This is a genomic window from Virgibacillus halodenitrificans, from assembly GCF_001878675.1.
In the GTDB taxonomy this organism is placed as follows: domain Bacteria; phylum Bacillota; class Bacilli; order Bacillales; family Amphibacillaceae; genus Virgibacillus_Q; species Virgibacillus_Q halodenitrificans.
This window is the reverse complement of sequence record NZ_CP017962.1, coordinates 3516859-3747544: the sequence shown is the minus strand read 5'-3', so window position 1 is coordinate 3747544 and position 230686 is coordinate 3516859. Positions and strand designations below refer to the sequence as shown.

Below are 230686 nucleotides of genomic sequence, written 5' to 3'. Positions count from 1 at the left end.
AGACCCCTTTAATCCGCCCCAGTTAAAAATATGCTTCCAGGAAGTGGGGATATTTTTGATAAATAACAAACTGGTGTATACCGCTAGGCTTCTGGCAATAAAGACAATAAGTATGGCCAGGTAAATTAACCCCCACTTATCATGTACATCTATCCTGGTTATTTCCAATCCAACCATGAGAAATACAAGGGAATTAGCAAGCAATGCAGTAACATCCCAAAAATTATTTATATTCAATTTCGTGGTCGGACTCATACCAATCTTTCCACCGTAGTTTCCGAATACAAGTGCAGCGACAACTACCGCTATTACCCCAGAAGCATGAAAACTCTCTGCGAGTAAAAAAGCTCCATAAAAAAGTATAATACTGAAAATAATTTCGAGAGGATAATCGTCAAAATATCTGGTTAAACGTGAAAAGCCAAATCCAAGAGCACCACCAATAATTAGACCCAAGGAGATTACTTTAATAAACTCCCATACACCAAGACCTGCGCCTTCCAGACCCAAATCAAGATAGGTAATGAGGGAAAAGGCAGAAATATTGAATAAAACAACAGCCAGACCGTCATTAAACAAACTTTCACCTTCAATGATGGTTGCCAGCTTTTTGTTTACTCCAAGGCCTTTGAAAATGGAGAGGACACTGACAGGATCAGTCGCGCTCATAATTGCCGCAAATACGAAAGCGGCTGCGATTGGGAAGTCCAATAAGCCCATTGATAAAAAGCCAATAATGAGAAAGGATAAGAATGTCCCTCCAAATGCTAACGTTAGTATTGGTGCCTTGTTTTCATTCAAATGAGAAAAGGGAAGCTTTAATGCAGCTTCACCTAGTAAAGCAGGTAGAAACAATGTGATGATAACAAAATTAAACACTTCTCCTTCTGTAATGAAGTCCTTTAATGGTTTTAAAACGGTGATATCTGATAATCCGATGATGGCTCCTACAATAACAAGTGCAATAGGGTATGGTTTCTTGAATTTTTTAGCAATAGCAGTAATGCCTGCTGCGATCATAATCATAATCAGGCCAAGTTCAAATACATGGTGTAAATCCAAATCTTGCATAAAATAACCCTTTCTAATTCAATGAATTATTTATTTAGTATATCCATTGCCTAAAGACTAATGCGATAAACAAAAGTATGCGCTTTCCATATGTGTCAATATCGTTTAGAGTAAAGTAAAACGGATTTTGGGTGGAGGAGAATAGAAACATGCAAATACCTCAGGCATTTCAAACAAAGATAAATAATGCGTTCGGCAAGGAAGGGGAAAAGTGGTTAAACCTGTTACCAAAGCGTGTGGATATCTATTTACATAAGTGGAAGCTAGTTAACCACGGGCCGGTAATGAATCTCTCTTACAATTATGTTTTAAACGTGACAGATACAGAGGGGAATCTTTATATATTGAAGCTTGGGGTGCCAAATGCTGACTTTGCTAATGAAATACGCACAGTACAAATTTATAATGGGACAGGCTGTGCCCGTGTAATAAAAGCTGTGCCAGAAGAGGGGGTTATGCTACTGGAACAGCTACAACCGGGTACTATGCTTGACACATTAGAAACGGAAGAAGAGCAATTAGTGCAATTTGTAAACGTGTGGAAGGCAATTCGCAGGCCAATACCTCCGCGGGAAAAGCAGCAAACACCGTTCATTGCCGATTGGTTTCAAGGAATTACAACATATCGTAAAACCTATAGAGAAGGAGATAGGATTAAGGAAGAACACCTACTTCTGGCTGAACAGTACATAGAAGAGATAAACCAAACGACGAAAGGAGCAGCATTGCTACATGGTGATTTACATCATGAAAATATTTTATATTCAATGCATAAAGGGTGGCTGGCCATTGATCCAAAGGGAGTTATTGGAGATGAGTATTATGATACAGTGTCGTTTCTGATTAATAAATTGGAAGGGAAGTCAAATCAGAGATATGTGTTGCGATATAGGGTAAAAAGATTAAGTGAGCTTCTTCAACTGGAGGAGAAGCGGCTGTTAAAAGCAGCAGTGGCGCTATCTACCCTCTACGCATGTTGGGCCCAAGAGGACGGCGTACCTGAGTGGAAGCAAACGTATCAATGTACAATATGGTTTAGTGAATTCTTAGCAGAGTTGTTACAGTGAAGAATTTTAAATTACAAGTAAGTATTCTTTATTTAATTGGCAAAGAAACACTGGAAAAGGAAGTCTTATAGCAGTATAATAAGTCATCATTCCATTTATGGAGGAGATGGGTTTTACTTGGTCAAATTTCTAAACAAGCTGCATTTAAAACCAGCACAGCTTATCGTATCATTCTATCTATTAGCAGTCATTGTATCAACTATTTTATTAAGCTTACCAATTGCGCTTAAGCCTGGTGTGAGTTGGAGCTTTGTCGATGTTGTTTTTACTGCAGCAAGTGCTGTAAGTGTTACTGGTCTATCTGTTGTACCTATTGTAGATACATTTAGTACTACAGGGATATTTATATTAATGTTTGTTCTTCAATTTGGCGGTATCGGAATTATGACCCTTGGGACGTTTATTTGGTTACTATTGCGGAAGCGGATTGGTTTAAAAGAAAGACAATTAATTATGACAGATCAAAATCAAACGAACTTATCCGGACTTGTCACATTAATGAAACAGATTTTAGGCATTATTCTTCTTATTGAATTTTTTGGCGCACTAATTCTTGGAACGTATTTTTTAAATTACTTCCCGACATGGCAGGAAGCATACTTGCAAGGTTTGTTTGCATCTGTTAGTGCTACGACGAATGCCGGTTTTGATATAACGGGGGATTCTTTAATTCCATTCGCTAATGATTACTTTGTTCAGTTTGTGACTATTCTTTTATTAACTTTAGGAGCTATTGGTTTTCCGGTGTTAATTGAACTAAAAAGTTATATTCTGGATAAAAAGAAAATGAGACATCACTTCTCTTTATATACAAAACTGACGGTTATCACGTTTTTTTCTTTAATGGTATTTGGAACACTGGCTATTCTGGTATTTGAAGCAAATCATTTTTTGTCTGGCAAGAGCTGGCATGAATCCTTTTTCTATGCGTTTTTTCAATCTGCCACAACTAGAAACGGTGGACTGGCAACGATGGATGTAAGTCAGTTTTCTGAAGCTACATTACTGATTATTTGTTTATTAATGTTTATCGGGGCCTCGCCAAGTTCTGTAGGAGGTGGAGTAAGAACAACAACCTTTGCAGTTAATATACTTATGCTGATCTCCTTTGCCAGAGGGCATAAAAAGATCCGAGTATTTGGCAGGCAACTTCATGAAGAGGATGAGCGAAAATCAGTAATTGTCACGTTATTAGCCATCCTTATTTGTTTTTCGGCGACTGTCATTTTATCTGCAATTGAGCCATTTACTACACTGCAGATCCTGTTCGAGGTATGTTCTGCATTCGGTACAACCGGTCTCTCCATGGGGATTACGGCTGATTTAAGCACAGTCGGAAAGCTTATAATCATTTCGCTTATGTTCATTGGACGAATAGGAATTCTGTCATTTATTTTATTATTTAATCGGAGAAATAGAGATGTATCCTATGATAATCCAAAAGAACGTGTCATTATCGGTTAAAAGGGGTATATAAATTATAATTGCGGACCTTGGCATTTTCTGCTATAGTTAAGGCAATTAAATAATTTCCCATTTCTATATAATCGATTTGGGGATAGAGGTGCAAATAACATCAGTACACAATCGGAGGAAAATGGGTTCCTGTGAACATTGTGGAAAGGGGAATTTGCCGAAGCTTTAAGAAGCTCATATATCTTAAGGCTGGGTCTGTATTGAATAAATACAGGACTGTCATATAGGTGACTATATGGAGGGCTATCGTAAAGGAAACAATCATCGAATATGTTTCTAACAGCAGCGACCCTTCGTTGCTGTTTTTTGCTGATGATTAATAGCTCTAAACACCTCTGCAATTAATAATAGAAAAGGGTGTGAGGATCATGAATTTTGGTCAGGTATTGACTGCAATGGTAACCCCATTCACTCCTCAGGGAGAAATTGATTTTGAAGCTACAAGAAAGCTGGTCAATCATTTAATTGCAAATGGTTCAGATGGATTAGTAGTAGCAGGCACTACAGGTGAGTCGCCAACGTTAACTAATGAGGAGAAAATACGCTTGTTTTCATTCGTTAGTGAGGTTGTGGACGGAAGAGTGTCAGTAATTGCAGGTACAGGCTCAAATAATACCTATGGCTCTATTGAGCTTACGAAACAAGCAGAGGCAACTGGTGTGGATGCCATCATGCTAGTAAGTCCATATTACAATAAACCGTCACAAGAAGGACTTTATCAGCATTTTAAAGCAATTGCTGAAAATACTTCCTTGCCGGTAATGCTTTATAATATACCAGGTCGAAGTGTTGTCAACATGTCTGTTGAAACAATCGTCCGGCTTTCGGATATAGATAATATTGTATCAGTAAAAGAAGCAAGTGGTGACTTGGATGCTGTGTCAGAAATAATCAAGCGCACAGACGATTCCTTTACCGTTTACAGTGGAGACGATGGAATGACACTTCCTGTCATGTCTGTAGGAGGCAATGGCGTTGTTTCCGTTGCATCCCATATTCTAGGGAATGAAATGCAGGATATGGTCCAGGCTTTTACACAAGGTAATGTCAAAGGAGCGGCAGAAATGCATCGTGAGCTTCTTCCAATGATGAAGGCTTTATTTGCTGCACCAAGCCCATCTCCCGTGAAGGAAGCATTAAGCATGCTTGGCATTCTCCAAGAAAAACATGTACGCTTACCGATGATTCCTTTAAACCAGGAAGAAAGGGTAGCTCTTCACCACGTGCTACAGCCTTTATTAGTTAAAAATAATAATGTAATTGGATATTAAACAGTAAAAAAGCTCTTTCTAGGCAGAAAGAGCTTTTTTGCTTAATTTATGGGTCTATATGTTGGAATAATTAATGTGTTGCAAAACTAACTTGATAGAACTGTGCATCGCTGTTTCGGAAATTAACTTATGGTGAACACACTATAGCTAGATTGTGAACGTCTCCCGCGAATACTTTTCCTCCACTGCTGATTAAACTGCTCTCCGGCGTAATATCTCGTTTTGCTGCTGCTTAATTTGCTCTTCGGCGGATAATCCCGTTCTGCTGCCGATTAAATTGCTCTCCGGCGGATAATCCCGTTCTGCTGCTGATTAAACTGCTCTCCGGCGTAATATCCTGTTCTGCTGCTGATTAAATTGTTCTCCGGCGGATAATCCCGTTCTGCTGCTGATTAATTTGCACTCCGGCGGATAATCCCGTTCTGCTGCTGATTAAACTGCTCTCCGGCGTAATATCCTGTTCTGTTGCTGATTAATTTGTTCTCCGGCGGATAATCCCACTCTGCTGCTGATTAATCTGTTCTCTGGCGTAATATCTCGTTCTGCTGCTGATTAATCTGTTCTCCGGCGTAATATCTCGTTTTGCTGCTGATTGTTCCCACACTAGTTCGCATTTTTCTCCTACTAACAATGTAAGACATAAGTTTTCCACTCTAACACTGCAATAGATTCTGATTTATGTTGCTGTTTTTTCTTTTCCGGTATGGTCTACAAATGCAGCGCCTACGATATCACCTAACACATTCGAAGCGGTTCCTCCCATGCCAATGAGTGCATCAACACCAGCAATCAGTGCAACTATCTCCAGAGGAAGACCAAACATACTTAATACGGCAGACAATGTAACAAGCCCTGCTGCTGGTACACCTGCAGTTCCAATAGATAGTAGCGTACCAATTAGAACAATAACGAAGAAATCCGTCGGTGATAAACTGAGATTCGTAATATTGGCTGCAAATACAAGGGAGATTCCCATGCGCAATGCGCCACCATCTGAGTTGAAAACTGCTCCCAAAGGCAGTGCAAAATTAGCCGTGCGCTCTGATATCCCAGCTTTTTTAGCTGCATCAATCGCTACAGGTAAGGAAGCAATACTACTTGATGTAAAAAAAGCTGTCGTGTAAGCTTCTTTCGTGTTCTTGAAGAAAGGAAATACGGGTGTCTTTGAAATTTTAAGGAAACCTGCATAAACGACCACCCAGAGAATGAGAATACCGAGATAAAATACTCCGGCCAACTTGAGAAGGGAAGCTAGCGTACTCCAACCCTGGCTACCAAAAGCCTGTGCACTTATTGCAAATATACCAATCGGTGCATATAACAGCACACCTTTCAAGATCTTAAAGAATAGCTCATTCAATGCATTGAAAAATGTATCCAACATTTCTCCATAATTACGCATCTTTTCCTCAGTAGAAAATTTCATCGTGGATATTCCCATACCTATAATAATAGCTAAAAATAAAATAGACATAAGGTCACCGGCGGTAAATGCCTGAAATATATTCTCTGGGACTATTCCCAGAATCACATCAGATATATGGGGCGTCTCCGGTTTTTCTACATCGGCATTAGGTAATGTCAAATTAGCGCCTGGTCGGAAAAACAAAGCAAGTGCCAACCCGATAAGTACAGCCGCAGCAGTAGTCATCATATAGTAAGAAATAAGCTTGCCGCCAATTTTGCCAAGCTGCTTAATATTCATTTGATTCACAGCCAGTACAACCGTTAGAAAAATAACAGGTATGGCAATTAAACTTAACAGGTGAATTAATAACGTACCAAGCGGACTAATAATAGATGCGTCTTTACCAAAAAGAATTCCAACAAGGGCACCAGCAAGAAAACCAATGGCCATTTTTAATACAAAGGAGGAATCCTTATATTTTTTCCATATTTTCATAAGCTTTATCAACGCCTTCTTTTTCAATTTGCAATATATTTAGTTTAACAAAAGATAGGACGATATACTCGTACAACGCTCAACTGGTAAGGATTATGTGCCTTTTCTTATTAATTCCGTTTATTCGTCGAGAAAAACTCCAAAAAGAAGTTAGCAGAATCTAGGAGGGGCTTGTTCCAGTTTTTAAATTTAGAAACTAAGTATAAGAGGTAACAATAACATGTACAATTGGGTTGCTGAAATCACCTTGAAACTTTATAATAAGGTAAATTATCAGAAAACACAAAAAGGAAGAGATACTATTGCCAATTAATATTCCGAAAGAATTGCCTGCCGGCGAAGCATTGAAACAGGAAAAAATATTTGTGATGGATGAAGACAGAGCGAGAACACAGGACATTCGCCCATTAAATATAGTAATTTTGAACCTCATGCCGCAAAAGGAAAAAACAGAGCTTCAGCTATTAAGATTACTTGGAAATACGCCACTACAAGTAAATATTACATTTTTGCGAATGGCTACACATGAATCTAAAAATGCCAGCAAGTCTCATTTGGATACATTTTACTGTACCTTTGATGAAATTAAAGAGCGACGCTTTGATGGAATGATTATTACTGGGGCACCCATTGAGCAGCTTAAATTTGAACAAGTGACATATTGGGAGGAACTCCAAAAGGTAATGGATTGGTCAAAGCAGCATGTGACTTCAGTTTTACATATATGCTGGGGGGCTCAGGCGGCATTATATCATCATTACGGCATTAAAAAAGAAGCTCTATCAAAAAAGTATTTCGGCATATTCACCCACGACATAACAGATCCAACTGAGAAACTTGTTCAGGGCTTTGACGAAGTTGTCCGAGCGCCGCATTCCCGGCATACTACGGTTGCAACCGAAGCCATACGGGAACACCCTGATTTACGTCTACTATCTTCTACAGAGGATGGGGAAGCGTTTATTATTATGTCAGCGGATGGACGCCACATTATGATTACTGGACATTTGGAGTATGATGCAACAACACTTGCTGAGGAATATGAACGTGACTGTAACAAAGGATTAGAAATCGATCTTCCAATAAACTACTATCCAAATAATGATGTCAGTAAAAAGCCGCCTCATACGTGGCGAGCACATACACATTTATTGTTCTCCAATTGGTTAAATTATTATGTTTACCAGCAAACCCCTTTTGAATGGAAGTAAATTGAATAAAAAAGTTAGAGAGGCTCTTCAATCAGTACCTAACAGGTGAGATGGAGAGCCTTTTAGCATGCATTTTATTATCAACATTTAAAATTATTTGCTCTCTATATAGTTGGTTCTTACTAAATCGGCATTAAATATCATAAAATTCATTTTTTTAAAATAAATTGGTAAATAGTATGATAAAATACAGATAATGTTAATTCATTTACATAGACATACAAAACAAACAAAAAATTAGTGGAGAGGGGAATTCTGTGAAAAAAATGAATTGGTTTTTTATCGTATTAACAGCATTTGTTATTTTTCTGACAAGTTGTGAGGAAGGTGCTGGTAAAAGCCCTGATGGCCCTGTAACCATCCAGCAGTATAATCAACTGGAAAACAGAATGGAATTTGATGATGTGATTGATATGCTGGGCCAACCGGATCTGATTAATTTCAAAGAACATTCCGAAGAAGAAGTTGAATATATCGATGCGAACACGATGTACAGCTGGAACGGTGCAGCACCAAATTCCGGGATAACTCTAAGATTCAGAGACGGCAAGCTTTCCAGTAAAGATCAGGTGGGCTTAGAGTAGGTATGTTAATAAATATAGCCAAGCTCTTCAAAGAAATTATTCTTATTCTAGTTGTTATATTGTTAATCAGCTGTACACCCGGTTTATTTCAAACTCAAAGCCTTACTTACTTTTTTAGAAGTTTAGGGTCAGGCATTTATTATTTGTTTCAACCACAGAAGATAATTATTCCGTTAAGTAATGGAGAAGAAGTAACTTTCTTTTCGGCTGTGGCGGACGAGTTATTCAATTCTACAGTCATTATCATAGGCTCCCTCGTTTTATCCATTGTGATAGCAATTTTATTTACGTATCTATTTCACATGTTGACAGCTACTTTAAAAAAAGTAGTATCAGGTGTTTTATTCGTCATTGAAGCAATGCCTGATGTATTAATTGTTTTACTATCCATTCAATTTTTTATTTGGATTTTCAAAACAACAGGGATTTCGTTGGGAATTTACGAATTTGGTGGGGAAACAATATATCTTCTGCCCATCCTCGCTTTAAGCTCTATACCAAGTCTTTTTCTATTTAAATATATGGCTGCTGGGATTGATGAAGAAAAGACCAAGGACTATTACTTATTCTCTAAATCAAGAGGTTTCAGGGAAAGCTATATCTTTTTTATTCACCTTTTCAGAAATACACTTTTGACCCTGATTCAATACTCCAAAAATATCTTTCTTTACATGATTTCAAGTCTGTTAATATTAGAAATAATCCTTCGTTTAAGCGGGATCATGAGCTTTGTTAAAGTATATGGTATTGGAGATTTCCGTATATTGATGTGGGTTCTCGTTTTGTTGTATTTTCCGTTATATTTATTTATAAAATTGGGCGAATATATTGTAACGAAATGGACGTTTGGTGAGGTAGGTGATGAGGGTGTGGAGTAGTAAAGGAAATCTAAAAATAATTGGGGGAATCAGCTTTGTTGTGTTCCTTGTATTTTTTAGTTTCTTTCCCGACCTGATTGTCTCACATGAAAAGGCGCCAACTCTTATGTTGGACGATTCCGGAAATGTAATTGCCAAGCCACCTTATTCTCCAATGGAATTGCCTCCCTTTGGAACGAATAATATAGGAGAGCCTTTATTATATAACTTATTAGCAGGGGCTAAATATACAATACTATTTGTAACTATTGTTTGCTTGTTTCGCTTTATTATATCTTCAGCACTTGCGCTCATTTATGCGTTTTATATTCATCGATTTAGAAATTTGGTACAACGGGCCGTGGAGATTGCCTATATTATACCACCTGTTATTATTGTCTTTTTTCTGCTTGCACCAATGCTCTTTGTTTTTCAGGAAAATAGTCTTCAATTTATGCTATTGCTTGCCTTCGTACTAATTGGAATTGGTACACCTCCATTAGCCTTGTTAATTGGCGACGAAATAAAAGGAGAGCTCCAAATGGACTATATAAAAATTGCGAGGTTGCAAGGTGTGAGTAATTTTTATATCTTTAAGAAACACATTTGGCGAATCATCAAGCCGAGGATTGGGATTTTTTTCATTCAAAATAATATACAGTTACTCTTATTATTAATTCATCTGGGTGTATTAGGCATTTTTATTGGTGGCAGCAGACAAATAAATATGACAGAGGAAACGAGTGTGTTGCTTTCCATTACGAATGAATGGGGCGGTTTGATCGGCTCCTCCTATAAGGAATTTCTGCATCATCCTTGGATTGTCCTGGCACCATTGTTCTCCTTTATGCTGCTCATTCTTTTATTGAAGATTATACTTTCAGGGATTGAAGAGTCGACGAAAATAAAATAGGAGAAAGTACAAGCTTACTACCCAAGCTAGTAAACGAGCAGGCACATTTGATCATGTGCCTGCTCGTTTATGTACGGCTCTTAGTGGGTACGTGTATGCACTAACATTTGCAACAATCTCCCTCTATTTTCTTAGTAATAGATACATGAAATAAGGTGCACCAATTAAGGCTACGATAATTCCAGCAGGGATTCCGTTTGGTTCGATTAAATTGCGCCCGATAGTATCTGCAACTAATAAGAACCAACCTCCGATTAAGATAGCTACTGGAATAAAGAGCTGGTTTCGACTTCCTACAAGTGCTTTGGCAATATGTGGTGCAATGAGACCTACAAACGCAATACCCCCAGTTACAGATACAGCGGACGCTGCTAGTGCCACTGCAGCGAGTAAAACAACAATTCTTTCTTTTTCAATCGAAATGCCAAGTCCAATAGCTACGGGTTCATTCAGCCCAAGGATATTTAAACGATTGGCTTTATATAAAATAAAGGGGATAAGAATAATTAGCCAAGGCAGTAGTGCAATAATAAATGGCCAATCTGTTCCCCAAATGTTTCCTGCCAACCATTTCGCAATGAAGTCTACTTTTTCTCTTTCAGCAGACGAAATAAGTACAACCATAATCCCTGAGAGTGCCATGGAAAATCCAACACCTGTAAGTACGAGCTTCACAGGTTGAATTCCTGTTCTTCTATTGTAGGAGAAGAGGTAAATGAATATAGCAGTAATGAAAGCACCTAAAAACGCTACGAGGGGCAGCGCATATACAAACGAGCCACCCTCTGTTGGGAAAAATAGAAAGAAAATAGCAATCGCAACCCCTGCCCCTGAATTAATACCGATAATTCCCGGGTCTGCTAAGTCGTTTCTTGTGACCGTTTGTAAAATGGACCCAGATAGGGCTAATGCCATCCCACCTAATAATGTAATGATTATTTGGGGAAGACGTATCGAAAAAAGCACAAATTCCTCTTTAAATGTTCCATTTCCCAGTAATGCAGGAAGTAATCTGTCATTAGAGAGGCTCGTTCCACCAATACCCATCCCAATAATAATTGTAATTATAATGAGGAAAATTAATAAAATTAGTATCATGCGTTGTTTTCGCAGCAAGGAAGGATGTATCATAAGAATGCTTTCCCTCCTTTATGCACGATAAATAAAAAGAATGGGAGCCCCATAATGGAAACGATGGCAGCGACTGGAGTTTCGAAAGGCGCGTTGATTGTCCTGCCAAGTGTATCTGCCATAAGCATGAAGGCAGCGCCAATTAAAACAGACATAGGCAAAATCAGCCGATAATCGGTTCCAACCAGGGCACGGACGATATGTGGGATCATAAGACCAATAAAGGCCATATTTCCGACAAGTGCTACAGAAGCCCCTGCGAGCAACGTAATGACTACAAATAAAACAGCTTTAATCCACGTTGTTTTCTGCCCAAGCCCAATAGCCACTTCCTCATTTAAGCTGAGAATGGTAAGCTGTCTGGATAACATTAGGGCAATGATGATTCCAACTGTAATAAAAGGAACGATTACCTGAACCTGGCCCCACGATGTGCCAATGACACCACCAGCAGTCCACATTGATACATCTTTGGAAATTTTGAAATAGATGCCTACACCTTCTGCAATCGCGTAAAGAAAGGCAGAGACAGCTGCACCCGCAAGAACAATTCGAAATGGTGAAAATCCGCCTTTTTTTATTGCGCTAATTCCAAACACCATTCCTGCTCCAATAGAAGCACCGATAAAGCAGGCAACCATAATACCGAAATATCCCGTTCCAGGTAAAAAAGCAAGCGTGATTGCTAATGCCATATTCGCACCTGCAGTTAACCCAAGCAGTCCCGGGTCGGCAAGTGGGTTTCTCGTAATTCCTTGCATAATTGCTCCGGAAACGGCTAAAGCAGCACCCACAAACATTGCAGCAACCTCTCGGGGAAGGCGAAGCTCGCGAATAATGGACATACCTTTTTCATTTGAACTTGTAAAAATAGCTTGCCAAACATGAGAAAACTGAACATCTGCAGCCCCAAATGTCATAGCAATGACGAACATACCTATTAAAATAGCAAGCCCAAGTATAAAGCTGAATAGAAAGGGAATTTTTCTGTTCGTTCTTTTCATTATGTATCGCATCTTTCTATGTAAAGTATAGTATGTAAAATAAACAACATAAATTTTTATAGTAATGGTACTATTACTAAATGTAACATATGTCCACAATCTAAAGAAGTAAACGATGCAGATGTTATATAGAATGAGAGCTCTTTTAGTTAATGAAAATCCGAACCGATTCAAATTTACATGAATCATAGTTCGGATTTTCTGATTGTGTATAATTAAGGATTTTTTATTACTTTATTTAATCGTATGGACTAGCACACTGTTCTCACGTTTTATTCACCAAGGAAGTTATCTTTGAAGAACTGCAACTGATAATCCAATGAAATAGGGTCATTAAAGTAGAATTCCTTCGCATTTGCTTCAAATACACGATCATTTTTCACAGCAGGGATATTTTGATACGTATCTGTTTCTGTGAAGGCATTGTCTGTGTCAGGATTCTTACTGAAAATCATATAGTCTCCAGCGAACTCAGGCAGCACTTCAAGCGATAAGGCATAAAACCCATCTTTTAATGCCATTTCTTTTACCTTTTCAGGCATTTTCAATTTCATTTCCTGATAAAGAATTTCTGTTCCACGTCCCCAGTTGTCACCAAAAACATAAATCTGCTTATCAAAGTTCTCAATTACAGAGACGGTTGCATCTTCTCCTATTTTATTGCGTATTTCATCGCCGGCCTTTTGTGCTCGTTCTTTAAAGTCGTCAATCCAAGCTTGAGCTTCTTCTTCTTTATTTAACAGTTTTCCTATTTCCAAATGCTGTTCCAAATAGCCGACTTTACCATACGTGTAGGTAACTGTTGGCGCTATTTCTTTTATTTTATCCAAATTCTTCACAGTGGAAAGACCAATGATTAGATCTGGATCCAGTTCAATTATTTTTTCAAGATTTTCTTCTGAAACTTCTTCTACGCCTTCTAATTTATCCTCAAATCGCGGATTCATTTTTGAATAAGAATCTACACCTACTACTGGAACGTCTAAGGCCATAACATTTCCAGCATAAGTGGATAATACGACAACTCGCTCAGGATTGGCAGGCACTTCGACAGGTCCATCCTCTGATTGATACGTAATGGTTTCTTCCTTCTTATCCGAAGCGGAATCATTATTTGGATCATTACTGCATGCACTAATAAGAACGAGCATTAAAATAAGCAGTGGAATCAACTTTTTCATTTTGTTTTTCTCCTTTTAGTAAGTTATAAGTAAGGCAAATTGGTCTGTTTGTTCGTGGATCTCTGCCAATCTCGGCATCAATTTGAAAAACGTCTCTTAGAACATCTGGCTGCATGATGGTTTCACAGTCTCCGGATTTTACAATTTCTCCATCCTTTAATGCGATAATGTAATCAGCAAAGCGGGCAGCCTGATTGAGGTCGTGAAGTACCATGATAATAGTACGTTCCTCTTCTTTGTTTAGGCGTTGCAATAACTCTAAGACCTCTAACTGATGTGCCATATCAAGGTATGTTGTTGGTTCATCCAAAAAGATAATCTCTGTCTCCTGGGCTAGAGCCATAGCAATCCATACGCGTTGCCGCTGTCCACCGGAAAGGGCATCTACATGGCGATATTTAAAATCAATTATTCCTGTTACCTCCAACGCCCAATCGATCATTTCGTGGTCTCGGCGAGTCAGCCTTCCAAAACCACTTTGATAAGGAAAACGACCATATGATACGAGCTCTCCGACGGTTAGACCTCCTGTACTCTCAGGAGACTGAGGGAGAATAGCCATTTTTCTGGCAAGCTGTTTGGTGTTTTCTTTTAAAATATTTTTACCATCAAGAACTACATTTCCGGATGATTGGGAAATGATCCTTGTAATAGCTTTCAAAAGTGTTGATTTACCGCAACCATTGGATCCAATAATGGTTGTGATTTGTTTATCAGGAATCTGGATGCTAAGATCTTTAACAATTAACTGCTCTCCATATCCGATATTAAGTGCGTCTGTATACAGGCGGTACATAGCATGACCTCCATAAAAAATGCGTGTTAACGATGATAATGATTCTCATTATTGACAATTTAAATAATATATTTCGTTCTATTGTTTGTCAATATCTATTTGCAAATTCATGAGAATGGGTGTATAGTTAAATGAGAATGATACTCACTTACAATGAGTGGATGAGGAGTGACGCAATTGACTCGCAATGAATTATTTGATGTAACCATCATTGGTGGCGGCCCTGCTGGATTATATTCTGCGTTTTATAGTGGGCTTCGGGAAATGAAAACAAAGATTATTGAATATCAACCCGAGCTTGGTGGAAAGGTTCACGTGTATCCGGAGAAAATGATCTGGGATATTGGAGGACAACCGCCAATTTCAGGAGCAAAATTTATTGATCAGATTGTTGAGCAAGGTTTAACTTTTAATCCGAACGTTGTAGTGAGTGAAAAGGTAGAGAAAATCACAAAGAATGAAGAAGGAATTTTTGAACTACATACTTCTTCAGGTGAAACCCACTATTCAAAAACCGTAATTGTGGCGGTTGGAAGTGGGATACTAAATCCTCAAAAGCTGGAAATTGAAGGCGCTGAAAGGTTTGAAATTTCCAATTTAAATTATACAGTTAAATCATTAAAGAGTTTTAAAGATAAAGTCGTCGTTATTTCCGGTGGTGGAAATTCAGCGATCGATTGGGCCAACGAATTAGAGCCTATTGCCAGTCGTGTATTCATTACGTGCAGAAAAGGAAATTTTGCTTGTCATGAAGCGCAATCCACTCAACTTCAAGAGAGTTCTGTCGTGTGCTTCTTTAATACGCAAATAACAAAGCTTATTGCAGATGAAAACCATGAAAAAATTGAAAAGGTAGAGCTTACCAATCTTGAATCAGGTGGTGTATCTTACTTGCCGATTGATGAAGTGATTGTTAATCATGGCTATGAACGCGATACTTCTCTACTTAGCCAGAGTGATTTACCTATTGAAATAAAGGATGACTATTTTGTTCATGGAAACGAAAATAGTGAGTCATCAGTGCCTGGTCTATATGCTGCAGGTGATATTTTAGCCCATGAAGGTAAATTAAATCTAATTGCTGGTGCATTTCAAGATGCTGCAAATGCAGTGAACAAGGCGAAGCAATATATTGAACCAAAAGCCCAAAATACCGGAATGGTATCTTCCCACAATGAAGTGTTTAAAGCTCGCAATAAAGAGCTTGTTAAAGAAATGATGAAATAGATTAAAAAAGCAATGGGAATGTATAAGCGTTATCTTATACATTCCCATTTTTTACGGATTCAGAGGAAAATGCGAATTAGTGTGGCAATTAATCGGCAGTAGAGCGGGCTAATCCTCCGGAGAACAAACTAATCAGCAGTAGAGTGAGATAATCCTCCGGAGAACAAACTAATCAGCAGTAGAGTGAGATAATCCACCGGAGAACAAACTAATCAGCAGTAGAGTGAGATAATCCACCAGAGAACAAATTAATCAGCAGTAGAGTGAGATAATCCACCGGAGAACAAACTAATCGGCAGTAGACCGAAATTATCCACCGGAGAGCAAATTAATCGGCAGTAGAACGAGACTATCTCCCGGAGACATCCGCAAACTAACTATAGTTTGTTCACTATACGTTATTTTCCAAAAAGTCATTTGCAAACAATCAAGTTACTTCGGATTTTATCTAAACAGCGAATTGTTACAATATCCAAATGTTTTAAGATACTAAAACAAAGCACCGTCTCTTTTCTGCTAAAGAGAGGGTGCTTTGTGCAATTCTATGTCTATAATTTATAAAGCATTACGCGATGCGGTCATCGTCATGGATATCTTCAGGCATGGAATGGGTATAGTATTTACCCTTTGTAATAATAGCAATGCCAACCGTCAGTATAGCTGCAAGTATTGCAGAGAAGAATGCTGCCGTACTTTCCAGGAAAGATCCCATGTATCCTAACGCAGCAATGGTTCCTAATCCACTTGCTACAACAAGAGAGAGTACACCTACTGGATTCCACTTGTATAAAAATTCCTGTCTTGCTTCATAAAAGTTCGGACCAATTTTCAACATTTTTTTGACTACCATGGCGTCCGTCACTAAAATTGCTGCCCATGCTAGTAAAAATACACCTTGGAAGGTCATGGCTGTATCAAGATGGTCTACAATTCCACCAAGCATAAGAAGGATAGCGCTGATACCTGAAACAACTACCCAAAATCGTCTGCCGGGTGTGAATTTAAAGATATTTTCAAAGAAATTAGATAAGGACAACGAAGCACTGTACACATTGGTAACATTAATTCGCAGTTGAGTCAGCAAAGTGAACAAGGCGCCTCCCATACCTAATAATAATACGATATACACGCCGGGATTCGGATCACCAAGACGTACACCGAACCAAATTCCTAAACCGCCCATCACGCCAAAACAGAAGATTTGCGGGATAAAACCAATAGCCAGAGATCCTAGCTTCGTATCTTTTGGTTTAAGAAAACGGGCATAGTCAGATGCAAGTAGTGCAGTTAGCCCCATAATTCCATGATGCATTCCTATACACATAAGGAGAGCTTTTCCGCCTACTTCTACACCTTCAGGCATATACGTCCAAAATGCTCCTTCATAGCCAGAGGGCTTATAAAAAGAAACAACGATTGCGGTAATAAGAAATATACCGAAGATTGGTAAAGACCACTTTTGTAATTTATCTAGTTGTTTAATACCAAACCAATTGAGAGGGATAACTAGGGCTCCGAAAAACACGATTAACGCCCATTCGGGTATAACTGGGAAGAAGGTATGAATAGCGGAAACAAGAATAAGACCTTCAAAAGCACAATACATGATAAAATTTGTAGCGTAAATAAACGAGGTCAACGACGCTCCAATGTAACCAAAGCCACCACCTCGTGACAATAAGTTTACATTCATGCCTGATTTAGCAGACAAATAAGCGATAAATGTTCCTAGAATCCCAGCGACAATAATTGCGTACGTAGCGGAAATGATTGCATTCATTGCTCCAAATTGAAGTGCCATCACACTTCCCATTTGAAAATAAAAAATGGCTGTAGCTATACCAAACGCAATGTTTGTTACACTAAACCACCCCATTGTACGTTTGTCTCTTGGGACTTTGTCCAAAGAATAATCGTCTTGAGCATTTGCTTCTACTTCATTTGTATTTATTTTCGCCGATTCCATTAAATCAACTCCTTTTATTAATTTGTCGGCTAGTATCTCTCCTTCTGTGAATAATTTCACAATAATCTTCTTTACTAGAAAGTGGTCCGGTCCTGTTTGACGCGTACTTATCTAGGATAACAGATGCGAGTTAACATAACAACATACACTGCGAGAATGGTAAAACCTTCTCACTTCGATAACAATATAATGTGAAATTGTCTTTAGTAAGTGAAATAGCATCCGCAACTTCCAGCTATACTCATTACTTGTAGTTTGGAGATATTGCGGATATTGCTAAACAGCATCCATACCACTTGTTTTTAGTTAAACATACTAATAAACGCAGGATTTAACCTGCCCAATTTTTGATTGTTGATATTAGCTGCTCCTTTTGGTCAACAAATTGCTTTTTACGATGGCCATTTGCTCCGGATGGGTGTGGAAAACCAGATAGAAGTGTATGCTTGCTATCAAATATTATGGAGTGGATTGTATTCTCAACAGATTTACCTAACGGAATAACCAGAGCTGCTTCACGAATGAGGTTAAGCTCTTCTGGAAATACAGTATATACGTAATGTTTTAACACTTCTGACTGGTCAATCCTGGGCTGGTGTCCTGTATAGTTCTTATCTTTATAAAAAACAGGATATTTAATGATTGAGGTAGTATGTATGATGTCTCGGTTTGTTGAGAAAAGGGTAGAGGCATGATTTATATTTAATGCATCTGCCACCCCGGATTCATACAACATCTGAATTAAGTTATTACGCATAGTTCCCGAGAAGCTTGCAGCTATTTTTGCTTTTCGCAGAAGGTCCGCCTTACTCAGATACGGGAGATTGCTTATTACACTTTCATAGGCAGTTTTTGTTTGTTGCCACCCAGGGGTAATGCCAACAATTACAATTTTGGCAGCTGTGTTAACATATTCATTGTGTGGAGAGTAATACATCTTTAATTTCTTTTCCTCTTGAAGTAAAAAAGCTTCATTTAGAATATCACTTTTATTAAGAATACGATCACATGGAAGGTTTTTAATTTTTGGTAAAAATTGATTAAATAACTCGCTCATTCTATGCTTCCTCCTTTTTTAAAAACATTCCCTTTGAAGGTCTGTATTAACCTGACTAGTTTAATTGTGTGAAAACAGGGAAAAATATCAACACTATTAGTCAGAAGGAATAGGAGTGTGCATATGGAAATTTTTAAGGTTAATGGCACGGTGAATAAAAAGCGTCTCGCAATAGGGGTGTTAATACCAGTAGTAGGTGGTGCATTAGTTGGCTACTATGCTAATAAAGATACACAGGCACAATATAAGAAATTAAAAAAGCCTGCTTTCTCTCCACCTCCCCGAGTATTTCCTATAGCATGGACCTCCTTATACAGTATGATGGGCCTTGCTCAATATCGTGCTTATGAAAAAGTGGATACCAGCCAGATCGAAGCAACCGTGATAACTCCTTATTCCATTCAACTGGGGTTGAATTTTTTATGGTCATTTTTATTCTTTAAATGGAATTTACGTGGCGCCGCACTGTTGGAAATTGGCATGATGATGGCGGCCATTGGGTGGAGTGCTACCCAATTTTATAAGGTGGATCGACTTGCAGGAGCATTAATGCTTCCTTATCTGGGATGGGTAGGCTTTGCGTCAACGTTGAACTATTCCATATGGAAATTAAACCGCTAAGTAATGAGGACATATGAAAAGTAACGTTACTTCTTTCACAAATTTATGGAGCAATTCATTTTTCTATTACTTTGCCTCTTTGTTCACTGAAATACATGCTATAATAAAACTATAGAATCAAGCATATACATCACAAGATGGACAGAAGCAGTATTCCTAGAAAAAGAAATCTTGGGAGGTCAAAAACATGCTAGTAAAAAATGATTATGTAAACATTCGGGAAGTAGTCTACGCCAAAGAGTCCGATAATGTGGAGCAGGCAAAGGCTACGATTGAAAAATCAGGCTACCGTTGTATTCCTGTGTTAGATGCTTCGGAAACTAAGTTTGTCGGTAATATTTATAAAGTAGATATTTTGGAGTACGAAAATGAAGAACATCCACTGACAGAATCAATTAAAGGACTGATTCGTGACCAGGAAGGTTTTGTTAAAGAAAACGATCCTTTTTTTAAGGTATTCTCAACTATAAAACGACTTCCTTATTTAGCAATCATTAATGATGCCGAAGAATTTCAAGGAATATTAACTAACGGAAATGTTATTCAAGTACTTGAAAATGCTTGGGGAGCGAATAATGGAAGTTACTCCTTAACTATTGGCACAGTAGAATATTCCGGTGCACTAACAAAGATGCTGCGAATCGTAAATAAATATTGCAACGTGCAAAGTGTTATTTCGCTAAATAACGATTCTAAATATGCTAGAAGAGTTTGTATTGTACTACCTGAAGAAGTGAATAAGGAAACTGTGGATGAGATTGAACAGGATCTTAGAAAGAAAAACTTTATCGTTACCGATATTGAATATCTGTTGTAATAAGACTTTCAGTTCAGCTTCATAGCGGAAAAGTTAGATGAATAAATGAGTGGTAAGAAACGAGGAGGGAACCCAAAAGGGACCTTCTCGTTTTTTTGTTTTCTAAATATGTTGGGGTACTCAATGATTTTAAAGAATGGATAAAGTGCGAACTAACGTAGTATAAACCAATCCTATATATTCTATTAATAGGTACGACGGATACGCTCGCTTTACTGACGATTAAATTTTTCCGCGGTGGATTACCTCTCCCTACTGTTGCACTTCGCTGTTATCTCCTGCTATTAAGTGGGTTGTATAAGATATGATATATACCACATAATTCCATACATAAAATATATTGCAAAAGGTTTATTCATATTATACAATGTTAATCACGAACTATTTCAATAATATTTTAATTAACGTTCGGTTTTAACCTAAGGAGGATTTAATATGAAAACTATTTTAAAAGCATTGGGACTGCTAGCGATTTTGTTAACAGTTGTGGTTATTGGTGGTTGTGGATCTTCGAATGCTGAAGGAGGAAATTCTTCAAGTGAACAAGAGGATGCTACAAAGCCAGTTGCAGTTCAAGGAGCAATGGATGTGGAAGTGTCAGCATTACTTGATGAGATGGAGGATTATAAAACAGAGCAGCAAGGTGGTTATACTTTTTATGTAGGTGAAATTGATGACATACCTGTGGTCGTTTCCAGAACAGAAGTGGGAATGGTCCATGCAGCTGCATCTACAACGCTATTAATAGATGAATATGAGCCTAAGGCAATTATTAATCAAGGTACAGCAGGTGGGCATAATCCGAACATTCATGTGTTCGATACAATCATTGGAACGGAAGTTATGAATATCGGTAGTATAAAGACAGATCATTTGGATGATGAGAAGGGGATGGAACCAGGCTCCTGGCATTTTATGAAAACCCAAATGAGAGAAGATGGGGATATAAAAGAAGTAGCTTCATTTAAAAGTGATCCAGAACTAGTGGAAAAAGCATGGAATGTAAAAGAAAAATATGAATATGGTAACGTCGTGAAAGGAAAAATTGGTAGTGCAGATGTATGGAATAGAGAAATAGACCGAATTCAATGGTTTCATGAAAAGGCTGGAACAGATGCCGAAGAAATGGAAGCAGCGTCTGTAGCACAAGTAGCTGAAGGCTTTGATATTCCATACCTATCTATACGCACCGTTTCAAATTCAGAGGTTACTAACGATGGTATTGAAGATTTGGAAAAGGCCGGTCAGTATGGTGCTGAGTTTGCCATAGAGGTCGTGAAAGAAATAGGAAAATAATACCCCTAGACGAATTATTAGTCGTTTTTCCTTTGGGAGAAGCGACTTTTTTTATATAGAAAGAGAAGAAGTTTTTATAGAGCCGCGGGATTAGCAGGAGGAAAAGATAGACCTTCATGCAGTAAAGTATATGTTTCAAGTCTGCTGCTTCACATTCTATTTTTCAGAAACTACTATGCAAGTAGTATAAAATTCTGTAATTTTAACGTATAATTGAAATTAACAAGTGCAGGTACCTCTTCATAAAAAAGGTAGATTGACAAAAGGAAGGTTTATATATGGAAGAAGAAAATATAACGCGAATACATATAGACGGAAAAGAATTGATTTTAATTGGTACCGCTCACGTATCAAAAAACAGTGCAACACAGGTGAAGGAAGTTATTGAGCGAGAACAACCGGATGCGGTATGCATTGAACTGGATGAACAGCGTTATCAAACCATCCGTGAAGGAAATCAGTGGAGAGATATGGATATTTTTAAGGTCATTAAAGATAAGAAAGCAACATTACTTTTAATGAACCTTGCCATTTCTTCTTTTCAGAAAAGAATGGCCAAGCAATTTGGGATTAATCCTGGTCAAGAAATGATTCAAGGAATGGAGTCAGCAGAAGAAATAAAAGCAGATCTGGTGCTTGCTGACCGAAACATTCAAACAACTTTTTCACGGATATGGCGTGGCATCGGGCTAAAAGGTAAGGCTATCTTACTTATGCAGGTAATTGGCAGTATTTTTAGTAAAGAGAGTATTACAGAAGAAGAGCTTGAGAAAATGAAAAGCCAGGATACTATCAATTCGATTCTAAATGACTTTACAGAAAGCTTTCCAAAGTTGAAAAAACCGTTAATTGATGAACGAGATCAATATTTAGCTCAAAAAATAAAAGAAGCACCAGGAGATAAAGTTGTAGCTGTACTTGGTGCAGCACATGTGCCTGGTATAACTAAAGAGATCCATCGAGATCATGACTTGGATAAGTTAATGGAAGTGCCACCCAAATCTAAAATACCTAAACTAATTGGCTGGTCGATTCCGCTAATTATTCTGGCTATTATTGCATATACATTTTATGCTAACCCATCAGCTGGATGGGAGCAGACAATTCGCTGGGTGTTATGGAATGGATCATTCTCAGCGCTAGGTGCGATTATTGCGCTTGGTCATCCGTTAACGGTAATTACAGCATTCCTTGTTGCACCAATTACGTCTTTGAACCCATTAATTGCAGCAGGTTGGTTTGCCGGGATTGTTCAAGCATATATACGTAAACCACATGTGCGTGATTTTGAAACATTGGCAGAAGACGTTTTCAGTGTAAAAGGGTTTTGGCAAAATAAGGTTACGAGAATTTTACTCATTGTTGTATTAGCTAATTTAGGTAGCTCCCTTGGAACCTTGATTGGTGGGCTGGACGTTATCCGTCTGTTTTTAGATAATATATAGAAGTATTGAGCTTATTTACGTAGGTCGCGTCAATCAAAGCGCGCTAATATTGAATTTTGTTTAATTCGGAGAGTTAAGGAAAACGGTTTGGGAGAAGGTATGTATGGCACACGATATAGAGACACAGATGATTGATGACTTGATGGAGAAGATTATTACAAAATCTATGCAACCGGGCGAAAAGTTCCCTTCAGAGAACCAACTCGCAAATCTTTATAACGTTCCTAGGATCACAGCTAGAAAGGTGTTAACTACCTTGGATGCACGCGGATATATTCATTCCATCCAAGGGAAAGGGCGCTTTTTAAAAGAGACTTCCAAACCAATTCAATTACATCTACTGGGCAATCGCAGTTTTACTGATAAAATGCAGCATGCAGGCTACCGTTTAATGACAAAGAACATCTATTGCACTCAAATTAATTATGATGAAAAAATATACGAAGCGCTTCAGAGTAAAAAGGAAGCGGAGGTATATAAAATTGGACGGCTCCGGTTAATTGAGGGCGAACCAATAGCGATTCATCAATCCTTTGTAGATAAGGAAAACTTCCCTTCAATCGTACAGGATGGCCCGGGGATAGAGTCTATGTTCGCCTACTATCGTCAATTAGGCTATGAAGAATTTATGAGTGAGCGGTCTTTACTAAGCGTGACTTTTCCCACTTCTTCTGAACAGGATTTATTATCGTGCAGGAGTATGGTGCCTCTGATTGTACTCGAAAGTGATTGTATCGATGTAAAGACTGGCAACGTACTTGAGTATACAAAAATACTGTACCGAAGCGATAAATTTAAATATGATATTACTTCTGAACGAAGCTGATAAAGGTGATTAGTACTTTGTCAGCTTTTTTGTTGCTAGAAAATGATCAGCTTTAAAAAGTGTGACTTGTTTTTATTAAAATATTTACTACGTCAAGTACGGAGTGTTCAAGGTGATTCCGCTTTCCTTATACGGAAAAGAAATGAATATTATGATCGTATATAAAACGTTGGTTTATTGCGCCAACGTTTTTTCTTTGGTTTCCAATGTTCCTGTTTTTATTAATCCTTCTTTACAAATACTTTACCATATCTTAAAACACAACAACTTGGCAACAAGTTACGATGAAGTTGTGAAGGAGGTTGTTTGAATGAAAAGACGAAGGAGAACAGAAATACTAATTCAAAGTAATCCCGATTTAGCGGGAAAGTTAGCTGATCAAATAAAACAGACATACACCTACAAGGAAATTGTTTCTCCGCAATACGGATTAACGATGGTAAAGATGCGAGAAAGTGCACAAAAATCCCTCTTCTATATTGGTGAGGTGCTTGTTACAGAGGCGAAAGTGGAAATTAATGATCACATTGGCATTGGCATTGTGCAAGGGATGAATGATGATTTGGCTATGCGTTTAGCAATCGTTGATGCTGCCTACAACGCAAAATTACCAGAAACATCTACGTGGACAGATACCCTGTTAAAAGCAGAAACAGAAGTAAACCATAAAAAAGCGAAACAGCAGGCAGAGCAAATGGAAACAAAAGTAAGCTTTGAAACGATGGATGTTTAAGAGTATCACATGAAGACTTAGAACAGTGTTCCATTTAAACAGCCACTAAAAATATAAGATCAGGAGAGAGATTGTATGCCTATAGATCAAGTTCATGATATGCAAAAGGTGTATCGAAAAATAGTGGACAGCATGTCTCGTCCGGGAAAGCTGGCAAATTTAGAAACGAATGCAGAACGGATCGAATATGATGTTGCTTGTTATCATGCAACATTGCTAATTGCAATGACATTACTGGATGGAGAAGTATCATTTCATGTGATTTCACAGAATAACCAGTCAGTAGAAGAAAAAATCGCAGCATATACACTAGCAAAACACGCTTCTATGGAGGAAGCTGATTATATTATTGTGTTGCAGGATGCTACTGATGCCTCCATTATCGAAGGGATTGCTGCTTGTAAAAAAGGTGATCTTATTGATCCACAGTATTCTTCGACATGGATTATGGAAAGTGCCACCCCCCTTTCCAATCAAAGCCAGCTACAATTAGCTGGACCTGGAATTGAGACGAAAACTAATCTACATACAAATTTTACGGCAGATGTTTGGCAAGCTAGAACCGAAGCGGTACTGGAATACCCATTAGGAATAGATGTCATAGTGACAGACGAAAGGCATCAAGTTGCCTGTGTTCCTAGAACAACACAAATTTCTGTAAGGGAGGTGAAGTAAATGGGGTATGTAGCTGTCAAAGGTGGTACCAAGGCGATCGAAGCGTCGATCAACCGGTTGACATATGACCGTATAAAGGAAAGTGAGATTATTGAAGTAAACACAATTATGGCTACGATGCGTGCACTTGTAGACCAGGTTATGTCTGAAAGTAGCTTATATTCTCCATTTCTTGCGGCGCTAGCTATCAAACAGGCAGAAGGAAGCATGGAGGAAGCTGTATTTATTATGCGCGCTCATCGTTCTACCTTACCGAGGCTGTATTATAGTAACGTCGTAGAGTCGGAATCGATGCTGGTAGAACGCCGTATCTCAGCAAGTTTCAAGGACATTCCTGGTGGGCAAATATTAGGCTCTACCACCGACTATACCCATCGTTTGCTCAATTTTTCTCTAGTTGAGGAAACACAATCTGATAATGAGCAGTGGATTAAAAATTATATGGAGAAAATAGAGCATGAGGTAACTGTGCTAGATAAAGTGTTGTTTTTTCCTAAAGTAGTAGATTATTTACGAGAAGAAGGATTATTTGCAGCTCACGAACCGGAAAATACGAACCCAACGGATATTACAAAAGAGAATTTATCTTTTCCAGCTTCCAGAAGCGCTCGTTTGCAGACATTAACACGGGGGCAGACGGGAGCGGTAACTGCGTTAGGCTATGCCTCTTTACGAGGGTATGGGCAAGTTCACCCGACGGTTGGAGAGGTTCGCGTCGGTATGCTCCCAATCTATGTTCGACATCCAAATGAGGCGGAACAAACGGAAGAAGATAGCTACTATATAGGAGAGATTAAAGTCTCTGAAGTGGAGTCGTTTGTGCCTGTATCTATGAAAAATGAGCAAAATGAAGAGCAACTAGATTTTGAGATTGGTTATGGCGTATGTTACGGACAAAATGAAACAAAAGCAATTGCGATGAGTATATTGGATCAATGCTTAGAGCATCCAGAAGCCAGTTTCTCAACGCATGATGAAGAGTTTGTCTTATTGCATATCGATTCGGTGGAAGCAACTGGCTTTATTTCACATTTGAAACTCCCACATTATGTTACTTTCCAATCCAAGCTGGATAGTGTACGTGAAGTGAAAAGGAAGGGAGATAGCCATGAATAATACAACACATTTTGCTTTTTTTGATGAAGGATCAAAGAAGGAAATTCGTCGTACAACATTAAAGGCGGTGGCCATCCCAGGATATCAGGTTCCGTTTGCTTCCAGGGAAATGCCCATTGCAAGAGGTTGGGGGACAGGAGGTCTGCAGCTTACCTTATCACTAATAGGCAAAGAAGATACGTTAAAAGTAATTGATCAAGGTGCAGACGAATCTGTGAACGCCGTTAGCATAAAAAAACTTGTACAGCAGACAACGGGTGTTGAAGTAACCGAGCATACGGAAGAAGCTTCCTTAATTCAGTCCCGGCACCGAATTCCAGAAGTGGCGTTAACAGAGGAGCAAATTTTAGTGCTGCAGGTTCCGACACCAGAGCCGTTACGAGATGTAGAAGCCAGTGAGTATGTAACAAAGCGGCTGCATGCAGAAGAAGAATATAGTGGGGCATGGCTCTTATTATTTGAGCAAATTATGAAATACGGAAAAACAGCGACAGGTGCAGATCACCCTGTGTATGTGAATGGCCGCTATGTAATGGCGCCGAGTCCTATTCCAAGATTCGATAATCCCAAAATGCATACATCAAAAGCATTGACCTTACTTGGTGCAGGTCGTGAAAAGAAGATCTACGCTGTTCCACCATATACAAATGTAACATCACTTGCCTTTGAAGACTATCCATTTACAGTCGAAGGGTTTTCCGGCAATGCGTGTCATTTATGTGGTGCAAACGATGTTTTTCTTGATGAACTCGTAGATGAAAAAACAGACAAAGCTTATTACCAGTGTAACGATACGAGTTATTGTTTAAGCAGGTTGAATAGCTTAGAACAAGCGGAGGTGGAGCATCATCATGCATGAAGAGCCAATATTGCGGGTGCGCAACTTAAATAAACGATTTGGCCGAGGCTGCCCTCAGTGCCATGATCAAACGATACGCCAGCTAGAAAAGAATTATTGTTCGACTTGCGGAACTGTATATGCGTGTCAAGATGTATCACTGAACCTGTTTCCTGGAGAGATACTAGGAATTGTTGGAGAAAGTGGCAGTGGGAAATCAACGATGATGCAATGTCTCTATTTTGACGAACCAGTTACTTCTGGCGAGGCCTATATTGCTAACCGAGACCTAACCGGTCAAAATGTTTTTAACTTATCGCAACAGAAAAAAAGGTATATTCGTAATCATCGATACGGAATGGTATATCAAAACCCTGTTAATGGATTAAAGATGAATTTTTCTTCTATCGGAAATATTGCCGAAAAACTTATTGCAGCAGGTAATAGAAATGTTTCCTCCATGGAAGCAACAGGCAATAAACTACTTGAGCAAGTGCAAATACCACTGTTTCGGTCGAAGGAGGAACCGCAAAACTTTTCAGGAGGAATGCAACAGCGTGTACAGATTGCAAAAGCATTATCAAATAATCCACCTATTCTATTTTTAGATGAAGTGACAACAGGATTAGATTTATCTGTTCAGGCTAATGTGCTTGATTTAATTAAGGAAATTCAGAGAGAGTGGGGCATTAGTATGATCGTTGTCTCCCATGATCTCGCAGTTATTCGTATGTTGGCTGATCGAACAATGGTGATGTTGAATGGGTCTGTCATCGAAGAAGGCTTAACGGATCAAATCCTCGAAGATCCACAGCATGCTTACACACAACGATTAGTTTACTCGTTACTATAGGGGGCGCTTACTGTGTATGTTATTCATAATGGAAAAGTAATTACAGAAGAAACAATACTTGATGATTACGCTGTACTTGTAGAAGGAGAGACAATTAAAGCAATTATCCCGGAAAAAGAAGTCAATAACTATCCAGACGCGAAACGAATAAATGCCAATGGCGGATATATCTCTCCAGGGTTTATCGATATTCATTCTGATTATATTGAAACTCTAGCATCACCAAGACCAACGAGTATGATGGATTTCAACTTTAGTTTAAGAGAAGCAGAGAAAATATTGATCGGCCATGGCATTACAACAATGTTTCATTCGCTTTCGTTTTACCGGGAGGATGCGTTTGGACACAAACCGATTCGCCAGCCTCAAAATGTACAGCGAATGGTAGATGCCATTGCAAATACACATCAAGCCTTGCATTTAATTCGCCACCGCTTACATGCCCGGTTTGAAATTGACAATATTACTGAAATTGATCAGTTAATCCGAAATATTGAAGATGATAAGGTACATTTATTGTCATTTATGGATCACACCCCTGGTCAAGGACAATACCGGGACTTAGAAGTGTATCGTGAAACACTGCAGGGCTACCGTAATTTAACAGATGAAGCTGTACAAACAATTATTGCAGAGCGTCAAAGCGTAGAATATATGACAATTGAACGGCTGCGAGAAGTCGCTGAGTTAGCTATTTCCAAAGGGATAGCTGTAGCGTCCCATGATGATGACAATATAGATAAGCTTCACCTCGTACAATCATTTGGAACGACGATCAGCGAGTTCCCAATCACAATGGAAATTGCTAAAAAAGCGCAGGAACTTGGGTTGAAGACGATAGCCGGTGCTCCGAATGTTTTGTTGGGGGGATCTCATTCAGGCAATTTATCAGCAGCGGAAGCAATTCAAGAAAATTGTATTGATATATTATGTAGTGATTATTACCCCGCAGCTTTGTTGCAAGCCATCTTTTCATTAAGTGAAAAACATGGAAATAATCTACATGAGATGTTTATGAAAGTAACCCTTAATCCGGCGAAGGCTGTAAGAATGGATGATGAAATAGGTTCTATAAAACCAGGTAAAAAAGCAGATATGGTTGTTATTGAGAGGATGAATGACGGTTATCCCATGTTAACTGCAAGTATGGTGAATGGTGCATTAATTACTACAACGAATTACCGTATGAACAAATGAAAAGGAGGTTCATTTAAATGGCAATGCTGCGAGTAAAAGATTTTGGCAAACGATTTACGATTCATCACTTAGACAAAACGAGGCAAGCTGTAGACGATATCAATTTTTCACTGGAGCAGGGGGAATTTCTTGGTATTGTCGGCAAAAGTGGCAGTGGTAAATCTACAATCTTGAAAAGTATTTATCGTACGTACCGTCCAGATACGGGAAGCATTATATATAATTCTGCGCGCTATGGGTTCATTGATTTAATGCATGCAATGGAGCGAGAAGTTCTTTATTTACGGAAGCATGAAATAGGTTATGTGTCCCAGTTTTTAAATGTTATGCCACGGACAACAGCAAGAGAGCTCGTGGAAAAAGCAATACTGGAAATGGGAGCTACAGAAGCAACTGCGAAAGTAGAGGCTGAAAAGGCATTAGCGCATTTTGAACTGGACCAAAAGCTTTGGGATAACTATCCAAATACCTTTTCAGGTGGAGAAAAGCTAAGGTTAAATATCGCGATGGCTACAGTCAAAAAACCGCGACTTCTTCTACTTGACGAGCCAACAGCCAGCTTGGACCACCAGTCGAAAATAAAGGTACGTGAGATTATTGAGAAGCTGAAAGCAAGTGGAACGACATTAGTTGGTATTTTTCATGATATAGAATTCATGGATGGCTTATGTGATCACGTGTTTGACATGCAATTCAGCAAGGGTTGTACAGGTAAGGAAGGAGTTATTCATGAAGGCTGATCTCCATGTACATAGTACATATTCTGATGGTTCCGAACATGTGAAAACAGTGCTGGAATATGCAGCTAAGCACCATGTGACGCAACTCAGCTTTGTTGATCATGATAGCATAGATGGTCTAGAGGAAAAACAAGCTATGGGAAAAAGCTATGGAATAGAAGTGATTCCTGGAATAGAGATTTCTGCTTACGATTTTAAGCGTAACCGAAAGGTGCATGTACTTGGCTACCACTATCAACCGGAAGCGAAAAATGTAGAAACCCTTTGTAAAACAGTCCGAAATCGAAGACAAGCCCATACGATATGGCAAATAAAGCAGCTTAATCAACATGGCTATAGTATTGATTTACAAGCTGTCATTAAATCTGCACGTCCAAGCCAAACGATTTATAAACAGCATGTCATGCAACAGCTTACGTCAGCACCTTATACATCCGCAATCTATCAGGATCTTTATCGAAAGCTCTTTAAAGATGACGGGCCAGCTGCAGGTGATATTGAATATGCAGATGCTTTTCTTGCAGTACAAGCAATTGTCGCAGATGGTGGGATAGCCGTGGTTGCTCACCCGGGCCAGCTTGATTCCTATGACATTATTTCCGAACTCGTGGAGGTTGGCTTAGGTGGTATTGAACGAAATCATCCCGATCATACTTCAGAGGATCACAAGCGTGTAGAGGCGTTAGCAAAAAAGTACGATTTAGTAATGACAGGAGGAACGGATTACCATGGTAGTTTTGGTGCTCCTATAGAGGTCGGCGCTTTATCAAGTCCTTTATATCTTAATAGAAAGTAATAGATTATGACTTGATTATTGTAGGAATGTAAATTTACTAAACTATATGTAAAAATATTGTAAATATAAACTGCATTCGTTTATATTATGTTTCAATAATAGATAGAAAGCAGATTGCTCGTTATAGGGAGGGAATGTTTCTAGCTCAACGTGCGTATGTAAACACAATATCACTATTTATTCTATTAACTAATCTACGAATAAAAAGGAGTGTTAACATGAAGAAGTCGTTAACTAGTTTAGCTGTTTTGCTTGTATTAGCAGTATTCGCGGTAGGTTGTTCAGAAAAGAATGCTAAAGAAGGAAACGCTGAGGTAGATGATGTAATTAATGTTGTTTGGTATCCAAATGAGTCAGGAGAAGATTTAAAATCCTCTCGTGATGAAATTGGTAAAATAATTTCAGAGGCTACTGGAAAAGAAGTAGAACATCATTTAACAACAGATTATGCAATCGCAATAGAGACATTAGTAAATAATAATGCGGATATGGCATTTATGGGAGCTCAAGGATATATTGAAGCAAAAGAAAATAATGATGCGATACAGCCATTAATCGTTCCTACTGGACCATCAGGTACTTTGGATGACGCAGTTTATCATAGCTGGCTAGCTGTAAATGTAGATGATCAGGAAAGCTATAAAAAAGATGGAGAGTTTGCTTTAGATACAATAGCAGAAAAGCGATTTTCTTTCGTATCTAACAGTTCAACTTCTGGATTTAAAGTGCCGTCTGCAGACATTCTCTCCCACTTTACTGAACAAGATGCGTATGCAGAATTAACCGAAGAAGACTTAATGGAGGGTGGACCGTTGTTCTCTCAAGTCCTCTTTGGCAATTCCCACCAAGGTTCAGCAGTTAATTTATTGGATGGTAATGCAGATGTAGCGGCATTTTGTGATACATGTGTAGAAAACTATGTTCAACTTGCAGAAGGAGAAGAAAATGAAGTTGGCTCCGTTTATAAAGTTAAGGATGACGCAGAGCAACCATTTAATAAAGTGGCTGGTAAAGAATTCACTCTAATGAATGTAACGCCTGTCCTTAATGCGCCATTTGCAGTGAACATGGATATGTTAGGTGAGGAAGACTATACAAAAATACAAAAAGTATTAACTTCTGATGAAGTTGCAAATAATGAAAAGATTTTTGTCCCGGAAGGTTCCGATCAATCCGCGCTATTTTTTAAAACGGATAAAGAACGATTTGCACCGGCGAAAGATGAATGGTTTAATCCAATTCGAGAAATTCAGTAATCAAATAGTAGTGTAGAGTATATCTGATTTAATCAGTATACTCTGCATGTACATTTATGGGAGGGGACCATCTATGGCACTTTTACAAATTGAGGGACTTGGTAAATCGTATGATAACGAATCGAAAGTATTAAGCGATATTTCTTTTAACGTGAAGGAAGGCGAATTTGTTTCTATTATTGGGCCGTCTGGTGCGGGGAAATCTACCTTATTACGTTGTATAAATCGGATGGTTTCAATTAGTGAAGGTGAAGTTATATTTAATAATGCTCGCGTAAATACACTAAGAAAGCGTACATTACGTCAGCTACGTACGAATATTGGTATGGTATTCCAACATTATAATCTGGTTCCGCGTTTAACAGTTATTGAAAATGTACTCCATGGACGTTTTGGTTATAAGACTACACTGCAAGGAGTATTAAGCAGATTTACGGAAGAAGAAAAAGAGCGGGCTTTCTATTTGCTTCAAAAGCTTGGGATTGAAGAACATGCTTACAAGCGCTGTGATCAATTAAGCGGAGGGCAGCAGCAAAGGGTAGGTATCGCTCGTGCGCTTATTCAAGATCCTAAGCTCGTTCTATGTGATGAACCAATTGCATCGCTTGATCCGAACTCGTCAAAGATTATCATGGATCATTTAAAGCAAATCACTACTGAGTTAGGTATTACTTGTTTAGTCAATTTACACCAAGTAGAGGTAGCCCAGCAATATTCAGATCGAATTATTGGACTTAATCAAGGAGAAGTAGTCTTTAATGGTACAAACTATCAACTGACTGAGGATAAAATCAATCGCATTTATGGTTCACAGATGCGAGAATTAATTACAGTGTGAGGGGAAATTGACGTGAGTGAAAAAGTGATGCAAAGACGGAAATGGCAAACTACAATTGCTTTGTTCATTATTATTGCCATTACGTATTTATCTGCAGCAATAACGAACTTTAACTTCATGGATGGACTGGCAGCTTTTCCATCAGCAATCGGATGGATGTTCTCTAATATGCTCATTACGCAAGAAGCATTGGAAAAGCTGCCAACAATAGTAGAAAAACTGAATGAAACTATTTTTATGTCTATTGCAGCAACCACTACTGCTGCTATCGTTTCCATTTTTCTTGGATTAATGGGATCAAAAACTACAAGTATTAATAGTTTTGTAAGTACATTTGCTCGCTTTATTGCATCCGTTTCACGTAATATTCCTGTTGTTGCCTGGGCGTTGATTTTATTGCTCTCCTTTGGGCAGAATTCGTTAACTGGATATTTAGCTTTATTTGTTGGAACAGTGGGATTTCTAACGAGAGCATTCATTGAATCAATTGATGAAGCTAGCCAAAGTGGAGTAGAAGCGTTGACAGCTACAGGCGCAACGTATTTCCATATTATAAATAAAGCAGTAATTCCGCAAAGTTTACCACAAATGCTTAGTTGGATTCTATTTATGATTGAAACGAATATTCGCAGTGCAACCCTCGTTGGTATTCTAACAGGTACGGGTATAGGATATACATTTGATATGTATTATAAATCAATGAATTACGATGTGGTTGCTTTAATCACCCTTAGTATCGTGATCGCTGTTATTATCATTGAGCTTATTTCAAACTATATACGAAAGGTGATTATGTAATGGAAACAGCAGCAAAGCCAACGTATATAAAACGTAAGAAAAATGGTCGCATATCGCTGAAAGCGGGCAATAAGTCAGAATTGGTTATACGCTTAACGATGATTCTGCTAGTAACATTAACAATAATCGGTTTTTTATTGTTTGATTATACTGGTTTAAAGATAAAAGAAGCGATTATGGAAACTGCTTATAATTTAAAGGTAATGTTTTTTGAGCCGGCACTGAATCATTTCACATGGGCAGAAGCGATATATCAAGTGGGAGTTTCTTTGGGCCTAGCTGTTCTTTCTACAGTTATTGGTGCGGTTATTGCTTTCTTTTTATCTTTGATAGCCGCAACAAATTTATCCAAGGAATGGATAACCAACACAGTTCGTATTATGGTGGCATTTATCCGCGCGGTTCCTACGGTGTTATGGGTATTAATTTTTGCGATTGCTGCTGGTTTAGGAAGTGAAGCAGCAGTATTAGGAATGTTGTTTCATTCTGTTGCTTATTTGGTAAAAGCTTTTTCGGAGGCTATTGAGGAAATCGATCAGGGTGTTCTCGAAGCTTTAAAATCAACGGGATCAAATTGGTGGCATGTTGTGACACACGGTGTACTTCCTTCTACATTTACCTATTTATTATCATGGACCTTTCTGCGCTTTGAAATTAACTTTGGAGTAGCTGTAGCTATGGGTGCTGCAGCTGGAGCAGGTGGAATCGGGTTTGAACTATTTATGGCTTCTGGCTTCTACTTTGATCTTAGTGAGGTTGGCTTCATAACATATGCTATATTAGTGATTGCGATTATCTTGGAAGTATTATCTACCCAATTGAAAAACCGATATTTCCCAACAAATGTACGCAGTTAGCATAGCATAGGATAAAGGCTTTTTCAGTAGAGAAACAAGGATGATCATCTTACACTGCGTTTTAAATTTAAACGTTTTAAAAATGGTAAATTAATTTATTTCTTCTCCATGCATAGATAGTAGCACAAAGGCAGAATCATTTGCCAAAGAGATACCAAGTTATTTTTTAGCTTGTCCTAATAGCAATTAGTAAACTTCTCGGCATGATAAAAAGTTAATGTGCATAGGCTATAGTAATTAGGCATTGGATGGAGGAATAATATGGACATTCTCAGTAAAGTTCTACAACATCGTGAAGAAGAAAGAAAGTTGAATTGGGAAGGTACGTTTGCAGATTACTTGGATATTGTAAAGGAAAGACCGGAAGTTGCTCAAACCGCTCACTCACGTGTTTATAATATGATTAAAAGCTCTGGCCTTACAGAAAGAGATGGAAAAAGAATGTATCATTTTTTCGGCAATGAAATTTTTGGTTTGGAAGATGCGATTGAAAGACTTGTGGAGGAGTATTTTCATCCTGCCGCTAAACGGCTGGACGTGCGAAAGCGAATTCTCTTACTAATGGGACCTGTAAGTGGCGGGAAGTCTACGATCGTGACCATGCTTAAACGAGGCCTGGAACGCTATTCGCGTACGGATGAGGGGGCAGTTTATGCAATTAAAGGTTGTCCGATGCACGAAGATCCACTTCATCTTATTCCACAGCATCTAAGAAAAGATTTTTCGAAGGAGTATGGCATTCGTATTGAAGGAAGCTTATCTCCATTGAACACGATGCGTTTGGAAAAGGAGTTCGGGGGGCGTATTGAAGATGTCCAGGTAGAAAGAATCTTCTTTTCGGAAGACAAACGTGTAGGGATTGGTACCTTCAGTCCATCTGACCCAAAATCACAGGATATTGCTGATCTGACAGGAAGCATTGATTTTTCCACTATTGCAGAATATGGATCCGAATCAGATCCCCGCGCATATCGATTTGATGGTGAGCTGAATAAAGCGAATCGTGGAATGATGGAATTTCAGGAAATGCTTAAGTGTGATGAGAAATTTCTCTGGCATTTGCTTTCATTAACGCAGGAAGGGAATTTTAAAGCAGGCAGGTTTGCATTGATTTCAGCAGATGAACTTATCGTAGCACACACGAACGAAGCGGAATATCGTTCCTTTATTGCAAATCAGAAGAATGAAGCACTGCATTCAAGAATTATTGTCATGCCAATTCCATATAATTTACAGGTTAGTCAGGAAGAACGAATCTACGAAAAAATGATTTCGGATAGCGATATGGCCCATGTGCACATCGCTCCACATGCTCTTCGGGTTGCTGCCATATTCTCGATCTTAACCAGGTTAGAGGATTCCAAGAAACAGGGCGTGGATATTGTTAAAAAGATGCGGTTGTATGATGGAGAGAATGTTGAAGGCTTTAACCAGCTGGATGTGGAGGAATTGAGAAAGGAGTTCCCTGTGGAAGGGATGAAGGGGATTGATCCACGGTATGTGATTAACCGGATTTCATCCACAATTATTCGTAAAGAAGTACCGTCTATTAATGCATTGGATGTGCTCCGCTCGCTTAAAGAAGGACTGGATCAACATGCTTCCATTTCTGACGATGATAAAGAAACGTATATGAATTATATTTCTATTGCCAGAAGAGAGTATGATGAAATTGCCAAGAAGGAAGTTCAGAAAGCCTTTGTATACTCTTATGAAGAATCTGCAAAAACTTTAATGGATAACTATCTTGATAATGTGGAAGCATTCTGCAATAAAAATAAGTTAAGAGACCCGCTTACAGGGGAAGAAATGAATCCGGATGAGAAGCTGATGCGATCCATTGAGGAGCAGATTGGAATTTCGGAAAATGCCAAACGTGCCTTTAGAGAAGAGATATTAATTCGAATTTCTGCTTATGCCAGAAAGGGTAAACGCTTTGAATACAGTTCCCATGAACGTTTGCGTGAAGCCATTCAAAAGAAGCTGTTTGCTGATTTGAAGGACGTTGTGAAAATCACTACCTCATCCAAAACACCAGATGAGTCCCAGCTCAAGAAGGTTAACGAAGTGATTGCCAGATTAATAGATGAGTATGGCTATAATTCCGTATCAGCAAATGAATTGCTCCGTTATGTTGGAAGTTTACTAAATAGATAGCGATATAGTTGTGCAGGATCAGCAAATAGCTGGTCCTGTTTCATTATCAGTGAATAGAAAAGTTATTTTGCTCTAAGTCCCTTACCCCCGCTGCCTGCTATAACTATTCTTCTAACACTTTCCTTCCAAAATTCCAGTCCACTTTTTTACACCTAAGTTTTCTAAAAAGTGCAATAACTAGAGCCGAGCTGCATAGTATAAAGAAAGCAATCAATTGCTTGGAAGGTAAGTTTTTAACAACTATACAGGAGGAGATAGTATGCAGGAGAAAAAGGAAAATTTCGTCGTCTCCCAGGAAAACTGGTCCCTCCATCGCAAAGGCTATCAGGATCAACAACGTCACATGGATAAGGTGAAGGAAGCCATTAAGAATAACTTGCCGGATTTAGTTAGCGAAGAAAATATTATTATGTCAAATGGCCGTGATGTCATTAAGATTCCTATACGGTCATTGGATGAATATAAAATCAGGTACAATTATGATAAAACAAAGCATGTCGGGCAAGGCGATGGAGATAGTCAAATTGGTGATATTGTTGCCAGAGACGGCAGTAGTCAAGGAGAAGACGGAGCTGGTAAAGGGAAGAAAGCGGGAGATCAGCCTGGCCAGGATTATTATGAAGCAGAGGTTTCTCTAGCTGAATTGGAGGATGCTCTTTTCAGGGAAATGGAGCTACCTAACCTTCAGGAGAAAGACCAAGCTGAAATAATTACAGAAAAAGTAGAGTTTAATGATGTGCGTAAAAAGGGACTTATGGGCAATATTGATAAAAAACGTACGATTTTAACAGCAATTAAACGAAATGCAACAGAAGGAAGACCGGGGCTGACCCCAATTTATAATGATGATCTTCGTTTTAAAACGTGGAATGACGTTATCAAACCGGAATCCAAAGCGGTAGTGCTCGCAATGATGGATACAAGCGCATCCATGGGGACATTTGAAAAATATATAGCACGAAGCTTCTTTTTCTGGATGACAAGGTTCCTTCGTTCAAAATATGAATCCGTAGAGATTGCTTTTATCGCCCATCATACGGAAGCAAAGGTTGTAACGGAGGAGGACTTTTTTTCTAAAGGAGAAAGTGGTGGAACCATTTGCTCTTCTGCTTATTATAAAGCTCTGGAGCTTATTGATGAACGATTTAACCCAACAAGCTATAATATTTATCCTTTTCATTTTTCAGATGGAGAAAATATCACATCCGATAATCCAAAATGTATCAAGCTAGTTAATGAAATTATGGATGTATCAAGCATGTTTGGATATGGGGAAGTGAATGGGTATAGCCGAAAATCAACCTTAATGCGGGCATATGAGAATATTAGTGATGAAAAGTTTCGCCATTATATTTTAAAAGAGAAAAATGATGTCTATCATGCATTGAAGAGTTTCTTCCAAAAAGAAACAGCAAACGTATAATTGGAACAAGTGCCATGACGCTAAATGTCTGGCACTTGTTTCATTCACCTGCAAGTTCAATTGTATAAATAGCCCGGTCTGTTACGATTGAAAATCGATCTCCATCAAACTGGTATAGAGAAGTGTCCTCTAAAGGTATCTCATACAATGGAGAAGGCAATGGCTCAAAATGATTGGAGGCATTTTCAATTTCGCCTATGCCGTTTAGATGCAAGGAATGCATCGGTTCATAATCATCCAGTCTCCGTGTGTCGGTTTCATAGGAAATGCGATCTAAGCGCATTATGATTTCATCATAATCATCCAATTCCTGTTTGGCAATTTTCACCGTTTTACCGTTCCATTTATAAAATAGTTTATTAAATTGCTCAATTGATAAATACTGTTGATGCATTTTCAATCCCTCCTATACTATAAGTTTTCCCTATCCAAAATAATCATACATTTTTCAGGAGGGGTCATGTTTTATTTGCAGAAGCATAAATTATATAAAGTCAGGTTGGGGGGATTCTATTTTGAATGAGACAAAGGAACTCAGTCATGCGATCAGTGAAATAACGGAAATTGCTGCTGGATTTGGCCTTGATTTCTATCCGATGCGTTATGAAATTTGTCCTGCAGATATTATTTATACATTTGGTGCATATGGAATGCCAACAAGATTTTCGCATTGGAGTTTTGGGAAGCAATTTCATAAGATGAAGCTTCAATATGATTTAGGTTTAAGTCAAATTTATGAGTTAGTTATCAATTCTAATCCTTGCTATGCGTTTCTTTTGGACACTAATAGCTTAATCCAGAATAAATTAATTATTGCCCACGTTCTTGCACATTGTGATTTTTTCAAAAATAATGTGCGTTTTTCCAATACGCGTAGAGATATGGTGGAAAGTATGACTGCTACTGCAGAACGAATTGCAAATTATGAACTTATCCATGGGAAGAAGGAAGTAGAGCGTTTTTTGGATGCCATCCTTGCCATACAGGAGCATATAGATCCATCCATTGTACGCCCGAATTTACCGTCTTATGATAAGGAGGAGGAAGAGTCAGAGGAGAAAGCTGCTAAAACGCCTTATGACGACCTTTGGAAGTTAGATGAGGTAGAAGAAAAAAACAATCGATTACCTGCATTAAGAAAAACCAAAAAGTTCCCGCCTAGACCAGAGAAGGATTTACTGCTGTTTATACAGGAATATAGCCGGGAGCTGGAAGACTGGCAACGTGATATTTTGACAATGATGCGGGAAGAAATGCTTTATTTCTGGCCACAGCTTGAAACCAAAATTATGAATGAAGGCTGGGCATCGTATTGGCATCAACGGATATTAAGAGAAATGGATCTTTCCTCAGATGAAACGATTGAATTTGCGACGCTAAATGCAGGTGTTGTTCAGCCATCCAAGCAGAGTATTAACCCTTATTATTTAGGTTTGAAAATATTTGAGGACATCGAAGAACGTTACAACGATCCCACAGAGGAAATGAAAATGCTAGGTGTGAAGCAAAATTCGGGAAGAGATAAGATTTTTGAGGTAAGAGAGATGGAATCGGATATATCCTTTATCCGCAATTATTTAACGAAGGAATTAGTGCAACGTGAAGATATGTACCTTTTTGAGAAAAAAGGAAGGAATTATCAAATTACGGATAAGGACTATAAAAATGTGCGGGAACAACTTGTTTCCATGCGTGTGAATGGTGGGTTTCCTTATATTTGTGTTGAGAATGGGGATTATCTGCGTAATGGCGAATTATACTTGGTACACAGCTATGAAGGAACAGAGCTGGATGTGAAATATTTGGAAAATGTCTTACCATATATTTATCAGCTTTGGGGAAGAACCGTTTATATGGAAACATATGTAGAGGAAAAGAAAGTCGTGTTTTCCTGTAATGGCGATAAAATTAACCGAAGACAGGCTTAAAGACGAAACCCGGAAGGTACGCTATGTATCTTCCGGGTTTCATTTATGGAAGGCGAAAAGCTCAGCACTAGAGTGAAGTATTCGGCCGGAGAATAGAGCGGGAATATCCACTGCAACAGCAGAAAATTGGCCGGAGAAGAGAACTATATGAGAGCCCGATTTTTTTCTTTACTACTTGTTTTATTTTTCGGTATAAGTATATAATGGCGTAATATTTATTTATATAAGAAAAGGGGGAAAGGCGTTTGCTTCAAGAAGATGCTGTAGAAAAAATAACGGAGAGTCTAAAAGCAGATCCGCTTGTGAAAGCAGTTTTTCTTAAGGGTTCCATGGGTAGAGGTGAGCATGACGAGCATTCTGATATTGATCTATACTGCCTGGTTGACCAAAAAGATGAAGCACTGTTTCTGGAAAAGCGACTCATGCACCTTAAGGCATATCAAGATATATTATTTTGGGATGATATTTTTATTATTGCACCACAAATTATTGCTGTATATAATAATCTCCTTCACCTCGACCTCTTTACAGTTACGGAACAATCATTTAAGCAGAAGGATTATTTTACGGTACTATATGACCCGGAAGGCAGATTAGACAAGTATAAAAGCTCGCAAAATTTACGATTATCGGAAAAAGAATTCAAAGATGATGTCATAGATGTTGTGTGGTTTTTGTTTCAATATAAGAAATCGGCTTCCAGAGGAAATGACCTATGGTCTGTGGCTATGCTACAGCATGTGATGACACATATGGCAAGGGTATTGCTTCATCATTATTGTCCTGAACGTGCTCAACTGGGATTAAAGACAATAACATACTCTGTACCGGAACAGATGGGAAGTAGTATTACAGCTATTTTTGAAAGCCTTACTCCTGAAGCTCACTCACAAGCAGCAAGGCGTATTCAACAGCTTGTTGCTAGCGAAAAGGAGTGGATAATTTCCGGCCTGAGTTTGGAAGGGAAAAAGAGAGTACAGCCTTTCATGGAAAAAATGCTTACTATACCATTATAAAGAAGGAGCAAAAACATGAGTAAATTAATCTATGTAGTAAGACATTGTAAGGCAGAGGGGCAAGAACCAGAAGCTCCGCTTACAGAACAAGGCAAGCAGCAGGCAAATCAATTAGCAGCTTTTTTTAATAAACGACCAGACCGTATTATCTCAAGTCCTTTTATAAGAGCCCAACAGTCGGTCGATCCGTTGGCCTCAAAATGGGATATGGAGATAGAAACTGATCCAAGGCTTGCTGAACGTGTATTAAGTAAAGAGAATCTTTCAGATTGGTTTGAAAAACTACGAATTACGTTTGAAGATCTGGAACTAACATATCCTGGTGGGGAATCGAGTAATAAAGCAACACAACGCATTGTGTCCGTAATAGAGGAATTAGAAGATGATACGAGTACCATCCTAGCTACACATGGAAATTTGCTATCACTTCTTCTCATGTACATAGATCCGAATTATGGATTTGAAGATTGGAGCAGTCTTACAAATCCAGATGTATTTGAGCTCAATATAGCTAATGGAAAGGCAACTATCCACAGAATTTGGGAAAAGTGACGAAATCAACCTCCGATGAGGCTACCAGTCGGAGGTTTTCTAGGAATTGAAAATTAACGCTAATTGGCAAATTACTTATCTTCTATATTAATTTTTTGAAAACGAAACTTACTCTATCATACGTCATTCTCTCCTCATAAAAGCGATGGGCCTCTGTACGTTGTAAACCGGAGGACAAAGCAACAGCTTGATACTTGTTTTTTTTAGCCCAATTCTCTACAAAGGACAGTAACTTCTCCCCGAAACCATTGGAACGCTTATCCTCTTTTGTAACCAAATCACACACCCAAATGAACCGGCCATAATAAAGGGTGATCATTGGTTTATATCCAATGACAGCAGCTATTTCCCCGTGCTCATAAAGAGCAACAAGGTGGTACATATCTTTTTCCATAGCTTCTTGAACCAGTTCTATATATGAATTGAGATCAAGATGCGAACGAAGCTCATTCATAATCGGAAAAGCCTCTATAATATCTTCCTTTAATTGTAGCTCCTTTATTTTAATCATCTACTCACCCTCCGTTGTAATTCATTTGAACTATTATATCCTATCTCTTCCTTTCTGTCGTTTAAATCTATAACTATAGGGGTACGGGTATAATATAGAGGTTTTATGTAAAGAATTTTTAAATGGAGGGATCAGTAATGGCGGAAGTAAAGCCACTGACAACTAAAAGATTAGCTCAAAAAATTCTTAATGGTGAAAAGGTGTTTATCCTTGATATCCGCAAAGAAGAGGATTATTCTGATTGGAAAATTGAAGGAGAAAACGTAAAAAGTATAAATGTTCCTTTTAAACAACTAAAAGATGAAGTAGAAGATATAAAAGAAGAGCTTCCTCACGATCAAACCATATATGTTGTTTGTGCAAGAGGTATATCCTCTCAAGATGGAGTGGAAACCCTTAAAAAAGCGGGTGTTGAAAATATTACCTACTTAGAAGGGGGAATGACAGCATGGAGCGAACATCTTGAACCAGTCAAAGTAGCAAACTTATCTGATGGAGGAGAAATTTATCAGTTTCTACGTATTGGTAAGGGTTGTCTTTCTTATATGATTATTAATAATGGTGAAGCAGCAGTGGTCGATCCTGTTCGAATGACAGATATCTATAAACGTTTCGCAGAAGATAAACAAGCTTCTATTCATAGCGTTCTGGATACCCATCTTCATGCAGATCATATCTCTGGAGGAAAAACGTTAGCAGACAAGGTAAGTGCTGATTATTATTTCCCTGAAAATGAAGAGGAAAATATTGATTTAACCTATAAGGCAACTACAAGTAATACAGAGATAGAGGTAGGTAAATCTGTAACAATTTCAGCGTTTCATTCTCCAGGTCATACACCAGGGAGTACCAGCTTTATCATTAACAATCAATATTTACTGACTGGGGATACGTTGTTTATCGATTCCATCGGTCGTCCGGATCTAGCTGGCAAAGCAGATGAATGGGTAAAAGATCTTTATGAAACGCTGTACGCAAGATATCCAGAATTATCTCAGGATTTAATTGTATTGCCTGGCCACTTTGGTGATATGAAAGAAATTAATAAAGATGGGACAGTTCAAGCCGATCTGAACAACCTTTACAGACAAAATGATCGTTTGCAGGTGGAGAATGAGGATGAATTCCAAAACCTTGTAACAGATCAATTACCTCCCCAACCGAACAGTCATGAAAAGATTAGAGAGGTAAATATGGGTAAAAGAAACCCAGATGATGATGCCCGACAAGAAATGGAAATAGGTCCTAATCGTTGCGCTGTCTAATAAGTTATTAAAGCCCGTGTAATACGCGGGCTTTTTATAATAAATTAATTTTGCAAAAATTTTTAAAACGGTGGACAACTTCTGAAAAAGTGTTAAAATTTATGTATAGTGAGGAGTTGAAAACCATGAAGCTTTGGATGAGAAAAATAGCCGTCGTTCTTGTTGCAATTATGACGCTTGGCATGTATGTGCCACAAATGGATATACACACAAATGCAGAAAACAATAAAGATGCCTTGTCTTCTAAAGGAGATCATCTCGAAGATTTCTCTCCAAAAATGGTGGAAGACAGGCCAACTGAAGCGACAGGATTATCAACAGACAGCTTACATATAGATGCGTTAAAGAAGGATGTTAAAGCACAGACGTATACCAAGTTAGGACCTAGAATTAGTGAGCGCTTGGATGATCAGTTTTTAGCTGTGATTATTAAGGAAATGGAGACCGTAGTGGAAACCTTGGTTACAGAAGAAGATCATGACTTTTATTTCGGTATCACCCAGCAGCCGACAGAAGGATTTGGTGAAAAAATTTTCAGTGTCTATGATCTCCGAACCAATGAAGATATAGCTAGGTTTGATGTTCGTAGAGATAACCGCCCACTGGAAGGATACTGGTTTAATTTCCATTATCATTTACAGGAAGATAACTTTGTTAAGCATCATGAAATTGGAGAAATATTCTGGGATAAAAATACCCCTCCAAAATGGATGGCTTAAATGGCTGAAACCACACAAAACATAAAAAAACATATTAAGCCAGAGATTTGTAAAGTATCCAACCTTTTGAGTCTCTGGCTTTTAGTATGCCTACATGTCTAATCCTGCTAGTACTTTACCAATTGCCTGGTCTCTAATAACTTGGTCAGCATAGTAATCAAAGGGAGTCTTTTCCCGATTAATAATAACAAGTTTTGCGCCCATTTCTTTTGCTATTAAAGGAAATTGGTTAGCAGGCGTAACGCTTAGTGATGAGCCTAGAACAATAAATAGATCACTTTTTCGGCTTTCCTCTAAGGCAAATTGAAAGGCATCCTGTGGCAGTGTCTCACCAAATAATATGATAGAAGGACGCAATATACCTCCACAGGTACAATAATACTCTTTATCTACGTACTCTTGGCTGCTATACACCTCTCCACAACTCTGACAGTGAACCGTTTGTAACGTACCATGCAGTTCAGCTACGTTTTTCGATCCGGCTTGTTGGTGAAAGCCGTCTACATTTTGCGTGATAATGGATTTCACATATCCCTGTTTTTCGAGATCAGCAAGAATATAATGCCCTTTATGTGGACTATATTCTTTCACACCTAATACGCGTTCTCTGTAAAAGGAAATAAAGTCATTTACATTATTATTTAATGCATCCGTACTGGCAATTTTGCTTGGGTCTTTTTTATTCCATAGTCCTTGGTTAGAAGATCGGAAATCAGGTAGCCCACTTTCCGTAGACATTCCTGCCCCAGTGAAAACGACTGTATAATTGGAATTCTGTAGCCACTTTTTTAACATGTGAACTCTCCCCTTCCATCCAATGTTATACCCGTTATTTTAGCATAATATGCCCCAGTAACACTGACCTCCCTCTTCTATGTCAAAAGTCCAGAAATTGCATAAGCTATAACAGTTAACTGATCAAGGAGTGTAGTTTATGGGTTTATATATTAATCATCGTCATGGTGATATTTATAAAAATAATGAAGGAATACAAGCACCTAATCAGGAGGTGTTTATAAAAAACCATGTGGCAGAAATGATTGAAGAGCAGCAAAGGGTAAATAAGTCACTATCTACATCATTCTATGAATTAAAAAATCTCTATGAACAACAGAGTAATAAACAAACACATCAGTGGAAAGATATTACGACCCAATTGAATCAACTAAAGCAGTTAAATGATACACATGACAAATTGGAGAACGATGTTATAAAAGTACTGCAAAAGTTGGAAGGTAATCAGCTGAGCATACAGAAATTAATAGAAGAAAATTATTTATCAAAGGAAACGTATGACCAACAGCTTAATGAGATTACTTCAGGCTACCAGGACATCGCGGACAAATTGGAAAGACACAGGGAAGTAAATGAAAAGCTTACTTCAAAAGTTGAGCAACAGACAGAATGGCAAAAGGAAATTGGAGAAAAAGTGAAGGAACATGAAGTGAGTCAAGAAAAGGTTCTGGAAAGAATGGAAAATCAAGAAGCGATTACAGAGAAAATCACCCGCCAAATGGACCATTTTCGTTCCATTCTATTTGAAAGAACAAATTATTTAGCGGAGAAAGTCGAAGAAGGATACCATTTAACAACCTCCTATGTAGCGAAACTGATGTCTGATCCAGAACGACCGCTTGCGTATATGACCTTGGAAAGAAAGAACAAGGATAAACAATAGGGGCGTGGGTATACGAATGTGACATATTGTATGGTAGATTTCTTATACCGAACTGGCTCATACATTATGCTCCAGTTCGGATTTTTGTCCTCACTCGTTGGAGTTTTTATTTACCGGTGTGGCTGGTCTAGCTGCTTTCTAAGGTGTACTTCTATTCTCGCTTAACCCATGCAATTCAACGTGCTGACTGTTATGCATCTCATCCAATGGGAAAACAGTTGCTGTTTCATCTTTATTGTTAATACCCTCAATATATACAGGGATTCCATGATAATGGACCTGAATCATTGCCAAGGAATCCATGATTTCCTGGGCGCGCTGCTTATCCATACTATCCCCACTCCTTCTTTAAGCACTAACTAATGGCGTTTATTAGGCAGTTTTTTTGCCGGGTCATTATGCCCTTGTCGATGTTTATTTAACTGATCTTTTCTTTTTGTATCATTAAATTTCTCTACAAATTCATGTGTGCTTTTCATGTTGAGCCTCCTATAAATGGGGTACTATTACTTTAACCAGGTTTATATCAAAAACACGTGGGAAAAATAAGTACCTAAGGCAAAAAACTTAAGCTAAGATTGCCACAGGAGCGCTAATTCTTATTTATTTTAGGTGCCATCCTTCCATATGCAGCTCTGGGGCGCGAATGTACTCTATGTTCACAGAAACTTCAACTAAAGCAAAGCGCTTGTACTTTTCTTATTAATCAGGTTCCTTTATCATAGAAACAAGTGAGTCAACATAAGGAGGAATATAATAGTGATCATCGCGATCATCGTACTACTTTTTGTTTCATTTTTCTTTTCTGGAAGTGAAACAGCTTTAACTGCTGCAAACAAAATGCGTTTGCAATCCAAAGCGAATAATAATGATAAAAAATCAGAGAAACTGTTAAATCTGGTGTCCAAGCCGGAAGAATTTATTACAACAATACTGATCGGGAATAATATCGCAAATATTTTACTACCTACGTTAGTAACGATGGTAGCAATAGATTATGGAATAAATGTTGCGGTTGCCTCAGCTGTATTAACTATTGTAATCATTATTTTCTCAGAGGTAATACCAAAATCCGTTGCGGCGACCTTCCCTGATCGGATCTCTTATATAATTTATCCTGTTATCAAAGGAATTGTTTTGTTGTTTAAGCCGTTAACCATTGTACTAAATGCAATGACTGGCTTCATTATAAAATTTCTGTCCAAAGGGCAGGAAGACAGCACCTCTATTTCTAAAGATGAAATTAGAGCAATGGTTGATATTGCAAGAACAGAAGGGATATTTAAGCAGGACGAGTCGTACCGGATTAAAGGCGTCTTGGAGTTTAATAATCTGAACGTAAAAGATGCATTGAAAACACCTCGTGTAGATATTGTTGCCTTACCACACACAGCAGATTTTGAAGAAGTGAGGAATATGGCAATTGAAAATCCGTTTACCCGTTACCCTATTTACGAGGAAGATATTGATAACATTGTTGGAGTATTTCACTCGAAATATGTACTGTCCTGGTCCATTGAACCGGAAGAATCTCTTGAGTCATACAGTGATATGGATCCATTAATTGTTTTTGAATTTCATTCCATTGAATGGGTATTTCGTAAAATGATGCAAGAAAAGAAACACATGGCAATTGTATTAGATGAGTATGGCGGCACTGAAGGTATTCTTACTCACGAAGATATTCTAGAAGTATTACTTGGTCTGGAAATAGAAGATGAAATGGACAAAGGAAACGAGCCACTTGTAGAAAAGGTTACTAATACAGAAATTATTTGTAATGGAAAAATCCCCTTACATCGCTTGAATACTATTTTTCATACAGATATTCCTGAGGAAGAGGATGTACTTGCTGGATATTTACTGAGGGAGTTTAATTATTTCCCTTCTGAAGGAGAAACACTTGAAAGAAATAACTTATCATTTAAGGTATTAAGCTTAGACGAACGTATGCTAAAACGGGTGCAAATAATAAAAAATAATTTACAACAATAAAAGGGTTTGACAAAATACCTATAGGGGTATATTATAGTAAATGTATTACAAAGAAGAGAGGGGTAGGCGATGATTTATTTGGTGGCTTTAGGACTAATGGCTGCAACGTATTTCGTTTATCAACGGTATATGCCTGTCCGAGGAGTAAAACAAATGACTCCACAAGAAGTCGCAGCTTCTCGGGAAGAAAACGTGCAGTTATTAGATATAAGAGATTACCAGACCTCCAATCGTGATTTTATTATAGACGCACATTGCTTGCCGCTACCTTATTTAAAACGTCATTATCATGAAATACCAAATAAACGCATTATCCTTATTGGTACTGACCTGGTTGAGAAAAACCTGGCTGCTCGATTTCTGAAAGGAAAAGGAATTGAGGTAACAGGGTATTGTTTATGTTTATCAAATGATTGTAAAGAGGAGGGGTATTCCTATGAAATATGATGAAAAAGTAATGAATCGTATGAAGCGCATTGAGGGGCAAGTTAGAGGTCTTATTAAAATGATGGAAGAGCAAAAGGACTGTAAAAATGTAGTTGCTCAAATGTCTGCAGCCCGAAACGCACTAGATCGAACCGCTGCTTTAATTGTCAGTACGAATCTAGAGCAGTGCATTCGTGAAGAAAAAGAAAACGGGGAAAATACAGAGGAGCTTATTAAAGAAGCGGTTAATCTATTGGTGAAGAGCAGATAAGGCTAGAGGTTTGACGAACAATAAAAGGGCCTTTAATATAATACAAGTGGGTGAAGCAAATAGCTAGCCCATTTTTTAGAGATAAATTAATACCCGTACATGTATATGTAAAGTGAGTAAAGGAAGCGGAAAGGGAGAGAATAAATGGCGGAAAAGAAAAAAACAACGATTGTACTATTTAGTGGTGAGTATGATAAAGCAATGGCTGCTTATATTATCGCAAATGGGGCTGCTGCATATGATCATGAAGTAACTATTTTTCATACCTTTTGGGGTTTGAATGCTCTTCGAAAAGATGAACAGATCACTGTAAATAAAGGTTTTATGGAAAAAATGTTTGGCAAATTTATGCCAAGAGGTGCTGACAAAATGGGGCTTTCCAATATGAATTATTTGGGAATGGGCCCGAAAATGATTAAGAAGGTAATTAAAAAGCATAATGCCATGCCATTGCCAGATCTAATTGATCTTGCGAAAGAGTTAGATGTTAAGTTAATCGCTTGTACAATGACAATGGATTTACTGGGTATTGAACAAAAGGAAATGATGGATGGTGTTGATTACGGTGGAGTTGCTGCATATATAGGTGATGCAGAGGATGGAAATATTAATTTATTTATTTAAAAAATTTTACCTTTACTAATACCTATAGGGGTAAAGAATAATACGAAACGGAGGCTGTTTAAAATGAAAGAAATTACTACAACAGAACTAGCAAAAAAGATGGAAACCGAAAAGGGGTTAAGCATTATCGATGTTAGAGAAGATGAGGAAGTAGCACAGGGAATGATTCCTGGGGCAAAGCATATTCGATTAAGTGAAATACCTGAACGAGTGAATGAAATGGATAAGAATGAACATCACTTTATTGTGTGTCGGTCAGGCGGCAGAAGCGGGAAAGCTTGTGAATTTCTTATTAGTCAAGGCTATGAGGTAACCAATGTTGCTGGCGGTATGCTTGATTGGAATGGAGAAGTAAAGAAATAGGAGGATGAACATGAATATTCAAGTAGATGAAATATTAGATGCAAAAGGATTAGCATGTCCGATGCCAATTGTGAGAACGAAGAAAGCAATGACAAACCTGGAAGCTGGCCAGGTTATTGAAGTCCAAGCTACAGATAAAGGTTCTACCACAGATATGAAAGCCTGGGCAGAAAGTACAGGTCATCAATATCTTGGCACGGTAGAAGAAGCTGGAGTTTTAACGCATTATTTACGAAAAGCAAGTGATGCAGAAACAAAACAAGAAACAAAGCACGAAGATGTGGAGCAATTAATAGATCTTCAATCAAAAATAGAAGCAGGAGAAAATCTGACTATTTTGGATGTGCGTGAACCAGCTGAGTTCGCATTTGGCCATATCCCTAATGCAATTAATATTCCACTGGGAGATCTTGAGGAAAGAATGAAAGAATTGGATAAAGATAACGAGCTACATGTAATTTGTCGTACAGGAAACCGTAGTGATCTAGCTGCACAAAAGTTGACAGAGAAAGGCTTTCCTAATGTAAAGAATGTCATACCTGGTATGTCAACATGGGAAGGGCCAACAGATAAAAACAACTAATTAATATGGAGGAATGGATTATGGCTAACACAAAAGTAGCAATTATTGCTGCAAACGGAAGTTTATTTGATGCATATAAAGTTTTTAATGTGGCGACTGCAGCGGCAGCGTCTGATGCAGAGGTAGGTATATTCTTTACGTTTGAAGGATTAAACCTCATTCATAAGGAAGCACACAAAAATTTACCACTTCCTGAAGGAAAAGAACATTTTGAAGAAGGCTTTAAACAGGCAAATGTACCATCAATTGAAGAGCTGGTTGGAATAGCTCAGGAATTAAATATTAAAATAATTGCTTGTCAAATGACGATGGATGTCATGAACCTCGAAAAGGAAGCCTTTATTGATGGGATTGAAGTAGGCGGAGCCGCTTCATTTATTGAATACGCGAAGGATGCAAATATAACATTATCATTTTAATGAAGGAGGAGATCTGATTGTCTAAATCAGTAACTACAAAAGATATAGCACGAAAAATCATTGCGAACGAAGAGTTGTTAATTTTGGATGTCCGAAATACAGATGAATATGATAATTGGAAAATTGAAGGTGGCAAAATCAGGGTTATTAACGAGCCGTACTTTAATTTATTAGACGGTGTTGATTCCCTTGAAATAGATAAAGATAATGAAATTGTGGTCGTTTGTGCAAAAGGCGGATCCTCTCAAATGGTTGCCGAAATGATGGAAGAGGCTGGATTTACCAAAGTGTATAATCTGGAAGGTGGTATGAAGGCCTGGAGTGAACACCTGGAACCAGTGAAAATTGGTGATTTAAATGGTGGAGGAGCATTGTATCAATTTGTCCGTCTTGGAAAAGGTTGTCTTTCTTACTTTATAGAGTCTAATGGAGAAGCTGCCATTATTGATACGGCAAGAATGATTGACGCTTATGAGACATTTGCTGTGGACAAAGGGGTGGAGATCAAGCACTTAATCGATACCCATTTACATGCAGATCATATATCAGGAGGGCGTGCCCTTGCTGAAAAAGTAGGTGGAACATATCACTTGCCACCGAAGGATGCGACAGAGGTTACGTTTGATTATACTGCATTAGAAGAAGGAAAAGACATTACGGTTGGTAATACAAAAGTTGTTGTGCATCCAATTTATTCACCCGGACATACCATCGGGAGTACGTCATTTATTATTGATGAAAAGTATTTATTAACAGGAGATATCCTATTTGTGAAATCCATTGGTCGACCAGACCTAGCAGGTAAAGCAGAAGATTGGGTGGGAGATCTCCGTCATACACTTTATAACAAGTATAAAGAGCTTAGCGATGAACTGCTTGTTCTTCCGGCACACTATTCATTTGCAGAGGAGCTGGGAGAAGGCGGAAAAGTTGCTGCTAAATTAGGAGATCTATATAAAAAGAATGAAGGCTTGAACGTGGAAGATGAAAGTGAATTCAGGAGAATGGTTACAGAGAATTTACCACCACAGCCAAATGCTTATCAGGAAATACGCCAAACAAATATGGGGAAAATAAAACCTGAAGTGGAAGAACAAAAAGAAATGGAATCCGGCCCAAACCGCTGTGCGGTAGAAGGTTAGAGAAAAGTAAGAAGAATTAGAAGAGCTAGCGATCGTAATAAATAGTATAGAAATATAAAAACAAATTATTTTTAGGAGGAATTTTAAGATGGAATCAAATAAATTTTTAGATGCAAAAGGGTTTGCTTGTCCGATGCCAGTTGTAAGAACAAAGAAAGCAATGGAAGACTTGAATTCAGGAGAGATTTTGGAAGTGCATGCGACAGACAAAGGGTCAAAGAGTGATTTGACAGCATGGGCGAAATCAGGTGGCCATACAGTCGTTCAAGACGCGGAAGAAGATGGCGTATTTAAATTTTGGATTAAGAAAGCATAAAAAGACGAAGACCCATGCAATATGGGTCTTCTCTAGTTAGGAGGTAGATTGATGGAATATAGTATACTTTTTTTAATAACCATTTTCCTCATTGGATTTATTGGGTCGTTTATTTCTGGAATGGTAGGAATTGGTGGCTCTATTATTAAATATCCGATGCTATTATATATCCCGGCCATGCTTGGACTGTCTGCCTTTTCTGCGCATGAAGTCTCAGGGATTAGCGCAGTACAGGTTCTATTTGCAACCATTGGGGGAGTATGGGCATACCGAAAAGGCGGATATTTAAATAAGACGTTAATCATTTATATGGGTATTAGCATTCTTATTGGTAGCTTTATAGGTGGCTATGGCTCTCAGCTCATGACAGACCAAGGAATTAATCTTGTTTATGGAATACTTGCGACTATCGCAGCGGTAATGATGTTTGTCCCTAAAAAAGGGCTCGATGATATTCCGCTGGATCAGGTTACTTTTAATAAATGGCTTGCAGCTGTATTAGCCCTTATTGTAGGTGTTGGTGCAGGAATTGTAGGAGCTGCGGGAGCATTTATTTTAGTTCCAATTATGCTTATTGTACTAAAGATCCCTACTCGGATGACGATTGCCACCTCTTTGGCGATTACATTTATTTCATCCATTGGTTCCACTACTGGGAAGTTATTAACGGGACAGGTTTTATTTGTTCCTGCCGTAATCATGATTGTAGCAAGCTTAATTGCGTCCCCACTTGGAGCAAAGTTCGGACAAAAGGTCAATACGAAAATCTTGCAATGGTTATTGGCGATCTTAATACTAGGTACAGCTATAAAAATTTGGCTGGATTTTTTCTAGGAGGTATGTAGATATGGAAATAGTACAATGGATAGTAATCTTGTTGGCAATCGCGTTTATATTTAGCCGTTTTATGCCTGCAAAAGGGGTGGAGAATATAACGTCCTCCGATGCAAAACAGAAGATGAAGGATAGAAATATTCAATTCATTGATGTACGTACCCCTGGGGAGTTTAAAGCAAAGAATCGAAAGCCGTTTAAGAATATCCCTTTATCCAATTTGGCAGGCCAAACAAAGCAATTAGATAAATCTAAAGAGGTTGTTGTCATTTGTCAGAGCGGAATGCGCAGTACGAAGGCAGCAAAAATCCTTAAGAAACAAGGTTTTGAAAAAGTATCTAATGTAAAAGGCGGTATGAGTGCCTGGGTATAAGATATCCCACTCATACAAAGAACCTACCTCTGAACGAGAGGTAGGTTCTTTGTATTAATAACACTTCAACTATTGCTTGCCTAACGGTAAATAAGTATATTTCCGACTGTTCCATCATTGCTTTGTCCCGCTACTCGGAATTTTAAACCGTATTCTGGAATATTCCGACCAGCATCTATCTGCCCCGGGTTGCTGTAGTCTGCACTATCGTCAAATAGAGGAATACGTTTTGTGAAATTATCCTTCATATTATATAGATCAGGATAAGTAATGGACATTTTCTCCGTTTTATCTAAGCTGAAGGCTGCGTCATGTAACTGGTAAGATGTCGATCCAGCGGTTTTATCACTCCAATAATTGGTGTGCTGATCTGCATCAACTACGCCTAGGAATCCTTCTCCAGGATGTTCTCCTGTCCAGTTATTATCATAAGATTCATCAACATACCAAACGACCAATCCTTCATCATAAGACATCAGGCTTGCCCCACGGCGAATATGCGCCAATCCTTCATCAACCCCATTGTGAGATCTCCATTCAAGAAGATAGTAATGGTTTGTAGTATAAGTTCCATCGTGCTTCTTAAACCCATCCAAGGTGAAATTCGGCTCAGTCTCTGCCCCATCGTTAAAAATTTCCTTATCATCTGCTCTTACAGTAATATTATCCGCAAAAAAACCATCCAAATTTGTTGCCCAATCTGTCATTGAACGAAATTGCACCTGAATTTCCTGCCCTGCATAATTACTAATATCTAATGACTCATGAATCCAGCCATTGCTTGAGCCAGTATATCCAGGGAGGTTTTCTGAAATGGCTGGATACCCATTTGGATCAAGTTGACTAGTGGTATTCTCACTAGCTAGAGACTCCCAAGTCTTCCCTCCATCTGTGGAGACCTGTACCATTGCATAATCCCAGTATTTTTCAATATTATACCAAGCATCAAACTCAAGTGTGGCTGTAGTTGCATCACTTAAATCAATGCTGGTAAACATTTTATGATCTGCTTCGTCTCCTTTACCACCATAATATTCAAATTCACCTGTTCGTGGAGTATTTAAAACATTTAGCTTATCAGGCAAATCAATGCGAACAGCATCGTTGTTAACACCTTTTGTTATTGCTTCATCAATTAAAACATTAGTACCTTCACTCGTAATCTCATCTGCTTTCAGTGTAGCGCCAGATAACCAGTTTCCACCATGCATATTCTGAAGCATTTCACGTGCATATGGACTCATTCCAGGAGGTTCTGTTCCGGGAATATCTCCGGCCCAGCTACCGCTTGCCATTACAGACCAATAGGATACTGCTTCACCAGCTCCACTATATATCGTATCATATTCATCTGGAAGACCAAGATCATGGCCATATTCATGAATGAATACGCCTGCTGCCCCATCCTCAGGCTCGACCGTGTAGTCATAGGCTCCTAACAAACCACCGAAACGATCGCTATCTGACTTGCCGCCAGGTACTGCAACTAATTGTCCGAGATTCCAGCGATGTGACCAGATGGCATCTCCACCGAGAGAACCGCCGCCGGCTTCTTCACCTACTCCAGCATGAACAACCATCAAATGGTCAATAATCCCATCCGGCTCATTATAAACGCCATCTCCGTCATAGTCATCTCTATCCCATACATCGTACTCACTTAGATCAACCTCGGGGTCTGCCCCTGCTTTCGTCAACGCTTCATATACTAATTCTCTAGGGCGTGCATCACTTCCATCAGGTGATGGAATATTTCCGCCATAATAGGCTGCAGGGTGATCTGCTGTATACCAGCCAGCTACCGTTCCATCGACGGTATAGCTACCACCTGATTGTTTTTCGTAATATTGCTTCATAGATACAAGATTTTCACCATTAGGTCCTGTGTATCCGTTTTCTCCAAAAATCATATCCTGGTAGTGGTCATGTGTGTAATTTTCATACCAGAAATCCGTTTCCTCTTTTGTAATAGAGCTTTTAGGGTAGTCAGGAAATTCTATTGCTAATACCAATACTTTGTCAGAACGAACATCTCCACTATATGTTTCTTTCTTTACAGTATCAACTTCATTTTTCTTTGCTTGTCCTAATTTATTTCCTTTGCCCTTTTTTAACCCTTTATTGGCATTATCACTCTCTTTTTTTAGGTTTGCATCAAGTCCTTTAGGGAGCTTGTCCTTTGTCTTTTTTGCATTTTTTGCCTTTGCTTGGAGAAACTTTTTCAGCTTCTTTTCTGCTTCCGCAGGTGATGCATTTTTGGGAATTTTACCTTCTTCCTTTAACTTTTCTATTAATCTATCTTCATTTGCGATACCCAAATCTATCGGTGAACCGACTTCCGTAGCCGCTGAAGCTTTGACGGGTGCGGTGACAGTGGGTGTGGTAGTTACAGCGCCAAATGTTCCAAGCCCTAGTATACATGCTAAAGTACTAGAAATAATTGCTTGTTTCTTCTTCATTTAATGTCCCCCTTATTTCTTAATAGTTTCCAAAAAAAGTTAATGAACATTTTTATAATATAATTTTTTCTGTAAATTGTAAATATTATTATAAATATTTAGCTCATTATACTTACGCTAATTCGGCCGAGTGGATATATTGACCTATTACGAAACTATAAAAAAAACCGTCTGAATTCCAATAAAATCTGGAGGTCAGACGGCTATTTACTATGCTGAAAAGATATGGAATTTTTAATTTAGGAAAGTTAGTGACTTCAGTTATATCGCCTCTTATGGATTCGAAAAAACAATCCCCATAATAAAACTTTCCAAATTATTGTTAAGTCACAGATCAGTTAATAGGGAGTAATATCCAAAAGGTGTTTGTACTTTCTTTAGGTTGCACCCCTATTTCCCCTCCATGCCGTTCTATAATAGCCTTTGATATTGCCAGGCCTAACCCAGACCCACCTGTATTTCTATTTCGAGAGGGATCTAACCGGTGGAATCGTTCAAAAATAATTTCTTTTTCGTTTTCTTCTATTGTTGGACCAGGACTTTCCAAAGAAATTTTATATCCGGCCTGGAGTTGTTCTCCCTTTAGATAAATATCACCCGGACCTTGATAATAGCGAATAGCGTTATCAAGAAAATTTGTTAAGACTTGCTGGATACCTTCCCTGTGGAGCTGTAGTTTTGCAGGAGTAACATCGATATGAAGAGCTATTTCTGTTTTATGGAACTTCCTATCAAACATCGTTACACATTGATGAACTAACTCTGTGATTTCTGTTTCCTCTTTTTCATAAAGGTTATGACTGGACAAATATTCCCATTCCTTTAAATCATCCAATTGCTCAACTAATGAAGTCAGCCGTTCTGCTTCTTGATGCAAGGAGCGGAAAAGGTTCTCATCTCCTCTAATATCTCCATTTCCGAGAGCAAGTAGGTATCCATTTAAATTAGCCAAAGGCGTACGGAATTCATGAGATAGATCAGCAACCATTCTTTTTCGATGTTGTTCATTTGTATTTAATTGTTGTACAAGCTCATTAAACTTTTTTATTAACAGCCCAATTTCATCTTCTTTTTTAACTGGTACTTGCTCGGGAAAATTGCCTGATTTCATTTGATCTGTAGATTTCATTAACATTCGAATTGGTTTAATAAAGTGTTTAGTTAAGTAATAATGCAAAAGACTTCCCATTGTAATTGTTAATAAGAGAAAGATAATCAGATAGGTTCTTAGCGTGTTATTATACTGCTGCTGCGAATATGCATTCATATTACCAACCGCATCAGCCAGTGTACAAGCCGTATTATATAAAGACCAACCTAGAATGACGGTCGCAATTCCAACTATAACAGTATTTAAAAAGGTTAATCTCCATAAAAAACCTGAAGGAATAATTGCTGAGATAAATTTACGTATTTGTAACAAATTTATACCCCATTCCTCGTACCGTCTGAATTCTTTTAGGTTGAGCTGGCGAAGTCTCAATTTTTTCTCTTAGCTTTTTTATATGTGCATCGATCGTTCGATCCATTACAGTTTGCTCTTCATTTGGATAGAGCTGTGAAATAAGCTGTTCACGGGAGAAGACGATATTTGGATTTTGCATGAAATAATATAACAGTTGAAATTCATGCTTAGTTACGTTCACCACCTGATCATAAAGTAGTACTTCACCTTTACGAGGCATAATACATAAACCGTCCAGAACCACCTTTTGACAAAATTGACCTGTCCTTCGAAGTACTGCTTCCACATGAGCTATCAACTCATTTGGATCAAAAGGCTTTGTGATGTAATCGTCTGCTCCCAAACGAAGACCAGCAATCTTATCTGTGGTGGAAGCTTTTGCTGATAACATAATCACGGACACAGTCTGCTCTTCTTTGTCACGCAGCCATGTAAGGAAGTCTTCCCCACTTAACTTGGGCAGCATAAGATCTAATATAATAAGGCAAGGACGGTAGGTGAGAAATTTATGCTGTGCTTCTTCTCCGTCAGTTGCTTCAACTACATCATAGTCATGCTTCTCTAAATACATCCGAATGAGTTGACGAATCATTGTATCATCTTCAACAATCATAATGGTTTGTTTCAAGAAAAATACACCCCTTTAATAGTCTAAACCTTGCCAAGGGTTATTGCATCTTTTCAAACTCTTGAACCATAAACTCGTAATTCATTGCGCCTAACGCTTTAAATTGGATGCGGCCATTAGAATCAATCATGTAGGATGTTGGAATAGGCTGTATTTGGTATTGATCTGCAACGGTAGTCTTTTCATCTAATGGAACGGTAAAACTAACTCCAAATTCCTTGATAAAGTCTTCTATAGCTTGTCTGCTGCTCTCTGTTTCCGTTAAATTAACAGCAAGAATTTTTACATCTTTATTTTTATGAAATTTCTCCATATCGGGCATTTCTGCTCTGCATGGCGGACACCAAGTGGCCCAAAAGTTTAACATCACACGTTGTCCTCTAAAGTCCGATAGTTTAACAACTTCACCATTTAATGTGTTGAGTTCAAAATCGGGTGCAATATTACCTACCTCCAAACCCACTGCATTACTATCTGCAGGCTCTTCTTTTTCCTGATTCTCTTCCTTTGGTGGGGAGGTTATACTATTTCCGCTATCAGTAGAAGTGAACTCCTCGTTCTCTGTCTTAGTCGAATCATCTGACTGATTACTAACCAAATCAAAAACCGCCCATGCAAACATAGCTGTAATAATAACGCCAATAATTATTTTTTTCATGTCCCAATACCTCCAATTATCCTAGTTTCGTTAACCATGTATCCTGCACCAATTTTAGTAAGAAAGCGGAAATTCGCGGCATTTGTCCAGTGAAGAGAAGAACCCCCATTAGAATCATTACAATTCCGCCAACCTTCATAATTTTGTCGCTGTACCGAACAATCCACCGAGTTGATCCCAAGAAGAAAGTTAGTACCAAGAAAGGCACAGCGAAGCCGATGACATACATAAGCGTATAAAGGCCGCCTTGACCCGGGTTACTCGCAGCAACTACAAGTATCGAAGCGAAAATAGGACCAATGCAAGGCGTCCAACCTGCTGCAAATCCCATTCCTACGAAAACCGTGCCAAGATAGCCTACAGGTTTATTTGTAAAACGAAATCTCTTTTCCTTCATAAATGAAGTAATATTAATCCATCCTGCTACAAATAAACCCATAATGATAATGAAAATCCCCGCAATTCGCTGGATAAATAAGCCTGATTGACCGGCAAGTAAGCCCTGAATCCATTGGCCAAGAAAAGAAACCCCAATACCCAAACCTATAAATATGAGCGATACGCCGAGTAGGAAGAAAACAGAATGAATTAATAGTTTACTTCGGATTTTCATACTTGGTTTGTCCTGCATTTCTTTTACGCTCATCCCAGTAATATAGGATAAATATGCTGGAAAAATTGGCAGGGTACATGGTGAAAGAAATGATAACAACCCTGCGCCAAATGCCAGCCAAATAGTTAGATCAGCTGCTGATGTCATTTAAATACCTTCTTTCTAAAAAATATTAGTGAACTACTAGCTATATAAAATAGGATTAAAAACCAAGGAGCCATTGTATAGCCAAAAGCTGTAGTATATGGCATGAGATAGCTTAAAAGGAGCTGCCCCGCTATCCAGCCAGTCAGTGTCACCCAAATCAATTTCCATTTAGACAGGCGATTATGTAAAATTAAATAGGCGCCTAGTAAGATTAGTAATAAAGTTAAGTACTTCCAGTGGTAAAAATTGTCCCTCCAAACAACTTCGATGAATTCATATACAAAAGAAGCTACAAGAAATACCGGTACAAAAGAAAGAATAAATGAGCTTACTTCGATTTTTTGTTTATATTTTTTGTAAGCAATTGCTAAGCTGGTAAATAATAAACCAAGATAAAGAGCATGGGAATTGCTTGGATAAGCAAGGACAGCCAGAGGATCCTGAATAAATATTCCGAGATGAAGTATGATTTTCCCCAGCCAAATAAATAGTATAAAATTAATTATCTGTGATGTAATTTCCTCTGCCTGCTTCTTTTTTTCTTCTTTTGGTAGGTCACTTATTAAATAAAATGTGAACAACCCGGCGAGTATGCTTAATATAAGTATTCCAATATTGGTTAAGATAGCAGTATATGCCATTTTTTTACTCCTTCATTTGAGCTTTGATGTACTAAGATATCTATAGCATGACAGGTAAACACTGTCTCTACCAGTATAACGAGCAATTGTGAAAATCTGATGAAAATAACACATAATTATTTTCTTTTCTATCTATGATTCACAAGAATGTCACAGATTAAGAACTCTTCCTATGTTATGCTTTGTTTGATATTGTTACTAATTATTAGAAACAGAAACATTTCTCATAATATAGATGATTTTTTATATAGTAAGAAACTGCGAACTGAGGAAACTTATTTCTCAGCTAACACAAAATAGCTAAATAACACCGCTACGGAAAAACACTGCGCTTTTCGGGGGCGGCTGATGAGCCTCCTCATGCTAACGCATTCCGGGGTCTCACCTATGCCTCATCTCCCCCAGAAGTCTCCGTATTTTTCCTTCGCTGAGGTACATTTTTTCACTTAAATATATTTTTATAGTAAAGCGCAATACAAATTGATTGGAGTGGAATGCGGCAATCTAAGACCGCCACGTCCTGGGACTGGGGCTGCGCTAACTCGTCCCACAGAAGACCTTTGTGGCAACGATTGCATGACCAACGTCCTTGAAAAAGAAACCCGCTTTTCTGCGTGCGATGTTTCTCTTAGAAGCTTTCCCTGTCCTGTTGGCCCGCGACTCCTGCCGGGCGGCAAAGAAGACACTGTGAGGTTACGAACAGATGTCGCCCTTGTACCCGGAGGTGTGAAAGCGTCCGCATGCAACGGAAATCAATGGGGCTTACCTCTTCAATATTTCAGTGAGCTTTCCAACAACAAATATATTTTTCATACGTAACTTAAATACCAAAAGTTAGTTCTCGATTTATCTAAATTTATGAATTTGTTCGTGAGTGAAATTATTATATGGTGGGAGGTTGGTTTGGTATGTTGCCAATTGAACGGCAGAAGCGGATAAGAGAATTGATTTTGGATAATCAACATATGAAGATTTCTGAGCTAAGTAAAGAGCTTCAAGTATCGGAAATGACTATACACCGAGATGTCAAGCCACTGATTGAGGATGGCTTTATAGAAAAAACATTTGGGGGAATATCTCTTCAATCCGAAGCGGACGAAAAAAAAGTGAATGAAGGAAAGTGTGTGATTTGCTGTAAAACGGTCAATGAGAGAATGGCTTACAGATTGATAACTTCTGATAATCGAATAGAAGTAACGTGTTGCGCTCATTGTGGTTTAATCCGTCACCGCCAACTGGATAAAGAAGTGGTTCAAGCAATTTGTGCGGACTTTTTCAGACATACAACAATCAGTGCATTAGTAGCATGGTATGTGGTGGATACTAGTTTACAACTGGACTGCTGTCAGCCACAAGCACTTCCTTTTGAAAGGAAAACAGAAGCTGATAAATTTGTTAAAGGCTTTGGTGGCAGAGTACTTCCATTTCAGGAAGTATCTGAAATGATTTACAACCAGATGAATGGCGACTGCTGCCATAGTGTTAATGAAGTAGAAAATATATGAACAAAAGGAGAATTCTTTATGAAGAAACTAGGTTTGTTAGGTTTTATACTTATACTTTTTCTTACTGCGTGTGGAGAAAAGATTGAAACAAACATGTCAGAAGAGGTAGCTGATTTTGAATTTACAACACAGGATAAGGAAAAATTAGGCCTTGATGACTTAAAAGGCGAATGGTGGGTAGCTGATTTTGTCTTTACGAATTGTACGACAGTTTGTCTGCCAATGACATCAAACATGGCAAAACTGCAAAAAGATCTAAAAGAAGCTGGTGTTGATGCTCAGTTAGTATCCTTCAGTGTTGATCCGGAAAATGATACTCCGGAAGTATTGAAAGATTATGCAACGAAATATAATGCAGATCTTAAAAACTGGTCATTCTTAACAGGCTATGACTTCCAAACAATCAAAGAGCTTTCCATTAAATCATTCCGTTCTTTAGTAAAAGAAGCACCTGCCGAATCAGATCAGGTTACACATGGAACAAGTTTCTTTCTAGTAAACCCTGATGGAGAAGTTATAAAACAATACAGTGGTATAGATTCCAAACAGTTAGATCAAATTGTAAAGGATTTAGAAAAGGTTCAATAATAGGAGGAGTACACACATGAAAAAATTATATTGGGTAGGAACAATCCTGCTTTTATCAGCAATTTTTCTTGTTGCATGTGGAGAAGATCAAGAAAATCAGAGCAATTCTAAAACAGACGAGGAAGAATTAAAATCATTAGATGTAAATTTCGAAGTGCCTGAAACTGTGGAAAAGGGAGAAGAAGTGGAATTAAAAGCTGTAGTTACATATGGCGACGAGAAGGTAAAAGATGCAGATGAAGTACAATTCGAGTATTGGATAAAGGGCAATGAAGATGATAGCACAAAGATAGAAGCTACGAACAATGAAGACGGCACGTATACAGCGAATGTCACCTTTGATAAAAATGCCGTGTTCGAGATATTCTCACATGTGACAGCAAGAGATTTGCATACGATGCCCAAGAAATCAGTCACCGTTGGGGATGGGGAGTCTGACATGCATCATGCTGCTAATGAAGATGGCAAGGAAGAACATGAAAGTCATAGTGGACATGAAGGTGATGGACATGCTCACACAGATGGGTTCTCCATGCACTTCAAGGAACCTGAAGATGTAAAAGCAGGAGAAACTACTCCGTTAATTGTTCATCTGACTCAGGATGACCAACCATTAAAAGGTGTAAAAGTGAGATATGAGATTGTGCCTGATGGAAATAAAGAGAAAACAATGTGGGTAGATGCCAAGGAAGATAAGGCTGGCGAATATACAGCTGAGCATACGTTTAAAGAAAGTGGAGCATACACTACAGTTATACATGTAGAAGACGATAAAGACCTTCATGAGCATAAAGAATATGATATTGAAGTAAAATAACGAAAGCAACCGGTTGTGAGAGCCGGTTGCTTTCGTTTTTTAAGCGAGCATTTTTTAAGAAAGCCAAATTTGTTAAAAATTTGTTACATATTCAGCGTTTTATTGAACAATACAGTGGGGAATAGTAAGATATGTGTAATGTCTACGGAGGAATCAATCAATGTATTTAATCGCACGGCAGCCTTATAGTAAGGTGGAGCGAGTTATAAGCAGCGCAGGCCAACAACACATAAAGCATCAAAGAATGATGTACATGTATGAAGAGGAAATCGTTACACAGTATCATACCTTTCCATTAGAGATTGTAAACGATGTATCATTTAGAGAAATAAACGGAAGTGGAGGTTTATTATACTTACATACAATGAAAGGTGTATTTACTTATATGGTAGCACAACCTCCTTATTTATTTATCCAGGCATTTAAGAACCATGTGAATCGCTGGTAAGTTAACTATTAACGAATTTGGTTGACTTATGACACAGTGTCATTTATACTTAAATTACAGAAGATGACACGATGTCATTTGAGGAGGGATTGAATGCCCAAACCAACCTTTTATAATTTGGCAGAGTCAAAGAAAAAAGTATTAATGGAGGCTGCGGAAGCTGAATTTTCAAGAGTTGCACTTTCTGAAGCCTCAATTGCTAACATTGTTAAAATGGCAAAGGTTCCTAGAGGAAGTTTTTATCAGTATTTTGAGGATAAAGAAGATGCCTATTTTTTTCTGCTGGAAGAGCATGCGAAAAGAAGACAAATAAATTTTATTACTTTTTTAAAACAGACGAATGGTGATATCTTTGAGACAATGAGAGAGATGTATTGTCAAACAATAAGTAATGCAACAAACAAGGGGAATCTTCACTTTGTTAAAAACGCGTTATTAAATATGAACCATAAAATTGAGAACACCTTCGAAAAGATATTTATAGATACGGTTATGGAAGATCACTTAGATGAAGTGAGATCTTTAATTAATAAGGATAAGTTAAATATTGAGCATGAGAGTGATCTATCACATATTATGAAAATTTTAACCGTGGTAACTTTGCGTAATTTAATTGAAACCTTTGCTAAGGATCTAACGTATAAAGAGGCAGTACATAATTATACTGCTGAAATAAGCTTATTAAAAAGAGGTTTATCCAAGTGATATGCCTTGAAATAAAGTAAGCTACTATGTGAATTATTTCACGGTAATTTTAAATTAGAAAATGGGGTATGCAATATGACTGTTAAAGTTTACGGCGCACCATGTTCATCAACTCGAAAAGCAAAAAACTGGCTCGCAAATCATGGACTAACCTTTGTAGAAAGAAATATATTAAAAGAACCATTAACAGTGCAGGAATTACAAGCAATTCTACATCGTACATTAGATGGTACAGATGAAATCATTGCTACAAGATCCAAAGTGTATAAGGAATTGGATTTGGATTTTGATGCATTATCTTTACAAGAATTAATTACAATTATTCAGAAGCATCCTGGTTTGTTACGTAGTCCGATTATTATGGATGAGAAGCGAATGCAGGTGGGGTATCATGACGATGAAATACGACAGTTTATCCCACGTAAAACTCGAGAATATGAATGGTTGCAATTACGCTTGAACAGCTTAAGACCAGCTGAACTATAAAATAAAGGCTCTAAAATATTTGTTGGGGTAAGGATAATCTTCTGAATATAAATAAAAAGCACGCAAGCTCCTTATTTGTTACACTGGGTGCAGTTCAAACAACCAAACAAAAAGGAGATGCGTGTAATTGAATTCTACCATTAATTTACCAGGATTTGAAGAGTTTACGGTTCAACATACAGAAGAAATAGATGGCGTTTATCGCTTATTTGTGGAGAAAGAAATAGAAGCCCACAGGTGTCCTCAATGTGCCACGTACACCACGAGTGTTCATGACTATCGGGCACAGAAGATCCAGCACACCCGTATATTCGGAAGACGGGCACATGTTTTTTATCGAAAAAGAAGATATGTGTGTAGGGGAGGTTGCGGCAAACGTTTCTATGAGGATAATTCCTTTGTAGAGCGTTATCAACGATATTCTAAAGAGTTCAGCCAAGCGCTTGCCATGGAACTGGTTCATGGGAAGAACTTTAAAGATATGGCCCAACGATTTGATACGTCTCCAACCACGGTGATGCGCCGATTTGATGCCATTGCCGCGCCCATGTTGGAAGAAACAAGAGAATTGCCGGAAGTTATATCCATTGATGAGTATAAAGGGGACGCGGGCGGTGAAAAGTATCAAACGATTATTGCGGATCCCATTAATCATAAACCATTGGAGATTCTCCCGGACCGTAAAAAGGAAACGGTGAAGGAATACCTGCATAAGCACGGCGCGAAGGTCACTATTGTGGTGATGGACATGAGTCCCTCCTTTAAGGCAGCAGTAGACCAGGCCCTAAATAACCCAATTGTAGTTGCCGATCGTTTTCATTTCACGCGTTACATTTATTGGGCTTTAGAAAGAGTAAGACGCCAGGAACAGAACGCCTTTGATGATTATGATCGTAAAAAGTGTAAACGAATGAAGCATGTTTTTAATAAACATCCGGAAGATTTAACAGATAAGCAGCACTGGTATTTACAACGTTACTTGGATAAATCAGCTTATTTGGAAAGAGCTTATCAATTAAAAGAAGCCTACCAATTATGGTTTAAGACTGCCAAATGGAACGCCACAACTGATTTAGAAACGACGAAGGCTCATCTATATGAGTTTTACGAACTGGTAAGAACGTCAGGCGTAAAAGAGTTTGAGAAGGCAATAGAAACCCTTCAGAATTGGCAAAAACAAATTATGAACAGTTTTGGTTTTAACCTGCATAATGGTTATATTGAGGGGATTAATAATCAAACAAAAGTATTAAAACGGAACGCATTTGGTTATAAGCGATTTGATCGCTTCCGTGCAAGAGTGTTATTACATCATCAATATAAACACCTGAATATCCGTGTTGCATAAATAAGGAGTGAGCATACGCTCACCCCAACATTTGACTTAGAACCAAAATAAAAGCGAGGCAGTGATAAACTGCTTCGCTTTTTATTTTTGACACTATCGTATCAAAATATATTTTAGTAGTGTACCTTTTAGAAACGGCAATTTACAATAACTCCATTGAATCGCAGTATATACATTTGCGATTCAATGGAATCCAATATAACCTTGTTTATTTTATAGTAATTATATTTTCTTCATTAGCAGAAACAGATCTGTTTCTTTCAATGGTAACTGTTTCTCCATCCTTTAGGTTTGTAAATACAATTGGAGTAATGGTTGATTTTGCATGTTTTTCAATATATGCTAAGTCCGCTTTTAATAAAGGCTGACCTTGCTTCACTTCATCGCCTTCTTTAACAAGTGGCTCAAACCCTTCTCCTTTTAAATTAACTGTATCAATACCTACATGGATGAGAATTTCTTTTCCACCTTCAGATAATATGCCAATTGCATGCTTTGTAGGGAAAAGATTCACGATTTTACCATTTACAGGTGAAACAATCTCGCCATCTTCAGGAACAATTGCAAACCCGTCTCCCATCATTTTACCTGCAAAAACATCATCTGGTACTTCTGTAAGTGGAACAAGCTCTCCACTTAATGGTGAAGAAATTGACTCATTAATAGCTGTCTCATCATTTTGCATGCTTTCCGGATTAACCTCTTCAATTTGTTGCTTGATTTCTTCCTGTTGATCTGTTTCTACTGGACGTGGCGTTCTTCCTGCCATAATATCCTGCATTTGACCTTTTATTGTTTCAGAACGAGGTCCGAAAATTGCTTGGATATTGTCGCCAACTTCAAGTACGCCAGCAGCACCCAGCTTTTTCAGACGATCTTTATCCACTTGGCTAATGGAATTAACTGATACGCGCAGTCTGGTAATACATGCATCTAAATGAGCAATATTTTCCTGTCCACCCATTGCTTCAAGTACATTAAAAGCAAGATCTCCGGTTTTTACTTTACTTGTTGTATTATCGGTATCTTCATCTGCCTTTTCACGGCCCGGTGTCATCAGATTGAACTTTTGAATAAAGAAACGGAAAATAACATAGTACACGACAGCAAAAATAACTCCTAATATGATGGTGATCCACCATGGTTCTTTACCAGGCAGAATTCCGAATAGGAAGAAGTCAATGGCACCACCAGAGAACGTATAACCTACGTTTACATCCAGCCAAGTCATTAGTACGAACGAAAATCCATCTAATACAGCATGAATAAAGAATAATACTGGAGATATAAACATAAATGTAAATTCAATTGGTTCTGTGATTCCGGTTAAGAAGGAAGTTAATGCTGCAGAACCAAGCAAGCCTGCAACCAGTTTCTTCTTTTCTGGCCGGGCAGTATGATACATAGCTAAGGCAGCAGCTGGAAGACCGAACATCATTACAGGAAACTCACCAGCCATGAAATTACCGGCAGTAATCTCGACACCGTCTTTTAATTGTTCAAAGAAGATGGTCATATCTCCACGAACTAACTCACCTGCTGCATTTGTATAAGAACCAAATTCATACCAGAAAGGTGCGTGGAAAATATGATGTAAACCAAACGGGATTAACAGTCTTTTAATAAACCCAAAGAAAAAGACTGCAAGGTAAGTACCTTCCTCAATTAGCCAATAAGATGCACTGTTCATCGCATCCTGTACAGGTGGCCATACAATAAGTAATATCAATCCTGCAACAAAGGACATTGCTGCAGTTACAATCGGAACGAATCGCTTACCAGCAAAGAATCCAAGAAATGAAGGCATTTCGATATTATGATACCTATTGTAACAAAAGGCAGCAATTAACCCGACGATAATCCCGCCAAACACACCGGTTTGTAATGTAGGTATTCCTAACACCGATGCAAAGCCTGGGTCATTTTCGAGCATGTCAGGTGATACACCAATCCAGGAACTCATCACCTGATTTAAAACTAAGTAACCTACAAGTGCGGCTAGACCAGCGGCTCCATCGCCAGCAAGACCGATAGCAACACCAATGGCGAAAATAAGTGCAAGATTACCAAAGATAACGCCACCAGCATCTTCCATTACCGTGGCTAGTAATTGAACCCAATCTGCCCCTAGAAAAGGAAGATAATTAAGCATTGTCTCCTGTTGGGCAGCATTACCCAGCCCGAGCAGAAGGCCGGCAGCGGGTAGTAAAGCGACAGGCAACATAAGTGCTTTACCCACTTTTTGCAGAACGCCAAAAGCTTTCTTAAACATTGTAAAACCTCCTAAGTAATAGATAAGCTTATTTAAGCAACAAAAAAAGGCATGAGCAGAATTGACAAAATGCAGATAGGGGATAGTTTTCCCAAATCTGTTTTTTTCATCAAATCATCTACTCATGCCTGATCGAGTCAGTAACACGTAAGACTATTATTATTCATATTTATTTGTTAATCGTTGCAGATGCATCGTTAAATAAACTGCCTCCGCATCAAACACAGGTTTTTTTAAAGTTTGTTGCATAATCTTAATAAGCTTCCATGCTAAATTATAACATGTAGGATATTCCTTTTTCAATAGGCTTGCTATCTTCTCCGGTTCGGTTATCTTCTCCTCCTTTAATACACGCTCCATCGTATATCTGAGATGCCTTACCAATCGGATATAATCAATTCCCTCTCTGTCTATATTTATTTTGAGTTGGCTCTCAATGGTTTCAATTAATACAGTTACAAGCTGAGAGTAACGATTAATGTCTGCTAATTGTGTATCTGTTATGGCACTATGAATATGAAGGGTAATAAAGCCAATTTCTCCTGGTGGCAGGTTAATATCCAGGGATTGATTAATAAAGTCAACTACTTCTGCAGCGATTTCATATTCAAAGGGATAAAGCGTTTTCGTTTCACTTAAAAATGGGTTGCGAATTGCCAAGCCTTTCATTAAACGGGTGATGGCAAATAGAATATGATCTGTTAGGGCAACAAATACCTGTTCATTTACCAGTGTGTTCGTTCGTTTCCTTATCATCTCAAGAGAGCTAATAATTGTATCCATTGTGAACTCATCAATATTAGGCAAGAGCTGTTTATAGTGTTCCTGTTCTTTTTCGCTACGCAATACAAACAATTTTTCAATGGAAGATTCGGGTATTATTTCATTTTTCTTTGCTTGAAAACCAATTCCTTTACCAATGAGCACAACTTCATGTTGTTGTTCATCTAAAGCGATAAGTACATTGTTATTTAGAACCTTTTTGATTAAAAATGTATTCATTTATCTTCTGCTCCTTAAAAATTCATCATATCATGATCACAATAAACTGCAAGCAATGAATATAATAGATACATATTTTTTATCTTGAATTTAAAATAAATAGATTGCTTTTGATTAATATGGGTGTTATTATAAAATTATTAATCAATAATCTTGAATTCAAGATATTTATATATGGGAGGAAAAGAATATGTTAACTATAGGGATAATTGTTGGAAGTACACGTCAAGGGCGTAATGGGGAAGCTGTTGGAAAGTGGGCATATGATTTTGCTATTAGCCGTAACGATGAGGTTAAATATGAATTAGTAGATTTAGCAGACTACAAATTACCATTTCTAGGTGCTGAGCTGGATAAGTTTGCTCAAGAAGAAGCGAATAAATATATAAAAGCATGGTCTGATAAAATGGCATCCTTTGATGGTTTTGTATTTGTAACACCAGAATATAATCATGCAACTTCAGCTATTCTTAAAAATGCGCTTGACCACCTAAATCCGGAACTAAACAATAAAGCTGCAGGCTTCGTTTCTTATGGTAGTTTGGGAGGGGCAAGAGCTATTGAGAATCTTCGTCTCATTTTAGGAGAATTACAGGTTGCGGATGTTCGCACCGCTGTTACCTTTTCTTTAATGACTGACTTCGAAAATATGAGTATCTTCCAACCGGCAGAATATCACGCAGCAAATGCTAACCAAATGCTTGATCAGGTTATAGCTTGGAGTACAGCACTAAAATCAATTCGTGGGTAAAGCTAACATTAGAGAGTCTTGAAATCTATAAAAGATTTCAAGACTTTTTTTATGTGAAGAGACAGGGGAATCGGCAGTAAAGCGAGCTAATCCGCCGCAGAAAGGTTTAATCGGCAGCAGTTGAATAAGCTTTTCATAGATAAGGTCCTGAAAGAGAATTTTACATTGATACAGTTCAATGTTTTTCCTGCTCCGTGCGAAAGTAATTGACTTTGTCTGAATTTTTATTATATACTATATTCAACAAGGTTGAATAATAAGAAACAGAAGTGAATATAAATATAGTAATTAATAAAAAGCAAATTATTAAAGTAAACTCCGCTAATGAAAGCGCAATCATATAGTGAGATATGAGGAGGATTATAAATGGGACGATGGCCAGATCTTGTACAAATAAAAGAAGTAGGCCCGCGTGATGGCTTGCAAAACGAAAAGAAAATTATTTCCACTGCAGATAAGGTGAACTGGATTAATATGCTTTCAGAATCAGGAGTGAAAGAAATTGAATACTCCTCATTTGTCCATCCGAAATGGGTACCGGCATTATCTGATGCACATGAAGTTGGCCGCAAAATTAAACGGAAGCCAGGAGTGAAATATTCTGCACTTGTACCAAATCAAAAAGGGCTTGAGCTTGCTTTGGAAGCAGGAATTGATGGAGCTTCTGTATTCATGTCAGCGAGTGAATCACATAATAAAAAGAACATTAATAAATCCATTGATGAGACCTTCCCAGTGCTAAAGGAAGTCATAGAAGAAGCGAAAAAAGCCGGCAAGCATGTTACAGGCTATGTTTCTACTGTTTTTGATTGTCCGTATGAAGGTAGAATAGACCCCGATGAAGTGATTCGAGTATGTGATCGACTTTTAGAATTTGGTGTAGATGATCTTTCACTTGGAGATACCATTGGTACAGCTGTTCCATCTCAAGTAGGTCAACTCCTCGAACCGATTTTAAAAAGGTATCCAAAAGAAAAAGTTATTATGCATTTTCACGATACAAGGGGGATGGCAATAGCTAACATTATGACTTCCATGGATTATGGGATTACGCGCTTTGATAGCTCTGTCGGAGGGCTTGGTGGTTGTCCATATGCGCCTGGTGCGGCAGGTAATGTTGCTACAAACGATGTATTATATTTATTACATGGATTAGGTGTGAAAACAGGTATAGATGAGAAGAAGTTCCAGGAAGCGGCTTTATATATTCAAAACAAACTGGGAAAGGTACTTCCTAGCAAGTCACTCGCCTATACAACTGCTCAACTTTAAACATTATTACCATTTTACTGATGCAAAAATCAAACAAGTAAATGCCCTTATGGCAGAGAATAGATAGATTACCGGCATTGCTAGGTATATAGATTTTAGAAGCCATCAATTGTTGATGGCTTTTGCTCTGTTTATTTTAGTTATCTAGAAAACGGAGGGGTTGAATTTAGTCTGTCTTCCTTACAGACGCATGCGCTTTTCTCAGCGTTCCTTGACGAATGGGGCATGCTCCTCTATGATTAAATCACTAGAAAGGTCTGTAGAGAAAGGGGAGGTCCCCAATAGATTTACATAATATAGGTAGAAAAATTAAGGAAGCCCGGTTGGGTAATAAAAAAACACAACAGCAAATTGCTGACGAATGTGGTATTTCTAAAAGTATGCTTTCTAAAATAGAAAATGGGCAAACTTCTTCCGCGGTAGCTACTTTATCAAAAATTAGTGAGGCCTTGGAGGTTCCGCTTGCCTGGGTATTGGATGACCATCCCGAAACAGATATTGTCATGCTTCCGAAAGCAGAAAGACAATTCACGGTGGGTAATGAAAGTATGGGTTACTCTTATGAGTTATTGGCTAATCGTTCGAAATTTTCCAGTATTGAACCAACCATAGTACATGTTACCCCTAAAGATGATAATCTGCGGCATGAACCATACACCCATTCACAGGAAGAGTTTATTTACATTCTGGATGGCTCGATCTATCTATTGTACGATGGGGAGAAGCATTTTATGGAAGCAGGAGATTCTGCATATTTTAAAGGAACAAAGCCTCATTTATTTGTCCCCGTTGAAAATAAAGAAGCAAAGGTTTTAACTATTTTTATATCTTAGAAAAAAAGCAGCCCCTTGTAGGTAGCTGCTTTTTGTATGTGTTATTCTGTAATAAAATGGCCCTTTTCTATATGAAGGATGCGGTTGCCGAGTTTTTTTGCTTCCTCTGTTGAGTGTGTGACCATAATGATTGGAATATCCCAAAGCTTTTGTAATCTAATTAGCTCTTCATGGCTGTTTGCACGAGTTGCTTCATCCAGGGCGGAAAAAGGTTCATCCAATAGAAGTGCTTCTGGTTCTGTTGCAAGTGCTCGAGCCAAGGCTACCCGTTGTTTTTCTCCGCCGGAAATATATAAAGGATATTGTTCTGATAGATGGTCGATCGCTAATTCTTTCATTAGCTGTTTCGCCAGCACGTCACTTTTTGCTCCATAACGAATATTTTTAAAAACAGTCATATGGGGGAAAAGTGCATAATCCTGAAACAGATAACCGATGTTCCTTTTCGGTGTTGGTACTGTAACAAATGTGTCATAGAGTGTACGACCTTGAAGGGTGATTTCTCCAGCGTCCGGTTTGATCAGTCCTGCGACACAATTTAGGATGGTTGTCTTGCCAGAGCCTGATGCCCCAAAAAGAATAACTATTTCATTTCCCACTGAAAAATTTACTTCCAGTTTAAAGTGGGATAGCTTTTTATGAACATTTATATGTAACATGGAAAATCCACCTTTACTGTCGGTTTATTTCGGTCGCTGGGAATAACGCATCATGTTTCGTTTGCTCCACCAGTTTAACCATAGAATAGCACTGAAACCGAGAGCAACAATAATGATCACCCAGAAAGTGGCCATTTCTGTATTTCCTGATTCAACTGCAAAGTAAATGGCAAGTGGAATGGTATCTGTTACACCTGGTATATACCCTGCAAGCATAAGGGTAGCTCCAAATTCACCAAGTGCTCGGGCAAAAGTGAGGACCAAGCCACCAAGCAAGCCAGGCCAAGCCAAGGGGAAGGAGATCGTCCAAAAGACACGCCACTTGGAAGCCCCCATGGTATACGCTGCTTTTTCCAAATTGGCATCATATTGCTGAAATGCGGCCGAAGCGCTCTGATACATGAGGGGAAAGGCTACAACGATTGCAGCAATTAGCACAGCATACCAGGTGAAAACGATTTGTACATCAAACCATTTGGATAACAATATTCCAAGAGGCCCATTTTTACCAAAAATAAATAATAAACCAAAACCGACTACAGTTGGTGGTAAAACAAGTGGAAGCAGAAAAATTGCTTCCAGAATACTTTTTCCTGGGAATGTATTTCTAGTTATTACTCTTGCAAGAAAAACCCCGGCTATAAAAACAATAACCGTAGCCAGAGCTGCAGTTTGAAAAGATAGCCAAAGTGGTGAAAGATTCATATTTTCCATAAAAATCATCCTGAGATTATTTTTTAAATCCATACTTTTCCAATATTTGTTGTGCTTCCTTTGACTCCATAAATTGGATAAATGACTTTGCCGCTTCTGTATGTTTCGTTTCTTTAAGTACTGCAATTGGATAAATAATAGGATCATGCGTCTCCGGAGCTAATGTTGTAAGTATCTTTACTTTACTGGAAGTAAGCGCATCACTTTTATAAACGAAGCCAATTTCTGCATTTTTAGTTTCCACATAGGTAAGTACTTGTCTAACATCCTTGCCAAGAACCATTTGGCTCTCAAACTCTTCCCATTTATTCAATTTTTGTAATGCTTGTTCAGCATATTCACCGGCCGGCACGCTATCGGGATTTCCAATGGCAACTTGCCCGATATCCTTTCCTGAAATTTCTTCAACAGAATGGTAGTTTATATCAGTATCTTTATGCGTAATTAATACAAGGCTGTTTCCTGCTACATCTTTTCGTGTATCAGGGAAGATTAACTTTTCCTTTTCGAGCTTATCCATCCAATCCTGATTTGCTGAAATAAAAACATCTGCAGGTGCTCCGTGTTGAATTTGTTGAGCCAGCTTTCCTGAACCACCCAGATTAAAGGTGAGGTTAACGTCATGATCATTTTCATATAGTTCTTTAATTTCATCGAGGGCATCCGTTAAACTAATTGCGGCAGAGACTGTTAGCGACTCGCTCTCCTTTTTATTATTTTTCTCTTGTTCCAAGGAAGAGTTATCACTATTTCCACAAGCGTTTAATAGAACGATTGAAAATATTATAAGAAGCAAGAGACTAATCCTTCTCATTTTTCTTCCTCCTGTTCAAATCACAATCCAACTAATTATGTCTAATTATAACTAATTATATATGGATTTAATTTATAAGTAAATGATAATATGGACGTTAAGAGAGTATGGAAAATGAGGTGAAGATTATGTCTCACAAGGAGTCTTATACACCTGAAGAAATTGCTCGATTATTGAAAGTATCGAAACTTACGGTATACGATTTAATCAAGAAGGGGCAGCTTAGTGCGTTTCGTGTGGGCAGACAAATGAGAGTCGACGCCATAGAATTAGAAAACTATAAACTTCGTGGAAAAGAAGTAAAAACAGATGATGGAAGTTCAAAGCAACCCACTCCTGATTCTTCTCCATCATCTTCTGTAGTTATTTGCGGTCAGGATAATAGTTTGGATATTTTAGCTGGAGAACTAGAAAAACAAATAAATGAGATGCCTTTAAGGTCATATACAGGGAGCCTGGATAGTTTGATAGGTTTGTATAAGGGAAAGGCGAATATTGTTAGTACGCATTTGTTTGATGGGGATACGGGGACATATAATATTCCTTATGTTCGGAAATTACTTGTCAGTAAGTCATTTATTGTTATCGGATTTATTAAACGAATTGCGGGATTTTATGTAGCGAAAGGCAATCCGAAATCGATTACTTCTTGGCCTGATCTTATGAAGGAGGGTATAACTATAGTAAATCGTGAACCTGGAGCAGGTGCACGTATCTTATTAGATGAACAATTCCGTTTGCACGATATAAATAAATTACAGGTGGCAGGCTATGAACAGGAAATGAAAAGCCATCTCGATATTGCTTCAGCTATTGCAAGTGGCAAAGCAGATGTTGGTGTAGGTATCGAACAAGTATCAAAATTAGCACCTGTTGATTTTATTCCTTTAATAGAAGAAAGCTATGACCTTGTATTACTGAAGAACGAAGAAAATATGCAGCTTATCTCTGCTGTAAGTAAAATATTGAAAAGTAAGGATTTTCAAGAGAAGTTACGTTCATTGGGCTATAATATGGACAACATAGGTGAAATACGCTGGGAACAATAGATATTTGATGAAGGGCAGGTGACTTAGATTGGATGTAAAGCAATTAAAGTATTTTATTGAGGTTACCAAATCAGGAAGTTTTACACGGGCAGCAAACCAGCTATACATTACTCAACCTGCTATCAGCAGAATAATTAAATCATTGGAAGATGAATTAGGTGTTCCGCTCTTTGTAAGATCAAGGAAGCATTTGTCCCTTACGGAAGCGGGAAAGGTGTTTTACAACCATGCCCAGCAGATGGAGGAGCAATATCATGCGTTATTAAATGACTTGGAGCAACTGGTTACCTTACAGAAAGGACATTTACGAATTGGCTTACCCTCTATAATAAATTCCTTCTTTTTCTCTCAATTTCTTGCTGCGTTCCATAGAGAGTATCCTGAGATTACTTTTCAACTTGTTGAAGATGGTTCCAAACGAATAGAAGAAAAGGTAGCTAATGACGAATTGGACTTTGGCGTTGTTGTCTTACCAACACAGCATCATGTTTTCGATAATTATTCTTTCGTGAAGGAAAAGCTGAAGATTATCGTTCCTTCTTCCCACCGTTTGGCAGCAAGGGAAAAAATCGAGTTGAAAGAATTAAGAGAAGAAGCCTTTATTATGTTTAATAAAGACTTCGCTTTAAGGGATAATATTATTCAAGCATGTAACGAGTCCGGATTTAAACCGAAAATCATCTCAGAAACCTCTCAACTTGATTTTATCGAAGAAATGGTTGCATCAAAGCTTGGTATCACACTGCTGCCTGAGAGTACCAGTATGGAGCTGACAAGTGACGTTATTGCTATCCCTGTGGCCAACCCAGCCATTGACTGGGACCTGGCATTGATCTGGAAAAACGATGTTCGCCTTTCCCATGTCATGCAGGAATTTATTCGTTTTGCCAAGGAAAAACTACTGCAGAAATAATTCTGCAGTAGTTGTCATTTTTGCAAACTAGTTAATTTGGATGATGTTTATTCTGGTCTAGTTTAGTGGAAATTTCCTTTAAGATGGAATTTTTCTCTTTGAGTGTCTTGATTAGCGTTACTGCAAACCAGATCACAAATGCAATCATTCCAACGTAAATAAGTAAAGGAATTAGGGCAAAAAAGTTAAATGCATGCATCATGTTTTCACCTCCAATGGATATAATATGTTCTTATACAGTTTAATAGTAACAAAGCATGGAAAATAATGAAGTATTGAAGATTTTTTAAATAAAAATAGATGCAGCGCAGTTTATCCTAAAGGTGGAAAAGGAACTGATGAACCATATACCATAATATCGGAGATTAACAAATTTATTCTTAACGCTAAAAATGGAGGTGGCTTTTCATGAAGGGAAGGTTGGAGATAGTATATCGAACCCCTAAAGGAGCGGAGGTTGCATTTACTTCCGAAGAAATGACTGCAGCCAAAGCATTGCTCATGGCGGAAGATCTGCAAAAATCAGGGCGACTTAAACAAGCAATTTTTATTGATCGTAGTGAACATGAATGGACTACTAAACAGTTGAAGGCCTATTTAGAAGAAATTAAAACAGAGCCTCATAATATTACCGTATACTTTGATGGTGGTTTCGATATTAATACAAGAAAAGCCGGGCTTGGTTGTGTCATCTATTATGAGCAAAATGGAAAAAAGCTTCGAATACGTAAAAATGCCCTCGTGGCGGAAATGGAAACGAACAATGAAGCTGAATATGCTGCTTTACATTTGGCTATTCAAGAATTAGAGCTGTTAGGTGCTCATCATTTACCTGTTTTGTTCACGGGAGATTCCCAAGTAGTAATAAATCAGTTGGAAGATGAGTGGCCAGTTATGGAAAAGGAATTAACGAGCTGGCTTGATAAAATTGAAAGGAAACTTAAGGAAATGGGAATTCAGCCTGAATATAAATTAGTTTCCCGGAAAAATAACCAAGAAGCAGATCGCTTAGCGACACAGGCGTTAAATGAAGTAGAGGTAACCAGCCAGAGTGAATGGAAATAAAGGCAATAGACAACAGGGGTATTTTTGACCAGGTTAAAAAGACTGGTTTATTTATACGTGAGACAGGAAATTGCTTATTAACAACTTTAGAATTCTTCATTTAACTTAAGGAGGCGTTCTGTTTGGCTAATAACTTGGGTCATATGAAAGGAAATAATCGGTATAACCATCTTTCCAAAAATTTATGGTCTGGCTTTTTGTTTGGACTTGGCCTTGCAGCATTTGTAGACGAAATGGTGTTTCATCAGCTATTGCATTGGCATCATTTCTATGACAAATCCTCACTCGCAATAGGGCTCGTATCCGACGGTTTTTTCCATGCCTTTAGCTGGTTTGCGACAATTGGCGGTCTATTTATAGTAGCAGATTTAAAACGGCGTGATGCCTTCTGGATCAGCAGATGGTGGGGTGGCGTTCTTCTAGGTGCGGGTATCTTTCAACTGTATGATGGCACGATCCAACATAAATTAATGCGTATTCATCAAATTCGTTACGAGGTAGACATTCTTCCATATGATTTAGTCTGGAATATCACTGCTATTATCATGATTGTGATTGGAGCTATTTTGTTACGAAAAACAGGGAAGAAGGCCATTAGGGGAGTGAACCTTCCAAATGGATAATCAAATGAACTTGATGCTAGCCTCAATTTTATTAGTAATCCCCTTTATTACAGGGGGGATTGCCTATCTAATTGCAGTTTTTATATCTATACGCAAGGGAAGAAAATGGCCCCTCTGGAGGACTGTGTTAGGATTAGCAGGTTTTTTAACTGTGGGTATAGCAGTAGCGGGTCCAATCGCTGAAAAGGCACATATGGACTTTACTTTTCATATGCTCAGCCATTTGCTGCTAGGAATGCTCGGTCCATTGCTAATCGCCTTGTCTGCACCTATGACGTTAATATTACGTGCACTTTCTGTTTCAGCAGCCAGAAGGCTCACTAGCTTATTAAGAAGTACATATGCTGGCTTTGTGACTAATCCGATTGTGGCAAGCTTTCTAAATATAGGCGGGCTCTGGCTATTATATGCGACAGATTTATTTTCTCTTATGCATGAATCTCTCCTGTTATATGTTATTATTCATGCCCATGTATTTTTGGCTGGCTATTTGTTTACAATCTCTTTAATATATATTGACCCAACACCACATCGATATAGTTTCGTTTATCGAGTGAGTGTATTTATTGTTGCTTTAGCAGGACATGGCATTTTATCCAAATATATTTACGGTTTTCCCCCAGATGGTGTAAGCACCTCAGAAGCTCAAACGGGAGGAATGCTTATGTATTACGGAGGAGACCTTATTGATCTCTTATTGATATTTGTGCTATGCCTTCACTGGTACCGGGCTACGCGTCCAAACACAGTTCCTCAACAGGCGTTTAATTAGGTTTACACGAGGTTGGGTCAAATGAAATTTTATACAGTGAAAATCCGAACCGATTCATACTAATAATGAATTATGGTTCGGATTTCTTTTTGTAACAAATTAGCGAAGCGTTATTCCGGAGCTGTGCTCCCAAACTTTATTTCGTTCGTCTTTAGAATACGTTATTTAGTTATGTCCCAGCCTCTTTTTGTATGCATGGCCGTCTCCGGCTTGAGCACTTCCTCTTTTCTACTTACGGCATTAGCCTTTTCTTCTTACTTGTTTTCTTACATTTTCGCCATAAAGCCTTTACATAACATTTTGTTATATATTGCATCTGTTATCGGCATTGTACTATAAGAAACCACCTGTACTATAATAGGTAATGTATTAAAAATACTTTTTATAGTTAAGGTGAAATTAATGGAAGCAAAAAGAATGAAAGATACCAGGATTATTCAAAATGATCAGGTTCTCATAAATGATTTAAATAATTACCATACATTGTTTGGTGGAGTTCTAATGAAAAAACTGGATGCTTGTGCAACTCTTTCAGCTCAAAGACATGCACGTGTGAAAGAATGTGTGACCGCATCTACGGACTCGGTAAATTTTATTGAGCCAATTCGGCAAAGTGATTCTGTTTGTATAGAATCATTTGTTTCTTATACAGGTAGAAGTTCGATGGAAATCTTTTGCAAGGTAACAGCAGAAAATACACTTACTGCAGAAAGAAGAATTGCTGCTACAGCATTTCTAACATTTGTTGCTTTAGACGAGAATAAGCGACCAATTGAAGTGCCAGGCATTATACCAGAAACCGAGGAAGAAAAATTCCTTTATGAAACAGGTAAAGAACGGGCAAAAATTAGAAAGTTAAAGCGAGAGCAAAATAAAGATCTTGTTGCAGCTTTAACTGTTAAAAAACCTTGGGATGAAGTGTAGGAGGGGTAGTATGTTAGTTACATCAAGTTTTAGTGAACTCATGCATGCAAAGAAGGACCTGGAAACATTTAAACAGACGCAGCCTGAAACGTATGAATCGTTTGTAGGGATAGTTCATTTAACAAGACAGCTGCAATTTAACTATCAGTACATGGGCTGCCTGCTTATGGATGAGGAACCAACACAGTTCCGTCCGCAAGTACAAGATGATTTTGTGTTACAGGTTTTTCATAAAGAAGTTATGAAATTGAAGCAAGACCAAGCAGCAAAAAAATTATGCAGTCTTTTAGGGGCTTATAGACAAATAGGTTACGCTAATTTATGCAAATTAATTATGGGCAAAAGTCCTAACGTATTAGTCGGCCCGCAAATTGTATAAGTCTATAAAATAGATGAAAATATTTTCCGATTTTCGCGAAATAGTATGCTACGAAGTACTTTTAAGATAAGTATGAAAAGATAACACTGTAGTAGCTATCATATGTATTCCAACAAGTAAATGAGGCTGGGACATAACTAAATAATGCTATTCTAAAGACATACATTCTAAAGTGTGGGAGCCTCGCTCCGGAAAAACGCTTCGCTTTCCGTGGGCGCTGCTAAGCCTCCTCGTGCTACGCACTCCGGGGTCTTAGCTAGGCTTTTCCTCCCACAGGAGTCTGCGCGTTTTTCCTCCGCTAATTTGTTACAAAAAGAAATCCGAACCATAATTCATTATTAGTATGAATCGGTTCGGATTTTCAATGTATAAAATTTCTTTTGTCCCAGAATAATTGCTTTAGGATTAATTGAATAATGGATTGCTTATTAAATCCGCTTAAAGCAGATATTATTACCTGCTGTTATTAACGGCCGGAAGTTTCACTGTTAACTCATCTATGGTGCTTCTTTTACAACAATTGCAGTCGTCGTTTTATTTGTTTTACATGGTGTAAAAGCAGTTTCTTCGACAAGACCGATCTTAATAGCTGCTTCCAATTTTTCGGTGTCGGGGAGCTTTTCCACAATAATAAAATCATGTAAGTTTAACTGTTCTAATTTTTGAACGGTCAATTCTTGATTATATCCAACGGCTGTGCGTACCTGTCGTTGTAGTTTGTAGCTGCCACACGTTACCTCACCTTTTTGATCTTTACCAATAGAATCATCAAGATTAAGATTGAAGTCTTTCTTTAATTGTTTCATTTCTTGTTCAATTTCCTTTTTTTGTTTGCTTAATATATAGTATCTCTCCAAGTCAGCTTCTGAAATTCTTACTGAGCTTCCCATAGAAACGCCTCCGCCCTCATGTGTGTTAATACATTCTATGTTAAGCAGTTCGAATTATGACAAGCAGATAAGCGCAAAAAAGGAATATATTATTCTGGATAAACAACTGTGCCATCCTTTTCAATAATTGGCCTGGCCCCCCATTTTCCTAATTCATGCTCAATAATAGTTATATTTCCCTTATTGTCAGGAATAATATGATTAACTTTCCAATTATGTGTAGCAAGCCAATTACTAATAATTAATCGATGACAACGTGCTGGATGGCGTTCAGAGCAACAATAAACCGTTCTTTTCCTTTGGGCTAGTTGGGACAAAGCGGCAATACCCTCATGAAATGATTCTGTTAATGTATAATCAGCATAATTATGAAAGGATTGGTTCTCCCATGCTCCGTTTAAAAGAGGAGAGACGTCAGAGGAAGCCTTCCTCCTTCCTCCGAGTTTTGGAAAGTGAGCGTAATGAATGCCTGCAGCTTGAAGCCAATCAGGCATATTGTCCTTTGAGTATTGAGGGAATTTCCTACTGCCGGGGAATGCTCGTACATCGGCTACTGCTTCTATATCCGCATCAGAAAGTAAACGAAGAAAGTCCTCCTTAGAATGCGAATAATGTCCAATTGAAAAAATGTGCACTTTAACCCTCCTCTCCGAATATTGTTTACCAAACAAGCCGATGACTATTTTTTACTATAGTGAATAGACTATGGGCGATAAGAAATTGAGCTGCGTAGTATGTCAGCATGATAAGTTCTGCAGCGTTCGGAATAGGGGAGATAAACATGTTCCATGCCAAGACACTATCAGAGATAACAAACAAAATACTTCCCCACAAAGCCCAATGGTTACCTGTCATCATAGCCGACCATGTCATAACAGAAATAACCAGTATATAGAGAAGAACAGGAATGACAAGTGATTGTTCTCCAGATTCGTTTAAAGCCTGTATGAGTCTTCTGCCAAATAGTATAGCGTATATTCCAACAGGGATTGCGTATAGCATCCGGCTTACAGAGAAATTCCAACGTGTTAAAAAGGCAGTAATATAAAAAAGGTGGGCAATTAAAAAGGCTGACAACCCTAAAATAAACCAATGAATCGTCCCGTCTCCAAGCATAGAGAAGATCAATCCACAAAGAAGTAGCCAGTGTGTTTTGCTCTTCCAGCGACCACTTTGTTCAAAAGCATACATAAGAATCATAGCCATTGGAATAAGTTTAAAAAATAATTTAAAGACAAAGGGGTCATCTGGAACAATAAATATATATAAGATACTCATAGTGAGAATGAGCAGTGGTAAGCGATTTGCAGGCATTATACATACATCCTTCCTTTTATATCCTTCTATTAAACCATTTCGAGACTCTCTAGTCTAATTCCTGCTGATAACAATCATTTATGTATCCTATTCTATGATAAACTAATAGTAAGTTTAATAATAAATTGAGTTTCAGTTTTAAAATGTGGATACATATAGAGACAATATTTACAGTTATAACTGAAAAGGAGAGGATATGCTTGGTTGCTACTATTGGACAAAACGGATTGAAGTTAATGGTGGGAGATATTACCTTGCAAAAGACGGATGTAATTGTTAATGCTGCAAATGGGACTCTATTGGGTGGCGGTGGAGTAGATGGAGCCATCCATAAAGCGGCGGGCGAGGAACTATTGGATGCTTGTAAGAGAGTAAGAGAGGAAGAATTAAGCGGAAGGCAGCTGCCAACAGGAGAAGCAGTTATAACAAAGGGATACAATCTCCCGGCAAGCTATGTCATTCATACCGTTGGACCAGTGTGGGAGGGTAGTGCAGCAAATGAACCGACGCTGCTTGCATCCTGCTATGAAAATACAATGCAAATGGCATTAAAGCATCAGCTAACAAGCATAGCTTTTCCTTCTATTTCCACAGGTGTCTATCGTTTTCCTATTGAATTCGCGGCAGATATAGCATTAACCACACTTGTATCCTTTTTAAAGGAACATCATTTTGGACAAGTCGTAATAACTTTATTCTCGGAAGCGGATTATGATGTGTATAAAACTTCCCTTAAAAAAATAATGGAAGAGGAGGGAGACCTGCCAAATGAAACTAATTTATAGCGGCAAAACGAAAGATGTTTATCAAACAGAAGAAGGAAATATGTTATTGAAATTTAAAGATGATGTGACAGGAGAAAATGGGGTCTTTGATCCTGGTGCAAATACCGTTGGCCTTACAATGGAAGGAGCAGGTAAAGCAGGTTTAAAGCTTACGACTCTTTTCTTTCAGAAACTGAATAAAAAGGGAATTCCAAATCACTATATTGACTCAGATATAGAGGAGGCTACCATGACGGTAATTCCAGCAACTCAATTTGGGGAAGGTCTGGAAGTGATTTGCCGATACAAAGCTGTTGGGAGCTTTTTGAGACGATATGGTAAATACGCAACGGAGGGACAGAAACTTGATGGCTTCGTAGAGATCACATTAAAGGATGATGAACGGCAAGATCCCCCCATTAATGAGGATGCATTAAAAATGCTAGGTATTTTAACAAAGGAAGAGTATCAGGTAATTAAAAATTTAACTGCCAAAATAGCTGAAATGGTTAAGGAAGAATTGATAAAGAGAGAAATAGAATTGTATGATATTAAATTAGAATTCGGAAAAGACCCTGATGGAAATATTATATTAATTGATGAAATTTCAGGTGGTAATATGCGTGCATATAAAGAAGGACAATATATTCCCCCAATGGAGTTGGAAAGAATAGTAGTCTCTTCCTGATACAATGTCCATACTAAAGCAGGGCCCATTGAAGGGCCCTGGAACCTATACAATATTTATTTCGGTATGCTGATGGATAAGTTCTTCTATTTTCTGCACTGCGTCTGTAACATCAACTGCATGAATATCAATAACATTTTGTTTCGGATAATGGTTTGCTGCATGCTCATACCGTGGATCATAATAATAGTTTAAAAGAAGCTCTGCAACATGATGGTAGTCCGTAGCCTCAAATGCCTGCTCTATCTCTTTGGCAATGGGTGTGTGAATTCTTTTTTTAATGATCTGAAAGGCTTCATGAAAACGCTCAGGGTTTTTCCAAGGCTGATAATCCTCAAGAATATGCTTAACTCTTTCTTCCATAGGTATATGGATAAATAGCTGCATACTCTTTTCTTTTTTGGAGTAAAGAAAGTCAGGTAAGGATACTTTGCCGATTCGCTTGCTTTCGCCTTCTATAAAAACGAAAGGCTCTTGCTGAAATTCAAGCATTTTCTGTACAAGCAAAGCTTCAAATTTCTTTTGGTTATTTGGATGAAGCCCGATTTGTCCAAAAATGGAACCTCGATGATTCGCCATTCCTTCCAGGTTAATAATAGGATATCCCTTTTTTGCTAATTCATGAAGGATTACAGTCTTTCCGGAGCCGGTATATCCATTTAAAACAAATAGTTCTGGCTTAAAATCCCCTTGTTCAAGTGTACTGACAACCCATTTTCTATAGGTACGGATACCACCACTTAATCTGGTAGCCTTTATCCCCATCAAATCTAAAACCGTTGCTGCTGTTTTACTCCGCATACCGCCTCGCCAACAAAATACGGTCATTGGTGTTTGGATTTTACTAAACTCCTGAATGAAATTAGGCAGTTTCGTGGAAAAAATCTCCAAGCCGCGTTTCTTAGCGGCATCCTGACCCACTTGCTTATACAATGTCCCTACTTCTGCACGTTCCTCATCAGTAAAGATGGGGATATTTATACTACCCGGTATTGTCGCTTCATTAAATTCCTTTGGTGAACGGACATCAATAAGGGTATGCTCACCTGCATCTTTAAGCTGTAACATTTCGTTTAATTCAATATCCTTAAACATGTATAGGTCACTTCCTGTAATAAAAATAGATTATTTTACGTTAATGTGTCCACTACTACTATCTTTTACTTCTCCAATAATTTGTGCTTCTACACCTTTTTCCCGTAATTCTGTAAAAAGCTGATCTGCTTCCTTAGATGAAACAGCAATTAGCAAGCCTCCAGAGGTAACTGCATCACAGAGGATCCATTGATCAATTTGATCCATGTTTTCAGGAAAGGTGATCATATCTTGAACATGTTTGAAATTATTTTTCGTACCACCTGGAACCGCGCCTGAGTCTGCTAGTTCTCTCACGCGCTCCAGCATGGGGACATGGTCATAATTTATTTCAATGTCTACTTTACTTCCCTTTGCCATTTCAGAAGCATGGCCTAAGAGGCCAAATCCGGTAACATCTGTGCAAGCATGAACGTCATAGTGATTCATTACCTCCGCTGCAGTCTTATTCAATGTAGACATTACGGCTGTCACACGGTTAATCTCATCCTGACTGAGTAGGTTATTCTTTATTGAGGTAGAATAAATTCCTACCCCGATTGGTTTAGTTAGAATTAATTTATCTCCGGGCTTTGCACCGGCATTTGTCCTAATTCGATCCGGATGAACCGTCCCCGTTACTGCAAGACCAAATTTCGGCTCTTGGTCATCAATAGAGTGGCCACCCACCAATGATACACCGGCTTCTGCAAGTTTATCACCTGCACCACGCAAGATATCTGCTAGAATGCTTTTATCAAGTGTAGAGATAGGGAAAGCGACAATATTAAGTGCAGTGAAAGGTGTTCCTCCCATTGCGTACACATCACTGATCGCATTGGCAGCAGCTATTTGACCGAAGTAGTAAGGGTCATCCACAATCGGAGTGAAAAAATCTACTGTTTGTACAAGGGCAGTAGTATCGTTTATTTTGTATACTCCTGCATCATCACTTGTGTCGAGTCCAACGAGGAGGTCTGGGTTGGTTACTGTAGGGGGGAGGGAGCGAAGAACTTGCGATAAGTCTGCTGGACCAATTTTACATCCGCAGCCACCTTTAGAGGATAATGACGTAAGCTTTATATCGTTTTCCATATATCTCATCCTTTTTTAATAAGTATAGTTAATGCACAATAAAATAATTTTAACATATTATTAAAATTTTAAAGGGAGTGAAGCCTCCCATAACTGTTGTCAATATATTGGCGCTATAAAAATATATTTAATGACTTTGCACACTGGTTCTTTTAATTAACCTTGGAATGAGGCAAATCTCCTTGGGAGCCTTTTCCTTTTCCTCCATTTTTGAGAATAAGAGATCAACAGCATGGTGGCTAAGTGAACCGACATCTTGCTCAATAGAAGTAAGCTCAACTCCAAATATATATGGATAAATAGTGTTATCATAGCTGACTACTGAAATGTCATCAGGTACCTGTTTCCCTTGCTCATAAGCTGCTTTGAGGAAACCGAGCGCCATCATATCATTTGTAATAAAAACAGCAGACATATCTTTCTCCAATAATGACTTTCCAGCATGGTAGCCACTATCAATACGATAATCCCCATCAATGACAAGATCTTCTTCTACTTCACAATGATATTCTCTCATTGCTCGATAAAAGCCTTCTAACCTTGATTTACCATTGGAATCATTTCCATAATTAGCAATACATGCAATTTTTCTATGTCCATTTTCCAGTAAATGCTTCACAGCTAAATAAGCGCCTTCTTCGTTATCAAACCAAACTTTATTACAAGCTTGCTCGGGGTAAACACGGTCAATCATTACATAAGGAGTAGAGGTGTTGTCTAATTTACTTAGTCGGTGGACTAACTCTGAATGTTCTTTATAAGATTCATTGCTTGGGATAATAAACATTCCGTCAACTGAGCGAGAAAGAAGCAAGTCCAGCAGTTCTAAATCATGAGCATAGTCATTGTCCGAGTTCACAATAATGAGCATATAGCCTCGCTTGCGACATTGTTCTTCAATTTGCTTTGCAAGAGAGGAAAAGAAAATGTTCTCAATGTCAGGTATGATTAAGCCAATTGTTTTGCTTTTTTGAGTTACAAGGCTTCGGGCGATTTGGTTAGCAGAATAATTGTATTCTTCTGCAATACGCTTAATTAAATCCTTCTTTTCTTTTGATATTCTGCATGGGCGGTCGTTAAGCACCAATGATACAGCGCTTGGAGAAACGTTTGCCTTTTTTGCTATATCCTTTAAGGTGATTTTCATCTTATTCATTCCTGCTTTCCATCGTAAAATCGTCTTTCTACAATATGGAGAAGACATCACTTGTATCATATCATCTGATTACAAGGAATAGAAGCGTTCTATTTTGTGAAAAAACCATGTGTCCTTTTGCAACTGTACAATCTTCGGCTCGCTAGACTAGATGGGGCGACCTTCCTCTTTATATAAAGCGTGGAAGCCCAGCTTAGCATCGCACGAAGGAAATGTGTACTTCATTTCTGAGGAGTCTGCGCGTTTTCTCACCGCTAATTTTTAACAAAAAGAAATCCGAACCATGATTCATTAATAAAATGAATCGGTTCGGATTTTTAAAGTATAAAAGTTGACCTAGATTCTTAGCCAATATATTACGTTATATCTCTTGTGTTTTTATAAGAATACAATCATAGAGAGTATAAACATGAAAATGACGCCTGAAACCATTGGTACGGATGTCCGTTTAATAATATCAAGTGGGTCTACTTTTAATGTTCCGGCAATAATAAGTACTACTGCAGCAACTGGGGACACTGAACGGAACAGGTTTCCAGCTAAGCCCATTGGTATGGATATGGCTATTGGGTTAATGCCTGCAGCATCTGCCAGAGGTACCATCAATGGAACCATTGCAAAGAATAAAGCAATTCCACTACCACTTAGTAGTACAATTAACGCTGTAAAGGCTACCAAAATTAATGGTAAAATAAAGTTGAAGCCTGAGCCTTGAATGTGTTGCATGGATTCTTGCAGCTGTTCAATAAGACCGATTGATTGTAATCCGGTTACGAACACGGATGCAGCAACAATTAATGCTACGATCGGAATAGCTCTACCCATACCTTCAAAGAAGGATTCCGTGTCTGAAAGTACTTTTTTATCACCTTTCTTACGGATTAATTCACAAATAATAGCAAGAATTAACGAAACAATTACTGCGATTTCAACACTTAGTGTTACAGCAATACCTGTTGTAAGTTCCAGTGCAAATGAAATCAACAATAGGATAATTGGAAAGATAGGCAGAATAGCATAAACTGTTTTGTATAATTTACCGCCTTTAATTTCATCAAGCTTTTTCAATTCCACTTCTTCTTTAGAAACCTTATTTGCTGATCGCTTGTCCATCCTTTTTTGCCAGAAATAATGCACAATAGCAATAAAGAGGAGGGTAGGCAACGAAATCATTGCATGGTAATTAAATACGTAATCTGTCACTGTTAAGTTTGCAAACGCAGGATGTAAGGCTAATTCTTCTGCAATTGCAACATTATCACTACCAAGTGGTGTTGGTATAATAGTTGCCGATGTAGCGATAATGGCAGCAATACTAAGTGTAGACATGCCAGCTCTTTTTAAAACAGGATAGAGTGTTGCTAATAAAAGGATGGCCAAGGTCGATGCACTTGGTATTACTAAAGATAATAAGTTACCTAATAAAAAGACAATAGGAACTAGAAAGTAAACGGACTTTATTTTACTGATAGGTCTTGTTAGAACCTGAACGGTAATATCATTTGCCCCTATGGATGACATATAGGCAGTATAACCACCAAGCATTAGAATGATTAAACCAGCTTTGGCAAACGTAGACTTAAATTGTTCGACAATAACTTGTAAAGGATCTAGGAAAGCAGAACCTGTTGATTCAAATTCCTTTAGTGCAATGTCATTTCCCATTGCAAGACTAACGAGTATTAAAATAATTCCCATTAGAAATAAGGCTATTTTAATATCCATTTTTTTAATCAACATGTAGACAACTACAGCAACTGCTAAAATTGCTGAAGCATACATAATAAGATCATTTAACATTCTCTACCCCTCCTTAAATGCATTTCTTAATGCATTCAATCAACCAGTCTTTATATTGCACAGGGTCAATATCAACTGCCACAGTAACGTTCGGTTTATTTCCGGTGTAATTTTTCAAATCTACTACTGTACAGCCCTTAGTTAATGAACCCTCAAGCTCGATATCAACAAAGGCATCAACTGTTTCAAACATATCCGGATTTAGAAGATAGCCTATTGCTGTGCTATCATACATTTTCAAGCCTGTTTTCAAGCCACCACCGCGATAGCGTTGGAACAGCTGATAAAGCATATCGCCTGTTCTATTTAGTTCTTTTAATTGTTGGCTGTCTTCAGGATAGATAAGCGCTTTCAAACCGATGTCAAGACCTACCATAGTAAGCGATATTCCGCTGTCAAAAACAATTTTTGCTGCTTCCGGATCAGCAAAAATATTGAATTCAGCCATCACACCAGCATTTCCTCGTGCTGTAGAACCCCCCATTAATACAATTTCATGAATGTTATCCTTAACCTCAGGGTACATTCGTAAAAGAAGGGCGATATTTGTAAGTGGGCCGATTGGTACAAGCGTTATAGGCTGTGCACTATTTGTAATTTCTTTATACATGGCATTAACTGCGTGTTCTTTTAACAGTTTGTCCATGTCAGGTTCTTCAAAATCATAGCCGCCCATGCCTGTTTCCCCATGAATATCACTTGCATCAATAGCTTCTTTTATTAGTGGACGGTCAGCACCTGCAGCAACTGGAATGTCCTTTCCAAAAAACTTCATTAGTCTCATGGCATTGTAGGTTACTTTTTCTAAGCTTACATTTCCTGCAACGGTTGTAATTAGACGAACATCAAGCTGCTCATCGTATAATGCAATTGCAATCGCAACTGCATCATCAATTCCTGGGTCTGTATCAATTATAATTGGTCTTTTATTCATTTAGTTAACCTCCTTGAACTGGTCGATTTCATTTTTGTAGGGAATAGATTCCTGTGCTCCTTGCTTTGAAATAGCAAGTGAAGCCGCTTTTGTCGCATAGATCATGCTATCTTTCATGGTTGTTTCATTAGCTAATGATGCTACTAATGCACCAATATACGTATCTCCAGCCGCTGTGGTATCCACAACGTTAGTTTTAAAGCTTGGGACAAAAATCAATTGCTCCTTGTCACCATAGGTACTGCCAGCAGCTCCGCAAGTGATAATAACAGACGAAACACCTTTGTCGAGGAAGAGCTTGATAGCATCTTCGCAATCCTTGTCTGTCTTTGGATAAATTCCTGATAACATCTCACTTTCCCACTGATTGACAATTAAGAGGTCAATGGAGGGATAGGCAGTTTCCGGTATGTCCTTTGCAGGCGCGGGATTAAATACCGTAAAAAGACCCTGACTCTTTGCCTTTGCAAGAGAATGTAATACAACCTCGTAATCGCTTTCAAACTGTGTTAAAAATATATCTTCTTTATTTGCAATCTCTTGTAATGCTTGAGACGTGTAGGCTTCATCTACCGTGTAATTAGCACCAGCTCCGAGAATGATTCTGTTATCCCCAGCATTCCGAATGATCATCGCAATACCTGTGGAAGTGGAGTCATTTTCCATGACATGCGTGCAATCCACACCTTCTTTTTTTAAAGAAGAAATAAGTTGACTGCCAAACAGGTCATTTCCTACGCTGCCAATCATACTTGTTGGTGCCCCGCTCTTTTGAGCTGCAACAGCCTGATTAGCGCCTTTACCTCCGGGAGACATAAAGAACGATTTCCCATCTATTGTTTCACCATTACGCGGCATACGATTTGTTTCTATGGATAAGTCCATATTTAAACTACCCAGCACAACTACTTTTTTCATCTCAAGTCCTCCTCTCGATGATTGATAAACTTGATAAAACGTTTTACCAGTTTATATTACCACCATACTTATTTTTTCGTCAACATGAAAATTGTGACAAATTGATAATTTATTTGTTAGCTTTTCCTCTTCGTTACTCTTTATTCTTTGAGAAGGTTAGCCTAAATACAAGATAGGAACGAGTGTAGTGTAGGCAAAAGCTGAATTAATATTGAAACAGCTCTGCATATTAGAGTGAGAAAATCAATTTTAGAAAAAAGCATCCAGCTTTGTTTTATATTTGGTAGGAAGGGAAATAATATTTATAGAGAAGAAAAGGAGTGGTATTTTGAGTCAGGATAATATTAGAGCAGAAGTAGAAAACATACTTGAAAACAGCCATATTGGAACAATGGCTACAGTGAAAAACAATAAACCTCATTCCAGATATATGACTTTTTTCCATGAGGATTTAAAGCTATATACTGCTACGAGTAAAGAAACGGATAAAACGGAGGAACTGGAAGAGAATCCGTACACGCATATTATTCTTGGTTATGAAGGAGAAGGATTTGGTGATGCTTATGTAGAGTATCAAGGAAAAGCAAAACTAAATGATTCTCAAGAACTTAAAAATCAAGTGTGGAATGAGTACATGAAGAACTGGTTTGAAGGCCCAGAGGACCCTAATTTGGTTGTATTAGAAATTGAGCCTATCGGGATTCAACTTATGAATAAAAAAGGTGAAAGCCCTAAAACATTGGATGTTTAAATAAAATAACACCCCTTGCTCTTTAACTGAGCAGGGGGTGTTATTTGGCTATTTGTATTAATGGAAAAATAAGTTTTCATTAGCTCGCAGCTTCCTCCTGCTATGATGATAAACCTGTACGAGTTAATGTTTGTACCTCAACATTTGCAATGGAATAATTTATTTTTCTATGCTTAAAATAATATCTTCTCCGGCACGGACAGATTTTTTATCTGCAGGAGAGATCTCGCTCATTTCATCTGTATTTGTAATAATAATAGGGATCAGGGTGCTCTTTGCTTTATTTTCTACTGTAGTGTAATTGAAAGCAACCAATTTATCTCCCTTTTTCACATAATCGCCTTCTTCTACATAAGCCGTGAAGCCTTCTCCCTTCAGTTCTACTGTGTCTATACCGATATGAATAAGAATTTCAGCACCATTCTCTGCCAAAATTCCCACTGCATGTTTGGTGGAGAATAATTGAATAATCTTTCCGTCAACTGGTGCAGTTACGAGCTCATCAGATGGTTTAATTGCAATACCGTTGCCCATCATTTTCTCGGAAAATACAGGATCAGGTACTTCTTCCAATGGAATCGTTTCTCCATTTATAGGCGCATAAAGAGAGATATGTTTACTATCTTCTTTTTTCTTAAATAATTTTCCTAACAATATTATCCGTCCCTTTCTGAATATCAATTAAAGATTTTTTCCAAATCCCACTTTTGTAAATTAAAAGTCACTTGCCCGTCTGCTTGGAAAGATACAGCTTGCTCATTGGTATCATCGAAAATCCGTGAAGTGAAAACTTCTTCTCCATTATTTATAAAGACTTCCAGTGAAGAGGTGTCTTTGAAGAGTTGTATATTCTCCAGCTTGTCTAGATGACAATGTCTGCTTTCCGTTCCTTGATTATTAAAACATTTGCGTTCTAGAGTGAAAGTAGAAGAATTTTGATTAAAACGCAACGTGCTTTCTCCAATTGTTAAGGAGAATATGTTTGTGCTCCAGTCAGTCACTGTTATTTGCAATTCAAACACCTTGCCAGCAACTTCATTAAATTGCTTGTGTTGATTTATTATCGTTATATTTTCATACACAACTTCATTCTTTCGTAGTACCGCAAGTTCCTTTACGGGAGTCTGAAAAAGCTTTCCTTTCTTCCACTGCAGTGTACGGGGGAGAGTAAGCGCATGAATCCAACCGTATTCTGCGGTAGGATGCTGTGTTTCTCCTACTTCCGCATTACCCATCCAGCCAAATAATAAACGTCTACCTGACTCATCCACCGTTGTTTGTGGTGCATAAAAATCAAAGCCACGATCCAACTCTTCAAAGCTTCCATGCTGATAAGCGGGGCTCTCATAATCTACTTGCCCTGTAAAATAACCGGATTGATAAATATTGTTAAACTTATATCCTTTTGCTTCCAATCCTTGTGGAGAAACAATTAGAATATCCTGATCTTTAATTCGAAAAAGATCCGGGCACTCCCACATGTATCCGAAATTATCTAGTTCATTCCTATGAGCCCCTGTTAGAGGGCCGCGATAAAACCAATTTTCCAAATCAGGGGAGGAGTAAAGAACCACTTCACCCTGTTCTTGGGTGTTTTGTGCACCAATTACCATAAACCAACTACCATTTTTTGAAAAAACTTTAGGATCACGGAAATGGGCGGTGTAACCTTTAGGTACTTTAATAATTGGCCCTTTTTTATCAAAATGGAGACCATCATCTGATACGGCGAGACATTGGTAGGAGGCACGGTTTCCGTCGTGGTCTTTTACATTTCCTGTATAAAATATATAGAGCTTTTCATTGTGGACAATGGCACTTCCTGAGTAACAGCCGTCTTTATCAAACCATTCATCGGGAGCTAATGCTATAGGCGCCTCTTCCCAATGTACTAAATCACTGGAAATGCGATGACCCCAATATTTTTGACCATGTGTCGTTGCAAAGGGGTTCCATTGATAGAAAATATGATAATGTCCTTGATAGAACACAAACCCGTTAGGATCGTTGAGTAATCCTACAGGGGGCATAATATGGAAATGGAGACGGTGGGGATCGGATTGAGCGATATCCTGTTTTTCTTTTATTTGCTGCAAAGCCTTCTTTATCGGATGTAAATGTTTCATATCTGTTTGAGGCACTCCTTATCTAAAAGACAGACAAGGGGATGCCCGCCTGCCTGTCTTTAATTGTAAAATATTCTTATTAGAAGGAGGCATGTTCAGTTCCTACCCTCTCCATGTAATTAATGTGTGTGCGTTTTTCTATGCTGTTTCAACATCTTTAAGCTTTTTATCTGAGTATCCGAATAACCATGTAAGGACAAATGCAGTACCAATAGCGATAATGTTAACCAGGATATACTGTAAAATTTGTCCATTGAGATAAAGTAGCGTCCCTGGAATAACGGTAATTGCCATACCAGTTCCTTTAATACCAAGCAGGGAAGCAGCAAAACCACCAACACCACCGCCGATTAAGCCCATTACAAAAGGTGTAACATAGCGTAGGTTTACACCGAAAATGGCTGGCTCTGTAATCCCAAGAAATGCAGATAAAGAGGAGGGTAATGCCAACGCCTTCAGTTTTTTAGATTTCGTTTTTAAACCTACGGCAAGTGCTGCTCCACCTTGTGCGGCCACTGCTGAAGTAACAATGGCGTTATATGGGTTATTTCCAAACTTTTCAAGCAATTGGATTTCCAATAGGTTAAAGATATGATGAACTCCTGTGATTACAATAATTTGATTTAAAGCTCCAATTAAAAATCCTGCAATACCGAATGGCAGATCCAACACAAAGAGTGTTCCCTGAAGGATATATTCCTCAACTGTATGAAAAATTGGCCCGATGATGAAGAGAGCTGCTGCAATCATCACTAATAGTGTTAAGAATGGGGTGATGATTAAATCCAATGCTTCAGGAACCCGTTTTCGGATGGCTCTTTCCAGTTTTGCGCCAATTATCCCTGCGAAAAAGGCGGGTAATACGGCACCTTGATAGCCTACTACAGGGATGAATCCTAAGAAATATAAAGGTTCAGCCTCTGTCGCAACTTCCCAAGCATTTGGCAACGCAGGACTTACAAGCATCAATCCAAGTACTAGACCAATAATTGGCGTGCCCCCAAATACTCTAAAAGTTGACCAAGCAACAAGTGCAGGTAAGAATATGAATGCAGTATCTGTTAGGATTTCAGTAAATAAAAGAAAGTTTTCAGAAATATCAGCGGGTGTCATACCGAAGAGTGCTAAGATCTGTTCCTGCATGACCAAACCTCTAAGTCCCATAAACAGACCTGTTGCTACAAGCACAGGAATAATGGGTACAAATACATCGCCCAATGTCCGGATGGCACGCTGGAACGTATTTTTTTCTTTTGCAGCTTCCTTTGATTGTTCAGATTTATCTGTGCTGTTGATACCGAGTTTATCCACTTCTTCATAAATACGATTTACCGTGCCGGTCCCAAGGATTATCTGATATTGACCAGAGTTAAAAAAGGCACCCTTTACTTTATCTGTATTTTCAACTCTCTCCTGATCAATTTTTTCCTTGTCGTGAATCATAAAACGTAATCTTGTGGCACAATGAGCGACGGAATGAATATTTTCTCTTCCCCCGACTGCCTCAATAAGCTCCTTTGCGATTTGCTTGTTATCAGACATATAATCTCACTCCTTTTATTTTTGTGGTATCGATTCCACATTAGCTAAATTAGTAAATATAATGGCAATAGGTATTAACTGAGTTATACGTGGTATCGATTCCATAATATATATGATGAAATCGGTTCCACAATTTCATCATACACTATTACGAATTATTAGTCTATAGTTCAGGAGAATTTTTTCTTGGTATTCGGTTTTGGATATAATTGCTAGTATCTGCTTCGCAGCCTGCTTACCTGCCATTTCATTGTGATAGTCTACAGTTGTTAGAGAAGGATCAACATATCTGGAAATTTCTGATGCTCCAATACTCGCTACAGCAATATCATTTGGTACTATAAGTCCTTGTTCTTTCAAATAACTCATCGCTCCAATAGCTAAGCGGTCTGTTACTGCAAAAACTGCTGTGGGGAGAATAGAACTCTTTGTTAAAATTCGTTTCATTGCTTTATAACCAGAATCTATGTCAAATATTGCAGTCTGCACCCAAGTTGAATTAACTTCCAATCGATGCTCATTCATCGCAGAATAATATCCTTTTTTACGGAAATAACCTACCGAGCGATCTGTCTCATCTACACCGATAAATGCTATTTTTTTATGACCTTTCTCAACCAAATAGTTGGTAATTTCTTTTGAAGCATGGAAATCATCATACACCACACTGGTAACCCCAGGCATGTCCTGCCCTATAATAACTATTGGAAGGTTCATTTCCTGGACTTTCTTAACTAATCTTTCTTCTGTATTTGTAGCTACCAATATAATTCCATCTACTTGGCGGACTTTAAGTAAATCCAGATATTCTAATTCTTTTTCTTTATCCAGATTTGTGTTGGCCAGAAGGATTTGATATCCCTGTTTTGCCAGCTCGTTATCTATTCCTGCTACAATTTTACTTGATGTCTCTGTATGGATGGTTGGTAATATGACACCAATTACTTTTGTTTTTTTGGTGCGGAGGGATTTAGCGTGTTCACTTGGTATATATCCTGTTTCTTTAATTACTTTATCAATTCGTTTTCTGGCCTCTTCACTGACATAGCCAGAATCATTGAGGAAACGGGAAACAGTAGATCTGGATACGTTAGCCATTTCTGCTATTTCTTTTATTGTAAGCAATGTTTTTCACCCTTATTTGATGACATATTTTTGGTTCTGTAGAATAATAGAACATAATTTGATCTTTATATAAATCATACCATAGGGAGGTAATCATCGTGAATCATGGTGTCATTACTCTGGGGGAGACGTTAATTGATTTTATACCAACTGACGAAACAAATTCAACCTATCATAAAAGTCCCGGCGGTGCTCCAGCTAACGTAGCAGTGGGGGTAGCAAGACTTGGAGGCGATTCATCATTTCTTGGCATGGTAGGAGATGATGTGCTTGGCAGGTTTTTGCAAGAAACGCTCCAGTTCTATCATGTAAATACAGAACAATTATTATTTTCGAAGGACCACCGTACAGGGATTGTATTTGTAACCAACAGAGAGGATGGGGAGAGGAGCTTTGATTTTTATATTAACCCAAGTGCGGACCGTTTTCTGGAGGAAAATCACATAAATAGAGAGCACTTGCTTCGCCATCGTATTCTTCATTTCGGATCTATTTCCTTAATTAGCGAGCCCGCAGAAGGTGCAACTAAGGCAGCTGTTAAACTGGCAAAAGAGAATGGATTGCTTATTTCCTATGACCCTAACCTGCGTTTGATGTTATGGGATTCGAAAGAGAAGGCAAAAGACAGGATAATTTCCATGCTTGGAGAAGTGGATATTCTAAAGCTTTCCGAAGAGGAGTTAGCATTTATTACTGATAAAAAGTCAGTTAAAGAAGGCCTGGAAATGCTTGAGTCCTATGAAATTCCAGTTATATTTGTCACCCTTGGTGCGGAAGGATGCTATGTTAAGACAATGGAAGGGAATAGGTATGTTCCAGCAATGAAGGTGAAAGCAATTGACACAACTGGGGCTGGTGACGCCTTTGTTTCTGGAGTGCTTTATTCTATTGATCAATATGCTTCAGATCTTGATGCACTTACGTTGGAAGAAGCAAGTAGGATAGCTGAGTTTGCCTCAGTATCCGGGGGGCTTGCCGCTTCTACAAAAGGAGCAATGACTGCACTGCCTACTAAGGCTGAGGTAGAAAGTTATTTGGACCGATAGAGAAGATAAATGATTTTTAATTTTGTAAGAAAAGATCCTATTGCAAATATTGGGCTGCAAAAGTTTTCCCCTACAGCCCAATTTATATTTTAGAGACAAAAAAAGAGGCTGCATGGTTGCAGCCTTCATTCTTAAATAAAAGTATTGGATTGAATGCCCACTAGTTATTTATTCATCCTTTAGCTCAGTGTAAATGACAAGACGTTCCTGATGGGTTCCAGCGTCATAATTAAAATCGCCTGTGCATGTAATTAAATTCAATTTTCTTCTTGACGTATAACCGAATATTTTCTTTACAGGTGCATGCTGATAGTCATATGATTCCTTCCCGATTACTTTGAAGGTTCTCTTTTCACCACTTTTATTCAATACTTCGACTTCATCACCAGTCTCCAGCTTGTGAAGGTTCCAAAAAATACTTTTTCCGTTCCTTGTATTCACATGCCCAGCAACTACAGCACTGCCTTGTTCCCCTGGCTTAGCTCCGAACTTATACCAACCAGCATTCTGTACATTTTCAGGGACACCCATTTCACCTTTTTTATTCTGACCAACCTTTTCAACAGGATCGTTGACGCCAAGGCTGTCAATAATCAACTTGGCTGGAACTATACCCGGTTTTTCTTCTTTAAAAGCATCCTTATAGGCGGAATCTGACTGATTAAAATCACTGTTTTTCGTTTTGGTCATAGGGTTTTTAACTGTTTGAGTTGTTTCCTGTTCATTACTAGATGAGGAATTAGCTGGAGGAGATTCACTTTCAGGAACGGTTCCACAGCCAACCAAGAAAAGTAAGGTGATGACAGTTATTAATTTTCCCATATAAAGCACCCTCCTCTAGCGCATTTATTCCAATAATAGAAATGAGCTTTTGTTAAATTTTAAGCCTGATTTGCTTTTTCTCTAAAGCTTTGGAAGACAGGGAGAAAAAACGGATAATCTGCCTGTCTTCCTGAACAAGATTCTTACCAATATATCAACTCTTATTTTTCGTTTGTACGAAACTTACGGATTGCTGCAAATGCTGCTAATCCAAATACACTTATACCAACCATCCAGGCGATCAACATATCATTATTTTCTTCAGCGGGTGCAAAGCCTGTTTTTGGCATATCTGAAGGCATATCATTGGCAAATTTATCAGGGAACTGCATTACAATACCGGATGATAACATTTTAGATGAGCCATACATATGACCATATGCTTCGCGAGCTGTAGTAAATGCTTCATCATAGTTACCATCTGCATAGCTTTCAAATGAACCAATTAGTTGGTCTACGTGTTGTTGCAAGCCTTTTGCCAGCATGTCTGCGGAAACGTTACCCTCTGTAGCTTTTTCCATAAACATGGAGAAATCTTCTCTATAATTTTCGAGATTAGTTAGTGCCTCTTTTTGCGCTTCTTCATCTTCATTTGCTGTAGCATTTACATAATCAACAAAGTACCCTACGTGCTCGGACCACATTTTCTTAAATGCTTCTCCTGCTTCATCGCCATAAACAGATGCAATTGCTTTAGACAGATCCTCTGTATTTTGACCAAGAACCTTTGCTGATGCATCGAATTCCGGAGCTTCAGAAATTCCATTTTGCATTGCTGATATGGCAATACCGGCATGCTCAGATAGTAGATAATTTAAATCTGCTCTTAAGTCGCCTGCTGGTGTCACCGCCATTGTATTATTAAATTTGTCAGGGAATTGATCGGTAATCGCCGTGGAAAGCCCTTTAGCTACCATATGCATATGGTTAATCGCTTTTCTTTCCTGCTCATAGGCTTGTTGATAATCCCCATCAACATAGCTATTAAATGCACCTATTAATTGATTTACATGTTGCTGTAGACCTTCAGCAAGTGCATCAGCTTCCAAACGTTCTTCTGTAGCATTCTCTAGAAACTGGGAAAAGTCTGCTCTGTATTCTGATAACTCATCCAATGCTTTCTGTTTTGCATCTTCATCTTCATTTCCTGTTGCTTTCACATAATCAACGAAGTACCCAATGTGTTCCGACCACATTTTCTTAAATGCTTGGCCAGCTTCTTTCCCATAAACAGATTCGATTGCTGCACTAAGATCCTCCGTATTAGCAGTTAAGGCTGCAGAAGATGCTTCGAAATCTTCTGAACCAGCCGCACCGTTTCTCATTGTTTCTATTGCAAGATATGCGTGCTCGCTGAGTAGTTGCCCTAAGTTAGATCTTAAATCAACTGCTGCTGTTTCTACTGTTGGTTTTTCCATTGTGTCCGCACTTACAATACCACCGTTCGCAGTAAAAAGTAGAGTTGCGCTCATCGGAGCTACGATCATTGCTTTTTTCCAATTCATTCTATCCATCTCCCTTTTGTAATTTTTAATGTTTCTACACAGCTAACGGTAGGAATCGGGAAATGGATCACTTATTATTTAAAAAATTTTATTTTTATTGCAGAACCCCTGATAGAGCTAAGTTCAGGAGGGAAAAAATTGAGATGCGTTCGTATGCATCTCAATTTAACTCCTTAGATAGGGGAGCTTAACAGAATTTCTCCTTTAGGCTTTTGACTGTTCGCATTAGGCTCTTTAGTAATTGCAATTGTCTCCCAGCTTTTATCGCCTTCCAGCAGATAGGATACAGCTCCTTTTCCTTCTGCATTCGTTACAAATGTACCTGCCCGATGTGGCTGATCATCTTTTAACACCCATACCTGATAGGTTTCTTCACCTTCGAGTGGAGGGAGGTTATTCGCCTCTATAACTAAGTTCATTTTCTCATTTTGCTCAATCATTAATGCGGAAGCCTCGGCATTTACACCAGATGAAGGGCTCAAAGTAAGAGACTGCTTAATTGCATCCAGTGATTCATTGATAGGCTTTGCAGGAGGTTCCTCTGCTACCTCATTGTCTTGATTGTTTATATAAAGAAGTGCTGCTCCATTTCCAGCTAGTGATAGTGTTAAAGCAGCTGCAATTAACGGTTTCATCCAGGACTTGTTTTTCGTTTTGTTTTCTGTTTCTTTTGCATATGATGATTTCCCTTCAGCCTCGGTTTGTTTATGTGCTAAGGGTGTAATATTTTTATTTTCATCCTTTACGGTAGTAAGAATTCGGCCCTTCATACCTTCTGGAGGATTAACCGGCTCAGCTGCATAGGGGAGATCCTCAACTAACTGTTCCAGTTCAGCAAGCTCATCCTGACATTCTTCACAGTATAGCAGATGTGTTTCAAACTCTTTCCTTTGTTCTTCGCTTAACTGATCATTAAAGTAATCAAGCAGTATGTCACAAGAATTATTGTTCATGCTGCATCCCCCTTTCTTTAATGGAAGACAGCTCTGTTCGTAAATGTTTTAACGCCAAGCGCACTCTTCCTTTCACTGTTCCCAAGGGAATGCCGCAAGTTTCAGCAATACTGGTTTGAGACATCCCTTTAAAATAAAATAACTCAATAATTCCTCTTTGTTCCTCTGACAATGTTTTCATGGCAGTTTGCAGTTGTTCATTTTCTTCTTTCCACTCTACTTGTGTTTCAACGGAAGAAGAAGCTTCATGCAATGCGTCTCTCTCATCGAGCTCATACGTGTTTAAGCTTTTTTTTCGAAGTTTATCAAGTGCTGCGTTTCGTGTAACAGTTAGAAGCCAAGACGAAAACTTTCCTTTTGTTTCATCAAAGTTCCTTTGCTTTGTCCAAAGCTTTGTAAAAACATCCTGCACAATTTCTTCAGCTAAAAATGAATTATTTGTCATTCGATAACAAAAAGAAAAAAGTAATTTTTCGTATCGATCATATAGCAATTCTAAAGCTTCTTCATCGTGGGTTTGTATTCGCTTGAATAATTCCGTGTCATGAAGCTGCATATCATTCTCCTTTTCAAAAAAGATTCTATTTAACTATCATAGCATTATTTTCTAAAAACTAAGAATGATAGTGTGCCAGTCATTTAGCTAACGTTTTGTGTGGAATAATGGATCAATGTTGCCACCATTTTCGGGAGCGAAGTGAGAGGGAATTTTAAAAAATGTCGCCCTATTGATCAAGTAAGAAATAAAAATAATAGATGTTAAAAAAAAGCATAATCGTTAACGATTATGCCTTTTAAGAGGAAATTTCATATTGTGTTAGGGAGCAAAGGATACAAAATAACGAAACATAAAACCGAGCAATGCAACAACAGAGATAGTGCAAAGTGATGCAAAGTGAAGCAGTATATAAAGAATCTTATATGGGTCATTTATTTTAAATGAGTAAATAAACCCAAAGATTGGATTTAAAATTAGGAAAGGTAATGAAAGTGCAATAAACGTTTTGCCAATGAAATGTACTATTTCTGAGTTCGTGTTTGCCAGGTTTAAAATCACCATTAGAACGACAGTGACAATAAGTGTGGCAGCAAGAGATATTAACGAGACACGCATGGCATTTGGGAAAATACGCTTCATTTTACACCTCCTATTTAAAGCTGGGTCTCTTCCAATGCTTAGATAATTTTTTGTAACCATGTTGTCACTCTTGTTATTTCCAGGGGTTTAAACCAGGATATGAAGAATAGAATAGCGGCTATACAGAGAAGGCAGCTTCCTTTTAAAAAACCTGATTCCTTGCGGAGGAAAGCTACTATCCCTAAAATTCCGCTTACAAATAAAAGCAAATAAGCAATAAGTGATATGGGTTCAGAGAATTGAATAATCGACCAATTAACTAGTAAAAGAATGAAAGCAAATAAAATTAATGTAATTGATCCTCTGCTAAATTTATTCATTTAAATCCCCCTAATTTCTAAAAATTTCCGCTTCTATTATTATCTATTCATGCTACATATGTATATTTTTGAAAAAGTATGAAGTAGGTATTTTTTACTGCTACTGAAGTTATTCCCTTTTTTTAGAAAAGTAATCTATAAAGGAGTAATTTGATATATATAACGTATGAAATCTACACTAAGTTTCATTGAAACAAATTTCTCTTCTGTTTGAATAACTTTTTCTTTAGCTGATAAATCCACCCTTATCGAACCATACTAGTAGCAGAGGTGACGTACATGTATAAACTGCTATCACATAATGACTTAGACGGCGTGGGTTGTGGGATTTTGGCACGCTTAGCTTTTGGAAAACAGGTTAACATTCGCTATAATTCAATCGCTGGATTAAACAGGGAAGTAAAATGGTTTCTGGAAAATGAGTCAAAAGATACTTTTTTAATGATTACTGATTTGTCGGTAAATGAAGAGAATGAGAAACGGTTAGAGAATTTTTATAAAGAGGGAGGACAGGTACAGTTAATTGACCATCATAAAACTGCTCTGTCATTTAATGATTATGAATGGGCAGCTGTCCATGTAGAGGGTGAAGCTGGTGAATTACATTCGGCTACCTCCTTGTACTATGATTACCTTGTGAAACACAGCTATTTGGAATCATCGAATGCAATATCTGAGTTTGTCGAGCTTGTTAGACAGTATGACACATGGGAATGGGAGAAAAATGATAATCAGAAAGCAAAGCGCCTGAATGCATTATTTTTTCTTGTCTCCATAGATGAATTTGAAGAGAGCATGCTGGAAAGGTTAAGTAAAGAAGCATATTTTGATTTTGATGATTTTGAAAAGAAGTTGCTTGATATGGAGGATGATAAGATTGTTCGCTATATTCGACGAAAAAGACGGGAACTTGTCCAAATTAAAGCAGGGGGGCATTATGCAGGAGTTGTTTTTGCAGAATCTTATCATTCAGAGTTAGGAAATCAATTAGGAAAAGAGTACCCCCATCTGGATTATATAGCTATTTTAAATATTGGTGGAAGAAGGATGGGGTTTCGTACAATACACGATCATGTGGATGTCTCCGAAGTTGCAGGTTCATTTGGAGGGGGAGGACATGAAAAAGCAGCAGGATGTTCTCTTACAGAGGAAGCTTATAAACAGTTTGTAGCAAAGACCTACCCGTTGGAACCGCTTCGTGAAGATGCTAGAAGAAATCGATTTAACCAAAAGCAATCAACCTTTGGAACTTTATATAAAAGTAAAACAGATGAGTTTTTATTCCTGTATCCACTAAGTAACCAAGCGTGGGCGTATGAAAAAAACAGACAAAAGCAGCAAACTAAATTTTCCAGCTTTGAAGAAGGTGAGAAATTCCTGAAGCGAAACTATGAAGCATGGTTAATTAGAGACGAGATATTTGTCCAATACCTTGTCGATGAGGTGAAAAGGCAAAGGGGCAAGGAGAATAAGTAGAAAAGAGGAACAGCGGGGAAGGGTATCCTCCTTGCTGTTCCTCTTTTCGGTTTAAAGCTTAATTATATTTTGTCTTGTCATGTCCGTCTTATCATGTATATTTATAACGAATAGCTGTTTTTTTGTTTTTCTTTCCATCTTTCCCTTTAACATGTAATAGGGTTAAAACTAGCAGTCCTACCAATAATGTGAATGCAGCAATTGTTAAGAACATCCCGGTATTTGACCATTCCATTAAACGTGTGAAAATAGGGGGGCCGAACGCGACTCCAAGGAAGCGGACAGATCCGTATAAAGATGTTACAAAGCCCCTGCGTTCTTTTCCAACTGCACCGGTTATAATACTGTTTACGCAGGGAAGAATGAGACCTGCCCCTACGCTGCTTATGGCCAATACCGAAATAAATGGAATGATTTTTTCAAAAAAAATAAGTGTTCCATAGGATAAGGTCATTAGCCCAAAGCCAATCACAGATAAGCGCTTCATCTTCTCCAGATTTTGACCAATCTTACTACCTGTAATATAAGATGTAATTACCAATACTAGAAGAGGGACTGCTAGCACTAGCCCCTTCATTATTCCTTCAATGGAATATTTCGTTTCCAATACATCCGATAAATAAAATAAAATCCCAAACAAGGTAAATAAACAGGTTCCCCCTGCTAAATAGGTAGTAAAAATCCATCTGCCTTCATGTTTAAACACACTAAGCAAACCTCTAACATACTTTGCAAAGGGCGGGGGAGCTTGTCTATTGTTCTTTTCTTTAATAAAAAATAATAAAAGAATTAAACTAATAAGACAAAGAGCGGGAAACACAAAAAACGCAGCATACCAAATAATTAATCCTAATAATGAGCCGAAGATAGGTGATAGCACTTTTCCCAATCCATTTGATGCTTCAAAAACACCTAACACCCGACTTTGCTCACCACCTTTAAATAAGTCTCCGGTAAGCGCCATTGCAATAGGGGCAGAGCCTGCTGCCCCAATCCCTTGTATGGATCTGCCAATTAAAATCCATATATAGGATTGCGAGAAGTAAGCTGCTCCAACTCCTGATATCAGGCCACCCAATCCAAATAATATGATGGATGGAATAATCACAACTTTTCTTGAAAATCGATCAGATAAATAGCCAACGAAAGGAATAAATATTGCTGCCATTATTGAAAAAACAGTAATTGTCAGACTAACTTGCATTTGTGATAATTCTAAAGCTGCTTTCATCTGAGGAAGGATAGGGATAAGCATGGAGTTTCCCAATGTCATGATTAAGGGAATAGAGCCAATTGTTATGATAGCCATGCCTTTTTCTTTTGGTTTCAATGTTCCCCACTCCTCATTTAGTGTTAATAGGCGGAGAAACAATCCAGCCTTTTTCCTTCGTAATGTTGAGCAGTTTTAATTCGTACTCATCTTGCTGAGCCAGAAAATCTCCAAACATGGTGCGAATGTCTTCACGAATAGAGACTCCTATAACATAACTGCAAAGGATCCTTCTGACCATTAGCTCTTTCTGTACTAAATTAGCAATTTCAGGGTCGTGAAAACGAGCACCAGCAGGGATATCCTGAAGTTCTACATTAGGACGGTCAGGAGGGGCTGGAGGTAATCGAATCCCGGTTTCCTTTAATAAGGCATCCACTTGCTGTTCTTCCTGTGTAACAACGTTTTCCTGCATATCCTCTAAAAAAGCAATTAAATCGTTATCTCCTGAATGGTTGAGATATATTTGCATATTTACCAGAAACCCTTTCGTTCCGTGTAAATAGGACCATAAATGAAACACTTCACCTGCGTGAAGTGGCTCTTCCTCAGGTTTCCCATTTAAAATACCCATCTGGTTACTCCTCCTAAAAAGTAGTCCTTTTAGTTTCCCTAAAAAAAGATAAAATATGACTGAAAATAAAAGTAGACGGGCTATCCTTTATTATTGGAATATTGGTGTGCTGTATTATTTAAAGAACTAATTACTTTTGACTCCAGCAATTATGAAACTAACTCCTAAAATAATAAGTATAAGTTTTTTAAATGAAACTTGTTCAGACAATCCCGTTAACCCAATAGCGGTTGTAAGAATAAGAACAAGTGGGCCAATAAAAGCAAGTGAACCATTAATAATGAGTGCTTTATCCAATTCATTGAACCTGATCATTAAATAAGCTGCAAAAATTTCCAGTCCTCCGGATAAAATTCTTAGCAGGGCCATTCCTAGTACTGCTTTTTCCAATAACGTAAACATTTTTTCCCTCCGACTATTAAAATTTCAGTGTGAATAATGTATATGCACTGCTTGGACAGATAAGGACGGAAAAGTTATGCGTGCAAAGAAAAGTAAGACACCTTCATCTATGGAAGCCAATCTGATTCTTGAACAACCTCTTGGAAATTGAGAACGAGGCCAGGGTTATGATTATTCGATACTCTAGGAACGTTTACGCGGCTAAATTGTCTAGGGTGCCTTGTTTTTCAAAGCTGGTCATATTTTAATAAAGCTAAAATTAGATAAAAAAATAAAAGATTAGCTGAAAAGTTACCTTTCCAGACTAATCTTCATTAGTTAGTGATATAAACCATCTCTTTTATTGTCAAAATAAAGCGTTCCATCAGGTTGTACTTCAGCATAGAAAACTTCAGATAGTGATTTAATACCAGCTTGTTTCAATTGCCCGTTCAGCCAGTTAGTATCCAAGTTTAACTTCTTAAGGTTTGCTTCATTCAGTTCTCCATCAGAGATTATCTCGGTAGGGAAAATTTTTGGAGAATAAGTAGTTAACTGATGAATATCACTTTTGGTTGCTGGTTGCTTATTTTCTTTTTTCATAACAGAAAGCTTACCACTTGTTTCAAAGATGGCATAGTCTACCTCTTTCATCGAAAATACGTTTTTCTGACGTAAAAGAGCTTGCAAGGAATCGTTATCTAATCTTGTTCTTCGTAGTGCTTCCTCCATTATTTTTCCATCCTTGATAACGATTTCTGGAATACCTGTAGTAAATTTTCTTGCTTTTTGTGATTTTATATCTATATATCCCATAATGAGGGTGAAGCCTGCCCAACCCGTTAATGCTATAATTCCATTAAGCATACTGAAGTTTTGATTAGTAGCCAAAATTGCTGTAATGGAGCCAATGGCAATGGCAGAAACAAAATTAAAAAATGTCATTTGGCTAATTTCTTTTCTACCCATAATACGCGTTAGTGTGAATAACAACGCGAATGATAGGCAAATACGCAAAATTAACTCTGGAATAGCCATAGGATACCTTCTTTCTCCTAATTTAATGGATAGTATAGTTGTTTGTAACAATTTAATATTTATACAACAAAGCTCCAACACGCAGTGTAGCTGACGAAGCCATGCTGGTGACAAAGTAGTCACTGCGGATAATGACAGCAGAAGGTTTGATCCATTGCTTCAAAGTTATTTTTCAAACTCTATGCACCAAGTTACTTCACAGTAGATACAAACGAACATACAAAAAAGCATGTCTGCCACGGACATGCTTTTTTGTTATTATATTTTCCATTGGACTTTTTTTCTAAATGCTTCATTTCTTAACTTTTTCCTTACTTGTTTTCCCCAGCTTTTAACTGCTTCCAGTGTTGTGTTTTCCTGTATTGCGATATCTGTTAATGTCATACCATCCATGATGTGAAAATAAATCCATTTCCACTGATTTGCTGTTAAATTGGCTTTCAATTGTTTCCAAAATACGTTATCCTCTACTAAACTAGCTGCCTCCCTTCTGATAGCAAGATTATTACCACTGTTATTTCTCTGATGATTTCCATTGCAATAATCCGACTTATAATTCAATAAATAAAATTCCTGAACATCGAGGCGTCTTCTCTCCTTTCGCAACTGATCAATCAGACGGTTGCGAATCGTATAATTAAAGTAAGTTGCCATTGGGCCTTTATCTGGTTTATATGTTTTATAGGCATTCCATAAGGCAACCAATCCTTCACTATAGTATTCCTGATTAACATCTCTGATGTGGAGCTGATTTATTTGATAATGAATTCTTCGTTCATTTTGTTCTAAAATTTCTTCAAATGAAAAATGTGTTTCAAACATAAATGGACCCCCTAATACGTTCATTTACTTCTATAATCGAAATAAATAGTAAAAAAGGGGCATCTTGTCATTAATTTATTGTAAAAATTAAACTTTTTCTATATAAGCATCATTTATTCCGGCTTTCAAAAGCATTTGTAATCGTTTTTCCGCATTTGTTCGTTCTGCGAATGCTCCACCGATGACGCGGTATATTGGTGATGTTGCTTTAGTTTCTGTACGCTTTAGCTGAAAGGATTTTGCTATTCCGTGTACATGACCTAGCGCAACTTGTTGTCGCCAAGTAGATTTTTTCATTAAATTGGCATCAGCTTTGTTGTCAATAAAACCATTTTCAGTTAGTAGTGCAGCCATTGAGGTTTCTCTTAAAACATGGAAGTTTGCAGTTTTTCTCCCCCGATTAGCAAGCTGATTTACTTTAGAAATTTCTTGATGGAGAATCCGTTGATATTTTTTTGTTTTAGATTGGTCGGATAAACCACTATAGATGAAATCCTCATAGCCACTTCCCTTCCCGTTAGAGGCATTACAGTGTATAGAAAGGTAAAAATCAGCTTTCCATTTGTTTGCCTCATTTGTTCGTTGCTGAAGACTTATGGTGGAGTCTTTGGTTCGACTCATTTTCACCTCTACATGAATGTAATGTGTGGTAATTAATTTTTGAATGCGTAACGCAATATCTAATACAATCTCCTTTTCCTGCAAACCATTTCCAACTGCACCTGGATCTGTACCGCCATGCCCTGGATCTAAATATAATTTCATATTGAAAAACTCCTTTATATTTTTTTGTGATCGCTATCCTATAATTAAAATCGTTTGAAATTATAAATAGGGGGCAAGAAAAAGGATTCTATTGCAAATGTTGGATACTAAATTCCTTTCGTAAATGCATAGTTGGAGGAAACTGCGACGTAGAGCGGGGACTATCAGCAGCAGAGCGAAGTAATCCTCCGGAGAGGAAATTAATCGGCAGGAGAGCGAAGTAATCCGCCGGAGAGGAAATTAATCGGCAGGAGAGCGAAGTAATCCGCCGGAGAGAAAATTAATCGGCAGGAGAGCGAAGTAATCCGCCGGAGAGAAAATTAATCAGCAGCAGAGCGAAGTAATCCTCCGGAGAGGAAATTAATCGGCAGGAGAGCGAAGTAATCCGCCGGAGAAAAAATTAATCAGCAGGAGAGCGAAGTAATCCGCTGGAGAGAAAATTAATCGGCAGGAGAGCGAAGTAATCCGCCGGAGAGAAAATTAATCAGCAGGAGAGCGAAGTAATCCGCCGGAGAGGAAATTAATCGGCAGGAGAGCGAAGTAATCCGCCGGAGAGAAAATTAATCAGCAGGAGAGCGAAGTAATCCGCTGGAGAGAAAACTAATCAGCAGGAGAGCGAAGCAATCCGCCGGAGAGAAAATTAATCGGTCGGGGCCATTTGCAAACAATCAAATTACGTCGCAGTTTATCTATTTTGCGAATCATTGGATAACCCCAGAATAGATATTAGAATAAAAAAAGCTGCTACCAACTGGTAACAGCAATTATATTATGATTTTTGCTTATGCTTTCTTTTACTTGCCTTTTTAACTTCCTTTTCCTTTATCTTTTTTCCCATTAATACGTTCTTGGCTTTATCTCTGCTTTTCTTATTGCTTAAAACATATAATGTATCTCCATCTTTGATAACCGTATTACCAGAAGGGGTGATCAGTTCATCATTACGGATCACGCCGATAATAAGTGTGTTTGCAGGAAGCTCTAAATCAATTAGGGAAGTGTCCAATGCTGGTGAGTTACTCGTTATAGAGACTTCCATAATTTCTGAGTCGGTTGTGCCAAGATTAATGATTTCCAAGCTTGGCATTAAGTTTTTACTCTTATCTTCTGTCAAACCGAGTTTACTTGCCAGCCAAGACAAGCTGCTTCCTTGAACCAGAGCGGATATCAACACAACGAAAAATACAGCATTAAATATAGTTTGACTGTTAGGGATATCAGCGACAATAGGGTAGGTAGCTAATACGATAGGAACAGCCCCCTTTAGACCGGACCAAGATATAAACAGTTTTTCTTTCACACTATACTTCAAAAAAATCATGGACAGGAAAATAGCGATAGGTCGCGATAAGAACATGAGAATGATGGACAAGATAATACCTTGCCAAAAAACATCCAATAACTGAGTTGGAAAAACAAGTAATCCTAAAAGAATAAACATAAGAATTTGCATCATCCAAGCAAATCCTTCGTTAAACCGTAATATAGTAAAACGGTACATAAGGTCATTGTTCCCTACATATACAGCCATTACATAAACAGCTAGTAACCCGCTTCCTCCTAATGTGTCGGTTAGGATATAAGTTAGCGAAGCCATTGCTAGTGCTAGCACAGGATATAGTCCCGCCGTATCCAGTTTAATGCGGTTGATTACTAAAACAGTTAATTTACCGAGTAAGAAGCCAAGGAGCAGCCCAAGTCCCATTTGTATAAAAAAGCTGCCAACAGCAGACCATATGGATGAATCAGGAATTTGGATCATTTCTATAAATGCAACAGTAAGAAAGACTGCCATAGGGTCATTGGAACCAGACTCTGCTTCCAAGGTAGAGGTTAATTTGCGCTTGATGTTTTTATTACCAAGAACGGAGAATACAGCTGCTGCATCTGTAGAACCAACAATGGCCCCAAACAACATGCCTTCCAGTAGGGAGAAGTCTAAGATGTACATGGCAGCAAAGCCAGTAAGAATTGTAGTAATTAGTACGCCGATGGTAGAAAGGATACTCGCTGCCCCTAACACGGGACGGATATGATTCCATTTTGTTTGAGTACCACCTTCAAACAAAATAATAATTAATGCCATTATTCCAATAAGCTGAGAGAGTTCTACATTTTCAAAGAAGACAAAACGATTTAGGCCCATTCCAACAAGTAAGAAGAGGACTAAGGCAGGAAGACCTAAACGGGTGGAGAATTTAGTGGCTAGGACACCCATTAGAAGCATTGCAGTGAATAAAAAAATCAGTGTTTCAACAGCCATATTTATAAACATTCCTTCCAAAGCTAAAAAGCCTATATATATAATAATAAACCGTAGTTTTTAAAAAATAAAATAAGAAGTACTATTTGTGAATAAATAATATTCCCATTCAGAAACTAATGAAAATGAAAGGAGAGATAAATATTTATGGTTAATAAAGAAAAAGAATTTAATAATATGTTTAAAAAGAACAAGCAAAGTGGAGAACATCGTAATGGACGGAAAAGCCAATATAAAAATTATAACAGTCAGCTCGGGGAAGAGCCGAATGAATATCAGAGTAGGAAAGAAGAATAAATAACTGTGTTTATTAATAAAAAGAACCACGAGCTCTTTAAGAGAACGTGGTTCTTTTGTGCTTGAAGTTCATTCTTATCCAAACCGTCCTGCAATATAGTCTTCTGTACGGTGATCGGTGGGATTATTAAAAATAATGTCTGTGTTATCATACTCCACTACTTCTCCGTTTAAGAAGAAGGCGGTTTTATCTGATATCCTTGAAGCTTGCTGCATGTTATGGGTAACAATAACAATAGAGTAATCCTTTTTTAATTTTTGGATTAATTCTTCTACTCGTAAGGTAGACTTTGGATCTAGCGCGGATGTAGGTTCATCCATTAAAATAACATTTGGCTCAATAGCAAGACAACGAGCGATGCACAAGCGTTGTTGCTGTCCTCCAGATAGGCCGTAAGCATTTTCTTTTAGCCGATCCTTTACTTCATCCCAAATAGAAGCTCCGCGTAAGCTTTGTTCTACAATTTGATCAAGAATTTTTTTATTGCGGATCCCATGAATTTTAGGGCCATATGCAACATTTTCATAAATGGATTTTGGGAAAGGGTTTGGTTTTTGAAACACCATGCCAACACGGGTTCTTAGCTCTTCGGGTCTAAAAGACTTATCCAAAATGTTTCTACCCTGGTAACTGATCGTTCCGGAGGTTCGCACTGTTGGAACTAGTTCTACCATACGATTAAGAGTTTTTAGGAAAGTGGATTTCCCGCATCCTGATGGACCGATGATAGCAGTTACTTCTTTTTCATAAATAGATAAATTAATTTCCTTCAAGGCATGTGTTGCTCCATACCATAGATTTAAGCCTTCCGTTTGATATACTGTTTTATTCGTAGGAATTGGTCTCGTGAGTAGTCTTGTCATTGAAATTGTTTTACTCTCCATATTATAGGAATCTGTTAATGTACTCAAATTCTCCATCTCCTTTATTTAATTTACTTTGTATTCCAGTCAGTCAGCAGCAAGGTGCTCCCGCTTTTGCTATTAATATCTCTTTTGAAATTTGTTTCTGATTAGAACTGCTATAAAGTTCAGTATAAACAGCATTAGCAGAAGTACTACAATGGTAGCGGCAGCCAGGTTGGCATATTCTGCTACAAGTGATGAGTCCAACGTCCAGTAATATATTTGCATTGGCAATACGGTGAATGTATCCATAATCCCCCCTGGGAAAGGAATGAGCAATGCAGGGATACCAATAACAGTCAACGGTGCAGTCTCCCCAATGGCACGGGAAAAGGCGAGTATGGAACCAGTTAGAATACTCGGTAAAGCTGCTGGAAGCACGACATTTTTTACTGTTTGCCATTTAGTTGCTCCCATTCCATAAGAAGCTTCACTTAAATGCTGAGGCACAGAACGTATGGCTTCCTGTGCCGCTACAATTACAATAGGTAGTACGAGTAGCGAAAGTGTAAGCCCTCCTGCAAGAACAATATTTCCTAAATCCATAGCTCTCACAAATACAGTTAAACCTAATAAACCGTAAACGATGGAAGGTACACCTGCTAAGTTTGCAATATTTGTTTGCACAAGAGCTTGCATTCGTCCTTTTTTAGCATAAAGTTCAAGATAGATTGCAGTACCTATCCCAATAATTAATGTTGCAGGAATGACAACAACCATAAGCCAGAATGTTCCTAGGATTGCTCCCATAATTCCGGCTCTGTCAGCATTTGTAGAAAGTTTACTTGCAATAAACTCCATATCAATCCAATTAACACCTTGAGAAAATACACGAACTAATAATATCGCCAATACAATCAATCCGAACATGGCTGCAGACAAGAATAAAGCTTTAAATAAACTGTTTTTTAAAATACGGTAATTCATTCTCTTTCGTACGTCCACTTGATCAATATATTTCATCACTAATATTCCTCCCTGAATCGACGAGAAACATACCTTGCGAGTATATTCATAAGAAGTGTAAAGATAAACAATGTCATGGCAACAGCATATAAACTATAGTAAATTGTAGACCCGGCTGGAGCATCCCCTCCTGCAACTTCTACAATATACGCAGTCATTGTTTGCATGGACTGTGTAACATCAAAGGTGAAATTTTTGGAACTTCCACTAGCGATGGTAACGATCATTGTTTCTCCTATCGCACGAGAGATACCTAATACAAAGGAAGCGATAATCCCTGATAAAGCTGCTGGAATAACCACCCGAAAAGTTGTCTCCAGCTTGGTGGCTCCCATTGCCAATGCACCTTCCCTCATGCTATTTGGTACAGAGATAAGGGCATCTTCGGATAATGAAGCTATCATTGGAATAATCATGACTCCCATCACTAAGCCGGGGCTTAGTATATTCGTAGCTCCCATTCCGGGGATAAGCTCTCTTAAAATAGGTGTAACAAATGTAAATGCAAAGAAACCATAGACAATGGTGGGAATTCCTGCAAGTATCTCCAGCAATGGCTTTAAGATTTTTCTAACTCTTTCAGAAGCATATTCACTTAAATAAACTGCGGTCATGATCCCAATTGGACCAGCAATTATTATAGCGATAAGTGATGAAATAATTGTTCCGTTAATTAAAGGAAGAATACCGAACTCCGGATTTTGACTTAGAGGCTTCAGTATTTTTCCAGTGAAAAATTCTCCAAAGGAAACCTGTTGAAAGAAAGCAATCGTTTCGGTCAGCAATGTCACAACAATACCGGCTGTGGTGAGAATGGAAATAGAAGCGATAATGAGTAAAATTGCTGGTATGAGCTTCTCACTGACAGAAGCCAGGCTATTCCTTTGTTTCTTATGTTCAATTATGTTTTTTATATCTCCAGGCTGCTGTCTAAATTCGGGTTGGGCTGCCATTAGTTGAGGCTCCTTTCTGAGATTTCTCATGATAAGTCACAACGAGATGAGAGCGAATCAGCCCTCATCTCATGCTTTCAAATAACACTTTTTATTGTTTTAATGCCTCGAGTTCTTCAATTAAGGACTCTGCTTCTCCGTTCGGAATGGGAGCAAAGCCTGTTTCTCCTGCAAATGTGTTTACGTTATTCATTACATATAAAGCATAATCAAGTACTTCAGGTTTTTCTTTGGCATGATTTACGTTTAAATAGGTAAACACAGGGCGGGTAAAGTCCGCATATTCTCCATCTTCTGCAATCGTGTCAAGCGAAGGTTCTACTGGGCCGTTTCCAAAATCTACGCTTACTGCTTGCAATTTATCCTTGTTATTCACATAGTATCCAAAACCGAAGAATCCAATCGAGTTCACATCTTCAGAAACTAGTGTTACTAAAGTGGAGTATTCTTGTTGTAAATTAACATCACTTACAAGGTCTTTTTCTTCTAAAATATTTTCATAGAAAAACTCATAAGTTCCATGGTTTTCATTAGGTCCTACAGCATTAATCTTTTCATCAGGCCAATCGGGATTAATGTCTGACCATTTTTCAACCCCACCATCTGCGAGAAATATGCTTTTAATCTCTTCAGGTGTCATTTCTGTTGCCCAATCATTGTCTGGATGAATAACAAAGGTTAACCCGTCTAAAGCTACTTTTAATTCTTTTGTTTCAATACCAAGCTCATCTGCTTTTGCTTGCTCTTCTTCTTTTATTTTACGAGAGGCATCATTGAAATCTGTGCCATCTTTCATTAGAAATTTTTCAAAACCTGCACTAGTTCCAGCCCGACTTACTTCAACTGAAACACCTTGCTGTTCTGTTGTCATATATTCTTCAGCGATGCGGGACATTAATGGGTAAACAGTACCAGAACCATCGATAACAACATTTCCTTCTAATTCGGAGGAAGTATCATTCCCACTATCAGCACTTGCACTTTCAGAAGAACCTTCATTTTTCTCCTTGTCTGTCCCACATGCTGCTAATAGTACTATGAAGGCAGCTCCTACTATAAGTAGTAAAAATGACTTAAATTTCATAATAAATTGTCCTCCCCTTTTGCAATTATGTTTTTTAAGAGTTTCCCTCTCAATTGCAAGTATAGTGGGTGAATGTTAAGAGAGTATTGGCTTAGTGTAAATGTTTTGTAAATATAGGTCTAACTACATAGTTTATACTTGAAGGAGTAAGTGAACTAGTTAGAAAGAGAGAGGAAAGGGCGGGGAGTGTAATGTCAGAAAACTACTATGATATATATATAAAACTATTACAACGTTATGGGGCACAAAGCTGGTGGCCTGCTGACACTCCATTTGAAATGCTCATTGGATCTATTCTTGTTCAGAATACAAGTTGGCGAAATGTAGAAAAAGCAATGGAACAATTGAAACCATTCTTATCACCCGAACAAATAGAGAAATTGACTCAGGAAGAGTTAGCACGGTTAATACGTCCCAGTGGTTTCTTTAATGTGAAAGCAAAAAGAATTAAAGCATTTATAGCTTGGTTTCGCTTATATGATTACGAGGTAGAAAATTTAAAAAAGAGGGACAGAGAAGAGATAAGGAATGAATTATTGGGGATCAATGGTATTGGAAGAGAGACGGCAGATGTAATGTTGCTTTATGCTTTTGATAAACCAATATTTGTAGTGGATGCATATGCAAGACGTATTTTCTATCGGTTGGGTAATGATATGCCTGTATCCTATGATGGATTTCGCTTCATACTAGAAAAGGAATTACCATTGGATTTACTTTTAATGAATGAATATCACGCTCTACTGGTAGAACATGCAAAAGTTCATTGTAAAAGCAACCCGATATGCAATGGTTGCCCATTGTTCGATCTCTGTGCACGTCGACTGGAGTAAATGAACGACTTTAGCAGGGAGGATCTTTTGAGATGTATTTACTTTAACATCAAATAGTTTAGTGTTAAAATAAATGGCGTAGAATAGAATGAAGGAACATTTTATATTGCTAAACTAAAAGATAAAATGCGTCATCATTTTTGGTGCAGGTAGGATTGGTAAGAAAAGGGCAACTGCATTTGCATAAGTTTAAATTTGCAGACCTGAATAATGAAGCAGAAAGTGCTACAATAAAAGAATTAATAACTACCAATCAAACTGTATCTTATCTTCATTGAAGTCCATCTTGCTGAAAAAGGAGAAGAGACTTACAGTGTAGAGAAGGTGTGTAGCCATGAAGGTAAGCTTGATACTCTGGGGAATAATGGTCATTCATTAAGACTAGCATCATTTGAGGATGTTACACAGGAGCATCTGGATTTATCTTTTTTACTAGCTTTTATCCAACATTCTATTTAATGCAAAAGAGCATTGCCGCACTTACAGGAAGCAATTGGGGTGACCCTCTTGCATTCCGTGCTGGAATAAATGGTAATAGAACTCAGGCATCTATGCAGCCGCATTGCTGTCTTAGTATGTGTTGTAGATTCTTTGAGGCGTGGACTCTGACTACATTTCCTGGCGAACCCTTATGGTTGATGGTGGTACTATTCAACTAAGTTAATTGAGGAGATAATATGGACAAGGAAAAAAATATTTTTAAACTAATCCGTACGATTGAATTGTTTTCAAATGAATCGATGCTGACATGGTCCCGGTCATTCCAACGTTCAGTTGGAATATCTTCCATTTTGGTATTGCAGGAATTAAGACAGAAAGGGGCTCAGAAGCAAACGGAATTAGCTTCTACCTTAGGTTATACTCCAGGTGCGATGACCAATATTGCCTCTAAGCTGATTAATGAAGCATATGCAATAAGGAAGTATGATGCTGGGGATCGACGTGTCATTCGCTTGGAAATAACGGAAAAGGGTGTACAGTTGTTAGAGGAAGCTCAGCAAAAGGGGACCGAGATCAGAAAAGAAATGTTTGAGGTTTTAAGTGAGGAAGAGGTTAGTCAATTCCTCGCAATCCAAGAGAAATTACTGCGACATATTGAAAGTAAACCAAAATAAATGGAGGATGTTTTAGAATGGGAAGAGTACAAGGAAAAGTAGCATTAGTAACCGGAGGAGCTTCTGGTATCGGCTTATCTGCAGCAACATTACTTGCTAAGGAAGGAGCTAGTGTTGTAATTGGAGATTTTAATGTAGATGGAGCGAAAGAAGCAGCACGAGAAATTCGCAACCAAGGTGGAGAAGCTACTGGTATTTTCTTAGATGCTTCAAAAGAAGAATCTATTGCAGAAGCTGTTGATTTTACTGTTAAAAAATATGGTTCTTTAACAATCTTATATAATAATGTTGGATTAACTAATATTCAAAAGGATTTGGATGTAGTTAATATTGACTTGGATGAGTGGGACCGCTTGATGAACGTCAACACGAAGAGTGTTGTAATAGGTAGTCGCTATGCAATTCCACATATGAAGGAAGCCGGTGGTGGCTCAATTATTAACACTGCATCTATGGCGGCATTTGCAAGTGACTCGATCCGCTCTGCATATGGTGCTTCAAAAGCAGCTGTAGTTCAGCTGACAAAATATATTGCTACACAATACGGAAAAGACGGAATTCGTTGTAATGGTGTAGCGCCGGGATTGATTTTAACTCCAGCAGCTAAAAATAATTTGTCAGAAGAATTACAGGCAACATTCATGCGTTACAATGCGCTTCCATATCACGGGGATCCTGATGACATCGGTAATGCCGTGTTATTCTTGGCTTCAGATGAATCTAAATTCATGACTGGGCAAACGCTTCAAATCGAGGGTGGGCATTATTTAGCAAACCCAACTGTGCCATTTTTCAATGAAATGGCTGCAAAGCAAAAAGAATCTAATTAATAAAAAAGAGGACATTTCCTGACCGGAGATGTCCTTTTTTTTCTCTTTATATTAGTTCGTGTGAACCTTTGCAAAAAAGATAAACTCCGAACTAACTTGGTAGTAGTTTATTTCATTTTAAGGAGGTGAATGGACTCATTGATTTCCACTGCAGGGGGACGCTTTCCACCGGCATGGCTTCAGCCGCTTCCTCCGCTACGCTACGTCTAGGGTCTTCAGCTCATGCTATTCGAGGCCACTGAAAAAGTCATTTTCTACTAAAATAGAAGTTTTTCAAAAGACGCTATCCCAAAATTTTGTTTTGTTAATACGCATAAATGGAGAGCCAGAACCATTTTACTCCACTCATAGACTAAAAAGTGGTGATGTAATTTTTTGGAACTAGCCTTCTCAAGAATTTACCGGACTTTTTCAGTGGCTTCATGCTATTCCGGTAGGAGTCGCGGGCCAACAGGACGTTGGTCATGCAATCGTTGCCACAGGACGTGGCGTTCTTAGATTGCCCCCTTCCGCTCCAATCAATTTGTATGACTTTTAAACTCCAAATTCCGAGTGGGCTTTTCACTTTTCCTTAAGAGAGCTTTTCACAACTAATACTAAAGTCATTTATTGCTAAAAAAGTAACTCTAAGCGAAGGAAAATACGAAGACTTCTGGGGGAGATGAGGCATAGGTGAGACCCCGGAATGCGTAGCATGAGGAGGCTCATCAGCCGCCCCCGAAAAGCGAAGTGTTTTCCGTAGCGGTGGTGGAACCAGATTCAAAATTTTGGTGATTTTTACAGCAACAAAGTTTTTCAAAGTTAATTTATACACCAAAAGTAGTTCGATGTTTACTCCAACTTTGACAAATGAAATTGTAGAGGGAATTCTTATTATAAGCAAGTATCCTAGTTCGTGTTTATATAGTTAAATTTGGTTAGGATAACTATCAAATCGAGAGTCTCTCACTACTCGTTTCGTAGAAGTAGACAATTCGTTAAACATACAGTATAATGAATGACAGTCAGTCATTTAATGTGGAGGTATTAACATGGATGATAAAAAAGAGAAAATTATCCGTTCTGCTATTGAAGTCTTTAAAGAAAAAGGAATCGAAAAGGCAAAAGTTTCTGAAATTGTTAAAGGAGCAGGGATTGCCCAAGGAACCTATTATTTATATTTTTCATCAAAGCTTGCTGTAATGCCATCCATTGCAGAAAAAATGGTGGAAAAAACCATGGAAGCAATAGAAAGAGAAATTAAAGAAGAGACACCATTCGATCAAAAGCTGGAACAAATTATTGAATTAGTTTTTGAGATAACAAAAGAATATAAAGAAATTATGGCACTCATTTATGCTGGTTTAGCCTCAAGTGATTATCTTGCTCAATGGGAGACCATTTACCAGCCGTACTATAAATGGATGAGTAATTTTTTAGAAAACGCTAAATTGGAGGGTGAAATTAGAGAAGATATTGATCCAAAACATACAGCAGAATTAATTATTGGCTTAATTGAATCAGTTGCCGAGCAGTCTTATTTATATGATAACCAAGAAACTTCCATTATAAAGAGAAAAAAGGAAGAGGTATTTTCATTTATTAAACATGGACTAAAAAAATAAAACGGGAATTTTTTTTACGACAAAAATGACTGAATGTCAGTCAAAAAGAGGTGCAAGAATGAATAAATCATGGATATACGTTATTTTAACAAGTCTTTTTGAATTAATTTGGATTTTTGGTTTTAACGTAGCTAGTGAATGGTGGCACTGGGCTATTATTTTAGGATGTATCTCTTTGGATCTCCACTTTTTAACTAAAGCTTGTGAGAACTTGCCAACAGGAACGGTTTACGCTATTTTTGCGGCTGCAGGAACGGTTGGTACAGCCTTAATGGATGTATATATCTTTAATGGGAATTTAAGTACACCAAAGGTTTTATTTATGGTTCTTCTTGTTGCTGGGGTAATTGGATTAAAACTAGCAGATAATTTACCTGATAAGGGAGAAAAGGAGGTTGTGAATTAATGGGTTGGTTATATGTCGCAGGTGCAGCAATAAGCGAAATGATAGGTGTATTAGGTCTACAACTTTTTAGTAAGAATAAGAACATTAAAAATGGCCTGCTTTACTTTGGAGGATTAGCCGCCTCTTTTGTATTACTATACGCCTCTTTTTCTTATTTAATGGTTAGTGTTGCTTATGCAGTCTGGATTGGGATTGGAACAGCAGGTGCTGTCATTATGAATATGATCTTTTTCGGTGAAAAAAAGAACACACCAAGGATTATAAGTCTACTGGCAATTATTATAGGAGTAACAGGCCTAAAAGCATTGTCTTAACATAACTAAATAATACGCTGTAATAAAAGCATGGTAATCTCTGCTGAAAAGGGATTCTTACCATGCTTTTATTTTTTATATAAAATTTTTATGCAAATACACTTGAATATTTATTCAAAATAACGCATAATAATACATAACGAATATAATTATAAAGGAGTTGCAGATAGATGAGTAAAGAAAAAGTTGTTTTGGCATATTCTGGAGGACTTGATACGTCAGTTGCAGTGAAGTGGTTACAGGATAACTATAATTATGATGTTATTGCGGTAGCCCTGGATGTAGGAGAAGGAAAAGACCTTGATTTTATAAAAGAGAAAGCGTTGAATGTAGGGGCTATAAAATCCTATGTTGTTGACGCCAAATCTATTTATGCAGAGGAATATGTTCTTCCAGCATTACAGGCAAATTTATTATATGAAGGAAAGTATCCATTAATTTCTGCTTTGTCACGTCCGCTGATCGCTAAGATATTGGTAGATATTGCAGAAAAGGAAGGAGCAGTTGCTGTCGCTCATGGCTGTACAGGAAAAGGAAATGACCAGGTGAGATTTGATGTTGCTTTTACTGCATTAAATCCTTCTCTAAAGATTGTTGCGCCTGTGCGTGAATGGGCAATGTCCCGTGATGAGGAAATTGCATATGCAAAAGAGCATGGAATACCTGTCCCAGTGGATGTGGATAACCCGTTTAGTATCGATCAAAACTTATGGGGACGCAGTAATGAATGTGGCGTACTGGAGGATCCATGGGTGGAAGCGCCGAAAGAAGCGTATGAATTAACAGTAGACCCAGTTGATGCACCAGATACACCTCAGGTTGTTCAACTAACATTTGAACAAGGAAAACCTGTATCTCTTGATGGTACTTCCATGCCACTTGAAAAACTGATCCTGCAATTAAATGAAATTGCCGGAAAGCATGGTGTCGGACGTATCGACCATGTAGAAAACCGTTTGGTAGGAATTAAATCACGGGAAATTTATGAAGCCCCTGCAGCGTTAACATTAATTGCAGCACATCAGGAACTGGAAGCTTTAACTCTACCAAGAGAGGTTGCACAATTCAAACCAATGATTGAGCAGAAGCTTTCTCAAACGGTATATGATGGCTTATGGTACTCCCCGTTAACAGACGCACTTAAAGCGTTTATTAATGAAACTCAACAGCACGTGTCTGGTACTGTAAAGGTAAAACTGTATAAAGGCCATGCTCAGGTAGTTGGCCGGGAATCTGCTCAATCCCTCTATGATTTTGATTTAGCAACATATAATGCCGAAGATGCATTTGATCATGAAGCAGCATTAGGCTTTATAAAACTTTGGGGCTTACCAACAAAGGTTCACGCTACAGTGAATCAAACGCATGCTAAGAAGGCGATTTCCACAGAGGAAGCAGTTGTAGATGTAAAGGAAGCTGTGAAACAATGAAACTATGGGGAGGACGCTTTACAAAACCAACAAACCAACTGGTAGATGAATATACTGCGTCTATATCTTTTGATAAAAAGCTTGCCCAATTCGATATTCAGGGAAGTCTTGCACATGTGGAAATGTTAAAAGTATGTAATATCATTTCAGCAGAGGACGCCACAAGTATTGCAGCTGGTTTGAAAAAAGTTGCAGCAAAAATCAAAGATGGAGAAGCGGTGTTAAGTGAAGAGCATGAAGATATTCATATGAATGTGGAAAAGCTTTTAATTGAGGAAGTTGGGGCTGTTGGTGGCAAATTGCATACAGGGAGAAGTCGAAACGACCAAGTAGCCCTTGATATGCGACTCTATCTAAGAGAAGCAATTGTTGAACTAAGTCAATTACTTATTAGTGTTCAAGAAGCACTTTATAAACAAGCACAGGAAAATCTGGAAACAGTCCTGCCAGGCTATACTCATTTGCAGCGTGCTCAGCCAGTGCTTTTCGCACATCACATGATGGCATATGGATTTATGTTTGAACGTGACCTGGAAAGATTACAGGATAGCTGGAAGCGAGTGAACAAATCACCGCTTGGTGCAGGTGCCTTGGCCGGGACCACCTTTCCGATTGACCGGGAGCTTGTAGCACAAGAATTAGGTTTTGATGGAATTTGTGAAAATAGCTTGGATGCGGTTAGTGACCGGGACTTCGTGGTAGAATTTCTCTCAACAGCATCCATGGTATCCATGCACTTGTCTCGCTTATGTGAAGAGCTTGTACAATGGTCTAGTGCAGAGTTTAATTTCATTGAATTGGATGATGCATTTTGTACAGGCAGCAGTATGATGCCCCAAAAGAAAAATCCGGATGTAGCAGAACTCGTGCGAGGAAAAACAGGCCGTGTGTATGGACATTTGGTTGGTATGCTTACGACTCTAAAAGGACTTCCTCTAGCATATAATAAGGATATGCAAGAAGATAAAGAGGGCATGTTTGATACGGTAGAGACACTAAAAGGAGCGCTTGCTCTTTTTGCACCTATGATTGAAAGTATGTATGTTAAAAAAGATATGATGTATGAAGCAGTAAGCAAGGATTTTTCAAATGCAACAGATTTAGCAGACTATTTAGTAGGGAAAGGGATGCCTTTTCGAGAATCACATGCAGTAGTTGGCCAGATCGTATTGCATTGTATTCAACACAATAAATATTTGCTTGACCTTACTCTAGAGGAATTTCGCTCGTTCTCTATGCTTATAGAAGAGGATATCTTTCGTGTTTTAACTCCGGAAGCAGTGGTAAATGCCAGAGATGTAGCGGGAGGAACGGCTAAGAACAGAGTAGAAGAGCAATTAAGCATCATAGCTGGGAAATTGGAAGTAAATAAAAAATGGATTCAGGAGCATGAAGGTGTTGCTAATCTTTATATGCAAGTTTAATAGAATTTGTTTTAAGATGATGGATGAGCACGAGGATCCATCATCTTTTTTGCTATACTGAATTCATCTCAATTTATTGGAGTGTTCAACGTGTTTAAAGTCATACAAATAATTATTCAAATAGGTTTATTATCATTATTCTACCTTGTAGGTGATTGGATGCAGTCTGTTTTTAATCTGGTGGTGCCAGGTAGTGTTATTGGTATGTTGCTTTTATTTTTATTTCTGTCGACTGGTATTCTCAAAACTTCATGGATAGAGACTGGAACAAAATTGATAATTAATAATCTAGCATTCTTTTTTATCCCTGTTACTGTTGGCGTATTAGAGTATTACGATATATTCGCCGGCAAAGGTATTTTGCTAGTTGCCATTACACTAGGAAGTACGATATTGGTAATGACATGTGGTGGATTGATAAGCCAGTGGCTGGTAGTTAGAGGAGAATTGAAAAATGAGTAAATTTGCTATAGGTGTAGTGGCGATTGTTATTACGATAGTGGTGTATTTTTTAGCAGTAAAATTACATAGAAAGCTTGATTATCCATTTACTGTTCCTGTTCTAACTTCTACGGTTTTGATTATCATTCTCCTTTTAAGCTTCCGTATTTCTTATGAAACATATATGGTTGGGGGTGGATGGATTGAAAAGCTTCTTGGTCCTGCTGTGGTAGCGTTGGCTTATCCGCTTTATCAACAGAGAGAGACATTAAAAAAATTAACGGCGCCAATTCTTATAGGGACATCTTGTGGTGCGATTGTAGGGGTTTCTTCAGGCTTATTATTGGCAAAGTGGGCTGGTTTTGAAGAAACGATTATCTATTCATTAACTCCAAAATCTGTGACAACTCCTGTTGCTATGGCCGTTACAGAGTCGCTTGGGGGAACTACTCCACTTGCAGCAGTATTTGTAATGATTGCTGGGATTGGTGGTGTGCTTATGAGTTCAGCTGTTTTTCAATTGTTTCGGATCAAACACCCTATTGGGAGGGGAGTAGGAATGGGAGGAGCTTCTCATGCGATTGGTACAGCATCTGCAATGGAAAGTAGTCAGTTGGAAGGATCAGTAAGTACCATTGCCATGATTGTGAGTGCAGTCGTTGTCTCTCTAATCACCCCACTGTTGGTAAGTCTGTATATGTAAATAGTTCATAATTGCTAATGTTAGAGACAAACATTATCTCGTACATGCATAGTAGGAGAAAACTGCGACGTAACTTGTGTTGGACGGAGTAATTCATTTTACAGAGGAAGCACCCATTGATTTGCGTTTCAGGCGGACGCTTTCACACCTCCGGGTACAAGTGCGACATCTGTTCGTTAACTCACAGTGTCTTCTTTGCCGCCCGGCATGGCCTCAGCCGCTTCCTCCGCTACGCTCCGTCCAGGGTCTTCGCCTCATGCTATTCCGGCAGGAGCCGCGGGCCAACAGGACGTTGGTCATGCAATCGTTGCCACAAATGTTTTCGATGGGACGAGTTAGCGCAGTCCCAGGACGTGGCGTTCTTAGATTGCCGCCCTCCACTCCAATCAATTCGTATGAGCTTTTAATATTCCAAATACGGAGTGGCCTTTCACTTGTCCTTGACGATGGAAAGTGACCTTTTTACATCTAATACTAAGTTCATTTATCGATAAAAAGTAACACTTAAGCGGAGGAAAATACGGAGACTTCTGGGGGGAGATGAGGCATAGGTGAGACCCCGGAATGCGTTAGCTGGGCTGCACCCCAAAAGTTGGACACCATATCCAACACGAGGAGGAGCCTGGAAATGTCCAAGTTTACCGAAGCTATTAAACTACAAGTAGTTAAAGAATATGCGAGTGGAAAGTTCAGTTACCGTGAGCTGGCAAAATATTATGAGGTGGATGAATCTGTTATCCGCTATTGGGAGTTGTTATACCGGCATCATGGGGAGAATGCGTTTAATTTCACCTATACAAACTATCCAGCAGCCTTTAAACTAGAAGTAATTAAATTCATTAACGAAAAAAATTACTCCATTCGAGAGGCATCCGCCATTTTCCATATACCTGATCCTTCTATGGTGCGCAGGTGGAGAAAAAAGTGGGAGGAAGCTGGAGAAGATGCCCTTGAATCGCGAAAGGGGCCTTCTATTATGGGATCGAATCAAAAGAAAAGTTCTTCCAAAGAAGCTGAAAATCAATCAAAGGAAGCTTTAGAAAATGAGCTGGAGTACCTTCGAATGGAGAATGCTTATTTAAAAAAGCTAAGAGCCTTAGTTCAGGAAAAGAACTCACCAATAAACTCAAAGCACAAGTAGTGTTTGAACTAAGGCATGAATTCCCCGTAGCCAAACTGGTTAAAGTAGCTGGTATAAAAAGAAGCACGTATTATTACCAGGTAAAACGAATGCAAGAGCCCGATCCCGACCGCAAGTGGAAGCGCAGAATTAACTTTATCTTTCACAAGCACAAGGGGCGTCTTGGATATCGTCGTATTACCGATGTCCTGCAAGAAAAGGGACATATTATTAACGCTAAAAAAGTACTTCGAATTATGCAGGAGTTAGGAATTAAATGTGTGGTCAGAATGAAAAAATATAAGTCCTATAAAGGAGCGTATGGTAAAGCAGCACCTAACGTTCTTGACCGTAAATTTAGGGCTGAAACCCCCAACCAAAAATGGGTTACAGACGTAACAGAGTTCAGGTTATTTGGGGAAAAGTTTTATTTTTCTCCCGTATTGGACCTGTTTAATGGGGAAATCCTTACGTTCACGCTTCAATCGAGACCGACATTTGATTTAGTAGAAAAGATGCTGAACCAAGCGCTGGAACATAAAAAGGAAAATGACAACCTCTTGATTCATTCTGACCAAGGCTGGCATTATCGTATGCCCCAGTATCGAGAAATACTTGAACAAAACAAGATCACACAGAGTATGTCCCGAAAAGGCAATTGTTTTGATAATGCCGTTATAGAGAACTTTTTTGGGATACTGAAATATGAATTCCTGTTTTTAGAGGAATTTGAAAGCATTGAGCACTTTAAAAAGGAATTAGAAGCGTACATTTATTACTATAATCATTTGCGAATTAAATCAAGGTTAAATCGAAAAAGCCCCGTGGCATATCGAAAAGCCTTTGAGTTAACTGTATAAAATAGACTGTCCAATTTTATGGGTCCAGTGCATAGCATGAGGAGGCTCATCAGCCGCCCCCGAAAAGCGCAGTGTTTTCCGGAGCGGTGATTTGCGCAGCCTCTATATCCTTAGTTACGTCGCAATATATCTATTTCACGAATCATTGTATGATAACTCCAACATATATAGTAGAACCCTTTTAATTTCAAATAGTTATGGTGCAAACATAAAAAAAGCTGCCTGTCTATTAGGGAAGACAGTGCAGCTTTTTTATTGTAAGAAAGAGCCATGCCCAGCTCCAACTTAAAACGTTTTATTTTTAGTGACGCTTGTTCAACCAAAGAACACCTGATTTTGCTAGTCGTGGCAGTAACCCAGTCATTGGTTTTTGCATCATATTTCCAAAGCCATCTGATCTGCCAAGTGAACCTAACGTACCTTTTAACTTGATTTCTTTCGGTTTACTAGGTTTTTTGTTATTTAATATAGCTAATAGAATCTCTGCAATCTGATCTCCTTGCTGTCCAGCCAGCTGGGCACTTGGTGAAAATTCGGAAGCAACACAATCACCAACTACATAAACATTCGGTTGCTCTGGAACCTGATAGAAATCATTTACTATAATTTTCTCCTGATGATCCTTTTCAAATGGTAATTCTCTAACAAGGTAGTTTGGTTTTACGCCCGCTGTCCAAATGGTTACATCGTTAACAAAACAAACACCATTATTGCAAACACCATCTTTTTCCACGTACTCTACATTGGAGTGATGAAGTACATCAACATCATTTTTAATAAACCAATCTGCTACATATTCTTGTATTTTTGAATCAAAGGCTTTTAATACAGAGGCACCACGATCAAGCAATCGAATATTTAAATCCTTTCTGCTTTCCCTGATCTCTGAAGCAACTTCGATTCCACTTAGCCCTGCGCCCACAATGGTTACTTTACCATATGCTTTCAAATTACCAACAGCTAAACCTGTCTTTCGTGCTTTTTCGAAGGTTTGAACACTATGCGTATATTCCTCTGCCCCTTCAATTCCGTGATAATCATCCTCACAACCCAGGCCAATTAATAAATAATTATAGGGAAGCGTCTGACTTGTATCACTAAATAGAATCTGCTCATTCTTAGTGTCAATTTTTTTAATTTCCCCATAAAAATAGGTAACGCGTTTGTCTTCAGGGAAATCCAAGCGGACATCCTTTTCTGCAACGGTACCAGCGGCAATCGTATAAAATTCAGTCTTTATCGAATGATAAGGATTGCGATCAACTAACGTTATTTCTACATCATTCGGTAATTGATGTTCTAACATGCCCAAAAGAGTTCTTAAGCCTCCATAACCCCCGCCTAAAATAACCATTCTTCTCATAACAAAACCCCACTTCTGTTTAAATCATATGTATACTTCCCATTTTAGCTGAGAAGTACAATTCTGTCATCCTTTGATTGGGATATGTTTATGCTATAATTAGATGAAAAGGAGGCAATGTGATGATGAAGGAAAAGGTCCCGGCAATACAAGAGGATTATGCAGATGACTATGCTTGGTGTTACGGTTGTGGAAGGTTGAACAAAGAAGGCTTACACTTTAAAACGAGCTGGAACGAAGATCAAACAATTACGGTTTACACTCCAAGAGAGGAACATATTGCCATTCCCGGCTTTGTATATGGAGGATTAATTGCCTCATTAATTGATTGCCATGGCACCGGTTCTGCATCACTCGCTTTGCATCGGAAAAATGGGCATGAGCCTGGCGATGGTATAGAGCCACCCAGATTTGTAACTGCATCGCTTCACGTTGACTTTTTAAAACCAACTCCCCATGCTACCGAGTTGAAGGCTGTTGGTACAATTGAAGAAATACACCCTAAGAAGTGGAAGATACATACTGAAGTGTTTGCAGGAGATCAATGCTGTGCGAAAGGCGAAGTCACAGCAGCAGTAATGCCAAAGACATTTACTGCAAAATAAACAGTTAAATTTATTAGCACAATTCCGTTGCGAAAGGGATTGTGCTTTATTTTGTGGAGGTTTTTCTATGCAGAAATTAACAATCACATCCTTATTAAATGTTATCGGAGAGCTTTTTTCTGATGAGGTTTCTATAGGGGTCACAAATAAAAGTGAATATATTTATTATCGTCCAAGCAAACGGATTGATTTAAAAATCAGGCCAGGGGATGCTATAAAAGAGGGGACGCTTGCCAGTAAGGCACTGCTATCCGAACAAAAGGTTTCCGAGTTCATTAATAGAAATGTGTATGGTGTACCATACCATGGCATGGCTGTTCCATTCTATCAAGAGGAAGACTTGGAAGGGGCGGTATTGGCTATTTACCCTGCGATGACAGAAGGAAAGTCTGTTGTAACAGTGAAGACCGCTGATGGATGGAGACCAATTCCTTTTCAGGAAGTTATGTACTTAGAAGTGAAAGAGCGAAAAACACATGTGATCGCAGGTGAGGTTGCAGGTATACATAAACATACGCTTCAGGAGTTTGAATATATTTTACCAATAGAATCCTTTATTCGCTGTCATCGTTCCTTCATAGTGAACGTTAATTACATTGTAGATATTTTTCCTGATACGCATTCGACCTTCTTATTATCTATGAAAAATGGCGCGACAATTCCAGTAAGCCAATCCTACTCCAGCTACTTCAGAAAATTACTTGGATTCTAAGGATAAAAATATGCTGGTTTAAGCCTGTATTTTTGTAGTTTAATCAGTAATTTACTTATATTCACATAAAACCCCAATTAAGAAAGCGCTTATATTACAATTATTCTTAACCTTATGAAATAGAAAGTGGGGTAAGTTTATGGGAGAAATAAATGAGCGTATTAAAAATTCCCAGCTCCGTAAAAAAGTGATCACTGCGGAGGAAGCCGCGTCACTGATCCACGATGGTATGACATTAGGATTGAGTGGTTTTACCCGTGCAGGGGATGTGAAAGCAGTGCCTACTGCCCTTGCAGATCGTGTGATTAAAGGAGAAAAGTTAAAAGTAAATGTATTTACAGGCGCTTCTTTAGGTTCAGATGTGGATAAGCTATTTGCTGAAGTGGGTATGGTTAACAAACGGTTACCGTTTCAGGCAGATCCAGTAATGCGAAAGAAGATAAATCAAGGTGAACATTTGTTTGTTGACCATCATCTATCACATACAGCTGAAATGTTACGATCAAATACACTGGAAACTGTTGACTACGCTATTTTGGAAGCGGTTGCTATAACGGAGCATGGCGAAATTATCCCAAGCACATCCATCGGAAACTCCATGGCTTTTGCTGAACATGCGAGAAATATTATTATTGAGATCAACACAGCTCAATCTGAATTATTAGAAGGCTTGCATGATCTTTACAGTCCGAAAAAGCAAGGGGAACGTACACCAATACCTTTAACGAACGTTAAGGATCGAATTGGAACTATTGGCATTCCAGTAGATTTAGATAAAATAGCGGGGATTGTTGTTACAAATCAACAAGATTCTCCTTCTACTATAGTTCCCCCAGATGAGGAAACACGAATGATGGCTGATCATTTATTGAATTTCCTAAGGAACGAAATAAAAGCAGGTAAACTCACAGAAGAGCTTGCTCCGATACAATCTGGAATCGGTTCTGTAGCGAATGCTGTATTACATGGCATGTTGACTTCGGAATTTAAAGATATAGAAGTCTATTCAGAAGTGCTTCAAGATGCGGTCTTTGATCTCATTGATGCGGGAAAAGTAAAAACGGCCTCTTGCTGCTCTATAACGCTTTCTGAAAATAAAATGAAGCAAGTTTTCGAGGACTTTGAAATATATCGGGATAAATTGATTATGCGTCCACAGGAAATATCAAACCATCCGGAAATTATTCGTAGACTCGGACTAATCGCAATTAATACTGCGTTAGAATTCGATATTTATGGAAATGTTAATTCCACACATGTAACAGGAACGAAAATGATGAACGGAATTGGAGGATCTGGTGACTTTGCAAGAAATGCCAGATTAGCTATCTTTGTAACAAAGTCAATTGCTAAGAACGGAGACATTTCCAGTATTGTTCCTTTTGCATCCCATATTGATCATACGGAACACGATGTAGATGTTGTAGTGACAGAGCAGGGATATGCAGATTTACGTGGATTAGCTCCAAGAGAGAGAGTACCACTTATAATAGAAAACTGTGCCCACCCAATGTACCGTGGGCAATTATGGGACTATTATAATGAGGCTTTAAAATATGGTGGGCAAACACCACATGTGATGGAAAAAGCATTTTCTTGGCATGCCAATTTTTTGAAGAATGGAAGTATGCAGGAGCTAGTGGGCAGTACTAGCTGATTTGCAAAAAAATTCGTTTATAGTGGATTCAGACAAGGGTTATTATATAGATGAAAGCCGATTTCCTTCTGGGGGGAGGGACAATCGGTTTTTTGTTTGGAAAAAGGGGTAGAATTGTGTATGATTCGAATGGGATAAAAAAATTCGTGACAGAGACTTTCCTGTCACGTATAATAACTATTTTAACGACTTAAGAGGAGTTTACTATGATGAAAACAAATTCACTTCCTTTTACCATTTCCAAAACAGAAAATTTCTTTGATCGTCTTGGGGATTATATTGGTGATGTTTTTTACGATATATTACCAGAGCAGGGTTACGAACTGCGTGATGAACAAATTTATATGGCTTTTCAACTAGAACAGGCCTTTAAAAATAAACACACAATATTTGCTGAGGCCGGTGTAGGTACAGGAAAGACTTTTGTGTACTTGCTTTATGCTATCTGTTATGCACGTTATCGACGTAAACCAGCGATTATCTCCTGTGCAGATGAAACTTTGATTGAGCAGCTAGTAAAAAAAGACGGCGACATAGAAAAATTAGAACAAGCGCTTGGCCTGTCTATTGATGTAAGGCTTGCTAAGGCAAGAGAAAATTATGTATGTGTACGAAAACTAGATGCACTTGTCGAGCAGACAGACGATGAAGATATTCATGAAGTGCATGATGCTATTCCGGACTTTGTCTTTGATACGAGTGCTATGATGAAATCCTTTGAACGCTATGGAGACAGAAAAGAATATCCGTGGGTGTCTAATGAAAGCTGGGAAAAGATTGCCTGGGACCCACTTGAACAATGCTCTACCTGTGAATGGCGTCACCGTAGTGGCCAAACATTAAACAGAGAGTACTATCGACATGCAACAGATTTAATTATATGTTCACATGATTTTTACATGGAACATATTTGGACGAAGGAATCCAGGAAGCGTGAAGGTCAAATGCCATTATTACCTGAAGCCAGCTGTGTTGTATTTGATGAGGGCCATCTCTTAGAATTCGCAGCACAAAAAGGTTTAACCTACCGATATAATTTTGAAACATTGTCCAATGTATTAACAGCTTATATGGGTCAGGATGTACGTGAGGAAACGTTATATTTAGTTGAGGATATCTTAACATTGAATGACGAGTGGTTTCAGTTACTTGGTAAGAATACGACTGATGTAAAAGGTTCTAATAGAAAAGAAATAAATTTTTCTTCTACAATGCTTGAAATGGCTCAATCCTTGTATGAAAAAGTTCAGCAATTGCTTGAACAGTTAGTTTTCGATGCGGAACTATTTACGATGGAAGATTATCATATTAAAATTATTGAAGAATACTTGGAGTTTTTCTCTTATGGGCTGTCCATTTTATTAAAAGATGATGAAGGTATTTACTGGTTAGAGGAAAGTGACACATCCACTAATTTGGTAATTATGCCACGATTAGTAGAAGAGGTACTTAAAAAGGAAGTATTCTCCCAAGACATCCCATTTGTCTTTTCTTCTGCTACGCTAGCTCAAGCAGGCGACTTCTCTTATTTGGCTAACAGTCTAGGTATTCAATCATTTGATTCCTTTTCTGTTGATTCCCCATTTGATTATGAGGAGCAGATGAAAATAGCTGGTCATATCGCTAGTGATAAACAGAGCAAATGGGAAAGAATAGGCAAGCAACTGAGAGAAAATGAAGGACGTTCCCTGGTCCTGTTTTCTACAATGGAAGACATGGAGGAATTTAGGGAATGGGTTAACTTACAGTCATTTTCTTTCCACGTTCTTTATGAAGGAGATCGCGAAATAAGTGAGACAGTTCGCACTTTCCAATTAACAGCATCTTCCGTTTTATGTGCGTATCACTTATGGGAAGGATTGGATATTCCTGGAGAGGCGCTGACACAGGTTATTATTTCATCCTTGCCGTTTCCACCAAAGGATCCGGTTTTTCAGGCAAAGCGCAAGCATGCAAAAAACCCGGATTATGAAGTCGACATACCATATATGTTGCTTCGTTTAAGACAAGGAATCGGCCGCTTAATTAGAAGCAGTAATGATCATGGAGCTATTCAGTTATGGATAGAAGAACAACAGAAACAACTTTATGAAGATCAGATAGAAGCCGTATTACCTGTTAATATAGATTGGAACTAAGTAGAAAAGAAACCATGCCGATGATGGCAGGGTTTCTTTTTTGATTCTGAAATATTAATGTAAGTTTAAAACTCATTCGCAATATAGATAAACTGCGACGTAATTTGTGGAGAATAAAGTAATTCATTTTACAGAGGAAGCACCCATTGATTTGCGTTTCAGGCGGACGCTTTCACACCTCCGGGTACAAGCGCGACATCTGTTCGTAACCTCACAGTGTCTTCTTTGCCGCCCGGCATGGCCTCAGCCGCTTCCTCCGCTACGCTCCGTCCAGGGTCTTCGCCTCATGCTATTCCGGCAGGAGTCGCCGCCCTCCACTCCAATCAATTTGTATTGAACTTTTATTTTGGATACTTAGAATGCAGTCATGAGCGAAGGAAAAATATGAAGACTCCTGCGGGAAAAGCGAGACTAGCGAGACCCCGCAGAACGTAACGCTAGTGGAGTTCGAGGAGGCTTGCAGGCCGCCCGCGGAAAGCGTAATATTTTTCCGCAGCGAGATTTGGTGCTCCACCACTAGTTCGCAGTTTCATCCAACTGTGCAGCAAACGTAATAGTATTAAATAATCTGTTTATCTCAACGTAATACAAGTTATATTCTAAAGTTTGCTAAACAAGGCATTCTACACTTTGTAGTGCTCCTTTAGAGGGAGGGCTATTCAGATTTTAGCAGTTCAAGGAAATGTGTGAGAATCTTGGCTGTTAATCCCCAAATCACTTTACCTTCATAGTAATAGAAAATCTCTTCAATACGATGAACTTGCCAGTCATAATCTTCTCCCCCAATAATGGAAGCATAAGGAAAATCAGGCTCAGGAGTAATCTGCATGTTCACATAATGTATTTCCGGCTCTGTATTAAGAAAGAAATCCAGTGGAACCGTAAACACATCTTCTACTTCTTCTTTATTAAGCGCAAAAGAAGAGCTTGCAGATATTTTACCAATAAAGGGATAAACGATTCTGCCAAAATCGGAGACAATATAATCAAGTGGTACCACGTCTGCAATGTCTCTTTCAAGAATACCTAATTCCTCTGTTGTTTCCCGAAGTGCAGCAGCACGAGGGGTAGGATCATCTGTATCTATTCTTCCTCCCGGAAAGCAAATATCACCTGGCTGTCTGCGTAATTTTAGGGATCGAATTTCAAATAAAATATGGGTTTCACCATTTATATCAATAAGGGGTAATAGAACGGCCGATTTAAAGAAGTCCTTATATCCTAAAATAGATGGTTTGCGATGCTGCAATTTGTCCATTACTTTATCTAATTTCATTTATATACCTCCTCTAAATATCTATATGATCGTTAGCCACCTACTATTATACAAGCATATCGTTGAGAAAAACCAACAAGTGATTTCTTGGGTATAAAGGGATGCTATTTAAGGAAACATATGACAGTGCAATGTAGGAAGGTGGCACGACTATGAAAATTATTAGGAGGCTGAAAATGGGCATACTAAGTGGCAATCCGACGGATGAACCGATGCATTATGGAGAAGTATACAGTATTTGGACAGCAGTAAACACGATGAAGGGGATGGTGGCAGGGCACCAAACCTTTTTAAACCACGCAGGTGATGAGGATCTTCGTAAACTTATTGAAGAAGCGATTCAGCAAGGAAACCAGGAAATTCAGGAATTAGAAGCATTGTTAAAGGCAAATGGAGTAGGTTTACCACCGACACCACCTGATAGACCAACTGCATCGCTGGAGGACATCCCAACAGGTGCACGTGTGCAGGATCCGGAAATTGCAGCTGCCATGTCTATTGGAGTTGCAGCTGGCCTAGTTGCTGCAAGTCAGGTAATGGGTCAATCCATTCGAGAGGATATTGCCATGATGTTTGGGCAGATCCATACGAAAAAAGCAGCTTTTGGAGCAAAGCTATTAAGGCTTAATAAAGAAAAGGGCTGGTTAGTACCCCCACCGCTTCATCAAGCGCATAATGGATAAATTTAAGAAAGGAGCGGGCATGTGGCCTGCTTCTTTTTTGTAGGGCATATAAAAAAAACTTTAAATTACTATGTAAAAACAGGGTAGAATTAGTATCCGGTCACTGTTTATATATCCAACCCATGACATTTGTCATATTACATTATTGACATTTATGTCTTACATAGCATTTTGATTTGCACTATGATAAATGAAACAGAACGTTTTCTCTATATTAGGAGGTAATTATGAGTAGACAAAAACAAGCACAATTAAGAAAAAGTGTTGCATCTTTTGCAAATTCAGATATGAAAGCAAGTATTATGCAGTTGATAAATACAATTCTGCCGTTTTTTCTGCTTTGGTTCTTGGCATATCAAAGTCTATCTCTTTCCATATGGCTATCAGTGGCGTTATCTGTAATTGCTGCAGGCTTTGTCATACGGATATTTATTATTTTCCATGACTGTACTCATGGTTCATTTTTCAAAAGCAGTAAGGCAAACAGAGTTGTTGGGACGATAACAGGTATTATTACTCTCTTTGCATTTGAAAAATGGAAGAGAAGTCATGCAATTCACCATGCGACGAGTGGTAATTTGGATAAACGCGGAACCGGCGATGTCTGGGTAATGACAGTTGAGGAATATGTGCAAGCTTCTGTTTGGGAGCGACTTGCCTATCGACTTTACCGTAACCCCATTGTTATGTTCGGGTTTGGGCCACTGTATCTTTTCCTCCTGTCTAACAGGTTTAATCGAAAAGGGGCGAAACGAAAGGAACGTTTGAATACGTATTTAATTAATGTGTCCATTATGGTTATATATTCTCTTTTAATTTGGGTTGTAGGTTGGCAGGCATTTCTAATGATTCAGCTTCCTATCTTATTTGTATCCGGAGCATTAGGGATTTGGTTGTTTTATGTGCAACATCAATTTGAAGATTCCTATTTTGAAAATGAGGACGAATGGGATTTTGTGAAAGCAGCAGTAGATGGCAGCTCTTATTATAAGTTGCCCAAAGTAATACAATGGTTGACTGGGAGTATCGGATTCCATCATGTGCATCATCTGAGTCCGAGAGTACCTAACTATCACTTGGAGAAAGCACATGAATCTACTCCGCCATTACAAAAGGCAACTACTATTACATTAGCGACAAGTCTAAAATCGATACGTTTTCGTTTATATGATGAAGCAACAAGGTCATTTGTTACATTCAAAGAAGTAAAAAGTCTCATTAGAAAAAGAAAGCTTTCTATCCAACTTAATCCACAAAGACCGAGTATTCCAGAAAAATAATGTCTTTTATTTACCCCGCTATGTAAGATAGTGGGGTTTTTGGTATACTGTACAAAAGCTTGAAAGTGAATATGGCTGGAAAGGTTAAAGATGACATATGCAGAATTGGTTTCATATTATACCTAAAAACACAGGGCTTAGTGCGTTTGCCTGGATAGCTTTTTGTATCCTTCCATCTTATTTTATCTTCCGCTCCACAACAACTGTTGAAATTATAATTGGGGTTATTTTAATTATTCTTTTTTTTGCAACGTATCGTTTATCTTTTATTAAAAAAGGCTGGACGGTATATGTTTCTGTTGGAATAGAAATGGCTATAAGTATTGGAATGACCTTATTGTTTGGCTATATTTATTTCGCCTTGTTTCTGGCCTTTTTTATTGGGAATATACAAAATAAAGCCGGGTTTATAACATTATATGTAGTGCATATAATTACAACTATTTGCGCTGCGGCTTTTAGCTTTTACAATCAAAATCCGCTTTTTTTAGCACAATTTCCCTTCGTAGTTATTAGTATTATTGGTGTTATTTTATTACCTATTAATTTATATGTAAGAAATAAAACAGAGAGATTACAACTGCAATTGGATAGTGCAAACCAAAAAATTTCTAAGCTCTTGGTGTATGAAGAACGTCAGCGTATTGCAAGAGATCTCCACGATACGCTTGGTCAGAAGCTTTCATTAATTGGTCTGAAGAGTGATTTGGCTGGGAAGCTTGTACATGTTGAGCCAGATACAGCGAAGAAAGAACTAAATGATATTCATTCAACTGCTCGGACAGCATTAAAAGAGGTACGAGAAATGGTTTCAAATATGAAAACAATTTCACTTAAAGAAGAGCTTCTGCGCATTCAACAAGTCATGGAAGCAGCAGAGGTGGAGTTTCATTTCCAAGGAACATCAGAATTGAATGATACCCCCTTACTCGTTGAAAATGTGGTAAGCATGTGTTTAAAAGAAGCTGCAACAAATATCGTTAAGCATAGCCAAGCTTCCAAATGCCATATCGAAATAAGAGAAAGCTCAAGTGAATTAATTGTTCTTGTTAAAGATAATGGTATTGGAGCAAAAGAAAACATAAATATCTTTAATGGTCATGGATTACGTGGAATGAAAGAAAGACTTGAGTTTGTTAATGGTAGCCTGGAAATCATCCCTGCGAATGGTACTACTTTAAAAATTAGTGTACCGAACATTATCCAACAGTCAAAGGAGGAAAAAGAGGAATGATTCGCATTGTGATAGCAGAAGATCAAGGACTGCTGCTTGGCGCTTTAGGATCTTTATTGAACCTTGAAGAGGATATGGAAGTAGTTGGGATGGCAAAGAATGGGAAAGAGGTCCTTGATCTCGTACATCTCAAAAAGCCGGATATCTGTATAATGGATATTGAGATGCCTCTAAAAAGCGGTCTGGAAGCAGCAGAAGAACTAAAAGCAATGGCATGTAGAGTAATTATCTTAACCACTTTTGCAAGAAGAGGATATTTTGAAAGAGCGAGAAATGCAGGGGTTAGTGGATACTTATTAAAAGATAGCCCAAGCGATGAATTAGCGACATCTATTCGCCAAATTATGGAGGGTCGGAGGATTTATTCACCTGAATTAGTGGATATGGTTTACAACGCTGAAAATCCGCTTACGGATAGAGAAACACAAGTATTAAAACTTATTGCTGAGGGGAAAAACACAAAAGAAATTGCTAAAAAGCTAGCCATCACAAATGGGACGGTAAGAAACTACGTATCTGTTATTCTGGAAAAGTTGGAAGTAGGAAATCGTATTGAGGCAATTTCCAAATTCAAGGAGAATGGTTGGTTATAAAAAAGGATTGTGGGGAGGGGCTTATAGTGAAACACGCAATTTATCAAATGGATATCATACCTGGAGACCCACCAGCAAACAAGGAAAAAGTAGCTGATTGGTTAAATAGTACGATGAAAGAAGAAAGACCGGATACTGTTGTTCTTCCGGAAATGTGGACAACGGGTTATACACTTCCTAATCTGGAAAGTGTAGCGGAGAAAAACGGGGAGCCAATTACTGGTTTCTTACAAAAAATGGCATATTTGCATGATGTGAATATTATAGGAGGATCCTTTGCTAATAAGAAAGACGACAGGTTTTATAATACGAGTATAATCATTGATCGGAATGGAGAGGTTGTCTATCGCTACGATAAGATTCATTTAGTTCCTATGCTTGATGAGCCTGCCTATTTAACCGGAGGGAAAGACAAAGTTAAAGTATTTGAACTTGATGGAGTAAAAGCCGGAATAATTATTTGCTTTGACCTTCGCTTTCCAGAGTTAACGCGTAGCTTAGCTTTAAATGGGGCAAAGATTGTGTATGTAGTAGCAGAATGGCCAACTGCTAGGAAAAACCACTGGAAATCTCTTTTAATTGCCCGGGCAATAGAAAATCAAATCTATATTGTTGCTTGTAACCGTGTAGGTGAGTATGACGGTGTTGATTTTGCAGGTAATTCAATGGTCATTGATCCATGGGGGAATTGTTTGAAGACGGGTAGTGATGCAGAGGTGGAGACGGTGGTAGAAACACTTGATATAAGTACAGTTGCTAAATTCCGAAAGGATGTCCCCATATTTTCCTGCAGAGTCCCCGATTTGTACTGATTCACTATTTACATTTATTGTAAAAAAGTGACTTGGGTTAGCTAGATAGGTGAATTTTAGATAAACTGCGACGTAACTTGGTTGTTTGTAAATGACCGTTTCGGAAAATACACTTCGCTTTCCGTGGGCAACGCTTCAGCTTCCTCGGAAGAAAACCACTTCCTTGAAAAAGAAACCCACTTTTTCTGCGTGCGATGGGTTCTCATAGAAGATTTTCTGGTCCTGCGGGATCTTCAGCTGGGGCTGGGACTGCGTCACCTCGTCCCACCGAAGATCTTTTGCGATTACTCGCCCCATCAAAAAGCCCTGTTGCTTTTCCCACAGGACAAGGAAGGCTTCAGCGAATTTTGCATCGCACGAAGGAAAGATGTTTTTTCTTTCCGAGGAGTCTTCGTGTCTTTCTTTCACTGGTAAAGTGGTTAGATAATAACCCGTTATTTATGTACAAAGCAGATACAAATTGATTGGAGCGGAAGGGGGCAATCTAAGAACGCCACGTCCTGGGACTGCGTTTCCTCGTCCCACCGAAAACATTTGTGGCAACGATTGCATGACCAACGTCCTGTTGGCCCGCGACTCCTACCGGAACAGCATGAGCTGAAGACCCTGGACGTAGCGTAGCGGAGGAAGCGGCTGAAGCCATGCCGGTGGAAAGCGTCCCACTAAAGCGTAAATCAATGGGTCCATCCGCTTCCTTAAAATAAAATATACTTTAGTTCGCGTTTCTTCCAACTATGATAATAGATGGAGATAAATAAAAAGCCTTTCACGTGAAAGGCTTTTTATTTGTTGCATGAATTATACCAGCCTTCTAATCCGTTCATCAATATCTGGATGTGTAGAGAAAATACTGGATTTACGTCTTCCATTTATTTTTAGGGTAGATATGGCTGTTTGCTCTTCATTCATCTGTGTGCGGTTGGCATAGTTTTTTAATGATTCTAAAGCATGTCTCATTTTATCCTTACCTGCTATATCTGCACCACCCCGGTCGGCATGGTACTCTCTGTGCCGTGAGTATGCGAATACAACAAGACTTCCAAGTATCGAAAAAATAAGCTGGAAAACAATAATCGCAATAAAATGTACAATCGGTGCCATTTCCTCTTTTACAAATCGCGAAACTGCAAATGCTACAACACGAGCAAGGAATACAACAAATGTGTTTACAACACCTTGCAGCAAAGTCATTGTAACCATATCCCCGTTAGCTATATGAGCTATTTCATGAGCGATAACACCTTCAATTGCATCATCATCCATTTCTTGGAGCAGACCACTTGAGACAGCCACAAGCGAGCGTTTTTTGGTTGGCCCAGTAGCAAAAGCATTTACCTCTCGGGAATTATAGATGCCCACCTCAGGCATATGCATAAGCCCTGCTGTACGTGCAGAGCGATGTACCTTTTCAACTACTAATCTTTCTTCTGCAGACATAGCCTCATTTGGATTAATGACCCGAACACCCATCATCTTCTTAGCCATCCAGCGAGACATAGCCAAGGAGATAAATGATCCAGTGAAGCCTATTACTGCACTAAATATTAATAATGATACCGGGTTGATACCACCATCTTCAATATAATTCCAACCACCAGGAATCAGTGAAAAAATAATGCTAATTGTGACAAGAACCAAGACGTTTGTCAGTAAAAAGTAAAAAATTCGTTTCCCCATCTTCTCACCCTTAATTTTATTATTGTGAGCAATTCACATAATCTAATTATAACTAGTAGGAACCATGTTTACAACAGAAGTGTAGTTTAATTGCAGTATAAATTAGATTGAATAGCATATTCTAAGCTTATCTCTTATAAATAGAAAGGTGTAAATAAATGAAGAAAGTAAATTTAGCAATTATATACTACAGTTCGACAGGAACAAATTTTCAGATGGCAAAGTGGGCGGAAGAGGCTGGTAGAAAGCAAGGAGTAGAGGTAAAGGTCTTGAAGGTAAAGGAATTGGCCCCGAAAGAAGCAATTGCCTCCAACCCTGTCTGGGAGAAACATATAGAATTAACAAAGGATGTACCTGAGGCTAAATCGGAGGATATAGAATGGGCGGATGCTATTCTTTTTAGTGTGCCTACACGATTTGGTAACATCCCGTCCCAAATGAAACAATTCTTGGATATACAAGGAGGTTTATGGGCTGCAGGTAAAACGGTGAATAAGGTTGTGAGTGCGATGTCCTCTGCTAGTAACCCACATGGAGGACAGGAAGCAACTATTCTATCTCTATATACATCAATGATGCATTGGGGTGCAATAATTGTACCACCTGGATATACAGATGATGTAGTGTATCCAGCAGGGGGTAATCCATATGGAACCTCAGTTACCCAAGGCAAGGATGGGAAGATGGTTGAAAACGTCGAAGCAGCTGTCAAGCATCAAACGAAGCGAACCGTAGATATCGCAAAACGTATAAAATCAAGCACTGATTAGGAAAATGAAAAACCGCCTTCTAAATAAATGGGAAGGCGGTTTTTAGTCTATTCCATTAATTCTCCTATAATTTCATAGGAACGTAAACGGTCGGCTTGATTATAAATTTGAGAACTGATAATTACTTCATCCGCCTGTGTTTCTGCTATAAAGCTTTCTAAGCCTTTCCTTACTTTTTCTTTATCACCTATAATGGTGGAACGAGGATCAAGGGATTGCTTAATTGCTGCTAATTCCATCGGTGTCCACTCACTTTCTATATCCTGAATAGGTGGTTGAAGTTTTGTTGGCCGCCCTCTACGCAGATTTAAAAACTGTTGCTGAAGGGAGGTTGCAATAAACTGAGCGTGCTCATCTGTGTCGGCTGCAATCACATTAACCCCTACCATAGCATACGGTTTTTCCAGCTCTTCGGATGGTTGGAAATTTTCGCGATACAAATTTAGTGCAGGTACAGTGTATGCAGGAGCGAAGTGACTGGCAAATGAAAAACGCAGCCCTTTCTTTGCAGCAAGCCGTGCACTAAAATCACTTGAACCAAGGAGCCAAATAGGTATAGAGAGGCCTTGTCCAGGAACAGCTTTTACACGAGAAATAGGATTGTCTGAGAAATAATCCTGTAGCTCATTCACTTGCATCGGAAAATCCTCAACGGACATGTTTAGTGTTCTACGCAATGCATAAGCCGTTGCTTGGTCACTTCCTGGCGCACGCCCTAGGCCCAGATCGATTCTTTCCGGATACAAGGATTCCAGTGTTCCAAATTGTTCTGCAATGACAAGTGTTGCATGATTTGGAAGCATAATACCACCAGCACCGACTCGTATACGACTTGTTTTTTCTGCTATATGACCCATAATAACAGATGTTGCAGAACTGGCGATTCCGGGCATATTATGATGCTCTGCAAGCCAGTAACGATTAAATCCTAACTGTTCAACATGCTGTGCTAATTCAACACTGTTTTTAAAAGAATCCGTGGGCTCTGTTCCTTCATTTACTGGTGCTAAATCAAGTACGGATAAAGGTGTATCATGAAAGGTTTTTGGTTGAATAGAATCCACTTAAATCACTCCTGTAATAATTGTTAAAAAAGTTATTCCGCTTTTAATAGATTAGAGCTTCTCCAACGTTAAATTAAATAACAAGTTATCATCTCATTTAACAGATGGAAACAACGCTTTATTAACTTATATAATATATCTTTACCAAATGATGTTACTCGCTTTATAAATGATCGTCCACTATTACGCTTACCTGTTTGGTAATAGAGCTTATTGGGGATATAAATAAAACTGGCTTGCCTTATTGTCAAATTTTCAGTAATATAGTAAGATAATATATTGGAATGTTTTTGAGAAATAAGCAACTTTATTAACAAAAGATGCTTTTTTATAGAAATGAGGGTATACAAATATGAAACCATCCATTTACGGACTAACATATGATCAGTTGACGGATTGGCTTATGGATCATGGACAACAACGTTTCCGCGTAGACCAGGTATGGAATTGGCTTTATAAAAAGCGTATTACAGATTTTTCGGAAATGAAAAATGTAAACAAGCAGACGGTAGCTTTATTAGAAGAAAACTTTGTCCTACACACCCTGGAACAAGAAGTAAAACAGGAATCAAAGGACGGAACGATCAAATTTCTTTTCAAACTTGCGGATGGGAACCTGATTGAGACAGTGCTTATGCGTTTTAATTATGGCTTATCTGTTTGTGTTACAACACAAGTAGGCTGCAATATCGGTTGTACTTTTTGTGCCAGTGGTCTGTTGAGAAAGAGTCGCGATCTATCAAGTGGAGAGATCGTTGAGCAAATTATGAATGTACAGAAGCATTTAGACGCACAGGAAAAAGGCGAACGAGTAAGTCATATTGTTGTTATGGGGATTGGAGAGCCATTTGACAATTTTACAAATTTGATGGATTTCCTTTATGTTGTTAACGATGATAAAGGTCTTAATATCGGTGCAAGGCATATTACTGTATCAACGAGTGGATTAGCTCATAAGATTAAAGATTTTGCTGATACCGGTATTCAGGTAAATCTGGCTATATCTATTCATGCTCCGAACAATGAATTGCGTACAAGAATCATGAAGATTAATAAGGCTTTTCCAATTGAAAAGTTAATGGATTCTGTTGATTACTACCTAGAGAAGACTAACCGACGAATTACGTATGAATATATTATGCTCAAAGATGTAAATGATCACAAAGCAGAAGCCATTCAGCTTGCTAAGCTTTTGGCAAACCATCGCCATTTAGCATATGTGAACTTAATTCCATATAACTCTGTAGATGAGCACAGTCAGTATCAACGAAGTGATTCAGAAAATATTCAAGCATTTTTTGAAACATTAAAATCACAAGGCATAAATTGTGGTGTTCGTTGGGAAAACGGTGCAGATATTGATGCAGCATGTGGACAATTAAGAAGTAAACAAATTAAGAAGAATAAGAAAGAGAATGCTTTATAAGCATGTAATGAGGTAAGAGCCAAGAGCCGGTCATTTGCTTTAACACTATTACAATTACAAATAAAAACGTATCAGTACTTATGTCTGATACGTTTTTTTATGTTTCAATTTCTTTACTATGGAGATGCCTAATTCATTAATTACAATGGCAAGAATAATCATTATAATACCTATCCATTGCAAGCCACTGATATGCTCGGAAAGGATGAGGCTTGCCGAGATGATGGCGACAGGTAATTCTACGGAGCTTAGTATATTGGCAAGGCTACCTGAAATTAAATGTGCACCTAAGGCAAAGAAGAGGGGTGGAAAAACAGACCCAAACAAGCCGACTCCTGCTGCGATTAACCATAATTCAGGCGCAAACGTTACGACAGAAGGGATACTCCTCATAAATATAAGTAACACCAAAACGACAGATCCAGTTACCATAATCGAGCTTCGCACCCATGGATTGACGTCTACTGCTACTTTTCCACTAAAGAATATAAATCCTGCATACGTAATTGCTGCAAGAAAGCCAAGCACCAGACCGGAAATCGGCATGCTTTGAATGGTGCCTCCAATTACGTTTGAAGCAAAGAAAACACCTGTTAATATAAGCACCAGGACACCCAAGGTTACAATAGTTGGTTTGATTTTAGTAAAGATCCATTCAAAGAAAATCCCAATCCAAACAAACTGAAATAGAAGAATTACTGCTAGAGAAGCAGGAAGATACTGAATGGCCCCATAGTAAAAGACACTCGTTAGCCCTACAAAGGAACCTGTGATCATAATTTTGATTATATTTCTTTTTGTTATCCCTTTGAAATCAGTATGTTTAAATATGGTAATAGCCCACAGAAGGATACAGGATAAAACCATTTGAATAATATTAAGCTGACCAAGTGTATAGCCATGTTGAAAACCAAGCTTTGCAAAAATAGGTGTAAAACCAAAGCTTGAGGCACCGATAAGAACAAATAGAATCCCTTTATTTTTCACCCTAACCCCTCCTAAATCAGACATGTCTTTATTTGCAAAACCATAATAACATATTTGGAGTGGAAGGTGGCGGAAAACAATTAGTTTGTAGGGATATATGAAACAGATGAGGGAAGTGCCCCCTCAGCATGTTTTGTTGAGACTTTATTTCTACCAAGCTGCTTTGAATGAAGTAAAAGTTGATCGGCCTGAATATATGCCTTCATTATTTCCATTTCCTGACCAGTCAGAAAATAAAAAAGTCCAAAAGAAGCTGTATAGGAAATAGTAATTTTATTTGCATGGTACTCCGCCGTTACCTTTGTTCTTTCCACCTTTTCTCGAATACCATGTACAAATTGAACACATTCCTGATAGGTTTTATTACGTAAAAAGATAGTAAACTCTTCTCCTCCACTTCTAAATAGACAATCCTCTTCGCTGATTGAACTTTGCAATACAGAGGCGAAATGCTTGATTACCTGATCACCAACCGCATGGTTATATGTATCATTAATTCGTTTAAATGTGTCTATATCTGCAACAATAATTCCTATTTGTTCTGATGTTTGATCTAGTTCACTCATTTTTTTATCCATAAATGCTCTATTGTGAACATTTGTTAAGAAGTCAGTATAAGCCATTTGTTCAAACTTATCTCGTTCCATTTTATTCTTGATGCTTTTAGATTTATTGATAAAGGATCTGCTGACTAGATAATTTAACAAGAATAAGGCAATAATCATTTCCCATTTTTGTTCCAATAATAGTATGAACAATAAGCCATTTGAAAATGCTGTTTTTCCCATATCGAGTACATTTCTACTCTTTATGAAATCAATAGCATCCTTTAGACCTTTCAACTCGCCTGTGAAGGAAAATATCAGGATAAGGAAGCTATCGGATAGTAGAGCAACGACAATTACTAATAAAATAATAAGAAGCCAAAACCCGAAAGGAACCGGTTCCACATACGGGTAACAGATGGTAAACAGAAAGAAAGCGATGGAATTATTAAGAGTAAATGCTCCAATATTATAAAAGGTATGTAGAAATTCGTCCGGGTCTGCAGTTCCGGCAATTTTCCGTCCTGCGTAGACAATAAATCGTTGAACAAATTCAAATAAAAATAAACCAAGTGGGCCTGCGAATAGGGCTAAAGCCAAGCCATAAGAAATGCCATGATCCATATTGACATTACCTTTTTTAACTACAATATTTAAGTGAGAATAAAGACTTGAAAATAACCAAAATAAAAAAAGCGCGTTTAAAAATACCTTTTTTTCAACGGTAATATGACCATAGGAAAAAGCTATTACTAATGAGGCTATAAATATACAAATAATAAAGATCCGCACATTTCTCATGACTTTATCTCCTGTTCCTAGGTCTATTATCCTATTATTAATCTTATAATAGCATAATCTGGAAATAATGATACAAATAAATTTAAATTTTAAAAATTTATGACAAACCACAAGTATGTATTTGCTAATTTACATATACCCATAGTTATTCTCTATTAATCTCTCATATTCCTTTTTCAAGTTTGTAGTTTCTTCTTATAGGGAATAAAAATTGTGAATAACTCTATTGGAAGGAGAGGTCAAATGAGTGATCAACGTAAGGTGAATGAAAAGAGTAAAAATGAGCAATTAAATGAATTCCGTACAGAAGATCATGGTAAAAAGATGACTACAAATCAGGGTTTAAGAGTTTCGGAAGATGAATTTTCATTAAAAGCTGGGGAACGTGGTCCGACTTTAATGGAGGACTTTCACTTTCGGGAAAAAATGACTCACTTTGACCATGAACGTATTCCTGAGCGTGTCGTACATGCTAGAGGATATGCTGCACATGGTGAATTTGAACTATATGAATCGATGAAAGAATATACAAGAGCAAAATTCTTACAGGAACCAGGTTCAAAAACCCCTGTGTTCGTACGTTTTTCTACAGTGGCAGGTTCCAAAGGTTCTGGAGAACTAGCACGAGATGTAAGAGGTTTTGCTACAAAGTTTTATACCGAAGAAGGTAACTATGATTTGGTTGGTAATAATATGCCAGTGTTCTTTATTCAGGATGCTATCAAATTTCCTGATTTAGTACATGCAGTGAAGCCTGAGCCGCATAATGGAATCCCTCAAGCAGCATCAGCTCATGATACATTTTGGGATTTTGTTGCAAACAATCAGGAATCAGCCCATATGATTATGTGGCATATGTCAGATAGAGCGATTCCAAGAAGCTTTCGAATGATGGAAGGGTTTGGTGTACATACCTTTCGCTTTGTAAATGAACAAGGAAAAGCGTATTTTGTTAAATTTCATTGGAAGCCTACATTAGGAGTGCACTCTACGGTATGGGATGAGGCGCAAAAAATAAATGGTAAAAATCCTGATTTCCATAGAGCTGATTTGTATGAATCTATTGAAAAAGGGGATTACCCGGAATTTGAATTAGGTGTACAGATTATAGATGAAGCAGATGAGTTCAACTTTGATTTTGATATATTAGACCCAACTAAAATCTGGCCAGAAGAAGACGTGCCAGTTAAGATTATTGGGAAAATGACCTTAAACAGAAATGTAGATAATGTATTTGCTGAAACAGAACAGGTTGCCTTTCATCCCGGAAATGTTGTCCCTGGGATTGATTTTACAAATGATCCTTTATTACAAGGAAGGTTATTCTCTTATACAGATACTCAATTAATACGTTTAGGTGGGCCCAACTTTCATGAATTGCCTATAAACCGACCAGTGTGTCCATTCCACAATAACCAACGTGATGGATATGGTAGACAAACGATTAATAGGGGACAAGTAAGCTATCACAATAATTCTCTTGCAAATAATACACCTGAAACCTCTTCTGCAGAAGAAGGTGGATATGTGCATTACCAGGAAAAAGTAGATGGCAGAAAGATACAAGCACGTAGTGAAAGCTTCAAGGATCATTTCTCCCAAGCTATTCTATTTTGGAACAGTATGACAGATGCTGAGAAGGACCATATTATACAAGCATTTAGCTTTGAATTAGGCAAAGTGTCTAATCAGTCTGTACAGCAACAGGTAGTTAATATGTTCGCTAATGTGAATCTGGCTATGGCTCAAGAAGTAGCTGGAAATATTGGGGTAGAGCAGCCTCAGCAAGCGTCTAAAATAGCAAACGAGATTACCAAAACATCTCCAGCATTAAGTCAAGAAAACACCCGCAAAAAACCAGACACGAGAAAGATTGCTGTCATTCTTGGAGATGGCTTCAATGAAAAGGATGTAAAGCATGTTATAGAAGGTTTGAAGAAAAAAAAAACAGAACCGGAAGTTGTCAGCAGTAAATTAGGAACGATTAAAGGAAAAGAAGGTAAAGAGCTAGAGGTTGATCAGACGTTTACGACCGCTGATCCGGTGCTATATGATGCGATATATGTAATAGGTGGTGACAACCTTCAAGAAGCCTTTTGGAAAAACGCCACATATTACGTAAACGAGGCTTATAATCATTTTAAGCCAATTGGTGCTACTCATGAAGGAATCAAATGTCTCGAAAACAATTCTCTATCAGATAAGCCAGGAGTGATAACTGATACCGATATAAGCAGCTTTGTCTCAAGGTTTACAGAAGCAGTAAGTGAACATCGTTTCTGGAACCGTTAAATATATTTATATTAAAAGGTGGACTACTTGATCGTAGTCCACCTTTTTTAGGTTTTAAAATATATGTTTGGTTATTCATCTGTAAAAAGAGTTATCTTTGGTTTACCTTCATTACCGTGGTAGAACCGGAATATATAGTCATCCGTCAGTTTTTTAACTTCTTTACTTAGGAATATCATTGGAATTACGTTTAATATCACAACAAATGCTAACATTAGATCAAGGAACTGCCATACGAATTTAAGCCCTCCTATTGCTCCAATGTAGATAGCCACTAAATATACAATTCGCATTACCCTTGCACCTTTTAAATTTGTAAGGTATTCTGCTTGTTTTTCGCCAAAGAAAATCAGGATTCCTATTGTAGTGATAACGAAAAACATTAAAAATATAGCTACAAATACACCGCCAAATGTATCACCATACAAGTTTGAGAATGCTACATTAATCATATTGGAAGCATTAGCTGCATCTACATCCTTCCAAGCACCTGTTACAAGTACAAGTAAGCCTGAAACAGTACAAATTACAATAGTATCAATAAATACACTGAAGACACCCCACAATGCTTGTTTGGAGGGATGATCTGTTTGTGCGGCAGCATGAGCTACTGGACCTGTCCCCATGCCAGCTTCATTAGAGTATAGACCTCTGGCAATTCCCCAACGTAGAGCTTGTGCTATACCAGCTCCAGCAAAGCCTCCGGCTGCGGAAATTGGAGTGAATGCATGTGTAAATATTAGACTTAACACATTTGGTAACTCAGCTATATTAAAAATTATAATTATCAGAGCAAGAATTAGGTAACTTAGAACCATAAAGGGTACAAGCTTATCTGTTACTTTTGCGATGCGTTTAATTCCACCAAAGACAATAACTCCTATAATGACAGCTATTATTACACCAGTTATCTGAACGGGCCAGTTAAAAGCACCTTGAAGCTGTGTTGTAATGGAATTGGACTGCACCATAATACTAGGTATGATTTCCAGCATGAGAAACACTGCAAACAATAGGGCGACCGTATTCCAACCCAGTGCCTTTTTAATATAATACTGTGGACCACCAACCCATATACCTTTCTCATTTTTCTCCCTATATTTCATACCCAATACAATTTCCCCGTAGCGTGTAGCCATTCCAATCAGAGCGACAATCCACATCCAGAACAGGGCACCTGGACCGCCCAGAGATATAGCTACAGGTACTCCTACAATGTTAGTGGCTCCTGCGGTTGAAGCAAGTGCTGATGTAAATGCCTGAAAAGGGGTGATTGTCCCTGTATGCCTGTTCTTTTTAAATACCTGCCCAATTGTATTTTTGAGTATGTGACCAAAATAGCGGAATTGAAAAAACTTAAGTCGAAAAGTGTAAATTAAACCAGTAATTACTAATAGGAATGATAATAAGTATGTCCATAAAAAATTTGATATATCTGCTACAAATGCTTCAATTACTTCCATCCCAACCCATCCTTTTCTATATTTTTGAGGTTAGTAATTACTTCCCTGAATAGATAAAATCAAATCGTAAAATATTCCTAAAAAAATAAAAAGGTAAATAATTCCATAAAAAACCCTTGTATACCTAATTGAATACAAGTATACAAAAAGTAAACAATATGAATACAAAAGTGTAAACAAGTAAACAAACACGTACGCGTACCGGTATGAAGCCGTTTGCAAAATGTGTACAAGTAAACGTCGAAGAAAACATGTAAACATTTGTTGATTATTACACTAAAAACTATTAATCTAGTAATAGTAAGTACTTAATTTGGAAGGAGTTTTTTCAATATGACAAACCCTAGAATTGCAGCAGTGGATGTTGGTAATGATGCTCTTAAAGCCAACTTTGGAAAAATGGAAAATGAATTGTACATACCAAATGTCGTCGCACAGGACATGGAGGATCGACCGGTAATTGGAATTGAAGAATTAAATGACAAAGAAGTATTGGATAATATCCACATACGAGTCCACTCCCCTGCCCTGGAGGAGAACAATGTAGTATACCGTGTAGGTAATTTAGCAACAAAAACTACTAACTCGACAGAACTTGATCCAGGAAGCAGTAAGTCTGAGGAAGACCAGACATTAATTATGTTATTCGCATCATTAGCTTTGGATGCAGTCGAGAGTGAGGCTTTTAAGGCAGCGAAAAATGATACAATTGATGCCAATTATATATTAGGAACTGGGCTCCCTCTCCGTGAAGTAAAAGAAGGTAAAGATGTTGGCTACAGGTCACAATTGCTAGGATCTGTTCATCAGGTAGAATTTTTGGTTACACCTAAACATCAAGGGAAAAAAGTAAATATTAAGTTTGATGAAGTAAAAGTATATCCTGAAGGATTTGCAGCTTACGTAAATCTTATTATGGATAATGAACTAAAAGTAATTAATAAAGAATTAATAAATAAGCAAATTCTTATTCAGGATATCGGAGGATTATCTACAGATATTGCTGTGATCAAGAATCGTAATGTAGACGATGATAAGGCCCAAGGATTTAATTTGGGTGTATCAGAGTCTTTAGAACAAATTCGCGAGGAAATTCGTTCCAAACATGGTGTGGAGCTTGACAGCAGAAGAGATGTAGTAGACATCATCACTAGGAAAAATGATCGACACCACATAATGGTAAAAGGAAGTAGAACCAACGTTCATGATATAACAGATCATATCTTATTAGAGCTCGCTAAAAAGGAATATCGTTTTCTTCGTAATGTATGGTCAAAGAATTCTCAATCGGAAATTTGTTATTTCGTTGGTGGCGGATCAGCTGTCTTGAAGGATTATATTAAAGCATTGAATAACAAATTAGATGGATTCAATATTGAGTTTTTTGAAGACGAATCAGAGAGCATATGGATGATGGCAAATGCTTATTATAAACTAATTACAGACTTTGTTAATAAATCAGCAAAAAATGTGAAAAAGGAAGAAGAAACAACTGCAAAAACAAAATAGGGTGAGATCATGTCTAATAAAAGTATAGAACGCGGGCAATCAATAACCTTTCGTGTTCCTTCCGATACACCTGATTATCTATTAAAACAACTACAAAGACTCAAAGAGAGGGAAAGAAGAAACTTCTCGAGTGAAATTGCTCAGTTTGTTCTAAAGGGTGTAAACGAAACATTCTCCAGGGAAAGAGAGACAATCACCATTCCTTTGCCGAAGCAATTGACTAAAGAGCAAAAAAGCTGGTTAAAGCATGAACACTCTGAAGCACTAATTGGCACCATTCTATACCAGCTGCTGAGTGATCCAATGCGTGCTTCCTCGCTTCTTGCTGCATTAAATAGTAATACGAGCAATATTGATGAAGCATTATATTTACAAGAATCAGCTATGGCTCAGGAGGAGGATGAACAACCGGAAGAAACATTCGTCGGTAATCTGGATGATATGAATATGGACGGATTGGATCTGGACATCCATCAGGAAGAAGAGAAGGAAGAAGAAGAGGAAGATCCATTAGCAGACTTCTTCTCCAGTATGAACAGATAAAAAGCTGTCATGGCAGGTAAATTACTACCTGCCATGACAGCTTTTCTTTTTCAGAAAGAGTAATCGACACCACATCGTTAGCGGGACTATGTTGGGGGGCAACCTGTGACTCCTCAATTGTTTTTATTATTCGCTTCACTAATGCGGTGGGCGTTTGTAAATACAGTCATTCTATTGCCACGAACAAAACCTGCAATAGTTATCCCCAAATCAGTTGCCAATTCTAATGCCAGGTTTGTCGGGGCGGATTTGGAAATAATAATACCTACTCCAATCTTAGATACTTTTAATAAGACTTCTGAAGATATCCTTCCACTGAAAACAATTAACTTATCCTTTAAAGGGATACGTTCCTGAAGAATAGAACCATATACTTTATCCAAGGCATTATGCCTGCCGATATCACTGCACATAAACAGTAATTCCTCTACTGTGCAAAGTGCTGCATTATGTACTCCGCCAGTTCGCTTGAAGTGTTCGGAGCGTTCCTGCAATTCCCTCATTAATTTATAGCATTGATTTGCTGATATAGAAAGGTTATTTCTTATAGTCTTGGCAGTTTTTACATCGCTTTGAAAATAAAATTGTCTACTTTTCCCACAGCAAGAACCGATAAAACGTTTTGAATAATCTTGTTGGTTAGTAGAAAAAGAGCGAGTAAGCTCAATATATGCAAAGCCTTGTTCTCTATCTATCGATTGAGAGGAAATCTCGTCGAAAGAACGAATAACACCTTCTGCCGCAATGAATCCGATAACTAGACTTTCTAAATTGGATGGAGAACAAACCATTGTTGCAAATTCTTCGCCATTTATCATAACGGTTAATGGGAATTCCTCTGCAACTTCTGTCTCTTCTAATGAAGTGAGGTCACCATCAAATCGGATAACTTCCCAGTCATTTTGGTTAGTATCATTCATACCTCTCACCTCTATTGTATTTATTTCACTAATAATTAATACCCCTTTTTAAACATTGCAATCAATAATAATTTAAAGTTCAGCTAACAGTATACCGCAGAAAACGAAAACCTAAAAATAATTTATTTCAAATGGAAACTTTTTACTTAATATAAAGGTATATATAGTAAGAGCAATTTGAAAGAGGGGGTGCTCCATTGTTTGATCGAGAGAAAAAGCTTATCCGAAAAATAAAGAACGGGGATCAGGAAGCCTTCGAAAAGCTATATAATACATATGCTGATTACTCACTTCGAACAGCTTATGGTATAACAAAAAATCAATCAGATGCTTCTGATATTGTTCAGGAAACCTTCATAAAAGTATATCGAAACCTGGACAAGTATGATATGAAAAAACCTTTCAAACCATGGTTTTATCAAATATTAATAAATGAAGCAAAAAGGTATATTGCAAAAAAATCAAAGCAAGCAATCAGTATGGAAACAGAGCAACTACTAGATTATTTTAACAGTAAAAAAACAGACTCTGATAGTGAAGTATGGATAGAAGACTTAGAAGTAGCAATGGAGGAGCTTGATGACAATCACCGAACTGTACTTATTCTAAAATATTTAAATGAATTTAAGGAAAAAGAGATTGCTGAGATTCTTGAACTAAATGTTAACACCGTGAAATCGAGGCTGTATAAAGCCAGGCAACGATTGAAAGAGATTGTAGGGGGTGTTGCAGGTGAATAGTAACCAATTTGATGAGCAGTTAAAGAAATCTGTAAATAGGTATACGAATGTTAATTCGGAACTTAAGCGAAAGACTTGGGAAGGGATATCTGAAGAACTTTTCATAGCACCCCGTCGACGAAAAAAGAGGAAGAGGATTCTTGTGGGCAGTATAGCATCAGTTGCTACCATTGCACTTTTGATATTTGGTTTCATGACAGAGACAGGGCAAGCAATGATACAAGACATAAAGGAATTATTCGTAGAAGAGAAAAACCAGGAAATTGAATTAGAAGGGCATAAGGAGGAAATGAAGACTCAGTTAGAGACTAATGAAGAGCTTCGCTACATTATATATATTGATGAAGACCGTTACAAACTAATTGAGGGGCAAGATGGAGACCGAGTCGAGCCGAAAGAACCTTTAGGTGAAAACTATCCAGAAGTATACATGGAAATAAGTAAAGAAAGCGGTGTGCCAAGTGGGGAAATTGTAAAGCAAATTAAAACGGAGATAGATAAGGAAGGGTTGGAAATAGTGGAGGAAGAAACGGTCAATAATCCAATTTCATCCACAATGTTGCGGGGAATTGGGAGGGAATCTGCCAGTGAGTTGGGAAAAGTTGGCAATCAGTGGGATACACCTGTTCATAGATATTATGTTACTGAACAGGAAAATGGGCAGGTGTTTGTTATTAAACAGGCTTATTTTTTGGAGGCTGCAGAAGGACATGGTGCTAGATTTAATTATATGCTAGAGAGCTTTAAAGTAGTCAAATAATAGGGGGCTGAAGAGATATGTGTGGATTTGTGGGTGTACTCTTAAAAGAAAATACAGCATTTAGTGAAGAACATCTTACAGCAATTAAGGAAAGTAATAAGCTAATTAAGCATCGGGGGCCGGATGAGGAGGGTTATTATAGTGATTCGTATATGGCTTTAGCTTTCCGTCGACTTAAAATTATGGATTTAAAAGCAGGATCTCAACCATTCTACTTTGGCGGAGGTAGATACGTGCTCACTTTTAATGGGGAAATATATAATTATAAAATTCTTAGGGAAGAGTTAAGGTCTGAAGGATTTGAGTTCCACACAGATTCTGATACAGAAGTTGTAGCAAAGTTATTTCAGAGTATTGGAGTTAAAGCCTTTTCTAAGCTTCGTGGCATGTTCTCAATAATAATATGGGATTCAGAAGAAAGGACGCTGTATGGAGCGCGGGACCATTTTGGTATCAAACCACTATATTACTGTGAAAGTGACTGTGAGTTTACGTTTGCTTCGGAAAGAAAATGTATTACCTACTTAAATCAGCTGAATGTTCTAGATACCGTTGCTATCCAGCATTACCTTTCTTTTCAGTATGTACCTAACCCACTCACATTAACAGAAGGGGTATGTACCTTAGAGCCAGGGAACTATTTTATTAAAGAGTGGGGAGAACCGTTAGAAACATATTCTTATTTCAAGCCTGCATTCAATCCGGTTTTGAGCAGTGAAAAACAAGTCATTCACCAGATTAAAGATGTTTTGTCGGAATCTGTTCACAAACATATGCAGAGTGATGTACCGTTAGGCGCATTTCTCTCCGGTGGAATCGATTCAACGTTTATTGTAGCATTAGCGAGAGAAATAAACCCTAAAATTAAAACGTTTTCAGTTGGCTTTGCTAGAAATGGTTACTCAGAAATAGATGTTGCACAAGAGACGGCGGCAAAACTTAATGTAGAAAATATCTCTAGTCTAATTACACCACAAGAATTTGTTGAAGCCTTACCTAAAATCATGTGGCACATGGACGATCCATTGGCAGATCCAGCATGTATCCCTCTTTACTTTTTATCAAAAAAAGCAAAGGAAGATGTAACTGTCGTTCTTTCTGGTGAAGGGGCTGATGAGTTATTTGGAGGATATGAAATATACAGGGAAGCAGAATCACTAAAGTATTTTAAGTATCTACCTTCCGTACTTAGTAAAAAGATCTATCAGCTGTCATGTATCCTCCCGGAAGGAATGAAAGGAAAAAGTTTTCTTCAGCGAGGTACAACACCGTTACAAGACAGATATATTGGTAATGCTAAAATATTTGAAGAACAGGAAAAGAACCAGTTATTTAAACAGTATAACCCGAACTACACCTATAAATCATGGACAGAGCCATTGTATGCGCAGGTTAAAGAAAGTCATCCTACTCAACAAATGCAATTCATTGATATGCATACATGGCTGATTGGAGACATACTTTTAAAAGCAGACAAAATGTCAATGGCCCATTCATTAGAAGTGAGAGTTCCATTCTTAGACAAAGAAGTTTTCGACTTAGCAAGTAAAATTCCGGTAGAACAAAAGATTGCAGAAGGCACTACAAAATCAATCTTGAGAAAAGCTGCACAGGGAATTGTGCCAGAACATGTAATAAACCGTAAAAAGCTTGGTTTTCCTGTCCCTATAAAACATTGGCTGAGAGAGGAACTATACGAATGGGCTAAAAATCTTATAAGAGAAAGCCAGACAGAGCATATTTTTGATAAAAACGTTATCTTTTCTTTATTGGAAAAACATGCGCAAATGAAAGGCGACTATTCTCGAAAGTTATGGACAGTTCTAACCTTTATGGTATGGCATAGTGTCTATATGGAACAAAATGAACCTATTAGTATACGTAGCAGGGAACACCAAATCATATAGTGAATAAGGTTGGGCAAATGTGGCAAACTAAGCAAAAATGCTTGTGAAATGGGGTTTATTCACAAATGGAGTTTGACTGGATTTGGAAAGCAATCCTTATCGTTGTAGGTGGCACCTTTTTGCTTCGAATTGCGGGAAGAAAGTCGATTTCGCAAATGACCTTGGCCCAAACTGTGATCATGATTGCAATTGGTTCTTTACTCATCCAACCTGTTGCTGGTAAAAATATATGGGTGACCTTAGGTGTTGGAGGGATTTTAGTATTGACTTTAATTTTAATGGAGTCTCTCCAGATTAAGGGTGATTTTTTTGAGAATTTAATTTCCGGGAAATCTAAAGTTGTTATAGAGAATGGAAAGTTGAATGAAAAAAATTTAAAGAAAATGAGATTGACGATTGATCAGTTGGAAACAAACCTGAGACAGCATAATGTTACGAATATTGAGGATGTGCAATGGGCTACCCTGGAACCCAATGGCCAAGTAGGGTTTACTCTAAAGCCATCAGCTCAGCCAGCTACCAAACAAGACCTGCTAAAATTGAAAGAAGATTTACAGTTAAAGCTCGACCAAATTGCCTTTCAAAACAATAATCAATTTATCCAGAACTTACAACAAAATACAGTTGTTAACAAAGAGAGCGATAATAATTTGTTTGCTGAAGTGAAACAGCATGAACACACAGATCCACCACCAGAACATTTACAGTAATGGTGGTGGATTTTTGTTTTCGTAAGGAATTTGTATTAAAGGATTAGTTAATGCATGTGTTTATTTAAAGATGGTTAAGGGAAAAAATGAGTAAAAGCTATATGGAGGTGTAGACATGGTTAATAACCCATATGAAAATAAAGTAATGCCCATGACTTCTGTGGGAAATGGTAATGTTCGTCTTTTGGCTAATGATGTTCATTGTTATACGAATCAGGTTGTAAATTTATGCTTTGTTGGCAGTAAGGAGCATTGGGTGTTAGTAGATGCGGGAATGCCAAGATCAGCAGATGAAATAGAAAAAGAAGCAGAAAAACTATTTGGAAAAAACAGCAGACCCGAAGCAATCATTTTAACTCATGGCCATTTTGACCATGTAGGTTCAGCTGCAGAACTATTGAGAAGATGGGATGTACCTGTGTATGCTCATCCACTGGAAATCCCTTATATTACAAACGAAACCAGCTATCTGGAGCCAGATCCAACCGTTGCTGGTGGGTTGGTAGCAAAGTTATCCAAATACTTCCCGAATGACCCAATAGATTTAAGTGGTTATGTTCATGAATTACCGGTTGATGGAACAGTTCCTCATATGCCTGATTGGAAATGGTATCATACACCAGGGCATACACCAGGACATGTTTCTCTATTCCGTGAATCAGACAGTACCCTGATAGCTGGAGATGCATTCACAACGGTAAAACAAGATGAAATGTTTGAAGTGATTAAGCAAGAAAAAGAGATAAATGGTCCACCAAGATATTTTACTCCTGACTGGGAAGCTGCTGAAAACTCTGTAAAGAAATTAGCGTCATTAAATCCTCTTCATGCAGTTACAGGCCATGGAATCCCTATGCTGGGAGATGAGCTTCAGCAAGAATTGGATAAATTAACACGCAACTTCCAGGAGATTGCAGTACCTGAGCATGGCAAGTACGTGAGAGAAGAAAAAGATTAATTATGCAGGATAGCTGATAGCTCGTCATGAGGCAATGGATCTATTGCAAATGTTGGTGTACAAACATTATCTGTACATGCATAGTAGGAGTAAAATGCGAACTAACTAAAAATATAGAGGCTGCGTAAATCACCACTACGGGGAAATATTCCGCTTTCCGCGGGCGGTTGATGATCATCAAAATGTATTAAAATATATTTTAGTAGTGTATCTTTTAGAAACAGTAATTTACAATACTTACAGTTACTTCGCAGTCTATTTATATTGCGAATCATTGAATAACCTCAAAATATTAGAACGAATAAATAAAGGTAAGAGAGTGGTCCATGTGGTTAGTACATGAATCACTCTCTTATTTAATGTTACGTTTTTATTTTAGTAGAAGGTTCCGCTCATTCTCCACTCAATTGAAATGAAAAATTGCTACTTCTCTTTTTTCTGTTTTTCTAAAATTTCTTTACGATTAATGTGAATGGTTGGCGATCGGTAGTCTTTCGATGCCCGAATATCATTGTTTGAGGCTTTCAAGAAGGACCATGCTAGTAGGAACATAATGAAAATAACCGGGAAACCTGCCACGATACTTGCTGTCTGCAGTACTTCCAAATCTCCAATAAACATAAGAACCAATGGCAACAGACATAGAGTGAATGCCCAGAAGAGACGATTCCACTTCAGTGGTTCTGATTGAACTGTTTTTTGTACAACAGATGCTAAAATATAGGATGAAGAGTCAAAAGTAGTTGCTAGAAATACGATAGCAAGTACAGTAAATATCCCGACAATAATAGATGACATCGGTAACTGGTGTAAAATAGCAATAATCGCTGCTGGAGCTCCAAACTCATTCATGAATCCAATAACATCAAATGCTCCGGAAAGCTGAAGATAAAGACCAAAGTTACCCATAATCCCAAAGAATAGTAAAGATCCAATTGTACCGTAAATCATTGTACCGAGTATCATTTCTTTTATTGTTCTGCCTCTGGAAATACGGGCAACAAACAACCCGACAAATGGAGCATAAACTACCCACCATGCCCAGTAGAAAACAGTCCAAGATTCAGGGAATTTCGTTTCAGTAAACCCACCCATATTTCGGAAGGGTTCCAGCCAGGTGGCCATACTAAAGAAATTATCTAATATGAGACCAATACTTGTGAAAGTAGTTTCACTGATAAATACAGTTGGTCCTAAAATAAAGATAAATGCCAAGATAAAAATTGCCAACCACAGGTTAACATCACTTAAAACCTTAATTCCTCTGCTTAGACCAGAATACGAACTGATAGCAAAAATAGCAGTACATATTAACATGATGACAGCTTTTAAACCAAGGGTCACAGGGATTCCGGTAAGATCATGAATACCTTCAGCAATCATTGGAGTACCAAGTGCCAATGTTGTACCAGCCCCACCCATTAGTCCAAACATAAATAATACATCAATAACCACACCGAGAGGAGTATCAACCAGATTCCCTAATACGGGGCGAACAGCTTCACTAATTTTTAGGACAGGTTTTTTTCTAACATAATAGAAGTAGGCAATAGGTAAGGCGGGTAAAGTGTAGATGGCCCAAGCGATAGGCCCCCAATGAAAAATACCATAAGTAGAAGCCCAAGAAATTGCTTCCTTTGATTCTGGAGTTAAACCAAAAGGAGGACCTTGATAGTAGTAAGCCCATTCAATCATTCCCCAATACAAAATACTTGAGCCAATACCTGCGGCAAATAACATGGCAGCCCAAGAAAAAGTTCCGAATTCTTTCTTTTCTTCTCGATTACCTAACTTTATTTGCCCATTCTTACTAAATGCGACAAAGATAAGAAATACAAATGCCAATAAGCCCAACAACAGATAAAGTATTCCAAAGTTTCCTGTCATAAACTTATTTGCTTCATTAACAACCTGTGCTCCTGCCTCTGGAAAAATAATAAGAGGTATAGAAACAGCAAGTAATAAAATTAAGGCACTGATAAACGTTGGCCAATCAATTAATCTTGCTTTCATATTATAACATCCTTTCTATTTTCCGAACGTTTGCTTTTTTAGATTAACAAACATAAGGGGATTAGACAACGCCTGTTATTTTACATAAACTTTGTGAAATATTTATTGTATAAAGTTTATGGTAATATAACGTTAAAATCCTCTTATATACTCTTAAATACTATGTGAAATGGTGTTTTAAAATAATCTTTACTTATAGTATGGTTAATTCATAATAGAAAAATAAATAATTTCTATACTAATTAAATGACAACTAATACAATATTTAATCTGAATTTTAGGAGGAGAAATATGAATAGAAATGTAATCTTATCATGTGCTGTAACAGGAGCGGGAGAAACGACGGAAAAGAGTCCTCATGTTCCGGTAACACCGAAAGAAATTGCAGATTCTGCTATAAAAGCTGCTAAAGCTGGAGCTACAATTGCCCATGTGCATGCCCGCGATCCTGAAACTGGGAAATTAAGTCATGATGTTAAGCTTTTTCAGGAAATTGTAGAGCGAATTCGTGAAGCTGACACAGACGTAATTATTAATATTACTGCAGGTGGCGGTGGAGACTGGATTCCGAGTGAATCAAATCCTGCTACAGGTGCAGAGGGAACAGACATGCAAACACCTGAGGAACGTCATGAACCTGTTGGCTTATTATTACCTGAAATCTGCACATTAGACTGTGGAAGTGTTAACTTTGGAGATCAAGTGTATATTAGTCCTACAGATTGGCTTCGTAAACAAGCAAAACTTATTAAAGATAGCGGTGTAAAGCCAGAGTTAGAATGTTTTGACACAGGTCATATTCGATTTGCCAATCAATTGGTAAAAGAAGGGCTTATCGAGGGAGATCCGATGTTTCAGTTTTGTTTAGGGATTCCATGGGGAGCAGACGCTGATGCAGAAACATTGGCCTACATGCGGTCGCGCATTTCTGAAAATGCAACATGGGCTGCTTTCGGTATTGGTCGCATGCAAATGCCTATGGTTGCTGAATCAGTTCTTCAAGGTGGTAATGTACGAGTTGGCTTGGAGGATAACCTTTATCTGAAGAAAGGTACCTTAGCAACAAACGAACAATTGGTAGACAAAGCAGTAGGTATTGTTCAGAGCTTAGGAGCAGATGTTATGTCACCAGCGGAAGCAAGAAGCTTTTTAAATCTGCGTAACCCGAATGGAAAGGCGGAATAAATAAAATGTCAGCAGAGAATTTGAACATACAGCAAATAAAGCATATTACAGTTGTCGGTACAGGTGTAATTGGCAACGGATGGATTACAAGGTTCTTGGCAAATGGTTTTACCGTTACTGCGAGTGATCCGGATCCAAGTGCTGAGCAACGCACTCGAGAAGCAGTTGCTCACGCATGGCCATATATGGAAAAAATGGGATTGGCTGAGAATGCTTCCAAGAATAATTTATATTTTGAGCCAGATTTAACTAAAGCTGTTTCTGAAGCTGATTTCATACAAGAAAATGTACCTGAACGAGAAGAATTAAAACGAAAGGTTATTGCTGAGATTGATAAACATGCTCCAGCAGCAACAATTATTGGTTCAAGTACTTCAGGGATTTTGCCAAGTACTTTACAGGCGGATTGCACAAATCATCCGGAACGTGTTATTGTAGCACACCCTTTTAACCCAGTATATTTGATGCCTTTGGTTGAATTGGTAGGTGGGAAAAAGACATCTGATAGTAACCTTGAAAAGGCAAGAGAATTTTATGCGATTATGAAAATGAAGCCACTTATTGTTCAACAAGAAATTGAAGGACATATTGCAGACCGTCTGATGGAAGCAATATGGAGAGAAGCGTTACACATTGTAAATGATGGCGTAGCTACTACAGAAGAAGTGGATGCATCTATCGTGTACGGACCTGGCTTGAGATGGGCGTTAATGGGGCCATTTCTAACCCTGCATATGGGTGGCGGCAAGCAAGGGATGCGCCATCTATTGGAACAATTCGGTCCTGCACTTAAGCTTCCATGGACAAAACTAGAGGCTCCTGAGCTGACAGATGAGCTTGCAGAAAAGGTTATTACAGGCTGTGAAAACCAAACAGAAGGTGTTTCTATGGAAAAACTGGAAGAGCGTAGAGACGAATTCTTAGTCGAATTACAAGAGCTCTTGGAAAAGTACTGGCCTGCAGCTACAATGAATGGAAAGCTATAGATGGGGGACGATCAAATGACAAAGTCTAAAGTAATCCTTGAAGATAAGGTTCGTGAGGAATGGATTGACTACAATGGTCATATGAACGATGCGGAGTATGTACGTGTGTTCAGTTGGGGCGTAGACCGGTTCATGAAATTAGTTGGGATCGATGATACGTTGCGCAAAGAGAATAATTATACGATTTTCACCATGGAAACACATGTATGTTATTTAGCAGAAATGAGCTTGAATGAACAGCTAGAGGTACATCTGAAAATAATTGATTATGATGCAAAGCGTGTTCATGTGTTTTTTGAATTATACGGAGCTGACGGTAAACGTGCAGCCACTTCAGAACAAATGTTGATGGGCATTGATCAGACATCAGGAAAGGCTTCCCCGTTTCCTGAAGAAGTGTTTAAGCAGGTGGAAGAACTTGCGAAAAATCATACACCTGACGAAAATCCGAAAGAAGTAGGAAGAGTTATTGGTATTAAACGAAAAAAATAAGCACTAGCAAAAGAAGAGGCCGTTTTGTGGCCTCTTCTTTTTATGATGCACTATAACTTCCTCACTACTTATTTCTACTCACTTACCGCCATCAATTGCTTTTATTATTTTTCAAGATTTTTTAGAAAACTATATTAATTTCGATAAATATATGATATAATCACGCTTAACATTTTCAATACTTTAGCACATAACAGGGGGAAAGCAAATTGAAGAAAGTAATTGGTTTAGCAATGTTAATTGCAATGGTACTATTATCAGCTTGTGGATCAAATAATGCTGCTGGCTCGGAAGGAGATAAAGAAAAAAGTGAAGATGCAGCAAAGAAAGAAACATACACAATAGGAGCCAGCCAAATCGTAGAGCATCCATCACTGGACGCAGCATACGAAGGGTTTCAGGCTGCTTTAAAGGAAGCTGGATTGGATGTTGAATATGATTTTCAAAGTGCGCAAGGTGACCAAAATAATGTGAAACCAATTTCAGATAATTTTGTTGCTGATCAGGTTGATCTTATCTTTGCAAATTCCACACCAAGTGCCTTAGGAGCATTGCAAGCAACGAAAGATATCCCAATTGTATTTACCTCGGTAACCGATGCAGTCGATGCAGGATTGGTTTCTTCCATGGATGAGCCTGGGGAGAATATTACGGGGGTTGTTGATCTGCACCCAGAACAAATTGATCAAACAATCGAATTTTTAAATAAAAACTTCGCTGGTGCAACAATAGGAATGTTATATAATGCTGGAGAACAGAATTCTGTTACCCAAATCGAGGCTGTTCGTAAAGCAGCAGAGGGTACAGATCTTAAAATAGAAGAGCGCACTGTAGCAAATTCTGCTGAGGTTCAACAGGCCGCTAATTCACTTGTTAGTGACATTGATGTATTTTATATCATTACTGATAATACAGTAGTATCTGCATTGGACAGTGTGGTAGGAGTTGCAAATGAACAGGATATCCCACTTATTGTTGGTGAACCGGATTCCTTAGCAAAAGGTGGCTTTGTCACTTTTGGTATTGACTATCATACAATAGGTTACCGGACAGGTGAAATGGCGGCACAAATTTTGCAGGGTGAAAAGAAACCAAGCGATTTCCCTGTTGAATATCCGCCTGAAATACAACTGTTTATTAATAAACAAGCAGCAGAAGAACAAAACGTAGAATGGAATGACGAATGGGATAACACAGCCCAATTTGTTGAAAATGAGTAGGATAATAACTATAACAGAGCCAGGAGACAACCTGGCTCTTCCTTGCACCAAATACACATATCAAATACGGAAGGAAGGGGATATACGATGCTAATAGCTATGTTTGGTGCAGTAGAATCAGGAATCATTTATGCAATAATGGCATTGGGAGTTTATTTAACCTTTCGTATTTTAGATTTCCCGGATTTAACTGTAGATGGCAGTTTCGTTACCGGAGGTGCCGTCGCAGCAATCTCAATTATTAACGGAGTCCCACCGGTTATAGCTACTATATTTGCAATTGGAGCAGGTTTTCTTGCAGGATGTATTACCGGTTTATTGCATACAAAGGGTAAAATTAACGCCCTGCTTGCAGGGATTCTGATGATGACTGCACTCTATTCCATTAATTTAAGGATCATGGATACGCCTACTCTATCGCTATTAAATGAAACAACCATTTTCACCCAACTGCAAACGATTTGGGGTAATACCGGTGTTGACCAGGCCTTAAATGGTTTATTAACTGCGATGGGTGCGGATCGATTGCCAAGCACGTGGGCCTTTTTAATCGTTATGCTAGTAATTACAATCACTATAAAATTAGTAACTGATTTTTACCTTAAGACAGAAATTGGTTTAGCACTAAGAGCGATTGGTGACAACAAACGTATGATTCGCAGCTTATCAGCAAATACAGATAATCTGACAATCATTGGTGTAGGAATTTCCAATGGATTGGTAGCTCTTGCTGGTGCTTTAATTGCTCAACTTGGAGGCTTTGCAGATGTTGGAATGGGGATAGGTATGATTGTAATAGGGCTCGCCTCCGTAATTATTGGTGAGGCATTATTTGGTACCAAAACCGTTGCCAGGGCGACTATTGCGGTAATCGGGGGAGCTATTATATATCGTATGATCGTAACAGTTGCTCTGCGTTTTGACTTTGTAGAAACAGGAGATATGAAGCTAATGACTGCTCTTATAGTAATAGCAGCATTAATTACACCTAAAATAGTACACGCGCGAAAAGAAAAGCAGCGTCGTTTACAGAAACGAGCACAACTTCATCAACATGCAAAGGGGGCGTAACTATGTTGGATTTAAAAGATATTTCCATTACCTTCAATGAAGGGACTCCAGACGAGAAGAAGGCATTGACAGATATAAACCTCAATCTTAAAAAGGGAGATTTTGTTACTATAATTGGAAGCAATGGGGCAGGAAAATCAACCTTGATGAATACTATCTCCGGTAATCTATACCCTGATGTTGGAGATGTGTTAATCAATGGACGACAGGTTGTCCATTTACCGGAATACAAACGTTCCGCCTTTATCGGACGTGTATTTCAAGATCCAATGGCAGGTACAGCCCCCTCGATGACAATTGAAGAAAATTTGGCAATGGCCTATGCGCGTAATAAAAAAAGAAAGCTTGTATTTGGTGTAACTAAAAAAAGGAAAGAGATGTTCCGAGACCGATTAAAGACACTGAACCTTGGTCTGGAAAACAGATTGAATGCGAAAGTAGGTTTTTTATCAGGTGGAGAAAGGCAGGCATTATCTCTTTTAATGACCACTTTTACTGACCCGGATATTTTGTTGTTAGATGAACATACAGCTGCTTTAGATCCCTCACGTGCAGCGTTAATAACAGAGCTTACAAAAGAGGTTGTCGCCAATTCAGGCCTTACTACGCTGATGGTTACACATAATATGCAGCAAGCCTTGGATTTAGGTAATCGTTTGGTAATGATGGATAAAGGTCAAATTATTTTTGAAGTAAGCGGAAAGGCGAAGCGTGGTTTAAGGGTGGAAGATTTATTACGCGAGTTCCAGCGTATAAGAGGTGAGCAATTCGAAAGTGATCGAGCGGTTCTGGGTTAATGGCTATTATAAGTCGTGGAAAAATATTAACATATATTTTAAAGCAGATTTATCGGACTTAGTTATATTCCATAATAAAAGTGCTTACCACTCGGTTAAGCACTTTTTTAAACTAATTTATACGACACCTTGTTCAATCATAGCATTTGCAACCTTTTCAAATCCGGCAATATCTGATCCGATAACTAAGTTACCGGGATAGCCATATTCTTCGGCTGCTGCCACACAATTTTGGTATATGTTTTGCATGATTTCTTGTAATTTCATATCTACTTCTTCAAATGTCCATGACATTCTCATACTATTCTGAGCCATCTCGAGAGAAGAAACAGCTACTCCTCCTGCATTAGCTGCTTTTGCAGGTCCGAATAAAATATCGTTCTCAAGGAATAAATCAATTGCTTCTGTTGTGGAAGGCATGTTAGCCCCCTCTGCAACGGCTTTAACACCATTAGCAATTAATAATTTTGCATCAGCTTCGTCGATCTCATTCTGTGTTGCGCACGGAAGAGCAATATCACAAGGCACAGTCCAAATCTTAGAACAATCATCTACAAATTCAGCGTTAGGATGAATTGCAACATAATCGGCAATTCGTCCACTCTCCACCTCTTTAATCTGCTTCACTGTATCCAGATTAATTCCATGCGGATCGTAAATATATCCACTGGAATCACTGCAAGCAACAACATTTGCACCGAATTCTAATGCTTTTTCCATTGCATAAATAGACACATTACCAGATCCTGAAACGACAACTGTACTATCTTGAAGAGTCAGGTTCGCACTATTCAGCATTTCTTTTACAAAGTAAATGGTGCCGTAACCGGTCGCTTCTTTTCTGGCAAGACTGCCGCCATAATTTAATCCCTTTCCTGTTAGTACTCCAGCTTCAAAAGTCCCGCGGATTTTCTTATACTGGCCAAACATATAACCAATTTCTCTAGCGCCAACGCCAATGTCTCCAGCCGGGATATCAACATCAGGTCCGATATACTTCGCAAGCTCGGTCATGAAACTGCGGCAGAAGCGCATAATTTCATTATCTGATTTTCCTTTTGGATCAAAATCAGCTCCACCTTTACCTCCACCTATAGGCTGACCGGTTAGTGAGTTTTTAAAAATTTGTTCCAGACCTAGGAATTTCACAATACTTAAATTGACCGATGGGTGAAAACGAAGCCCACCTTTGTACGGGCCCAGTGCACTATTGAATTGAACACGGAAACCACGATTCACATGGACTTTCCCATTGTCATCAACCCATGGAACACGGAAGGTAATTACGCGCTCAGGTTCAACTAGTTGTTCCAAAATGCCTTTTTCAATATAGATAGGGTTTTTAATGAGGACAGGGGAGAGGGATTGGAAGATCAATTCAACTGCCTGGTGAAACTCACCCTCATTGGGATTTCGCTCAAGAACACGCTTATAAAGTCCTTCTAAGTAATTTTCTACATTCTCTACGCTTGATTTATCATCTGAAACCTTTTTCTCTTTAATTAGACTCATAAAGGCATCAACAACCTCCTTCAAATTATCGCTAAGAAAATCCAACCGAATTAATGAATATTCTGTTTATTATTTTACCTGAATTAATTCATCTTAACAATATGAATATTAGATATAATTAATGCTATAATGAGATTAATAAAAGGTGGCGGTTAAATTTGGAACTACGACAATTAAAATATTTCATTGAAGTTGCCAAACGTGAGCATGTTACAGAGGCTGCTGATGCGCTTCATGTTGCACAGTCTGCAGTAAGTAGACAAATATTTAATCTTGAAGAAGAACTTGGTGTTAATCTTTTTATCAGGGAAGGCAGGAATGTAAGATTGACCCCTATTGGCAGGGTTTTTCTTGATCATATGGAGCAAGCATTGAACGTAATAGATGATGGGGTACAAGTAGTAGAAGAATATACAGATCCTCAAAGGGGTACCATTCATATCGGTTTTCCGAGCAGCTTGGCGGCTTATATTCTACCTACTGCTATTTCTGCTTTTCGAAATCAATATCCAAATGTAAAATTTGAATTGAATCAAGGTTCATATTATGATTTAAAGAATGCTGTAATTAGAGGTGAAAGTAATATAGCGTTGCTTGGACCTGTTCCACTTAATGAAAAAAGATTAAAGCACTCTATTCTATTTACAGAGAAAATTGTTGCATTATTACCAGAACAACATAGACTTGCCCAGGAAAAGGCATTACATCTTAATCAATTAAGGGACGATTCCTTTGTTCTTTTTCCAGAAGGCTTTGTATTACACGATATTATCATAAAGGCTTGCAGACAGCTTGGATTTTCCCCTAAAGTTTCTTTTGAGGGGAAGGATATTGATGCCATTAAGGGACTGGTTTCTGCTGGACTTGGTGTATCGTTGGTTCCTGAAATTACGCTTGTTGATCATTTACCACGTTCTACAGTGAAAATTCCCATTAAGGAACCAGATGTAACTCGTACAGTGGGTGTAGTTATCCCCGCAGAACGACAACTGCTGCCAACGGAAAAATTATTCTATGAATTTATAAAACAATTCTTTAGCAGACTAGAAAGCTTTCAATATTAAATTCTTTATTTTTGAGTATATATTTATCTACATTTTTCTTGATAAACTTCATTACCTATGATAGTCTATAGATACAATATATCGATAACTAAATATAATATTAACACTATATATAGTGTTTTGGTTATGGTTACACCATTCGTGTTTAAAAGGGAATCCAGTGAAATTCTGGAACTGTACCCGCAACTGTAATTGTGACGAACGAGATGATTCCACTGTTTGAGATGTCTATTGAGCAAATGGGAAGGACTCTAGTAGAAAGACCAAAAGTCAGGATACCTGCCATAACTTGTAGTTTCCATTCTCCGGGATTAGAGAAGGTGAAACGATGGATGCTAGTTTAAGTAGCACTGTTCTGTCGTTTTGACCGTTCCTAATATGAGGAGAACGGTTTTTTTATTGCACTAAAGGTTAAGGTGACAGTATATCGGTATTATTTTTTTGAGGAGGTTTCACATGATAACAAAGAATTTGGATTACGAAGAAAAGGTAATGGAATGGATTAATCGGGCAGCAAAAGAATTACCCATAAATACGGAAAAGTATATTGAAAAATCATTGAGAGCAATTCAAGAAGATACTTCTTTGGAAAAAATAACCGATATTTTAGTTAAGAATGCTTTAGAAAATATTGACGAATCTGCACCTGAATGGACGTTTCTTGCCAGCAGAATTTTTCTTGAGGAGCTATATCGTCAAGCTGCCAAAAACCGGGACTTTGATGTGCATCTACGTTATGGCAATTTTTATAAATTAATTAGTACGCTAACGGAGCAAGGAATTTATGCTACTAACCTATTAAATAAATATAATAAAGAAGAGATTGAAGCTTTTGAAAAGCAGCTTGATCCACAAAGAGATTTGCTGTTTAACTATCTAGGAATACATACCATAGCAAGTCGCTATCTTGCTACAGATCACAATAAGAATGTAATGGAGTTACCTCAGGAACGTTGGATGATAATTGCTATGTATTTAATGCAGGATGAGAATAAGGCGCAACGTGCACAACTTGTCCAGGAGGCATACTGGGCACTTAGCAACCTTTATATGACAGTGGCTACCCCTACTTTAACGAATGCCGGAAAAACACATGGTCAGTTATCCAGTTGTTTCATCGATACGGTCGACGATAGTCTTCAATCTATATACGACAGTAATACAGATATTGCCAAGCTGTCGAAAAATGGTGGCGGAATTGGTGTATATATGGGTAAAATCCGCAGCCGTGGAAGTGCTATTAAAGGATTTAAAGGTATGTCCAGTGGGGTAGTCCCTTGGGTTAAGCAACTGAATAATACAGCTGTTAACGTGGATCAGCTGGGCACTCGTAAAGGAGCCATTGCCATTTATTTAGATGCATGGCATAAAGATATTGAAGCATTTCTTGATCTGAAGCTAAATAATGGAGATGACAGAATGCGCGCCCATGATATTTTTACAGGGGTTTGCTTGCCTGATTACTTTATGGAACAAGTGGACAAGCGGGGCGATTGGTATCTTTTTGACCCACATGAAGTACGACAGGTAATGGGCTTCTCGTTGGAAGATTTTTATGATGAAGAAAAGGGCACCGGAACATGGCGCGAAAAGTACGAAGCATGTATTCAAAACGAGAATCTTTCCAGAACAAAGGTGCCAGCTATTTCTATTATGAAAAGGATAATGAAATCACAGCTTGAATCAGGCACGCCTTTCATGTTTTATCGTGACGAAGTGAATCGTCAGAACAGTAATGAACACGAAGGAATTATTTATTGCTCGAATTTATGCACAGAAATTACGCAAAATCAATCTCCAACGCAATTTATAGAAGAATTTGTAGAAAATGAAAACACGATTGTGCAAAAATATAAATCTGGTGATTACGTTGTTTGTAACTTAAGCTCAATTAATCTGGGAAAAGCTGTTCCCGATGGTGTGCTTGATCGTTTGTTAAAAATCCAAGTACGTATGTTGGATAATGTAATAGATATAAATACATTGCCAATTAAGCAAACACAATTAACAAACCAAAAATACCGAGCTATCGGCTTAGGTACATTCGGTTGGCATCATTTGCTTGCCAAGAAGAATATTAAATGGGAGACAGACGAAGCAGTGAATTTCGCTGATGAGTTGTATGAGGAAATTGCTTATTTAACCATTAAAAACAGTATGGAATTAAGTAAAGAAAAGGGTTCCTATCCTGTATATGAAGGCAGTAAGTGGCAAACGGGCGAATACTTCACCAATAAAGGGTATACGAGTGACAAATGGACAGGACTTAAAGAAGAAGTAAAGCAGAACGGAATGCGTAATGGCTATTTAATGGCTGTTGCACCAAACTCTACAACAGCGATGATTGCCGGTTCTACAGCTAGTATTGATCCTGTATTTAAAGCTTTTTACAACGAAGAAAAGAAGGATTTCAAGATTCCTGTTACGGCACCAGAATTAGATCATCGTACGTACGATATTTATCGCCGTTCTGCATATATTGTCGATCAACGTTGGTCTGTGAAACAAAATGCGGCTAGACAAAAGCACGTAGATCAAAGTATTTCATTCAACTTTTATGTGCCAAATACGATTAAAGCCTCTGTTTTGCTAAATCTTCATTTGCAGGCATGGCAGGAAGGATTAAAAACAACTTATTACGTACGTTCAACATCAAATGATGTCGAAGAATGTGAGTGGTGTCAAAGTTGAGGATGCTAATTGCGTATCATACCTATAGTGGCAATACGGAAGAAGTTGCTGATCATATCGCAAAACAACTTTATGATAAAGGGTTTAAGGTAGATACACATCTTATGGGTATAGATCCCCCAGTAGATGTCTCCCATTATGATTTTATCTTTATTGGAACATTTACATGGGATAGGGGCAGTACGCCTGAAGAAGTGAAAGACTTTATATGGGAAATTGGCTACAAGCCTGAGAATGTTGCAGTTTTTGGTACGGGTGATACACAATTTGGCGGGGATGAATTGTTTTGTAAAGCAGTAGATAAACTGGTTCAGTTCTATAATAGTAAATGGCCAGGGCTTAAAATTGAACAGTCTCCCCGGGGATATCAGGAAAAAAGGATTTATGACTGGGTGGAAGGAGTTTTAGAACATGTCAGAAGTTATGCTTTCTAAAGCAAAGACTTTGGAGCCGCGTAATCCAAACAAGTCCACAGGCTTATTTGGGGGGAAATCAAGCGGAATATTGAATTGGAATGATATTGCATATCCACATTGGTATAAGATATACAAGCGGCTGATCGGGAATTATTGGCAGGCTGATGAGGTAAATATGGCAGGTGATGTAAAACAATTTTCTACATTATCAGAAGCAGAGAAAGAGGCATATTTAAAGATCATCGGATTATTGTCCACATTAGATGGCCCACAAACACGGACTGCTTTACTAATTTCGTTATATGCAACAGATCCGTCCGTACAATCAATAATGGCGGTAATTGCCCAGCAAGAAGCTGTGCATAATGAAAGTTATTCCTATGTACTTGCTTCCGTTGTCTCACTGGATGAACAAAACGAATCTTTTCAGCTTGGAAGAAAAGATCCTGTGTTGTTGAAACGAAATGAAAACTTAGTAAACCAATACAATTCATTTGTGGAAAAACCTACAATGGATAACATTCTAAAAACGCTAGCGTATACTGCGTTACTTGAAGGAATGTTCTTCTATTCTGGCTTTGCATTTTTCTATAATTTGGCTCGTCATAACAAAATGGTTGGTACTTCCACGATGATTAGTTATATTAATAGAGATGAACTGGAGCACGGCCGTTTCATTGCTGAGCTATTCAGAGCAACATTGGCAGAAAACCCGGAACATAATACAGAAGAATTTGTTGAATGGGTATACGATCACTTTAAGCAGTCAGTAGAACTGGAAACAGAATGGTCGAATTATGTATTGGGAAATGTAGAGGGAATAGATTTAGAGGAAATGGAAGGCTATATTAAATACCGTGCAAATAAAATGCTCCGGATGATGGGATTGGAAGAATTATATCCAGAGCATGTGGAGAATCCAATGAAGTGGATTCGTGCATATGTGGATAACTTTGATGGAACTAAAACTGATTTCTTTGAACAAAAATCAAGACAGTACACCAAAACAAGTGATTTAAACGGATTTGACGATCTATAAAATTAAAAGAAGCATGCCTCTTTTTCACCGGAGGCATGCTTCTTTATGATTTATTGTAAATGCTGGGGCGCATATGATACCTCATATAATCTTATTTTTTCATAGTTGGAGGAAACTGCGACGTAAATTTGTAGTAGATTTCATTTTAAGGAGGGGAATAGACCCATTGATTTCCACTGCAGGGGGACGCTTTCACACCTCCGGGTACAAGCGCGACATCTGTTCGTAACCTCACAGTGTCTTCTTTGCCGCCCGGCATGGCTTCAGTCGCTTCCTCCGCTACGCTCCGTGCAGGGTCTTCAGCTCATGCAATTCGAGGCCACTGAAAAAGTCATTTTCTACTAAAATAGAAGTTTTTCAAAAGACGCTATCCCAAAATTTTGTTTTGTTAATATGCATAAATGGAGAGCCAGAACTAGTTTATGCCACTCATAGGCTAAAAAGTGGTGATGTAATTTTTTGGAACTAGCCTTCTCAAGAATTTACCGGACTTTTTCAGTGGCCTCATGCTATTCCGGCAGGAGTCGCGGGCCAACAGGACGTTGGTTATGCAATCGTTGCCACAGGACGTGGCGTTCTTAGATTGCCCCCTTCCGCTCCAATCAATTTGTATCTGCTTTAAACCATAAATAGCGGGTTAATATCTAACCACTTTTCCGCAACGGCCGCTTAGAGTACTATTAAGTTACGTCGCAATATATCTATTTTACTAATCACTGGGGGCCCCCAACATAAAATTTATGATCCCTTGCTGATAAAGAAAATATAATCTACGACAGAATCACTCGCCCACAACTAACTAATAGGCAGGTATGCATTGTAAAGCAGAGATAGAGTATACCTCTATCTTATCTATAATTGATCCAATGGGATAACTTTCCCTGATACTGCGTCAACACCATAGGAACAATCTATTTTTCCACATAATATATATTTGTCTTCTGTCTGACTGTAGACATAAACAGGTGTAACTTCTACATGTTTACGTAAAAGCTCAAATGCTTGCTGTTTTGTTAAAACCGGAGTCTGAGCTGGTGAAAAGTGATCAAAAATTTCAATTAGGCTATCAAAATCTGAGTAATTCAAAGCAGTATATTTTTCACTATCAAGATATACCTGAAGTTTGCGATCAATTACTCGTCGCCCACGTTCTGCAGGAAGCAACTCTGCAATGATATAAGAATCTTGTAAACGCAAACTGTACAGCATCCATTTACCACTGTCATCAGGATAAACTCGTTGTAGGAACCGCTTAATTTCTAATGTTGCTTTTTCCTCATCCTCTTTATCCAGTTCCTTCTTAGAAGTGCTATGATCAGATAATGCTTCCTCCTCCGTAGCCTCAAGAGATAAGTCAATTTCTACTGGAGAAAAAGGATCCTTAATAGCTTCTTCCCATTCCATAATAATTTGTTTTTTTACATAAGCAGCCTGTTCTTCTGCCTCTTCAAATGTAATTACTTTCTTAACGTCATTTGTTAGAAATACGCTCGTTGCACTATAGATAGATTTCCACATTTCTTCACTCTCTAAAGGCACTTCAAGCAATTGCATTTGTTCTTTCGCAACAGATTCAACAATATCTGTTGTTAACGCAAAAGGCTCCCAATGAATAGCATCTTCGGAAGGGAAGTTACCATCAATAGAAAATAGCGTAAGTTGGCCTTCATTATTAAACTCCACATTAATTACACCAGTAGGGAAAACCGGAATGTTATCAACAGCCGCTTGAAAATGCATTGTCGTTCCTTCTGTAGGCAATAGCTGAAATTGTCGTCCAAATTCCAAGCCGGTAATGTTTTCGATCCATGTAATCGTTTCTTCTTTTTGATTTAAGTTTGGAAAACTGCCTTCTTCAGCAAAGGAGACATCCTGCACAAAAATAATTCGCTTCACTTTTTCAGTTTGAATATCAATATCGATCACAGCAGCACCAGGTGGATTGAGTTCTTCATCCATAGGCTCAGAGTCTTCGGGGAACCACTCTGTGGATAAAAGGTAGCTATGTTCCCCAGGTATACCACTTTCTTTAAAGATGTGGCTTCTTTTCAGAAAGTAGTTACTTAGACCACAATCTTCTGCAGTAGCTTTCGCTAGTTTTTCCAATTTATTGTCCATATATATAATACCCTCACTTTTTTATTTTCTTCAGTATAACACGATGAGATAAAGGTTACATTTCAAGGGAAAAAGGAAGTTACTGTAAAGTAATATTGTAAATAATCTGAAATAAACATATACTAGAAATAAATAAACCTAAGGAAAGGGAGATTCATATGCCATTATGGCTTCAAATAGTCGGAGGGCTATTAGTGTTTGGTTATATTATCGATCTTGTCGCCAAAAAAAGAGGTGGGCGGATAAACCCCGGGGAAAAGGCTAAACCTTTAAATGATGACCCCCGTAATCTTCCGGAAAATATTATTCATCAGGCTAATATGAATAACCAAAACCACGGACCTAATTAATAATTAAGGATGGGGACTGAGATATAAATAATGAAAGGATGGAAGATCCAAAACGATTATTCCATAAGGCAGTTGATGAATCACTCCTACAATTAAGTAAAAACGTTGGGGGTGAGTTTTTATTTTAATAAGAAGTTGAATATAGGAGGTTTGTATGTGAGAAATAGTTTACCAGAATTAGAAACAGAAAGGCTTATTCTAAGAAGAATTACGGAGAATGATCTTCATGATATGAACGAATACGGGGGCTGTAAAGAGGTATCTCAATTCGTTTCATGGGAAACGCATCAGTCGCTGGAGGATACAAAAACTTTCTTAGATTTAGTTTTACAAGGCTATGCACAGGGCGAGTCATATTTTTGGGGCCTTATTCTAAAGGAGAATAATAAGTTAATTGGAACAATCAATTATGTTACTTGGAATCAAAAACACCGAGTAGGTGAAATTGGCTATGTACTATCCAACACGTATTGGAGAAGAGGCTTGATGACAGAAGCCGCAACAGAAGTTATCCGATTTGGCTTCAGAGAAGGAGGACTTGTTCGGATTCAAGCGAAATGTTTTCTGGAGAATACAGGTTCGGAGGGTGTCATGAAAAAGTGTGGAATGACGTATGAAGGAACACTGAGACAGGCGATGTATGCAAAAGGAAAGCAACATGACTTAAAATTGTATGCGATCATTAAAAATGATGATTGTAAATAGTTGAAAACAAACCGTTATCAAAGTGTATAACAAAAAAGTATTATTTGTACGCTTGTTAGTAGGTTATGATAAAGGTAACAAGCAAAGAAGCAGGTGTGTAAATAATGAATACGCAACTCAAATGTAAAAAAGCAGAGATCCAGGACCTTCATAAAATGATTGAATTACTTGCAGATGATGAATTGGGAAGGAAGAGAGAAAGATTTGAGGATCCACTACCGGAAAGTTATATAAAAGCGTTTAATGCAATTCAAGGAGATCCAAATAATGAATTAATCCTAGCTGTTTTCGCTGAAGAAATAGTTGGGGTATTACAGATCACCTTCACACCTTACTTAACTTATCAGGGGGGATGGCGAGCGACGATAGAGGGTGTAAGAACTAATAAATTTTTACGAGGTAAGGGGATAGGAACTCAAATGATCGAATGGGCCATTCACCTTGCAAAAGAAAGAGGCGCCCATGTTGTACAGTTGACAACTGATAAACAGCGACCCGAAGCTTTGGAGTTTTATAAACGACTTGGATTTCGAGCTTCCCACGAAGGATTAAAGCTGCATTTAGGTTAACTATTTCATTACGGAGGGATTTTTTTGAAAATCTTCGATGCTCATTTACATATTATAGATCCAAAATATCCCCTAATTCCCAACCAAGGATACGTGCCGGATCAATTTACATGTAAGGATTATAAAGAGAAAACAAAGAACTTAAACGTGACAGGAGGGGCGATTGTGTCAGGCTCCTTTCAAGGATTCGATCAATCCTACCTGAAAAAGGCCCTTCATTTACTTGGCGAAGGCTTTGTAGGTGTAACACAATTACCATACGATGTATCCGATGACGAGATTATTGAATTACATAAATTAGGGGTTAGGGCAGTACGATTTAATGTGAAACGTGGAGGAACAGAGGCGATGGTGAATTTAGAAAATGTTGCTCGGCGGGTGTATGAAATGGTCAATTGGCATGTGGAGTTGTATATTGATTCCACCAAACTGAAAGATTACTTTTCGTTGATTGTAAATCTACCAGCTGTTTCTATTGACCATTTGGGATTAACACAGGACGGATTTCATGATTTGCTTCGCTTAGTCGACCAAGGAGTGAAGGTAAAATCAACTGGTTTCGGCAGACTTGACTTTGATCCAGCAAAAGCTATGAAACAAATACATGCAGTAAATCCAGAAGCACTATTGTTTGGGACAGACCTTCCATCTACAAGAGCAGACAGACCATTTCAACTATCCGATATGGAACTTATTATAGACGTATTGGGAGAAAATGAGGCACGAAAGGTACTTTGTGAAAATGGTGTAAATTGGTATCAAAAAGTACTTAATTAACGTAGAGCTGCATTTTATAAAATAGAAAGGTGATAAGCTATGAAGCTAGTACTCATATTCGGTCCTCAGGCAGTTGGAAAAATGACAGTTGGCCAGGAGCTTGCCAAACTTACTAACTTGAAACTAATGCATAACCACATGACGATCGATCTTTTAGAACCATTATTTGGATTTAGTCCGGAGTTATGGAAGTTATCCAATACCTTTCGGGAAGAAATTTTCCGTTCCTTTGCCAAAACGGATCAAGATGGAATAATCTTTACCTTTGTTTGGGCATTTAACAAGCAAGAGGATTGGGAAAACGTTGAACATGTATGTACTATTTTTAGAGAAAAAAACGCGGAAATCTATTTTGTAGAATTAGAAGCGAAATTAGATATCAGGCTGAAGCGAAATAAAACTGCAAACCGATTGGAACACAAACCAACAAAACGCAACATAAACCAATCAGAGCAAAATTTATTAAACAGTTCGGAAACCCTTCGACTGAATTCACGTGAAGGCGAACTCAAACGAGATAATTATGTTCGTATTGATAATAACAAGCTAAGTGCCGTGGAAGTCGCAGAAAGGATAAAAGAGCATTTTGAACTATAGGGAAATTCCTCCTTTACATTAACGTAACGTAAACCCTTATAGTAAACGTGAAGGGGTGACGAACATGCTTATTAAAGAAGCAGCAAAAAAACTAAATACAACAGCTAGAACAATTCGCTTATATGAGGAGAAAGGATTGATTAGTCTAAAAAAAGACCAAGAAAATGATTATAGAATCTTTACCGAAGACGACTTATATCGGCTAAGTACCATTATTGCCCTAAGAGAGATTGGTATTCAAATTAGTGAGATTAGGGAGATGTTGAAGCAGCCTGGAATGCAGATGGAGGATTATTTAAATCTGCAACGCAGTGTCTTGTATGAAAAGCTTTTGGAGATGAAGGATATGATTCATACTATTGATCAAATGATGGAGCATGTGGATTCTGCCGATTTCCAGCCGATATCCAAATTGGCGGAGCATCTAAAAAAACTGAAGCAAATTCGTAAAGGGTGGAAAGACAAGTGGGACTTTGATAGTCAGGCTATAGAATATGATCAACATATTAAAAAGGCAGGATATACGTTTAACGTGCATCAAGGATATGATGTGGCTTTATCTACGGTAGAGCAATGTATTACGTTAAATGCTAAAGACCAATGTTTAGATATTGGGGTTGGGACAGGTAATTTAGGAGGGAGATTTCTTCATCAAGGTGCCCATGTGATTGGTGTTGATCAATCTGGTAAGATGCTTGAAAAATGCAAGGAGAAATATCCTTTGATGGAAGTGCGGAAAGGACATTTTCTGGCTTTACCCGTTATGGATCTCACAATGGATGTAGTTGTCTCCAGCTATGCTCTGCATCATTTACCGGATGAAGAAAAGCTGCTAGCCTTGCAGGAAATAAACCGTGTGTTAAAATCCGGAGGGCAATTATGTATTGCAGATTTAATGTTCCAAAATGAAAATGACAGGAAACGTGTTCTAGACATGTATCGCTTAGAGGGGAATATGGAAGCTGTGGAAGCGATTGAAGATGAGTATTATGCTGATAGATCCTTACTAATAGAATGGCTGGTTGCACATGATTACGAAGTCAAAGCACAACAAATAAATTCAATATTAAGCGTTATATATGCTGAAAAATGAGTTGGAAAGGAGGTTCATTTAATGCAATTAAAGACCGTACTGCAAGAAATTACTCATCATAATGACTACGACCTTAGTAAAATTTCTATGGATGAGCTTATAAAAGAAATGCTTTGTAATATTGGCTCAACCGATCCCGAATTAAGAGATGCATTGATATACAACGCTTTCGGGAAATTAATTCAAGAAGATTATTTAAAAGTAGATCAGTGGAGATATATCGTAAAAACATGTATGGATACCAATCATTTATTTTTAAACATAGGTGAGACAGAAACAGACTCCGTTTTCTCAAGATCCTTTTCCTCACTTGTTCTGGCTTTGATTTTAGAAAAAGATAGCCAAGAATTTCGTTTATCTGAGACAGAAGTTAGAGAAATTATTAAACAAAGTATTTTATATTTAGAATTAGAAAGAGATATTCGCGGGTATGTAAAAGACAAAGGTTGGGCGCATAGTGTTGCACACGGTGCTGATCTATTGGCAGAAGCGGTAAAACATCCATATTTCGATATGGGGTTAGTTGATGATTGTTTGCAAGCAGTACAGCACAACTTATTCAAAAGGAATGAGGAAGGAATTCCTTATCTGGATGATGAAGAAGAAAGGCTTGTTTTTGTTATAGAAGCATTGTTGGGTCGGGGTGCTACGGAAGAACGTATAGCATCCTGGATATCTGAGGTATCTACCAATTTAAATGAATTATTGACTAGAGAAGGAACAAACTTAGTCTTCTTTAGAAAAAGAGGAGAAATTGTTCGGTTTTTTCGAGCAATATACTTTAGATGCTTGTTCAACAAGAATTTCCCGATCGTTCAGCAAGAGTTATTGAAGGAGTTGAAAGCCTGGCATGAACCGTTCTATGATTAAATATTTTGGAGTATAAAAGAACTTTATTGCAGTTATTGAACTTCAGCTTTCACACAGTTGGAGGAAAATGCGAAGTAGAGTGAAGACTACTAGCTGCAGAGCAAATTAACCGGCAGGAGGGCGAAATAATCCTCTGTAGAGCAAATTAATCGGCAGGAGGGCGAAGTAATCCTCCGGAGAGCAAATTAATCAGCAGCAGACTGAAGTAATCGGCCGTAGACATTCGCAAACTAGCTATAATTTGTTCACTATACATTATTTTTCGAATGATGGCATAACATCCTAATAAATATGGAATCAAATAAAGAAAAGCTGCCCCATGTCAAAGAGGGGAGCTTTTCTTTAGATTATTCGCTAAAGTAATTTTGTAAACCTGTAGTAATTGCTTGTCCAACATTATTTTGATAGTCGGCAGTTTTAATATGAGCTAAGTCATTAGGATTGGTGATAAAGCCCAGCTCCATTAAAATAGAGGGCGCCCGATTCTCCCTTAATACTTTATAATTTGCTTGTAGACTACCTCTACTAGCCAGTGGAACTGTTGAAGCCATAGCAGATTGCACCTTAGTAGCTAAGCCGGCATCCTTATCTGAATAGTAGTATGTGCTCGTACCATTAATAGACAACATCGGGAAGGTATTATAATGAAGACTGACAAAAGCATCGGTATCATAGCTATTACTAATAGCCACTCGTTTACCGAGTGTAACAAAATAATCTCCCGAACGTGTCATGATAACGTTTGCCCCTGCCGAACGAAGCTGTCCAGCAACTGCTTCAGCTGTTGGCGAAATGAGATCTTTTTCATAGATCCCACCAAGCCCAATTGCACCTGGATCCTTGCCGCCATGCCCTGGATCAACAACGATTGTATAACCGTTTAACGTGCCATTCGCTTTTTTTGTATTTTTAACTGAGTTTGTTTGTTTCTTTGATTGCCCGGCAGCATTATTGTTCGTTCCATTATTCGTTAACCATGAAGCTACCCAACCAGTATTTCCGTTAGTCAATTCTATGTTGTGCCAATCACCTGAAGTTTTTACAATGTTATATGTATTTCCTGAATCTGTGGAAGCAATTACTGGATGGTTTTCGCCAGGTCCTGAACGAATATTGACATTACTTGCTGTAATGGTCACTTGTTCATTGGATCTATCTGTTTTCGCTTGCTGACTTTTTCCACTTACTGGAATCAAGTAATGTGCAGCAATCCAGGCTTCTTCACCTGCATAATAGGTTTGAGCCCAACCATGTTTTTTTTGAAAAATTTCCACCTTGTTACCTTCAACTAGCTGACCAATAACTTTTCCGCTGGAAGAAGGTTCACTTCTAACATTAAGAATGATCTCGCCAATTTCGTAAATTTCCCCTTGTTCTGCATGACTCGTATTAGGAATGAAAAGAATAGAAAATAGCAATATACAAATACCAACAACTGGAAAATAAATCTTTTTCACGTTTTCCCTCCTTATAATTAATTTTAATAAAGTAAGTAAATCATAATACTAAATTGTTACCTATACAAGTACAAAATAAACTATTTTAGAGTAAAACAATTCAGAAGCCCTAGTAAAATTCGTCAATATACCTAAATGCATAAAGTTCACGAATAAAGTAAGAATAGTTAGAGAGTGACATTAGAACAAAAATACCATAATAAAAGTACCTGACTGCTCTACAAATACAGTCAGGTACTAGTGCTAAAAGAATTTCCTTATTATATTTTTAATGTAAGGGAATGACTTACATTTAGTATAAAAATACCAGTTATAAGTTGATTTCTGTTACGAGTACAGCCGCCTCATCCAAAGCTCTTTTGTTATTTTTAATATCGCCGGGTTTACTTGCCTGACCTAGTACATAACCGGCAAACTCCATACCAAAAAACTGACAAATATAATTAAATTGCTGAACAAGCGGCAATCCTTTAATAGTAGGGTTATCACCTCCAACCGCAATAAGATAGGCTTTTTTCTTCTTTAATTCTCCTCGGAAATGCGCGTAATTCGGGTCACGCATAATCTGGGACCAGCGGTCAATAAATGTCTTCATTGGGCCTGATAAACTGTACCAATAGATAGGCGTGGAAAATACGATTATCTCATGTCTAAGCATTAGATCAATTAATTCTTTATGATCGTCATGAACATTTTTAAACCCTTTCACCTCATGGCGCTCATCAATAATTTGCTGAATATGGTAATCTTGAAGATGAATATGGGTGGCTTTTTCTTTCGGGACGGCATGGTAGGCAAGATATTCTGCATTACCATTTTGACGGCTCGAGCCATGAATTACTGCTATCTTCATTATGTTAACCTCCTTATGTTCTTAGCCGTTTACTATATGACTGCTTACTACAGACTATGTAAAAGAATTGGAAATCATAAGTAAAATTTTTATTTGTTAATGAGTAAGTTCTAATATTTTCATGAAAGCAAAACAACCGAAAAAGTGCTTGGAGCGCTAGAAGGTTTTACAGACAATAAAAAAGATAGGTGGAAAGAAATTGACTATAAAAGGAAATAGTGTGTTCAAGTTTATTGTTATATTAATCGCTGCAATTGTAATACGAACATTACTGGCTGTTTTTAGCGAGGGTGGGTATCACCCGTATACGAACATTGTTGTTATCATTAGTGCCATTATCACCTTAGTACTTTGGACTGTTTGGGAGGAAAGTCGAAACAAGTAATGAGAGAAGAATCAGTGATCTAATAAAGACTATTTTGCTATTTATGATTGGTTCTCATGCATTCAACGGATTCTTTCTGTTACACATTTATTTATAAGGCAGAGGCTGAAATTATCCAGCCTCTGCCTCTATTATAATTACGCCCGAATCCATTTCCATATTTCCCCGGGAGTTGCATTCTTTCCATACATTAAAATACCTACTTTAAATATTTTTCCAGCCAACTTCATTGCAAGCCAAACACTAACTATTAATATAGCTAAAGAAATCACAATTTCTACCCATGGCCATTCCTCCATAATAGTTAACCGTAACAGTAAAACACCCGGCGATGTAAATGGGATGTAGGTTCCAATTTGAGCCATTAGACCAGTTGGATCACTGATTACAGGTCCGATAAAGATAAAAGGAAGGAAAGGAAGCATCATAACCATACCTTGAAAATTTCCAGCTGTAGTGATATCTGCCATTGTAGCTCCAATTCCAACAAACAGAGAGGCAAATAGTAAAAAACCAAGGATTGCAATAACTAATAATAGGATAAGCTCTGGTACAAAGATATACTCTATAATTGGTAAATCTATTTTCCATAAAAGAAAAGGAAAAAGCAAAGTAATTGATACAACTGCTTGAATTAAGCCAAGTACAAAATAACCGATTATTTTCCCTTGCATAAGCTCTGCTGGTGTAAGAGATGAAAGAATAATCTCAGCAATTTTATCTTTCTTTTCCTGTGAGGCACTTTGAAATATAGCCATACCCGTAAATACGATGGAAAGCATAATAAAGCCTGCAAATGCTCCTGGGGCTAGATCTTCTATTGGATTTTCACCTAAGCTGGTTTCTTCTTCTGTAGAAGTAGTATTAATATTTTCTCCTGGCGATTGCTCGTTAAAGTGGAACCCTTTTGAGATAACAGCAAGCTGTTTTTCGGTTATTCCGAGTTCTTCCATTTGCATTGACTGTAGAGGAGAAGATAATAGTTGCAATTCATTTGAAAAAAAAGGAGGAATTTCCTCACTGAGATAAACAGGAACATTACCTTCTTGCATCGCGCGTTCATCGATAAATATGTATGCCGTATTCTCACTTAGTTCTGCTTCTGCAGCTACTTCTTTTTCGGTTAGGTCGGTTTGCAATAGATCCCAAGGTAATTTATTCTGATTCACACTTTCTTGAAGTTCAGGAAATACACCGAGCTGATCATTTACAAACACTCTGGTTGTTTCCTGTTCTGTATCAGCTGGATCATCACCAAAAAGACTACCCAAAAGCATAAATCCAATAATAAGGACCGGGGTCAGGAATAACCCGATTAAAAACGTTTTATTCTTCAGGTTTCGCTTTATTTCCCACTTGGCAACCTTCATGGTATTACGCATATACTTCACCTGTTTCTTTTAGCATATTTTTATCTGTAGCAATATCTATAAATATTTCATGCAACGAAACACGGTCCATTGTTAATTCATGAACGACTAACTCATTCGGCAATTGCTTTAACCATAAAGTCGGTTGAACAGCCTGTTCAAGGTAAAGAACAGATATATCTTCCTGTTGTTCAATTCGTAGTACCTCGGGTATTGTTTGAAGAATATCCAAATTATTTATGCCACTAATGGTGCATTTGAAATTTGCATATGTTGTTTTAACCTCTTCCATCGATCCGTAAATAACTTTCTGTCCCCTGTGAATCATAAACAAACGATTTGCCATTTCTTCTACTAAATTCATTTGATGGGAGGATAGTAATATAGCTGTCCCTTTTTCGGCAAGTTCTTTTATTTCTTGTTTAAACAATTCCTGGCTCACAGGGTCTAATCCGGAAAATGGCTCATCTAATATAAGAAGTTCCGGTTCGTGTAGAATGGACGCAATAAATTGAACCTTCTGCCCCATCCCTTTAGAAAGCTCCTCTACTGATACTTTCTCTTTCCCTTCCAGATCAAATTTCTTTAAGTAATCAAGTGCCCGCTGCTTTGCTTTTGCTTGTGGATAGTCCTTTAATTCAGCTAAATACAATAATATATCCATCACTTTTACATTTTTGTATAATCCACGTTCTTCCGGTAAATAACCAATTTTATGTCTTGGAATATCTTTACCAGTACTGTTCGTAAAGGTAATAGAACCCTCATCTGGATACATTATCCCCATAATGTTTCGAATGGTAGTTGACTTGCCAGCACCATTTGGTCCAAGTATGGCCATAATTTCCCCTTTGCGAACCTCAAAAGATATATCAGAAATGATCTGTTTGTCTTTAAAAGATTTCCCCAATTTGTTTACTGTTAACAATGCTTCCATTAACAATCCCTCCTTCGTAGATAGTGTGGTAAATATAAGTGAGTCTGTGAATTTTCCTGTATTTTCAGCTCATGCATTGGGATAAATTCCCAATAAATTTATTAGCCTTGTTGCAGTTTTTCTTTCCCAAGTGCTCTCACCATATGCCTATGTTTTAATACGTAGAAGTAGTCAGTTAGTTTCATAATATTAGAATTTTAATAAAAACCCTAACGAACGAGTGGTTACCGTCTTTTTTAGTGTGAGATTTTTATCAACTAATTCATATTTCAGCTTCCATTTTTCTTGTACGAAGAGAGTACTTCAAAAAATATTTCTTGAATCTGCTTTTCGTTGTAATCATAATCAAATGCAATATTGATTGCTTTTTCGATTTCATAATATACAGTAGAGATTTTCACCTGTTGCTTCAATTCTGTTTTAATATGGGCGACAAAGGTGCCTTTGCCCTGTATTGTTTTTATAAATCCTTGATGTTCTAAATTTTGATAGCTTCTTCGAATAGTGATCATACTTGTTTCCATGTCTTTTGCTAAAGCTCGGATGGAAGGCAAAGGTGTATCTGCTGGTAAATGTCCTCCAGCAATTAACGCTTTTAATTGGTTTTCGATTTGATGATAAATAGGTTCTCTTGAGTCTTTGGAAATGGAGATAGGTAATTCCACCTTAAACACCCCTTATTTTAAATTGTGATCTACTAATATTAGTGAAAATAGTAAACGTGACAATTAGTTAAAGCTGTTAAAGCGTATAGTTTTCTCTTTACGATAGAGGGCGCTGCTTTCGGTCTTTCCTAATTCAAATAGTGTTATACTGTGTATGTTTATATATACAGTATATATGTTGAGTAAAGAAGTCAATTATTATTCTGTATATATGCTCGTTGTAGAATTCCGCAGGATTATCCGATACCACGTTAACAAAATTGCCATAATATAGTAAGTATATGTGAAATATTTCACAATAATTATATACAAAGACTTAAAATAATGTTATTATATAAATGTACCAAGGAGGTACAATACAATATATATTGTGAAATATTGAACATAATAGAAAAGGAGATGAATAAAATGTTTGTAGATTTTATTAGGAATAATAAGATAGCTGCGGGAATATTGACTTTTCTAAGGGTTTATATTGGTTACCAATGGTTGACAGCCGGATACGGTAAAATAACTGGGGGAGAATTTGATGCGACTGGTTTCTTGCATGGCGCAGTAGCAAGTGCAAGTGGCGAACACCCGGCAGTTCAAGGCTGGTGGGCCGCATTTTTAGAAGCTATAGCTATTCCAAATGCTGAATTATTTACTTTTATCGTAATGTGGGGAGAGTTTTTAGTAGGAATTGCACTTATTCTAGGGATCTTTACTAATTTCGCAGCATTGATGGGCATAATTATGAACTTTGCATTCTTATTCAGTGGTACAGTTAGCACGAATGCCCAAATGGTTTTAATTACAGTATTTTTGATCGTAGCTGGGTATAATGCTGGTAAATATGGTTTAGACAGATGGATTATTCCTTTCTTAAAAGACCATAAACCAATTAATAAAAAACATAAAAAGGAAGCAGCACTAGTGTAAAGGTGGAACCAATTTAAAAGATGGATAACAATTTATATATGCTTTAGTACAAACCGGACGATGTATTTAAACGTTCGGTTTGTTTGAATTTCCATGTGTTAAGAAACTACATTACACGCATGTGCATTTTCTTTTGATTAATGTGGGTTAAAAATTAACATACTTTATCTAAGTAAATAGGTATATGACTACTAATAAAATCAACAATCTAAATAGACAAATTACGCCTCAATTACTACTCATTTATTTATTGTATAAGGAAAAAGAACGAATTAGCTCAAAAAAGGTTTAATTTTCTTTAAAATAGAGGAAGATACTAGTAACAATCAGGAAGGGAGTTCGTAAAATGAAGCGTTCACTTTTACTAGTATTTTCAGTTTTGTTGATAATGGTTCTAGCAGCCTGTGGTGGAAACGAAGAAGAAAAGCCTAATAAAGATAACAACCAAGAGAATGAAGAATCGTCGGAAACGATGGCAGATCAGAATAAGTCAGACTCAACAGATAAAGAGGATGTACTTGTCTCTTTAAAAAATAAGGATGGAGAGGTAGTAGCAACAGCAACGTTGACAGAAGATGAAGAAGGGGTTCATGTTGCCCTTGAAGGAGAAAAGCTTCCGGCAGGCACGCATGGATTCCATATTCATGAAAAGGGGGCCTGTGAAGCGCCTGATTTTAAATCTGCAGGTGGGCATTTTAATCCGACAGATGCCAAGCACGGATTTGATGTACCTGAGGGGCCGCATGCAGGAGATATGAAAAATATTGAAGTAGGAGAAGATGGGACCGTTCAGACAGAACGTTTGGCAGACATGGTTACACTGAAAAAAGGTGAAGCGAACTCTTTATTTAAGGAGGGAGGGACAGCACTTGTTATTCATTCAGGAGCCGATGATTATAAATCGCAGCCTTCCGGAGATGCAGGTGAACGTATTGCTTGTGGTGTGATAGGTGAATAAATAAACGAAGCCGGCTAACTTGGCCGGCTTCATTTATTGCTGAAAAACTATTCTAGTGGAAAGTGTTCCATGCTAAAGGGACAAAATTAGCCTGCCTTCTTTACTTCAGGCACTTGAGTTTTTTTAATTAGAAAGGTCCCCAATTTATCAAAACGCCCGTAACTAAGGTAATAACAGCAATAGCAAGCCAAATGAAAAATAATGGCATAATCCATTTCAACCATTTGGTCCAAGATAAATTAGCGACAGCTAGGCTTGCCATCAAAATCCCTGATGTAGGGAAAATTAAATTTGTTAGACCGTCCCCAAATTGGTATGCTTGTACAGCTACTTGTCTTGTCACTCCCACCATATCCGCAAGAGGCGCTAGCATAGGCATCGCAATCATTGCCTGCCCACTACCTGAATTGACAAGGAAGTTTAGAACCCCATTGGAGATAAACATACCGATAGCTGCTACTGCAGGCGGGAAATGTTCTAAGGGCACAGCAATTCCATAAACAATTGTATCCAAAATTTGTCCGTTCTCCAGTACAACAATAACGGATCTGGCAAGTCCAACTACCATTGCACCGTAAACTAACTTTCTCGTTCCAGATAGAAAGGTTTCGGCAAGCTTATTATAGTGCATTCCCGCAATAATGCCTGCTCCGATGGCGATAAAAACAAAAAAAGCAGACATATGATTAATCGTCCATTTCAATTGAATAGACCCATAGACAAAGAAAAGCAAACTTAATCCTACAAATATAAGAAGGAGCTTATGCCTTGTAGTAAACGGAGCATTTAACTCTTGCTCATTACCATCCTCATCATCACCGTAGGCTCCTGCAAAACTTTTTGATGGATCTTTAAGAAGTTTTTTTGTATAACGCCATGTATACCAGATTAGCGATGCCAGTATTACGAGGAATACGATGATGCGTAGTACCATTCCTGAGAATAAAGGAAGACCTGCTATGTCCTGAGCAATTCCGACAGTGTAAGGGTTAATAAAACCAACACTGAAGCCCGCAAAGTTGGCACCGAATGTAATTGCTACAGCAACAATAGGATCTAGTTTTAATGTTCTGGCGATAATAACTCCTACCATAACAAAAGCGATAACTGCGTTAGCCACAGCTCCCACAGCCCCTGTTAATGCAAAAATGGCAGATACGATAGCAATCAGCCAAAATTCGTTGCCGCGTGTAATATGTACTGCCCTATGAATCGCGCCATTTAAAGCCCCAGAGCGTTCAATTATCTCAAACATTCCCCCTGTGAATAAGACTAAGAAGATGATATCAGCAGACTCAACCATCCCCATCTGGATAGCATAGAAAAAATCAAAAAAACCCAAAGGAGCAGTATCTGTTCCGTGATATGTATTTGGAATAACTCGTTCCACTCCATCAATTGTTTCTCTCTCAAACAAACCGGATGGCAAAACATATGTAGCGAGAAATCCTAGTAATAATACAAAAAATAAGATGACATAGGTATCTGGCATCTGCCATTTATTCTGCTGTTTTACTGAATAATCTTGGTTTACTTCTTTTTGTGGTTCCATAAATCCTCCTATTTTAAAAAGTTTTTACTATTGTACCAGAAAGAATAAGTATATTCACGAAATAGTTAGAAAAATACGAAATAACTTTCTAAATGGAGGGATGCCTCTAAATGAAATTTCAGTATATGTAGAGCGGAATAAAAGGAAAGGGTGTATAATAATTCCTGAATTCTTATTTGATCGGAGTGTACCTTCATGGAAGTAGCTTTGTTTATATGTATTATCTTTATAGCTTCTATCCTTCAAACAAGCACGGGATTTGGTTTTTCTATTATGGCTACACCTTTTTTACTTTTAATTTTTGCGCCCAGAGATGCCATTCAAATTAATTTGATTCTTTCTTTGCTCATCTCCATTCTATTAATTAGAAATGTGAAAAAACACGTAGATACCACCATACTTAAACGTCTGATCATTGGAAGTATCGGTGGATTACCTATAGGCATTTTCCTGTTTACTAGCATCAATTTGATATTTTTGAAGTATTTTGTAAGTGGTAGTATTCTAATTCTTACTGTATTGTTAATCATGAAATTCCGGATAACGCAAACAGGGAAGAAGGATTTTTGGATAGGTGGGGTTTCTGGTGCATTTACAACAAGTATTGGCATGCCAGGTCCGCCGATACTTTTGTATTTTTCAGGTACTGACACAACTAAAGAAAAGCTAAGAGCTACCACGTTGGCGTTTTACTTATTTATTTACTTTGTTAGTTTGGCTCTTCAGTTAATTGTTTCTGGGACCTCACAACAAGTATGGGTATCAAGTATGTGGGGGATACCAATTGTATTGGTAGGACTAATTGGAGGCCAAATCTTATTTAGGTGGATTGATCAGGATAAGTTTCGTTGGCTGACATATGGATTATTGCTATTTTCGGGCTTATATTTGCTTATACAACAATTGTAAATTAGATGCTTTCAGACTTTGTCATGTGTATAGCTTGATTCCTTCGGGCTAATGGCTATCAAAATAAAGAGGCAGAGGCAATTCTTATAATAATTTGCCTCTGCCATGTTGCTTTTTTCCTTACATTATTAAGCCTTATCCGCACTAATATGCTTTCGTTGAAATTCTGTAATACTATCATACTCTTCTTCAAAAAGGCGGGATAAGCGTATATAAATGGGTAAGAGTTCACGATAAAAATTCGTTGTTTCTTCTACTGGTTCATGTGTATGCGTCTTGCCAACCATTTCTGATACGATACTGAAATCGTCAATCTCATTTAATGCATACATACCAAGCACAATTGCTCCAAGACATGAGCTTTCATAGCTTTCTGGAACAACGACTTGTTTGTCAAAAATATCGGCCATGAGCTGGCGCCACATTTGGGATCGTGCAAAACCGCCAGTTGCTTGAATTCTTTTAGGTTCTCCGGTTAACTCTTCTAATGCTAAAAGCACGGTATATAAATTGTAGATAATACCTTCCAAAACAGCCCGTATCATATGTTGTTTCTGGTGATGGATACTTAGGCCAAAGAAGGAAGCTCTCGCATTCGCATTCCATAATGGTGCTCGTTCCCCGGTCATGTATGGGTGGAAAAGCAGGCCGTCAGAACCAGGATTAACCCCACTTGCTATTTTTGTTAAAACATCGTATGGATCTATGCTTAGTCGCTTCGCTGTCTCTACCTCGGCTGCAGCAAATTCATCGCGCAACCAACGTAATACCATTCCGCCATTATTAACCGGGCCACCAATAACCCAATGATTTTCTGTTAAAGCATAACAAAATATGCGTCCCTTGGGATCTGTTCTCGGTGTATTGGACACAGTGCGAATAGCTCCGCTTGTACCAATTGTTACAGCAATTACTCCAGGGTCAATTGCATTTACACCTAAATTCGATAAAACACCATCACTTGCCCCGATTACAAAAGGTGTGTCGGGGGAAATACCCATAAACTCACACAGCTTCTTATCTGTTCCTTTAATGATCTCGGTAGTTGGTACCGGTGTTGATAACTGTTCTGATGAAATGCCTGCCACAAGTAAAGCTTCTTCATCCCAACTCATTTTTTCCAAATTAAACATACCGGTAGCAGAGGCGATGGAATGGTCAATGATATACCTTCCAAACAATTTATAAAAAACATATTCTTTAATGGAGATAAATTTGGCTGCCTGATCAAAAATATCTTTCTTTTCATCCTGCAACCAGACAAGTTTGGCGAGTGGAGACATTGCATGGATTGGTGTCCCAGTTCGTAAATAGATCTCATGGCCGTTCATTTCTTCTTTTATTTTCTTTGCATGAGTTGCACTACGGGTATCTGCCCAAGTAATACTGTTTGTCAGTAAATTATGTTGCTCATCTACAGCAATTAGGCTATGCATAGCAGAACTGAAGGAAATGAGTGTTAGTTGTTCTGATGAAATATCACTTTTCCTCATTGTCTCACGTATTGTGCCAAGCACAGCATTGAAAATTTCCTCCGGATCCTGTTCCGCTATTAAAGGGTTCGGTGTGTGTAAAGGATAATTAATTGTATGGTTTGTTATTACGATGCCGGTTTTTGTAAAAAGTACTGCCTTTGTACTTGTTGTACCAATATCTACACCAAGGTAATATTTTTCGTTCTTCATAATGAAGGACCTCCTATATGGGAAAAGGAAAAAGAAACGTTATGCTTCTTTTTCCAGTAGTTTGTTTATAAGGTATTACATATAAGTTTTTAGCAAAAGGTAATGTGCATAGCCCTACATGGGTTAAGAGCAGGATTTCTTACACGGCTTATCCAATAAATAAACTTAATACAAATACAACTGCGAACCCTACAAGGGCAATTAATGTTTCCATCACGGTCCATGACTTAAGGGTATCTTTCACATCCAAACCAAAATATCGGTTCACGAGCCAGAAACCAGAGTCGTTAACATGAGAGAAAATAGTGGCACCTGCAGCGATGGAAATAACAATTAAGCCTAAGGATGGTCCCGTAATTCCCATTGTTTCTATTAAAGGTGATATTAACCCTGCAGCAGTAACCATGGCAACCGTAGCAGATCCTTGAGCTACACGAACGACGGTAGAGATTAAAAATGCGAGCAATACAGGTGGTAGTGCAGAGCTTACCATCATTTCACCTAAAACATCTCCAACTCCAGAATCAATTAATACTTGCTTAAAAACTCCACCTGCGCCTGTAACTAGAATAATAATTCCTGCAGGTTCTAATGCTTTTGTTGCAATGTCTTGAACATCCTGTTTCTTATACCCTCGTTTTACACCCAAGAAGTAAAAGGTCAATAATGTTGCAATTGTTAATGCAACAAAGGGATGCCCCAGAAAAGTAAAGAAGCTTCTAATTGCATTGCCTTCTTCTAATATAACGCCAGTCAACGTATTAGCAAGAATTAATACTAATGGAATGAAAATTAAAGAAGCAATCATAGCAAAGCTTGGTAGTTCCTGTTGATGCTCTGTTTCTTCTATTTGCATATAATCCGGAATACCCACGTGAATTTTATTAGCGATATACTTACCAAAAATCGGGCCGGCTATGATCATTGCAGGAAGCCCAGCGATTGCACCAAAAAGAATTACCCAACCAAGATCAGCCCCAATTAAATCAGCGACCGCAATGGGCCCTGGAGTTGGCGGAATATAGCTATGTGTTACTGCAAGACCAGCTAGCAACGGAATACCATAATAAAGTAATGACTTTCCTGTCTTCTTAGCCAATCCATAAACAATCGGCACTAGAATAATAAAGCCAACATCAAAGAAAACAGGAATAGCTACTAGGAAGCCAGTAACTCCTAAAGCCCATTGCGCTTTGTCTTCCCCGAACTTAGCAATCATTGTTTGTGCTAACCGTTCAGCTCCCCCGGAGACTTCAAGCATTTTACCAAACATGGCGCCAAGCCCAACGACAACTGCTACGAAGCCGAGCGTTCCTCCCATGCCGCTTTCCATTGAATCAATAACACCTGAAAGTGGCATGCCTGCTGCCACCCCGACAATTAAACTTACAAGCAATAATGCAACAAAGGCGTGTAGCTTTGTGCGGATAACTAAAAATAATAAAAGAAAAATACCAGCTAGCGCGATCATAATTAATGAAATATCACCCATTTTTACTTCCTCCTCTTTCTATTAATCTTTTTTTATATGAAAATAACTTTTGCAAAGCCACCAAGTGACTGCACAATATTAATGCAATGAAGCGAGTTTGTTTAACCGCTTACAATTGTTGCGAAAACACAGGGATGAGGAGGAAACCTCATAAGTCAGTTTCCTCTCAGTTTCATTTTTTTACGGTTTCATGCCCACCAAACTCATTCCGAAGTGCAGCAACTACTTTGCCGGAAAATGTATCGTTTTCTAAGGAACGATAGCGCATCATAAGAGATAGGGCAATTACTGGAGCAGCCACTTGCAGATCAATTGCTGATTCTACTGTCCACTTACCTTCTCCTGATGAATGCATAATTCCGCGGATCTGTTCAAGATTAGCATCTTTTGAGAAAGCATTTTCTACTAATTCCATTAGCCATGAGCGAATAACGGAGCCGTGGTTAAAAACCTTAGCCACTTTCTCGTAATCATAATTGAATTCACTTTTATCGAGAATCTCAAAGCCCTCTGCAATGGATTGCATCATGCCATACTCCATACCGTTGTGCACCATCTTTAAGAAATGCCCACTTCCAGTTTCTCCTGTATATAAGTACCCGTTTTCCACGGAAATATCACTGAATAGTTGCTCGATTTGAGTAAACTTTTCTGCATTTCCTCCAATCATGGTACATGCGCCATTCCGCGCACCTTCCATACCACCGCTTGTACCGCAGTCGAAGAAATAAATACCTTGTTCAGAAAGAATTTTATTTCTGTTTAAGGTGTCTTTATAATTTGAATTTCCACCGTCTATAATGGAATCGCCCTTGTCCAGATGAGGAGAAACTTCTTGAATTACTTTTTCAGTTATATTTCCTGCAGGAACCATTAACCAAATTACTCTTGGAGTAGCTAATTGGTTCGTAAGTTCTTTCAACGAATCTGCAAGTGAGAAGTTTTCATGTGCTATATTTTCGCCAATGGAGCGATTTGCATCATAACCAACTACGTGATGATTATGGTCCATTAGATTAAAAGCCAAATTTCTACCCATTTTCCCGAGACCAATTAATCCGATATTCATTTTGTCACCTCTAATGATGAAATTTTTTTCTTTTTCGCATTCATTATATCAAATATTTTTCCTTGATCAAGCGTTTTCATAAAAAATTTTTTCGTTTATAATGTTTTTATGGAATAAAATAGAGAGGAATTTCATTATGGAACCAAATAAGTATGGATTAGCAGGAATACGAAGTAATTATGGGAAGTTTAGTGAAAAGGAAAAAAAGATCGCTGATTATATTTTGCAGGATCCCCAAAAAATTATTCACCACACGATTAATCAGGTCGCAGACGAATTAAATGTTGCTGAATCTACTGTGTTTCGGTTTTGTCAACGGGTTGGCTTCAAGGGGTATCAAGCTCTGAAAATTGCACTTGCAGCTGAAATTGTAACACCGATGAAAGATATTCATGAAAAGATAAGTGATGGAGACAGTGTGGGGATGGTAACCGAAAAAGTATTCCGGTCAAATGTAAAAACTTTGGAGGATACATTGCACATTATGGATTCGCATATAATGGAGAAAGTTGTCGAAACCATTTTAAAGGCTGATCGTATTTTCTTCTTTGGAAGTGGAGGATCTGCAGTTGTAGCTCTGGATGCCTATCATAAGTTTATTCGCAGTGGATTAAATGTAAACTCAACCTTGGATGCGCACATGCAGTTGATGGCTGCTTCTCAGCTAACAAAGAAAGATGTAGCTATTCTCATCTCCCATTCAGGTTCAACGAAAGATATTTTAGATGTATTGCAGGTGCTGAAGGATAAAGAGGTAAAGATTATTAGTATAACCAATTTTGCTAAATCTCCTTTAACCAAAGAAGCAGATATTGCATTATATACTGTGGCAGAGGAGACAGATTTTCGTTCAGAAGCATTATCTTCCAGAATTGCTCAGTTAAGTATTGTGGATGCACTATATACAAATATAATGATTGCAAGAAAAGACCTGGGAAATAAAGCATTAAAAAATATGAGAAACGCTATTTCCGTTAAAAGACTATAAAGGACCAAAAGCGTAAGTGCCTTTTATAAATGAAAAATGGTAATGTCGTTCCATTTCTATTCTAAGCCCACTCATGTATAATATATTTCGAGTAACGAAGAAAGGAAGAAAATATACATGAGTTCACAAGCAGTAAATCATAGAGCGACAGACAAGATATGGACAAAAGATTTTGTTTTGGTTTGTCTGGCAAACTTTTTTATATTTTTAGGTTTTCAAATGACATTGCCAACACTACCTCTATTTATAAAGGAATTAGGCGGCAGTGATCAGATGATAGGTATTATTATTGGTATTTTTACCTTTTCCGCTTTACTATTTCGTCCCTATGCCGGACATGCACTGGAGTCAAAAGGCAGGAAATTCGTTTATATGATAGGTTTAGCTGTATTCGTAATTTCTGTTGGCTCCTATGCTTTCATTGTAGGCATTGGACTACTGGTGGTTATGAGGATTGTTCAAGGTGCGGGTTGGGGATTGTCAACTACAGCAACAAGCACCATAGCTACAGATATTATTCCAATGAAACGAAGAGGGGAAGGCCTTGGATATTTTGGCTTGTCCGGTAATTTAGCTCTTGCATTTGGCCCTGCTCTTGGCTTGACCCTTGTTGGAGTAATTTCGTTTACCAGTCTGTTCTTAATCTGTGCAGGACTGGGGTTAGTAGCATTTTTACTTTCCATGACAATTCACTATAAAAAAGTGGAAGAATCACCGGATAAAGCTGTTACGATTAAATTTGATATTTTTGAAAAAAGCGCAATTCAGCCGTCCATCCTCTTGTTTTTTATTACAGTAACATTTGGGGGAATTGCTTCTTTCTTGCCGTTATATGCTGCTCAAGAGCATATAGATGGTATCGAGCTGTATTTCCTTGTATACGCAGCCTTTCTAATGATTTCACGAACCTTTGCTGGCAAGATTTATGATAATAAAGGACATCTATATGTATTCCTTCCAGGTGCGCTCTGTATTTTTATTGCAATGCTATTGTTATCCTGGTTGCCAAATATGCTGGTTATGTTAGTTGCTGCAGCCATTTATGGGCTTGGGTTTGGAAGTGTCCAACCTGCATTACAGGCATGGGCAGTAGATAAATCTCCGAACAATCGAAAAGGAATGGCTAACGCTACCTTTTTTTCATTTTTTGACTTGGGGGTAGGCATCGGTGCAATGACATTTGGCCAGCTTGCTTCACTATCCGGTTATGGAGCGATTTATGTGACAGCAGCTGGTTCCGTTTTAATTGCCATGTTATTTTATGTATATTTGATTCTAAAGTCTGGCATCCGTAATCATCTATAAGGTATTAACAGTTTTGTTTAAAAACATGCTGTGATCGTATACAATAGAAGGAACACAAGACTTAGAAAGTAGGTTGCTAACGTTTTGAAAAGTATCGGTAATATCAACATCCAAAGTTTATTCCCTTCCGTCATTTATAAAAGAGGACTTGATTACTTTAAGAATAACAAGGTTACTGACCTTTTATATGATATTAACTATAGTGTATGGACAGCGACTGTAATTGGTTCTGAGGATTATTTTGTAGAATTGAATATGAAGGATTTCTCCAATGGTTCGATTGAAGCATATTGTGATTGCCCGGCATTTGAAACATTTGGTTCCTGTAAGCATGTTGCTGCAACATTAATAGCGATTGCCAATAGAAGCGCTAATAAACCTCCAGCCTTTGCAGATTATGATTATAATATGACCAACCGATTTATCCGGGCTTTTAGTGATATTCAACAACCAACAGCTGAAAATGAGATTCTTCCGGAGAAGAAGGAAATGAAGGTGGAGTATTATTGTCACCTGTCTTATGACAAAAGCTTGTCCATTGAAATAAAAACTGGGGAGAAGCGCTGTTACGTAGTAAAGGATGCGTATGAATTTCTTAAGCATGTTTTAAATAATATCGAACACTTTTTCACAAAAACATTTACCTATTTTCCTGATACGCATCATTTTCTTCCTCAGGATAGAGAAATTTTTGAAAAGCTGCATGCTGTTTTAAAAAATGAGTCCATTTATAATGACCACTCTTACATGTATTATCAAAAGACAGCAAATGATCGAAGGTATATTACCCTTCCTCCTTTAATTGCAGAAGATCTCTTGGAAAAATTGATTGAACGGAATTTTACCGTCGTCACAGAACGGACTTCCTTTACCCATGTGCAATTAGAAAAAGATAGTCTACCTTTTCATTTTTCTATTTCTAAAAATGATAAAGAGGATTTAACCTTAATAATGGATGAACTATCCGACGGGGCCTATCTTCCGGCATATGAATTATTTTTTCATAAAGGTGTATTTTATAGCCCTGCTAAAGAACAGGTCCCGGTGCTTGAGCAAATTAGTCAATTTGGAATGGATAATCTCGAACTGCCGATCTCCAAACAACAAGCAGACACGTTTTTATCAGAAGTGCTTCCCTCTTTGAAGAAAATTGGGGATGTAGCGATAGATAATAATGTAAGAGAAGAAATCATTCAAGTTCCCCTACGCGCCAAAATGTATCTCGAAGTAAAAAGTGATTGGATTATTGGTAAGCTGGAATATCACTATGGAGATCAATTAATAGATCCGTTTAGTGGCAGAGAGCAGCACGATGTTATTATTATTCGAGATACAGAGAAAGAACAACAAATCATGCGTCTTATTGAATACGCAAATTTTAAATATAACGGAAAAGAACTGTATTTGGCAGCAGAAGAAGAGGAAGAAATATACGACTTTTTGTATCATGTTCTTCCACTTTTAGATGACCAAGTGGAACTGTTTCTGACTTCAGATATACGGAATTATATTATGGAAACAGACCCAGTACCCAGTACAAGAGTAAATTTGGAAACATCATCTAATTTACTGGAAATTGGCTTTGACATAGCAGGTGTAGACGACTCAGAGATAAACAAAATTATTGATGCCGTTATTGAAAAAAAGCGGTATTACCGTCTGCAAAATGGCGCACTGCTTTCCTTGGAAGGGGAAGACTTTACTTCCATGAAGCAGCTCTTTAGTGATATGGAGATTAATAAAGATGATCTTCAAGATGGCAGTATTCATGTACCGGTCTATCGTGGTACGCAGGTAGATGAAATGATTGAAACGAATAAAAATTATGATCCATCATTTCGCAAGCTGCTTCATCAACTGAAATCACCAGAAGAACAAGTATACCCATTACCAGCTAACTTACAGGCTACGTTGCGGAATTACCAGCAAACGGGGTATCAATGGTTTAAATCCCTTAGCCATTATCATCTAGGGGGCATATTGGCAGATGATATGGGCTTGGGAAAAACCTTACAGAGCATCGCCTACATTGCTTCAGAGCCTAGTGAGCATCCACACTTGATTGTGGCACCATCTTCCGTTATTTATAATTGGAAGAATGAATGCGAAAAGTTTTCACCGGAGATGAAAGTAGCTATCTTAACAGGGAATCCTCAGGAGCGAAGAGAAAAAATTACCGGCACGATTGATGCAGCAGATGTTTGGATTACCTCTTACGCTACTCTCAGACAGGATATTGAATATTACCGGGAATTGACCTTTCAGACACTCATCTTAGATGAGGCACAATATATTAAGAACTACGCAACGAAAACATCAAGGGCAATACGTGAAATAAAAGCAGGAAGAAAATTTGCGTTAAGTGGCACACCAATAGAAAACTCGATTGATGAGCTATGGGCTATTTTCCAGGTTATATTGCCAGGGCTGATGCCAAATCATCGCAAATTCAAACAATTGTCTCATGAAAGAATAGCAAAGATTACAAAACCATTTATTCTTCGACGTCTCAAAAAAGATGTACTGAAGGAATTACCGGATAAGATTGAAACTGTTCATGTATCCGAACTAACCAAAGAACAGAAGGATTTGTATATTGGGTATCATCGCCAACTTCAACAGGAAGCTGCCCAATCGATGCAGGAAAGTGGTTTTCAAAAAAACCGGATGAAGATACTTGCTGGATTAACACGCTTGCGCCAACTATGCTGTCATCCTTCCTTGTTTATCGAAAATTATCAGGGGAAATCGGGTAAGCTTGAGCAATTGATGGAGACGATACGTACTGCAAGGGAAAGTGGAAAACGCATGCTGATCTTCTCCCAGTTTACAAGTATGCATGAAATCATTAGTGCGAAACTTGAGAACGAAGGAATAGGTTACTTTTACTTACACGGGCAGACGCCATCACAAGAACGAGTGGAAATGAGCGAACGATTTAACAATGGAGAAAACGATGTTTTTCTTATTTCCTTGAAAGCCGGTGGCACAGGCCTCAACTTAACTGGGGCAGATACGGTTATTTTGTATGATCTTTGGTGGAATCCGGCGGTGGAGGACCAGGCAACAGGCCGTGCTCATCGATTTGGTCAGAAAAATGTTGTCCAGGTCATTCGGTTGATTGCTGAAGGTACCATCGAAGAAAAAATTTATGATTTACAACAAAAGAAACGAGAGCTCATTGACCAGGTTATTCAGCCTGGAGAGTCTATGCTATCCAGTCTCAGTGAAGATGATGTTAGAGAACTATTGAATATTTAATGAAAGAACCAGCCTGCCCAGGCTGGTTCTTTATGTTTTTATAAACGGAAAAAAGGGAAAATAATATCCGTGACTTTTATAAAAGAAGAAAATTTATAATGCGAACCATATTTTGTTCTTAACCAAGCCACATTCGTATAAATTACAAGTAAACACTTAAGGGGGATGGGAAGATGAGAACAGTTGCAAGAGGGGTGGCAAAGTTTTTCGTAGCTAATTTTGCTGTAGTAATGGCGATTATGTTATTGCCAGTATTTCTAGTAACTGATGATGTTGCTCTATTTGATTCGATGATGGAATATTTATTCAGTAATAAGTCATAAGCAGAATTTAATTTAGGAGGATGTATTAGTTAAATGCATCCTCTTTTTTTATAGGTATGATATTCTATATAAAACCGGTTCTAAAATAGATGTTGGGGTATGAAAAGCATTTTTGATGAAACCTTACAGAAATATTGAGTGTGTGTACACCATCGCTACGGAAAACACTGCGCTTTTCGGGGGCGGCTGATGAGCCTCGGGCCAATACGATGTTGGTCATGAAGGCGTTGCGACAGGACGTCGCGACTTTAGCCTTCCAGTCCCTATATAACGCATTCCGGGGTCTCACCTATGCCTCATCTCCCCCAGAAGTCTTCGTATTTTCCTCCGCTTAGATTTACTTTTTTAAATATATGGGATTATTATTAAAAGCTTAAATGTACTCACTTTTACATTTCAAGTACAGGTTTGGTGAATCCTACCCTACCTGTTTGTATGCGTGATACACTTAAAAGTAATCAGGCGATACTAGTCTGTATTCTAGAGTTTTAAGCTGATACAAATTGATTGGAGCGGAAGGGGGCGACTCCTACCGGAATAGCATGAGCTGAAGACCCTGGACGTAGCGTAGCGAAGGAAGCGGCTGAAGCCATGCCGGTGGAAAGCGTCCCCCTGCAGCGGAAATCAATGGGTTCATCCACTTCCTTAAAATTAGATATACTCTAGTTAGCAATTATTTCCAACTATGAATGTACGAGATAATGTTGTATCTTAGCATCTGTATTAGGACCGTAAAACAATTCTAGATTAGTGAGGTGAGTGAGTTGGATTTTTGTAAAGAAATGAACATTGCACATCCTATCATTCAAGCAGGGATGGCCGGAGGAATTACTACACCGGAATTAGTAGCAGCCGTAGCAACGAATGGATGCCTTGGTACAATAGGTGCCGGTTATATGAGCGCACCTAAGCTGAAAGAAGAAATCAAACAAGTGAAAATGCTAACTTCTAAGCCATTTGCAGTAAATGTGTTCGCCATAAATCTTGAAACATATTCCAACGAAGTCGCTGAAATGCAACAATTCCTTAATAAATACAGGCAAGAACTTTCTATTAACGAAGGAAGCAGAGAGATTAAAGTAAGAGATCATCTACATGAAAAAATTCAAGTAATACTCGATGAAAACATTCCAATTGTCAGTACAGCTTTTGGCGTGTTAACAGCCTCATTAATTGAAAGATTAAAAGCTAATCAGGTGAAACTGATAGGAATGGCAACGAATGTATATGAGGCAAAACTGTTGGAAGAAGCAGGTTATGATGCAGTTGTGGCACAAGGTTATGAAGCAGGCGGGCACCGTAGTACCTTTGATTTAAATAGATTCAATGATAATGCTGATCTTGGTTTAATAGCTTTAGTGGAAAGATTTAAAGGAAATTTGCAACTTCCTATTATAGCTGCAGGAGGTATACATACAAGAGAGCAAATAAAAGGATTGCTAGCAATGGGGGTAAGTGCTGTCCAGCTTGGCACAAAATTTTTAATAGCTAGAGAAGCCGGTACAAATGCGGCTTATCGTCATGCGTTAATCCAGGCAGAAGCAGAGGATACTCAAATAACAAGAGCATTTTCCGGTCGCCCAGCTCGAGCAGTGAAGAACCGTTTTATTGATGATTTAGAACAAAGTAAGCTTAACTCATTGCCATTTCCTTTGCAAAATGAGATGACTAAAGATATACGAGCTACAGCAAAAGAATTTTCATTGGCGGATCTTCAATCCTTATGGGCTGGACAAGGTGTAGGTGAAATAAAAAAGGAAGAATCGGTAAAGCAAATAATAAATTCACTAATATAAAAGAGAGCATAATGGGCTTTTCGACTCATTGTGCTCTTTTAAAAACTGAATTATATTGTGTAGTAGAGTGCCATTAGCAATAGTAGAATAACAATTTGCATCCACACTAGGAATCGGAGATTGCGGTAAAAAGTAGTATTTATAGTTTGAGATGGCGCAGGTTTGTCTTTCCATTCTCCCATATAGTCTTTCTTCTTTTTTGACATCATACTACCAAATCTTCTAAAAGAGAAGGTCAGACCGTCAAAAAAGCCACCCTTTTTAATAAATAGAAATAGAATTGCTACAAGTGAAAGGAGAAAAACATAAAACCATGTGTTTATATAGTTCTCCAGATCATATTTAGGAGTGAATAGAAAAAAGATAAGCGTCACTACTAAAATATTTACTAAGAAATAGAACCATTTGTTCATGAAGAGTTGCATATATTTCCACCTTTTATAGTAATTTGTTACTCATTATATCATAGAAAATAGATTTAATTGGAAATAATTTTGTAATAATTTGTAGTGAACACTTATTCATGAAAGCGTTGTCAATCAAGGGTTTTCATGACTTTATTAATTTAATAAATAGTAATAGTTTTTTCACTATTTTAAAAAAAGACTTTACAAAACTGTAAAAATAATTGTATACTTCTTGTAGTAGAATTCATCTACGAAAATATCAGAAAATAGAAAATAAGGGGGTTCTTTTGACTATGAAGTTGAAATGGTCATTACTTTTGGCACTAGGTTTACTGCTTAGTGTGTTCTTAGTGGCTTGTGGCGGAGGAGACGACGCTTCAGAAGGCACAGAAGACAGTGGTAACAAAGAAAAAACTGAAGATTCTGCATCAGAAGGAGAAGAAGCTTCAGGAGAGCAAGTCTTAAATCTTCTTAATGGAGATACAATTCCAACAATGGATGCTTCCATGGCAACAGACCAATATGCATTTGAATTTTTAGGTGCTACAATGGAAGGTCTTTACCGATTAGGTGAAGATGGTAAGCCGGTTGAAGGTATTGCAAATGATCACAAAGTAAGTGAAGATGGTAAAACATGGACATTTACTTTACGTGAAGATGCAAAATGGTCAAATGGTGACCCTGTAACTGCACATGACTTTGTTTATGCATGGCAACGTGCTGTAAACCCTGACACTGGTTCAGAATATGGACCATACATGATGGGTGGAGTTATTAAGAATGCAACTGCTGTTAACGGTGGCGATAAGCCAGTTGAAGAACTTGGTGTTAAAGCAGATGGTGACTATACATTAGTAGTAGAACTTGAAAACCCAACTCCATACTTTGAGTCATTAACAACTTTCGGAACGTTCTTACCGTTAAACCAAAAGTTTGTTGAAGAACAAGGCGATAAATATGCAACTAGCACAGATACATTATTATCAAATGGTCCATTTATTTTATCTGATTGGGAAAGCACTTCAAGCTCTTGGAATCTTACAAAGAACGAAGATTACTGGGATGCAGAAACTGTTTCTCTAGATAAAATCACATATGAAGTAGTTAAAGATCCACAAACAGCGGTAGATCTTTATGAAGCAGGTACAGTTGACCGTGCTGGTCTATCTTCTGACCTAGTTGATCAATATTCTACCCATGAAGACTATATTGTAAACCCGCAAACTTCTGTTTTCTATTTGAAAATGAATCAAACTAGAAACGAAGCTTTAGCAAATACAAACATCCGTGCAGCTATTAGCCGCGCATTTGATAAACAGGCATTAGTTGATCAAATTCTTAATAACGGATCTCTAGTAGCTAATGGTTTAGTACCAGCAAACTTTACTCCAATGCCTGAATCTGGAGAAGATTTCCGCGAAGTAAGTGGAGACTTAGTAACATATGATCTTGAAAAGGCAAAAGAATATTGGAAAAAAGGTTTAGAAGAGCTAGGAACTGATTCTGTTGAACTTGAATTCCTTGCTGGTGACAGTGAAACTGCTAAGCAAATGAACGAATACCTAGCAAACCAGCTTCAAACTAACCTTGATGGATTAAAAGTTACTTTAAAGCAGGTTCCATTTGAGCAACGCTTGGATTTAGATACAAACATGGATTATGATATTCAATTCTCCGGTTGGGGTCCTGACTTCTTAGATCCATACACTTTCTTAAACCTATGGATTACAGATGGCGGAAATAACAAAATGGGCTATTCCAATAAAGAATACGATAAGCTTTTGGAAGAGGCACAAACAACACTTGCTACTGATAACCCAGCAAGATATCAAAACTTCTTAGAAGCTGAAAAGGTTCTATTTGAAGATGCAGCAATTGCACCAGTTTACCAAAAAGCTTCTGCACAGTTGTTGAGACAAGGTGTTGAAGGAATTATCGTTAACCCATTCGGACCGGACTACGAGTACAAGTGGGCTAGTGTTAGTAAATAATTACATTTTTAAATAAAAAATATGCTTTTACTTTCAGAGAAGAGAGTGTATGACCCTTTGGCATATACTCTCTTTTCCACTGCAATTAAAAAGTCTTACAATATTGAACATTTTATAAATTACAACAAGATTCGACATAAATTCAGGAGGTGCAGAAATGTTTCGTTACATACTACGCCGTATTCTTTATATGGCTGTAACATTGTTCATTATTGCTACCGTATCATTCTTTCTGATGAAGATGCTGCCAGGTAGCCCGTTAAAAGCTGAAGATAAATTAAGTGAAGAACAAAGAGAAATTGTATTAGAGAAATATGGCCTCAATGACCCGGTACCCGTACAATATGTCAGATATATTGGTGGTCTCGTAAAAGGGGATTTAGGAATTTCATTTACATTTGACAATACACCTGTAACCAAAATATTAATGGATCGCATCGGTCCGTCCGCCCAGTTAGGGGCACAGGCACTGTTAATTGGAACATTTTTAGGAATTCTCCTGGGACTCATCGCCGCAATATCACATAATGGGGCACTGGACTATACCTCCACAATACTTGCTGTGTTAGGTACTTCTATTCCATCCTTTGTGTTTGCAGGATTACTGCAGCGCTACCTCGCAGTTGAATGGGAATTGTTCCCTGTCGCATTATGGGGGACGTTTGAACATACCATACTGCCAACCGTTGCATTAATGATTTTCCCAATGGCAACTGCTGCACGTTTTACACGTACAGAAATGATCGAAGTTATGGGTTCCAATTTTATTACAACTGCTAGAGCAAAAGGTGTTAGCGAATATGGAATTATCTTTAAACACGGCCTCCGTAATGCTTTAATCCCACTAGTAACAGTAATGGGCCCGATGGCTGTTAGTCTAATGACTGGTACACTAGTTATCGAGAAAATCTTTGCTGTTCCTGGAATTGGAGAGCAGTTTGTTACATCAGTTATGGTTAATGATTACCCAACAATTATGGGAACAACACTTTTATTTGCTTTCTTGTTTGTTCTAATAATTTTAGTAATCGACCTCCTATATGTATTAATTGACCCTAGAATCAGACTTACAGGAGGGGAGAGCTAAATGGATAACGAAAATAAAAATAATAATAATGTTCCAAAGGATCTTCTTGTTCCTTTGGAAAGAAAAGAAGATACAAGTGATAAAATCTCCCGTCCAAGCAGAACCTTTATGCAGGATGCAAGGAGAACCTTCTTTAAAAATAAATTAGCAATGCTCTGTGTATTCATACTTATAATAATTTCTATTATGAGTATTGTAGGACCGGGGATGAATGACTACGGACTGGATGATCAAGATTTATCCCGTGCGAAAATGCCACCACATGTGCCAGTACTTGAAAAGATTTCTTGGCTAGGCTTTGATGGTACATTAACAGATGAATTTAAAGGTAAAGACATAGAAGAAGCTACGAAAAACGCAGTAGCCAGGTATGGTAATGATGCAGATTTTATTGATATAAAAGAGCTTGATAAGGGAGACGGGAGTGCGAAGTCTGCTGAAGTACAAGCTACGTATCATATTTATGAAGCAAAAGATATGAATGATCAATATTTTTGGCTAGGAACAGACACACTGGGACGTGACCAGTGGACAAGATTGTGGTTAGGTACAAGAGTATCATTAATTATCGCTCTAGTTGCAGCGGCAATTGATTTAGTAATCGGTGTTGCATATGGTGGAGTTTCCGCCTTCTATGGTGGACGAGTTGATAACGTCATGCAGCGAATTTTGGAAGTACTTGTCGGAATACCGAACCTGGTAGTTATACTATTAATGATCTTAGTGCTACAACCAGGTATTCTCTCTATTATTATCGCTCTGACCATTACTGGGTGGATTGGAATGGCCCGTATTGTCCGAGGAGAAATATTGAAGCTGAAAAGTCAGGAATTTGTTCTTGCGGCACGAACCTTGGGAACCTCCAATGGTAAGATAATTAGTCGTCATTTAGTTCCGAATATTAGTGGTATAATTATTATTAATACCATGTTCACTATTCCTAGTGCCATTTTCTTCGAAGCTTTTCTAAGCTTTATCGGACTTGGGTTAGTGCCACCAGAAGCATCACTAGGTACACTAATTAACACTGGATTTGAGAACTTACGATTATACCCTTACTTGTTGGTATTTCCTGCAGTATTAATTTCAGTCATTATGATTACGTTCAACCTTATCGGGGACGGTTTAAGAGATGCATTTGATCCGAAAATGCATAAATAATAAGGTAGGTGTTTTTAAATGAGTAAATTATTGGAAGTTAAAGATTTGAAGGTTTCATTTAACACCTACAACGGTGAAGTACAAGCTGTTCGAGGTGTAACCTTTGATTTAAATAAAGGAGAGACGTTAGCAATCGTTGGAGAATCAGGCTCAGGTAAGTCTGTAACATCCATGGCTCTAATGCAGCTTCTTCCTAAACCACATGGCTATGTGAAATCAGGAGAAATCCTTTTTGAAGGTGAAGATATAGTAAAAAAATCTACTAGAGATATGCAAAAAATCAGGGGTAAAGATATATCGATGGTTTTTCAAGACCCGATGTCTTCCCTAAATCCTACCATGAAAATTGGTAACCAAATCATGGAAGGTTTAATTAAGCATCAGAATATGAATCGTACTAATGCTAGAAAAAAGGCTGTGGAATTGCTGGAACTAGTAGGAATTCCACATCCTGAAACTAGATTAAATCAATATCCACACCAATTCTCGGGTGGGATGCGTCAGCGTGTTGTAGTAGCAATTGCGCTGGCATGTAATCCAAAAATTCTAATTGCAGATGAACCTACAACAGCTTTGGATGTGACCATTCAGGCACAAATTTTAGAACTGATGAAAGATATTCAAAAGGAAACAGATAGTGCGATTATCTTCATTACCCATGATTTAGGTGTGGTAGCAAACGTTGCTGACCGAGTTGCTGTTATGTACGCAGGTAAAATTGTCGAAATTGGCACAACAGATGATATCTTTTATAATGCCAAACATCCTTATACTTGGGGTTTACTTGGCTCTATGCCAACATTGGATAGTGATGAAGAAGAATTATTTGCTATTCCAGGCAGCCCGCCAGACTTATTAAATCCACCAAAGGGAGATGCATTTGCACCAAGGAATGAATTTGCTTTGGAGATTGATACAGTAATGGAGCCGCCAATGTTTAAAGTATCTGATACACATTATGCAGCTACATGGCTATTGCATGAAGATGCTCCAAAAATCGAGCCACCTGAATCTGTGCAACGCAGAATGCAAGGCTTCTCTAATACAGGTTCGAAGGATGGTGAGAAATAATGTCACAAGAAAAGTTACTTGAAGTTAAAAACCTAAAAAAACACTTTAAAGCTGGAAGACATAGAACAATTACTGCAGTAGACGGAGTAACCTTTGATATCTTCAAAGGTGAAACGTTTGGATTAGTTGGGGAATCCGGTTGTGGGAAGTCGACAACTGGAAGAACCATCATTCGTTTATATGAAGCGACAGAAGGTGAAGTGAAGTTTAAAGGCGAAGATGTACACGGGAAGAAATCAAAGAATGAATTGCTGAAATTTAACCGTAAGATGCAAATGATTTTCCAGGATCCTTCTTCTTCTTTAAACCCTCGTATGACTGTAATGGATATTATAGCTGAAGGTATTGACGTTCATAATCTGGCGAAAAATGATAAGGAACGTAAAGCCCGTGTAGAGGAATTATTAGAAGTTGTTGGTCTGAATAAAGAGCATGCAACACGCTTCCCTCATGAGTTTAGTGGTGGACAAAGACAGCGTATAGGTATTGCAAGAGCACTTGCTGTCGAGCCAGACTTCATTATTGCGGATGAACCGATATCTGCTCTTGATGTATCTATTCAGGCACAGGTAGTTAATTTGCTTAAACAGCTTCAGAAAGAGCGCGGATTAACTTATTTGTTTATCGCGCATGATCTTTCCATGGTGAAGTATATTAGTGATCGTATTGGTGTTATGTATTTTGGTAATATGGTAGAGCTTGCAGATGCAGATGAACTGTATCATAATCCAATTCATCCATATACCAAATCATTATTATCTGCTATCCCTTTACCAGATCCAAATTATGAACGTTCACGCAGACGTGTGGCTTATGATCCTACTGTTCACGACACAAGTGAGCAGCCGGAATTTAGGGAGGTTCGGCCACGACATTGGGTGCGCTGTACTTCTAAGGAATTTGAACAATATAAAAAAGAAGCAAATAAATAAGAATAAACAAGGCCCTTGTTCTATTGTAGAACAAGGGTTTTTGATGATAACAGATTAAATTCTGTATACTAACTATTCCCATCTATAATGGGAGTATAATTGCTACTGCTGATTAACTTTGTCGGTGGTGAAAAAATCTCTGTAGCTCACTAATCTTAGGCAGATCTTTACTTGGTTCCCAACACAACAATCTATTAATTTTTTAACCCCAACTGCTCCTTAACTTGTTCACGTAATTCCCGTTTTAAAAACTTCCCTACTGACGTCTTAGGAATTTCATCGAAAAATAGTACGTTATCCGGCAGCCAAAATTTAGCGAATTGTGGGCGCAGATAATTCATAATAGCTTCTTTCATTCCATCTTTTTTATAGCCTTCATTAAGAACAACACAGGCAATTGGCCGCTCCTGCCATTCTGCGTCAGGAACTGCAACGACACTTGCTTCAAAGACAGCCTCATGTGCCATTATAGCGTTTTCAAGATCAACGGAGGAAATCCACTCCCCTCCACTTTTAATTAAATCTTTAGTCCGATCTACAATTTTTATCGTACCTTCTTCGTCAATCGTAACTACATCTCCTGTATGAAACCATCCATCAACAAATGCTTGTTCACTTCGTTCATCTTTGTAATATTCATTTGCTATCCAATTACCACGGACTAGTAATTCCCCCATTTCTTGGTCGTCCCAAGAAATTTCACCACTATTCCCAAGCACCTTCATTTGGAGACCTGGCACTAGAATTCCTTGTCTGGAACGTTCTTTTAACTTTTCTTCATTGGATAAATTCTGCTGGTAACTCTTTAATCGAGATAAAGTAACCAATGGGGTTGTTTCAGTTGCTCCATAAGCATGGAAGAACGGGATATTGAGTTTTTCTTCAAATGCTTTTATTAACCCAAGTGGAGCTGCTGAGCCACCACATAGAACAGCACGGAGACTTGACGTATCGTAAGTGCCTTTCTCCAACTCGCGATATAGAGCTAACCATATGGTCGGTACGCCTGCTGTTATGGTAACTTTAAACTTATCAATGAATTCAGCCAGTCGCTGTGGGGTAAATCTTGGGCCAGGCAGGACCTGTGTTGAACCAAACCATGTACAAGCAAATGGAGTACCCCAAGCATTAACATGGAATTGAGGAACAACAGGCATGGAAACATCCGACTCTGAAATAGCTGCAGAATCAGCTAAGCCAAGTGCGTAGCTATGCAGCACGATGCCTCGATGTGAGTAGGTTACTCCTTTAGGTTTGCCAGTCGTGGCGGATGTGTAGCACATGCCGGCAATTTCATTTTCATCAATGTCAGTGTTAAATGGATAACTTGGATCTCCAGTTTGTAAGAGTTCTTCATAGGAGTATAAAGGGTGGATGGATGAATCGGGAAGTTCAGCTTTATCTGTCATGACAACGTAAGCTTCAACAGTAGTTAAGTGATCTTTAATTTTCTCAATCAATGGGAGGGTATCTTCATCTACAAATAATATTTTATCCTCAGCGTGATTTATAATATAAATAATATGTTCTGGAGCTAAACGGATATTAATGGTGTGTAAGACCGAACCAATGCCCGGAGCAGCAAAATAAATCTCCAAATGACGATGATGATTCCAGGCAAGTGTCCCTATACGGTCTCCCTTGTTCGCTCCGAGTTCTTTCAATACGGACATAAGACGCCTAGTTCGCTGTCCAACATCTTTGTAAGTTAAGTGATGTAACTGATCATGTGTTTGCGAAATAACCTGCTTCTTAGGAAAAAATGTTTCCGCATGTTCCATCATTGCACCAACTATTAACGGGACGTGCATCATATACAACAACTCCTTTAAAATAGTAATAAAAAAGCTTGTATTCATAATATCATATTATTGTAAAAATTATGTACAATTAGTAAAAAAGTATTATTCTATAGTGAGATTTTTCTTAAATTATTAACTATTAGCCCAAGTTATATTGACAACTTACCAGCTTTAAAGGTAAAATAGTTTTACTATAATAAAGATTATAAGGGGGAGTATGGATGAAAAAGAAATCGTTTTCATTTATATTAATGCTAGCGCTTGCATTGCTGTTGGCAGCATGTGGTAGCGGAGATAGTGAGGAAGGGAAAGAAGATGGTGGTTCCTCTGATGGTGGGGATAAGCCGAAATTCCTAAGCATGCTTACTGGAGGCACAAGTGGTACATATTATCCTCTAGGTGGAGAAATGGCCAAAATTATTACAGATGAAACTGATATCCAAACAGATGCATTGTCTTCAAACGCTTCTGCGGATAACGTGGCAGCTCTTGCGGCAGGAGATGCTGAACTTGCCTTTGTACAGACAGATGTAGTAGCAAATGCAATTGAAGGAACAAATTCTTTTGAAGGTAAAGCTGTAGATAATGTTCAAGCGATTGGATCTTTATACCCTGAGACTATTCAGATTGTTACAACAGCAGATTCTGGAATTAAATCTGTTGAAGATCTGAAGGGTAAAACTGTATCTGTTGGTGCACCTGGTTCAGGTACGTATGTTAATGCAGAACAAATTCTTGAAATTCATGATATGTCAATGGATGATATTGAAGCACAAAATCTTGATTTTGGAGAATCCACTGGTGGAATTCAGGATGGCAACATTGATGCCGCCTTTATTACAGCTGGAACTCCAACTGGTGCAGTAGAAGGACTATCTGCTACAGTAGATGTTAGCATTGTGCCAATTGAACAGGATAAAGTAGACGCACTTGTTGAAAAGTATCCATACTATGCTGCAGATACTGTTAAATCTGGTACCTATGGTTTAAAGGAAGATGTGAATACAGTTGCTGTACTTGCAATGCTAGCTGTTGTTGACAGTCTTTCAGAGGATACAGTGTATGAAATTACCAAAGCAATTTACGAAAATACAGGTGATATGGCCCATGCTAAAGCGGAGTTTATTACGAAAGAATCTGGGCTGGATGGTATTGGGATTGATTTACACCCTGGCGCAAAAAAATACTTTGATGAAGTTGGCGTGTCTAAGTAAAGATAAAAAAATATAAGTTTCGTGGCCGGCTAGTAATCCTTTATTGGAGTTTGCTGCCGGTCACTCATTTTTGTATGAAAGACAGATGTAATCTAGGTGAATAAAATGAAGTTTTATCAAAATAAAAAAGTACTTTTTGTAGCCATTCTTTTCATTATTATTGTAGTACTTCTATTATTTGTTCCCTTCCGCACAGCGGTGGTGTTCTATAAAGAAAATACAAACCACATCGAAGCATTCTTACCGATTGATGAGAAAGATACCTTTCAGATCATCTTCAAACACTCTATCCATCTGACAGACGTGGTTGAAAAGTATCAAGTGCTTGGTAATCATGAAATAAAACAATATGAGATCGTTTATGAGCACTTTGGAATTGGAATGCCCTCTAATGCGCAAGAAGGGGAAACGTTTGTATATGAAGATGGTAAATACCATGTGAAGAACTTGGATAATATCTTTCCATATATGAATGTAAGAAATGGAAAGACAGTTTCTGAGAATCGCCTTGTTTGGGGCGTGGATAATGAACATATGGTGTACTTTAATAAGTATTTTAAACCAGGAGCGTGGTTTAAAATTAAAGTCGAAAATCTATCAACTTGGCAATTTTTGAAAGGAGTGAGAATCCGTGAGTGATTCAAAAGATCAGCTAACAGAAGTACATCAAGAGGAACTACTACAAAAATATGATGCTGAATCCAATACTCGAAACCTTGGTGGCATTGCTGCTAAAATTGTCTTTTTCGGGCTGCTGGCTTTTTCCCTTTTTCAGCTTTATACAGGTGCATTTGGCCAATATACGGCCTATATTCAACGGACTGTCCATTTAGGGTTTGCTCTTACCCTTATTTTCTTACTATTTCCGGCGAGAAGAAAAGGGAACAAACGAAAGGTAGCTTGGTATGATTATATTCTTGCATTATTATCTATTCTCGTTTGTGCTTATTGGCCGGTGTTTTATGATACATTAGTTCAACAGATAGGCGGAATTACTCAAGCACAAATGGTTGTCGGTGGTATTGCTATTTTACTAGTGCTCGAGGGTACGAGACGTGCTGTAGGGCTTCCTATAACAATTATTGCGATATTATTTATGGTGTACGCACTATTTGGCCCTAATATGCCTGGTATGCTGGCACATCGCGGATTGAGTCTCGAACAGCTGATTAACTCCATGTTCTTTACAACAGAAGGTATTTTAGGTACGCCACTACAGGTATCTTCTACATATATCTTTTTATTTCTTCTGTTTGGTGCTTTTTTAGTACAGACAGGTGTAGGGAATTACTTTAATGACCTTGCAATTGCTATTGCAGGTAAGCGAACAGGTGGACCTGCAAAAGTGGCCATTTTCTCCAGTGCTTTAAATGGCACGATATCTGGTAGTTCTGTAGCGAATACAGTTACAACGGGCTCTTATACTATCCCAATGATGAAAAAGCTTGGTTACAAGCCTAATTTTGCTGGGGCAGTTGAAGCAGCCTCCTCAACAGGTGGCCAAATTATGCCGCCAATTATGGGTGCGGCTGCATTTCTGATGATTGAATTTGCTGGTGTAGGCTACTGGGAAATTGCGAAGGCAGCGACTATTCCAGCTGTGCTTTATTTCTCAGGAATTTGGATTATGACCCACCTGGAAGCAAAGAGACTTGGTTTGCACGGCTTACCTAAAGAAGAGATTCCTGCCAAAAAAACAGCATTAAAGAAGCTTCATTTATTACTCCCTATTATTGCTATTGTTTTTCTGCTGTTTCAGGGATTCAGTATTGAAAGAACAGCATTACTAGGTATTTTAATTACAGTTATAGTGAGTCTATTCCTGAAGGAAACAAGAATAACTCCGGCAAAGTTTATTGTAGCCCTTCAAGAAGGTGCCAGAACGGCGTTAGGAGTAGCAGCAGCTACAGCTTGCGCAGGGATTATCGTTGGTGTAGTTACTAAGACAGGTTTAGGCTTGAAAATGGGTAATAGTCTTGTAAGTATTGCAGGGTCTATTGCCAGTTCACCAGAAGCTCAGTTGCTATTAACATTGTTCCTGACAATGATTGCTTCTATTATATTAGGTATGGGCTCACCGACGACAGCAAATTATATTATTACTTCTACAATTGCTTTACCTGCAATACTTGCATTAAATGATCAATTGGAAGTGGCAATTCCTGTATTGGCTGGTCATATGTTTGTATTTTATTTTGGTATTGTAGCGGATATAACGCCCCCGGTTGCACTTGCGGCATTTGCGGCAACAGGTATTTCTGGTGGCGAACCGATACGTACAGGAGTAAATGCATCAAAGTTAGCAATTGCAGCCTTTATTATTCCATATATGTTTGTGTTGCAACCGCAATTACTCATGATAGATACGACTTTCTTTGAAATCTTGCTAATTTTACTCACTGCTATTACGGGTATGATTGCTATTGGAGCAGGATTAATTGGTTATTGGTATCGAAAACTTCCTTGGATTGAGCGGATTGCTGCAGTGATAACAGGAATACTCTTAATTTATCCAGAGGGACACACCGATTTGTTTGGTGCAGCAGCATTCATTATTATGATTGCACTCCAGTTCATCTGGAAACGTGATAAAAAAGACAAAGCAAAAGAAGCAAGAGCACAAGCTTAATACACGAATACAGCAAAGGTGATCAGAGATTCTGGTCACCTTTGTTTATGTTCAGGGAAGATAAGGGTAAAGTAGATGGTAGTTTGAATTACCTATAAATATGAATTGCAAGCTTTTTTGAGAAATATGTTTATCATAACGCTATAGAAATACGCTCATTGGATCGGTTTCTTCGTCAAATATAAAAATAATTAAGTTGGATCTCAAGCATTTTATTAGAAAGGAATTGTTAACATGGCAAATCAGCATAATTTTACCCAAGGAAATATACTAAAACAGTTAATATATTTTTCAGGTCCACTTATGCTGACAAATTTGCTTCAAACCTCTTATCAGTTTGCAGATAGTTTATGGATAGGAAATTTGCTTGGGGGAAACGCGTTAGGGGCGGTGGCAGTCTCCAGTACGATCATCTTTACCGTATTATCCTTCGTTATTGGAATGAATAATGCTGCCCTAACAATACTCTCACAGCAAAAGGGGAAGTCACACCAAGAAGGGTTAAGAAGTTACTTAAATGCGTTTGTGGTGCTCTTAACTATTCTTTCTGTTATGTTAGGCCTGCTCGGTTTTCTGCTGGCAGAGCCTCTTCTTATGCTTGTAGGGACTCCGGAGGCCATGCTGGCTAATGCGAAGGCTTACTTACAGTTAAATTTTCTTGGGATTCTCTTCTTGTTTGGTTATAATTTTATCAGTACTGTACTGCGAGCGTTAGGTGATAGTAAAACACCCCTTCGATTTGTAATGATTGCTGTTTTATTAAATATAGTTTTGGATCCTTTGTTTATTTCTGTGTTTAATTTAGGCGTTAAGGGTGCTGCATATGCAACAATTCTTGCTCAGGGAAGTGCATTTATATTTGGTGTCTCCTATGTACTGCGCAAAAAACTAGCTCCTTTTCAAATACCTGAATTTCCTAAAAAGGAAGAAATAAAACTGATTTTCCATCTAGGCATCCCATCTGGTATGCAAATGGCTGTAATTGCTGCAGGAGTTGCAGCAATAATGAGTGCTGTAACTGATTTTGGTGGAGACGTAGTTGCCGGTTTTAGTGCTGCGCAGCGATTAGATAGTTTAATTATGCTTCCTGCTCATGCATTGGGTACGGCGGTTAGTAGTATGGCCGGGCAAAATATAGGCAGCAATAACTGGGAAAGAGTCCGTAAGATCGCCAAGTATGGAGTGTTGTATAACGCAGGTATCATGCTAATTGTCGGTGTGTGTGTTCTATTGTTTGCTGAATATGGAATAAAGTTGTTTATTCAGGATAAGGCTGCAGTTGAATTTGGTACCACGTATTTAACTATTATTGCTTTGTGCTACCCTTTTCTTGGGATTAACTTTATTTTAAATGGTATTGTCCGTGCTTCGGGCGCTATGTATCAGGTCTTAATTTTAAATATTATATCTTTCTGGTTATTGCGTTACCCTCTGGCTGAGATAATGTCCGGTTTATTTGGTGAAATGGGTATAGCAATTGGGATGGGGTTAAGCTTTCTCGTAAGTAGCTTGATTGCTTATATGTATTATCGATTCGGTAAGTGGAAAGAGAAGGAATTATTTTCACGTGAAAAAGCAGGGAGGGAAGAGTATTGAATAAATGGAAACTAGTTAACATAGGAATTATATCCGGTCTGTTTCTCGGTGGTCTGCTTTTTATATTGGAAAAGTGGAGCTCCGAAAAAGTTTACGTACTACTAATGAATGTTGACTATATACCTGTATTAAAAGAAATTCCATTACATCCAGTAGCAGAATTTATTCTTCACCTAATTGTTTCTATCGTTCTTGTCTTCGTGCTTTATTACGGATTAAGCAGATTTAAAAGTGAAAAAAAAGTACTTCTCTATATTGTTATAAATACACTAATAGGTGCTGTATTATTTTTAACTACCAGTTTCTCTGACCGCACCCCTGAGCTTACCGATGGAATGGCATTCTTTTATTGGTTATCAGCCCATTTTATTTATGGATGGCTAGTTGGTAGTTTAATAGTTTTTGTAAAAAGGAATAATTAATATGAAATATAAAAAGAAAACACAAAAGGCATGGAAACATTCACTTTTAATAACTTTTCTCTTATGTATGGTGCTCCTGTTTTTGTCCTTGGTAAGCTATGAACCATTACAGAACAATTGGAATCAGGAGTCATCTGTGAGTGAAGAGGTAATCGCCTATGAACCACTTGTTAAAAAGTATGCGGAAAAGTATGGAATAGCTGATAAAACCCATGTTTTATTAGCAATGATGATGCAGGAATCGGGAGGAAGAGGAAACGATCCGATGCAAGCATCAGAAAGCTTTTGTGGGTCAAGAGGATGCATAGATGACCCTGAGGTATCCATAAAACAAGGAGTCTATTACTTTTCTAAAACACTAGAAGAAGCGGATGGAGATGTAGAATTAGCTGTTCAAGCATATAATTTTGGCAGAGGTTTTATAGACTATGCCGTAAATAGGACAGGTACTTTTACACAAGAAACTGCTATAGCTTTCTCCCAAAAAATGTATAATGAAGATCCTGAAAAAGAGAAATATCGTTGTTTACGTGAAGAGGCGAAAAAATTAGAAGCATGCTATGGGGATATATACTATGTTGAATCTGTAATGGAATATAAGAAGGGTTTAGCGACAGATTAAGTATAGAAATGATATGATGAAAGAAATATATGCATGGGAGGAATGTAAATGTTGAAAGCAATTCATACAGATAACGCACCAGCTGCCCTTGGGCCATATTCACAAGCTATTCAGGCAGGTGACTTTGTTTATGTTTCGGGCCAAATCGGCATTGATCCAAGCAAAGGGGAAGTTGTGGATGGAATTGAAAAACAAACAAAGCAGGTGTTAGCGAATCTACAAGCAATTTTAACAGAAGCAGGTACTGATTTTTCAAAAGTAGTTAAGTTCACGATTTACCTAAACTCCATGGAGGACTTTGCTACTGTGAATGAAATATATGGAGACTATTTGACAGAACCCTACCCTGCAAGAGCGACCGTCGAAGTAAGTCGCCTTCCAAAAGACGTACTTATAGAAATGGATGTTATTGTATACACCAAGTAATAGGAGGCAATATGTGTGGATAATTTTACGTACCAGAACCCGACCAAATTAATTTTTGGTAAAGGCCAAATAGATGCTCTGCCCCAGGAAGTTGAGAAATACGGGAAAAAGGTATTACTTGTCTACGGTGGAGGTAGTATTAAACGAAACGGCATATATGATAATGTAATGAAAAAATTAACTGAAATAGATGCAGAAGTGTTGGAGCTATCCGGTGTAGAGCCAAACCCTAGAATTTCTACGGTCAGAAAAGGTGTGGAAATATGTAAAGAGCAAGGTGTTGAATTCCTCTTAGCAGTTGGCGGAGGCAGTACGATCGATTGTACAAAAGCCATTGCTGCCGGGGCTAAAACAGATGTTGATATGTGGGATATTGTAACCAAAAAGGAAGCAGCAACGGATGCACTTCCGTTTGGTACGATTCTTACCTTGTCGGCCACAGGATCTGAAATGAATCGAGGCTCTGTAATTACCAATTGGGAAACGAATGAAAAGCATGGTTGGGGTTCACCATATACCTCTCCACAATTTTCCATTCTTGATCCGGAACATACGGTGTCTGTTCCAAAGGACCAAACAATCTATGGTATGGTTGATATGATGTCACATGTATTAGAACATTATTTCCACCAAGCAACAAATACACCTATTCAAGATCGTTTCTGTGAGTCAGTGTTAAAAACTGTGATGGAAACAGCACCGAAATTATTAGATGACCTTGAGAATTATGAATACAGAGAAACAATCATGTTGAGTGGAACGTTAGCTTTAAATGATATGCTCAGTATGGGGCTTAGAGGAGATTGGGCTTCCCATAACCTGGAGCATGCTGTTTCCGCTATACATGACATACCTCATGGCGGCGGTCTTGCCATTCTATTTCCTAATTGGATGAAGCATGTGCTTGATGAGACTAACGTAGGTAGATTTAAGCAGTTTGCAATCCGTGTATTTGAAGTGGAGCAAGAAGGCAAAACAGATTTCGAAATTGCAAACGAAGGAATACAAAAACTTAGAGAGTTTTGGAATAGTATAGAGGCTCCGTCTCGTTTGGCTGATTATTCTATTGATGAACAATCCGTAGACGACATGGCAGAAAGAACAGTAATAGCCAGTCCGGAATTCGGTAATTTCAAAAAGCTGACGAAGGAAGATGCAGCAGCTATTTTCAGAGCTAGTTTATAAGTTGCTATATCCGGTTGCGTTACTCGTAGCAACAAATTATGACAAATTATTACCCGGGAAATAATATAGCAGAGAAAATAAAAAGGAACTAGCTGTTATTCATATACAGCTAGTTCCTTTTTTATGGCGTCCCGAATTTTATCGAGACATTCCTCTGGCGTATTTCCGAAGACACGATTGTTATTAACAAGGGCGTATGGTTTTACCCTGCATAAACCACAAAAAGATAAACATTCATTCATTAAAACAGCGACTTCAGGAAACTCTTCTTCCAGTATTGCTTCTATATCAATTGTAGTGATTTCGTTGCCGTCACAAACCTCAACTACGACTATACCCATATAAATCACTTTCTTTCTACGTAAACAAGTTTGTCTTATTTTTATTAATTAGACTCTGTTATTTTTGCATATTTTTACGTTTAAATCAATAGTTCAGCATAGAAGGAAAAGAGAAAAAGGTTTGTTTCGCGTCAAGTCATTACTACTAAAGATTTAGCTAACTTCTGTTGGTTGACAAGGAATGCGAATGTTTACCTTCATATTCATATTTATACCAAGCAATTAACATGATAAAACCACTAAGAATAAGTAAGGCACTTGTCACAAAGAATACAGCTGAAAATCCAAAGAATCCTGCCAAAAAGCCTCCTAATGAAGGACCAATAATGTTACCAAGAAAACGTAAACTTGTGTTATAACCGAGCACTTCACCTTGCATAGATAGTGGGGCTTCCTGACGAATATATGCTATTCTGACTGGAATGATCCCTCCAATGGAAATCCCAAGCAAAAAGCGTAATACAACTAGTTGCCAAATATTAGTTACGAAGGCCCCAGGGAAATATACTATTCCGGCCATGAACAGCAGGAATATAAGTATTTTAATGTAACCAATTTTGTCACCAAGGCGCCCCCACCTGCGTGTCATCAATAAATTACCTAACCCCGCAGCTGAAAAAGCCATCCCTGAGAAAAATGCTATGCTTTGGGGCCCATGAATTTCAGCAACAAATAATGAGAGGATTGGCTGAATACTAAAGTGTGCTACTTGAACTAATACAGAAATTAACATAACAACAAGTAGAACCGGTTTCTTTACAATGTGTAAGATGACTTCTTTGCTGGAATATGGTTTATAGTCGCTCTCTTTAGAGGATAGTTTGACGTTTATTTCTTTTATCCCGAATGTAACAATAATGGCGGAAAGGAACACCGTTATGGAAACCCATTTGAATGTACTTGCATAGCCGAATGCATCTGCTAATGAACCGCCGATAAGTGGCCCCATTAATGTTCCGGTAATGCTACCTGTTTGTAATGTTCCAAGCACTCTTCCGGCTATCTCTTTAGGTGTCTGTGTAGAAATTAGAGCTTGAGACATCGGAATGAAGCCAGTCACTATGCCCATAAATAATCGTAATAAAAAAAGCTGCCATACAGAGGTAGCAAACCCCATTAAGAAAACCGAAAGGCCTAAGCCGACAGCAGAAAATATTAAGATTTTCTTTCTACCATACTTATCACCGATGCGCCCCCAAATTGGAGAAAATATAAAAGCTGTTACAAAAGTAATTGCAAATATCCAACCAGACCAATTTTGCACATAAGCATCTGAAAAATCGCCGAAGGATTCAATATATAATGAGATGAACGGTAGAACCATCGTAATACTGCCTGCGATAAAAAAGTTAGCAAACCACATGATTGCTAAATTGCGCTTTACTAATGAATTTGTATTGATTTGCAAACCCTTCTTTCTATATAATAGTTCGACACACTAAATATATCGCAACTGTATAGGGAACAAAAGATATATGCTTAGCTATTGGATGAAAAACACAAATGTGTATTCATATTGCAAATAAAAAGTTATAATAATAGATGATAATCAATATTCACCTTGGACAAACATACAATTGAAATATACGAGTAAACCCGACTTACTTAAAAAGTTACATGTTTATAAACATCAAAGGAGAATGAAAATGAAAAAGAAATTAAAAATAATTATTATGATGACCCTCATCTTTGGCTTTGTTATGGGGCTTGCGTCTACATCTTTTGCAGATAGCGGAGCAAGTGATTCAAACAGCATTAATGAAAAGTTAGGCGTTCCTATTGTCGTTTATGGAGATACGTTAACAGATGCACAACGAGCAGAGGTTCGTGAATTACTTAAAGTACAGGAAGCAACAGATGTACAGGAGTATAATGTCACAGGGAAAGACATTGCCAATTATATTGATGGTGACCCTAACTCCAGAATGTTTTCCAGTGCTAAAATTGTAAGACAGGAAAAAGGAAATGGCTTAACCGTTAATATTGTTACACCTGATAATATTACCCAAGTAACAAAGGAAATGTATGCAAACGCATTATTAACAGCAGGGGTAGAAGATGCAACTGTAGACGTAGCTTCTCCTGTGAAGGTTAGTGGTCACTCTGCCTTAACTGGTATTTACAAAGCGTATGATGTCGAAGGTGAACAGCTAGATAAGGAAAGAATGGAATTAGCTAATGAAGAACTTGACGTAGCAACAGATCTGGCTGAAAAAGAAGGAATGAGTCAAGAGAAGGTTAGTCAGCTTTTGACAGACATAAAGAAACAGATTGCAGAACAAAACCCTGCTACGAAAGAAGATGTAGAGCGGATTGTGAAGGAGCAATTGGATAAATTGGAAATTTCCTTGAGTGAAGCAGACCGCCAAATGCTCACAGATCTTTTTGATAAAATGCGTGACTTAAACATTGATTTTGACCAGGTGAAAAATCAGTTGGAAGACATTGCGTCAACTATTAAAAACAAAGCAGAAGAACTTGGATTGGATCAAAGCTTCTGGGAGAAGGTAGCAAACTTCTTGAGTGAACTTTTCCATTCCTTAGGAAACTTTTTTAAAGGATTATTTAATTAATATAAAGCTATAGCGCTCAGTTTACTCATGAAGTGAATAGTTAGTCATGTATTATTAGTAAGAACAAGAAAAGGACTCGAAAATAGAGTCCTTTTCTTGTTTCATAGATGATAAAAATGGAATTCGAAAATTTATTGGCATTCTTAGCTAAATAACAATTTAGATAAAGTGCGAACTAATTTGGTAGGACTGCAAACTCCCGTTTTAAAAAAATCCAATATAGTTAATCCCTAAATCTCTTAAATATCTAAGGCAAATTTCTTCGCTCTGCAGCTGATTAACTCATTCTCCGGCGGATAACTTCAGTGTGCAGCTGATTAGCTTGCTCTCCTGCTGGTAGTCCCCACTCTACTTCGCATTTTCCTCCAACTATACAGTTAAATTATTTCTTTACAAAACAGGAATAGTCTATGTTATTGATCAACTAATTTAATTTATTAGGTTTTTTGCAGATGCAAGACTAATAGTTATTTTGTTTTCAAAAGCCTTTGTCAATGCTTTTTTTCTCTAATCTATTAATAGTTTTATAGAATAATAGCCGAAAAAAATAGTAATTCAAAAAAAATATCGCTTTTTTTATTACAGAATCGCTTTTTTTGTGACTTTTGTGCTATAAATTGGAAATCTATCGGTCTTTTATCACAAATCTATTACATTTGTAATAAAAGTATTAAAAGTGGTAATGCTTGTAACATACACTTAAAAGTCTTGTAACTGCATTGCCTGTATCCATGTGATAGTATAGGCAATGTCAGAAATTGAAGGAGGGACTATCGAATGAAAAAATTATTAGCTTCATTCGCTACAGGCATCATTATTGCTGGCGCTGCTGTATCAACTGTATCAGCGGAGGAATACCAGGTACAAGAAGGAGACAATCTTTGGCAAATAGCCAATGAATATAATACAACTGTTGAAGATTTAGTAGCTATCAATGAATTGAAATCTACTACAATTCATCCAAAACAAAATCTATTTATCAATGAAATGTATGAAGTTCAATCAGGAGATACACTAAGCAGTATTGGAAATGAATTTGACGTATCAATTGAAAATATAAAAGAATGGAACAAATTAGATTCAGATCTAATTGTAGTTGGACAAGAGTTGACTGTTAAAGGTGTCAACGTAGATAAAAGTCATAAGCCAGCAACTAAAGTAGAAAAGAAAGAAACTGAAAAAGCAGCACCGAAAAAAGAAGAAAAATCAACTGAGTCATCTAATACACAGAACACAGCATCAGCGGCTTCTAAACAAGAAGATAACGAATCTGATGAAAGCCCACAAGGTAAAACAGTTTCTGTAAAAGCTACAGCATATACTGCTGATTGTGCAGGTTGTTCAGGAATTACTTCTACTGGTGTAGATTTAAACGCAAACCCTAATGCAAAAGTAATTGCTGTGGATCCTAATGTTATTCCTTTAGGCTCTAAAGTACATGTAGAAGGCTATGGTTATGCAACTGCTGCTGATATCGGTGGTGCTATTAAAGGTAACCGTATTGACGTACACGTTCCAACAAAAGATGAAGCTTATAACTGGGGCGTACGCAACGACGTAAAAGTAACAATTGTTGAATAAAATTAAATAGATGAATAAACGTACAATTAAATAATCGAATAAACGTAAAAAGGAAAACATTTATGTATAAGATGTTTTCCTTTTTTTTATTTATATTAAACGTACAAGCGATAATTTTATAATTTAATTGTAGTAGAATGAGAGTTTTCATCTACAATTTCATTTGTATCGTTGTTCATTTCTGTATAACCAAGTATTCCAAAGCCGAGAATAATAATCGCAAACAAACCAACCAGAACTTTCTTCATTTAAATGCCTCCATCAATAAGAACTAATTCAATTATAATAAAAATAAGTGTAGATAACCATCGTTTTTTATAATATTTTGTAGAAAAAATCTTACATTTATGAAAGGAAGTAACACAAATTTGAGAGAATTACTATCAGATAAAAATGAATAGTTTTACTTCTTTTGAGTAACTTGATAAAGTAAACATTTTAAACCCTATATGTTAAACTGTATGTAAACTATGTGCTCTAATTTTTACTCGATAATGTAATTGAAGCGCTTACAAACAAGGAGGAAAAATAATATGACTAGTAAGGCACTAAATAGCTTTTTAGATGAGAACATTGCTGAACTAAAAGAGCGAGGATTATATAATGAAATTGATCCGGTACAGGGTGCGAATGGACCGGAAATTCAACTCGACGGGAAAAAAAGAATTAACTTGTCATCGAACAACTATCTTGGGCTAGCTACCGATGATCGTTTAAAGGAAGTTGCAAAAAAGGCAGTAGATTCACATGGAGTTGGAGCTGGGGCAGTACGTACAATTAATGGAACACTGGATCTTCATATTGAATTAGAAAATAAATTGGCTCAATTCAAGGGCACAGAAGCGGTTATTTCATACCAATCTGGTTTTAACTGTAATATGGCAGCAATTTCTGCAGTAATGGATAAACATGATGCCATTCTTTCTGATGAATTAAATCATGCCTCCATTATTGATGGTTGCCGATTATCCAAAGCTAAAATTATCCGTTTTAACCACTCTGATATGGAAGATTTACGGTTGAAGGCAAAAGAAGCAGTAGAATCAGGCCAATACAATAAAATTATGGTAATTACAGATGGAGTTTTCTCCATGGATGGGGATATCGCCAAGCTTCCTGAAATTGTTGAGATTGCTGAAGAATTTGATTTAATCACATATGTTGATGATGCTCATGGGTCAGGTGTACTTGGAAAAGGAGCAGGAACTGTAAAGCACTTTGGTTTACAGGATAAAGTTGATTTCCAAATGGGCACACTTTCCAAGGCAATTGGAGTTATTGGTGGATATGTTGCCGGGAAAGCAAATTTGATTGATTGGCTCAAAGTACGCTCACGTCCATTCTTATTTTCTACAGCTGTATCTCCTGCAGATGCAACAGCTAGTACAAAGGCAGTCGAGCTTTTGATGGAAAGCACGGAATTGAATGAGAAGCTTTGGGAGAACGCTAACTATTTAAAGGATGGGTTGAAGAAGCTAGGCTTTGATATTGGGAACAGTGAAACTCCAATTACTCCTTGTATTATTGGTGACGAAAATGATACACAAAGATTTAGTAAGCGTCTTTTTGAAGAAGGAGTCTATGCTAAATCAATTGTGTTCCCTACAGTACCGCGCGGCACGGGTCGTGTTCGTAATATGCCTACTGCTGCACATACAAAAGAAATGCTTGATAAAGCAATTTCAGTTTACGAAAAAGTTGGAAAAGAAATGGGCTTAATTTAGTCCGCTGTGAGGGGGAATTCCCCTCCGGCTTTTAAATTTGTTTACACAATTCTCTATTCAACATAGAAAGGGTTTAGGAAATGAGAAAAATTTTAGTTACAGGGGCTCTAGGACAAATTGGATCCGAGCTTGTGGGAAAACTGAGAAAAACATATGGAAAAGATAATGTAATTGGAGCAGATATAAGAGAAGTTGAGGGCATCCGTGATGCAGGACCATTTGAGATTGCAGACGTCACGAATGGAGACCGATTAATGGAGGTAGCAAAAGAGCATAAGGTTGATACCATTATGCACTTAGCTGCACTACTTTCAGCCAAGGCAGAAGTTGTCCCTAAAATAGCTTGGGATATTAACATGGGTGGTCTTGTTAATGCGTTAGAAGTGGCACATGAGCTTAATTTACAGTTCTTCACTCCTAGCTCCATTGGTGCATTTGGACCTTCAACACCAAAAGATAATACCCCTCAGGATACGTTACAACGACCAAATACCATGTATGGTGTTAATAAAGTGGCTGGAGAGCTATTGGCAGACTATTATCATCATCGTTTTGGCGTGGATACACGGGGTGTACGATTCCCTGGATTGATTTCTTATGTAACGCCTCCGGGTGGTGGTACGACAGATTATGCTGTAGAAATTTATTATGAAGCTATTAAAAATAAAGCATACAGCTCTTACATTGGTGAAGGTACATATATGGATATGATGTATATGCCAGATGCTTTGAATGCAATTGTTGATTTAATGGAAGCTGATCCTGCGAAGTTGAAGCACCGCAATGCATTTAATATATCTGCAATTTCTGCAGCACCAGAGGATTTTGAAAAAGCTATCAAGAAACACATCCCTGAGTTTGAACTGACATATAACGTTGATCCTGTTCGACAAAACATTGCTGACAGCTGGCCAAATAGTATTGATTCCTCTGCGGCAAAAAGCGAGTGGGGATTTAAAGCAGAATATGACATTGATAAAATGACAAAAGATATGTTGGAAAAAATTCGTGAGAAATAAGTAAAAAGCGTCCTGTAAAAGGGCGCTTTTTTAGATACCAAGAAATATCTTGAGAATTAACAATAATTCACAATATAGATAAACTACGACGTAACTTGATTGTTTGCAAATGGCCGTTTTAGAAAATAATGTATAGTGAACAAAATTATAGCTAGTTTGCGAATGTCCCCGGCGGATTGCTTCGCTCTTCTGCCGATTAATTTGTTCTCCGGGTGATTATTTCGCTCTGCAGCCGATTAATTTGTTCTCCGGCGGATTACTCCGCTCTGCAGCCGATTAATTTGTTCTCCGGCGGATTACTCCGCTCTGCAGCTGATTAATTTTCTCTCCGGCGGATTGCTTCGCTCTGCTGCCGATTAGTTTTCTCTCCGGCGGATTACTCCGCTCTGCAGCTGATTAATTTTCTCTCCAGCGGATTAATTTGCTCTACGTTGCAGTTTCCTCCTACTCCGCAGAAATGAACTTGAAGGAATTAATGTGATCTGCCCAACATTTCCATAGCTCCATCAAAAAAACGCTCCTCACTAAGAGGAGCGCTATTTTAAATTAACTAGCGTACATTTCAGCTATTTTTTTCTGTAGTTGTTTATCCTGTACGTATTCATCGTAGCTCATTTCTTTATCAATAATTCCGTTTGGAGTAATCTCAATCAGACGATTAGCGATACTCTGAACAAATTGATGGTCATGAGACGTGAATAAGATAGAGCCCTTAAATTTAATAAGCCCATTATTCAATGCAGTGATAGATTCCAGATCTAAATGGTTTGTTGGTTCATCAAGTAACAAGACATTGGCATTACTCAACATCATTTTAGATAGCATACAGCGGACTTTTTCTCCACCTGATAATACGTTTGCTTTTTTCAAGGCTTGTTCACCAGAGAATAACATTCTGCCAAGGAAACCACGAAGGAATGTTTCCGTTTCGTCTTCTGGTGAGTATTGACGTAACCAATCGACCAATGGCAAATCATTATTTTCGAAATAAGCAGCATTATCTTTAGGGAAATAAGATTGTGATGTGGTTACTCCCCATTTATAGCTTCCTGCATCTGGCTCAATTTCACCCATTAAAATTCGGAATAACGTAGTTTTGGCAATATCATCTTTTCCAACAAGCGCAATCTTGTCATCCTTGTTCATTGTAAAACTTACGTTATCCAGTACTTTATTCCCGCCAATTGTTTTGGTAAGACCTTCGACACGAAGTAAATCATTACCTATTTCACGTTCGGGGGTAAAGGAAATATATGGATATTTTCTGGATGAAGGTTTAATGTCATCAAGGGTGATATTGTCAAGTAATTTTTTACGCGAAGTTGCTTGCTTCGATTTAGAGGCATTAGCACTAAATCGTGCAACAAAGGATTGCAGCTCTTTAATTTTTTCTTCTTTCTTTTTATTGGCTTCCTGCGCCATTTTTGCAGCTAACTGGCTTGATTCGTACCAGAAATCATAGTTACCGATGTAGATTTGGATTTTTCCGTAGTCAACATCTGCAATATGTGTGCATACTTTATTTAAAAAGTGTCTGTCATGAGATACAACAATGACAGTGTTCTCAAAGTTAATTAGGAATTCTTCCAGCCATTGGATTGCTTGAATATCAAGTCCGTTAGTAGGCTCATCAAGTAAAAGGATATCCGGATTACCGAATAAAGCCTGTGCCAAAAGTACTTTCACCTTTTGATCTGCAGACAAATCAGCCATTTGCGCCATGTGAAGGGATTCATCAACACCAAGCCCTTTAAGGAGCACAGCTGCATCTGATTCAGCTTCCCAACCATTCATTTCAGCAAATTCACCTTCTAATTCAGCAGCACGCATACCATCTTCTTCAGAAAAATCGCCTTTCATATAAATGGCATCCTTCTCTTGTTTAACGGAATAAAGCTTTTCATGTCCCATTAAGACAGTATCGAGTACTTGATGTTCTTCATATTCAAAGTGATTCTGCTTTAGTATTGCTAATCTTTCACCTGGAGACAAAGAAACAGCACCTGATTGTGGCTCAATTTCACCAGAGAGAATCTTTAGAAATGTAGATTTTCCGGCTCCATTTGCACCTATTAGACCATAGCAGTTACCAGGTGTAAACTTTAAATTTACATCTTCAAATAACTTTTTATCACCATATCGTAAACTAACGTTAGTTACATTAATCATTCTTGTAGAATCCTCCAATAAAAATAAATAGTAATCAACGTAAGCTTACGGTATTTATGCAGTTTAGTCAATGTTAACAGGCTTTAAATTTGTAAATAATGATGAAATATACAAAAAATTAACTTGTATATTTGTTAATTTTTTGTAATAGTAGATAAAAAGGATTATACAGTTATACAACCTAGAGGCGGTGCAGGGGGGAGGGACTTTAGGTGAGTGAACGAACGATTTATTTTCTCTTTACAGATACGGGAACATATTTAGCGAAAGCAATTAACTATTATACAAAGCAATCACTGAATCATGTCTCCATTTGTTTTGATTCAGAATTGAAAGAAGTTTACAGCTTTGGTCGAAAGCAACCGAGGAATCCCTTTATTGGTGGTTTTGTTCAAGAAGACATTCGATCTGAATTCCTGAAAAAATCCTACTGCGCTATCTATAGCTATACGGTATCAGAACAAGAATATGAAATGGTTATGTTGCGTATAAAAGAAATCGAAGCAAAAAAGGCAGATTATAAATATAATTTTATAGGATTATTGGCAGTACTGTTTCAAGTTGAAATTGATCGCAAATATGCTCTGTTTTGTTCTCAATTTGTGGCAACAGTATGCGGGGATGCAGAAAAATTTGTTTTTGATAAACCGACATGCTTTGTAACTCCAGGAGACATTCGTAAGTTGGATGGTCTGAAGTTAATATACCAAGGCAAGTTGGAAAATTACACACATGCTTTTAAAACTGAAAGGAAATTAATACCAGGTAGTTTACCTTCAACGAAGCAATCATTTATTATTAACATATCTAAAAAAGTTAAAAAGTTTGTCATAAGATAAAGGACCATAATTTCATTGTATGGTTCTTTTCTCGGTTTTAAGGGAGGTAAAGAAATATGGAACGTAGCAGTAACTATCGTCTATTGAAAATAAGAGAAATATTATTTCAGCAAACAGATGATCAGAACGAAATGGGGATTAGCGAATTAGTTGATAAGCTCAGAGAGTTAATGCCTGAGAGACAACTGGATCACCGTACGATAAAAAAGGATCTGGAAACGCTCGATGATATGGATTTTGAAGTTGTAACGAATAAGGGTAAATTCGGTAAAAACTATTACAGCCATCAAACCAGATTGTTTGAAACATATCAGCTAAGGCTTATGGTTGATGCTATTCTCTCCGCTAAATTTATAACAACAAAAGAGAAGAAGCTGTTAATTGAAAAGTTAAAGCAGTTAACAAGTAAACAAATTGCCAAAACTTTGCCAGAACCAGTCTTATTTAGTCAATCTGCCAATATTGATTATGAATTGGTGAAATTGAATATTGACTTTGTACACCGAGCAATAGCAGAAAAAAAGATACTTACATATCAATATGGAAAGTTTAATGTAGATAAGAAATTTGAATATAATCGTAATGGAGATTTATATTACGTGGAGCCATATGCTCTTATTTGGCAGAACGATTACTATTATCTAATTGGACGATTTATAAAAACAGATGAAGTGCGCCATTATCGCCTGGACCGGATGCGTAATATTCACTTAACAAATGAGAGGTTTATCAAAAAGGATTTTGATTTAAATGAATATGTAAACCAAAGCTTTCATATGTTCGCAGGAGAAGAAATACGCATTAAAATAAGGTTTCATCTTCATTTAGTAAATGTTGTGCTGGACAGATTTGGACATGACGCAAACATAAAACAATTGGATGAAACACACTTTTTATTAACAACGAAGGCAAAGTTATCGGACGGTCTAATAAACTGGATTCTTACCTGGGGCCATAAGGCTAAGGTAATAGAGCCGGAATATGTAGTGCAGGAAATGAGGGAACGTATTCAACAGATGGCAGCACTATATATGACAGACATTGATTAAATGTAAATTTAAGTTAGCAGATAATAAATTACCTAATTATATAAAAATTTAAAACTATCGATATTTTATTGTTTAATAGTGGTGAGGAGAGGGAAGCTTTGTCTGTAGGAAAGTTTTCTGAGTTCTGAGATACGTCAACACGAAAGAAAATACTACAAGGAGTGTGTTGAATGGAAGATCTATATCCTTCAAGAAAAAATAGCCAACCGGAGATTTTGGAAAGGAAGGATCCGGTAATTCATACAGATCGATCCAAAGATAATCAAGCTCCTATTTCAACAGAACAGCTTGATTCCTATGAAAAAAATGGGTTTTTGCAAATAAAGAATTTCTTCTCTGAAGAGGAAGTTTCTGATATGCAGAAAGCCATTTTTGAATTGCAGGACTCAAAAATGGACGTAGATTCCAAAAAGGTTATCCGTGAGCCGGAGAGTGATGACATTCGCTCTATTTTTCACGTACACAAAGATGATGCTTATTTTAAAAAAGTGGCCAATGATCAGCGAATCTTGGATATCGTAAATCATCTTTTGGGAAGTGATGTATATATACATCAATCTCGAATTAACTATAAACCAGGTTTTAAGGGTAAGGAATTTGACTGGCATTCTGATTTTGAAACATGGCATGTTGAGGACGGGATGCCTCGTATGCGTGCAGTAAGTGTATCGATTGCATTATCAGATAACTATACTTTTAACGGGCCTTTAATGCTTATACCAGGGTCCCAGAACTACTATGTTAGCTGTGTAGGCGAAACGCCAGAGGACAATTACAAAGATTCATTGAAGAAGCAAAAAGTTGGTGTTCCTGATGAAGAAAGCCTTCGTTGGCTTGCAGAAAAAGGTGGAGGAATTTCCGTACCTACAGGAAAAGCGGGTTCCATTACATTGTTTGAGTCAAATACGATGCATGGCTCTACAAGTAATATGACACCATATCCGCGTAATAATCTGTTTATGGTATATAATAGTGTAGAAAATAGATTGGTGGAGCCATTTTCCGGTGGCAATGCACGACCGGAATATATTGCTGTCCGCGAGAAGCAAGCAATGTATAGCGGATAGAGGTACATGTTTTGATGGATAACTTTCCCGTGTTGACGTAATCCAGATATAAACGGCGGTTCCCCGGGATATAACCTGGGAACCGCTTTTTTGATTCTATTTCAAATGTTTAGGGTAATACTTATAATATTCATTCTTAGCTGGAGGAAACTGCGAACTAGAGGGGAACAATCAGCAGCAGAGTGAAACTATCCACCTTAGACATTCAGCAACTGGTACAGTTTGGTTATAATACATTAATCTTCGAAATAGTATGAGCTATCACCAGATATAGACCTACTTAATCCACTTGCTCGATCCCCAGCGTCTTATATGGCACCTTGATTTTAAATGCAAGGTTATTTGCATCCAAATCTATCTGTTCTACTGCGACCTCGAAGTTACTTTTAATTTTCATATCAGTTACTGCTACATATATTTCTTCTTCCTTTGGATTGACGGTTACCCATTCAGGCATTGGTAAGTATTTACCCATATACTCCATTATTTTTTTGTTTGGTAACTGAAGCAGGCCAACAGAAATCGATTTTAATTTAAGAATTATGTCTCCGTTCTCCTGCACGAGCGGTTCCAAATGCACGGATAAAGGAACAGTTGAAGAAAATACCGGTAATTCGCCAATTAAATGAACGTCTTCTTCCAATTCAATTTTATATTGATGTTTACTGTCATTTAATTCTCCAATATACGCGTTTACAAGTTCATTTAAATTATTCTTGGTTGTTCGGACAACGAATACGGAGCTGTCCTCCGCAGGTGTTTCTTCTTTAACGGCATATTCTTTTTTAGAAACTGGCCAAAAAATTAATGATACAAAAACAAGAACTAAAAGTATATTTACGATTAGCAGAGTGAAAAACAGTTTTTTCCACTTGCTTTTTCTTTTTGATTGATTTGTTCTCGTGGTCATAGCAGTCATCCTTCTTCATGGGTTAAATAATTTAATACTCGTCGGGCAATTCGTTTATAGCCAAGTTCATTCGGATGGAAATTATCCTCTGAGAATAAATTAGTATCATCCTCATCAAATAAATCAGCTGTAGGTATATAAGTAATATTCTCATGATCTCCAGCGATTTTTCGTCCAGATTCGTTCCACTCTTCAATGATTAAACTAAGTTCTTTAATATCTTCAAAATATTGTTTGAAAGGGTTATAAAAACCTAATAAGTATATATGTGAATCAGGGTTTATTGATTGCATCTTATTAAAGATTTTTTCTAAACGCTGTTCATAGTTTTGCTTTTCCTCAGTGAAGTCCTCCATTTTTAGATGAGTAAAGTTTTCTTTTACAACTTTCATAATATCATTTGCACCAATAGTAATTAAAATGATGTCTGCTTCATTAATTGCGTCTACCACTTCGGGTTTCTCCAGGCGCTTCAACAGCTGATCAGATCGGTTGCCTCGAATACCGAGATTAGCGAAATCAACTAATTCTTCTTGCTGGTTGATGGAACGG

226 protein-coding genes and 2 riboswitches (2 of these 228 running past the window's edge) are annotated in these 230686 nt (G+C 38.0%); of the genes, 143 read left to right on the top strand and 83 right to left on the bottom strand.

Annotated elements, in window-relative coordinates; translation table 11 throughout:
• On the bottom strand, positions 1–1071 hold the 5' portion of the coding sequence (locus BME96_RS18490; protein ID WP_071649866.1) for a cation:proton antiporter. It extends 507 nt beyond the left edge of the window; only the first 1071 of its 1578 coding nucleotides appear in the window; the start codon lies at positions 1069–1071; its stop codon lies off the left edge, out of view.
• A gap of 149 nt (positions 1072–1220) precedes the next feature.
• On the opposite strand from BME96_RS18490, the gene BME96_RS18485 reads away from it, so the two are divergent.
• From BME96_RS18485 to dapA, 3 genes are all read left to right on the top strand, one after another.
• A complete protein-coding gene (locus tag BME96_RS18485) occupies positions 1221–2138 on the top strand; it encodes an aminoglycoside phosphotransferase family protein (RefSeq protein ID WP_071649865.1) in 918 nt (305 codons plus the stop codon).
• Positions 2139–2255: 117 nt separating this feature from the next.
• A complete protein-coding gene (locus tag BME96_RS18480; protein WP_019375906.1) occupies positions 2256–3602 on the top strand; it encodes a TrkH family potassium uptake protein in 1347 nt (448 codons plus the stop codon).
• Positions 3603–3689: 87 nt separating this feature from the next.
• Positions 3690–3868: riboswitch (Lysine riboswitch) on the top strand.
• A 114-nt stretch (positions 3869–3982) separates the two neighbouring features.
• On the top strand, positions 3983–4885 hold the full coding sequence (gene dapA, locus BME96_RS18475) for a 4-hydroxy-tetrahydrodipicolinate synthase (RefSeq protein WP_071649864.1): 903 nt from the start codon (positions 3983–3985) through the stop codon (positions 4883–4885).
• A gap of 676 nt (positions 4886–5561) precedes the next feature.
• Here dapA and BME96_RS18470 read toward each other — a convergent pair.
• Positions 5562–6788: a dicarboxylate/amino acid:cation symporter gene (locus BME96_RS18470; RefSeq protein WP_040956801.1), complete on the bottom strand. Its 1227-nt coding sequence runs from the start codon at positions 6786–6788 to the stop codon at positions 5562–5564.
• A 302-nt stretch (positions 6789–7090) separates the two neighbouring features.
• Between BME96_RS18470 and metA the strand changes: the two genes are divergently transcribed.
• The 4 genes from metA (at position 7091) to BME96_RS18450 (ending at position 10353) form a co-directional block, all read left to right on the top strand.
• The gene (metA, locus tag BME96_RS18465; RefSeq protein ID WP_071649863.1) at positions 7091–7999 is read left to right on the top strand and encodes a homoserine O-acetyltransferase MetA; all 909 of its coding nucleotides are present in this window, start codon (positions 7091–7093) and stop codon (positions 7997–7999) included.
• A gap of 266 nt (positions 8000–8265) precedes the next feature.
• Positions 8266–8583 carry a DUF3862 domain-containing protein gene (locus BME96_RS18460; RefSeq protein WP_156036067.1) on the top strand — a complete coding sequence of 106 codons (318 nt, stop codon included), beginning with the start codon at positions 8266–8268 and terminating at the stop codon, positions 8581–8583.
• Between the two features lie 2 nt (positions 8584–8585).
• Complete coding sequence (locus tag BME96_RS18455; RefSeq protein WP_071649861.1) at positions 8586–9461, top strand: ABC transporter permease subunit; 876 nt, start codon at positions 8586–8588, stop codon at positions 9459–9461.
• A complete protein-coding gene (locus BME96_RS18450; protein WP_083547520.1) occupies positions 9445–10353 on the top strand; it encodes an ABC transporter permease subunit in 909 nt (302 codons plus the stop codon). The genes BME96_RS18455 and BME96_RS18450 overlap by 17 nt, the downstream gene beginning before the upstream one ends.
• 123 nt (positions 10354–10476) lie before the next feature.
• On the opposite strand, the gene BME96_RS18445 is transcribed toward BME96_RS18450, so the two are convergent.
• The 4 genes from BME96_RS18445 to BME96_RS18430 form a co-directional block, all read right to left on the bottom strand.
• Positions 10477–11484 (bottom strand): FecCD family ABC transporter permease, encoded by a 1008-nt coding sequence (locus tag BME96_RS18445; RefSeq protein WP_071649860.1) that lies wholly within the window; start codon positions 11482–11484, stop codon positions 10477–10479.
• The gene (locus BME96_RS18440) at positions 11481–12491 is read right to left on the bottom strand and encodes a FecCD family ABC transporter permease (RefSeq protein ID WP_408068418.1); all 1011 of its coding nucleotides are present in this window, start codon (positions 12489–12491) and stop codon (positions 11481–11483) included. Before BME96_RS18440 ends, BME96_RS18445 begins: the two co-directional genes overlap by 4 nt.
• A gap of 269 nt (positions 12492–12760) precedes the next feature.
• A complete protein-coding gene (locus BME96_RS18435; RefSeq protein ID WP_071649858.1) occupies positions 12761–13669 on the bottom strand; it encodes an iron-hydroxamate ABC transporter substrate-binding protein in 909 nt (302 codons plus the stop codon).
• Positions 13623–14465 (bottom strand): ABC transporter ATP-binding protein, encoded by an 843-nt coding sequence (locus BME96_RS18430; RefSeq protein WP_071649857.1) that lies wholly within the window; start codon positions 14463–14465, stop codon positions 13623–13625. Before BME96_RS18430 ends, BME96_RS18435 begins: the two co-directional genes overlap by 47 nt.
• Positions 14466–14642: 177 nt before the next feature.
• Here BME96_RS18430 and BME96_RS18425 point away from each other — a divergent pair, with 177 nt between their 5' ends.
• Entirely contained in the window at positions 14643–15692 is a 1050-nt protein-coding gene (locus BME96_RS18425) for an NAD(P)/FAD-dependent oxidoreductase (protein ID WP_071649856.1), read from the top strand.
• A 565-nt stretch (positions 15693–16257) separates the two neighbouring features.
• On the opposite strand, the gene BME96_RS18420 is transcribed toward BME96_RS18425, so the two are convergent.
• Together BME96_RS18420 and BME96_RS18415 are read right to left on the bottom strand one after the other, a co-directional pair.
• On the bottom strand, positions 16258–17658 hold the full coding sequence (locus BME96_RS18420; RefSeq protein WP_071649855.1) for a purine-cytosine permease family protein: 1401 nt from the start codon (positions 17656–17658) through the stop codon (positions 16258–16260).
• A 331-nt stretch (positions 17659–17989) separates the two neighbouring features.
• Complete coding sequence (locus BME96_RS18415; protein ID WP_071649854.1) at positions 17990–18715, bottom strand: hypothetical protein; 726 nt, start codon at positions 18713–18715, stop codon at positions 17990–17992.
• A gap of 123 nt (positions 18716–18838) precedes the next feature.
• Between BME96_RS18415 and BME96_RS18410 the strand changes: the two genes are divergently transcribed.
• From BME96_RS18410 to yhbH, 19 genes are all read left to right on the top strand, one after another.
• Positions 18839–19336 carry a TspO/MBR family protein gene (locus BME96_RS18410; protein ID WP_071649853.1) on the top strand — a complete coding sequence of 166 codons (498 nt, stop codon included), beginning with the start codon at positions 18839–18841 and terminating at the stop codon, positions 19334–19336.
• 187 nt (positions 19337–19523) lie between these two features.
• The gene (cbpA, locus tag BME96_RS18405) at positions 19524–20153 is read left to right on the top strand and encodes a cyclic di-AMP binding protein CbpA (protein ID WP_071649852.1); all 630 of its coding nucleotides are present in this window, start codon (positions 19524–19526) and stop codon (positions 20151–20153) included.
• A gap of 435 nt (positions 20154–20588) precedes the next feature.
• The gene (gene mtnN, locus BME96_RS18400; RefSeq protein WP_071649851.1) at positions 20589–21449 is read left to right on the top strand and encodes a 5'-methylthioadenosine/S-adenosylhomocysteine nucleosidase; all 861 of its coding nucleotides are present in this window, start codon (positions 20589–20591) and stop codon (positions 21447–21449) included.
• 278 nt (positions 21450–21727) lie between these two features.
• Positions 21728–22894, top strand: coding sequence for a TraB/GumN family protein (locus tag BME96_RS18395; protein WP_071649850.1), 1167 nt, complete (start codon positions 21728–21730; stop codon positions 22892–22894).
• Positions 22895–22997: 103 nt separating this feature from the next.
• The gene (locus BME96_RS18390) at positions 22998–23720 is read left to right on the top strand and encodes a GntR family transcriptional regulator (protein ID WP_071649849.1); all 723 of its coding nucleotides are present in this window, start codon (positions 22998–23000) and stop codon (positions 23718–23720) included.
• A 310-nt stretch (positions 23721–24030) separates the two neighbouring features.
• A complete protein-coding gene (gene phnG / locus BME96_RS18380; RefSeq protein ID WP_071649848.1) occupies positions 24031–24453 on the top strand; it encodes a phosphonate C-P lyase system protein PhnG in 423 nt (140 codons plus the stop codon).
• 75 nt (positions 24454–24528) lie between these two features.
• Positions 24529–25128, top strand: coding sequence for a phosphonate C-P lyase system protein PhnH (gene phnH / locus BME96_RS18375; RefSeq protein WP_019378550.1), 600 nt, complete (start codon positions 24529–24531; stop codon positions 25126–25128).
• Positions 25129–26244 carry a carbon-phosphorus lyase complex subunit PhnI gene (locus BME96_RS18370; RefSeq protein WP_071649847.1) on the top strand — a complete coding sequence of 372 codons (1116 nt, stop codon included), beginning with the start codon at positions 25129–25131 and terminating at the stop codon, positions 26242–26244.
• Positions 26237–27103, top strand: a complete 867-nt coding sequence (locus tag BME96_RS18365; RefSeq protein ID WP_071649846.1) for an alpha-D-ribose 1-methylphosphonate 5-phosphate C-P-lyase PhnJ — start codon at positions 26237–26239, stop codon at positions 27101–27103. Before BME96_RS18370 ends, BME96_RS18365 begins: the two co-directional genes overlap by 8 nt.
• Positions 27096–27935: an ATP-binding cassette domain-containing protein gene (locus tag BME96_RS18360; RefSeq protein ID WP_019378553.1), complete on the top strand. Its 840-nt coding sequence runs from the start codon at positions 27096–27098 to the stop codon at positions 27933–27935. Before BME96_RS18365 ends, BME96_RS18360 begins: the two co-directional genes overlap by 8 nt.
• 12 nt (positions 27936–27947) lie before the next feature.
• A complete protein-coding gene (phnM, locus tag BME96_RS18355; RefSeq protein WP_019378554.1) occupies positions 27948–29132 on the top strand; it encodes a phosphonate metabolism protein PhnM in 1185 nt (394 codons plus the stop codon).
• Between the two features lie 17 nt (positions 29133–29149).
• Entirely contained in the window at positions 29150–29872 is a 723-nt protein-coding gene (gene phnL / locus BME96_RS18350) for a phosphonate C-P lyase system protein PhnL (RefSeq protein WP_071649845.1), read from the top strand.
• Complete coding sequence (locus tag BME96_RS18345) at positions 29862–30668, top strand: PHP domain-containing protein (RefSeq protein WP_071649844.1); 807 nt, start codon at positions 29862–29864, stop codon at positions 30666–30668. The genes phnL and BME96_RS18345 overlap by 11 nt, the downstream gene beginning before the upstream one ends.
• Positions 30669–30886: 218 nt before the next feature.
• Positions 30887–31924 (top strand): PhnD/SsuA/transferrin family substrate-binding protein, encoded by a 1038-nt coding sequence (locus tag BME96_RS18340; RefSeq protein ID WP_071649843.1) that lies wholly within the window; start codon positions 30887–30889, stop codon positions 31922–31924.
• Between the two features lie 73 nt (positions 31925–31997).
• Positions 31998–32762, top strand: coding sequence for a phosphonate ABC transporter ATP-binding protein (gene phnC, locus BME96_RS18335; RefSeq protein ID WP_071649842.1), 765 nt, complete (start codon positions 31998–32000; stop codon positions 32760–32762).
• Positions 32763–32774: 12 nt separating this feature from the next.
• A complete protein-coding gene (gene phnE, locus BME96_RS18330; RefSeq protein ID WP_019378559.1) occupies positions 32775–33560 on the top strand; it encodes a phosphonate ABC transporter, permease protein PhnE in 786 nt (261 codons plus the stop codon).
• Positions 33560–34417 (top strand): ABC transporter permease subunit, encoded by an 858-nt coding sequence (locus BME96_RS18325; protein WP_071649841.1) that lies wholly within the window; start codon positions 33560–33562, stop codon positions 34415–34417. Before phnE ends, BME96_RS18325 begins: the two co-directional genes overlap by 1 nt.
• A 261-nt stretch (positions 34418–34678) precedes the next feature.
• Positions 34679–36574: a PrkA family serine protein kinase gene (locus BME96_RS18320; RefSeq protein ID WP_019378561.1), complete on the top strand. Its 1896-nt coding sequence runs from the start codon at positions 34679–34681 to the stop codon at positions 36572–36574.
• Between the two features lie 259 nt (positions 36575–36833).
• Entirely contained in the window at positions 36834–37997 is a 1164-nt protein-coding gene (yhbH, locus tag BME96_RS18315; protein ID WP_019378562.1) for a sporulation protein YhbH, read from the top strand.
• A 40-nt stretch (positions 37998–38037) separates the two neighbouring features.
• Here the strand turns inward: yhbH and BME96_RS18310 are convergent, their stop codons facing one another.
• Positions 38038–38391, bottom strand: a complete 354-nt coding sequence (locus BME96_RS18310) for a protein YmzB (protein WP_071649840.1) — start codon at positions 38389–38391, stop codon at positions 38038–38040.
• A gap of 121 nt (positions 38392–38512) precedes the next feature.
• Here BME96_RS18310 and BME96_RS18305 point away from each other — a divergent pair, with 121 nt between their 5' ends.
• The 3 genes from BME96_RS18305 to BME96_RS18295 all read left to right on the top strand — a co-directional run bounded on the left by BME96_RS18305 (position 38513) and on the right by BME96_RS18295 (position 41493).
• Positions 38513–39925, top strand: a complete 1413-nt coding sequence (locus tag BME96_RS18305) for a SpoVR family protein (RefSeq protein WP_071649839.1) — start codon at positions 38513–38515, stop codon at positions 39923–39925.
• Between the two features lie 245 nt (positions 39926–40170).
• The gene (locus BME96_RS18300; RefSeq protein WP_071649838.1) at positions 40171–40941 is read left to right on the top strand and encodes a nucleotidyltransferase domain-containing protein; all 771 of its coding nucleotides are present in this window, start codon (positions 40171–40173) and stop codon (positions 40939–40941) included.
• A gap of 15 nt (positions 40942–40956) precedes the next feature.
• Complete coding sequence (locus BME96_RS18295) at positions 40957–41493, top strand: histidine phosphatase family protein (RefSeq protein WP_071649837.1); 537 nt, start codon at positions 40957–40959, stop codon at positions 41491–41493.
• 82 nt (positions 41494–41575) lie between these two features.
• Here BME96_RS18295 and BME96_RS18290 read toward each other — a convergent pair whose 3' ends face one another.
• On the bottom strand, positions 41576–42004 hold the full coding sequence (locus BME96_RS18290; protein ID WP_071649836.1) for a GNAT family N-acetyltransferase: 429 nt from the start codon (positions 42002–42004) through the stop codon (positions 41576–41578).
• Positions 42005–42141: 137 nt separating this feature from the next.
• On the opposite strand from BME96_RS18290, the gene BME96_RS18285 reads away from it, so the two are divergent.
• Positions 42142–43269, top strand: coding sequence for an MBL fold metallo-hydrolase (locus BME96_RS18285; protein ID WP_060680933.1), 1128 nt, complete (start codon positions 42142–42144; stop codon positions 43267–43269).
• 125 nt (positions 43270–43394) lie between these two features.
• On the top strand, positions 43395–43988 hold the full coding sequence (locus BME96_RS18280; protein WP_019376345.1) for a YpjP family protein: 594 nt from the start codon (positions 43395–43397) through the stop codon (positions 43986–43988).
• Positions 43989–44078: 90 nt separating this feature from the next.
• On the opposite strand, the gene BME96_RS18275 is transcribed toward BME96_RS18280, so the two are convergent.
• On the bottom strand, positions 44079–44783 hold the full coding sequence (locus BME96_RS18275; RefSeq protein ID WP_019376344.1) for an NAD-dependent protein deacylase: 705 nt from the start codon (positions 44781–44783) through the stop codon (positions 44079–44081).
• A 139-nt stretch (positions 44784–44922) separates the two neighbouring features.
• Between BME96_RS18275 and BME96_RS18270 the strand changes: the two genes are divergently transcribed.
• Positions 44923–45666: a hypothetical protein gene (locus BME96_RS18270; RefSeq protein ID WP_071649835.1), complete on the top strand. Its 744-nt coding sequence runs from the start codon at positions 44923–44925 to the stop codon at positions 45664–45666.
• Between the two features lie 138 nt (positions 45667–45804).
• On the opposite strand, the gene BME96_RS18265 is transcribed toward BME96_RS18270, so the two are convergent.
• Both BME96_RS18265 and BME96_RS18260 read right to left on the bottom strand, forming a co-directional pair.
• A complete protein-coding gene (locus BME96_RS18265; protein ID WP_019376342.1) occupies positions 45805–45996 on the bottom strand; it encodes an H-type small acid-soluble spore protein in 192 nt (63 codons plus the stop codon).
• Positions 45997–46025: 29 nt separating this feature from the next.
• Entirely contained in the window at positions 46026–46145 is a 120-nt protein-coding gene (locus tag BME96_RS18260) for a DUF4023 domain-containing protein (protein WP_019376341.1), read from the bottom strand.
• A 280-nt stretch (positions 46146–46425) separates the two neighbouring features.
• On the opposite strand from BME96_RS18260, the gene BME96_RS18255 reads away from it, so the two are divergent.
• The 11 genes from BME96_RS18255 (at position 46426) to BME96_RS18205 (ending at position 53012) form a co-directional block, all read left to right on the top strand.
• A complete protein-coding gene (locus BME96_RS18255) occupies positions 46426–47661 on the top strand; it encodes a hemolysin family protein (RefSeq protein WP_019376340.1) in 1236 nt (411 codons plus the stop codon).
• A gap of 69 nt (positions 47662–47730) precedes the next feature.
• Positions 47731–48108: a hypothetical protein gene (locus BME96_RS18250; protein WP_019376339.1), complete on the top strand. Its 378-nt coding sequence runs from the start codon at positions 47731–47733 to the stop codon at positions 48106–48108.
• On the top strand, positions 48098–48358 hold the full coding sequence (locus BME96_RS18245; RefSeq protein WP_019376338.1) for a metal-sensitive transcriptional regulator: 261 nt from the start codon (positions 48098–48100) through the stop codon (positions 48356–48358). The genes BME96_RS18250 and BME96_RS18245 overlap by 11 nt, the downstream gene beginning before the upstream one ends.
• Positions 48359–48502: 144 nt before the next feature.
• Positions 48503–48982: a DsrE/DsrF/DrsH-like family protein gene (locus tag BME96_RS18240; RefSeq protein ID WP_019376337.1), complete on the top strand. Its 480-nt coding sequence runs from the start codon at positions 48503–48505 to the stop codon at positions 48980–48982.
• Positions 48983–49045: 63 nt separating this feature from the next.
• Complete coding sequence (locus BME96_RS18235) at positions 49046–49345, top strand: rhodanese-like domain-containing protein (RefSeq protein WP_083547518.1); 300 nt, start codon at positions 49046–49048, stop codon at positions 49343–49345.
• 10 nt (positions 49346–49355) lie between these two features.
• Positions 49356–49928: a sulfurtransferase TusA family protein gene (locus tag BME96_RS18230; RefSeq protein ID WP_040956720.1), complete on the top strand. Its 573-nt coding sequence runs from the start codon at positions 49356–49358 to the stop codon at positions 49926–49928.
• Positions 49929–49948: 20 nt separating this feature from the next.
• Positions 49949–50347 carry a DsrE/DsrF/DrsH-like family protein gene (locus BME96_RS18225; RefSeq protein ID WP_040956719.1) on the top strand — a complete coding sequence of 133 codons (399 nt, stop codon included), beginning with the start codon at positions 49949–49951 and terminating at the stop codon, positions 50345–50347.
• A gap of 17 nt (positions 50348–50364) precedes the next feature.
• Positions 50365–51489 carry an MBL fold metallo-hydrolase gene (locus BME96_RS18220; protein WP_019376333.1) on the top strand — a complete coding sequence of 375 codons (1125 nt, stop codon included), beginning with the start codon at positions 50365–50367 and terminating at the stop codon, positions 51487–51489.
• A gap of 88 nt (positions 51490–51577) precedes the next feature.
• Complete coding sequence (locus BME96_RS18215; protein WP_019376332.1) at positions 51578–51805, top strand: sulfurtransferase TusA family protein; 228 nt, start codon at positions 51578–51580, stop codon at positions 51803–51805.
• A gap of 51 nt (positions 51806–51856) precedes the next feature.
• Entirely contained in the window at positions 51857–52639 is a 783-nt protein-coding gene (locus tag BME96_RS18210; protein WP_019376331.1) for a sulfite exporter TauE/SafE family protein, read from the top strand.
• Positions 52640–52652: 13 nt separating this feature from the next.
• A complete protein-coding gene (locus BME96_RS18205) occupies positions 52653–53012 on the top strand; it encodes a rhodanese-like domain-containing protein (RefSeq protein ID WP_019376330.1) in 360 nt (119 codons plus the stop codon).
• Positions 53013–53092: 80 nt separating this feature from the next.
• On the opposite strand, the gene BME96_RS18200 is transcribed toward BME96_RS18205, so the two are convergent.
• The 6 genes from BME96_RS18200 to BME96_RS18175 form a co-directional block, all read right to left on the bottom strand.
• On the bottom strand, positions 53093–55471 hold the full coding sequence (locus BME96_RS18200; protein ID WP_071649833.1) for an immune inhibitor A domain-containing protein: 2379 nt from the start codon (positions 55469–55471) through the stop codon (positions 53093–53095).
• Positions 55472–55805: 334 nt separating this feature from the next.
• Entirely contained in the window at positions 55806–56894 is a 1089-nt protein-coding gene (locus BME96_RS18195) for a sensor histidine kinase (RefSeq protein ID WP_083547515.1), read from the bottom strand.
• Positions 56878–57564, bottom strand: a complete 687-nt coding sequence (locus BME96_RS18190; RefSeq protein WP_071649832.1) for a response regulator transcription factor — start codon at positions 57562–57564, stop codon at positions 56878–56880. Before BME96_RS18190 ends, BME96_RS18195 begins: the two co-directional genes overlap by 17 nt.
• 40 nt (positions 57565–57604) lie before the next feature.
• Complete coding sequence (locus tag BME96_RS18185) at positions 57605–58222, bottom strand: TlpA disulfide reductase family protein (RefSeq protein WP_071649831.1); 618 nt, start codon at positions 58220–58222, stop codon at positions 57605–57607.
• Positions 58223–58238: 16 nt separating this feature from the next.
• Positions 58239–58982, bottom strand: a complete 744-nt coding sequence (locus BME96_RS18180) for a cytochrome c biogenesis CcdA family protein (RefSeq protein WP_019376325.1) — start codon at positions 58980–58982, stop codon at positions 58239–58241.
• Positions 58979–59623, bottom strand: coding sequence for a hypothetical protein (locus BME96_RS18175; protein ID WP_071649830.1), 645 nt, complete (start codon positions 59621–59623; stop codon positions 58979–58981). The genes BME96_RS18180 and BME96_RS18175 overlap by 4 nt, the downstream gene beginning before the upstream one ends.
• Before the next feature lie 908 nt (positions 59624–60531).
• Here BME96_RS18175 and BME96_RS18170 point away from each other — a divergent pair.
• The 7 genes from BME96_RS18170 (at position 60532) to BME96_RS18140 (ending at position 65520) form a co-directional block, all read left to right on the top strand.
• Positions 60532–61128: a DeoR family transcriptional regulator gene (locus tag BME96_RS18170; protein ID WP_071649829.1), complete on the top strand. Its 597-nt coding sequence runs from the start codon at positions 60532–60534 to the stop codon at positions 61126–61128.
• A gap of 18 nt (positions 61129–61146) precedes the next feature.
• Positions 61147–61716, top strand: coding sequence for an SCO family protein (locus BME96_RS18165; RefSeq protein ID WP_019376321.1), 570 nt, complete (start codon positions 61147–61149; stop codon positions 61714–61716).
• A gap of 16 nt (positions 61717–61732) precedes the next feature.
• On the top strand, positions 61733–62533 hold the full coding sequence (locus BME96_RS18160; RefSeq protein ID WP_071649828.1) for a FixH family protein: 801 nt from the start codon (positions 61733–61735) through the stop codon (positions 62531–62533).
• A gap of 160 nt (positions 62534–62693) precedes the next feature.
• On the top strand, positions 62694–62981 hold the full coding sequence (locus BME96_RS18155; RefSeq protein ID WP_019376319.1) for a hypothetical protein: 288 nt from the start codon (positions 62694–62696) through the stop codon (positions 62979–62981).
• 93 nt (positions 62982–63074) lie between these two features.
• On the top strand, positions 63075–63686 hold the full coding sequence (locus tag BME96_RS18150) for a TetR/AcrR family transcriptional regulator (RefSeq protein WP_019376318.1): 612 nt from the start codon (positions 63075–63077) through the stop codon (positions 63684–63686).
• 75 nt (positions 63687–63761) lie between these two features.
• Positions 63762–64172, top strand: coding sequence for a transcriptional regulator Spx (gene spx / locus BME96_RS18145; RefSeq protein ID WP_019376317.1), 411 nt, complete (start codon positions 63762–63764; stop codon positions 64170–64172).
• A 127-nt stretch (positions 64173–64299) separates the two neighbouring features.
• Positions 64300–65520, top strand: coding sequence for an ISL3 family transposase (locus tag BME96_RS18140; protein WP_071649827.1), 1221 nt, complete (start codon positions 64300–64302; stop codon positions 65518–65520).
• A gap of 208 nt (positions 65521–65728) precedes the next feature.
• Here BME96_RS18140 and ptsG read toward each other — a convergent pair whose 3' ends face one another.
• Both ptsG and glcT read right to left on the bottom strand, forming a co-directional pair.
• Positions 65729–67792, bottom strand: coding sequence for a glucose-specific PTS transporter subunit IIBC (ptsG, locus tag BME96_RS18135; RefSeq protein WP_071649826.1), 2064 nt, complete (start codon positions 67790–67792; stop codon positions 65729–65731).
• A 159-nt stretch (positions 67793–67951) separates the two neighbouring features.
• Entirely contained in the window at positions 67952–68794 is an 843-nt protein-coding gene (glcT, locus tag BME96_RS18130) for a glucose PTS transporter transcription antiterminator GlcT (protein ID WP_040956712.1), read from the bottom strand.
• 190 nt (positions 68795–68984) lie between these two features.
• On the opposite strand from glcT, the gene BME96_RS18125 reads away from it, so the two are divergent.
• From BME96_RS18125 to BME96_RS18115, 3 genes are all read left to right on the top strand, one after another.
• The gene (locus tag BME96_RS18125; RefSeq protein ID WP_040956711.1) at positions 68985–69545 is read left to right on the top strand and encodes an NADPH-dependent FMN reductase; all 561 of its coding nucleotides are present in this window, start codon (positions 68985–68987) and stop codon (positions 69543–69545) included.
• Positions 69546–69911: 366 nt separating this feature from the next.
• Positions 69912–70817 (top strand): hydroxymethylglutaryl-CoA lyase, encoded by a 906-nt coding sequence (locus tag BME96_RS18120; protein ID WP_019376313.1) that lies wholly within the window; start codon positions 69912–69914, stop codon positions 70815–70817.
• Between the two features lie 323 nt (positions 70818–71140).
• Positions 71141–71650, top strand: coding sequence for a helix-turn-helix domain-containing protein (locus BME96_RS18115; protein ID WP_202395566.1), 510 nt, complete (start codon positions 71141–71143; stop codon positions 71648–71650).
• 41 nt (positions 71651–71691) lie between these two features.
• Here the strand turns inward: BME96_RS18115 and BME96_RS18110 are convergent, their stop codons facing one another.
• The 3 genes from BME96_RS18110 to modA are packed head-to-tail and all read right to left on the bottom strand — an operon-like array spanning position 71692 to position 73837.
• On the bottom strand, positions 71692–72309 hold the full coding sequence (locus tag BME96_RS18110; RefSeq protein WP_060681470.1) for an ATP-binding cassette domain-containing protein: 618 nt from the start codon (positions 72307–72309) through the stop codon (positions 71692–71694).
• Positions 72310–72333: 24 nt separating this feature from the next.
• Positions 72334–73014 carry a molybdate ABC transporter permease subunit gene (gene modB / locus BME96_RS18105; RefSeq protein ID WP_033353607.1) on the bottom strand — a complete coding sequence of 227 codons (681 nt, stop codon included), beginning with the start codon at positions 73012–73014 and terminating at the stop codon, positions 72334–72336.
• 25 nt (positions 73015–73039) lie between these two features.
• Positions 73040–73837: a molybdate ABC transporter substrate-binding protein gene (gene modA, locus BME96_RS18100; protein ID WP_071649825.1), complete on the bottom strand. Its 798-nt coding sequence runs from the start codon at positions 73835–73837 to the stop codon at positions 73040–73042.
• Between the two features lie 128 nt (positions 73838–73965).
• Between modA and BME96_RS18095 the strand changes: the two genes are divergently transcribed.
• Both BME96_RS18095 and cidR read left to right on the top strand, forming a co-directional pair.
• Positions 73966–74886: a substrate-binding domain-containing protein gene (locus tag BME96_RS18095; RefSeq protein WP_071649824.1), complete on the top strand. Its 921-nt coding sequence runs from the start codon at positions 73966–73968 to the stop codon at positions 74884–74886.
• A gap of 28 nt (positions 74887–74914) precedes the next feature.
• Complete coding sequence (gene cidR, locus BME96_RS18090; protein WP_019376306.1) at positions 74915–75799, top strand: cidABC operon transcriptional activator CidR; 885 nt, start codon at positions 74915–74917, stop codon at positions 75797–75799.
• Between the two features lie 31 nt (positions 75800–75830).
• Here the strand turns inward: cidR and BME96_RS19905 are convergent, their stop codons facing one another.
• Complete coding sequence (locus BME96_RS19905; RefSeq protein WP_019376305.1) at positions 75831–76001, bottom strand: hypothetical protein; 171 nt, start codon at positions 75999–76001, stop codon at positions 75831–75833.
• Between the two features lie 206 nt (positions 76002–76207).
• Here BME96_RS19905 and BME96_RS18085 point away from each other — a divergent pair, with 206 nt between their 5' ends.
• The 5 genes from BME96_RS18085 (at position 76208) to BME96_RS18065 (ending at position 79562) form a co-directional block, all read left to right on the top strand.
• A complete protein-coding gene (locus BME96_RS18085; RefSeq protein ID WP_071649823.1) occupies positions 76208–76864 on the top strand; it encodes a reverse transcriptase-like protein in 657 nt (218 codons plus the stop codon).
• A 143-nt stretch (positions 76865–77007) separates the two neighbouring features.
• Positions 77008–77487, top strand: coding sequence for a DUF2243 domain-containing protein (locus BME96_RS18080; RefSeq protein ID WP_033353604.1), 480 nt, complete (start codon positions 77008–77010; stop codon positions 77485–77487).
• Positions 77480–78259 carry a cytochrome c oxidase assembly protein gene (locus BME96_RS18075; RefSeq protein ID WP_071649822.1) on the top strand — a complete coding sequence of 260 codons (780 nt, stop codon included), beginning with the start codon at positions 77480–77482 and terminating at the stop codon, positions 78257–78259. The genes BME96_RS18080 and BME96_RS18075 overlap by 8 nt, the downstream gene beginning before the upstream one ends.
• 402 nt (positions 78260–78661) lie before the next feature.
• Positions 78662–79183 (top strand): acyl-CoA thioesterase, encoded by a 522-nt coding sequence (locus BME96_RS18070; RefSeq protein WP_019376301.1) that lies wholly within the window; start codon positions 78662–78664, stop codon positions 79181–79183.
• Between the two features lie 10 nt (positions 79184–79193).
• Positions 79194–79562, top strand: coding sequence for a hypothetical protein (locus tag BME96_RS18065; protein WP_019376300.1), 369 nt, complete (start codon positions 79194–79196; stop codon positions 79560–79562).
• A gap of 497 nt (positions 79563–80059) precedes the next feature.
• Here the strand turns inward: BME96_RS18065 and BME96_RS18060 are convergent, their stop codons facing one another.
• The 3 genes from BME96_RS18060 to BME96_RS18050 all read right to left on the bottom strand — a co-directional run bounded on the left by BME96_RS18060 (position 80060) and on the right by BME96_RS18050 (position 81766).
• The gene (locus BME96_RS18060) at positions 80060–80452 is read right to left on the bottom strand and encodes a hypothetical protein (RefSeq protein WP_071649821.1); all 393 of its coding nucleotides are present in this window, start codon (positions 80450–80452) and stop codon (positions 80060–80062) included.
• 89 nt (positions 80453–80541) lie between these two features.
• Entirely contained in the window at positions 80542–81087 is a 546-nt protein-coding gene (locus BME96_RS18055) for a DUF488 domain-containing protein (RefSeq protein ID WP_071649820.1), read from the bottom strand.
• A 25-nt stretch (positions 81088–81112) separates the two neighbouring features.
• A complete protein-coding gene (locus BME96_RS18050) occupies positions 81113–81766 on the bottom strand; it encodes a lysoplasmalogenase (RefSeq protein WP_071649819.1) in 654 nt (217 codons plus the stop codon).
• A 203-nt stretch (positions 81767–81969) separates the two neighbouring features.
• Between BME96_RS18050 and BME96_RS18045 the strand changes: the two genes are divergently transcribed.
• Both BME96_RS18045 and BME96_RS18040 read left to right on the top strand, forming a co-directional pair.
• The gene (locus tag BME96_RS18045) at positions 81970–82554 is read left to right on the top strand and encodes an O-acetyl-ADP-ribose deacetylase (protein WP_083547513.1); all 585 of its coding nucleotides are present in this window, start codon (positions 81970–81972) and stop codon (positions 82552–82554) included.
• Complete coding sequence (locus BME96_RS18040; protein WP_071649818.1) at positions 82538–83221, top strand: phosphoribosylaminoimidazolesuccinocarboxamide synthase; 684 nt, start codon at positions 82538–82540, stop codon at positions 83219–83221. Before BME96_RS18045 ends, BME96_RS18040 begins: the two co-directional genes overlap by 17 nt.
• 45 nt (positions 83222–83266) lie before the next feature.
• Here BME96_RS18040 and mnmH read toward each other — a convergent pair whose 3' ends face one another.
• From mnmH to rbsK, 6 genes are all read right to left on the bottom strand, one after another.
• Positions 83267–84316 carry a tRNA 2-selenouridine(34) synthase MnmH gene (mnmH, locus tag BME96_RS18035; RefSeq protein ID WP_071649817.1) on the bottom strand — a complete coding sequence of 350 codons (1050 nt, stop codon included), beginning with the start codon at positions 84314–84316 and terminating at the stop codon, positions 83267–83269.
• Positions 84317–84346: 30 nt separating this feature from the next.
• Positions 84347–85399: a selenide, water dikinase SelD gene (selD, locus tag BME96_RS18030; RefSeq protein WP_408068403.1), complete on the bottom strand. Its 1053-nt coding sequence runs from the start codon at positions 85397–85399 to the stop codon at positions 84347–84349.
• Positions 85400–85517: 118 nt separating this feature from the next.
• A complete protein-coding gene (locus BME96_RS18025; RefSeq protein ID WP_071649815.1) occupies positions 85518–86537 on the bottom strand; it encodes a LacI family DNA-binding transcriptional regulator in 1020 nt (339 codons plus the stop codon).
• A 387-nt stretch (positions 86538–86924) separates the two neighbouring features.
• Complete coding sequence (dcuC, locus tag BME96_RS18020; protein ID WP_060681450.1) at positions 86925–88346, bottom strand: C4-dicarboxylate transporter DcuC; 1422 nt, start codon at positions 88344–88346, stop codon at positions 86925–86927.
• A 13-nt stretch (positions 88347–88359) separates the two neighbouring features.
• Positions 88360–89280, bottom strand: a complete 921-nt coding sequence (gene rihC / locus BME96_RS18015; protein WP_071649814.1) for a ribonucleoside hydrolase RihC — start codon at positions 89278–89280, stop codon at positions 88360–88362.
• Positions 89281–90198: a ribokinase gene (gene rbsK / locus BME96_RS18010; protein WP_071649813.1), complete on the bottom strand. Its 918-nt coding sequence runs from the start codon at positions 90196–90198 to the stop codon at positions 89281–89283.
• 328 nt (positions 90199–90526) lie between these two features.
• Between rbsK and BME96_RS18005 the strand changes: the two genes are divergently transcribed.
• On the top strand, positions 90527–90949 hold the full coding sequence (locus BME96_RS18005) for a pyridoxamine 5'-phosphate oxidase family protein (RefSeq protein ID WP_019376288.1): 423 nt from the start codon (positions 90527–90529) through the stop codon (positions 90947–90949).
• A gap of 159 nt (positions 90950–91108) precedes the next feature.
• Here the strand turns inward: BME96_RS18005 and BME96_RS18000 are convergent, their stop codons facing one another.
• The 4 genes from BME96_RS18000 to BME96_RS17985 all read right to left on the bottom strand — a co-directional run bounded on the left by BME96_RS18000 (position 91109) and on the right by BME96_RS17985 (position 95742).
• Positions 91109–91603 carry a PTS sugar transporter subunit IIA gene (locus tag BME96_RS18000; protein ID WP_071649812.1) on the bottom strand — a complete coding sequence of 165 codons (495 nt, stop codon included), beginning with the start codon at positions 91601–91603 and terminating at the stop codon, positions 91109–91111.
• Between the two features lie 23 nt (positions 91604–91626).
• Positions 91627–93075 (bottom strand): glycoside hydrolase family 32 protein, encoded by a 1449-nt coding sequence (locus BME96_RS17995; protein WP_071649811.1) that lies wholly within the window; start codon positions 93073–93075, stop codon positions 91627–91629.
• Positions 93076–93213: 138 nt separating this feature from the next.
• Complete coding sequence (locus tag BME96_RS17990) at positions 93214–94617, bottom strand: sucrose-specific PTS transporter subunit IIBC (RefSeq protein WP_019376285.1); 1404 nt, start codon at positions 94615–94617, stop codon at positions 93214–93216.
• A 138-nt stretch (positions 94618–94755) separates the two neighbouring features.
• Positions 94756–95742, bottom strand: a complete 987-nt coding sequence (locus tag BME96_RS17985) for a LacI family DNA-binding transcriptional regulator (RefSeq protein ID WP_071649810.1) — start codon at positions 95740–95742, stop codon at positions 94756–94758.
• 98 nt (positions 95743–95840) lie between these two features.
• Here BME96_RS17985 and BME96_RS17980 point away from each other — a divergent pair, with 98 nt between their 5' ends.
• Positions 95841–96788, top strand: a complete 948-nt coding sequence (locus BME96_RS17980; protein WP_175618871.1) for an aminoimidazole riboside kinase — start codon at positions 95841–95843, stop codon at positions 96786–96788.
• Between the two features lie 168 nt (positions 96789–96956).
• Here BME96_RS17980 and BME96_RS17975 read toward each other — a convergent pair whose 3' ends face one another.
• From BME96_RS17975 to BME96_RS17950, 6 genes are all read right to left on the bottom strand, one after another.
• Positions 96957–97610 carry a class F sortase gene (locus BME96_RS17975; protein WP_071649808.1) on the bottom strand — a complete coding sequence of 218 codons (654 nt, stop codon included), beginning with the start codon at positions 97608–97610 and terminating at the stop codon, positions 96957–96959.
• Positions 97611–97771: 161 nt separating this feature from the next.
• Positions 97772–99115 carry a copper amine oxidase gene (locus BME96_RS17970; protein ID WP_071649807.1) on the bottom strand — a complete coding sequence of 448 codons (1344 nt, stop codon included), beginning with the start codon at positions 99113–99115 and terminating at the stop codon, positions 97772–97774.
• 173 nt (positions 99116–99288) lie between these two features.
• A complete protein-coding gene (locus BME96_RS17965; RefSeq protein ID WP_071649806.1) occupies positions 99289–100068 on the bottom strand; it encodes an anti-sigma factor in 780 nt (259 codons plus the stop codon).
• Positions 100058–100624 (bottom strand): RNA polymerase sigma factor, encoded by a 567-nt coding sequence (locus BME96_RS17960; RefSeq protein ID WP_071649805.1) that lies wholly within the window; start codon positions 100622–100624, stop codon positions 100058–100060. Before BME96_RS17960 ends, BME96_RS17965 begins: the two co-directional genes overlap by 11 nt.
• 261 nt (positions 100625–100885) lie before the next feature.
• The gene (locus BME96_RS17955) at positions 100886–101206 is read right to left on the bottom strand and encodes a hypothetical protein (RefSeq protein ID WP_071649804.1); all 321 of its coding nucleotides are present in this window, start codon (positions 101204–101206) and stop codon (positions 100886–100888) included.
• Positions 101207–101244: 38 nt separating this feature from the next.
• Complete coding sequence (locus BME96_RS17950) at positions 101245–101526, bottom strand: hypothetical protein (RefSeq protein WP_060681426.1); 282 nt, start codon at positions 101524–101526, stop codon at positions 101245–101247.
• Between the two features lie 279 nt (positions 101527–101805).
• Here BME96_RS17950 and BME96_RS17945 point away from each other — a divergent pair, with 279 nt between their 5' ends.
• Positions 101806–103002 (top strand): DHH family phosphoesterase, encoded by a 1197-nt coding sequence (locus tag BME96_RS17945; protein WP_071649803.1) that lies wholly within the window; start codon positions 101806–101808, stop codon positions 103000–103002.
• Between the two features lie 91 nt (positions 103003–103093).
• On the opposite strand, the gene BME96_RS17940 is transcribed toward BME96_RS17945, so the two are convergent.
• From BME96_RS17940 to BME96_RS17910, 7 genes are all read right to left on the bottom strand, one after another.
• Entirely contained in the window at positions 103094–104311 is a 1218-nt protein-coding gene (locus tag BME96_RS17940; RefSeq protein ID WP_071650058.1) for an MFS transporter, read from the bottom strand.
• Positions 104312–104345: 34 nt separating this feature from the next.
• Positions 104346–104846, bottom strand: a complete 501-nt coding sequence (locus tag BME96_RS17935) for a DUF3231 family protein (protein WP_019376274.1) — start codon at positions 104844–104846, stop codon at positions 104346–104348.
• A gap of 126 nt (positions 104847–104972) precedes the next feature.
• Complete coding sequence (locus BME96_RS17930) at positions 104973–105248, bottom strand: YqhV family protein (RefSeq protein WP_071649802.1); 276 nt, start codon at positions 105246–105248, stop codon at positions 104973–104975.
• Positions 105249–105566: 318 nt separating this feature from the next.
• Positions 105567–106265, bottom strand: coding sequence for a YetF domain-containing protein (locus tag BME96_RS17925; RefSeq protein ID WP_060681422.1), 699 nt, complete (start codon positions 106263–106265; stop codon positions 105567–105569).
• Positions 106266–106523: 258 nt separating this feature from the next.
• Positions 106524–107087: a sigma-70 family RNA polymerase sigma factor gene (locus BME96_RS17920; protein ID WP_071649801.1), complete on the bottom strand. Its 564-nt coding sequence runs from the start codon at positions 107085–107087 to the stop codon at positions 106524–106526.
• Between the two features lie 87 nt (positions 107088–107174).
• A complete protein-coding gene (locus BME96_RS17915) occupies positions 107175–107852 on the bottom strand; it encodes an N-acetylmuramoyl-L-alanine amidase (RefSeq protein ID WP_071649800.1) in 678 nt (225 codons plus the stop codon).
• A 769-nt stretch (positions 107853–108621) separates the two neighbouring features.
• Positions 108622–110115: a potassium/proton antiporter gene (locus BME96_RS17910; protein ID WP_019376270.1), complete on the bottom strand. Its 1494-nt coding sequence runs from the start codon at positions 110113–110115 to the stop codon at positions 108622–108624.
• Positions 110116–110262: 147 nt separating this feature from the next.
• Here BME96_RS17910 and BME96_RS19900 point away from each other — a divergent pair, with 147 nt between their 5' ends.
• A complete protein-coding gene (locus tag BME96_RS19900) occupies positions 110263–110412 on the top strand; it encodes a hypothetical protein (RefSeq protein WP_019376269.1) in 150 nt (49 codons plus the stop codon).
• A 75-nt stretch (positions 110413–110487) separates the two neighbouring features.
• Here the strand turns inward: BME96_RS19900 and pstB are convergent, their stop codons facing one another.
• The 4 genes from pstB to BME96_RS17890 form a co-directional block, all read right to left on the bottom strand.
• Complete coding sequence (gene pstB / locus BME96_RS17905; protein ID WP_077359071.1) at positions 110488–111276, bottom strand: phosphate ABC transporter ATP-binding protein PstB; 789 nt, start codon at positions 111274–111276, stop codon at positions 110488–110490.
• 120 nt (positions 111277–111396) lie between these two features.
• Entirely contained in the window at positions 111397–112281 is an 885-nt protein-coding gene (pstA, locus tag BME96_RS17900; protein WP_071649799.1) for a phosphate ABC transporter permease PstA, read from the bottom strand.
• Positions 112282–112283: 2 nt separating this feature from the next.
• Complete coding sequence (gene pstC / locus BME96_RS17895) at positions 112284–113237, bottom strand: phosphate ABC transporter permease subunit PstC (protein WP_019376266.1); 954 nt, start codon at positions 113235–113237, stop codon at positions 112284–112286.
• A 91-nt stretch (positions 113238–113328) separates the two neighbouring features.
• Positions 113329–114321, bottom strand: coding sequence for a PstS family phosphate ABC transporter substrate-binding protein (locus BME96_RS17890; protein WP_019376265.1), 993 nt, complete (start codon positions 114319–114321; stop codon positions 113329–113331).
• A gap of 191 nt (positions 114322–114512) precedes the next feature.
• Here BME96_RS17890 and BME96_RS17885 point away from each other — a divergent pair, with 191 nt between their 5' ends.
• From BME96_RS17885 to BME96_RS19445, 11 genes are all read left to right on the top strand, one after another.
• Positions 114513–115154, top strand: a complete 642-nt coding sequence (locus tag BME96_RS17885) for an endonuclease III domain-containing protein (RefSeq protein WP_071649798.1) — start codon at positions 114513–114515, stop codon at positions 115152–115154.
• 677 nt (positions 115155–115831) lie between these two features.
• Positions 115832–116269, top strand: a complete 438-nt coding sequence (locus tag BME96_RS17880; RefSeq protein WP_019376262.1) for a MarR family winged helix-turn-helix transcriptional regulator — start codon at positions 115832–115834, stop codon at positions 116267–116269.
• Between the two features lie 17 nt (positions 116270–116286).
• Positions 116287–117099 carry an SDR family NAD(P)-dependent oxidoreductase gene (locus BME96_RS17875; RefSeq protein WP_071649797.1) on the top strand — a complete coding sequence of 271 codons (813 nt, stop codon included), beginning with the start codon at positions 116287–116289 and terminating at the stop codon, positions 117097–117099.
• A gap of 1031 nt (positions 117100–118130) precedes the next feature.
• Positions 118131–118703, top strand: a complete 573-nt coding sequence (locus BME96_RS17870) for a TetR/AcrR family transcriptional regulator (protein WP_071649796.1) — start codon at positions 118131–118133, stop codon at positions 118701–118703.
• Positions 118704–118761: 58 nt separating this feature from the next.
• A complete protein-coding gene (locus BME96_RS17865; RefSeq protein WP_019376258.1) occupies positions 118762–119109 on the top strand; it encodes a DMT family transporter in 348 nt (115 codons plus the stop codon).
• Complete coding sequence (locus BME96_RS17860) at positions 119109–119423, top strand: DMT family transporter (protein WP_019376257.1); 315 nt, start codon at positions 119109–119111, stop codon at positions 119421–119423. The genes BME96_RS17865 and BME96_RS17860 overlap by 1 nt, the downstream gene beginning before the upstream one ends.
• Before the next feature lie 170 nt (positions 119424–119593).
• A complete protein-coding gene (locus tag BME96_RS17855) occupies positions 119594–120853 on the top strand; it encodes an argininosuccinate synthase (protein WP_071649795.1) in 1260 nt (419 codons plus the stop codon).
• On the top strand, positions 120850–122277 hold the full coding sequence (argH, locus tag BME96_RS17850) for an argininosuccinate lyase (protein ID WP_019376255.1): 1428 nt from the start codon (positions 120850–120852) through the stop codon (positions 122275–122277). Before BME96_RS17855 ends, argH begins: the two co-directional genes overlap by 4 nt.
• 90 nt (positions 122278–122367) lie before the next feature.
• Entirely contained in the window at positions 122368–122739 is a 372-nt protein-coding gene (locus tag BME96_RS17845) for a CidA/LrgA family protein (RefSeq protein ID WP_019376254.1), read from the top strand.
• Positions 122732–123421: an LrgB family protein gene (locus tag BME96_RS17840; RefSeq protein ID WP_071649794.1), complete on the top strand. Its 690-nt coding sequence runs from the start codon at positions 122732–122734 to the stop codon at positions 123419–123421. The genes BME96_RS17845 and BME96_RS17840 overlap by 8 nt, the downstream gene beginning before the upstream one ends.
• A 628-nt stretch (positions 123422–124049) precedes the next feature.
• Positions 124050–125401, top strand: a protein-coding gene (locus tag BME96_RS19445; protein WP_156035944.1) for an IS3 family transposase whose coding sequence is annotated in 2 segments (ribosomal slippage) — positions 124050–124515 and positions 124515–125401 — 1353 coding nt in all. Because the reading frame shifts where the segments join, the coding sequence is not laid out codon by codon here.
• A gap of 301 nt (positions 125402–125702) precedes the next feature.
• Here the strand turns inward: BME96_RS19445 and BME96_RS17825 are convergent.
• Positions 125703–126764 (bottom strand): NAD(P)/FAD-dependent oxidoreductase, encoded by a 1062-nt coding sequence (locus BME96_RS17825; protein WP_019376252.1) that lies wholly within the window; start codon positions 126762–126764, stop codon positions 125703–125705.
• A 122-nt stretch (positions 126765–126886) separates the two neighbouring features.
• Here BME96_RS17825 and BME96_RS17820 point away from each other — a divergent pair, with 122 nt between their 5' ends.
• From BME96_RS17820 to BME96_RS17805, 4 genes are all read left to right on the top strand, one after another.
• The gene (locus BME96_RS17820) at positions 126887–127369 is read left to right on the top strand and encodes a PaaI family thioesterase (RefSeq protein ID WP_019376251.1); all 483 of its coding nucleotides are present in this window, start codon (positions 126887–126889) and stop codon (positions 127367–127369) included.
• 67 nt (positions 127370–127436) lie between these two features.
• Positions 127437–128081: a LytTR family DNA-binding domain-containing protein gene (locus tag BME96_RS17815; RefSeq protein WP_019376250.1), complete on the top strand. Its 645-nt coding sequence runs from the start codon at positions 127437–127439 to the stop codon at positions 128079–128081.
• Between the two features lie 139 nt (positions 128082–128220).
• Positions 128221–129738, top strand: coding sequence for a succinyl-CoA:acetate CoA-transferase ScpC (locus tag BME96_RS17810; protein WP_071649793.1), 1518 nt, complete (start codon positions 128221–128223; stop codon positions 129736–129738).
• A gap of 209 nt (positions 129739–129947) precedes the next feature.
• A complete protein-coding gene (locus BME96_RS17805) occupies positions 129948–131876 on the top strand; it encodes an ATP-dependent DNA helicase (RefSeq protein WP_071649792.1) in 1929 nt (642 codons plus the stop codon).
• Between the two features lie 655 nt (positions 131877–132531).
• On the opposite strand, the gene BME96_RS17800 is transcribed toward BME96_RS17805, so the two are convergent.
• The gene (locus BME96_RS17800) at positions 132532–133152 is read right to left on the bottom strand and encodes an NUDIX hydrolase (protein ID WP_071649791.1); all 621 of its coding nucleotides are present in this window, start codon (positions 133150–133152) and stop codon (positions 132532–132534) included.
• Between the two features lie 176 nt (positions 133153–133328).
• Here BME96_RS17800 and BME96_RS17795 point away from each other — a divergent pair, with 176 nt between their 5' ends.
• From BME96_RS17795 to BME96_RS17775, 5 genes are all read left to right on the top strand, one after another.
• A complete protein-coding gene (locus tag BME96_RS17795; RefSeq protein WP_060681869.1) occupies positions 133329–133835 on the top strand; it encodes a DUF3231 family protein in 507 nt (168 codons plus the stop codon).
• A gap of 227 nt (positions 133836–134062) precedes the next feature.
• Complete coding sequence (locus tag BME96_RS17790) at positions 134063–135115, top strand: Delta(5) desaturase DesA (protein WP_060681870.1); 1053 nt, start codon at positions 134063–134065, stop codon at positions 135113–135115.
• Between the two features lie 97 nt (positions 135116–135212).
• Positions 135213–136349 carry a sensor histidine kinase gene (locus BME96_RS17785; RefSeq protein ID WP_060681871.1) on the top strand — a complete coding sequence of 379 codons (1137 nt, stop codon included), beginning with the start codon at positions 135213–135215 and terminating at the stop codon, positions 136347–136349.
• The gene (locus BME96_RS17780) at positions 136346–136942 is read left to right on the top strand and encodes a response regulator transcription factor (RefSeq protein ID WP_019376477.1); all 597 of its coding nucleotides are present in this window, start codon (positions 136346–136348) and stop codon (positions 136940–136942) included. The genes BME96_RS17785 and BME96_RS17780 overlap by 4 nt, the downstream gene beginning before the upstream one ends.
• 26 nt (positions 136943–136968) lie before the next feature.
• Entirely contained in the window at positions 136969–137754 is a 786-nt protein-coding gene (locus BME96_RS17775) for a carbon-nitrogen family hydrolase (protein WP_060681872.1), read from the top strand.
• 798 nt (positions 137755–138552) lie between these two features.
• On the opposite strand, the gene htpX is transcribed toward BME96_RS17775, so the two are convergent.
• Positions 138553–139431, bottom strand: coding sequence for a protease HtpX (gene htpX / locus BME96_RS17765; protein WP_019376474.1), 879 nt, complete (start codon positions 139429–139431; stop codon positions 138553–138555).
• Positions 139432–139589: 158 nt separating this feature from the next.
• Here htpX and wrbA point away from each other — a divergent pair, with 158 nt between their 5' ends.
• Entirely contained in the window at positions 139590–140201 is a 612-nt protein-coding gene (wrbA, locus tag BME96_RS17760; protein WP_060679697.1) for an NAD(P)H:quinone oxidoreductase, read from the top strand.
• A 47-nt stretch (positions 140202–140248) separates the two neighbouring features.
• Here wrbA and BME96_RS17755 read toward each other — a convergent pair whose 3' ends face one another.
• Positions 140249–141265 carry an LLM class flavin-dependent oxidoreductase gene (locus tag BME96_RS17755; RefSeq protein WP_060679699.1) on the bottom strand — a complete coding sequence of 339 codons (1017 nt, stop codon included), beginning with the start codon at positions 141263–141265 and terminating at the stop codon, positions 140249–140251.
• Positions 141266–141617: 352 nt separating this feature from the next.
• Here BME96_RS17755 and rlmN point away from each other — a divergent pair, with 352 nt between their 5' ends.
• Positions 141618–142691, top strand: coding sequence for a dual-specificity RNA methyltransferase RlmN (gene rlmN, locus BME96_RS17750; RefSeq protein ID WP_019376471.1), 1074 nt, complete (start codon positions 141618–141620; stop codon positions 142689–142691).
• 78 nt (positions 142692–142769) lie between these two features.
• Here the strand turns inward: rlmN and BME96_RS17745 are convergent, their stop codons facing one another.
• Positions 142770–143678: an EamA family transporter gene (locus tag BME96_RS17745; RefSeq protein WP_060679701.1), complete on the bottom strand. Its 909-nt coding sequence runs from the start codon at positions 143676–143678 to the stop codon at positions 142770–142772.
• Between the two features lie 80 nt (positions 143679–143758).
• On the bottom strand, positions 143759–145024 hold the full coding sequence (locus BME96_RS17740) for a GGDEF domain-containing protein (RefSeq protein ID WP_071649789.1): 1266 nt from the start codon (positions 145022–145024) through the stop codon (positions 143759–143761).
• 243 nt (positions 145025–145267) lie between these two features.
• Here BME96_RS17740 and BME96_RS17735 point away from each other — a divergent pair, with 243 nt between their 5' ends.
• Positions 145268–147316, top strand: coding sequence for a catalase (locus tag BME96_RS17735; RefSeq protein WP_071649788.1), 2049 nt, complete (start codon positions 145268–145270; stop codon positions 147314–147316).
• Positions 147317–147387: 71 nt separating this feature from the next.
• Here the strand turns inward: BME96_RS17735 and BME96_RS17730 are convergent, their stop codons facing one another.
• Positions 147388–148779, bottom strand: a complete 1392-nt coding sequence (locus BME96_RS17730; protein WP_071649787.1) for an alanine/glycine:cation symporter family protein — start codon at positions 148777–148779, stop codon at positions 147388–147390.
• A 333-nt stretch (positions 148780–149112) separates the two neighbouring features.
• On the opposite strand from BME96_RS17730, the gene BME96_RS17725 reads away from it, so the two are divergent.
• Complete coding sequence (locus BME96_RS17725; protein ID WP_071649786.1) at positions 149113–150288, top strand: ParM/StbA family protein; 1176 nt, start codon at positions 149113–149115, stop codon at positions 150286–150288.
• Positions 150289–150297: 9 nt separating this feature from the next.
• A complete protein-coding gene (locus BME96_RS17720; protein WP_071649785.1) occupies positions 150298–150831 on the top strand; it encodes a hypothetical protein in 534 nt (177 codons plus the stop codon).
• A 113-nt stretch (positions 150832–150944) separates the two neighbouring features.
• Here BME96_RS17720 and fdhD read toward each other — a convergent pair whose 3' ends face one another.
• Positions 150945–151751 carry a formate dehydrogenase accessory sulfurtransferase FdhD gene (gene fdhD / locus BME96_RS17715; protein ID WP_071649784.1) on the bottom strand — a complete coding sequence of 269 codons (807 nt, stop codon included), beginning with the start codon at positions 151749–151751 and terminating at the stop codon, positions 150945–150947.
• 197 nt (positions 151752–151948) lie between these two features.
• Here fdhD and BME96_RS17710 point away from each other — a divergent pair, with 197 nt between their 5' ends.
• The 5 genes from BME96_RS17710 (at position 151949) to BME96_RS17690 (ending at position 156826) form a co-directional block, all read left to right on the top strand.
• Positions 151949–152491, top strand: a complete 543-nt coding sequence (locus BME96_RS17710) for an RNA polymerase sigma factor (protein WP_019376463.1) — start codon at positions 151949–151951, stop codon at positions 152489–152491.
• Positions 152484–153251, top strand: a complete 768-nt coding sequence (locus BME96_RS17705) for a hypothetical protein (protein WP_071649783.1) — start codon at positions 152484–152486, stop codon at positions 153249–153251. The genes BME96_RS17710 and BME96_RS17705 overlap by 8 nt, the downstream gene beginning before the upstream one ends.
• 17 nt (positions 153252–153268) lie before the next feature.
• Positions 153269–155158 carry an asparagine synthase (glutamine-hydrolyzing) gene (gene asnB / locus BME96_RS17700; protein ID WP_071649782.1) on the top strand — a complete coding sequence of 630 codons (1890 nt, stop codon included), beginning with the start codon at positions 153269–153271 and terminating at the stop codon, positions 155156–155158.
• Positions 155159–155223: 65 nt separating this feature from the next.
• Positions 155224–155868, top strand: coding sequence for a DUF421 domain-containing protein (locus BME96_RS17695; protein ID WP_071649781.1), 645 nt, complete (start codon positions 155224–155226; stop codon positions 155866–155868).
• A 115-nt stretch (positions 155869–155983) separates the two neighbouring features.
• Positions 155984–156826 carry an MBL fold metallo-hydrolase gene (locus BME96_RS17690; protein ID WP_019376459.1) on the top strand — a complete coding sequence of 281 codons (843 nt, stop codon included), beginning with the start codon at positions 155984–155986 and terminating at the stop codon, positions 156824–156826.
• A 423-nt stretch (positions 156827–157249) separates the two neighbouring features.
• On the opposite strand, the gene BME96_RS17685 is transcribed toward BME96_RS17690, so the two are convergent.
• Positions 157250–158839 (bottom strand): BCCT family transporter, encoded by a 1590-nt coding sequence (locus tag BME96_RS17685; RefSeq protein WP_019376458.1) that lies wholly within the window; start codon positions 158837–158839, stop codon positions 157250–157252.
• 291 nt (positions 158840–159130) lie between these two features.
• On the opposite strand from BME96_RS17685, the gene BME96_RS17680 reads away from it, so the two are divergent.
• From BME96_RS17680 to BME96_RS17655, 6 genes are all read left to right on the top strand, one after another.
• On the top strand, positions 159131–160024 hold the full coding sequence (locus BME96_RS17680; RefSeq protein ID WP_019376457.1) for a beta-keto acid cleavage family enzyme: 894 nt from the start codon (positions 159131–159133) through the stop codon (positions 160022–160024).
• A 5-nt stretch (positions 160025–160029) separates the two neighbouring features.
• Complete coding sequence (locus BME96_RS17675) at positions 160030–161010, top strand: 3-hydroxyacyl-CoA dehydrogenase NAD-binding domain-containing protein (RefSeq protein ID WP_071649780.1); 981 nt, start codon at positions 160030–160032, stop codon at positions 161008–161010.
• Between the two features lie 15 nt (positions 161011–161025).
• On the top strand, positions 161026–161502 hold the full coding sequence (locus BME96_RS17670; RefSeq protein WP_071649779.1) for a thioesterase family protein: 477 nt from the start codon (positions 161026–161028) through the stop codon (positions 161500–161502).
• Between the two features lie 209 nt (positions 161503–161711).
• Positions 161712–162722, top strand: coding sequence for an ABC transporter substrate-binding protein (locus BME96_RS17665; RefSeq protein ID WP_060679722.1), 1011 nt, complete (start codon positions 161712–161714; stop codon positions 162720–162722).
• 87 nt (positions 162723–162809) lie between these two features.
• The gene (locus BME96_RS17660; protein WP_060679724.1) at positions 162810–163793 is read left to right on the top strand and encodes an ABC transporter permease; all 984 of its coding nucleotides are present in this window, start codon (positions 162810–162812) and stop codon (positions 163791–163793) included.
• Between the two features lie 2 nt (positions 163794–163795).
• Positions 163796–164590, top strand: coding sequence for an ABC transporter ATP-binding protein (locus BME96_RS17655; RefSeq protein WP_060679726.1), 795 nt, complete (start codon positions 163796–163798; stop codon positions 164588–164590).
• A 117-nt stretch (positions 164591–164707) separates the two neighbouring features.
• Here the strand turns inward: BME96_RS17655 and gdhA are convergent, their stop codons facing one another.
• The gene (gdhA, locus tag BME96_RS17650; protein WP_060679729.1) at positions 164708–166102 is read right to left on the bottom strand and encodes an NADP-specific glutamate dehydrogenase; all 1395 of its coding nucleotides are present in this window, start codon (positions 166100–166102) and stop codon (positions 164708–164710) included.
• A 158-nt stretch (positions 166103–166260) separates the two neighbouring features.
• Here gdhA and BME96_RS17645 point away from each other — a divergent pair, with 158 nt between their 5' ends.
• The 4 genes from BME96_RS17645 (at position 166261) to BME96_RS17630 (ending at position 171312) form a co-directional block, all read left to right on the top strand.
• Positions 166261–167166: a glutamate biosynthesis transcriptional regulator GltC gene (locus BME96_RS17645; RefSeq protein WP_019376450.1), complete on the top strand. Its 906-nt coding sequence runs from the start codon at positions 166261–166263 to the stop codon at positions 167164–167166.
• 110 nt (positions 167167–167276) lie between these two features.
• Positions 167277–167467, top strand: a riboswitch (cobalamin riboswitch).
• Positions 167468–167658: 191 nt separating this feature from the next.
• A complete protein-coding gene (locus tag BME96_RS17640; RefSeq protein WP_408068417.1) occupies positions 167659–169857 on the top strand; it encodes a ribonucleoside-diphosphate reductase subunit alpha in 2199 nt (732 codons plus the stop codon).
• A 2-nt stretch (positions 169858–169859) separates the two neighbouring features.
• Positions 169860–170291, top strand: a complete 432-nt coding sequence (locus tag BME96_RS17635; protein ID WP_019376448.1) for a flavodoxin — start codon at positions 169860–169862, stop codon at positions 170289–170291.
• Entirely contained in the window at positions 170269–171312 is a 1044-nt protein-coding gene (locus BME96_RS17630; protein ID WP_019376447.1) for a ribonucleotide-diphosphate reductase subunit beta, read from the top strand. Before BME96_RS17635 ends, BME96_RS17630 begins: the two co-directional genes overlap by 23 nt.
• A gap of 852 nt (positions 171313–172164) precedes the next feature.
• Here the strand turns inward: BME96_RS17630 and BME96_RS17625 are convergent.
• Positions 172165–173430, bottom strand: coding sequence for a hypothetical protein (locus tag BME96_RS17625; protein WP_071649777.1), 1266 nt, complete (start codon positions 173428–173430; stop codon positions 172165–172167).
• Positions 173431–173588: 158 nt separating this feature from the next.
• On the opposite strand from BME96_RS17625, the gene BME96_RS17620 reads away from it, so the two are divergent.
• The 7 genes from BME96_RS17620 (at position 173589) to BME96_RS17590 (ending at position 178391) form a co-directional block, all read left to right on the top strand.
• Positions 173589–173780: a hypothetical protein gene (locus tag BME96_RS17620; RefSeq protein WP_019375747.1), complete on the top strand. Its 192-nt coding sequence runs from the start codon at positions 173589–173591 to the stop codon at positions 173778–173780.
• A gap of 156 nt (positions 173781–173936) precedes the next feature.
• Complete coding sequence (locus BME96_RS17615) at positions 173937–174485, top strand: GNAT family N-acetyltransferase (RefSeq protein WP_019375748.1); 549 nt, start codon at positions 173937–173939, stop codon at positions 174483–174485.
• A gap of 104 nt (positions 174486–174589) precedes the next feature.
• Positions 174590–175054: a GNAT family N-acetyltransferase gene (locus tag BME96_RS17610; RefSeq protein ID WP_019375749.1), complete on the top strand. Its 465-nt coding sequence runs from the start codon at positions 174590–174592 to the stop codon at positions 175052–175054.
• A 24-nt stretch (positions 175055–175078) separates the two neighbouring features.
• The gene (locus BME96_RS17605) at positions 175079–175831 is read left to right on the top strand and encodes an amidohydrolase family protein (RefSeq protein ID WP_060679739.1); all 753 of its coding nucleotides are present in this window, start codon (positions 175079–175081) and stop codon (positions 175829–175831) included.
• Between the two features lie 39 nt (positions 175832–175870).
• On the top strand, positions 175871–176428 hold the full coding sequence (locus tag BME96_RS17600; RefSeq protein ID WP_071649776.1) for an AAA family ATPase: 558 nt from the start codon (positions 175871–175873) through the stop codon (positions 176426–176428).
• A 64-nt stretch (positions 176429–176492) separates the two neighbouring features.
• A complete protein-coding gene (locus BME96_RS17595) occupies positions 176493–177521 on the top strand; it encodes a MerR family transcriptional regulator (protein ID WP_040956634.1) in 1029 nt (342 codons plus the stop codon).
• A gap of 21 nt (positions 177522–177542) precedes the next feature.
• Positions 177543–178391, top strand: a complete 849-nt coding sequence (locus BME96_RS17590; protein ID WP_071649775.1) for a DUF2785 domain-containing protein — start codon at positions 177543–177545, stop codon at positions 178389–178391.
• Positions 178392–178738: 347 nt separating this feature from the next.
• Here the strand turns inward: BME96_RS17590 and BME96_RS17585 are convergent, their stop codons facing one another.
• Together BME96_RS17585 and BME96_RS17580 are read right to left on the bottom strand one after the other, a co-directional pair.
• Positions 178739–179848 (bottom strand): N-acetylmuramoyl-L-alanine amidase family protein, encoded by a 1110-nt coding sequence (locus BME96_RS17585; RefSeq protein WP_071649774.1) that lies wholly within the window; start codon positions 179846–179848, stop codon positions 178739–178741.
• 310 nt (positions 179849–180158) lie between these two features.
• A complete protein-coding gene (locus BME96_RS17580; protein WP_019379299.1) occupies positions 180159–180701 on the bottom strand; it encodes a flavodoxin family protein in 543 nt (180 codons plus the stop codon).
• A gap of 199 nt (positions 180702–180900) precedes the next feature.
• On the opposite strand from BME96_RS17580, the gene BME96_RS17575 reads away from it, so the two are divergent.
• Complete coding sequence (locus tag BME96_RS17575) at positions 180901–181086, top strand: hypothetical protein (protein WP_019379300.1); 186 nt, start codon at positions 180901–180903, stop codon at positions 181084–181086.
• 137 nt (positions 181087–181223) lie between these two features.
• Here BME96_RS17575 and BME96_RS17570 read toward each other — a convergent pair whose 3' ends face one another.
• The 3 genes from BME96_RS17570 to BME96_RS17560 all read right to left on the bottom strand — a co-directional run bounded on the left by BME96_RS17570 (position 181224) and on the right by BME96_RS17560 (position 184058).
• Complete coding sequence (locus BME96_RS17570; protein WP_071649773.1) at positions 181224–182468, bottom strand: ABC transporter permease; 1245 nt, start codon at positions 182466–182468, stop codon at positions 181224–181226.
• The gene (locus tag BME96_RS17565; RefSeq protein WP_071649772.1) at positions 182461–183393 is read right to left on the bottom strand and encodes an ABC transporter ATP-binding protein; all 933 of its coding nucleotides are present in this window, start codon (positions 183391–183393) and stop codon (positions 182461–182463) included. The genes BME96_RS17570 and BME96_RS17565 overlap by 8 nt, the downstream gene beginning before the upstream one ends.
• Before the next feature lie 269 nt (positions 183394–183662).
• Positions 183663–184058 (bottom strand): GntR family transcriptional regulator, encoded by a 396-nt coding sequence (locus tag BME96_RS17560; protein WP_019379303.1) that lies wholly within the window; start codon positions 184056–184058, stop codon positions 183663–183665.
• A 408-nt stretch (positions 184059–184466) separates the two neighbouring features.
• Here BME96_RS17560 and BME96_RS17555 point away from each other — a divergent pair, with 408 nt between their 5' ends.
• Both BME96_RS17555 and BME96_RS17550 read left to right on the top strand, forming a co-directional pair.
• Complete coding sequence (locus BME96_RS17555) at positions 184467–184979, top strand: DoxX family protein (protein WP_019379304.1); 513 nt, start codon at positions 184467–184469, stop codon at positions 184977–184979.
• Between the two features lie 346 nt (positions 184980–185325).
• Positions 185326–185937 (top strand): superoxide dismutase family protein, encoded by a 612-nt coding sequence (locus tag BME96_RS17550; RefSeq protein WP_071649771.1) that lies wholly within the window; start codon positions 185326–185328, stop codon positions 185935–185937.
• Positions 185938–186064: 127 nt separating this feature from the next.
• Here the strand turns inward: BME96_RS17550 and BME96_RS17545 are convergent, their stop codons facing one another.
• Positions 186065–187489 carry a YfcC family protein gene (locus BME96_RS17545; RefSeq protein WP_060679751.1) on the bottom strand — a complete coding sequence of 475 codons (1425 nt, stop codon included), beginning with the start codon at positions 187487–187489 and terminating at the stop codon, positions 186065–186067.
• Between the two features lie 195 nt (positions 187490–187684).
• On the opposite strand from BME96_RS17545, the gene BME96_RS17540 reads away from it, so the two are divergent.
• The gene (locus tag BME96_RS17540) at positions 187685–188398 is read left to right on the top strand and encodes a sulfite exporter TauE/SafE family protein (RefSeq protein WP_019379307.1); all 714 of its coding nucleotides are present in this window, start codon (positions 187685–187687) and stop codon (positions 188396–188398) included.
• A gap of 128 nt (positions 188399–188526) precedes the next feature.
• On the opposite strand, the gene gntK is transcribed toward BME96_RS17540, so the two are convergent.
• From gntK to gnd, 3 genes are all read right to left on the bottom strand, one after another.
• Positions 188527–190083 (bottom strand): gluconokinase, encoded by a 1557-nt coding sequence (gene gntK / locus BME96_RS17535; RefSeq protein WP_071649770.1) that lies wholly within the window; start codon positions 190081–190083, stop codon positions 188527–188529.
• A 148-nt stretch (positions 190084–190231) separates the two neighbouring features.
• Positions 190232–191575, bottom strand: coding sequence for a GntP family permease (locus BME96_RS17530; RefSeq protein ID WP_071649769.1), 1344 nt, complete (start codon positions 191573–191575; stop codon positions 190232–190234).
• 172 nt (positions 191576–191747) lie between these two features.
• Complete coding sequence (gnd, locus tag BME96_RS17525) at positions 191748–192644, bottom strand: phosphogluconate dehydrogenase (NAD(+)-dependent, decarboxylating) (RefSeq protein WP_040956629.1); 897 nt, start codon at positions 192642–192644, stop codon at positions 191748–191750.
• A gap of 136 nt (positions 192645–192780) precedes the next feature.
• Here gnd and BME96_RS17520 point away from each other — a divergent pair, with 136 nt between their 5' ends.
• From BME96_RS17520 to BME96_RS17505, 5 genes are all read left to right on the top strand, one after another.
• Positions 192781–193632 carry a MurR/RpiR family transcriptional regulator gene (locus BME96_RS17520; protein WP_071649768.1) on the top strand — a complete coding sequence of 284 codons (852 nt, stop codon included), beginning with the start codon at positions 192781–192783 and terminating at the stop codon, positions 193630–193632.
• Between the two features lie 117 nt (positions 193633–193749).
• Complete coding sequence (locus BME96_RS17515; RefSeq protein WP_071649767.1) at positions 193750–194937, top strand: MFS transporter; 1188 nt, start codon at positions 193750–193752, stop codon at positions 194935–194937.
• 84 nt (positions 194938–195021) lie between these two features.
• Entirely contained in the window at positions 195022–198198 is a 3177-nt protein-coding gene (locus tag BME96_RS17510) for a DEAD/DEAH box helicase (protein WP_071649766.1), read from the top strand.
• Positions 198199–198371: 173 nt separating this feature from the next.
• Positions 198372–198521 carry a hypothetical protein gene (locus BME96_RS19700; RefSeq protein WP_156036061.1) on the top strand — a complete coding sequence of 50 codons (150 nt, stop codon included), beginning with the start codon at positions 198372–198374 and terminating at the stop codon, positions 198519–198521.
• 764 nt (positions 198522–199285) lie between these two features.
• Complete coding sequence (locus tag BME96_RS17505; RefSeq protein ID WP_019377370.1) at positions 199286–200317, top strand: NAD(P)H-dependent flavin oxidoreductase; 1032 nt, start codon at positions 199286–199288, stop codon at positions 200315–200317.
• A gap of 50 nt (positions 200318–200367) precedes the next feature.
• On the opposite strand, the gene BME96_RS17500 is transcribed toward BME96_RS17505, so the two are convergent.
• A complete protein-coding gene (locus BME96_RS17500; protein ID WP_060679759.1) occupies positions 200368–200742 on the bottom strand; it encodes a DUF3899 domain-containing protein in 375 nt (124 codons plus the stop codon).
• Positions 200743–201017: 275 nt separating this feature from the next.
• On the opposite strand from BME96_RS17500, the gene BME96_RS17495 reads away from it, so the two are divergent.
• The 5 genes from BME96_RS17495 to BME96_RS17475 all read left to right on the top strand — a co-directional run bounded on the left by BME96_RS17495 (position 201018) and on the right by BME96_RS17475 (position 206966).
• The gene (locus BME96_RS17495; protein ID WP_019377368.1) at positions 201018–202715 is read left to right on the top strand and encodes a peptide ABC transporter substrate-binding protein; all 1698 of its coding nucleotides are present in this window, start codon (positions 201018–201020) and stop codon (positions 202713–202715) included.
• Positions 202716–202872: 157 nt separating this feature from the next.
• Positions 202873–203802 carry an oligopeptide ABC transporter permease gene (gene opp3b, locus BME96_RS17490; RefSeq protein WP_019377367.1) on the top strand — a complete coding sequence of 310 codons (930 nt, stop codon included), beginning with the start codon at positions 202873–202875 and terminating at the stop codon, positions 203800–203802.
• Positions 203803–204963 (top strand): oligopeptide ABC transporter permease, encoded by a 1161-nt coding sequence (gene opp3C / locus BME96_RS17485; protein WP_019377366.1) that lies wholly within the window; start codon positions 203803–203805, stop codon positions 204961–204963. It begins immediately after the preceding gene.
• Positions 204964–204981: 18 nt separating this feature from the next.
• A complete protein-coding gene (locus BME96_RS17480; protein WP_019377365.1) occupies positions 204982–206034 on the top strand; it encodes an ABC transporter ATP-binding protein in 1053 nt (350 codons plus the stop codon).
• On the top strand, positions 206034–206966 hold the full coding sequence (locus tag BME96_RS17475) for an ABC transporter ATP-binding protein (RefSeq protein ID WP_019377364.1): 933 nt from the start codon (positions 206034–206036) through the stop codon (positions 206964–206966). The genes BME96_RS17480 and BME96_RS17475 overlap by 1 nt, the downstream gene beginning before the upstream one ends.
• A 194-nt stretch (positions 206967–207160) precedes the next feature.
• Here BME96_RS17475 and BME96_RS17470 read toward each other — a convergent pair whose 3' ends face one another.
• A complete protein-coding gene (locus BME96_RS17470) occupies positions 207161–208780 on the bottom strand; it encodes a long-chain fatty acid--CoA ligase (RefSeq protein WP_071649765.1) in 1620 nt (539 codons plus the stop codon).
• A 209-nt stretch (positions 208781–208989) separates the two neighbouring features.
• Between BME96_RS17470 and BME96_RS17465 the strand changes: the two genes are divergently transcribed.
• The 8 genes from BME96_RS17465 to BME96_RS17430 all read left to right on the top strand — a co-directional run bounded on the left by BME96_RS17465 (position 208990) and on the right by BME96_RS17430 (position 216862).
• The gene (locus BME96_RS17465) at positions 208990–209982 is read left to right on the top strand and encodes a TAXI family TRAP transporter solute-binding subunit (RefSeq protein ID WP_060679764.1); all 993 of its coding nucleotides are present in this window, start codon (positions 208990–208992) and stop codon (positions 209980–209982) included.
• A 105-nt stretch (positions 209983–210087) separates the two neighbouring features.
• Positions 210088–210621, top strand: coding sequence for a DUF1850 domain-containing protein (locus BME96_RS17460; protein ID WP_019377361.1), 534 nt, complete (start codon positions 210088–210090; stop codon positions 210619–210621).
• The gene (locus tag BME96_RS17455) at positions 210614–212611 is read left to right on the top strand and encodes a TRAP transporter permease (RefSeq protein WP_071649764.1); all 1998 of its coding nucleotides are present in this window, start codon (positions 210614–210616) and stop codon (positions 212609–212611) included. Before BME96_RS17460 ends, BME96_RS17455 begins: the two co-directional genes overlap by 8 nt.
• 234 nt (positions 212612–212845) lie before the next feature.
• Positions 212846–214207, top strand: a complete 1362-nt coding sequence (locus BME96_RS17450) for an MATE family efflux transporter (protein WP_019377359.1) — start codon at positions 212846–212848, stop codon at positions 214205–214207.
• A complete protein-coding gene (locus BME96_RS17445; RefSeq protein WP_040956621.1) occupies positions 214204–214629 on the top strand; it encodes a hypothetical protein in 426 nt (141 codons plus the stop codon). The genes BME96_RS17450 and BME96_RS17445 overlap by 4 nt, the downstream gene beginning before the upstream one ends.
• Before the next feature lies 1 nt (position 214630).
• Positions 214631–215251, top strand: coding sequence for a lysozyme family protein (locus BME96_RS17440; RefSeq protein ID WP_019377357.1), 621 nt, complete (start codon positions 214631–214633; stop codon positions 215249–215251).
• Between the two features lie 48 nt (positions 215252–215299).
• Positions 215300–215677: a RidA family protein gene (locus BME96_RS17435; protein WP_040956619.1), complete on the top strand. Its 378-nt coding sequence runs from the start codon at positions 215300–215302 to the stop codon at positions 215675–215677.
• Positions 215678–215692: 15 nt separating this feature from the next.
• Positions 215693–216862 carry an iron-containing alcohol dehydrogenase gene (locus tag BME96_RS17430; RefSeq protein WP_071649763.1) on the top strand — a complete coding sequence of 390 codons (1170 nt, stop codon included), beginning with the start codon at positions 215693–215695 and terminating at the stop codon, positions 216860–216862.
• Between the two features lie 95 nt (positions 216863–216957).
• On the opposite strand, the gene BME96_RS17425 is transcribed toward BME96_RS17430, so the two are convergent.
• Together BME96_RS17425 and BME96_RS17420 are read right to left on the bottom strand one after the other, a co-directional pair.
• The gene (locus BME96_RS17425) at positions 216958–217203 is read right to left on the bottom strand and encodes a YuzB family protein (protein ID WP_071649762.1); all 246 of its coding nucleotides are present in this window, start codon (positions 217201–217203) and stop codon (positions 216958–216960) included.
• A 157-nt stretch (positions 217204–217360) separates the two neighbouring features.
• Complete coding sequence (locus BME96_RS17420) at positions 217361–218605, bottom strand: MFS transporter (protein ID WP_408068416.1); 1245 nt, start codon at positions 218603–218605, stop codon at positions 217361–217363.
• 244 nt (positions 218606–218849) lie between these two features.
• Between BME96_RS17420 and BME96_RS17415 the strand changes: the two genes are divergently transcribed.
• On the top strand, positions 218850–219776 hold the full coding sequence (locus tag BME96_RS17415; protein WP_071649761.1) for a DUF1002 domain-containing protein: 927 nt from the start codon (positions 218850–218852) through the stop codon (positions 219774–219776).
• A 777-nt stretch (positions 219777–220553) separates the two neighbouring features.
• Positions 220554–221357, top strand: a complete 804-nt coding sequence (locus BME96_RS17410; RefSeq protein ID WP_019379031.1) for a 3D domain-containing protein — start codon at positions 220554–220556, stop codon at positions 221355–221357.
• 116 nt (positions 221358–221473) lie between these two features.
• Here BME96_RS17410 and BME96_RS20090 read toward each other — a convergent pair whose 3' ends face one another.
• Positions 221474–221605, bottom strand: coding sequence for a hypothetical protein (locus tag BME96_RS20090; protein ID WP_019379030.1), 132 nt, complete (start codon positions 221603–221605; stop codon positions 221474–221476).
• Positions 221606–221890: 285 nt separating this feature from the next.
• On the opposite strand from BME96_RS20090, the gene BME96_RS17405 reads away from it, so the two are divergent.
• Both BME96_RS17405 and BME96_RS17400 read left to right on the top strand, forming a co-directional pair.
• A complete protein-coding gene (locus BME96_RS17405) occupies positions 221891–223081 on the top strand; it encodes a glycine C-acetyltransferase (RefSeq protein WP_019379029.1) in 1191 nt (396 codons plus the stop codon).
• A gap of 80 nt (positions 223082–223161) precedes the next feature.
• Positions 223162–224100, top strand: a complete 939-nt coding sequence (locus tag BME96_RS17400; protein ID WP_071649760.1) for an L-threonine 3-dehydrogenase — start codon at positions 223162–223164, stop codon at positions 224098–224100.
• Between the two features lie 546 nt (positions 224101–224646).
• Here the strand turns inward: BME96_RS17400 and BME96_RS17395 are convergent.
• On the bottom strand, positions 224647–226269 hold the full coding sequence (locus tag BME96_RS17395; protein WP_071649759.1) for an ABC-F family ATP-binding cassette domain-containing protein: 1623 nt from the start codon (positions 226267–226269) through the stop codon (positions 224647–224649).
• A gap of 212 nt (positions 226270–226481) precedes the next feature.
• Here BME96_RS17395 and BME96_RS17390 point away from each other — a divergent pair, with 212 nt between their 5' ends.
• The 3 genes from BME96_RS17390 to thpD all read left to right on the top strand — a co-directional run bounded on the left by BME96_RS17390 (position 226482) and on the right by thpD (position 229224).
• Positions 226482–227108: a hypothetical protein gene (locus BME96_RS17390; protein WP_071649758.1), complete on the top strand. Its 627-nt coding sequence runs from the start codon at positions 226482–226484 to the stop codon at positions 227106–227108.
• Between the two features lie 56 nt (positions 227109–227164).
• Positions 227165–228157 carry a helix-turn-helix transcriptional regulator gene (locus BME96_RS17385; protein ID WP_019376719.1) on the top strand — a complete coding sequence of 331 codons (993 nt, stop codon included), beginning with the start codon at positions 227165–227167 and terminating at the stop codon, positions 228155–228157.
• A gap of 170 nt (positions 228158–228327) precedes the next feature.
• Positions 228328–229224, top strand: a complete 897-nt coding sequence (gene thpD / locus BME96_RS17380; protein WP_019376718.1) for an ectoine hydroxylase — start codon at positions 228328–228330, stop codon at positions 229222–229224.
• Positions 229225–229504: 280 nt separating this feature from the next.
• Here the strand turns inward: thpD and BME96_RS17375 are convergent, their stop codons facing one another.
• Together BME96_RS17375 and BME96_RS17370 are read right to left on the bottom strand one after the other, a co-directional pair.
• Positions 229505–230134 carry a YpmS family protein gene (locus BME96_RS17375; RefSeq protein ID WP_019376717.1) on the bottom strand — a complete coding sequence of 210 codons (630 nt, stop codon included), beginning with the start codon at positions 230132–230134 and terminating at the stop codon, positions 229505–229507.
• A 5-nt stretch (positions 230135–230139) separates the two neighbouring features.
• Positions 230140–230686, bottom strand: the 3' portion of a protein-coding gene (locus BME96_RS17370) for an SGNH/GDSL hydrolase family protein (RefSeq protein ID WP_019376716.1). The gene runs 344 nt beyond the window's last position; only the last 547 of its 891 coding nucleotides appear in the window; its start codon lies beyond the right edge, outside the window; the stop codon is at positions 230140–230142.

Coding starts and splice junctions, on each gene's coding strand:
- BME96_RS18485 (WP_071649865.1), top strand. CDS start 1,221: ATGCAAATACCTCAGGCATTTCAAACAAAGATAAATAATGCGTTCGGC.
- dapA (WP_071649864.1), top strand. CDS start 3,983: ATGAATTTTGGTCAGGTATTGACTGCAATGGTAACCCCATTCACTCCT.
- BME96_RS18470 (WP_040956801.1), bottom strand. CDS start 6,788: ATGAAAATATGGAAAAAATATAAGGATTCCTCCTTTGTATTAAAAATG.
- BME96_RS18460 (WP_156036067.1), top strand. CDS start 8,266: ATGAATTGGTTTTTTATCGTATTAACAGCATTTGTTATTTTTCTGACA.
- BME96_RS18455 (WP_071649861.1), top strand. CDS start 8,586: ATGTTAATAAATATAGCCAAGCTCTTCAAAGAAATTATTCTTATTCTA.
- BME96_RS18450 (WP_083547520.1), top strand. CDS start 9,445: ATGAGGGTGTGGAGTAGTAAAGGAAATCTAAAAATAATTGGGGGAATC.
- BME96_RS18445 (WP_071649860.1), bottom strand. CDS start 11,484: ATGATACATCCTTCCTTGCTGCGAAAACAACGCATGATACTAATTTTA.
- BME96_RS18435 (WP_071649858.1), bottom strand. CDS start 13,669: ATGAAAAAGTTGATTCCACTGCTTATTTTAATGCTCGTTCTTATTAGT.
- BME96_RS18430 (WP_071649857.1), bottom strand. CDS start 14,465: ATGTACCGCCTGTATACAGACGCACTTAATATCGGATATGGAGAGCAG.
- BME96_RS18420 (WP_071649855.1), bottom strand. CDS start 17,658: ATGGAATCGGCGAAAATAAATACAAATGAAGTAGAAGCAAATGCTCAA.
- BME96_RS18415 (WP_071649854.1), bottom strand. CDS start 18,715: ATGAGCGAGTTATTTAATCAATTTTTACCAAAAATTAAAAACCTTCCA.
- BME96_RS18410 (WP_071649853.1), top strand. CDS start 18,839: ATGGAAATTTTTAAGGTTAATGGCACGGTGAATAAAAAGCGTCTCGCA.
- cbpA (WP_071649852.1), top strand. CDS start 19,524: ATGCTAGTAAAAAATGATTATGTAAACATTCGGGAAGTAGTCTACGCC.
- mtnN (WP_071649851.1), top strand. CDS start 20,589: ATGAAAACTATTTTAAAAGCATTGGGACTGCTAGCGATTTTGTTAACA.
- BME96_RS18395 (WP_071649850.1), top strand. CDS start 21,728: ATGGAAGAAGAAAATATAACGCGAATACATATAGACGGAAAAGAATTG.
- BME96_RS18390 (WP_071649849.1), top strand. CDS start 22,998: ATGGCACACGATATAGAGACACAGATGATTGATGACTTGATGGAGAAG.
- phnG (WP_071649848.1), top strand. CDS start 24,031: ATGAAAAGACGAAGGAGAACAGAAATACTAATTCAAAGTAATCCCGAT.
- phnH (WP_019378550.1), top strand. CDS start 24,529: ATGCCTATAGATCAAGTTCATGATATGCAAAAGGTGTATCGAAAAATA.
- BME96_RS18370 (WP_071649847.1), top strand. CDS start 25,129: ATGGGGTATGTAGCTGTCAAAGGTGGTACCAAGGCGATCGAAGCGTCG.
- BME96_RS18365 (WP_071649846.1), top strand. CDS start 26,237: ATGAATAATACAACACATTTTGCTTTTTTTGATGAAGGATCAAAGAAG.
- BME96_RS18360 (WP_019378553.1), top strand. CDS start 27,096: ATGCATGAAGAGCCAATATTGCGGGTGCGCAACTTAAATAAACGATTT.
- phnL (WP_071649845.1), top strand. CDS start 29,150: ATGGCAATGCTGCGAGTAAAAGATTTTGGCAAACGATTTACGATTCAT.
- BME96_RS18345 (WP_071649844.1), top strand. CDS start 29,862: ATGAAGGCTGATCTCCATGTACATAGTACATATTCTGATGGTTCCGAA.
- BME96_RS18340 (WP_071649843.1), top strand. CDS start 30,887: ATGAAGAAGTCGTTAACTAGTTTAGCTGTTTTGCTTGTATTAGCAGTA.
- phnC (WP_071649842.1), top strand. CDS start 31,998: ATGGCACTTTTACAAATTGAGGGACTTGGTAAATCGTATGATAACGAA.
- BME96_RS18325 (WP_071649841.1), top strand. CDS start 33,560: ATGGAAACAGCAGCAAAGCCAACGTATATAAAACGTAAGAAAAATGGT.
- BME96_RS18320 (WP_019378561.1), top strand. CDS start 34,679: ATGGACATTCTCAGTAAAGTTCTACAACATCGTGAAGAAGAAAGAAAG.
- yhbH (WP_019378562.1), top strand. CDS start 36,834: ATGCAGGAGAAAAAGGAAAATTTCGTCGTCTCCCAGGAAAACTGGTCC.
- BME96_RS18310 (WP_071649840.1), bottom strand. CDS start 38,391: ATGCATCAACAGTATTTATCAATTGAGCAATTTAATAAACTATTTTAT.
- BME96_RS18295 (WP_071649837.1), top strand. CDS start 40,957: ATGAGTAAATTAATCTATGTAGTAAGACATTGTAAGGCAGAGGGGCAA.
- BME96_RS18290 (WP_071649836.1), bottom strand. CDS start 42,004: ATGATTAAAATAAAGGAGCTACAATTAAAGGAAGATATTATAGAGGCT.
- BME96_RS18285 (WP_060680933.1), top strand. CDS start 42,142: ATGGCGGAAGTAAAGCCACTGACAACTAAAAGATTAGCTCAAAAAATT.
- BME96_RS18280 (WP_019376345.1), top strand. CDS start 43,395: ATGAAGCTTTGGATGAGAAAAATAGCCGTCGTTCTTGTTGCAATTATG.
- BME96_RS18275 (WP_019376344.1), bottom strand. CDS start 44,783: ATGTTAAAAAAGTGGCTACAGAATTCCAATTATACAGTCGTTTTCACT.
- BME96_RS18270 (WP_071649835.1), top strand. CDS start 44,923: ATGGGTTTATATATTAATCATCGTCATGGTGATATTTATAAAAATAAT.
- BME96_RS18265 (WP_019376342.1), bottom strand. CDS start 45,996: ATGGATAAGCAGCGCGCCCAGGAAATCATGGATTCCTTGGCAATGATT.
- BME96_RS18260 (WP_019376341.1), bottom strand. CDS start 46,145: ATGAAAAGCACACATGAATTTGTAGAGAAATTTAATGATACAAAAAGA.
- BME96_RS18250 (WP_019376339.1), top strand. CDS start 47,731: ATGATTTATTTGGTGGCTTTAGGACTAATGGCTGCAACGTATTTCGTT.
- BME96_RS18245 (WP_019376338.1), top strand. CDS start 48,098: ATGAAATATGATGAAAAAGTAATGAATCGTATGAAGCGCATTGAGGGG.
- BME96_RS18240 (WP_019376337.1), top strand. CDS start 48,503: ATGGCGGAAAAGAAAAAAACAACGATTGTACTATTTAGTGGTGAGTAT.
- BME96_RS18235 (WP_083547518.1), top strand. CDS start 49,046: ATGAAAGAAATTACTACAACAGAACTAGCAAAAAAGATGGAAACCGAA.
- BME96_RS18230 (WP_040956720.1), top strand. CDS start 49,356: ATGAATATTCAAGTAGATGAAATATTAGATGCAAAAGGATTAGCATGT.
- BME96_RS18225 (WP_040956719.1), top strand. CDS start 49,949: ATGGCTAACACAAAAGTAGCAATTATTGCTGCAAACGGAAGTTTATTT.
- BME96_RS18215 (WP_019376332.1), top strand. CDS start 51,578: ATGGAATCAAATAAATTTTTAGATGCAAAAGGGTTTGCTTGTCCGATG.
- BME96_RS18210 (WP_019376331.1), top strand. CDS start 51,857: ATGGAATATAGTATACTTTTTTTAATAACCATTTTCCTCATTGGATTT.
- BME96_RS18205 (WP_019376330.1), top strand. CDS start 52,653: ATGGAAATAGTACAATGGATAGTAATCTTGTTGGCAATCGCGTTTATA.
- BME96_RS18200 (WP_071649833.1), bottom strand. CDS start 55,471: ATGAAGAAGAAACAAGCAATTATTTCTAGTACTTTAGCATGTATACTA.
- BME96_RS18185 (WP_071649831.1), bottom strand. CDS start 58,222: ATGAAAAAAATAATTATTGGCGTTATTATTACAGCTATGTTTGCATGG.
- BME96_RS18180 (WP_019376325.1), bottom strand. CDS start 58,982: ATGACATCAGCAGCTGATCTAACTATTTGGCTGGCATTTGGCGCAGGG.
- BME96_RS18175 (WP_071649830.1), bottom strand. CDS start 59,623: ATGGCATATACTGCTATCTTAACCAATATTGGAATACTTATATTAAGC.
- BME96_RS18170 (WP_071649829.1), top strand. CDS start 60,532: ATGTTGCCAATTGAACGGCAGAAGCGGATAAGAGAATTGATTTTGGAT.
- BME96_RS18165 (WP_019376321.1), top strand. CDS start 61,147: ATGAAGAAACTAGGTTTGTTAGGTTTTATACTTATACTTTTTCTTACT.
- BME96_RS18160 (WP_071649828.1), top strand. CDS start 61,733: ATGAAAAAATTATATTGGGTAGGAACAATCCTGCTTTTATCAGCAATT.
- BME96_RS18155 (WP_019376319.1), top strand. CDS start 62,694: ATGTATTTAATCGCACGGCAGCCTTATAGTAAGGTGGAGCGAGTTATA.
- BME96_RS18150 (WP_019376318.1), top strand. CDS start 63,075: ATGCCCAAACCAACCTTTTATAATTTGGCAGAGTCAAAGAAAAAAGTA.
- spx (WP_019376317.1), top strand. CDS start 63,762: ATGACTGTTAAAGTTTACGGCGCACCATGTTCATCAACTCGAAAAGCA.
- ptsG (WP_071649826.1), bottom strand. CDS start 67,792: ATGTTTAAGAAAGCTTTTGGCGTTCTGCAAAAAGTGGGTAAAGCACTT.
- glcT (WP_040956712.1), bottom strand. CDS start 68,794: ATGAATACATTTTTAATCAAAAAGGTTCTAAATAACAATGTACTTATC.
- BME96_RS18125 (WP_040956711.1), top strand. CDS start 68,985: ATGTTAACTATAGGGATAATTGTTGGAAGTACACGTCAAGGGCGTAAT.
- BME96_RS18120 (WP_019376313.1), top strand. CDS start 69,912: ATGGGACGATGGCCAGATCTTGTACAAATAAAAGAAGTAGGCCCGCGT.
- BME96_RS18110 (WP_060681470.1), bottom strand. CDS start 72,309: ATGTTACATATAAATGTTCATAAAAAGCTATCCCACTTTAAACTGGAA.
- modB (WP_033353607.1), bottom strand. CDS start 73,014: ATGAATCTTTCACCACTTTGGCTATCTTTTCAAACTGCAGCTCTGGCT.
- modA (WP_071649825.1), bottom strand. CDS start 73,837: ATGAGAAGGATTAGTCTCTTGCTTCTTATAATATTTTCAATCGTTCTA.
- BME96_RS18095 (WP_071649824.1), top strand. CDS start 73,966: ATGTCTCACAAGGAGTCTTATACACCTGAAGAAATTGCTCGATTATTG.
- BME96_RS19905 (WP_019376305.1), bottom strand. CDS start 76,001: ATGATGCATGCATTTAACTTTTTTGCCCTAATTCCTTTACTTATTTAC.
- BME96_RS18085 (WP_071649823.1), top strand. CDS start 76,208: ATGAAGGGAAGGTTGGAGATAGTATATCGAACCCCTAAAGGAGCGGAG.
- BME96_RS18080 (WP_033353604.1), top strand. CDS start 77,008: ATGAAAGGAAATAATCGGTATAACCATCTTTCCAAAAATTTATGGTCT.
- BME96_RS18075 (WP_071649822.1), top strand. CDS start 77,480: ATGGATAATCAAATGAACTTGATGCTAGCCTCAATTTTATTAGTAATC.
- BME96_RS18070 (WP_019376301.1), top strand. CDS start 78,662: ATGGAAGCAAAAAGAATGAAAGATACCAGGATTATTCAAAATGATCAG.
- BME96_RS18065 (WP_019376300.1), top strand. CDS start 79,194: ATGTTAGTTACATCAAGTTTTAGTGAACTCATGCATGCAAAGAAGGAC.
- BME96_RS18060 (WP_071649821.1), bottom strand. CDS start 80,452: ATGGGAAGCTCAGTAAGAATTTCAGAAGCTGACTTGGAGAGATACTAT.
- BME96_RS18050 (WP_071649819.1), bottom strand. CDS start 81,766: ATGCCTGCAAATCGCTTACCACTGCTCATTCTCACTATGAGTATCTTA.
- BME96_RS18040 (WP_071649818.1), top strand. CDS start 82,538: ATGAAACTAATTTATAGCGGCAAAACGAAAGATGTTTATCAAACAGAA.
- mnmH (WP_071649817.1), bottom strand. CDS start 84,316: ATGTTTAAGGATATTGAATTAAACGAAATGTTACAGCTTAAAGATGCA.
- selD (WP_408068403.1), bottom strand. CDS start 85,399: ATGAGATATATGGAAAACGATATAAAGCTTACGTCATTATCCTCTAAA.
- BME96_RS18025 (WP_071649815.1), bottom strand. CDS start 86,537: ATGAAAATCACCTTAAAGGATATAGCAAAAAAGGCAAACGTTTCTCCA.
- dcuC (WP_060681450.1), bottom strand. CDS start 88,346: ATGTTAAATGATCTTATTATGTATGCTTCAGCAATTTTAGCAGTTGCT.
- rihC (WP_071649814.1), bottom strand. CDS start 89,280: ATGAATAAAAGACCAATTATAATTGATACAGACCCAGGAATTGATGAT.
- rbsK (WP_071649813.1), bottom strand. CDS start 90,198: ATGAAAAAAGTAGTTGTGCTGGGTAGTTTAAATATGGACTTATCCATA.
- BME96_RS17995 (WP_071649811.1), bottom strand. CDS start 93,075: ATGAAACATTTACATCCGATAAAGAAGGCTTTGCAGCAAATAAAAGAA.
- BME96_RS17990 (WP_019376285.1), bottom strand. CDS start 94,617: ATGTCTGATAACAAGCAAATCGCAAAGGAGCTTATTGAGGCAGTCGGG.
- BME96_RS17975 (WP_071649808.1), bottom strand. CDS start 97,610: ATGGGAAAATTAATAACTGTCATCACCTTACTTTTCTTGGTTGGCTGT.
- BME96_RS17970 (WP_071649807.1), bottom strand. CDS start 99,115: ATGAATTGGAAAAAAGCAATGATCGTAGCTCCGATGAGCGCAACTCTA.
- BME96_RS17965 (WP_071649806.1), bottom strand. CDS start 100,068: ATGAACAATAATTCTTGTGACATACTGCTTGATTACTTTAATGATCAG.
- BME96_RS17960 (WP_071649805.1), bottom strand. CDS start 100,624: ATGCAGCTTCATGACACGGAATTATTCAAGCGAATACAAACCCACGAT.
- BME96_RS17955 (WP_071649804.1), bottom strand. CDS start 101,206: ATGAAGCGTATTTTCCCAAATGCCATGCGTGTCTCGTTAATATCTCTT.
- BME96_RS17950 (WP_060681426.1), bottom strand. CDS start 101,526: ATGAATAAATTTAGCAGAGGATCAATTACATTAATTTTATTTGCTTTC.
- BME96_RS17945 (WP_071649803.1), top strand. CDS start 101,806: ATGTATAAACTGCTATCACATAATGACTTAGACGGCGTGGGTTGTGGG.
- BME96_RS17940 (WP_071650058.1), bottom strand. CDS start 104,311: ATGGCTATCATAACAATTGGCTCTATTCCCTTAATCATGACATTGGGA.
- BME96_RS17935 (WP_019376274.1), bottom strand. CDS start 104,846: ATGGGTATTTTAAATGGGAAACCTGAGGAAGAGCCACTTCACGCAGGT.
- BME96_RS17930 (WP_071649802.1), bottom strand. CDS start 105,248: ATGTTTACGTTATTGGAAAAAGCAGTACTAGGAATGGCCCTGCTAAGA.
- BME96_RS17925 (WP_060681422.1), bottom strand. CDS start 106,265: ATGGCTATTCCAGAGTTAATTTTGCGTATTTGCCTATCATTCGCGTTG.
- BME96_RS17920 (WP_071649801.1), bottom strand. CDS start 107,087: ATGTTTGAAACACATTTTTCATTTGAAGAAATTTTAGAACAAAATGAA.
- BME96_RS17915 (WP_071649800.1), bottom strand. CDS start 107,852: ATGAAATTATATTTAGATCCAGGGCATGGCGGTACAGATCCAGGTGCA.
- BME96_RS17910 (WP_019376270.1), bottom strand. CDS start 110,115: ATGGCTGTTGAAACACTGATTTTTTTATTCACTGCAATGCTTCTAATG.
- BME96_RS19900 (WP_019376269.1), top strand. CDS start 110,263: ATGGTTAATAAAGAAAAAGAATTTAATAATATGTTTAAAAAGAACAAG.
- pstB (WP_077359071.1), bottom strand. CDS start 111,276: ATGACAAGACTACTCACGAGACCAATTCCTACGAATAAAACAGTATAT.
- pstA (WP_071649799.1), bottom strand. CDS start 112,281: ATGAAATATATTGATCAAGTGGACGTACGAAAGAGAATGAATTACCGT.
- pstC (WP_019376266.1), bottom strand. CDS start 113,237: ATGGCAGCCCAACCCGAATTTAGACAGCAGCCTGGAGATATAAAAAAC.
- BME96_RS17890 (WP_019376265.1), bottom strand. CDS start 114,321: ATGAAATTTAAGTCATTTTTACTACTTATAGTAGGAGCTGCCTTCATA.
- BME96_RS17885 (WP_071649798.1), top strand. CDS start 114,513: ATGTCAGAAAACTACTATGATATATATATAAAACTATTACAACGTTAT.
- BME96_RS17880 (WP_019376262.1), top strand. CDS start 115,832: ATGGACAAGGAAAAAAATATTTTTAAACTAATCCGTACGATTGAATTG.
- BME96_RS17875 (WP_071649797.1), top strand. CDS start 116,287: ATGGGAAGAGTACAAGGAAAAGTAGCATTAGTAACCGGAGGAGCTTCT.
- BME96_RS17870 (WP_071649796.1), top strand. CDS start 118,131: ATGGATGATAAAAAAGAGAAAATTATCCGTTCTGCTATTGAAGTCTTT.
- BME96_RS17865 (WP_019376258.1), top strand. CDS start 118,762: ATGAATAAATCATGGATATACGTTATTTTAACAAGTCTTTTTGAATTA.
- BME96_RS17860 (WP_019376257.1), top strand. CDS start 119,109: ATGGGTTGGTTATATGTCGCAGGTGCAGCAATAAGCGAAATGATAGGT.
- BME96_RS17855 (WP_071649795.1), top strand. CDS start 119,594: ATGAGTAAAGAAAAAGTTGTTTTGGCATATTCTGGAGGACTTGATACG.
- argH (WP_019376255.1), top strand. CDS start 120,850: ATGAAACTATGGGGAGGACGCTTTACAAAACCAACAAACCAACTGGTA.
- BME96_RS17840 (WP_071649794.1), top strand. CDS start 122,732: ATGAGTAAATTTGCTATAGGTGTAGTGGCGATTGTTATTACGATAGTG.
- BME96_RS17825 (WP_019376252.1), bottom strand. CDS start 126,764: ATGAGAAGAATGGTTATTTTAGGCGGGGGTTATGGAGGCTTAAGAACT.
- BME96_RS17820 (WP_019376251.1), top strand. CDS start 126,887: ATGATGAAGGAAAAGGTCCCGGCAATACAAGAGGATTATGCAGATGAC.
- BME96_RS17815 (WP_019376250.1), top strand. CDS start 127,437: ATGCAGAAATTAACAATCACATCCTTATTAAATGTTATCGGAGAGCTT.
- BME96_RS17810 (WP_071649793.1), top strand. CDS start 128,221: ATGGGAGAAATAAATGAGCGTATTAAAAATTCCCAGCTCCGTAAAAAA.
- BME96_RS17805 (WP_071649792.1), top strand. CDS start 129,948: ATGAAAACAAATTCACTTCCTTTTACCATTTCCAAAACAGAAAATTTC.
- BME96_RS17800 (WP_071649791.1), bottom strand. CDS start 133,152: ATGAAATTAGATAAAGTAATGGACAAATTGCAGCATCGCAAACCATCT.
- BME96_RS17795 (WP_060681869.1), top strand. CDS start 133,329: ATGGGCATACTAAGTGGCAATCCGACGGATGAACCGATGCATTATGGA.
- BME96_RS17790 (WP_060681870.1), top strand. CDS start 134,063: ATGAGTAGACAAAAACAAGCACAATTAAGAAAAAGTGTTGCATCTTTT.
- BME96_RS17785 (WP_060681871.1), top strand. CDS start 135,213: ATGCAGAATTGGTTTCATATTATACCTAAAAACACAGGGCTTAGTGCG.
- BME96_RS17780 (WP_019376477.1), top strand. CDS start 136,346: ATGATTCGCATTGTGATAGCAGAAGATCAAGGACTGCTGCTTGGCGCT.
- htpX (WP_019376474.1), bottom strand. CDS start 139,431: ATGGGGAAACGAATTTTTTACTTTTTACTGACAAACGTCTTGGTTCTT.
- wrbA (WP_060679697.1), top strand. CDS start 139,590: ATGAAGAAAGTAAATTTAGCAATTATATACTACAGTTCGACAGGAACA.
- rlmN (WP_019376471.1), top strand. CDS start 141,618: ATGAAACCATCCATTTACGGACTAACATATGATCAGTTGACGGATTGG.
- BME96_RS17740 (WP_071649789.1), bottom strand. CDS start 145,024: ATGAGAAATGTGCGGATCTTTATTATTTGTATATTTATAGCCTCATTA.
- BME96_RS17735 (WP_071649788.1), top strand. CDS start 145,268: ATGAGTGATCAACGTAAGGTGAATGAAAAGAGTAAAAATGAGCAATTA.
- BME96_RS17730 (WP_071649787.1), bottom strand. CDS start 148,779: ATGGAAGTAATTGAAGCATTTGTAGCAGATATATCAAATTTTTTATGG.
- BME96_RS17725 (WP_071649786.1), top strand. CDS start 149,113: ATGACAAACCCTAGAATTGCAGCAGTGGATGTTGGTAATGATGCTCTT.
- BME96_RS17720 (WP_071649785.1), top strand. CDS start 150,298: ATGTCTAATAAAAGTATAGAACGCGGGCAATCAATAACCTTTCGTGTT.
- fdhD (WP_071649784.1), bottom strand. CDS start 151,751: ATGAATGATACTAACCAAAATGACTGGGAAGTTATCCGATTTGATGGT.
- asnB (WP_071649782.1), top strand. CDS start 153,269: ATGTGTGGATTTGTGGGTGTACTCTTAAAAGAAAATACAGCATTTAGT.
- BME96_RS17695 (WP_071649781.1), top strand. CDS start 155,224: ATGGAGTTTGACTGGATTTGGAAAGCAATCCTTATCGTTGTAGGTGGC.
- BME96_RS17690 (WP_019376459.1), top strand. CDS start 155,984: ATGGTTAATAACCCATATGAAAATAAAGTAATGCCCATGACTTCTGTG.
- BME96_RS17685 (WP_019376458.1), bottom strand. CDS start 158,839: ATGAAAGCAAGATTAATTGATTGGCCAACGTTTATCAGTGCCTTAATT.
- BME96_RS17680 (WP_019376457.1), top strand. CDS start 159,131: ATGAATAGAAATGTAATCTTATCATGTGCTGTAACAGGAGCGGGAGAA.
- BME96_RS17675 (WP_071649780.1), top strand. CDS start 160,030: ATGTCAGCAGAGAATTTGAACATACAGCAAATAAAGCATATTACAGTT.
- BME96_RS17670 (WP_071649779.1), top strand. CDS start 161,026: ATGACAAAGTCTAAAGTAATCCTTGAAGATAAGGTTCGTGAGGAATGG.
- BME96_RS17660 (WP_060679724.1), top strand. CDS start 162,810: ATGCTAATAGCTATGTTTGGTGCAGTAGAATCAGGAATCATTTATGCA.
- BME96_RS17655 (WP_060679726.1), top strand. CDS start 163,796: ATGTTGGATTTAAAAGATATTTCCATTACCTTCAATGAAGGGACTCCA.
- gdhA (WP_060679729.1), bottom strand. CDS start 166,102: ATGAGTCTAATTAAAGAGAAAAAGGTTTCAGATGATAAATCAAGCGTA.
- BME96_RS17640 (WP_408068417.1), top strand. CDS start 167,659: ATGGAATGGATTAATCGGGCAGCAAAAGAATTACCCATAAATACGGAA.
- BME96_RS17635 (WP_019376448.1), top strand. CDS start 169,860: ATGCTAATTGCGTATCATACCTATAGTGGCAATACGGAAGAAGTTGCT.
- BME96_RS17630 (WP_019376447.1), top strand. CDS start 170,269: ATGTCAGAAGTTATGCTTTCTAAAGCAAAGACTTTGGAGCCGCGTAAT.
- BME96_RS17625 (WP_071649777.1), bottom strand. CDS start 173,430: ATGGACAATAAATTGGAAAAACTAGCGAAAGCTACTGCAGAAGATTGT.
- BME96_RS17620 (WP_019375747.1), top strand. CDS start 173,589: ATGCCATTATGGCTTCAAATAGTCGGAGGGCTATTAGTGTTTGGTTAT.
- BME96_RS17610 (WP_019375749.1), top strand. CDS start 174,590: ATGAATACGCAACTCAAATGTAAAAAAGCAGAGATCCAGGACCTTCAT.
- BME96_RS17600 (WP_071649776.1), top strand. CDS start 175,871: ATGAAGCTAGTACTCATATTCGGTCCTCAGGCAGTTGGAAAAATGACA.
- BME96_RS17595 (WP_040956634.1), top strand. CDS start 176,493: ATGCTTATTAAAGAAGCAGCAAAAAAACTAAATACAACAGCTAGAACA.
- BME96_RS17590 (WP_071649775.1), top strand. CDS start 177,543: ATGCAATTAAAGACCGTACTGCAAGAAATTACTCATCATAATGACTAC.
- BME96_RS17580 (WP_019379299.1), bottom strand. CDS start 180,701: ATGAAGATAGCAGTAATTCATGGCTCGAGCCGTCAAAATGGTAATGCA.
- BME96_RS17570 (WP_071649773.1), bottom strand. CDS start 182,468: ATGCGTAATACCATGAAGGTTGCCAAGTGGGAAATAAAGCGAAACCTG.
- BME96_RS17565 (WP_071649772.1), bottom strand. CDS start 183,393: ATGGAAGCATTGTTAACAGTAAACAAATTGGGGAAATCTTTTAAAGAC.
- BME96_RS17555 (WP_019379304.1), top strand. CDS start 184,467: ATGTTTGTAGATTTTATTAGGAATAATAAGATAGCTGCGGGAATATTG.
- BME96_RS17550 (WP_071649771.1), top strand. CDS start 185,326: ATGAAGCGTTCACTTTTACTAGTATTTTCAGTTTTGTTGATAATGGTT.
- BME96_RS17545 (WP_060679751.1), bottom strand. CDS start 187,489: ATGGAACCACAAAAAGAAGTAAACCAAGATTATTCAGTAAAACAGCAG.
- BME96_RS17540 (WP_019379307.1), top strand. CDS start 187,685: ATGGAAGTAGCTTTGTTTATATGTATTATCTTTATAGCTTCTATCCTT.
- gntK (WP_071649770.1), bottom strand. CDS start 190,083: ATGAAGAACGAAAAATATTACCTTGGTGTAGATATTGGTACAACAAGT.
- BME96_RS17530 (WP_071649769.1), bottom strand. CDS start 191,575: ATGGGTGATATTTCATTAATTATGATCGCGCTAGCTGGTATTTTTCTT.
- gnd (WP_040956629.1), bottom strand. CDS start 192,644: ATGAATATCGGATTAATTGGTCTCGGGAAAATGGGTAGAAATTTGGCT.
- BME96_RS17520 (WP_071649768.1), top strand. CDS start 192,781: ATGGAACCAAATAAGTATGGATTAGCAGGAATACGAAGTAATTATGGG.
- BME96_RS17515 (WP_071649767.1), top strand. CDS start 193,750: ATGAGTTCACAAGCAGTAAATCATAGAGCGACAGACAAGATATGGACA.
- BME96_RS19700 (WP_156036061.1), top strand. CDS start 198,372: ATGAGAACAGTTGCAAGAGGGGTGGCAAAGTTTTTCGTAGCTAATTTT.
- BME96_RS17500 (WP_060679759.1), bottom strand. CDS start 200,742: ATGCAACTCTTCATGAACAAATGGTTCTATTTCTTAGTAAATATTTTA.
- BME96_RS17495 (WP_019377368.1), top strand. CDS start 201,018: ATGAAGTTGAAATGGTCATTACTTTTGGCACTAGGTTTACTGCTTAGT.
- opp3b (WP_019377367.1), top strand. CDS start 202,873: ATGTTTCGTTACATACTACGCCGTATTCTTTATATGGCTGTAACATTG.
- opp3C (WP_019377366.1), top strand. CDS start 203,803: ATGGATAACGAAAATAAAAATAATAATAATGTTCCAAAGGATCTTCTT.
- BME96_RS17480 (WP_019377365.1), top strand. CDS start 204,982: ATGAGTAAATTATTGGAAGTTAAAGATTTGAAGGTTTCATTTAACACC.
- BME96_RS17475 (WP_019377364.1), top strand. CDS start 206,034: ATGTCACAAGAAAAGTTACTTGAAGTTAAAAACCTAAAAAAACACTTT.
- BME96_RS17470 (WP_071649765.1), bottom strand. CDS start 208,780: ATGATGCACGTCCCGTTAATAGTTGGTGCAATGATGGAACATGCGGAA.
- BME96_RS17465 (WP_060679764.1), top strand. CDS start 208,990: ATGAAAAAGAAATCGTTTTCATTTATATTAATGCTAGCGCTTGCATTG.
- BME96_RS17460 (WP_019377361.1), top strand. CDS start 210,088: ATGAAGTTTTATCAAAATAAAAAAGTACTTTTTGTAGCCATTCTTTTC.
- BME96_RS17450 (WP_019377359.1), top strand. CDS start 212,846: ATGGCAAATCAGCATAATTTTACCCAAGGAAATATACTAAAACAGTTA.
- BME96_RS17440 (WP_019377357.1), top strand. CDS start 214,631: ATGAAATATAAAAAGAAAACACAAAAGGCATGGAAACATTCACTTTTA.
- BME96_RS17435 (WP_040956619.1), top strand. CDS start 215,300: ATGTTGAAAGCAATTCATACAGATAACGCACCAGCTGCCCTTGGGCCA.
- BME96_RS17425 (WP_071649762.1), bottom strand. CDS start 217,203: ATGGGTATAGTCGTAGTTGAGGTTTGTGACGGCAACGAAATCACTACA.
- BME96_RS17415 (WP_071649761.1), top strand. CDS start 218,850: ATGAAAAAGAAATTAAAAATAATTATTATGATGACCCTCATCTTTGGC.
- BME96_RS17410 (WP_019379031.1), top strand. CDS start 220,554: ATGAAAAAATTATTAGCTTCATTCGCTACAGGCATCATTATTGCTGGC.
- BME96_RS20090 (WP_019379030.1), bottom strand. CDS start 221,605: ATGAAGAAAGTTCTGGTTGGTTTGTTTGCGATTATTATTCTCGGCTTT.
- BME96_RS17405 (WP_019379029.1), top strand. CDS start 221,891: ATGACTAGTAAGGCACTAAATAGCTTTTTAGATGAGAACATTGCTGAA.
- BME96_RS17400 (WP_071649760.1), top strand. CDS start 223,162: ATGAGAAAAATTTTAGTTACAGGGGCTCTAGGACAAATTGGATCCGAG.
- BME96_RS17395 (WP_071649759.1), bottom strand. CDS start 226,269: ATGATTAATGTAACTAACGTTAGTTTACGATATGGTGATAAAAAGTTA.
- BME96_RS17385 (WP_019376719.1), top strand. CDS start 227,165: ATGGAACGTAGCAGTAACTATCGTCTATTGAAAATAAGAGAAATATTA.
- thpD (WP_019376718.1), top strand. CDS start 228,328: ATGGAAGATCTATATCCTTCAAGAAAAAATAGCCAACCGGAGATTTTG.
- BME96_RS17375 (WP_019376717.1), bottom strand. CDS start 230,134: ATGACCACGAGAACAAATCAATCAAAAAGAAAAAGCAAGTGGAAAAAA.